Here is a 204,819-nt window from a genome sequence, read left to right on the forward strand (position 1 = left end):
ACAGCCGAACTGCCGCGGTACTGGCTGAGTCTGACGAGTTCCCCGAACTGGTTCGCCAGTTCGAAGTCGGGTGCCAACGTGTCGTTCTCGAGTGCCATGACTGTCCTTTCAGGCGGGTGCGCCTGTTCCAAATCGCCCGAGCTGTGGACGGGTCCGATCCGGTCACACATCCTAACCCCGTGAAGAGCCTGATCAAACCCGAAGGGGTGCGGCGCTCGGTCACCGATCCGAGGGGCGACCGGATAGGGTGAAAGGTGGCGCCCGCGTCCACACCCGTTCGGGCGCATGGAGTTCACCATCACAACCCAGGCACGATCTGCCACGAGAGAAAGGTCGACGGTGACTGTTCACGACCAGGATCCATACTCGTCCAACCACGTAGACGCCGATCCTGAGGAGACGTCCGAGTGGAATGAGTCACTCGACGCCCTCGTCGATGAGCGTGGTCGCGGCCGCGGTCGCGACATCATGCTGAGCCTCCTCAAGCGCTCGAAGGAACTCCACCTCGGTGTGCCGATGGTGCCGACGACCGACTACATCAACACCATCGCTCCGGAGAACGAACCGGAGTTCCCCGGCGATGAGGACATCGAGCGCCGCTACCGCGCGTGGATCCGGTGGAACGCGGCGATGACCGTGCACCGCGCTCAGCGCCCCGGTATCGGTGTCGGTGGCCACATCTCGACCTACGCGTCGTCCGCAGCCCTCTACGAAGTCGGTTTCAACCACTTCTTCCGCGGCCAGGACGCCCCGGGCGGTGGCGACCAGATCTACATCCAGGGACACGCCTCCCCCGGCACCTACGCACGCGCCTTCCTCGAGGGCCGCCTCAGCACCGACCAGCTCGACGGTTTCCGCCAGGAGAAGTCGCACGCGCCGCACGGGCTCTCCTCGTACCCGCACCCCCGCCTCATGCCGGACTTCTGGCAGTTCCCGACCGTGTCGATGGGTCTCGGCCCGATCAACGCCATCTACCAGGCGCACCTCGCGAAGTACGTCACGAACCGTGGCATCAAGGACGCCAGCGACCAGCAGGTCTGGGCGTTCCTCGGCGACGGCGAGATGGACGAGGTCGAGAGCCGCGGCCAGTTGCAGGTGGCAGCGAACGAAGGCCTCGACAACCTGAACTTCGTGATCAACTGCAACCTGCAGCGCCTCGACGGCCCGGTCCGCGGGAACGGCAAGATCATCCAGGAGCTGGAGAGCTACTTCCGTGGCGCCGGCTGGAACGTCATCAAGGTCATCTGGGGCCGCGAGTGGGACGACCTCCTGAGCCGCGACACCGACGGCGCGCTCCTCAACCTCATGAACGTCACGCCTGACGGCGACTTCCAGACGTACAAGACGGAGGACGGCGCCTACGTCCGCGAGAACTTCTTCGGCCGCGACGAGCGCGCCCTGAAGCTCGTCGAGGGCTACAGCGACGACCAGGTCTGGAACCTCAAGCGCGGTGGCCACGACTACCGCAAGGTCTACGCGGCGTTCAAGGCTGCGAGCGAGCACAAGGGCCAGCCGACGGTCATCCTCGCGCACACCATCAAGGGCTACGGCCTCGGTCCGAGCTTCGAGGGCCGCAACGCGACCCACCAGATGAAGAAGATGACGCTCGACAACCTGAAGACCTTCAGGGACACGATGCGCATCCCGATCACGGACTCGCAGCTCGAAGAGAACCCCTACCTCCCGCCGTACTACCACCCGGGCGAGAACGACGAGGCGATCCAGTACCTGCACGAGCGTCGTCGCGCACTCGGCGGCTACGTGCCCGAGCGTCGCAGCAAGTACACGCAGCTGAACCTGCCCGACGACTCCGCGTACGCCGCAGCGAAGAAGGGCTCCGGCACGCAGGAGATCGCCACCACGATGGCGTTCGTCCGACTGCTGAAGGATCTGCTGCGCTCGAAGGACTTCGGCAACCGCATCGTCCCGGTCATCCCGGACGAGGCGCGCACCTTCGGCATGGACGCGTTCTTCCCGAGCGCGAAGATCTACAACCCGAACGGCCAGCACTACACCTCGGTCGACCGCGAACTGCTGCTCGCCTACAAGGAGAGCCCGCAGGGTCAGATCGTGCACGTCGGCATCAACGAGGCGGGCGCCCTCGCGGCGTTCTCCGCCATCGGCACGTCGTACTCGGTGCAGGGCGAGCCGCTCATCCCGGTGTACGTCTTCTACTCGATGTTCGGCTTCCAGCGCACGGCCGACGCCATCTGGGCAGCCGGCGACCAGATGACCCGCGGGTTCATGATCGGCGCGACCGCAGGTCGCACGACGCTCACGGGTGAAGGTCTCCAGCACGCTGACGGCCACTCGCTCCTCCTCGGCTCGACGAACCCCGCGGTCATCAGCTACGACCCGGCGTACGGATACGAGATCGCGCACATCGTGCGCAGCGGTCTCGAGCGCATGTACGGCGGCGAGCACCAGGACCCGAACGTCATGTACTACCTCACGGTGTACAACGAGCCGATGGTCATGCCGGTCGAGCCGGAGGGTGTCGACGTCGACGGCATCGTGCGCGGCATCCACCGCATCAGCGCGAACGAGTCGCAGGGCCCGAAGGCTCAGCTCCTCGCGTCGGGTGTGGCGGTCCCGTGGGCGATCGAGGCGCAGCAGCTCCTCGCCGACGACTGGGGCGTGTCCGCAGACGTCTGGAGCGTCACGAGCTGGACGGAACTCCGCCGCGACGGTCTCAGGGCCGACGAGCACAACTTCCTGTACCCGCAGGAGGAGCGTCACGTGCCCTACGTCACGACGAAGCTGAGCGGTGCCTCAGGCCCGTTCATCGCGGTCACCGACCACATGCACGCCGTGCCGGACCAGATCCGTCAGTTCGTCCCGGGCGACTTCGCGACGCTCGGTGCCGACGACTTCGGGTTCTCCGACACGCGTGCGGCCGCACGTCGGTTCTTCAAGATCGACGGCCCGTCACTCGTCGTCCGCACGCTCCAGCAGCTCGCTGCTCGGGGCGAGGTCGATGCGAGCCTCCCGCAGCAGGCCATCGACCGCTACCGCCTCCACGACGTGAACGCCGGCAACACCGGCAACGCGGGCGGCGAGAGCTGATCCCATCGACGCCACGGTGACGAAGACGAAGACGAAGGCTGAGACGCTCGACTGGCTCCGCCGGATCTCAGGCGAGCTGGCCACGGCCACACTCAAACGCCTCGAGGACACCCTCCCCTGGTACGCCGAGATGCCACCGGGCCGCCGCTCCGCGGTCGGCCTGGTGGCTCAGGCCGGTATCAGTTCGTTCATCTCGTGGTTCGACGATCCACGGTCCACTCCGTGGATCGCTGCCGACGTGTTCGGGGCAGCTCCTCGCGAGCTGCTCCGTTCCGTCAGCCTGCAGCAGACGCTGCAACTCATCAAGGTCACCGTCGAGGTGGTCGAGGAGCGGGTCGCCTCCGGCAGCGTCGACCTGCGCGAGGCGATCCTGCTGTACTCGCGCGACATCGCCTTCGCCTCGGCCGACGTGTACGCGCGGGCTGCTGAGGCACGCGGGCTGTGGGACGCGCGTCTCGAGGCGCTCGTCGTCGACTCGATCCTGAGCGGCGAGGCGGACGACGAACTCCCGAGCCGGATCGCCGCGCTCGGTTGGCACGGCCATGGCGAAGCCTGCGTCCTCGTCGGCACCACCCCACGCGTGCTCGACGTCGACATGCTGCGTCGCACGGCTCGCCACCTCGATGCCGATGTGCTCATCGGCGTCCAGGGCAACCGGCTCGTGCTCGTCCTGGGTCGCGCGGAACTGCCCGGGACTGAGCCGGGCGAACCGGAGACCGAGGGCGACCCCGACGCCGCGACGAGCGAACCCCGCATCCTCGCCGCCTCGCCTGCCCAACTGTCGTTCCTCGACATCGCGTCGAAGCTCGAGCACGGATTCGGGCCCGGCCACCTCGTGCTGGGCCACACCGTGCCGTCCCTCATCGAAGCCTCACGCAGCGCGAAGGCCGCGCTCGCGGGGTTCGCCGTCGCGAAGTCGTGGCGGCACGCCCCACGACCCGTCGCAGCAGACGACCTCCTACCCGAGCGGGCGCTGGCCGGCGACTCCCTGGCGAAGACCACCCTCATCGAGCGCGTCTACCGCCCGCTGAAGGAGTACTCGGGTGAGCTCGTGACGACGCTGTGGTGCTATCTGGACAACGGGCGCTCGCTCGAAGCGACCGCGAGGGAGCTCTTCGTGCACCCGAACACCGTGCGGTACCGCTTGAAGCGCGTCTCCGAGGTCATCGGCTGGGACGCGACGGGCGCCCGCGAGTCCCTCATCCTGCAGGCCGCCCTCATCCTCGGCGCGATCGCGGAGCCGGAGCCCTCACGCCGTCGTCTGCAGGCCTGACGACGCGGCAGCGGCACCTTCGGGTCCGGTTGCTTGTGTGATCTTCACAAAGCTTTTTCCAAAGGTTCGTGGTGTTGCTCCACTCCAGAGGGTGCTGAGCTTGGCAGACTAGAGCGGTGATCGTCATCGCCTGCCCTGGACAGGGCTCCCAGACCCCCGGCTTCCTCGAACCCTGGTTGCAGGACGCATCCGCGAAGGAGGCGCTCGCTCGCTACTCCGACGAAGCGGGCATCGACCTCGAGAAGCACGGCACGGTCTCCGATGCCGACACCATCCGGGACACCGCGGTCGCGCAGCCGCTCATCGTCGCAGCAGGCATCGTCGCACTCGACGCGCTCCGTGCGGCACTCCCGGCAGACGCAGCGCCCTTCGGCGGCATCGCCGGGCACTCGGTCGGCGAGATCACGGCAGCGTACGGTGCCGGCATCCTCAGCGCCAGCGACGCCATGAGTTTCGTCAGCGAGCGCGCCGTCGCGATGGCTGAGGCCGCCGCAGCCACGCCGACCGGCATGAGCGCCGTCCTCGGCGGCGACCCGGACGAGGTCGTCGCCCACGTGCGCTCCTTCGGTCTCGAACCGGCCAACTACAACGGCGGCGGGCAGATCGTCGTCGCCGGTGCTCACGACGCGCTCGCGCGGCTCGCGGATGAACCACTCAAGGGCACCCGCGTCATCCCACTGCAGGTCGCCGGCGCGTTCCACACGAGCTACATGGCCTCGGCGCGCGACTGGCTGGCTGGCGCGAGTCGCACCGTCGAACCGCACGACCCGAGCCTTCGCATCTGGACGAACCACGACGGTAGCGAGGTCACCTCGGGCGCCGCGTTCTTCGACCTCCTCATCGGCCAGGTCGCCTCCCCGGTACGCTGGGACCTGTGCATGGACGCCTTCAGTGCATCGGGGATCACCGGGCTCATCGAGCTCGCCCCGGCCGGCGCTCTGACGGGCCTCGCTCGCCGCGGCCTGAAGGGTGTGCCGACGGTCGCCATCAAGACCCCTGACGACCTCCCCGCAGCCCTCGACCTCATCGCCCAGCAGTAGCGCAGACGGAGAACCAGCGAATGACCACCCCCACCCTGAAGCAGTCGCGCGGCGCAGAGTTCACGCGGATCCTCGGCCTCGGCGCTGCACGCGGCGATCTCAGCGTGCCCAACGATGACCTTGTGGGTCCCATCAACTCGTCCGACGAGTGGATCCAGCAGCGCACCGGCATCGTCACCCGCACGCGCGCATCGGCCGGCGTCAGCGCCGTGGACCTCGCGGCCGAAGCGGGCGCCGAGGCCATCCGGGCGGCAGGCGTCGCCCCGGACCAGATCGACCTCGTCCTCATCGCGACCATCAGCAACGTCCAGCAGTCGCCGTCGATGGCCGCAGTCGTAGCCGACCGGGTCGGCGCGAACCCTGCCGCCGCCTACGACCTCAACGCGGCCTGCGCCGGCTACGCCTACGCGATCGCCCAAGCCGACGCCCTCATCCGCTCCGGAGCGGCCCACTACGCCCTCGTGATCGGTGCTGAGAAGCTCTCCGACATCGTCGATCCCACCGACCGCTCCATCTCCTTCCTGCTCGGCGACGGCGCGGGTGCCGCGGTCGTCGGTCCGAGCGACTTCCCGGGCATCTCCCCCACGGTCTGGGGCTCGGACGGTTCGAAGGCCGACGCGGTCGGCATGAGCGGCACGCTCGTCGAGTATCGCGACGGCTCCACGGCCTGGCCGACGCTGCGTCAGGAGGGCCAGACGGTCTTCCGTTGGGCTGTCTGGGAGATGGCCAAGGTCGCCAAGCAGGCCCTGGAGGTCGCCGGCGTCGAGGCGTCCGACCTCGCCGCGTTCATCCCCCACCAGGCGAACATGCGGATCGTCGACGAGTTCGCGAAGCAGCTGAAACTGCCCGACACCGTCGTCATCGCCCGCGACATCGAGACCACGGGCAACACCTCCGCGGCCTCCATCCCCCTCGCCACCCACCGTCTGCTGCAGGGCCACCCTGAGCTCAGCGGCGGTCTCGCACTGCAGATCGGCTTCGGAGCCGGTCTGGTATTCGGCGCACAGGTCGTCGTCCTGCCGTAGCAGGACGCTCGACGCGACTACACTCGACTACGGTCAAACCTCACCCAAGGAGTAGAACAATGGCATTGTCCACCGAAGAAGTCCTCGCCGGCCTGGCCGAGCTCATCAACGACGAGACCGGCATCGCGACCGACACCGTCGAGCTGGACAAGTCCTTCACCGACGACCTCGACATCGACTCGATCTCCATGATGACCATCGTCGTCAACGCGGAGGAGAAGTTCGACGTGAAGATCCCGGACGAGGAAGTCAAGAACCTGAAGACCGTCGGCGACGCCGTCGACTTCATCGTCAAGGCTCAGGGCTAGTCCCAGCGCGTTGCAACGGGGTCGGCTGGCGGTTGGCCGGCCGACCCCGTTGCGTTCGGGCAGGACGTATCGCCGTCCGGACCCGTCTTCGACCGCCCGAAGGGCACGAGGTCCACTCCTCATCTCCACAGAAGGTTTGACTCAATGACCACCAAACGCATCGTCATCACCGGTATCGGCGCGACAACGCCCATCGGCGGTAACGCCACGGACTCCTGGAACAACCTCCTCGCGGGCCAGAGCGGCGCAAGCCGCCTCGAGCAGCCCTGGGCTGAGGAACTCGAACTCCCCGTCCGATTCGCCGCACAGGCAGCGGTCCCCACGGCCGACGTCCTCGACCGTCGAGAGGTCAAGCGCCTCGACCCCTCCAGCCAGTTCGCGCTCATCGCCGCGCGTGAGGCCTGGGCGGACGCCGGCACCCCCGAGGTCGACCCCGAACGCCTCCTCGTCGACTGGGCCACCGGTATCGGAGGCGTCTGGACGCTCCTCGACGCGTGGGACACCCTGCGAGAGAAGGGCCCGCGTCGTGTCCTCCCGATGACAGTTCCGATGCTCATGCCGAACGGCCCCGCCGCCGCCATCGGCATGGACCTCGGCGCCCGTGGCGGGGAACGCACCGTCGTCTCCGCGTGCGCCTCGAGCACCGAGTCGCTCGCGAACGCCTACGACCACCTGCAGGCCGGTCTCGCCGACGTCGTCATCGCCGGTGGCTCCGAGGCCGCCATCCACCCGCTGCCCCTGGCCTCCTTCGCCGCCATGCAGGCGCTCTCCAAGCGCAACGACGACCCGAGCATCGCCTCGCGTCCCTACGACGTCGACCGCGACGGTTTCGTGCTGGGCGAGGGTGCAGCAGCACTCGTCGTCGAGACGGAGGAGCATGCGCTCGCCCGCGGCGCCCGTATCTACGCCGAGCTCCTGGGCGGTGCGGTCACGAGCGACGCCTACCACATCACGGCTCCCGACCCCGAGGGGTCGGCTGCGGCGCGAGCGATGCGTTCCGCCGTCGAGAACGCTGGAGCGTCGCTGTCCGACGTCGTGCACGTGAACGCGCACGCCACGAGCACTCCGGTGGGCGACATCGCGGAGTACAACGCCCTGCGTCGGGTGTTCGGCGACCAGCTCGACAGCATCGCGGTCACGGCCACGAAGGCCTCGACCGGCCACCTGCTCGGCGGTGCCGGAGCGATCGAAGCGGCCTTCACCGCACTCGCCCTGCACCACCGCGTCATCCCGCCGACGATCAACCTCGACAACCAGGATCCGGAGATCCCGCTCGACGTCGTCACCGCGCCGCGCGAGCTCGGTTCCGGCGATCTGCTGGCGATCAGCAACTCGTTCGGATTCGGCGGCCACAACGCCGTCGTGGCGTTCCGCAGCTACTGAGCGGATCCCGACGTTCGACGACGACGGGTCGTGGTGCACTGCACCGCGACCCGTCGTCGTTCCGTGACCAGGGTGCCCGTGTTTCGTCACCTCGTGTCTGCCGGGACGAATCACCGACCTCGCACGGTCCACGCCACGTGGACACCCTGTCGCCTGTGAAGTTGTGTGGTGCCCGGCGCCCTGTCGTGCCGCTCAGCCGACGTTGTGCAGCCAGATGACACTCGAACCCTCTCCGGCGTGCCGGAACGGCTCCAGTTCGTCGTCCCAGGGCTGGCCGAGGGCGACGCGCAACTCACGTTGCAGCTCGTCTGCCTGACCGGCGGACACCTCCATCGCATACCGGATGCGATCCTCCGGCACGACGATGTTGCCGATGCTGTCGGTCTGAGCGTAGAAGATCCCCAGGTCGGGCGTGTGCATCCAACGCGCACCGTCGACGCCCTGCGCCGGGTCCTCGCTCACCTCGTACCGCAGGTGCTCCCAGCCACGGAGCGCAGAGGCGAGGGCAGCACCAGTACCGTGCGGGCCTTCCCAGAAGACCTCAGCACGCTGCGATCCACGAAGGATCGGCTGATCGGACCAATCGAAGCTGATGGCACGACCAAGAGCGCGACCTGCCGCCCATTCGAGGTGCGGGCAGAGCGCGCGAGGCGAGGAGTGCACGAACAGCACACCCTTCGTCATCGGTGTCGACATGATTCCTCCACTGCGTCCGGGTGCGTCTTCCCCAACGACCCAAGCAGTGCGCGTCATGTCTGTATGCAGTTGTCCGGCTCGCGCCGATACGAGCATTATGCCCCACAGCCTGGGCAAATGACAACCGTGTCGTTCCCGCTACGCTGGATTCCGGATAGCCCGCGGTCGGCGGTCCTCCCCCACGAACGGAGCACTGATGCAGCACGCCCTCGCGATCGACATCGGTGGCACCAAGGTCGAGGCCGCGGTGGTCGACACTGATGGACGGATCGTGCCCGGCACCCGGTTCCGAGGCCCGACCGGCGCCGGAGCGACTCGCGAGGAACTCGCTGCCTCCATCGTCGACACGGCTCGACTGGCCGCCGAGGCTCATTCAGGCACGGTGTCCGGCGTCGGGGTGGGTTCCGCCGGCCCGATCGGCGCTGTCGACGGCAGCATCTCCCCGCTCAACCTGCCGCGGCTCGCCGGCTTCCCGGTCGTCGCCGAACTCGAACGTCTCGGTGCAGGCGCGGTGGAACTGCGTTTGGACGGCACGTGCATCGCTCTGGCCGAGCACTGGCGCGGGGCACTTCGGGGTACTCGGAACGCGATGGGCATCGTGGTCTCCACGGGCGTCGGCGGAGGCATCATCCTCGACTCGCGACTCATCTCGGGCACCTCGGGCAACGCCGGGCACCTCGGACAAATGCAGTTGCGACGCCGCGAGGGGGACGCCACGCGTGCGTCGTGGACGTTGGAGGGCATCGCTTCCGGCACCGCGACCGTGGCATGGGCGCGGGCGAACGGCTGGCGTGGCAGCACGGGCGAGGAACTCGGTGCGTCGTACGCGGCGGGCGATGCAGTGGCCGTCGGTGCGGTCCGGCGGTCCGCGGAGGCCGTGGGTGAAGCGCTCTGCAGCATCACGACGCTGCTCGACCTCGAGCGCGTGGCCATCGGTGGCGGGTTCTCGCGCGTCTCCCCCGACTACCTCGATCTCGTCCAGGAGGCTGCGATCGACTCGGCGCTGCACGACTACGCGCGCGAGCTGCAGATCGTCGCCTCAGGCCTCGACGCTGACGGCCCGCTCATCGGGGCGGCCGCCCTCGTCCTCGCAGACCGGACCTCCGCGCCCTGAGCGGACCTCCGCGGTCCCTGAGCGTGTCGAAGGGGGCCTCGACACACTCGGCGACCAGGCGCGTGGGGTACGTGGGATGTGAACCGCACTGAGTGCGGCTGTCGCGCCACGTCTTCTTGTAGGGCGGGTGGGACGTGAACCGCACTGAGTGCGGCTGTCGCGCCACGTCTTCTTGTAGGGCGGGTGGGACGTGAACCGCACTGAGTGCGGCTGTCGCGCCACGTCTTCTTGTAGGGCGGGTGGGACTTGAACCCACGCATCGTTCGGTTATGAGCCGAATGCCTTCACCAGCTTGGCTACCGCCCCGTGCAGGTCTCAGTGTATCGAGTGCCGGGGCGCGACTGCTCAGTCGGCGTGTTCCTCGTGGTCGGCGCGGGCGGTGTGGGGCTCGGTGGTCGGGTCGGTGACCTGTTGTCCGCGGTACAGCGCTTCGAAGGTGTCGAGGGTGCGCTCGATGTCGTGCGCCGCGACGAGTTCGAGGGATGCGTCCTGCATGCGGCGGTACTCCTCGGGCGAGGCGGTGAGGACGGTGGTGAGACGCTCAGCGAGGGCGTCCACGTTGCCCGGTTCGAAGAGGTATCCGTTCACCTGATCGTGCACGAGGTGCGGGAGCGCCATCGCATCTGCAGCGACGACGGGGAGCCCGGAGGCCATCGCCTCCATGGTGGCGATGCTCTGCAGCTCGGCGATCGACGGCATCGCGAAGACGCTGGCGTTCGTGTACGCGTGCTTCAGGTCTGCGTCGCTCACCTTGCCGAGGAAGCGCACCCGGTCGCCGAGTCCGAGCTGTTGCGTGAGGTGCTCGAGGTTCTTCGACTGGTCTCCGCCACCCACGATGTCGACGTGAGCGTCGAGTTCCGCTGGGAGCTTCGCGAGTGCTTTGAGGAGCACGTCGATCTGCTTCTCCGACGTGATGCGTCCGACGAACAGGATGGTGTTGCGCTTGCGTGGTTCGAACGACGGCGTGTACTGGCCGGCTTCGATGCCGCACGAGATGGCGTGCACGCCGGTCAGTCCGCTGTACTGCTCGAGGAAGTCCGCGGCCTTCCGGGTAGGGGTCGTGACCGCGAACGCCCGGTCGAAGACCTTGCGGGCAGCCGCCCACTGGGTGCGGACGAGCCACTCCTGCGTGCGCTCTGGGATCACCGTGAAGTCGAGGATGTTGTCCGGCATGATGTGGTTCGTCACGACCATCCGGATGCCGCGCTGCTCGGCCTCGATGGAGAGTCCGCGCCCGACGACGATGTGCGACTGGATGTGGACGGCGTCCGGCTTGACCGTGTCGAGGATCTTCCGGGCATTGCGACGCATCGACCACGGCATGGCGAAGCGCAGCCAGTCGTGCGGGTACCAGCGGAGGCTGAAGAGGCGGTGCGCGGTCATGCGCTGACCCTCGTGCGTCTCCTGCCAGGTCCCGAACTTGCGGGAACCGGCGGGGGCGACGATGTGGACGTCGTGCCCGCGACGGACGAGCCCTGCGGCGAGCCGCTCGGCGAACCGTGCGGCGCCGTTGACGTCGGGCGAGAAGGTGTCGCAACCGATGACGACGGTCAAGGGCTTCCGCTCGGCGTTCGCCTTCGCGAGCTGCTGGTCGTTCGGAGAAGTCAAGGTGTGTGATTCCTCTGTGCTTGGCCAGTGGCCGGAGCGCTGCGTGCAGCCTCTCACGACCCGGATCGGCGTGGTACGCCGACGTCAAGCATACCTGTCGCCGGTTGAGGCTCCTGGGCTCAGGCGGGCGCGTCGCCGGTCGCGAGGGCGCGGGCGGCAGCAGCGGCGGCCGGCGTCTGGCTGACCTGCGGGTGGTGCCGTGCCAGTTGGAACACGCCCCAGACGGCGATCGCGCCGGCGACCACGAAGCCGATCCCGGCCCACAACGGAGCGTTGCTCGCCTCGCCGAGCACGACGATGCCGATCCCGACGGCGATGATCGGATCGATGACCGTAAGACCCGCGATGACGAGGTCCGGCGGTCCCGAAGAGTACGCGGTCTGCACGAAGTAGCCGCCGAGCGCGCTGGCGGCGATGAGCCCGATGCCGCACACGACGGTGAGCCAGTCGACGTCGCCCTGCTGCAGGCGCCCGATGATCACCTTCGCCAGCGTCGCGACGAAGCCGTACAGCACGCCCGTGGCCACGATGTAGAAGATCGCGGTGAGGCGGCTGCGGAACACCCAGAACGCACTGCCGAACACCACGAGCACGACGGCGAGCATCATGAGGATGGTGGAGAGCTCCCCCTCGGTGATGGGGTGCTCCCCCGCGTAGATCGCCGCGATCGTGACGAACAGTCCCACGCCGCCGACACAGGCGACCACCGCCACGACCGAGCGGCGGTTGAGCCGCATGCCGGTCACCCGCGAGTTGACGATCGCGGTGATGACGAGTGCGACGGCTCCGAGCGGCTGGACGAGCGTGATGGGCGCCAGGGACAGGCTGCCGAGCTGGAGCACGATCGCGAGGCCGAGCATGAGCGTCCCCGTCACCCAGGACGGACGGCTGAGGAGACCGATGAGCTGTTTGACGCTCAGTCCCGAACTCGCGGCGCTGCCACTCGAGGCCTCGACCTTCGTGACTCCACGGTGCTGCAGCTGGGCACCGAGCGACAGGAAGACGGCGCCGAGGAGCGCGAGCGGGATCCCGAGCAGCTGGGACGGGTCTCGAGTGAAGTCGTCCGCGAGGTCGGCGAGGTCGATGGCGGAGGGGATCACCCGTCGAGAGTACCCCGCCGTTCCACGGATCCTGGCGCGGCTGGCCGGAGCTTCCGGATAGGCTCGACGAATGGCAATTCTCGAGATCTGCGTGACCGGTGACCCGGTGCTCCACTCCATCGCCCGACCCGTGACGGTCGTCGACGATGAGCTGCGTCAGCTCGTCGCCGACATGTACGAGACCATGGATCTCGCTCCGGGCGTCGGCCTCGCCGCGCCGCAGGTCGGCGTCCCGCTGCGTCTGTTCGTCTACAGCTACGAAGACGACGAGGGTGCTCCGTGGCGCGGCGTGGTGCTCAACCCGATCCTGTGGATCAGCCCGCTCCCGATCGGTGAGATCGACGAAGAGGCGGAGGCGGAGGGGTGCCTGTCCGTCCCAGGCGAGCGCCATCCGCTCCGTCGGGCGGAGGCCGCGATGCTCACGGGCACCGACCTCGAGGGAGATGCCGTCGAGCTGAAGGTCGTCGGCTGGCGCGCGCGCATCCTGCAGCACGAGTTCGATCATCTCAACGGCGTGCTCTACGTCGATCGACTCGAACTGCCGTACTCGCGTCGTGCGGCGAAGGCCATCCGGAAGTCGGGATGGGGCGTTCCGGGCATCAGCTGGCTCCCCGGCCGAGATGACCTCGAGGGCTGACCCAGCCAGAACAGCCGGAGCCGGAGCAGTCGACCGGACATGCAACGAGGCCCGAAGAGTGGAGTCTTCGGGCCTCGTCGTCCATTGTACGGCGTTCGCCGCCGAATCGTGAAACCGGCCGGAAACGACGAATCCCTCGGCCCAGACGGACCGAGGGATTCTGTGCAGCTCCTCGAGTTGGACTCGAACCAACAACCTATCGATTAACAGTCGATTGCTCTGCCAATTGAGCTATCGAGGAATACGTTGAACGCTTGGCCGGAAGAATTCTGGCCACTGCGGTGCAGCGCGTATCTACTGTAGCAAAGGATTCGCAGACACCAAATCGACACGCGCTCAATCGATGCCGACGGCCTCCGGAGTCTCGTACTGGGTCTCCGTCCCGCCCGACTGAGCGAGCGCAGCGAGGAACTCGTGGGGCGGATCGGCGAGCAGGGTGTCGATCGGGCCGTAGCCCACCACACGCGACTGGTGCAGCGCCAAGACGTCGTCGGTGAGCTCGCGCAGCATGGCGAGATCGTGCGTGACGACGATGACGGTACCGCCGTCACGACGGAAGCCCGCGAGGAGTTCGGTGACCGTGTGACGCACCGTGATGTCGATGCCGGCCGTCGGCTCGTCGGCGATGAACACCTTCGGACCGAGGACGAGGGATCGCGCGATGGCGATCCGCTGGCGCTGGCCACCGCTCAACTCGTACGGGTACTTGTCGAGGCTCGACAGCGGCATCTGGACGGCGTCGAGCAGCGTCGCGACCCGGATGCCGAGCGCCTGCTCACTGAACTTCTTGTCGCGGGCGAGCACGGGCTCGGAGATGAGCTCGGTGACCGTGAGTTCCGGCTTGAGATGCGCGCCGGCCTCCTGCTCGAGGAACGAGACCTCGAAGGTGAGCTTCGCGAGGTCCTTGCGCCCGACCTTCCGCATCGAGCGGCCGAGTATCATCGCGTCGCCACCGGAGACGAACGGGCGGGACTCCGCCGTGCGCCCGCTGAGATGCCTCGCGGCGAGCACCTGGAGGAGCGTGCTCTTCCCCGATCCTGAGCTGCCGATGACGCCGAGCGAGCCGCCGACGGGCAGCTCGAAGCTGATGCCGTCGAGTGCCCGGTTGCTCGGACTGACGCCGTGCGCGGCGTAGTCGACGCTCAGATCGCTCGCGCGAGCCGCCGGCCCGTCGTGCTCTGGGTGCTTCATGAGACCTCTCCTGCCGGCGCGTGGGGGTCGCCGGGACGCCTTCGAGTGTATCCGGCGACCTCTGAACCACCTGGAGGACGCTCGGTCTGGCGGATGTGGGTCAGCCCTCGGCGCGCAGCGCGCGCCGATCGGCCTCGACCTCGGCGAGCTGCCTGGTGATCTGCCGATGAGCCTCGTCACGTGGATCGGTGCGCCGCAGGGAACCCAGCAGCGCAGCCTTACGGCCGAGGAGATCTCGGTCGATGAGCGCCAGAGCGATGTCGCGGACGTAGACCGGCAGCTTGTCCTCGTTCGTCTCCGGCAGTGGCGAGACGCCGAGTTCGCGGACGAGGCCGTCGAAGCCCGGAGGCACCTGCGAGATGACCGTCTCGAGCCAAGCGGCGGTCCCGAGCTGGTCGAGGCTCACGCTCATGGCGTCGCGGACGACCGCGAGCGAACTGTTCGAAACGGAGCACTGAACGGCCCGCTCCAGCACAGGCCGCTCGAGGTGCTGCGGCATCTGCAGCAGCGCACGCAGGGCGTCCTGCTCGAGTCGTGTCGACGGGTCTTTCGGCAGGTCGGCGAGCGAAGCCTGGCGTTCACGCGGCTCGGCGGCCTGAGGCTGTCCGGACGGCTGCCGTGGGTCACGTGTCGCCTGACCGGGCCCACCGCTCCCCTGTCCGCCGGTGGCCCCACGGACCGCTCTCGCGACCTCGTCGAGCTCCATGCCGAGCTGCTTCGCGAGCACGCGCGTGTAGCCGGGGCGGAGCGACGGGTCGCGGATCTCGGCGACGACGGGTGCCGCAGCGCGGAGCGCGCCGACACGACCCTCCACCGTCTCCAGATCGAATCCTGCAAGGGTGCGGCGGATGATGAACTCGAACATCGGTTCTCGGCCGTCGACGAGCTTCCGGATCGCGCCGTCACCGCGGTTCAGCCGCAGATCGCACGGGTCGAGGCCGTCCGAGGACACTGCGACGTAGGTCTGGGCGGCGAAACGCTTCTCCTCCCCGAACGCTCGCATGGCGGCCTTCTGCCCGGCCTCATCGGGGTCGAAGGTGAAGATGACCTCGCCGGTGGCGGAGTCGTCGCCCATCACTCGTCGGATCATCTTGATGTGATCGACGCCGAACGAGGTACCGCACGTCGCGACCGCAGTCGTCTCGCCCGCGAGGTGACACGCCATGACGTCGGTGTACCCCTCCACCACGACGACGCGCTTGCCGCGCGAGATGTCGCGTTTGGCGAGATCGAGCCCGTAGAGCACCTGGGCTTTGTGGTAGATCGCCGTCTCCGGCGTGTTGAGGTACTTGGGGCCTTTGTCGTCTTCGCGCAGGCGGCGCGCACCGAAGCCGAGCACCTGACCGGTGGTGTCGCGGATCGGCCAGATCAGTCGGCCGCGGAAGCGATCGTAGGCACCGCGGTCGCCACTCGAGACGAGGCCGGCAGCGAGCATCTCCTCGTCGGAGAACCCGCGCGACCGCATCGCCTTCATCAGGTGGTCCCACCCGGCCGGTGCGAAACCGATCCCGAAGTGGTCCGCGGCAGAGGCATCGAAGCCGCGTTCGCCGAGGAACCGGCGACCGAGGTCTGCGTCGCCGTCGTGGAGCTGGGACTGGAAGTACTCGGCGGCCGCCTGGTTCGCGGCGAACAGCCGCGCCCGGTTCCCGTGGTCGACCTGTCCACCGCCCTCCTCGTAGCTGAGCGGATACCCGATGCGCTGCGCGAGACGCTCCACCGACTCTGCGAAGGTCACGTGGTCCATCTTCTGCAGGAAGCTGTAGACGTCGCCACTCTCACCGCAGCCGAAGCAGTGGTAGAGGCCGACCGTCGGCCGCACGTGGAAGCTCGGGCTTCGCTCGTCGTGGAAGGGACAGAGGCCTTTGAGCGACCCGACACCTGCGGACTTCAGGGCGACATAGTCGCCAACGACGTCGCCGATGTTCGTGCGTGCCTTGACCTCTTCAACATCGCTCTGTCGAATCCGTCCGGCCATGCTTCGATCCTAGTCTCGTGGGCGCTCGGCCCCACCCCGAGAGCACTCCTGTGGAACCGTCTGCAACGGTCCGTGGTTGTGGGGAACGCTCAGCCCGTGGTGTGGCGCTCGTGCCAGGCCAGCGCGCTCTGGTCGGTGAGGCTCGCGATCTGATCGACGACCACACGGCGTCGTTCCTGATCCGACCCGGCCGCACGCCAGTCTGCCGCGAAACCGATGTCGAGCGCCGACTCACCGAGGTCGAACACGGCGTCCGCCAGCTCGCTCAGGATCTCCCGCTGCCGGACGTACAGCGGCTGACGTGAGTCGCTGTACATGACGAACGCCGCAACGACGCCCTTCAGCAGTGCGATCTCCGCCTGAATGCCGTGCGGCACGACGACGTCGGCACCGAACCGCACGAGGCTCGACTGCGGGAACGCTTCTCTGGTGGCTGCCGTGGCTGCACCGGCGAACCGGCCGATCATCTGGCTCGTGAAGTTCTTCAACCGCCCGAGGTCACGGCGGGAGCCGTCCCACGCCGTGATCCAGGTGTGCGAGGACTGCAGCCGGTCGAAGGCTTCGGCGAGGTCGTCATGGGTGAAGTCGTCACCGGCCCAGGACAGCGCGGTGTCGATGAGGCGGTCGTGACCGGCCCTGGCGTTCAGGAACGCCGGGTCGATGTACTCGCCGACGACCGCGTCCTCGAAGTCGTGTACGGAGTAGGCGATGTCATCGGCGAGGTCCATGACCTGCGCCTCGATGCAGCGCACCCGCTCCGGGGCGCCGGCGCGCAACCAGCGGAACGCCGCCGAGTCCTCGTCGAAGAAGCCGAACTTCGCCCGCCCTCCTGGATCGGCGACCGACTGGGCGGCCGGCCACGGGTACTTGCAGCTCGCGTCGAGGCTCGCTCGGGTCAAGTTCAGCCCGTAGGGCTCGCCATCGGGGCCGAACACCTTCGATTCGAGGCGCGTCAGGATGCGGAGCGTCTGCGCGTTGCCCTCGAAGCCGCCGATCCCGGCAGACCACTCGTTGAGTGCACGCTCCCCGTTGTGTCCGAACGGCGGGTGACCGAGGTCGTGGGCGAGGCAGGCCGTGTCCACGACGTCGGGCGCGAGGTCGAGGCTCGCAGCGAGCTCGCGACCGACCTGCGCGACCTCGAGCGAGTGCGTGAGGCGGTTCCGGGCGAAGTCGACCCCGCTCGTCGGGCTGAGGACCTGTGTCTTGGCCGCCAAGCGGCGCAGGGCGCTCGAGTGCAGCAGTCGAGCGCGATCCCGGGCGAAGTCGGAGCGTCTCGTCGAGTGGTGCTCGGGGAGCCAGCGTTCCTCGTCGTGCGACGTGTACCCGTCACCCTCCATGGACGATCTCCCGTGTTCGAGGCCGGCGGGAGCGCTCATGCTATCCGCCACTGTGATCCAGTTCTGCTCCGGCGATCTCGCACTGCTCCTCAGCGCCGAGCGACTGCGAGTCGAGCCACCCTTGTGGCAGTGACGGGCGCTTCGGCGTACCGGCACGACCGCGCTGACCCTCGGCCGCCTCGCCGGGGTACGGCGCGTTCCAGTCGAGGGTGGCGAGCAGTTCGTCGAGCAGCTCGAGCGAGGTGACGCTGGCGAGGCTCGCGCGGAGGTCTCCTCCGACGGGGTACCCCTTGAAGTACCAGGCCACGTGCTTCCGGATGTCGCGGCAGCCGTGCTCCTCGCTCTCGAAGAACTCGGCGAGCAGCTGGGCGTGCCGGCGGAACGCTGTCGCGACATCTCCGAGGGAGGGCTGGGCTTTCGTGTGCCCACCCGCGAACGCGGAGCTGAGGTCGCCGAACAACCAGGGGCGGCCGAGGCAGCCTCGGCCGACGACGACACCGTCGCACCCCGTCTGCTCGACCATGTCGAGCGCGTCCTGGCCCGACCAGATGTCGCCGTTGCCGAGCACGGGCACGGACGTGACCGTCTCCTTGAGCTTGGTGATGGCGTCCCAGTCGGCGTGGCCGGAGTAGAAATCGGCTGCGGTGCGCGCGTGCAGGGCGATCGAGGCGACACCGGCACCCTCGGCGATCCGACCGGCTTCGAGGTAGGTGAGGTGATCGGAGTCGATGCCCTTGCGCATCTTGATGGTGAGCGGCACGTCGCCGGCGGCCTGCACGGCACCCTCGACGATCTCGCGGAAGAGCTGCGTCTTCCAAGGGAGCGCTGCGCCCCCGCCCTTGCGGGTGACCTTCGGCACCGGACAACCGAAGTTGAGGTCGATGTGATCGGCGCGATCCTCGGCGACGAGCATGGTGACCGCCTCGGCCACCGTCTTCGGATCGACGCCGTAGAGCTGGATGGACCGCAGGGTCTCGCTCTCGTGGTGCTGGATGAGCCGCATGCTCACCGGGTTGCGCTCGACGAGCGCACGCGAGGTGATCATCTCGCTGACGTAGAGTCCGGCGCCGTACTCACGGCACAGCAGACGGAACGCCGTGTTCGTGATCCCGGCCATGGGCGCGAGCACGACCGGCGAGTCGAGCACGATGGGCCCGATCGCGAGCTTCGGGCGCTGAGGGAGCGTGGTAGGAAGAGACATCACCATCGATTCTCCCAGATGATCACCGCTCGGAACGCCCAGTGAGGACGCGACATGTCAGACACCCCGCAGACCCCGGGCGACGAACCCGTCGGCCACAAGCGAGTGGAGGCCGCAGCGGCCGCGCTCGGCCTGCCGATCGAGCTCGTCGAGCGCCCGCCGGCCCGGAGCCTCCACGAGGCGGCGCAGCTGCTCGGGATCGAGCCGCGGGAGATCGTGAAGACGATCGTCGTGAAGCGACGCAGCGGCGACTACCTCTTCGCCCTGGTGCCCGGCGGCCGGAAGATCTCCTGGCCGCCGTTCCGCACGCTGCTCGGGGTGAACAAGCTCGCGATGCCCGACGCCGCGACGGCGTTCGCCGCGACCGGCTACGAGCGCGGCACCATCACCGTGCTCGGGGCGACGTCCGCACTGCCCGTGTACGCCGACGAACGGATCCTCCACGACGGCGGACGCATCTCCATCGGCGCCGGCGAGCACGGTTGGAGCGCGTTCGTCGACGCCGCAGAGTACCTCGCGGCCATCGGAGCGATCACGGCGGACCTCACCGAGCCGGAAGACGCCCCTCAGGACTGAGCAGGCGCCTCGCCCGGGATGGAGCAGCTGTCGCCCTCGCAGACGACGGCGTCGGCCCCCAGGAGCCGAAGCGGCTTCGGCGCCGACGGAACGGCGACGGACTGCTCGGCGGAGTCCGTCATGCCTGCACCGGCTCGGCCGTGGCGCGCTCGGTCCAGACCTGCTCGAGGACCTGTGTGAACGAAGCGGCCTCCTGCGCACCCGACACGCCGTAGGCGCCGTCGATGACGAAGAACGGGACCCCCTGGATGCCGTATTGCTGAGCCATGGCCTGGTCCGCCCGGACGGCCTGGGTGAACTCACCGGACTCGAGTGCGGCCACGACCGCGTCTCGGTCCAGACCGATCTCGGCGGCGAGGTCGGCGAGGTCCTGGACGCGCCCGACATGGCGGCCCTCGGTGAAGTAGGCGCTCAAGAGGCGCTCGGTCATCTCGAGTTGCTTGCCCTGCGCCTTCGCGAAGTGCAGGAGTTCGTGCGCCTTCACCGTGTTGGTGTGCTTCAGGATGCTGAAGTCGTACGCGAGGCCGGTCTCGGCGGCGATGCCGACGACCCGGTCGAGCATCTGCTGCACCTGGTCGGCTGGGATGCCCTTGTGCCCCGCGAGGAAGTCGATCTCCGAACCGTCGAAGTCGACCGGGGTGTCCGGTGCCAGTTCGAAGGAGTGGTACTCCACCTCGACGTCGCGGCCGTCGCCGAGGCCCGCGAACTCCGCAGCACCCCGCTCGAACTTGCGCTTGCCGATGTAGCACCAGGGGCAGGCGATGTCGGACCAGATGTCGATCTTGATAGGTTCGCTCATACCGAGGGCAACCATGAACCGAGCCGGGTCATTCCCCGGGGAGCTCCGACTCGCTGTCCGGTCGGTCGAGGGCGCCGCCGAAGCGACGGTCGCGGCCCGCATATCGCTCAACGGCCTCCCACAGGTGTCGGCGTCCGAAGTCCGGCCACAGGGTGTCGAGGAACACCATCTCGGCGTACGCGGACTGCCAGAGCTGGAAATTGCTGGTGCGCTGCTCCCCCGAGCTGCGTACGAAGAGGTCGACGTCCGGCAGGTCGGGAAGGTACAGCCTGCTCTGCAGGAGGCGTTCCGACACCGCTGACGGCCTGAGCCGGCCAGCCGCGACGTCGTCCGCGATGCTGCGTACAGCGTCGACGATCTCGTTCCGACCGCCGTAGTTGACGCACATCGTGAGCGTGAGGCGGTCGTTCGCCTTCGTGAGCTCCTCAGCGGTCTGCAACTCCTTGATGACCGAGGTCCACAGCTTCGGGCGACGACCCGACCAGCGCACCCGGACACCCCACTCGTTCAGTTGGTCGCGTCGGCGGTGCAGCACCTCGCGGTTGAAACCCATGAGGAACCGCACCTCATCGGGTGAACGCTTCCAGTTCTCGGTCGAGAACGCGTACACAGAGAGGTGCTTGATCCCGAGCTGGAGCGCTCCGGCGACGACGTCGAGGAGCGCGGCCTCGCCTGCCTTGTGTCCCTCGACCCTCGTCAGACCCTGTCGGTTGGCCCACCGACCGTTGCCGTCCATGACGATCGCGACATGGTCGGGGACCTCGCCCTTCGCGAACGACGGCGGATACTCCCCCGTCCAGTCGACGGGTCTGAACGGGGCTGCATCGCGATGTGTGTACGGCTTCGGGGTCACCCGTCGCTCCGATCCTGTTCGAGGTGCGCGAGCGATCGCAGCCCGCGCTCCAGATGCCATTGAGCGTAGGCGGCCGTGAATCCACTGGCCCGAGACGCGGTCTGCTCCGACGCCGCCTCCGCGTACTCCCAGTCTCCGGACAGCAGCGCGCCGAGGAGGGTCAGCGTCTGCGTGTCGAGCCGCGGACTCCCGGACGGAGCGCAGTCGTCGCAGACCACACCACCGAGCTGCACGACGACGTGCGAGTACTCGCCCTCGGTGCCGCAGCGGGAGCACGCGCCGAAACTCGGTGCCCAACCGGCGAGCGAGAACGCCCGCAGCAGGTAGGAGTCGAGCGTCAAGCGCGGGCCGTGCTCGCGCTTGGAGAGCGACCGCAGGGCGCCGACGAGGAGCAGGTACTGCTGGAGGGACCCCTCCGACTCGGTCAGCCGGTCGGCCGTCTCGACCATCGCACTCGCCGCCGTGTAACTTCCGTAGTCGGCACTGATCTCGGCCCCGTAGGACCCCAGCGACTCAGCCTGGGTGATGGTGTCGAGCGTGCGCCCCTCGTAGAACTGGACGTCGGCCACCATGAACGGCTCGAGTCGCGAACCGAACTTCGATCCGGTCCGGCGGACACCCTTCGCGACCGCTCGGATCTTGCCGTGGGTGCGTGAGAGCATGGTGACGATGCGATCGGCTTCGCCGAGCTTGTGGGTGCGCAGCACCACCACTTCATCTCGATATACCGGCACGCATCGATTATCCCGCCTCGGACCGACAACACGTCCCCGGAACCGCCGACCGGCATCGAAGGAGCGCCGCGAGTGATGCAGCCATGAACGAGGTGCTGTTCATCGTCCCGCTCTGGGTCGACCTCTCCGCTGTCGCCATCGGCGCCGTCCAGGGCGCCATGTTCGCCGCCCGCTTCCAGGATCGCCAGCTCGACTGGCTCGGCGTCGCGATCATCGGCGTGGTCGTCGGGCTCGGCGGCGGTCTCATCCGCGACATCCTGCTCGGCCAGGTCCCCGCCTCCCTGCAGAGCGACTGGTACCTGCCGGTTGCCTCCGGGGCCGCGCTGCTCGGGATGCTGCTGCTTCGACTCCTCACCCGCCTCGGCCCCGTCATCATCGGCCTCGATGCACTGACGATCGGCATGTTCGGCGCGATCGGTTCGACGAAGGCGCTCGCCGCCGGACTGCCCGTCATCCCCGCGATCTTCGTCGGCACCGTCGCGGCGGTGGGAGGCTCGGTCCTGCGCGACGTGATGCTGGGCGTCCCCGTCGCGCTCATGCACGTCGGCTCCCTGTACGCCGTGGCCGCCGCGGTGGGCACCGGCCTGCTCGTCGTGTTCGTGACCGTCGGTGCGCCACTCAGCATCGCCGCTGCGGTCGGGCTGGCGTCGACCACCATCATCAGACTGCTCGCCGTCCGCTTCGGATGGACGCTGCCGGAGCAGCGCCAGATCGGCGGTTGGCGGATCTGGCGCCGCTCCACGAGAGGCTGACGCTCCTCAGTCCACGGCGAGAGCTGCCACCGGCGAGACGCGGGTCGCACGACGCGACGGGGTGACCGACGCTGCCGCCGTCAGGAGGGCCGCCAGCACGATGATGACGACCACGACCAGCCAGGGGACGGCTGGCGTGATGAAGCTACCGCCGACCGAGCCGAACATCGCCTGCGCGCCGGCCCAGCCGTAGAAGACGCCGAGCACCAGTCCGACGACGACCGCGGAGATGGTCAGTTGAGCCGCCTCGGTGACGATCATGCGGCGAACCTGACCGACCGAGAAACCGAGCGCGCGGAGCAGCCCGAGCTCCCGAGTCCGCTGCAGGACGCTCAGTGAGAGGTTGTTGACCATGCCGACGGCGGCGATGAGCGCGCTGAACCCGACGAGGGCCGAGAAGACCGCGACCACTGCCTGGACGGCGGCATCGAGCATCGCGTACGCCTGTGGATCGCCGTCGCCGATCGACCTCGCGAACGCCTGGAAGGTGCTCGACGCGACCGCGAACATGGTGACGAGAGTGACGCCGATCACGAGACCGATGGTGGTGCGTGCGCTCCGCTCGGGGTGGCGTACCGCGTTCTCCGCCGCGAGCCTCGCCGGCGCGGAACCGCCGAACAGCCGTCCGACGAGGCGGAGCACCGGCGGCATCACGACGTTCGCCCCGAGCACGAGCCCGGTGAACGACAGCATGCCTCCGAACACGCCCACGAGCACTCCTGCCGGTGTGACGAGGCCGATGACGGCACCCCCGAGCACCAGCAGGATCCCGAGCACGAAGAGGATGATCGCCGTGATGTTGCGTCCGGGGCGTGCCAGAGTCTCCTCGCGGCTGGCTTCCTGCGCTCCCCCGACAGCCTGCATGGGCGTCACGACGAGCACACGACGCGCACCGATCCAGGATGCCAGCCAGGTCGTCAGCACGACGGCGACGACGGGGAGCAGAACGGACACCTGCACGAGCGGATAGGCGAGATCCGGGAGCGCATCGGTGGCGACACCGATACGGACGAGCGCGAACGCGACAACGAGTCCGATGAGCAGTCCGAGCGCCGCACCGAGAAGGCCGACGAACACCCCCTCGCGGGCGACGGAGCGCCGCTGTTCCCGGGCGGTGGAGCCGATGAGCCGGAGCAGCGCGATCGTCCTGGTCCGTCCCGCGACGATCGTCGCGAACGTGTTCGACGTGACGATGGCTCCGACGTAGACGGCCAGGGCGAGGAAGACCGCGGCCAACACCGCGAGCATCACTGCGACGGTGCCACTCGACCCCGTGGTGTCGTCGGCCCCGAGGATCGTGTTGAGCATCGCCGTCACCATGAGCAGCAGCACACCGAACGACGTGCTGAGGGTGGCGACGAGGATGCTCGCTCGGTGCTCGCGTGAACGCACGACGAGATTCGACCGCCTCATGCTGCGCGCTCCATGCCGAGCATGAGCGAGGAGATCTGCTCGGCGCTCGAGCGCGGCCGGTCGTCCACCACACGACCGTCGGCGAGGAACACGATGCGATCGGCGTAGCTCGCGGCCACGGGGTCGTGCGTGACCATCGCGATGCTCTGGCCGTACTCGGTGCTCGCCGCAGCGAGCAGCGCGAGCACGCTCCGCCCGGTCCGGGAGTCGAGGTTGCCCGTCGGTTCGTCGGCGAACAGGAGCTCCGGCCTCGTCGCGAGGGCCCTGGCGATCGCGACCCGCTGCTGCTGTCCACCCGACAGTTCGTGCGGGCGGTGCCCGAGGCGTGAGGCGAGCCCGAGCGTGCTCACGAGCACGTCGATCCAGCTCTGCTCCTCGCCGGTCGGCCGTCTGCCGTCCAGTTCGAACGGGAGGCGGATGTTCGCCGCGACGTCGAGCGTCGGCACGAGGTTGAACGACTGGAACACGAACCCCACCCGGCGACGCCGCAGGATCGTGAGCTGGTCGTCGTCGAGTCCGGTGATGTCCTGATCGCCGAGTCGGACCTGACCACTCGTGGCCTGGTCGAGCCCGGCCATGATGTGCATGAGCGTCGATTTACCCGATCCGCTCGGCCCCATGATCGCGGTGAACCGACCCCGTTCGATCTGCAGGTCGACACCGTCGAGGGCGACGACCTGGTTCTCGGCCGGGCCGTAGCTCTTCCGCAATCCGTTCACGCTGGCGACTGGGGTGGTCTGTGCTGAAATGTCCATGCTTCGACGCTACGGACCGGGCGCCGGGCGGGCATCGTGCGCGACGCCGATCCGGGTCAACCGCGAGGATGATCCTGGCGTCAGCCGCGAGGACCCCGCCGACGATCGCTCAGACGAGACCGTGCTCGAACGCGAAGACCACCAGCTGCACGCGATCCCGCACGTCGAGCTTGCCGAAGATCCGGCTGATATGGGTCTTCACGGTCGCTTCGCTGAGGAACTCGGCAGCGGCGATCTCGGAGTTGCTCAGGCCCCGCGCCGCGAGCAGGAAGATCTCGCGCTCTCGTGCGGTGAGCTCGGCGAAGCGTTCAGGGACGACCGGAGCAGCCGGGGCCTGCTCGAAGTGCTCGAACAGCTCCCGGGTGGCCGAAGCGGCGATCACGGCGTTGCCGGCGTGCACCGTCCTGATCGCGGCGAGCAGGAACTCCGGTTCGGCGTCCTTGAGCACGAAACCGCTCGCGCCGGCACGGATCGCGGTCGCTGCGGCCTCGTCGAGGTCGAAGGTGGTCAACACGATGATCCGCGGGCGGTCTCCCCCGCGTGCGTCAGCCTGGGCGAGGATGGCCTTCGTCGCCTCGATCCCGTCGAGCACCGGCATCCGGACGTCCATCAGGATGACCTGCGGCAGTGTCCTGGCGGCCAGCTCGATCGCCTGACGACCGTCCGACGCCTCGCCGACGACGAGGAGGTCCGGTTGCGAGCCGATCAGCATCCGGATCCCGCCGCGGAAGAGCGCCTGGTCGTCGACGAGCGCGATCGTGATCGCCTCGCCCCGTCGCTCGATACCCGGATCGCTCATGCTGGGACTCCTGCCGTCGTGTACGGGATCGCCGCGTAGACCGTGAACCGACCGTCCAGCAGTGTGGTCCCGAAGCGCCCGCCCGCCAGCGTAGCGCGTTCGTTCATCCCGGCGAGGCCGTGCCCGGTACCGGCCTTCGGGAGTTCGACCTTCGAACGGTTCACCACCCAGAGCTGCAGCTGCGGCCCCAACCAGTCGAGATGCACCTCGATCGGAGCGCGGTGGTCACCATGCCGGAGCGCGTTCGTCAGAGCTTCTTGGATGATGCGGTACACGGCGAGCTGAGAACCGGTCGCGACGGGGTGGGGGACGCCGTGCTCATGCACGACCACCTCGAGCCCCGCGCCGCGCAGCTGGTCGTACAACCGATCGAGGTCGGCCATCACCGGCTGCGGGCCCTCGGCCTGCTGGAAGCGCAGCTGCCCGAGCAGGACGCGGACATCGGCCAAGGCCTCGCGGGAGATGCTCGAGATCGTGCGCAGCGCCTGATCCGCCGAATCCGGATCTGCCGCGAGGGCGTACCGCGCACCGTCGGCCTGCGCGATGACGACCGCCAGCGAGTGCGCCACGACGTCGTGCATGTCGCGAGCGATGCGGTTGCGCTCCTGCTCGACCACGACGTCGCGCTCGGCGATGAGTTGCGCCTGGCGGCTCTCCGTGGCCTTCCGCCAGGTGCGCATGAGGACGCCGGCCGTCCACGCGAGGCCGAAGAAGGCTGCGAAGGCGAGGAACACGAACAGCCCGACGGTGACCTGCGCGATGGGCGTCAGGTCACCGGCGAACGAGCCCGGGTTGAGACCGATCCCGACCGCGGCGATCCCTGCTGGCGCAAGCACGACGTACCCCGCGATCAGAGCCGCACCGACGAAGGCGGAGGCGAGCGAGAGCCATCGGATCGCTCTCGAGCCGTAGCTCGCCGCCGAGTACAGCACGATCGGGATCGCGAGGTTCGCCGGGTCCGGGGGCAGCAGCAGGAGCATCTGCGAGATCGAGGTGATCCACGCGACCCCGAGGGACAGCGTCGGCGCCAGCCTGCGGAGCGCGAGCGCACCGCACATCCCGAGGAGGATCACCACCATCTGGAACGACTGTCCGCTGTAGAACACGAACCCGGCCATGAACAACACGGAGGGCACCGCGATGTCGATCGCGAGTTGGCCGGGTCTGAGCGTGCGGAACATCCTCCAACGGTACGGCGTCGGCACCGCTCGGACGGTGCCCGTGACCGAAGATCATCCTCGCGATGGACGCTCCGGCTCATGCCGACGGCGCCGGGTCATCCTCGGGAGGATGCTCCGGCGCCGTCGGGTGCTGGAATCAGATCGTGGCGAGTTCGCGGTCGTCGGCCGTGGTGCGGACTGCGCGGTTGACCGCGGAGACCACTGCCTTGAGCGAGGCCGTCGCGATGTCGCCGTCGATGCCGACGCCCCAGAGGCGCTGGTCGCCCACCTGGAGTTCGACGTAGGCCGCGGCTTCGGCGTCGCCACCCGCGCTGAGGGTGTGCTCGACGTAGTCGTAGAGCGTCACCTCGATCCCGCGCTCGGCGAGCATGTTGAGGAACGCGGCGATGGGTCCGTTGCCGGTCGAGGTGCGACGTTCGACCTCGGCGCCGTCGCGCAATGCGACCTCGAGCTCGAGGGTGCCGGCCAGATCGCTCGACGTCTTCGTGGACTGCAGTTCGAACCGGCCCCACTTCGCGTCGGCCGCGGCCGCGGGGAGGTACTCGTCCTGGAAGATGGACCAGATCTGGCCGCTCGTGACCTCACCGCCCTCGGCATCGGTCTTCGTCTGCACGACACCGGAGAACTCGATCTGCAGGCGACGCGGCAGGTCGAGCGCGTGGTCGTTCTTCAGCAGATAGGCGACGCCACCCTTGCCCGACTGCGAGTTGACCCGGATGACCGCCTCGTAGCTGCGGCCGAGGTCCTGCGGGTCGACGGGCAGGTACGGCACGGCCCATTCGAGGTCGGCGACGGTCTTGCCCTGTGCGGCGGCGTCCGCGGCCATGGCCTCGAAGCCCTTCTTGATCGCGTCCTGGTGCGAACCGCTGAACGCCGTGAAGACCAGGTCGCCGGCCCACGGGCTGCGCTCGTGCACGGGCAACTGGTTGCAGTGCTCTGCGGTGCGCTTCACCTCGTCAATGTCGCTGAAGTCGATCTGCGGGTCCACGCCCTGCGTGAACATGTTGATGCCCAGCGCGACGAGGTCGACGTTGCCGGTGCGCTCACCGTTGCCGAACAGGCAGCCCTCGATGCGGTCTGCACCCGCCAGGTAACCGAGCTCAGCGGCCGCGATAGCGGTGCCACGGTCGTTGTGCGGGTGCAGTGAGATGATGATGTTCTCGCGGTTCGCGAGGTTCCGCCCCATCCACTCGATCGAGTCGGCGTAGACGTTCGGCGTCGCCATCTCGACGGTCGACGGCAGGTTGATGATGACCTTGCGCTCCGGCGTCGCCTCGAGGACCTCGACGACCTGGTTACAGATGTCGACGGCGAATTCGAGCTCGGTGCCGGTGTAGCTCTCCGGCGAGTACTCGTAGTAGATCTCAGTGCCCGGAACGGTCGCCTCCATCTCGCGGCACTTGCGTGCGCCGTGGAGGGCCAGGTCGATGATGCCCTGCTTGTCGCTCCGGAAGACGACGTCGCGCTGCAGCACGCTCGTCGAGTTGTACAGGTGCACGATGGCCTGCTTCGCACCGCGCAGCGATTCGTAGGTGCGCTCGATGAGGTGGTCACGGGCCTGGGTCAGCACCTGGATGGTGACGTCCTCCGGGATGGCGCCTTCCTCGATGAGGCTGCGCACGAAGTCGAAGTCGGTCTGGCTCGCGCTCGGGAAGCCGACCTCGATCTCCTTGTAGCCCATCTTCACGAGCATGTCGAACATGATGCGCTTGCGCTCGGGACTCATGGGGTCGATGAGGGCCTGGTTGCCGTCCCGCAGGTCGACCGCGCACCACCGCGGCGCCTCGGTGATCCGGCGGTCAGGCCAGGTGCGGTCCGGCAGCGAGATGCTGAACTGCTCCTGGTACGCGCGGTAACGATGGACCGGCATTCCGGAGGGGGCTTGGGTGTTCTTCATGATCCTGGGTACTCCTCGTGGGATTGGGGATGAGCCAACGACGAACTCCGCGACGAGGGAGGCCTGGAACTAGGACTCGTCGCGGCAGCTAAGGAGGAGCAGACCGGAGAACACCTCGCCAGCATAGCACTCCGGTCGCGGACGATCAGGTGACGAGCGTCGCGAGGTCCCGGACCGACACGTCCGGCAGGTACGCGCGACCGATCGCGAGGCCGATAGCGGGGAGCTGGAGCGGGTCCGCGTACCCGAGGACGAGCGGGCGCTCCTCGGGTTGGAACTTCCCCTTGAACGCGAGGAGCGAGCGGAACCCGTAGACCGGCTCGAGCGCGTCGCCGAGATACGACAGGACCCGATCGATCCCACCGGTCTCCTGGCCGCTCGTCCCCCGCGACCGCGCGAGCGGGGCCGCCGACAGGCTCATCTCCTCGATGCCCTCGGCGTTGAACCGGGCAGCCGCCTCGGCGATGAGGAACTCCATCACCCCGTTCATGCCGTCCGTGCGGCGACGCATGAAGTCGAGCGTCCAGCCCACCAGCTCACCCGATCGTCGGACCGGCAGCCAGCTGGTCACCCCGTGCAGCATGCCCTGGGCATCGACCGCGAGCAGCAGACCCACCTCCTCGTCGATCAGCTCGTCCAGCCCACCGAGGGTGAAGCCCATCTCCGGTAGCCGTCGCTCGGCGACCCACTCCTCGGAGATCTCGGCGATCTGGGCCGCGAGCCCGATGCCGAGTGCCCCGTACGTGGACCACACGGCGGTGATGCCTGCGCGGTCGGCGCGGTTCACCGACGACCTGATGTCCTGCCAGCGTTTGCCGACCATGCTCCAGCCCTGCGGGTGCAGGACCGTCTCCTCCGCGACCTGGACGATTCGCCACCCGATGTGCTCGATGGATGCCGCAGTCTCCGAGTCCACGCTGTAGAGGGCCACGGTCAAACCGGAGTCCTCGCAGTGCGAGACGAACCGTTCGAGCACCGCGGGGTCGTGGCGGTCGCGTCCGAAGAAGCCACCCGTCGTGACGGCGACGCCGGAGATGACGCGGTACGCGATGCCAGCGCTCCGCTCCGGATCGAACCAGCTCAAGTTGCCGGGCCAGGTCGTCATGTGCCCGATGGAGTCGCTGCCCTCCGCCAGGAGTGCCCGCAACCGACGTTCATCGGCGGGAGCGATGGCGTTCGCGACCCGGCTGAGCGGCCACACGGCCCCGAGGAGGAGAATGCTCCACCAGATGGGACCGACGGCGTGGAACACCGCACCGGCGATCGGCTCGATCGGGACGAAGCCGGGGAGCACGTTCCGCAGGTACGCGGCAGGGACGAAGCGCTCCGGTGCTGCACGGAGGATCTCGCCGAGATCCGGTCTGGGTGAGAAACCGCCGGGGTGCGCCAGAGCCACGACGACGAACAGCGACGCGAGGAGGACCCACGACGACCCGACGAGAGCGAGGTATCCCCAGGCACTCCGCCGGGTCGCGCGCACGGGAAAGCCGCGGCGCAACACGAGGAGCAGCCCGGCGACGACCAACGGGAGGAGGATCGCCGACCACAGGGCGATCGCGATCTCCACGGTCCGTTGCGGTGCCCCGTGCCCGGTGCCGACGAGCGGTGAAGGGTGCGCCGCAGCATGGATGCGCGCGCCGGCACCCAATGAAACAGCGCTCAACGCCGCGAACGAGACCATGATCGCCGCGGCGAACCACACCGCGAACCGCCTGCCGCGGAGCAATCCCCACGCGGCGAAGAGCAACGCGACCATCGGCACCACGGACAGCAGCACGGCTCCGAGCCCGTCGACACGCACGAGGGTGAGATCTCGGAGACATTGCGCCGATACCCCGACCGTCCGGCACTGTCCGATCGCCCGCCCGGCATCCGGGATGTTCTGTTCGAGCAGGAGCACGAGCGGCGCCAGCGGGCCGAGATGCCGACCTGACAGCAGGGTGATGAGCGGGCCGACCCCCATCATCGCCACCACGGAGGCCATGAGCACGCGCGTCTCGTGGTGAGAACTGCGCACGCGTCGGACCGTCGGAGAGCGACCGGCCAGCAGCGCCCCGAGGAATACCCCGACGAGCGCAGCGAACAGACGGGCGAGGTCCTGCGGCAGGCCCGAGTACAGGAGCACGATGAGCGCGCCGACCACGACGAACGCCCTGATCCGACGGCGCCAGAGCGAACCGTGGACGGCGCTCGACGCGGCGAGGGCGCCGAGTGCACCGGAGAAAGGATCGAACGCGACGATGCGTGCAACCTCACCGCTCCAGAATTCACCGCCCAGTGTGCCGAGCAGCTGGAGCCCGATCGCCAGCGCGTTGCCGGCGACAGCCGTCGCAGCCACAGCGAGGAGGGTCATCGGCGCACCGAGCCTCCGCTCCGCAAGGACGAGTGCCGGTACGCCGACCAGGAGGAACGCGATGAGGCCGAGTGCCCCGTCGGTTCCCAGCGCCCCCGTCAGCAGCGCCCACCAGTGACCATCGACGACGACCTGCTCGTAGCCGAATCCTGCGGCGTCCCGGATCGCCGACCGCCACGCAGGCGTCGCCATCGGCGGGGTCCGCCAGACGACGGCGCTCACGAGCAGTACCACCAGGGTGAGCCCGATGGTCAGCGGGACTGATCGCAGCGCGCTGCTGGCCAGTCGACCCACCGGCGTCGTCCTCTCCGCCCGCATCAGGCGAGACCGAACCGGGCGGCGATCACGGGAAGCGCCCGGGAGAACACCGTGTGCACGGTGTGCCAGTCGTGCGCGGTGCCGTCTGAGACGAAGGTCGTCGTTTGCATCCCCGCATCTGCGGCGGACGCCGCGACTCGTCGAACACCCGGCCCGTAGCGGCTGTCGTCGCTGCCGTAGCCGAAGACGGCGACCGTGTCGGCGTACGGGGCGTGCGCCTGCAGGATCGCTGCGGGGGCAGCGGCGGCATAGGCCGCCGCGGAGCCGCTGAAACCCTGTGCGACCGTCGCCGCCCCGATGGACGGCACGACCTCGCCAGAGATGTCGAGGATGCCGCCGTAGCGCTCCGGGTGCGCAGATCCGAACTGGATCGAACACGTTCCGCCCTGCGAGAACCCGGCCACGAACCAGTCCGTACGCGACGACGAGACCGGCAGATGCGTCTCCACCCAATCGGGCACGTCGACCGTCAGATAGCTCGCGGAGTTTCCCAGCGGCCCGTCGACGCACATGGGGTTGTGATCCGGCGCTCCGAGCTGATCCGGCACCACCACGATCGGGGCGAGCCCGTGGTGCGCTGCCGCGAAGTGGTCGAGGAGTCCCGCGAGCCCGGCTGAGGCGAAGAGGTCGGCCGGCTCGCCCGGCTGGCCACTGAACGCCTCGATGACGGGCAGCTTCGGCGGATGGGCTGTCAACGCCGCCGGTGGCAGATACAGCAGGGCGTCACGGTGGCTGAATCCCGAGGTCGTCGCGGGGATGTCGACCTGCTCGACCCTGCCGCTGGTGGGGAAGTCCGCTGGTGGGTCCCAGGAACTCGTGGCGCCCTGGGCCGCGGCGAGCGGCGCGAACGACGTGTACGGGCTGATCCCGAGTGCCGCCCGCACGGTTGCGAACTCCCCGAAGTCCTGATTCACGCCGACCGCCCCGATGAGCAGGAAGACCGGGATCGCGATCGCCGCCGCAATGACGCGCCGCGCCCTGGTCCGGACCATCGACGCACCGGCCAGGGCGGTCCCTGAGAAGGCGACGGCCGCCCAGGCGCGCGTCGTCGGCGTCAGCTCGATGCCGAAGACGTCGAGTACATCCCCGAGCAACCAGGCGATGGCGTAGGCCAGCAGGGCTCCGCAACTCGCGACCAACAGCATCGTGAGACGCGCCCGCACGGTGCGGCGACCGGTGAACAAGGCGACCGCCAGGATGAGAGCGACAGCGATGCCCCAGACGAGGAGCTCAGGACGATCCAGTCGTATGCCCAGTACCCAGTCGAACACACGGACTCCTTCTCGCGACCCCGAGGACAAGTATGTCCGCGAGCTCGCGGGAAGCATGGTCAGGCGAACGGTTCCACAGGGAGCACCAAGCAGACATGCAAGCGGCTCTCAGGCAGACGGCTTCAGCACGAGACCGGCGCCACCCGATCGGATGAGGGCCTCAGAACCCGAGACGGCCGAGGAGCTTGGGATCGCGCTGCCAGTCCTTCGCCACCTTGACCCGGATGGACAGGAAGACCCGGGAGCCCACGAGCGGTTCGATCCCTGCTCGGGAACGGGCGCCGACCTCGCGCAGCCGCGAGCCGCCCTTCCCGATGATGATGGCCTTCTGGCTGTCGCGCTCGACGAACACGTTCGCGTAGATGTCGAGGAGGTCCGTGCCCTCACGCGGGATCATGTCGTCGATCGTGACGGCGAGCGAGTGCGGCAGCTCGTCCTGCACGCCTTCGAGCGCGGCCTCCCGGATGAGTTCTGCCACCCGATCGATGACGGTCTCATCGGTCGTCGACTCGGCGGGGTAGAGCGGCTCGGAGAGCGGCATGAGCTTCGTGACCTCGGCGACGAGGATGTCGAGCTGGTCATCGGTGACGGCCGACAGCGGGATCACGGCGTCCCAGTCGCGCAGCTCCGAGATCGCGAGCAGCTGCTGCGCGATCGTCGTGCGGTTGACGGTGTCGGTCTTCGTGACGATCGCGATCTTCTTCGCGCGCGGGAAGCCGTCGAGCGACTCGTTGATGAAGCGGTCGCCCGGGCCGAGCTTCTCATTGGCCGGCACGCAGAAACCGATGACGTCCACGTCCGACAGCGTCGACTGGACGAGGTCGTTGAGCCGCTGACCGAGGAGGGTGCGGGGCCGGTGGATACCCGGGGTGTCCACGACGATGAGCTGCCCGTTGTCGCGGTGGACGACCCCGCGGATGGCGCGACGGGTCGTCTGCGGCTTCGAACTCGTGATCGCGACCTTCTCGCCGACCAGCGCGTTGGTCAGCGTCGACTTCCCGACGTTCGGGCGGCCGACGAAGGACACGAACCCGGCTCGGTAATCGGCGGGTGGTGTGGTGTCGCTCATGGGTGCTCCCGGTGGTCGGTGGACGCCTGCTGGGCGTCCTGCAGCTGGTCGTCGCGTTGGGCGATGACGGTGAGGATGCGACCGCGGCGTCCTTCGACGCGCTCCGCGGTGAGTTCGAGGCCCGCGGTGGACACGGTGGAGCCGACGACGGGCAGCCGACCGAGCGCCTTGGCGATGAGGCCGCCGACGGTGTCCACGTCATCGTCGTCGAGTTCCAGGCCGAACAGCTCCCCCAGCTCGTCCACCGCGAGACGGGCGTCGACGCGGAAGCGGCCGTCGCCCAGGTCGGTGACCTCAGGGGTGTCGGTGTCGTACTCGTCCGAGATGTCGCCCACGAGCTCCTCGATGAGGTCTTCCAGGGTCACGAGACCGGAGATGCCTCCGTATTCGTCGACGACCATCGCGATGTGGTTCGAGTCCTTCTGCATCTGCTGCAGCAGGGAATCGGCCTTCTTCGACTCCGGCACGAAACTCGCCGGGCGGAGCAGCGCCTCGATCGACCCGCCTTCGGTGACGCCCTCGCCACCGAACATCGCCTTCACCAGGTCCTTCAGGTACAGGATGCCGACCAGGTCGTCGATGTCGCCGTCGCTCACGGGCGCTCGCGAGATTCCCGTCTCGAGGAAGACCTCGAGTGCCTCCCGGATGCTGAGGCTCAGCTGGAGTCCCACGAGGTCGGTGCGCGGCACCATCACCTCGCGCACGAGCGTCTCGTTGAACTCGAAGATCGAGTGGATCAGCTCCCGGTCGTCCTCCTCGAGGACCGAGTGGGCGGTGGCCTCGTCGACCATGCTGAGCAGCTGCTCCTCGGACGTGAACGAGACCGAACGCGGAAGGCCGGGCGTGACCCGGTTGCCGAGCGAGACGAGGAGGTTCGCGACGGGACCGAGCACGACCCGCGCGGCGCGGATCGCGGGCGCACTGAATCGGAGCACAGCACTCGCATGGGTGCGGCCGACACCTCGCGGGCTCGCACCGACGAGGACGAACGAGGTACCGGTCATGATGAGCGTCGCGAGGACGAGCACGATCCAGAGCTCGTCGATCGTGAATGCGAGCGCGAGCGTCACGAGGACGGCGGCCGTGGTCTCGGCGAGGATACGGATGAAGTTGATCGCGTTGACATGCGCGCCAGGGTCTGCCGCGATGGCGCGCAGCGATGCGGCCGATCGGGAATCCTCCGCGAGATCGAGGATGTCGGCCCGCGACTGCACACCGATCGCGGCGTCCGCTGCGGCCATGAGACCGGCGAACGCGACCAGGAGGACGGCCGCGATGACGAAGACGACGACGAAGGACATCAGTCGGCGCTGCGTTTGGCCTGCATGGCGAAGGCGAGCAGGATGTCGCGCTGGATGCCGAACATCTCCTTCTCCTCGTCAGGCTCCGCGTGGTCGTAGCCCAGCAGGTGGAGGACGCCGTGGCAGGTGAGGAGCTGGAGCTCGTCCATGGTCGAGTGCTTCGCGGCGACCGCCTGGGTCTCTGCGACCTGGGGGCACAGCACGATGTCGCCGAGGAGGCCGGGGGCGGTCGGGTTCTCCTCGGTGCCCGGGCGCAGCTCGTCCATCGGGAAGCTGAGGACGTCGGTCGGGCCGGGCTCGTCCATCCACTGGACGTGGAGCTGCTCCATCGCCCCTTCGTCGACGAGCACGATCGCGAGCTCGGCGTCGGGGCTCACGTGCATCGCGTCGAGCGCGAACGAGGCGAGCGCGAGGATGCGCGACTCGTCGACGGCGACGCCGGATTCGTTGTTGATCTCGATGGTCATGAGCGTCCTCGTTTCGGCAGGTGGTCTCTGGCGGCGCCGCGGCGCTCTGCCCGGTTGGCGAACTCGGCCGCCTGTTCGCGCTCGAACCGCTGTGCCTGACGCACCGCGTCGTACTCGCCGTACGCGTCCACGATGCGGCCGACGAGCGAGTGCCGCACGACGTCCTCGCTCGTGAGCTGCGAGAAGTGGATGTCGTCGATGTCCTTGAGTACCCGTGTCACGAGTCGGAGACCGGAGGCGCCGGTCGGGAGGTCGATCTGGGTGACGTCGCCGGTGACGACGATCTTGGAACCGAAGCCGAGACGCGTGAGGAACATCTTCATCTGCTCCGGCGTGGTGTTCTGCGCCTCGTCGAGCACGATGAAGGAGTCGTTCAGCGTGCGACCGCGCATGTAGGCGAGCGGGGCCACCTCGATCGTGCCGGCCGCGAGCAGCTTCGGCACGATCTCGGGGTCCATCATCTCGTTGAGCGCGTCGTACAGCGGCCGCAGGTACGGGTCGATCTTGTCCGTCAGGGTGCCGGGCAGGTAGCCGAGACGCTCGCCAGCCTCGACCGCCGGGCGCGTCAGGATGATCCGGTTGACCTCCTTGCGCTGCAGCGCTTGAACGGCCTTCGCCATCGCGAGGTAGGTCTTACCGGTGCCGGCGGGACCGATGCCGAACACGATCGTGTGCTGGTCGATCGCATCGACGTATTGGCGCTGGCCGACCGTCTTCGCCTTGATCGTCTTGCCCCGCGAGGTCAGGATGACCTGGCCGAGCAGTTCGGAGGGCGATGCCGAGCCGTCCTGCCCGAGGATACGGGCCGAGGTGCTGACCTCCGCCGGTCCGGGATCGTGTCCTTCACGGACCATGGTGATGAGCTCCTCAACGAGTCGTCGTGCTGCGTCGGCCTGCGGTGCCGGGCCGGTGATGGTGATCTCGTTCCCGCGCACGTGCACGGAGACGCCGGGATGCTCCCGTTCGATGGTGGTCAGCAGGCGGTCCTGCGGGCCGAGCAATCGCACCATGGCGAGGCCGTCGACCAGCAGGACGTGCTCCACCTCGGCGACGGGGCCACCCGTCGGTTCGGGGGCCGTGGGCTCAGGCGCCGCCAAGGGTGCCCTCCTGCAGGGAACCGCCCAGGAGGTGCGCGTGCACATGGAACACGGTCTGGCCGGCGGACTCCCCCGTGTTGAACACGAGTCGGAACTCACCGTCGGTGTGCTCGTCGGCGAGCTTCGACGCGACGTACACCATCTCTGCGAGCAGAGACGGATCGCCCGCGGCGAGCTCGACGACGTTCCGATACTCAGCCGTCTTCGGCACGATGAGGAGGTGCACCGGCGCCTGTGGGGCGATGTCAGGGAAGGCGATCACCCGATCCGTCTCGGCGACGAGGGTGGCAGGGATCTCCCCCGACACGATGCGGCTGAATACCGACGGTGCTTCACTCATGGGGTCCATTCTAAGGTTCGACGGGCTTCGGCGCTGCGGCTGGACAGCAGCGGTCACCAGCGTCCGAGCAGCACGTTGAGCGCGGAGACCGCAGCAGGACCGGCGGTCGACGTGCGCAGCACACCTGCTCCGATCCGGACCTCCACAGCGCCGGCGGCCTCGAGTCGTTCGCGTTCTGCCGGCGAGATGCCACCCTCCGGGCCGACCACGAGCACGAGCTCGCCGGTGGAGGTGAGCCGCGTCCGGTCGAGTTCCGTCAGGGTGAGGCCGGCGGTCGGTTCGAGCACGAGCACGGTGCGTCCCTCGACGAGTGCCACGAGGCCGCGGGCGTCGACGACGTCGGACACCTCGGGGACGCGAGCACGGATCGACTGCTTCGCAGCCTCGCGCACGATGAGCTGCCAGCGGGCCCGCCCTTTGGCGGCCTTGTCGCCCTGCCAGCGGGAGACACTGCGCTCGGCACCCCACGGCACGATACGGTCGACGCCGAGCTCCGTCGCGGCCTGGATCGCGAGTTCGTCGCGGTCGCCCTTCGCAAGGGCTTGGACGAGCACGAGGGCTGGCCGGGTCTCCGGATGCACCTCGACCGAGTCGACACGCAGCTCGAGCTCGCCCGGCTCACTGCGCACCACGGTCCCGGTCGCGATCAACCCGCGCCCGTTGCCGATCGACGTGGTCTCGCCGACGCGCAACCGACTCACCGAGACGGCGTGCTTGGCCTCGGGACCGCGGAGGACCACCGAATCACCGACACCGGTCGACTCGAGGTCCTCACGGAAGTACAGCGAACTCATGTCAACCGACGCCGTGGAAGCGGTCGCGGATCTTCGCGAACAGTCCCTGCTGGAACTGCGCCAGGCCCGGGGCGCCCTGGCGACGCCCTGAGGCGAAGCTCTTGATGAGCTCGCGCTCACGGTGGTCGAGCTTCGTGGGCGTGATCACCTGGACGCCGATACGCAGATCCCCACGGCTGTTGCCCCGCAGGCGCGTGATCCCGCGATCCTTGACGGTGATGACCTCGGAACTCTGGACACCCGGCTTCAACTCCACCTCGACGTCGCCGTCGAGCGCGTGCACCGTGACCTGGCGGCCGAGGATCGCGTCGGTCATCGGGACCTCCAAGGTGCAGAGGAGGTCGTCGCCGTCCCGGCTGAAGACGTCGTGGTGCTTGACCTTCATCTCAAGGTAGAGGTCGCCGTTCGGGCCGCCGGCAGGGCCGACCTCTCCGCTACCGGGCATCTGGAGGCGCAGACCGGTGTCGACGCCTGCCGGGATGTCGACCGACACGGTGCGGCGGGCGCGCAAGCGTCCCTGGCCCTGGCAGGTGACGCAGGGAGTCGCGATGATCGTGCCGTAGCCACGGCAGGTGCCACACGGGGCCGAGGTCATGACGTTGCCGAGGAGCGAGCGGACCGCGCGCTGGATGCTGCCGGATCCACGGCAGATGTCGCAGGTGACGGGCGACGTACCCGGCTGACAGCACGAACCGTTGCATGTGCCGCAGAGCACGGCCGTGTCGACCTCGAGGTCGCGGTGCGTGCCGAAGATGACCTCGTCGAGTTCGAGTTCCACTCGGAGCAGTGCGTCCTCGCCGCGGGCCCGACGTGACTTCGGGCCGCGCTGCTGACCGCCGCCGCCGAAGAACTGGTCGAAGATGTCGCCGAACCCACCGAACCCGGCGTCGCCTCCGCCGAACCCACCGGCCTGGGGACCGAGGTCGTACTGCTGGCGCTGCTTCGGGTCGCTCAGCACGTCGTACGCGTGGGTGACCTCCTTGAAGCGTTCCGAGGCGTCTGAGCCCGGGTTGACGTCGGGGTGCAACTCGCGCGCCAGACGGCGGTAAGCCTTCTTGATCTCTTCGGGCGTCGCCTCCTTGGCGACGCCGAGTGCTGCGTAGTGGTCGGGGTAGTCAGCCACTGAGGGCCTTTCGTTCGAGGTACGGAAAACGGGCGGGGACGCGACGAGGGGACGTCACTCGGCGTCGAGGATGCGGGACAGGTATCTGGCGACGGCACGCACCGCAGCCATGTTGCTGGCGTAGTCCATTCTCGTCGGACCGAGCACGCCGAGGCGCGCGATTTCGCCACCAGAGGAACGGTAGTTGCCCGCGAGGACACTCGTGGTCTCGAGCCCGAACGAGGCGTTCTCGCGACCGATGCTGGCCACGACGCTGTCGCGCTCCGCCTCCATCTCGCCGAACAGCCTGAGGAGCACGACCTGCTGCTCGATCGCGTCGAGCACCGGATAGATGCTCCCGGGGAAGTCGTCCTCGGTCCGAGCCAGGTTGGCCGCGCCCGCCATCACGAGTCGGTCCTGGCGCTGCGCGGAGAGCTGCTCGCGGACGGCGTCGACCACACGGAGCGCTGCCGGGCGGTCGGCCTCGGCGATGAGCTCCGGGACATCACCGAGGGCGTCGTGGGCTTCGAGGAGCGGACGACCGGCGATCGCCTCGTTGCAGTGCGTGCGCAGCCGGGCGATGAGGTCGTCGTCGACCGTCGCGTCCGTTTCGACGAGCCGCTGCTCGACCCGCCCGTTGTCGAGGATGATGACGGCGAGCACGCGGGTCGGCGTGACGCTCACGAGTTCGAGATGACGCACCCGTGCGCGGGAGAACATCGGGTACTGCACGAGGGCCACCTGGTTGGTGAGCTGAGACAGCAGCCGCACGGTGCGGTGCAGGACCTCGTCGAGGTCTCCGGAGGCACCGAGGAAGGTCTCGATGGCCGTGCGCTGGGCGTTGTTGAGGGGACGGCGGTCGGCGAGGTGGTCGACGAACATCCGGTAGCCCTTGTCGGTCGGTACGCGACCCGAGGACGTGTGCGGAGCGGCGATCAACTCCTCGTCCTCGAGCTGGGCCATGTCGTTGCGGATGGTGGCGGCGGAGACGCCGAAGGAGTGGCGGTCGACGATCGTCTTGGAGCCCACCGGCTCGCGTGAGGCGACGTAGTCCTGGACGATGACCCGCAGGACCTCGAGACCACGATCCGACACCATGGTGAGCCCCTCTCCTGCCGGGTTCCCCGCACCGACCGTCAGCACTCGAACACCCTGACTGCCAATCATAACGTGGCCGCCCGCGCACCATCCCTTGCGCGCCGCGGGACGGCGGGAATACCTTGGGCCACAGGCGTGGGTCACTCATCGGCGACACGTGGTGCGCTACGCTCTGCTGGACCAACTGAATACCCAATCCGTGAAAGGTGCGAAGATGTCCGATCCGAACGCTCAACCACCCGTCGACCCAACCGCCGGCGGCCAGGTTCCGCCCGCAGGAGATGGCGCGACGCCCCCACCCGCAGCTCCGCAGACGCCTCCGGCCGCTCCGCAGGAGCCACCGGCAGGCGCCTATCCCCCGCCGCCGGCAGGTGGCTACGCACCGCCGCCGCCGGCCGGTTCCTACCCGCCGCCGCCCGGTGCTCCGCAGTACCAGCAGCCGTACGTCGCCGCACAGCCGATGAGCCCGTCCGACGAGAAGCTCTGGGCCACCCTCATCCACGTGGGCGGGATCTTCTTCTCGTTCCTCCCCGCCCTGATCGGCTACCTCGTCCTCAAGGACCGTGGTCCCTTCGTCAAGGCGCACACGCTGACGGCGCTGAACTTCCAGCTCACGATGCTGATCGCCTCGGTGGTCGGCTCGATCCTGACGTTCATCATCGTCGGTATCTTCATCCTCATCGCCGTCGGCATCGTGGTGCTCGTGTTCAGCATCATCGCCGCCATCAAGGCGAACAAGGGCGAGCTGTACACGTACCCGCTCTCGATCCAGTTCATCAAGGCCTGATCGACAGCTCAGCAGCACAGGGAAGCCCCGCTCCGGTTCAGTCCGGGCGGGGCTTCTTCGTGTCCTGGCGAGGTCCAGCGGTCAGTCGCCGACCAGACGGCGCACGACCGCGTCGGCCAGCAGCCGCCCGCGACGCGTGAGTTCGAGTCGTCCGAGCAGCGCCTGCCTGGCGTCGACGAGTTCTTCGGCGATGAGACCGGCCACCGCCGTCCTGGCCTCCGGCGCGAGGGTGCGGACGGGGATGCCGTCGCGGGTGCGGGTCAACAGCAGGATCCGCTCGAGCTCGCGGGTCTCGTCGTCGAGCGTCTCGCGTCCGGCGGCCGGCGACTCCCCCGCAGCGATCCGCTGCGCGTAGGCTGCCGGGTGCTTCACGTTCCACCAGCGGACGCCGCCGACGTGGCTGTGCGCGCCGGGGCCGACGCCCCACCAGTCCTCGCCCGTCCAGTAGGAGAGGTTGTGCCGCGAGCGGTGTGCGTCGTCGACCGCCCAGTTACTGACCTCGTACCAGCCGTATCCCGCCGCGCTGAGGAGGTCGTCGGCGAGCTCGTACATGTCGGCCTGCAGGTCTTCGTCGGGAGTTCCGACCGCACCGGACCGGATCTGACGCGCGAGCTTCGTGCCCGGCTCGACGATCAGCGAGTACGCGGACACGTGGTCGGGGGCGCACCCGATCGCCGTCTCGAGGGACACCCGCCAATCGGCGAGCGTCTCGCCCGGCGTCCCGTAGATGAGGTCGAGGCTGACCTCGAGTCCCGCGTCCCTGGCCCATCCGACGACGAGCGGCACCCGAGCCGGGTCGTGCGTCCGCTCGAGTGTCGCCAGCACGCTGGGGACGGCGGACTGCATCCCGAACGACACCCGGGTGAAGCCGGCGTCGGCGAGCGTCTGCAGGTACGCGGCGTCGACGGAGTCGGGGTTCGCCTCCGTCGTCACCTCGGCTCCCGGCACGAGCGCGAAGTTGTCGGTGACGCCGCGCAGCATCCGCACGAGGTCGTTAGCTGGCAGCAAGGTCGGTGTCCCGCCGCCGAAGAACACGGTCGAGACGGGACGGATCGGCACCGTCGACGCTTCGAGCACGCCACGGCCGAAATCGAGCTCGAGCACGGCCTCTGAGGCGTAGTCCGACTGCTTCGCGCCGCGGAGCTCGGTCGCCGTGTAGGTGTTGAAGTCGCAGTACCCGCACCGCACACGGCAGAACGGGACGTGGAGGTAGACGCCGAAGGCGCGTTCGTCCGCACCGATCGCAGCGGTCTCCGGGAGGAGTCCGTCGGCGGGTGCCGGGTCGGCGAGTGGGAGTGCGCTCGGCACGGTCCCTCGCTCAGACCCCGCGCGACGGCAGCAGCGCGCGCAGGTAGGCGTCGTTCATCGTCTTCCGCCGACGCTTCGCGCCGACGAGCTTCGCGGCGCCCTTCGTCGGGCGGAAGAACGATCGCACGACGATCCACACGGAATCGTCGTCGCGCTGCTCGATGGTGAACGACTGCTCGCCGCTCTCGGGATCGCCCGCCATGGTGCCGAGCGACAGGCTCACGAGCCCCGGCTCCTCGGTGACCGAGATCACGCGGTGCGGACCGACCAGGGCCTCACCCGCGACCGAACCGGCGAACACGACGGTCGTGCCAGGCGTGATGAAGGGCGTACCGTCCTCGGCGAACCGCTGCTCCTCGTGCGTCTCGATGGGTTCGAGCGCCGTGCCGTCCTCGGCGAACGCGATGCCGCCGTACTGCACGCCCGTCCCGGGGTGCACCTCCACGATCTCGACGCCACATGCGCGGTGGAGGCCCCAGGTGAGCAGGGCGCTCGTCGCGAGGGCGAAACGTTCGTCGCCACTACCGAGTCGGAACTCGTCCTCGGACGGCACATAGCCCTCCGGCGGGTACTGCATGAGGTCGGTGCGTTGGGTTGCGCCGACGGCGGCGTAGTCCACCGCCTCGTCCTCGAAGGAGCTCCGACGCCCGGTCACTTCTTGTCCTTGCTCTCGACGTCGCCGGAGAGCGCCGCGATGAACGCCTCCTGAGGCACCTCGACCTTGCCGACCATCTTCATGCGCTTCTTGCCCTCCTTCTGCTTCTCGAGCAGCTTGCGCTTGCGGGTGATGTCACCGCCGTAGCACTTCGCGAGGACATCCTTGCGCATCGCGCGAACCGATTCGCGAGCGATGATCCGGGCGCCGATCGCCGCTTGGATCGGCACCTCGAACTGCTGGCGAGGGATGAGCTTCTTCAGACGCTCGGTCATCAGCACGCCATAGGCGTACGCCTTCTCGCGGTGGACGATCGCACTGAACGCGTCGACCTGGTCGCCCTGCAGCAGGATGTCGACCTTGACGAGGTCGGCGGCCTGCTGACCCGAGGGCTCGTAGTCGAGCGAGGCGTAGCCCTGCGTGCGGCTCTTCAGGTGGTCGAAGAAGTCGAAGACGATCTCGCCGAGCGGCATCGTGTAGCGCAGCTCGACGCGGTCCTCACCGAGGTACTCCATGCCGAGCAGCGCACCACGTCGACTCTGGCACAGCTCCATGATCGTGCCGACGTAGTCCTTCGGCGCCAGGATGCCGACCTTCACCATCGGCTCCGAGACCTCGAGGATCTTCCCCGAGGGGAACTCGCTCGGGTTCGTCACGACGACGATCTGCTTGTCCTCGGTCTTCACCTCGTATGTGACGGACGGTGCCGTGGCGATGAGGTCGAGGTCGAACTCCCGCTGCAGACGCTCGGTGACGATCTCCAGGTGCAGGAGGCCGAGGAACCCGACGCGGAAGCCGAAGCCGAGCGCGACCGAGGTCTCCGGCTCGTAGTTGAGCGACGCGTCGGAGAGCTTGAGCTTGTCGAGGGCATCACGGAGGATCGGGTAGTCGCTGCCGTCGATCGGGTAGAGACCCGAGAAGACCATCGGCTTCGGATCGGTGTAGCCCGGGAGTGCGTCCGTCGCGGGCTTGACGGCCGTGGTCACGGTGTCACCCACCTTCGACTGCCGGACGTCCTTCACACCGGTGATGAGGTAGCCGACCTCACCGACGCCGAGACCCTTCGTCGGCGTGGGCTCCGGAGAGCTCACGCCGATCTCGAGGAGGTCGTGGACGGCACGCGTCGACATCATCTGGATGCGCTCACGCGGGCTCAGCTGGCCGTCGATCATCCGGACGTACGTGACGACACCGCGGTACGTGTCGTACACCGAGTCGAAGATCATCGCGCGGGTCGGCGCGTTCGGGTCGCCGACGGGGTTCGGGATACGGTTCACGACCCGGTCGAGGAGGTCCTCGACGCCCATGCCCGTCTTCCCGGACACCCGCAGGACGTCCTCGGGCTTGCCGCCGATCAGGCTGGCGAGCTCCTTCGCGTACTTGTCGGGGTCCGCCGCCGGCAGGTCGATCTTGTTCAGCACCGGGATGATCTCGAGGTCGTTCTCGAGCGCCAGGTAGAGGTTCGCGAGCGTCTGGGCCTCGATGCCCTGAGCGGCGTCGACGAGGAGGATCGCGCCCTCGCACGCGGCGAGCGAGCGGGAGACCTCGTACGTGAAGTCGACGTGGCCCGGCGTGTCGATCATGTTCAGAGCGAACGTCTCACCGTTCAACGACCACGGCATGCGGACGGCCTGGCTCTTGATGGTGATGCCGCGTTCGCGCTCGATGTCCATCCGGTCGAGGTACTGGGCGCGCATGTCGCGGTCCGAGACGACCCCGGTGATCTGCAGCATGCGGTCGGCCAACGTCGACTTACCGTGGTCGATGTGCGCGATGATGCAGAAGTTGCGGATGAACGCGGGGTCGGTCGATGCCGGCTCGAGGGCCTTCACTGCTTGGGGGCTCACGCGTTCCTCGGGGTCAGGGGTGGAAACTGGCAACCTCTAGTCTCCCACGCCCACGGGCCCACGCGCTGCGGGCGACTGGATTGCCAGAACATCTGCCACCTGGTAATGTTGCCTGTTGGCTTGCGTGTGAGTTGAGACCACACGAGAACTCGCTTGAAGACGCCCTCTTCGTCCGATGGCACCGAACACTATTTCCTCGAATCGAAAGTTGACCCAACGTGGCAAACATCAAGTCGCAGATCAAGCGCATCGGCACCAACAAGAAGGCCAACGAGCGCAACAAGGCTGTCAAGAGCGAGCTGAAGACCGCCATCCGCGCGACCCGCGAGGCCGTCGCGGCCGGCGACAAGGCTCAGGCCGAGTCCACCCTCAAGGTTGCCTCCAAGAAGCTCGACAAGGCCGTGAGCAAGGGCGTCATCCACGAGAACCAGGCAGCGAACCGCAAGTCGGCCATCGCCAAGCAGGTCAACGCCCTCTAAGCGTCACCAGCTGCAAGGCCCCGGCGTTCCTCGGAACGTGCGGGGCCTTTCGCATCCGTGCCGCGCTGAGCCGGCAAGGACTCCCGGGCCCGGCGGCGGGCTAGCGGTCTGCCTGATCGATCCCACGCGCGGCGACGACGCCGACGAGCCGCTCCAGCGCGAACACCGGGTCGCGGGTCGCGCCCTTCACACCGGCATCGGTCTCGGCGAGCATCTGGACGACGCGGCCGATCCCGGCGTCCGTCCACCCCGAAAGGTCGCGTCGGGCGCGATCCACCTGCCAGGGGGCGAGCCCGAACTGTGAGGCGATCTGGCCGGACGCCCCGCGGGCTGAGCCGACTTTCGCCATGGTCCTGATCTTCATCGCGAACGCCGCGACGATGGGCACGGGATCGGCTCCGGAGTCGAGCGCTTGCCGCAGGGCGAGCAGCGCTTCGCCGTGACGTCCGGCGATCGCAGCATCGGCGACGTCGAACGCACTCGTCTCCACCCGCCCGCCGTAGTACTTGTCGACCGTCTGCTCGGTGATCTCCTCCGAGGCGTCGGCCATGAGCTGGCTGCACGCCGCAGCGAGTTCCGCGAGGTCGTCGGAGAAGGCGCCGACGAGCGCGCGGAGCGCCTGCGGGGTGATACGCCGTCCGGCGGCCTTGAACTCCGCCGCTGCGAAATCGGCCTTGTCGCTGTCGCGTTTCAGCTCGGTGCAGATGATCTCCACACCACCGCCGGTTCCGGAGCGGATCGCATCGAGCAGCTTCTTGCCGCGGACTCCCCCGTTGTGCCGGAGCACCACGTAGGCGCCTTCGGCGGGCGATTCGAGGTAGCGCAGCGCCTCCGTGAGGAACTGGTCGGAGCACTTCTCGACCTGGGCCACGCGCACCAGGCGTGGCTCCCCGAACAGCGACGGACTCGCCACCGTGATGAGCTCCCCCGGCGCATAGCTGTCCGCGGCCACATCGTTGACCTCGAGCGACGGGTCCTCGGAGGCGAGGAAGTCGCGGAGGCGCCTGATCGCGCGCTCTGCGAGGAACGACTCGGTGCCGGAGACGAGCACGATCGGCGCCGGGCGGATCTCCGACCAGCCGAGCTGCGGGATCGCCGCGGACGCTTTGGCCGGCGACTTGGCCTTGCCGCGACCGGCGGAACGTGGTGCAGCCACAGCGGCTCCTCTCGACCGTCCGAGTCTACCGGCGCGCACCGACGTGACCCGAGTCGTCGGGCGGCACCCGCTCCGACCACAGCTGGAACCGGCCGTCGTCCGTCACGCCGACGACCACCGTCCCGAGTTCGTCCGTGCGCAGTGTGGTCGCCCTGTTCGCCTCGTACAGCTCGAGCGCCGATGCTGTCGGGTGCCCGTAGCCGTTGTCGGCGCCGACCGATACGAGTGCCACGCGGGCGCCCAGGCGCTGCGCAAGCCGCTCGCTCTGGTCCGCCGATCCGTGGTGCGACACCTTCACGATGTCGACCGCGCCACCCAGCGCGTGCCTCGCCAGCAGGCGGTCCTGCGCCTGCTCCCCCAGGTCGCCGAGGAACATGAGTGAGGTCGTCGGGGTCTCGAACCGCACGACCACGCTCGCATCGTTACCCGGCTCAATCCCCCCGGCCCCCGGATCCGGCCACAGCACGCGCCACGCGGCGGCGTGCTCGTCGTCCCCGAGCGCACCTGCATCGCCCGCCATCGCGAAGCGGACCCTGGCACCTCCCTCTTCCAGGACCCTCGCGACCCGGGCGTCCTCTGGATCATCGACCGGTCCGAGCAGGACCTCGTCGACCCGCCCGACCACGGCGGCGAGCCCTCCGACGTGGTCGAGGTCGTAGTGCGTCAGCACCAGGAGGGAGATGCGATCGACCCCGAGCTCGGTCAGACACTCGCGCAACGGCGCCGTCTCCGGACCGACATCGACCAGCGCAACCTGTCCCCCGGCACGGACGAGGACGGCGTCGCCCTGTCCGACATCGCATGCCGAGACGATCCACTCGGACGGACGGTGCAGCGTCGTGCCGAGACCGGCCCCGACGGTGCGTCCGACGAACAGGGTCGCACACACGAGCAGACCGACACCGAGCGTCTGGACGACGCGTCGAGGGAGCCGTTCTCGGACGAGCAGGAGTAGCACGATCGCGGCGGTCGGCGCTGCGAGCAGCGCGACTCCGATCGCACCCTCCGGCCACGGCACGCGGGCGCTGGAGAGTCCTCCGAACCACTGGGCGACCGCACCGATCCAGGTCGCCGGAATCCAACCGAGCCAGGCCACACCGAGAGCCACGGGTGCGGCGAACGGTGCGAGCACACAGGCGAGCAGGCCGAGGAGTGTCGCGGGGGCCGCCGCCGGTCCGGCGAGGAGGTTGGCCGGCACCCCGCCCAACTGGATCTCCGGTTCCAGGAGCACGAGCATCGGCTGGCACGCGATCTGGGCGGCGGTCGGCACCGCGATGACGACCGCGAGCGCGCGCGGCAGCCACCGACTGAGCAGGGCGGTGATCGGACCGCTGAGGAGGAGCAGCCCTGCCGTCGCGAGGACGGACAGTCCGAAGCCGTACTGCACCGACAGCCAGGGGTCGGCGACGAGCAGGATGACGACCGCGAGAGCAAGCGCGGCGAGCCCTCGCGCGGGCCGGCCGAATCCACCGAGCACCAGGACGATCGCCGCCATCAACGCCGCGCGCTGCACGCTCGGCTGCGGCGTGACGAGCACCACGAACGCACCGAGGGCCACGAGGGCCAGCGCCACACGGAGGACGCGTCCCGCGCCGAGCCGAGCTGCCGCGGCGGTCACGAGCCACACGATGATCGCGCAGTTCGCGCCGGACACCGCGGTCAGGTGCGACAGAGAGCTTCGTCGCATCGCCTCCTGCAGCTCTTCTCCAAGGCGACTGGTGTCGCCGATGGCGAGGCCGGGAAGCAGTTCGCCTCCCGGCCCGGGAAGCGCTCCAACGATGTCGACGAGGCCTGCACGGAGCGCCGCTGACCAGCCGAGGAGCTCAGGAGCGTCGGCCAGCGGAACCGACGGCTCTCGCGCGAACACCAGCGCTGCGCGTCCGTCGCCAGGCTCGTTCCACTTCAGGGAGCCGTCCACCCGCCAGCGTTCCCCGATCCGCGGCGCTCGGTCTCCGCTGGTCGGGCCGAAGACCATGGCTGGCACCTTCAGCCCTTCCCAGCGCCGTCCGTCCGTCGTGCGAACTGCGACGAGATCGGCAGAGTACCGTTTCGACCGAGCCGAGAGGGCTCCCCCGGTCGTCACGCCGTCAGCGGTCACCCGGACCTCAACCTCGACGGTCTCGGCGCCGAGTTCGAGCAACACCGGCGGCTGGCGGTCCGCCCCGCGCGCCTGGACCGCCGCGCCCGACAGACCGACGGCGGCCGCGCAGCCGGAGAGCAGCAGGAGCGACGCGATGAGGCGCACCCGCGAACGCACCGACACCACCACGCCGAGGCAGCCGACAGCAACGGCGAACCCGACGACACCGACCACCGACGCGGAATCGGGCTTCGCACAGCAGGCGGCCGCCGCGATCCATGCGCAGGTCGCGGGGATCAGGAGTCGCGGGAACGGCGTCGACGCCCCCGCGCGTGTTGGCGTACCGTCACCCCTGCTCACACGGTCGCCAGATCTCGGAGTCCGTCGAGGGTCTTCGCGCCGATCCCCTCGACGGCGCCCAGATCGTCGACCGTGGCGAACGGCCCGTTGGCCTCACGCCATGCGACGATGCGAGCGGCGAGCGCTTCACCGATCCGAGGCAGGCCCACGAGCTCGGCCGCGGAAGCCGTGTTGAGATTGACGGGTGAGGCCCCGACAGCGCCGGACGGCGCCTGACCAGGTACCGCGCCCACCGGCGTCTCGCCGGTCATCGGGACGCGAAGCTGCTCGCCGTCGCTGACGAACCGTGCGAGGTTGACACCGGCCTGATCCGCCTCGGGCAGCAGACCGCCGGCCGCGGCGATCGCGTCGAACGCGCGAGAACCGTCGGGGAGGCGATAGAGGCCCGGAAGAGCGACCGCGCCGAGGACATGCACGAACACCTCGTCGCCCGCGCCGGGTGACGCCGAAGAGGTACTCGCATCGATCGCACTCGTCGATGCTCCGTCGCCGCTGAGGTCTGCTGCACCGATCGTGCGGACGGCATCCCCCGATCCGAGGAGAGACACGAGCACCGCGACCACCAGCGCCGCGATGACGAGCACCACGACGGCACCGGCGCGGACCTGGGTTCGATCCACCGGCACCGAGAGACGGGGGCGCCACCACCGCCGGCGCGCCTCGTTCGGTTCGATCGGCTGCGGCTCTGAGGTCATCCTCGAACGCTAGAAGACCTCGGGTCGTGCCACCCGTCGAGCGGTTGGTCCAACGACGGATCCTGTTGGGCGGGCGGCTGTGGAGGACGGTCGGAACGGACATCGGGAGCGGCTCGGCCAGGCCGACCACACCCCTGAACTGGGCCTGTCCCCGTCGGGCTCAGGAGAGCACCATGACGGTGGATGGGGTGGTTCCGCCGAGCTGATAGGGAACATGGACGAGCACGACGAAGTGGTCGAGGACGGGCCGCACGAGCAGCCCCTGTTCGACGTGGGGTTCCTGTTCGTGCACGGTATCGGTCAGCAACGGAAGGGCTCGACGCTCGCGGAGGCCGGCGACGCGCTCCACCGGTACATCGGCACGGAGTTCGCTCCGGCCCCGCCGACTGACGATCCGACGCTTTCGATGAGCGACGTCCATCTGACCGACGACGGCCCGGCCCACGGCACGATACGTTTCGCTCCGTCGTCCGACACGACGGCCGAGTGGCTGTTGGCCGAGTCGCACTGGGCGGAGACGTTCCTCCCACCCTCGGCATCGGCGACCGTGCGTTGGCTCTCGATGCGCGCTCCCTATCTCCTCCTGAGCCGCGCGACCGAGGGCCTCGTCGAGTCGTGGCGGGCCTGGTGGAACCGACCGCAGTACTGGTGGCGGATCGCCCTCCAGATGATCTGGATCTTCGCGGCCGTGCCGATCGGCGTGGTGCTCGTGGTGGTGCTGCTGATCGCCGTGTTCCTCCGGACGCTCATCCCGTTCGCGTGGGTGCAGACGATCCTCGGCCAGATCGAGGCGATCCTCACCAGCTTCCTCGGCGACAGCTACCTGTTCACCGCCAGTGCCGTGAGCAGCACGGCGATGTCCACCAGGGTGGCTGAGGAGATCGACTGGATCAGAGCCCGGGCGAAACGCGTCATCGTCGTCGCGCACTCCCAGGGAGCGAGCGTCGCGACGCAGGCGCTCGCGACGCTCGACCCCGTCGAGGTTCTCGTCACCTATGGCGCGGGGATCAGCCAGCTCGCCTGGTTGCGCTCGAGGGCTGCAACGTGCTTCGCGGTCGTCTTCTGGTCGGTGATCTGGGTGGTCGGTCTCGCTGGGGTCGTTGTCACCGTCGTCCAGGCGATCGAGGTGACCCGGGGCGGGTCGCTCCCCCCATGGCTGTGGGCGGTGATGCTGTTCCTCTGGCCGGTGCTGCTCGGCGGAGCCGGCCGACTCCGGGACGGGATCGCCGGATCGCGGAGAAACGTCGTCCTGACGGCGAAACCGCAGGTGCTCGCCCACCGGTGGCTCGATCTGTGGGCTTCGGCCGACCCGGTGTCCGGCGGGCCGTCGACGGGCCACGTGTTCGCCGGCACCGAATCGGTGCGGCTCTGGAACCGCGGAAACGTCGGGCTCGATCACTCGGGATACTTCGCGAACCGAGTGGAGTTCGTCGCAAGGCTCGTCCAGATCGGCCTCGGGGCGTCAGAAACGCCGGGCGCTCGACCGGTGGCAGACGCACTCGCCCGGTCTATCGAAGTCGACGCTGCGCTCCGTCAGCGCCGCGGCCGGTGGCTGGAGACCCTCCGGTTCGTCGTCGTCGCGGCATTCGTGATCGCCTCGCTGCGCCTCGCCGGTGTCTTCTCCGAACAGCTGGACGCACCCGTCGCCTGGCTCCGGAACGCAGTGCCGCCTGTACGTCGATTCCTCGAGCCCATCCTCGGGCTCACGCCGCAGGGAATCGGGGCGATCGCAGGCCTGGCGGTCATCGCCCTCGGTGTGTACGGCGTCGGACTGCTGATCTGGGGCGGATGGTCTCGGGCTGAGCGATCCGGCTCGATGCAGCGGCAGGGTTCGACTGCCGGGCTTGTGGCGTTCGTCGTCTTCGTCGGGCTGGTCGCGACTGCAGGCACGGCGATCGGGTTCCTCGGGCTGGCGCAGCTGGTCGCCTTGGAGGAGGCGGTGGTCGACGTGTTCGGCATGGGGGTGCTGGCCGGGATCGTCCTCGCGATCCTCGCAGCGCTGACTCGTCGGTGGTGGCGCACCACGTTCGGCTTCCGCCGCCTCCGGAGCGGGGACGCGGTCATCGCGACCCTCCTGGCCTTCGCGGCCTGGTTCCTCCTCTGGATGACCGTCTGTGTCGTCCAGCCGGTCGATCTGACACTCCTTCCGTCATGGGCGTTCGTCGCCCTCGTCGGAACCCTCGCCGTGATGTGCGTCCTGAGCGTGAGCGCCTACCCCTCGCTGATCGCAGCCATCCAGCGGCCCATCCGCGACCCGATGACGTACCGCCCGTTCAAGTACATTCCGCAGGCCCGCCCGCCAGCGGCCGCCGCCCCGCTCGGCTGGGCACTCGCCGGGGTCATCCTCCTGCACCTGGGCGTCGTCGTCCTGGTACCGCATGTGCCCGGCGAGGCTCGCATCGTCCTCGACGTTCTCTGGTGGGCACTGCCGTTCGCGGAGATGAACCTGGCGATCAGGCTGGGCGAGCAGAGTACCAGCGCGACGGGAGTGGTCCTTGCCGTGGCCGGGTTCCTCGCCGGCGTCGCGTTGAGCGTGGTGTACCCGTTCGTCGCGTTCACCGCGTGATCGAGCGCCAGTCCGACGATCGGGCGCGTCAGGCGAGCGGTTGTGGAGGATGGTCGGGCGGGCGACGTGGCACCCGCCCGAACCGATCAGCCCTTCGTTGAGATGCTGACGACCTTCGGAGCACGCACGACGACGTTCACGATCTCGCGGTCGCCGACCGAGCGCTGGACGGCAGCACTGGCGCGGGCGAGCCGCTCGAGCTCCTCGCTCGAGATCTTCGGCGACACCTCGAGACGGTCGCGGACCTTGCCGTCGACCTGGACGACGGCCGTGACCTCGTCCTCGACGAGCAACGACCGGTCGGCCTTGCGCCACTGCACGAGGGAGATCGACGGCTCGTAGCCGAGCTTCGCCCACATGTCCTCTGCCGTGAACGGCGCGAACAGGTCGAGCGCCATGGCGGTGACCTCGGCCGACTCACGCACCGCCGGGTCGCCCGCACCGGGACCGGCGTCGATCGCCTTCCGGGTCGCGTTGACGAGCTCCATGAGGCGCGCCACCACGACGTTGAACTTGCCCGCCTCGACGAGCCCCGGAGCATCGGCGAGGAAGTGGTGCGTCACCTTGCGGAGCTTCTCGTCGCCGTCCTTCCACGCCACCTCGGGCGAGCTCGTGACATCGTGCGCGATACGCCAGGCCCGTGCGAGGAACTTCGCGGAGCCCGCCGGCGAGACGTCGGCCCAGTCGATGTCGTCCTCAGGAGGACCGGCGAACGCGAGCGTCACGCGGAGCGCGTCGGCACCGTAGGAGCGCAGCTCCTGGGCGAACTCGACGAGGTTCCCCTTGCTCTTGCTCATCTTGGAGCCGTCGAGGATGACCATGCCCTGGTTGAGCAGCGCACTGAACGGTTCGGTGAACCCGACCTTGCCGAGGTCGAAGAGGACCTTCGTGATGAAGCGGGAGTACAGCAGGTGCAGGATCGCGTGCTCGACACCGCCGACGTACTGGTCGACGGGTGCCCACTTGTCGGCTTCCTTCGGATCGAACGCGATCTCGTCGGAGGTCGGGTTCAGGAACCGCAGGAAGTACCAGGAGCTGTCCACGAAGGTGTCCATGGTGTCCGAGTCGCGCTTGGCGGGCAGGCCGCACGACGGGCATGCGACGTTGATCCAGTCCTCGGCCGCAGCCAGCGGGCTCATGCCCTTCGGCCGCAGGTCGAGACCCGCGGCGTCCGGGAGCCGGACGGGCAGCTGATCCTCGGGGACCGGAACCTCGCCGCACGCCTCGCAGTGGATGATCGGGATGGGGGTACCCCAGTAACGCTGACGCGAGATCAGCCAGTCTCGAAGGCGGTAGTTCTTCGCCGTCTGCCCCAGGCCGCTCGAGGCCAGGGCTGCGGTGACCTTGGAGATCGCGTTGGACTTGCTCAGGCCGTCGAACGGGCCGGAGTTCGTGAGCCGGCCCTCGCCGGTGAGGGCGACGCCCGTCTTGGCGGGATCGATCGACGGCAGGTCCTCCGGAAGCTCGCCGTCGACGATGATCGGGATCGCGCCCGTGACGGGCTGCGTCGTGTCGACGACGACCCGTACCGGGAGGTCGAACGTGCGTGCGAAGTCGAGGTCGCGCTGGTCGTGCGCCGGCACGGCCATGATGGCGCCGTGACCGTAGTCGGCGAGCACGTAGTCTGCCGCCCAGATCGGCAGCCGTTCGCCGCTCAACGGGTTGATCGCGTAGCGCTCGAGGAACACACCCGTCTTCTGACGGTCGGTGGCGAGTCTGGCGATCTCGCTCTCGCCCTTGACCGAGTCGAGGTAGGACTGGAACCGGCCGCGGACCTCGTCGGAGGCGTCGGCGACGAGCTCCGCTGCGAGCTCGGAGTCGGGCGCGACGACCATGAACGTCACGCCGTACAGCGTGTCGGGGCGCGTCGTGTAGACCGAGACGGGCTCGTCCCGACCCTCGATGCTGAACGACACGTCTGCACCGCTGGAGCGACCGATCCAGTTGCGCTGCATGCTGAGGACCTTGGTCGGCCAGGTGCCTTCGAGCTGGTTCAGGTCGTCGATCAGGCGGTCCGCGTAGTCGGTGATGCGGAAGTACCACTGGGTGAGCTTCTTCTTCGTCACCTCGGCGCCGCAGCGCTCGCAGTGACCGTCGACAACCTGCTCGTTCGCGAGCACGGTCTGGTCGTTCGGGCACCAGTTCACGGGGCTCGCCTTGCGGTACGCGAGGCCCTTCTCGAACAGCTGCAGGAACAGCCACTGGTTCCAGCGGTAGTACTCGGGGTCGCTCGTGTGCAGCTCACGGTCCCAGTCGAAGGAGGGGCCGTACTGGCGGAAGCTGGCCTTCTGCTGCGCGATGTTCGCGTACGTCCACTCGCGCGGGTCGACCCCGCGCTGGATCGCCGCATTCTCGGCAGGCAGTCCGAATGAGTCCCAGCCGATCGGGTGCAGCACGTTGAACCCCTGGTGACGCCAGTAGCGCGCCACGATGTCGCCGAAGCCGAAGGCCTCGGCGTGACCCATGTGAAGGTCGCCGGAGGGGTACGGGAACATGTCGAGCACGTACTTGCGCGGGCGGCTGTCACCGGCGCCGTCGGTGGCGAACGGCTTCAGTTCGTCCCAGACGGGAAGCCACTTCTCCTGGATCGCCTGGAAGTCGTACCGCTCGCCGTCGCGGCGGTCGTCGGGGTTGCGCTGCTCGTCTGACACGTCACTCTCAATCACTGCAGGTGCTGGGGTGGACGCCCGTTGGCCGCTCGCCCGGCGTGGGCCGGGAGGATGGACGGGCTGGAGCGCTCGACGGCACTCCGTCCAACGGTCAAGCCTACCGGGATTCCGCGCCCGGTCGACCGACGCCGAGGGCCCGCAACGGCGCCGCAGCCTTGGTCCAGGTCTCCTCCAGCTCCTCCTCCGGAACGGACAGGGCGGTGATCCCGCCGCCGGTGCCGATCGTCGCACCCGTCGGATCGATGACGATGGTCCGGATCACCATCGCAAGATCGAGGGATCCATCGGCTCCGAGGACTCCGAACGCTCCCGCGTACGGTCCCCGTGGCCCGGCCTCCAGCTCGTGCAGGATCTCGATCGCGCGGCGCTTCGGCGCTCCCGTCATCGAGCCGGCGGGGAACGTCGAGGCGATCACGTCGAGGGCGTCGAGGTCGGGGCGCAACCGGCCCTCGACGGTGCTCACGAGTTGATGCACCTGCGGGTAACTCTCGATGTGGTGGAGCGCCGTGACCGCGACGGAACCGAACTCGCACACCCTCGCGAGGTCGTTCCGCGTGAGGTCGACGATCATGAGGTTCTCCGCGCGTTCCTTCTCGCTCGCGAGGAGTTCCGCCCGCAAGCGGGCGTCGTCCGCGGCATCCGTCCCACGCGGCCTCGTGCCTTTGATCGGTTTGGTGCGGACGAGACGATCCGCCGTCACCTGGAGGAACTGCTCCGGAGAGGAGCTCACGAGGCTGACCGAGCCGAAACGCAGGAGACCGCCGTGATGACTCGGACTCGCGGCCCGCAACCGGAGGTAGGTCGAGAGGGGCGAGTGCCGACCGCTGATCCGGAGCGTGTTGGTGAGGCACAGCTGGTACGCCTCACCCCGTCGGATCTGCTCTTGGCACCGTTCCACGAGGGCGCGGTACTCGGAGTCGCTGGACCGCGGGACGCACACGCCGCCGGCCGGGGCCGGGATCCGGGGTGATGGTGTCGGCGCTGCCAGCTGAGCGACCACGGATCGCAGCCAGGCTTCGTCGTCGGAGCACAACGTGACGGTGCGGGAGGCGTGGTCGAACACGATCCGATCGTCGACGCGGAGCAACACGGCGTCGGGCAGCGGGCTGCGGCTCATCGGAGCGTCGACGAGCCATGCCCCGAACTCGTAGCCGAGCCAACCGACCCAGTCACGGCCGGGTGACTCGTCCTTGTCGCCGGCGCCCTCGGCATCGCGGACGGCACGGAACACGTCGAGGATCGAACCGTCGTGCAGCTCCGCCGGTCCATCAGCGCGCTGATGCTCGACCGTGTGCGACGCGACATCGGCGACCAGGCGCACCGCCCCGCGCCCCATCGTGCTGGTGCCCGAGTCCGCTTCCGGACCCGAGTCCAGCCAGAACGACCAGGTCTCGTCCGCGAAGATCCGACGGTAGAACGTCTCCGGATCATGCCACTGGGCCAGCACGTACTCGCGGCGCTGCGCGAGCGGACTCATCGGGCCACGACTGCCGGGGCGGGGGCGAGGATGCGCAGACGTGCGGTGACGAGGGATTCGGGAACCGGAGTGTGCGAGATCACGATGACGGCTCGATCGTCGTCGCCGGCCACCGCGAGCAGGTCCTCGAGCAGAGCCGTCGCGCGTTCGGGATCGACGTTGGCCGTGGGCTCGTCGAGGACGAGGACCGGGAACTCGCGCAGCAGCGCGCGAGCCAGAGCGATGCGCTGGGCCTGCCCGCCGGAGACGAGCCCACCGTGCTCGCCGACGGGACGGTCCAGGCCGCCGCGCTCTGCGAGCCAGGACGACAGCCCGACACGGTCGAGGACGGCCTCGAGTTCGGCGTCGTCCGCGGTCTCCCTGGCGAACAGGAGGTTCTGCCGGATGTCGGCGTCGAACAGGAACGGTCGCTGCTCGACGAGCCCGACGACATCGCGGACCGTGTCGGCCCGGAGGCCTCGCGCGTCGACGCCGCCGAGTTCATAGCGTCCGTCGGATTCGAGGAACCGGACGAGCGCGTGGGCGAGCGTCGTCTTCCCGGCTCCGCTGTCGCCTTCGATGAGGAGCCGGTCGCCCGCACTCAGCCGGAAGCTGACCGGGGCGAGCGCCGCTGCGGAACCGCCCGGCCACCGGGCGGTGAGGTCTTCGACCTCGATCAGGACATCGTGCGGCGCCGGAGTGTCGGAGGTCCCAGCCTCGTCATCGGGGATCTCGGGGGGACGCGTCACCGGAATCGCCCGTGCGACCCGTTCCGCGCTTGCGGCCGCCTCGCGCCAGGCACCGAATGCCAACGGCACCATCGCGCAGACCTCGAAGACCGCGAGCGGTACGAGCACGAGGACCGTCAGCGCGGGTCCGCCGATCGCGGAGAGCGCCGGCATGCCCGCCCACAGCGCCGCGATCACGGAGAGTCCCGCGGCCAGTGAGAGCACTGCACCCGCCACACCCGCACCGGATGCGCGGCGCAGCATGGCACGGGTCAGCGCTGCATCAGCCATCGCGATCCGGTCCCTGGCGGCGCCGACGGCACCGTAGGCGGTCAGGACGTCGAGGCCGGTCACGAGCTCCAGGACGGCCTCGGACAGCGCTCCGCGGAGCGGCGCGAGTTCGCGTTCCGCCCGTGCGGCGACGCGACTCACGAGGAACCAGGACACGAGGAAGGCGAACACGAGGCAGACGCCGAGGGCGAGCCCCGCTGCCGGGAGCAGCGCAGTGGTGAGGATCACCGAACCGCCGGCGACGACGCCTGACACCACGAGCGGCTGCACGACGCGGAGCGGGACGTTCTGGAGTTCGTCGACGTCGGTCACGAGCCGGGTCAGGAGGTCGCCTCGTCCGGTGAGTTGGAGGCCGTCCGGCGCGACCGGGATCACCCGCTCGATCATCCGGGCTCGGAGCTCCGCGAGCTGACGGAACGCCGCGTCGTGGCCGAGGAGCCGTTCGAGGTACCGGAACGACGCCCGCGCGAGTGCGAATGCGCGAACTCCGACCACGGCGACTCCGAGCTCGACGATCGACGGCTGTTCGGCCGCCTTCGTGATGAGGAAGGCGCTCGATGCGAGCAGGGCGACGGCGGCACCGGCCGACATGATCCCGGCGAGCAGGCCCGGCAGGAACCGCCGGACGGGCGGTTGCGCGAGCGAGAGGATCTCCTTCACGCGGTCATCCATGCAGGAGCACCTCCTCACGGGACGGAGTGATCTCGAGGACGGCGTCGGCACGACCCACGATCCGGGGGCGGTGGGTGATGACGACGACTGCGGCTCCGGCGTGTGCGGCTGCGGTGGCGGCGTCGATGACGAGCGCCTCCGATGCGGTGTCCAGTGCGGAACTCGGCTCGTCGAGCAGGAGGACCGGGGTGCCGGCACTCGGCGGGGTGGTCTGCAGGCGGTAGAGGGCCCGGGCGATCGCGATCCGCTGCCCCTGCCCGCCGCTCACCCCGTCGCCGACTGCGCCGATCGGATGATCGAGCGGGAGCGCGCCGAGTCCCACGGCGACGAGGGCCTCGGCGATCCTGGCGTCGTCCGGTGCGTCGTCGCCGAGGGCGACGTTGCTCCGCAGCGATCCCGCGATCAGCAGCGGGCGTTGCCCCGCCCACGACAGCCAGCGGCGTTCCGCCGGACCAGCGGCGAGGGGCGCGCCGTCGTGCAGGATCGTCCCCGTGGCCGGGACGAACCCGAGGATCGCGGCTGCGAGACTCGTCTTCCCCGCCCCGCTCGGCCCGACGATCGCCGTCAGGATGCCGGCCGGGAAGGTGGCATCGAGGGCGTCGATCACGACCGTGTCGCCGTAGGCGATCGTGAGCCCCGCGAGCCGCAGGCCCCGCGGCCCGTCCGCGATCGCCGATGCAGACGGAACACCCGATGCGGACGTCGAGGCTGCAGTGCCCACGACGACAGCCCGCGCCTCGTCGAGGATCTCGAACACCTCTTCCGCGGCGGTGACGCCCTCGGCCGCCGCGTGGTAGTTCGCACCGACGTTGCGCAGTGGCAGGAACGCCTCAGGAGCGAGGATCAGCACGAACAGCCCGGTACCGAGAAGGAGAGAGCCGTCGATCAGCCGGAACCCGATCCCCACGGCGACGATCGCCACCGCCAGACTCGACAGGAGTTCAAGCGCGAACCCGCTCACGAAGGACAGTCGCAGCACCTTCATCGTCTCGGCCCGATACTCCTCGGTGACCGCGCGCACCCGCCGCACCTGGCGGTGTTGGCGTCCGAACAGTTTGAGCGTCGACATCCCGGCGACGAGTTCGAGGAACCCTCGCGACAGGTGCGCCAGGGTGTCCCACTGGCGCCGCTGCACCGCCTGGGTGGCGAGCCCGATGAGCACCATGAAGACGGGGATCAACGGCACCGTCACGATGACCGTGATGCCGCTGATCGGATCCTGCAGGAAGATCACGAGGGCGATGATCGGCATGGCGATCGCCGTCAGGATGAGCTGCGGCACGTACCGGCCGAAGTAGGCGTCGAGTGCGTCGAGCCCTCGTCCGGTGAGCGTCGTCAACTGAGCACTGCTGCGCTGGGACACCCAACTGGGGCCGAGCGTTTCGAAGGCTTCGACGAGCGATGCGCGCAACTGGCTCCGCACGATCGCGGAGCCACGGGCGTTGACCGTGTCAGAGGCCAGCACGGCCGCCGCCCGCACGCCGACGATGCCGAGCAGCATCCACAGCATGGGGAACAGGTCCGCGAGCGGGTCGCCCGCGATCGCTCGCGACACCAGCTGTGCGACGAACCAGGCGAAGCCGAGCGTGCACGCGGTCTGGACGAGCGCGATCACGCCGCCGAGCGCGAGGACCGCCCTGGCCCCGCTGGCATAGCGGAGCAGTCGAGGGTCGAGGGGGCGCACGTTGACAGGTTAGTGCGCGGCGGCTTCGATGTGCTTCCGCGTGATGCGCTTGCGGAACACCCAGTAGGTCCATCCCTGGTAGGCGAGGATGAGCGGCAGGAAGATGAGCGCCGTCCACGACATCACCGTCAGCGTGTACTCGGTCGACGAGGCGTTGGCGATCGTCAGACTGTTCGCCGGGTCGTTGCTCGCCGGCATGACCGCGGGGAACAGCGCTGTGAAGAGCGTGAGCACGGCGGCCGCGACGGTCACCGCCATGAGGGCGAATGCCCGTCCTTCGAGACCCCGACTGTTCGCGAACCAGGCACTGATCAGCGACACTGCGGCGATCGCGGCGAGGATGAGGACCGGGAGCGAGAAGTGGGCGACGACCGTCCACACGAGGAACGAGGCTGCGACGACGATCGCGACGAGGCCCGAGCGGCTCGCCAGACGACGGGCACGTTCACGGATGTCACCCTCCGTCTTGAGTGAGGCGAACACGGCGCCGTGTGCGAAGAACAGCACGAGCGTCGTGAGGCCGCCGAGGATGCCGTACGGGTTCAGCAGGGTGAAGAGGGTGCCGGTGAAGTTGTGGTCGGCGTCGAGCGGCACGCCCTGGATGATGTTCGCGAACGCCACACCCCAGAGGAACGCCGGCACGGCTGAACCCACGATGATCATGAGGTCGAAGCGCTTCTTCCAGGCCGCCTCCGGTCGCTGATGCCGGTACTCGAACGACACGCCTCTCACGATGAGAGCCAACAGGATGAGGAGCAGCGGGAGGTAGAACCCGCTGAACAGCGTTGCGTACCACTCGGGGAACGCTGCGAAGAGGCTTGCGCCGGCCACGATGAGCCAGGTCTCGTTGAGGTCCCAGACGGGACCGATCGTGTTGATGAGCATTCGACGGTCGGTCTCGTCGCGCCCGAGGAAAGGGATGGTCATGCCGACCCCGAAGTCGAAGCCGTCGAGGACGAAGTAGCCCACGAAGAGCGCGGCGATGATCCAGAACCAGAGGATGGTGAGGTCCATGATGAGCTCCTAGTAGACCGTGGTGGCAGGGGCGGCGGGCTTCTGCACACCGTCTTCGTCTGGCGGTGACAGCTCGATCGGGTCGGGGCCGGCCTGGATGGTCTTCTTGAGCAGCCCGAACTCGACCACGAGCAGCGCGCCGTACACGACGGTGAACGCGATGAGGGAGATCAGGACGTCGAGGCCCGTCGTATTCGGCGAGACCGCGTCCTCCGTCTTCAGCAGACTGAACACGATCCAGGGCTGACGTCCCATCTCGGTGAACACCCAGCCCATCGTCATGGCGAGGAACGGCATCGGCACGGCCCAGACGGCGACGCGCCACATCCAACGCTTCGGCTCGCGGCCCTTGCGGGTGAACCAGAGACCGGCCGCCGCGACGAGCATGGATGCGAGGCCGAGGCCGATCATCCAGCGGAACGCCCAGTAGGTGATCCAGATCGTCGGCGAGTAGTCGCCGGGACCGTAGAGCTGGACGTACTGCGCCTGCAGGTCGTTGATGCCCTCGACTGTGCCGTCGAAGGTGTGGGTGGACAGGAATGACAGCAGGTACGGGATCCGGATGGAGAACAGCTCGTGCACGCCGTCCGGGGTGCCGAGCGTGAAGATCGAGAAGGAGGCGTCCGCACCGCTCGCGGTGTTGTACATCGCCTCTGCTGCGGCCATCTTCATCGGCTGGGTCTCGACCATCGCGAGGCTCAGCTGGTCACCCGCGAGCATCGTCGCGCCACCCGAGATCAACATGCTCCAGGCGCCGACCTTCAGGGCCGGACGCATCATCTCGACGTGCTGTCCACGGGCGAGGTGCCATGCCGCCGCCGTGATGATGACGGCTGCGGAGACCATGAAGCACGCGAGGATGGTGTGCGGGAAGGCGGCGAGTGCGACCTTGTTGGTGAGCAGCTCCCAGATGTTCGTGAGCTCGGCTCGTCCGCGCTCCTCGTTGATGCGGAACGCGACGGGGTTCTGCATGAACGCGTTGGCCGCGATGATGAAGTAGGCGGAGAGCACCGTGCCGAGCGCGACGATCCAGATCGTCGCGAGGTGCAGCTTGGGTGACAGTTTGTCCCAGCCGAAGATCCAGAGGCCGATGAACGTGGCCTCGAGGAAGAAGGCGAGGAGTCCTTCGAGCGCCAGCGGGGCCCCGAAGACGTCGCCGACGAAACGCGAGTACGTGGACCAGTTCATGCCGAACTGGAACTCCTGGACGATGCCGGTGACGACGCCCATCGCGAAGTTGATGAGGAAGATCTTCCCGAAGAAGCGGGTGAGCTGCAGGTACTTGAGCTTGCCTGTCCGCACCCAGGCGGTCTGGAAGCTCGCCACCGTGACCGCCATGCCGATGGTGAGCGGCACGAAGATGAAGTGGTAGACGGTGGTCAGCCCGAACTGCCAGCGTGAGAGCAGTAGTGGGTCAAGAAGATCGTTCACGATGAACACTCCAAGTTCGCGGCATCCAGAGGTCGGAAGGCGATCGGTGCGGCCCGATCGGGGTGGTCATCCCCGTGGCTTCGATCCGTGTCGTCGAGACCCATGCTACACCAGGAAGAGCCTGTGGTCAGACCACACGACAGGACCTTGGTCCTGCGGGATTCTCTGAATCTCATCAGGGGCGGCGGACTAGGCTCTGAGCCGTGAACGACGTCCTCGGCTGGCTCCTCGACCTGGTGCAGAGCGTCGACCCCGTGGCGCGCACCATCCTCGCCAGCGTCGGCATCATGCTCGAGACCTCCGTGCTCATCGGTCTCATCGTGCCGGGCGACACCGTCGTGATCGTCGCGAGCACCGCCGTGAGTGGGCCGGTCGAGTGGATCGCGATGATCCTGGCGGTCATCGTGGGCGCACTGATCGGTGAGTCGATCGGCTTCGCGCTCGGCCGCTGGTTCGGCCCCCGGATCCGGGCGAGCAGACTCGGGCGCTGGATCGGCGAAGCCCACTGGGCGCGGGCGGAACGATACCTCGACCGTCGTGGTGGACTGGCCGTCTTCATCTCGCGCTTCCTCCCCGTCCTCCACTCGCTCATCCCACTCACCGTCGGGATGAGCACGATGAGCTATCGGCGGTTCATCTCCTGGACCCTCCCCGCATGCGTCATCTGGTCGAGCGCCTACGTCTCGGTCGGAGCACTCGCCGCCGGGAGTTACCGAGAACTCGCCGATCAGCTGCACTGGGCCGGATACGTCTTCGTGGGCATCATCGTGCTGTTCGCCGTCGCCGTCCTCCTCGTGAAGCGCTTCCTGCAACGGAGCGAGGAACGCCACATGGGCGCGGCATCCGACGAAGCGGCCCCCGACGAGCCGACCGCACAGGACTGATCCGGACGGGCCGGAACGCACCGGCATGACAGACTGGACGGGTGAAGGCATCCGACGATCGTTCAACGCCGTCCTCGGACGCCGCCCTGCAGATCCGTCACTTCGCCGCTCGCGTCGAGGACTCCGTGCAGCTCCGTCGCCAGCGACGGGCCCGCCGCCGCGGTCGTGAGGCCGCCGTCATCCCGTTCACCGGCTACGGCTCGACCACCTGGATCCGCGTCCTCGCTCGGATCGTCCTCGCCGAACCCGGTCGCACCACCGTCAAACCGCAGCAGAAGGTGCGCGGGTGGCGGAGCTTCTTCGCCCTGAGCGTCGCGGAGCCGACGGTCGAGGTCGAGATCGATGGGATGCGACACACCGTCACCGGCGACCGCGGCGGTGTCGTCGACGCGGTCGTCGAGGTCGCACTCTCGCCCGGATGGCACACCATCCGCCTGAGCTCCGAGGGCAGCGACCCCGTTGAAGCACCCGTCTTCATCGTCGGCGACGACATCGACTTCGGCATCGTTTCCGACATCGACGACACGGTCATGGTGACCGCGCTCCCCCGACCGCTCGTGGCCGCATGGAATACCTTCGTGCTGGACGAGCACGCCAGGACCCCGGTCCCGGGGATGGCCGTCTTCCTCGAACGCACCGCGCGCGAGCACCCCGGCTCTCCCGTCATCTATCTGTCCACCGGCGCGTGGAACGTCGCACCGACCCTCACGCGTTTCCTGTCCAGGAACCTCTACCCGGCCGGCGCGTTGCTGCTCACCGACTGGGGCCCGACCCACGACCGCTTCTTCCGCAGTGGCCGCGAGCACAAGCGCAACAACCTCGAACGGTTCGCCGCCGACTTCCCCGCACTCCGCTGGCTGCTCGTCGGCGACGACGGCCAGCACGACGAATCCCTGTACCGCGATTTCGAGGAACGCCACCCCGATCGCGTCGCGGCCGTCGCGATCAGACAGCTCTCCCCCAGCGAGGCCGTGCTCGCGGGCGGGCGCTCGAAGCTCAGCGGCGGGCACGAGGGCGCGCCGTGGGTCTACGCCGACAACGGAGCCGACCTGCTCGACCAGCTCGACGGCAAGCTGTAGCCGCGCATTCGCATGCCCGTCGCCGTCCCCGCCCTCAGGATCCGATCGCGGCTACCCCTGCTCCAAGTCCTGAAGACGGCACTCGCAGCCATCCTCGCCTGGGTCATCGCGATCACTGTCCTGCCGGGCCAACTCCCCGTCTTCGCCGCCATCGCCGCCATCCTCGTGGTGCAACCGAGCGTCAACCAGTCCTTCGGCAAGGCTCTGGAGCGCAGCTTCGGGGTCATCACGGGCGTCGTGCTCGCGACGGTGATCGGCATGGTCTTCGGGCACTCCGCCTGGATCGTCCTGCTGGCCATCGTCATCGCCATCCTGCTCGGTTGGGTCCTCAGACTCGGTCCCGGTTCCGCGAACCAGATCCCGATCAGCGCGATGCTCGTCCTGTCCATCGGAGCAGCCACACCCGACTACGCGCTCGCCCGCATCGTCGAGACCATCCTCGGTGCAGGCATCGGGCTGCTCGTGAACGCGGCACTCGTCGCCCCCGTGCTCCTCGCGCCGGCGAAGGCGGCAGTGACCGAGCTCGCACTGAGTTGCGCCGCAGCGCTCGACGCCCTCGCCGACGCCCTCTCCCGAGTGAACTCCGAAGCCGACCTCGCCGCTCTCCTCGAACAGGCGAGGGCACTCAAACCCCTCCGTGAGGCCGCCATCGCCGCGATGAAACAGGGCGACGACAGCCTGTTGCTCAATCCACGACGGTCGAAGCATCGGGACGAGTTGGACCGCCAGCGCCTGTTGCTTCGTCGCTTGGAGCCGGTTGTGACCCGCATCCTCGGCATGGCCCGTTCGGTCCACGATCACGACGACCCGACGCTGCACGAGGAGCCGACGGTCGCCGACATCGCCGTCGAACTCGGGCGCGCTGCCCACGACCTCCGACTACTCGTGAACGACCGACCCGCCGGGGCGGAACCCCCGACCACGACAGCCGACCTCCCGGCGCTCACCGCACCGCTCGTCATCCACCGGCCGCACCCCGAGCACTGGATCCTCATCGGTTCACTGATGGAGGACCTGCGGCGCGCCCGTGAAGAGATCGTCGGCGAACCGACCTGAGCCTCGGCAGGAACGGCGAAGGGCCGGCGGAGCACTGCTCCACCGGCCCGATGCACAGCGTCCGGACTAGGCCTGGAGCGCCGCCTGCAGCTCGATCGTGATCGTCACGTCGTTGCCGAGCAGGACGCCACCGGTCTCGAGGGCCGCGTTGTAGGTGAGGCCGAAGTCCTCACGGTTGATCTTCGTGGTCGCGGTCGCGCCGGCCTTGTAGTTGCCGTAGGGGTCGGTGGCGAAGCCGCCGAACTCGAGCGTGAAGGTGACGGGCTTCGTGATGCCCTTGATCGTGAGGTCGCCGTCGACGAGGAAGTCGTCGCCCTTGACCCGTGCACCGGTCGACACGAAGTCGATCGTCGGGTAGGCCTCGGCCTCGAAGAAGTCACCGGTGCGGAGGTGTCCGTCGCGGTCGGCCTGGTTGGTGTTGATCGAGGCGACCTCGGCGGACGCCGTGACGGTGGTCTCGAGGGGGTTCTCCGGCGTCACGAACGTGGCGTTGAAGCGCTCGAACTTGCCCTTGACCTTCGAGACCATGATGTGGCGGATGCTGAAGCCGACCTCGCTGTGCGTGGGGTCGATCGCCCAGGTGCCAACCTTGTAGCCGGGAATCGTCAGGGTGTCGGTCATGCGGTACTCCTTGCGTCGGGGTGCGACGCAATCGCGCCACGTTCTATGCAAACGCAAGGAGATTGATCCTATTCCCGGTTCACCGAGAATTTCCGGAACGGATGTCAGCGGGACAACGGTGCCGTCGACGGAAGCGCGGCTCGGACACGGAGCAGATGCTCCGCCTGCTGGGCGACGAGCGACTCGGGGACGCGGCCCGACCGCACGGCAGCGGCGATGTCCGACACGAGGACCGCGGGGTCCACACCGCTCGACGACGGATCCGCGCCGAGGACGTAGAGGAGCATCGTGTTCCCGGCGAGAATCGCGCGGATCGCGTTCTCGGAGGGGTTCTGGTACTCCGGCAGCCCGGTGTGCTGCAGCATGAGCATGTCGTCGGTGATCGTGACACCCGTGAAACCGAGCTCGTCCCGGAGCTTCTCATGCCATGCAGCGGAGAGCGTCGCCGGGGCGTCGTCGACGCTCGAGTAGACCAGGTGCCCGAACATGACGACTTCGGCTCCAGCCTCGATGCCCGCCGCGAACGGCAGCGCATCGGTCGACGCCCAGTCCGCCGCGCTGATCGCGGTCGTCGGCACCGTGCGGTGGGAGTCTCCCGGAGCCTCACCGTGACCGGGGAAGTGCTTGAGCGTGCTCAGCACAGCACCACGCTCGCCGGTGACGGCCGCGGCGACGCGCTCGGCCGCAGCCGTCGGGGAGGTGCCGAGCGCCCGGTCGTAGATGAATGAGCCTGGATCGGCGGTCTCGTCGGCCACGATCCCGAAGTTCACCGTGCAGCCTGCTGCTGCGAGCATCGCACCCCGCGCCCGGAAGGCTTCCTCGGCAGCCTCGGCCGGTTCACCCTTGAGTGTGTCTGCGGCAGCAAACGTGTCCTCGTCGATGCGCTGGACCTCTCCGCCCTCCTGGTCGATACCGATCAGGAGCGGCAGAGAGGGATCAGGGCTCAACGCGTCCGTGACGGCGGGAAGCCCAGCGAGGTTCGGGACGTTGTCGCCCATCAGGATGAAGCCGCCCGGCCGGTACTGCTCGACGAACGCCCGGAGCGCGCCAGGGTCGGTGCCGGGGACGTGGAGCATGAGCATCGAGGCGATCCGCTGCTCCAAGCTCATCTGCGCAAGCTCGGCTGCGACCCGACGGTCGACTGCGCTGGAAACGGCCCCGGCTCCCGCAGCGGGCTCGTTCGCACCGCCGGACGAGGCGTCGGTGCAGCCCGTCAGGATCAGCACCGCAGCGGTCGCGACCGATGCCACGACCGCCGTGATCCGTCGTCGTCCTGGCAGCACCGGGCGAGTCTAACGGTCGTTCCTCACAACGCGCCGACGCGCGTGGAAGGTGTGGCAGGAGTGACGAATGTGACTGCGGCGGTTACACTTGCCTGCGTGAGGGCCAGGTTGGACGCATGCGCACGCCGCTGAAGCACCTCTCGCTCCGGGCGAGGGGCGTCACGCGAGCCGTCGCACTCGGCGCGGCCGTCCTGATCGCCGTGTCCGTCGCATCCCCCGCCGGCGCTGCCACCCCGAACTCCGTCCGCACGGCCGATTACCCGAGCTGGGACGACGTCCAAGCCGCGAAGGCGAACGAGGCCAGCGCACAGGCCGAAGCAGATCGCATCGTCGCACTGCTCGACGGCCTCCGCGACGAATCGGCCAGGCTCGGCGACGAAGCCGTCCGCCAGGGCGCCGCTGCTGGTGAGGCGAAGGCCGCCTTCGACGCGCAGGCCGCTGTCGCAGCGACGATCAGCGCGCAGGCCGCAGCAGCCGCCGACACCGCCGCGGCGAGCAAGCGCCAAGCGGGTGCCGTCATCGCGCAGATGACCCGCACCGGAGGCATCGACCCGACACTCTCCCTGGTCCTGTCCGGTGCCGACGACGACGACCTCCTCGCCAAGCTCAGCGCCATCAGCAAGCTCAGTGAGACGTCGACGGCCAACTACGAGTCGGCGAGCGTCGCGAGCAACACCGCGGCAGCACTCGCAGAGCAGGCGAAGACCGCCGAGGCCGAACGCGAGCGCCTGGCGGCAGCCGCAGAGGCGAGCTATCAGACGGCGCAGGCGGCGAGTGATGCAGCGGATGCGGCGGTCGCCGAGCAGCAGGCGAACCGTGACCGGCTCTACCAGCAGCTCGCGGTCCTGAAGAACACGACCGCGGCGGCCGAACAGGCCTACGCGCAGAGCCAGGAGAAGATCGCCGCCGACGAGCAGGCACGCAACGAGGCATCCGGCGGCGAGGGTTCGACCAGCGCTCCGCCGCCAGACCTCACAGCGGACCCCGCGGGCGCGAAGGCCTACGCCCAGTCGGCGATCGGCTCCTACGGTTGGGGCAGCGGCGAGTTCCAGTGTCTGCTCCAGCTCTGGACCCGGGAGTCAAGCTGGCGGGTGAACGCCTACAACGCGTCCAGCGGAGCATACGGCATTCCGCAGTCCCTCCCGGGCAGCAAGATGGCGAGTGCCGGAGACGACTGGCGGACGAACGCAGCGACGCAGATCAACTGGGGTCTCAGCTACATCGACTCGCGTTACGGTTCGCCCTGTGGCGCATGGGCGCACTCCGAGGCGGTCAACTGGTACTGACCGCTCCGAGCGCGGTGCCGGCGACGGCGAGTTCGACGGCGAGTAGCACCGCGGCCGCGATGACGACACGGAAGAGGACGCGGTCCGGTGGCTTCGTCGCAACGAGGCGCACGCCCCAAGCCACGAGGGCGAGCAGGATGAGCGTCCCGAGGACACCGACCGGCGGGGGCGGGCTCAGCGTGCCGGTGGAGACACCGGACTGACCGAGGAGGGTGACGATGCCCGCAGATCCGAGTGCGGCGAACGCGGTCCAGCCGGCGACCTTCGCCCCGAGCCGGTGGGGCAGGCCCCTGACGCCGGTCCGGAGGTCGTCCTCGAGGTCGGGCAGCGCGTTCGTGAAGTGGACGGCGGTGCCGAACAACGCACCCACCAGGAGGGTCCAGGGAGCAGGCGCGATCGGAGGCGGCGCGGCGAGCGTCACCACGGCGGGAAGCGCACCGAATCCGATGAGGAACGGCACCACGGAGACGGGGGTCGACTTCAGCCCCAGGTTGTAGGCCCAACCGCAGACGACGAACAGCAGGTGCGCGAGCCCGGCCGCCGTACCGATGGCGAACGACAGCGGCACACTGAGCACGAGCGAGACGACAGCGGCCGCGCGGACGGTCGCCAGCGACACTGCGCCGACGGCGAGCGGTTTGTCGGTCCGCTTCGTAGCCCGGTCCCGCCTCGCGTCGAGCCAGTCGTTCGACCATCCGATCGAGAGCTGACCCACGAACACGACGAGGGCCAGGACCAGCACCCGGACTGGCGGCAGACCGACCGCGAGGCCGAGGATGGCCGCGAGCGCGGTGACCGCGACACTCGGACCGGGATGGGACGAGGCGAACACCTGCCGCATCATGGAGAACACACGCTCAGCTTAGGCTGACGCACGGATGCCGGCGTTACACTGCAGCATGACCGTCTCAGTGAGGTCGATCGGCGTCGCCGTTCCTCCGACCATCCTCCGCCAGGACGAGATCCGGGACGTGTTCCGGACGCAGACGGACCGCTCGAAGCTGGCACAGCGACTCATCGGTGCGGCTTTCGACGCCTCGGCGATCGACACCAGGCACACGGTCATCGACGAGTTCGACGGACAGGCAGCCGGTCGCGCACCGACGTTCTACGACGCGGACGGCCAGACGGTACTGGCGCCGACGACCGGTGTGCGGAACGAGGCCTACATCGAACACGCTCCCCCGCTGCTCCTGGAGGCCGCACGACGTGCGCTCGCGACGGCCCCGGGATTGAGCGCGGCCGACGTGACCCACGTCGTCACGGCGTCCTGCACCGGGTTCTTCGCTCCTGGGCCGGAGTACCTGCTCGTCCGCGACCTCGGCCTCCCGATGGACACCCAGCGCTACCACCTCGGGTTCCAGGGGTGTTTCGCCGCGTTCCCGGCGCTCCGGGCCGCGCAGGCGTTCTGCGAGGCCCGACCGGACGCGGTGGTGCTCGTCGTGTGCGTCGAACTCTGCTCCATCCATCTGCGTTCCTCCGACGATCCCGATGTCATCATCGCCTCGTCGGTCTTCGCCGACGGCGCAGCGGCGGCCGTCGTCTCCGGTCGTGACCACGACGGCCAGGCGCCCGTCCTCGAGTTCGACGGTTGGTCGACCGCGCTCGTTCCGGACGGCGAGAGCGAGATGGCGTGGACCATCGGCGACCACGGGTTCGAGATGGTCTTGAGCGGCATGGTCCCGAGGCTCATCGGAGAGCACCTGCAACAGGCGTTGGACCCCCTCCTCAACGCCGGACCGCGTCCCCTCAGCGTGCAACACGTCGACCGCTGGGCGGTGCATCCGGGTGGTCGCAGCATCCTCGACCGCGTCCAGCAGGGACTCGAGCTCGACGATGCAGCGCTCGAGCCGTCGCGGACGGTGCTGCAGCGGTTCGGGAACATGTCGAGTGCGACCGTGCTGTTCATCCTGCAGCGCCTGCTCGACGACGCCGCTCCCGAGGTCGACGAACGTGTCTGCACGCTCGCCTTCGGCCCCGGGCTCACGATCGAGAGCGGCCTCCTCCGGCTCCGCGGCGCCCGTCGATGACGGTGCTGCCGAACCTCACCCACCGCGCGACGGACCTGCGAGAGCTCATGGACGACCCGGAGTGCGATCCTCTGCTCCTCGAGGCCACCTACGCGCGCTTCGGAACGGTGAACCGACTCGTCTCCGGGTGGCGGGGGCTGTACCTGGCCCGGATCCGTCCCCTGCTCGATCCGGGGAGGACGACCACGTTGCTCGACATCGGGTTCGGGGGCGGAGACGTCGCGCTCGCACTGGCACGATGGGCACGGCGCGACGCCCTCCCGCTCCGGATCACGGCGATCGACCCGGATGAGCGGTCACTGGCGTACGTGGGCTCCCTCGGCGAGACCACTGCGGTGACGTTCCGGAGCGCTCACAGCGGCGAGCTCGTCGACGCCGGGGAACGATACGACGTCGTCATCTCCAACCATGTCCTCCACCATCTGGGCATCGACGAGCTCGCTGGACTGCTGGCGGACAGTCAGGCGCTCGCCCACCGCATGGTGCTCCACAACGATCTCGAACGAAACGCCCTGGCATATGCCGCGTATGGCATGGCGACCTTTCCGGGGCGCCGCCGTTCCTTCCTCCACGTCGACGGACTGCGCTCCATCCGGCGCAGCTACCGACTTCGGGAACTCCAGGCCGTCACCGGCGACGGCTGGGAGGTCGAGCGACGTTTCCCGATGCGGCTCGTGCTCACGCGCAGCGCAGGCGGATCGACGCACCGTGCCTGACGTGGTCGTCGTCGGCGGCGGGCCGGTCGGGCTCGCGACGGCACTCCTCCTCGTCCGCTCAGGCGTGTCCGTCGACGTGTGGGAACAGCGGACGGAGGCTCCGACCGGGACGAGGGCCATCGGGGTGCATCCACCCTCGCTCGAGCTGTTCGCATCGCTCGGATTGGACGGACCGCTGTTGGAGCACGCGGTGCGGATCGATCGCGGCGAGGCGTGGAGCACTGGACGGTTCCTCGGCTCGGTCGCGTTCGACACGCGTCCGACGGCGTTCCCGTTCATCGCCGCCACCGAGCAATGGCGCACCGAACGCCTGCTTCGTGCACGGCTCGAAGATCTCGCGCCCGGGACGCTCCGCACCGGCACGCGATGTCTGAACGTCCGTGATGACACGGACGCGGCCCATCTCGTCGGGGTGAGGGACGGCCACGAGGTCACCGAAACCGCCGCGGTCGTCGTCATCGCTGCCGGCGGGCGCGCCGGTCTCGGCGTCACGCGAGCACCTGCAGAGGCGCGCCTGGCCCGTGACCGCTACCTCATGGGCGACGTCGCCGATCTGAGCTCCGCCGGTCCAGTAGCGCGCGTCCATCTCCACCGCGACGGCGTGGTCGAGTCCTTTCCACTGCCGGACGGTCGCCGCCGGTACGTCGTCCACACAGGTCTCTCCCCCGCTGCCGCACCGTCTGCTGTGGCGACGGCTGAAGGACTGGCAGACCTCGTCACCGAGCGCACGGGCGACCCTGTCGATCCGACGAGCAACACCATGCTGAGCGCGTTCACGGTCCGTCGTCGTCGACTGCGCCGGATGGTGGAGGGACGACTCGTGCACCTCGGCGACGCTGCGCACGAGATCAGTCCCATCGGTGGCCAGGGGATGAACCTCGGGTGGTTGGACGCTCAGGTGTTCGCACCGCTCGTCATCGCGACCGTCCACTCCGGGTCTCCCGATCCTCGGTTGCCTGCGGCGTCGAGACGACAACTCGCGACCGCAGCGCGGGCGGGCCGTCAGGCCCAACTGAACATGTCGCTCGGCCGCCCGCGGACCGCAGCTGTGGGTCGGTTGCGAGACCTCGCCCTCCGCATCGCGCTCAACTCGCCGTTGACGCCGGTCCTCGCCGATGCCTACACGATGCGATGGGCACCGACCTCGGTGGGGCGCCACCCCGCCTAAGCGTCCGCCCGCTCATCGAAGTCGACCTCCCGCGGGAGCAACTCCTCGGCGTGTGCGAGCTTCACCTGCTCGGGGCGCAGCCGTCTGGTCAATTGCTGCAACCGTGCGACGGCTTCAGAGCTGTCCGGTTCCGCGAAGCCCACCGCTGCCGGGGTGAGCAGCGTCTGGCTGGAGGCCCCGGCCACGAATTCGAGCTGCGTCGCCACCCCTTCGGCAGTGAGCGCCGGCAGTGCGACGATTCCCGCACCACCCGTCTCAGCGAGAGCCCGCAGGTATTCGAGGAGGGCGGCACCCAGCCCATCCGCGACGTAGTAGCTCTCGCCCGCGACTCGCAACCGTCTCATGCCACCATGGTTGGCTCGCGCGCACAGCCGGACAAGGGGGTTGCGGGGCGGTGACCACGGAGGTACCTGCAGGATCAGTGACCGCCGTGCGTCCGTGCGATCGGCTCGGCCGGGCGACGGATCAGGAACGAAGCGACGACGGCGAGGAGCGACAGCACCGCGCCACACAGGAACGCAGCCTGGACTCCGGCGGCGGTCGCGTCGAGCGGAGCGCTCCCGGCGGCGACACGTGCAGCGGCCGTCGTCGACATCATGGTGATGAAGAGCGCGGTCCCCGCAGCCCCGGCCAGCTGCTGGACGGTTCCGACGATCGCACTCCCGTGCGGGTACAGCTCCGCGCGGAGCGACCCGAGTGCCGAGGTCAGGAGCGGCGTGAACATGAAGGCGAGGCCCGCGCTCAGCAGCACGTGCACGGCGATCACCATGCCGACGGCGCTCTCCTCACCGAGCGTCGTCAGCATCCACAGCGCGCCGCTCACGGCGAACGCGCCCGGGATCACCAGCGGTCGCGGGCCGAAGCGGTCGAACAGGGAACCGACGAGCGGCGCGAGCGCCGCCATCGTCGCCCCGCCGGGCAGGAGCAGGAGGCCGGTCGACAGGGTGTCGAGCTGCAGCACCGACTGCAGGTAGATCGGCAGCACGATGAGCGAGCCGAACAGCGCCATCATCACGATCGCCACGAGGATGATCGAGACCGTGAACGTGCGGTTCGCGAAGGTGCGCAGGTCCATGAACGCGCGATCCTCACGCGCGAGCCCCCGCTGTCGCATGATGAACGCGACGAGCGCGAGCACGCCGACCGCGAGCGGGACCCACACCGGCATCGGGGCATGCCCCTCTGCCGACTCGCCGATGCTGCTGAGGCCGAAGATGAGCCCACCGAACGCGAACGCCGAGAGGACGAGCGAGAACGCATCGAAACGCACCCGCCGTGGTTCGGTCACGTTCCGCACCAGCACGGCGCCGAGGATCAGCGAGATCAGCGCGATCGGGAGCACGATCCAGAACATCCAGCGCCAGTCGAGCACGCTGAGGATCAGACCGGACACGGTCGGGCCGATTGCCGGCGCGACCGAGATGACGATCGAGATCGCGCCCATCGTTCGGCCGCGCGCATTCACCGGTACAACGTTGAGCACGGTCGTCATGAGCAACGGCATCATGATCGCTGTGCCGCTCGCCTGCACGACGCGGCCGATGAGCAGCACGTTGAAACCGGGTGACAGCGCGGCGATGAGCGTGCCCGCGCTGAACAGCACCATCGCGGTGATGAACATCGTGCGCAATGAGAACCGCTCGAGGAGGAAGCCGGTGGCCGGGATGATGACGGCCATGGTCAGCATGAAGCCCGTTGTGAGCCACTGCGCGGAACTGGCAGTGATGTCCAGATCCTCCATGAGGCGCGGGAGCGCGACACCCATGATCGTCTCATTGAGGATGACGACGAACGCCGAGACGAGGAGGAGCCCGATCAGGAGTTTCGACCCCGGAGCCAGGCGGTCGTCCGCCGCAGCGGGATCGGTCGGGATGGAACCGGTCGGGGTCGATCGAGTCTCGGTCGTCATGCTGCCGTTCTGTTCGAAGGAGTTGAATGTATGACAGTGTAGGACACGGTGTCAGTGAGTGACAACATGGCAGATCGCGTACACTGGGGCTGCCCGTGCGCGTGAGCATGTGGTGAACGGAGTCCGACATGGAACAGACGCCACACCCGAGCGGTGGCGCGAGAGCGGTGCTCGAGGACACGGCCGACGACGCGCCGTCACCCGATCTCCGCAGACGCCGACGGGAGGCCACGCTGCGGGAGATCGCCGCAGCGGCGCTCGAACTCTTCGAGGAACGCGGCGTGTCCGGGACGACGGTCGACGACATCGCGCGAGCGGTCGGCATCTCACCGCGGACGTTCTTCCGGTACTTCGCCACCAAAGAGGAGTCGGTCCTCGGCCTCCATGAGGACTTCGACCGCGCACTCGCCGAACGGCTGTCCTGCGGCGCGGACCCGGATGCGGTGCTCTCCCAGGTCGAGGCCGTCTACGAGGATGCGGTCAGCGAGTTCGGAGAACCCGGAGCCCCGGAACTCGACGTGATGATGCGCACCCGCCGCCTCATCAACCGCGAGCCGGCGTTGCAATCCGCGGCGTTCACCCTCGACTGCCAGGCCAACATCCGCCTGCAGGCAATCGTCACGGCCCGCCTCCCCCAGGACACCGATCCCGTCGTCGCTCGCCTCGCCGTCGAGACGGCCGCGACCACGATGCGCATCGCGTTCGACGAGTGGACTGCCCGCATCGAGGCCGGCGAGGCCGTGGGCCTCTCCACCGTGTACCGTCGCACCCGCGACGCACTCCGACGCCTGACCGCCGGCACGTGACGACCTGGGCGTGACCTCCGGTTACGCGCACGGCGAAGTGTCGCGACACCGGCCTCCGACGGGTGCCAGCATGGACCCATGACAGTTCCTACCATCACCCTGAACGACGGCCACACGATCCCCCAGCTCGGCTTCGGCGTCTTCCTCGTCGACCCGAAGGAAGCCGAACGCATCGTGTCCGATGCACTGGAGGTCGGCTACCGCCACATCGACACCGCTGCCATCTACAAGAACGAAGAGGGCGTCGGCGCCGCCATCGCGAAGTCCGGCATCCCGCGGGACGAACTCTTCATCACCACCAAGCTCTGGAACGACCGTCACCAGAAGGACTCGGCGCACGCAGCGATCGACGAGAGCCTCGACAAGCTCGGCCTCGACCACGTCGACCTCTACCTCACGCACTGGCCGACCCCGGGCAAGGACGACTACCTCGAAGCCTGGCTGGCGCTCGAGGAGATCAAGGCAGCCGGGAAGACCCGATCCATCGGCGTCTCCAACCACCAGGTGGCGCACCTCGAGAAGCTCCTCGCGAACTCGGCAACGGTGCCCGCCGTGAACCAGATCGAACTCCACCCGGCCTTCGCCCAGCGTGAACTGCGGGCGTTCGGTGCCGAGCACGGCATCCACATCGAATCGTGGGGTCCGCTCGGCCAGGGGAAGTACGACCTGTTCGGCGAGGAGTCGGTTGCTGCAGCAGCGGCAGCGCACGGGGTCAGCCCGGCTCAGGTCGTCATCCGCTGGCACCTGCAGAACGGCCTCATCGTCTTCCCGAAGTCGAACTCGCGCGAACGCATCGCGCAGAACTTCGACGTGTTCGGCTTCGAGCTGACATCCGACGAGATCGCGGCGATCGATGCCCTCGACGCCGGCAAGCGCGTCGGCAGCCACCCGGACGAGGTCAACTGACCGTCGCGTTCGGACAATGAGAAAATCCCCGTGAATCTTGCGATTCACGGGGATTTTCTCTGTTGGGTGGATCTGAGGGGACTCGAACCCCTGACCCCCTGCATGCCATGCAGGTGCGCTACCAGCTGCGCCACAGACCCGTATTCAACTTGCTTGCCCCTTCCGTTTCAGCGGAAGCAACTTGAATAGGTTACTACATCCTGGAGGCGGTTGTGACCACTTTCGCCGCTTCGGACGGTGGAATCGTCAGTTCGCAGGCTGCGGAGCGGACGACACCAGCGGAATCACGGGGCAGTCCTTCCACAACCGCTCGAGCGAGTAGTACATGCGCTCTTCCTCGTGGAAGACGTGCACGACGACCTCGCCGAAGTCGAGCAGGATCCAGCGACCTTCGGACTTGCCCTCACGGCGCAGGGTCTTGATGCCGCTCTCGTTGAGGCGGTCCTCGATCTCGCCAGCGACAGCGACGACGTTGCGCTCGCTGCGACCGGTGACGAGCAGGAACGCGTCGACGAAGGGAAGGGGGCCGGAGACGTCGAGAGCGACGAGGTCTTCGCCGCCCTTCGACTCGCCCGCGGTCGCAGCAAGCTGCACGGCTTCGAGCGTGGTGTCGGACAGGGTCATGTGATGTACTCCTCTGACGATCGCAACGACTGCGACCGGATGGAAAACGGTGGGGTTAGAACGCCCCGCCGAGGAAACCGATGATGAGCACCGCGATGACACCGGCAGCGAGCACCGCAGCGGCGATCGCAAGGGTCATCAGCAGCTTGTTGCTCTGATTGGTGGTGGCCGGGACGACGTCGCGCGTCGATCCGTGGCTGCTCACAGCCTTGCTGGCCGCGACGGGTGATGCCGCCGTGACCGAGGCAGGGAGCTCGTCCCCCTCGATGAGGCGGTCGATGCCCGCTCCGTCGAAGTGGTTCGGGTCTTGACCGGACGAGCCGAGACCCCGCGGGAGGTCGATGGTTCCGGTGATGAGGATCTCGCCGGTGGAGTTGGACGTGGCGCCCGCCTCCGCCTGTGCCGGGGCGACGGGGATGATGAGCGAACTCGTCGTGATCTGACCCGTCGTGGTCATGCCGTTCCCGAGGAGGTCTTCGAAGGCGACACCTGATTCCGTGGACGCCGCCTTCTCCGCCTCGAGGGCGGCGACGAGCATCGAGTCGCGCCCGAAGCCCTTGGACAGCGTGGACGCGGGGTCCTCCGAGATGTCGTCGCGGTCGGACACGTCGAACAGGGAACCTGTCGCGGCCTGCGCTGGTGTCGTCTCCGGTGCAGGAGCCTGCGCCGAGCGTGTCTGTGCAGCACGTTCCGCGGCAGCAGCGTCCTCGGCGGCTTTCGCAGCGGCGCGAGCGGTCGCCTTGCGGTCCGCGGCTTGCCGCTCGGCCGCTGCGCGCTCGGATTCCTGACGCTCGGACGCAGCACGTTCAGCGGCCTTCGTCGCGGCGGCCGCTGCCGCCTCCTGCTGGGCGGCCTTCGCCGCCTGCTGCTTCGCGGCCTTGTTCTGCTTGGGTGTCGGGGCGACGACCTGTTCAGGCGTGCGGGGCGGCAACGCGACCGAAGGAGCCTTCTCCTCGACGGGCGGGGCCACCGGAGTCGCGGGTGCGGGGATCTGTTCGATGGAGCCGGTGCGCTCGAGTTCTCGAAGCTGACGTCGGGTCAGTCCACCCGTCGCCGCTGCAGACGGAGCACCCGATGACGTCGGCGCTGCCGCAGGGGCCGACACGGGGGCGGGCGCGGCAGCTTCGGCGGCGGAGGCCGGCGCGGAAGGCTCGCCCGCGGGCGTCGCCTGCGGAATCTCGCCGCCGGCAACGGGCTCGGACGTCGAGGCTCGCCGACGGCGTGCGGGCGTCGAGTCAGACGCCTCGTCGGTTGCGGGGAGCTGCTGCTGGCTCGCTCGGGCCTGACGCCTCGTCAGGGGCGCGTCCTCTGGCAACGCGGTCATGTGGCTTCACTCCGATACAGGTGGTGCTTGGTGATGTACTGCACGACACCGTCGGGAACCAGATACCAGACCGGAAAGCCTTTGCTCACCCGGCTCCGGCAATCCGTCGACGATATCGCTAGGGCCGGAACTTCCAACAAGCTTACGTCGTGCTGCGGCAATCCGGAAACGTTCAAATCGTGTCCCGGTCGACTCACAGCAACGAAGTGCGCCAGATCCCAGACCTCCTGGACATCTTTCCAGCTGAGGATCTGGGCGATGGCGTCGGCGCCGGTGATGAAGAACAGCTCTGCATCCGGCCGCTTCCGGCGTAGGTCGCGCAGCGTGTCGATCGTGTACGTGGGCCCTTCACGATCGATGTCGACCCGACTGACCGTGAACCGCGGGTTGCTCGCAGTGGCGATCACCGTCATCAGGTACCGGTGCTCGCTGTCGCTGACCCCGGACTTCCGATAGGGCATACCCGTCGGGACGAAGACGACCTCGTCGAGGTCGAAGTGTTGAGCAACCTCGCTCGCGGCGACGAGGTGACCATGGTGGATCGGGTCGAACGTGCCGCCCATCACCCCGATCCGCGGCCGACGCCGCGACGGGTCGGCGACGGGCGCGCTCACGCCGGACAGCCTAGTGACCGTGCTCGCCGTGAGCGTCGTGCGAGCCGACCTTGTCGGCGTGGCGGTTCGCGACATCGCGGTAGCTGAAGGTCACGGCGCCGAGGATGGCGAACAGCACGAGGGCGACGGCACCGAACACCCAGGTGGGTGCGGCCAGCTCGACGGCGTGCTCCGACTCGGCCAGAACGGTAGCAGCCAGTACGGACGCGGCAATCGACATGATCTCTCCTTCTGTGCGGCGCCCCGTGACGCCGCCCCCAGTCTAGCGACTACCGCCGGGTGTGCCCTGAACCACGCACGAGCCACTTGGTGCTCGTCAGTTCCGGCAGGCCCATCGGTCCTCGCGCGTGCAGTTTCTGCGTCGAGATGCCCACCTCGGCGCCGAAGCCGAACTCGGCACCGTCGGTGAACCTCGTCGAGGCGTTCACCATGACCACAGCGGAGTCGACCTCGGCCAGGAAGCGATCGGCGTTCACCACGCTGTTCGTGATGATGGAGTCGGTGTGGCCGGTGGAGTAGTCGGCGATGTGGGCCAGCGCAGCGTCGAGGTCGTCGACGACCCGGACCGACAGCTCGAGCGACATGTGTTCAGTCGCCCAGTCCGCGTCGACGGCCGGCACCGAGTCGGGGAACACGGCACGCGCACGTTCGTCGGCGTGGATCAGGACGCCGTGTTCGCGCAGGTCGCCGAGCACGGCCGGCAGCAGACGCTCGGCGGCCGCGCGGTGCACGAGGATCGTCTCGAGCGCATTGCACACGGACGGGCGCTGCACCTTGGCGTTCCGGACGATGTCGACAGCCCAGTCGAGCTCGGCGCTCTCATCCAGGTAGACGTGGACGACGCCCGCACCGGTCTCGATCACGGGGACCGTCGACTCCCGGACGACCGTCTCGATGAGCGACGCGCTCCCCCGCGGGATCAGCACGTCGATGAAGCCGCGAGCGTTCATGAGCTGCTTCGCACCGTCGCGCCCGAACTCGTCGATCGTCTGCACGGCGTCGCCAGGGAGCCCGACGGACTCGAGTGCGCCCTGCAGCAGGGAGACGAGGACGGCGTTCGACTGCTCGGCAGCGGTCCCACCTCGCAGGACGACCGCGTTCCCGCTCTTGATCGCGAGGGCTGCGATGTCGACGGTGACGTTCGGCCGAGCCTCATAGATCGCACCGACGACACCGAACGGCACACGCACCTGCTCGAGCTTCACGCCGTCCGGGGTCGTGCTGCCACGCACGACCTGACCGACCGGGTCGACGATCGCGATGACGTCGCGGACCGCGGCCGCAAGCCCGTCGATCCTGGCACGATCGAGGCGAAGCCGATCCTGCAGGCCATCGCTGAGGCCGTTCTCCCGGCCGTTCGCGAGGTCGAGTGCGTTCGCCGCGATGATCGCGTCCGCTCCGTCGACGACCGCCGACGCGATGGCCTCGAGCGCGCGGTTCTTCTGCGCGGCGTTCGCCTGAGCGAGCACACGGGACGCTCGCTTCGCGGAACTGAGCCGGTCGGCGAGCGGGAGCACGGTGGAGGTGGTGTGCGACATGCCTCGATCCTATCGAGGCACGACACCGATCACGCCGGTTGGAACCAGGTGCCGAGATGCTCGCCGCGCAGGGCGGCCGACACGTTCGCCGTCGAGGTCACGAGAACAGAGGTCCCTGCCTCGGCTGCCAGTCGCGCGGCCGACACCTTGGTGCCCGCTCCCCCGGTGCCGACGCCGGCGGACCCGATGTCGCCGAACGTGACCCCGGCGAGGCCGTCCCCGAAGGGCACCTCCTCGATGCGCTCTGCACCGGGTTCGTGCGGCGGCCTCGTGTACAGCGCGTCCACGTCACTCAAGAGCACCAGGACGTCGGCTGCGACCAGGACCGACACGAGCGCCGCCAGGCGGTCGTTGTCGCCGAAGCGGATCTCGTGGGTCGCGACCGTGTCGTTCTCGTTCACGATGGGCAGAATGCGGAGTCCGAGGAGACGTTCCATCGCCCGCTGCGCGTTGCTGCGGTGACTGGGGTTCTCGAGGTCCCCCGCGGTGAGCAGCACCTGGCCCGCGACGATCCCGAACCGGTCGAGGCTGTCCTGGTAGCGGTAGATGAGGACGTTCTGCCCCACTGCCGCCGCCGCCTGCTGCGTCGCGAGATCGTTCGGGCGGGCGTCGAGGCGCAGGTACGGCATTCCCGTGGCGATCGCGCCGGAGGACACGAGGATGACCTCGGTGCCGCGACCGTGCGCCTCGGCGAGGGCTTCGACCAGCGCCGTGATCTGTCCGGCGTTGTCGCCACTGATCGAGGATGACCCGACCTTCACGACGATGCGTCGTGCGGACGGGATCCCCGAGCGCTGGTGGATCGTCACCGTTCGTCGTCCTCCACCACAGCGTCGTCGTTCGTCGTCTCGGCGGGGACCGAACCCACCTCGAAGCCCTCGTCGTCGTTCCACAGACCGGCAGCACGCTCGCGCAACAGCTCGGCACGCGCCTCCGCCTTCGCGTCCATGCGCGAGAAGTACTCGTCGCGACGCTGGTTGCGGGTCGGGCGGTTGTTGGCGTCGAGACGCGGGTCGGTTCCACGCGGCTGCGTGAGCAGCTCGGCCGTGCTGGTGAGCGTCGGCTCCCAGTCGAAGACCACGCCACCACCGGCACCGATCATGACCGTCGCGCCGGCGACGGCACCAGCCTTGAACAGCGCCTCTTCGACGCCGAGCTTCGCGAGTCGGTCAGCCAGGAAGCCGACGGCCTCCTCGTTGTTGAAGTCGGTCTGCTGGACCCACCGCTCCGGCTTCGCACCGAGGATGCGGTAGAGGTTGCCGTAGGTGCCGCCCTCGACGGTGACCGTGAACTTGGAGTCGTCGACGGCCTTCGGACGGAGGACGATCCGTGGCTTCGCAGCGTCGGCCGCAGCGATGACGCGGCTCTCTTCGACGAGCCCGCCGAGAGCGTAGGACAGCTGACGCAGGCCTTCACGGGAGACGGTCGAGATCTCGAAGACCGTGTAACCGCGAGCCTCGAGGTCAGGACGCAGGAACTCAGCGAGCTCCCGGGCCTCCGGGACGTCGATCTTGTTGAGTGCGATGAGCTGCGGGCGCTCGACGAGCGGCGTCTGCCCCTCGGGCACCGGGTAGGCGGCGAGCTCGGCGAGGATGATGTCGAGGTCGCTGATCGGGTCGCGGCCGGGCTCCAGCGTCGCGCAGTCCAGCACGTGCAGGAGCGCCGAGCATCGCTCGACGTGGCGCAGGAACTCGAGCCCGAGACCCTTGCCCTCGCTCGCGCCCTCTATGAGGCCAGGTACGTCGGCGACGGTGTAGCGGACGTCTCCGGCCTCCACCACACCGAGGTTCGGGTGGAGCGTCGTGAAGGGGTAGTCGGCGATCTTGGGCTTCGCAGCGGACATCGCGGCGATCAGACTCGACTTCCCGGCGGAGGGGTAACCGACCAGCGCGACGTCGGCGACGGTCTTGAGCTCGAGAAGGATGTCGCCCTCCCAGCCGAGGGTGCCGAGCAACGCGAAGCCGGGAGCCTTGCGCTTGGTCGACGACAACGCCGCGTTGCCGAGGCCGCCGATCCCACCGGGGGCGACCGTGTACTCCATGCCAGGCTCGGTGAAGTCGATCAGCTCGTTGCCGTCGACGTCCTTCACGACCGTCCCGACGGGGACGGGAAGCACGAGCGTCTCGCCCTGGTAGCCGTTGCGGTGGTCACCCATGCCGAAACCGCCCGTGTCGGAGCTGCGGTGCGGCGAACGGTGGTAGCCGAGCAGGGTGGTGATCTGAGGGTCTGACAGGAGCACGATGTCGCCGCCGTGCCCACCGTTCCCGCCGTCGGGGCCGGCCAGTGGCTTGAACTTCTCGCGCTTCACCGAAACGCAGCCGTTGCCGCCGTTCCCCGCTCGCAGGTGCAGTGTGACCCGGTCGACGAATGTGACCATGGACGCTCAGCCCCTCTCTCAAATCATGTTGCTTGGGATGTACGACAGCAGGGGGCGGGCCGAAGCCCGCCCCCTGCTGGAAAAAACCTGGTACTACTCGGCAGCTGCGACGATGTTGACGACCTTGCGGCCGCCCTTGTTGCCGAACTGCACGGAGCCTGCCTCGAGGGCGAACAGCGTGTCGTCGCCGCCACGGCCGACGTTGGCGCCGGGGTGGAAGTGCGTGCCGCGCTGACGGACGAGGATCTCGCCCGCGAGGACGACCTGGCCGCCGAAGCGCTTCACACCGAGGCGCTGTGCGTTGGAGTCACGACCGTTGCGAGTGGAACTCGCACCCTTCTTGTGTGCCATCTCTTCTTCTCCTCGATGCCTTACTTGATGCCGGTGATCTTGACGCGCGTGAGCTCCTGACGGTGGCCCTGACGCTTCTTGTAACCGGTCTTGTTCTTGAACTTCTGGATGATGATCTTCGGACCGCGGAGGTCTTCGAGCACCTCGGCCGTGACCGTGATCTTCGCGAGCGACTTCGCGTCGGAGATGATCTTCTCACCGTCGACGTGGAGCACCGCGGGAAGCTCGATGTTGCCATCCTTGTCGGCCTTGACCCGGTCCATCGTGACGATGGTTCCGATCTCGACCTTCTCCTGCCGTCCTCCGGCGCGCACAACTGCGTAAACCACTACGTACCCGTTCTTTGGGGAGCGAAACGCTCCGACTGACTGTTGCTGGAAGTTACTGCGCGGAAAGGTTCGAACACGTGGGACACCTTGATGGCAGAAAACCGTGGGAGTGGCATTGAAAACTCAGTGCACACCAACGGTCGAGTTTACTTCATCGTGCAGCCCAGGTCAAACCAGCGGGAACGATGCATCGAGATACACCGGGTCCATCGCGGCTCCCACACCGGGCGCACCTGACAAGTGTACCCCGAGCCCTCCTGGACGATCGCCGGGTGGACGGCGCGCCGAACCTTCGGGCCCTTCGGATGGTTGGATGGTCCTATGACGGTGCTCATCGATCCCCCACTGTGGCCTGCGCACGGCACCCTCTGGTCACACGTCGTGAGCGACCACTCACTCGACGAACTGCACGAGTTCGCGGCGAGGAACGATCTCCCTGCGCGATCCTTCGATCTCGACCACTACGACGTGCCCGCTGACCGGCACGACGTGCCCGCTGACCGGCACGACGCGCTCGTCGCAGCCGGCGCTGAGCCGGTGACGGCTGGCGACCTCGTACGCCGCCTCATCGCCAGCGGCCTTCGGATCACGGAACGCGAACGGCGCGCCTCCCGAGGAGACGCGCCGTCCTGACAGCTCAGGTCCGACTACTCGGCCTGGTTCCGTGTCGCGTCCGAACCGATCGCCTGTCCTCCGGCGAGCGACGCGGTGGACACCCGACGGCTGCGACCGCGCCCCTGACCGGGCTTCTTCGGCTCCGGCAGTGCGTCCAGCACGGAGTCGAGCAGGTGTTCGGGGTCGACCACTGCTGAACGACGAGGCTTCTCGATCACCGGAGCGATCGGCAGGTCGAGCAACGCGAGCATCGGGGCCTTCGACTCCTGAGCCTCGGCCGCCGAGTCGCGGGTCCGGTCGTCGGCTGCGTCGCGTCGCTGTTCGCCACCACGACGACGCGGTTCACGCTTCTCGCGCCGACTCCGGCGACCCTCGTGCTGGTGAGCGTTCTGCGGCTCGACAGCCTGATCCTGATCGGTCGCCGACGATTCAGCGGACTGCGCCTCGGCGGCGACGGCCTCTGCAGCCGCCTCCTCCTCGTGGTGCAGCGTACGAGCGGCGATGAGCGCGAGGGCGTTCTTCGCATCGTCGGTGATCCCGTGCGTCTGACCGGCCGGCTTCTGGGCACCGTTCGACCCTCCGGAGGACTGCTGTCCGCCCTGGGCCGGCCCCTTGCCGCGGCGGCGCTGCTGCTCCGGCTGCGGCGTCTGGCGGTGCTTGACGACGGGATCGTGGTGCACGACCACGCCGCGACCCGCGCAGACCTCGCACGGCTCGCTGAACGTCTCGAGGAGACCGAGGCCGAGCTTCTTCCGGGTCATCTGGACGAGGCCGAGCGAGGTGACCTCCGCCACCTGGTGCTTCGTGCGGTCGCGGCTCAGGCATTCCACGAGGCGACGCAGCACGAGGTCCCGGTTCGACTCGAGGACCATGTCGATGAAGTCGACCACGATGATGCCGCCGATGTCGCGCAGACGGAGCTGGCGTACGACTTCTTCCGCGGCTTCGAGGTTGTTCTTCGTGACCGTCTCCTCGAGGTTGCCGCCCGAGCCGACGAACTTGCCCGTGTTGACGTCGACGACCGTCATGGCCTCAGTGCGGTCGATCACGAGCGAACCACCGGACGGCAGCCAGACCTTGCGGTCGAGCGCCTTCTCGATCTGCTCGGCGATCCGGTAGTCGACGAACGAGTCGCCGGTGCCGTCGTACGCCTCGACACGCTCGAGGAGGTCGGGCGCGACACCGCGCAGGTAGCTCTGGATGTCCTGGAGGGCATCGGAGCCCTGGATGACGAGCTTGTGGAAGTCCTCGTTGAAGACGTCGCGGATGATCTTGATGAGGAGGTCCGGCTCACTGTGGAGCAACGCAGGAGCCTGGACCGTCTCGATCTGGCGGGAGATCTCGGCCCACTGCGACTTCAGGCGCGTCACGTCGAGCGTCAGCTGCTCCTCGGTGGCTCCCTCGGCCGCGGTGCGCACGATGACACCGACGTTCTCAGGCAGCACCTCCTTGAGGATCTTCTTGAGGCGGGCGCGCTCGGTGTCCGGGAGCTTCCGCGAGATGCCGTTCATCGAGCCGTTCGGCACATAGACCAGGTACCGGCCAGGCAGCGAGACCTGACTCGTCAAGCGGGCACCCTTGTGTCCGACCGGGTCCTTCGTGACCTGGACGAGCACCTTGTCGCCGCCCTTGAGGGCGAGTTCGATGCGGCGCGGCTGGTTGCCGGTCTCGACCTTGTCCCAGTCGACCTCACCGGAGTACAGCACGGCGTTCCTGCCGCGTCCGATGTCGACGAACGCCGCTTCCATACTGGGCAGGACGTTCTGCACCCGACCCAGGTAGACGTTGCCGATGAGCGAGGCCTCCTGGCTGCGGGCAACGTAGTGCTCGACGAGGACGCCGTCCTCGAGGACGCCGATCTGGGTCTTGCCGTTCTTCGAGCGGACGACCATGACGCGGTCGACGGACTCGCGGCGGGCGAGGAACTCGGCCTCGGTGACCACGGGACGACGTCGACCGGCATCGCGGCCGTCGCGGCGGCGCTGCTTCTTCGCCTCGAGACGCGTCGAGCCCCGGACCTTCTGCGGCTCGGTGATGAGTTCAGGCTCGCGTGGCGTGCGGACCTTGACGACGTTGCGCGAGTCGGGGCGCGACTCGCCCGACTCTGCCCCGTCTTCGCCGGCGCGCCGACGGGTTCGACGACGTGACGAGCTGAGCTCCGCTTCCAGCGGCTCATCGTCGCGGTGGACGATGGGCGGCAGATCGGGTGCCTGGAACAGCAGCATCGTGGTGGGTGGGCGGACCGGGATGACCGGTGTCGCCTCGGCGTCTGCCTCCGCGGTCACCTCGACGGACTCGTCCGTCTCGGGTGCCGCTGTCGAGTTCTGCTCTTCGATCGGTTCGTGCTCGGTACCCGGCGTCGCCGGATCCTCGGTGTGTTCATTCACCATTCCTGGTGTACTCCCCTATGCCGGGACGGCGGCCGCGCCACTGCCCGGTTCTTCATCTCGTGCGAACCGCTGCAGGTGCAGCCGTTCGCAAATCCTGTGTGATCGCTGGCTCTTGGAGCTCTCACGATCGTGCCGGCACGTGCCGGCGGGTCCTGGGCATTCATTGCCCAACAAGCCTGTCATGTCGTGCGCTCGAGCGCGGCTCGGAGCACGACCCCTCGATTATCGCACGAACGGGCGCGAGGAAGCCTGTGCGCCACGACCCCGGGCATGTTCCCGACCATCGCCCGGCGTCGCATGCGACAATCGGAGCGTGTCAGCTCCGGTCATCGACGCGCGCCCCAAGGGCCTCGCGATCTTCCTCGTCCTCGCAGGGTCGATCGGGTGGATCGCGGCGTTCGCGCTCACCCTCGACAAGTTCCAGCTCCTGCAGGATCCGAATGCGCAGCTCGGCTGCAACCTCAGCATCCTCGTGCAGTGCGGCGTCAACCTGAACTCCTGGCAGGGTGCCGTGTTCGGCTTCCCGAATCCGCTCATCGGCCTGGGCGCGTGGATCGCGCCGATCGTCGTCGGAGTGTCGATCCTCGCCGGGGCGCGCTTCGCCCGCTGGTTCTGGATCGCGTTCAACGTCGGTCTGCTCGGCGCGCTCGGTTTCGTGATCTGGCTCATCTCGCAGAGCATCTTCGTGCTCGGAACCCTGTGCCCGTGGTGCATGGTCACCTGGTCGGTCACCATCCCGTCGTTCATCGCCGTCACGGCGTTCACCCTGAAACAGGGCATCCTCCCGTCGTCCCCGGGTGTGCGGAGAATCGCCGGCGTCGTCCTCTCCTGGATCGTCGTCGTCACCCTCGCCTGCTACCTGGTGGTGGCGATCATCGCCCAGCTGCGTCTCGACGTGCTGTCCTACCTGTAGACATCGCCGGCAGCACCCACGACGAAGCCCGTCCCCGCGATGCGGTGGGGACGGGCTTCGTGGTGCTCAGTGAGACGGCTCAGGCGAACCAGAGCGAGAGCTCGCGCGAGGCGGACTCGGTGCTGTCGGAGCCGTGCACGAGGTTCTGCTGGACCTTGAGGCCCCAGTCACGGCCGAAGTCGCCGCGGATCGTTCCGGGAGCTGCCGTCGTCGGGTCCGTCGTGCCCGCGAGGGAACGGAAGCCCTCGATGACGCGGTTCCCGGCGACGCGGATGGCCACCACCGGCCCGCTCAGCATGAACTCCACGAGCGGCTCGTAGAAGGGCTTGCCCTCGTGCTCCGCGTAGTGGGCGGCGAGGAGTTCGCGGTCGGGCTCGACCAGGCGGATGTCGACGAGGGAGTAGCCCTTCGCCTCGATGCGACGGAGGATCTCGCCGGTCAGGTTGCGTGCGACGCCATCGGGCTTCACGAGTACCAGGGTTTCTTCAACTGCCACGGTCAATCCTTCGTCTCTCGGGAGAACGCCTGCTGACGTTCGATCTTTTCGCCCTGGACCATCGCGTAGGTCCAGACCGCTGCGGCCATGCCACCCACCAGGAACATCATCGGCACGAGCAGGCCGGTAGCCACGATAGCGGCTTGCACCGCCCACCCCAGCCAATATCCCCAGCGGAATCGCAGGAGCGGGATCGTCGCGGCGATGATGAGGCAGAGCACTGCTCCACCGATCAACGCCACGGGTGCCGGCAACGCCTTGAGCCCGAAGATGACGAGTGCGCCGAGGAACATCACGATCATCTCGAAGCCGAGGATGATCGAGCCGAGCGTCTGCTTGATGCCGCGCGGGGTGCGGGATCTCGAGTGGCTGCTCATGCGCCCGCCTTCCATCCGCGGTCGTCGGCGATCTCGATCGCCTCGCCGACGAGCGTGATCGAACCGGTGATGACCACGAGGCGGCGCGGGGCCTCCTCCGCCCATCGTCTGGCATCCTCCGCGGCCTCGTCGAGCGTGTCGGCGAACGTCGACGCCGGGAGGTCGAGCGACGCTGCCAGACGGCTGAGCTCCTCGGCCGGGATCGCGCGTTCGGACTCGGACTGGGTGAAGAAGAACCCGGCTGCGGCCGGAGCCAGCGTCGTGAGGATGCCGGCGGCGTCCTTGTCCTGCAGGATGCCGACGACGAACGCGACCTCGTCGACGTCGAAGTAGCTGCCGAGCGCGGCGACGAGCGAAGCTGCCCCGTGCGGGTTGTGCGCTGCGTCGACGAGCACCGTCGGCTCAGTACCGACGAGCTGCAGACGCCCCGGAGAGGCGACCTCGGTCAGGCCCTCCGCGAGGACGTCCTCGGCCAGCGGCTGCGTGCCGCCGCCGAGGAACGCTTCGACCGCTGCGATCGCCAGCGTGGCGTTCCGGCCCTGGTGGTCGCCGTAGAGCGGCAGGTACAGCTCCGGGTAGGTCCCGGCACGACCACGGACGGTGATGAGCTGTCCGCCCACAGCGACCGCGTCGTGCTCGAGCGCGAACTCTGCGCCTTCGAACACGATCGGATCGTCGACGGCTCCGGCCGCCTCGACGAGGGCCCGACGCGCGTCGGGGTGCTGCGCGGCAGAGACCACCTGTGCGCCCGGCTTGATGATGCCGGCCTTGGTGCGCGCGATCTCCTCGATGGTGGATCCGAGTCGCTGCATGTGGTCGAGGTCGATCGGCGCGAACACGGCGACCTCGGCGTCCGCAGCATTGGTCGAGTCCCACGCGCCGCCCATGCCGACCTCCACGACGGCCACGTCGACGGGTGCGTCGCCGAAGCACGCGAACCCGAGCACCGTGAGTGCTTCGAAGAAGGTGAGGGCTGGTTCCCCGGCGTCCTCCAATTCCGCGTCGACCATCGCGAGGTACGGGCGGATGTCCTCCCAGTTGCGGGCGACGGCCTCGTCGGAGACGCGTTCCCCGTCGATGCCGATGCGTTCGGTGAATCGCACCAGGTGCGGGCTGGTGAACAGGCCCGTCCGGAGCCCGTGGGCTCGCAGGATGCTCTCGATCATGCGGGCGGTGCTCGTCTTGCCGTTGGTGCCGGCGATCTGGATGATCGAGAACGACGCCTCGGGATTGCCGAGGAGCTCCAGCGCCCGCTTGGTCGCCCCGAGCCTCGGCTGGGGCTGCGCCTCGCCGAGACGGCCGAGCAGCTCGCGGTAGACGGCGTCGGCCGCATCCGCGAAGGTCAGGTCATCGGACATCCGCGGTCTCCTCCGATCGCACGACGGTGACGGTGAAGTCACCGGTGTTGCCGAACTTGCCTGCGCTGAAGGACTGGGCGAACCCGCTTTCGGCGGATGCGCCGGACTCGCCGGTCCAGCTGAGCGAGACCGCGAGGGTGTCGCCGGCGATGTCGACGACACCGAGTGCGCTGCGCACCGCCTGCTCGTCGGCCTCGGCTGCGAAGCCCAGGGTGAGGACGATGCGGTCGCTGACCTGCAGGTCGGCCGCCTTCCGCGTGTCCTGCACGGCCCGGATGACGTCGCGGGCCAGGCCCTCGGCCTCGAGCTCCGGGGTCAACGTCGTCTCGAGCAGCGCGAACCCGCCGGAGGGCAGCAGCGCGAGCGCCACACCGCCGTCTGCGTCCGCCGAGGCTTCCATGACGAGCTCGTACTCACCGGCGACGAGTTCGATACCGCCGGACGTCACGACGCCGTCGACCTCGCTCCAGTCGCCCGTGCGGGCACCGGCGATCGCCTGCTGCACCGTCTTCCCGAGACGAGGGCCCGCTGCACGGGCGTTGACGGAGAGTCGCGAGGTCACGCCGAACTCCGTCGCGCTCGTGTCGGTCAGCTGCGCGAACGACACCGCCTTCAGGTTGAGCTCCTCGCGGAGGATCGCCTCGAAGGGTGCGAGCGCGGCCGGGTCGGGGGTGACGACCGTGAGCGAGGCGAGCGGCAGTCGGACACGGAGCCCGGCCTGCTTCCGGAGCGCGAGCGTGACGCCGGAGATCTCGCGGACGCGGTCCATGGCTTCCACGAGGGCGGCGTCGTCCGGGTACTGCTCGGCGACGGGCCAGTCCGCGAGGTGCACACTGCGCTCCCCCGTGAGCCCCGTCCAGACCTCCTCGGTGATGAGCGGGAGCAGCGGGGCTGCAAGGCGAGAGAAGGTCTCGAGAACGGTGTACAGCGTGTCGAACGCGTCGCGGTCGAGCTCGGCGCCGTCGGTCGCCCAGAAGCGATCCCGCGAACGACGGACGTACCAGTTGGTGAGCACGTCGGCGAAGTCGCGCAACGAGGCAGCGGCGAGCGTCGCGTCGAAGGTCTCGAGGTGGTCGGTCACCGTCACGACGAGCTCTCGGGTCTTCGCGAGGATGTACCGGTCGAGCACGTCGGAGGAGTCGGTCCGCCAGACGGCGTCGTAGCCCCCCGGCACGGCCGTGTTGGCGTAGAGCGAGAAGAAGTACCAGCTGTTCCAGAGCGGCAGCATCACCTGGCGGACGCCCTCGCGGATGCCCTCCTCGGTGACCACGAGGTTGCCGCCCCGCAGCACCGAGCTCGACATGAGGAACCAGCGCATCGCATCGGACCCGTCGCGGTCGAACACCTCGTTCACGTCGGGGTAGTTGCGCAGCGACTTCGACATCTTCTGTCCGTCGCTGCCGAGCACGATGCCGTGACTGACGACGCTCGTGAACGCAGGGCGGTCGAACAGTGCCGTGGACAGCACGTGCAGCAGGTAGAACCAACCACGCGTCTGGCCGATGTACTCGACGATGAAGTCGGCCGGGTTGTGCGAGTCGAACCATTCGCGGTTCTCGAACGGGTAGTGCACCTGGGCGAACGGCATGGAGCCGGAGTCGAACCACACGTCGAGGACGTCGGTGATCCGACGCATGGTGGACTGACCGGTCGGGTCGTCTGGGTTCGGGCGCGTGAGCTCGTCGATGTAGGGGCGGTGGAGGTCCGTCGGACGCACCCCGAAGTCGGCTTCGAGCTCGTCGAGCGAACCGTAGACGTCTATGCGCGGGTACTCCGGGTTGTCGCTCTTCCACACGGGGATGGGCGAACCCCAGTACCGGTTGCGGCTGATCGACCAGTCGCGCGCTCCGGCGAGCCACTTGCCGAACTGGCCGTCCTTGACGTTCTCCGGCACCCAGGTGATCTCCTGGTTGAGCTCCTCCATGCGGTCGCGGAACTCGGGCACGCGGACGAACCAACTGGAGACGGCCTTGTAGATGAGCGGCTGCTTGCAGCGCCAGCAGTGCGGGTAGGAGTGCTCGTAGCTCGCCTGACGGAGCAACCGGCCCTGTGCCTTCAGGAGCTGGGTCAGCGGCTTGTTCGCGTCGAACACCTGCAGACCCGCGACGTCTGAGACCTCCGGCAGGAACTTGCCACCGTCGTCGACGGAGACGATGACGGGGATCCCGGCGGCCTCGCAGATCTTCTGGTCCTCTTCGCCGTAGGCGGGTGCCTGGTGCACGATGCCCGTGCCGTCCTCGGTGGACACGTAGTCGGCGACGAGGATCCGCCACGCGTTCTGCATGCCCCATTCTTCCGTGTCGGCGTAGTAGTCCCACAGGCGGTCGTAGGAGACACCCTCGAGCTCATGACCGAGGACGGTGCGGGAGACGGCCGCGGTGGCGTCAGCAGCGGTGTCGTAGCCGAGGTCCTTCGCGTAGTTGCCGAGCAGCGCCGCGGCGATGAGGTACTCGCCCCCGAGCACCTCGGTGGACGCGTGCGTCGCCCCCTCCTCCCGGAGCACCGTCGCGTCGGGGGTGCCGTTCGGCCCGGCCGGGACGACCGCGTACTCGATGTCGGGGCCGACAGCCAGCGCCGCGTTGGTCGGGAGCGTCCACGGGGTGGTCGTCCAGGCGAGGGCACGGACTGCGGTCAGCCCGAGGCTCTCTGCCTTGGAGCCGACCAGCGGGAAGGTGACGGTGACGGTCTGGTCCTGGCGCATGCGGTAGACGTCGTCGTCCATCCGCAGCTCGTGGTTCGACAGCGGGGTCTGATCGCGCCAGCAGTACGGGAGGACCCGGTGCCCCTCGTAGGCGAGTCCCTTGTCGTAGAGCTGCTTGAACGCCCAGATGACGGACTCCATGTAGGTGACGTCGAGCGTCTTGTAGTCGTGCTCGAAGTCGACCCACCGCGCCTGACGGGTGACGTAGCTCTGCCACTCCTCGGTGTACCTGAGCACGGAGTCCCGTGCGACCTGGTTGAAGGCGGCGAGACCCATCTCGTCGATCTGGCGCTTGTCGGTGATCCCGAGCTGGCGCTCGGCCTCGAGTTCCGCAGGGAGACCATGGGTGTCCCATCCGAAGCGCCGGTGCACCTGCTTCCCGCGCATCGTCTGGAAGCGCGGGAACAGGTCCTTGGCGTACCCCGTGAGGAGGTGGCCGTAGTGCGGCAGGCCGTTCGCGAAGGGCGGACCGTCGTAGAAGACCCACTCAGGCGCGCCCTCGCGCTGGTCGATGGACGCCTGGAAGGTGCCGTCGGCCGCCCAGCGTGCAAGCACGGACTCTTCGATCGAGGGGAAGTTCGGCGACGGCGTCACGCCGAACGCGGCACCGCTCGTCGCTGACTCGTTCGAGTCTGGCTCGTGGGACTTCGGGTAGCTCATCGTTCTCCTGGCAGGTCTCGTGGGTCCTGCGAGGACGCCGGTTCTCCCGACGCGGTACCACCCCGCTTGCGACTCCACGGGGGAGCCGCCGCTCTGCACCGGCTGTGACGGGCCTGCCCCGCTCGGTTCTACTGGGCGACCGCGGGGCGGTCGCTGTTCTTCCGAGGACTCCCCGGTGATAGCCGGATCGATGTCGCTGCACCCATGGTACAGCCTGCTCAGGCGCTCCGGGATCCTCGCGCGAGGGCCCGGCCGTAGCCGTCGATGACGGGGTCGATCGCCGGCCCGAGATAGTCGACGAGGTCGCCCCTGGACACCCCGGCACCGGCCCAGGCGCCCGCACCGGCCACGACGGCACCCGCCGTCGACGCCGCCGCCGCCCGGATCGTCAGCTCGTCGACGTTCGGGGCGAGCCGGGCCAGGAACACGCGGAGGACCGCCTGCAGACGGAGCAGACGTTCGAGCCCGGATGCCTGCAGCTCCCAGGCGGTGTCCATCAGTTCGGTCTGCGTGAGGGCCCATGGGACGGCGCCGTTCGGCCGTTCGCCGGCGACGGCGAGGAGCGCGGCACGGAGGGTCGGCATCACCTCGGACGATTCGGCGAGCGCCGACGGCACCGCTGCGGCGAGCGCGCGTTCGAGGCCGGCGAGGGACGCGTCCACGTCGATCCAGAGCACGTCGCTCTTGGAGCCGAAGTAGTTGAAGAAGGTGTTGCGGCTGACGCCGGCGCGGCTGGCGATCTGGTCGACGGTGGTGCCGGGGTAGCCCTGTTCGAGGAAGAGTTCTGCCGCGGCCTCCTCGAGGATGCGCTGGGAGGAGCGACGGGGGCGGCCGACGCCGTTGCGAGTTGCTGGTCGTGCCACCTCGGTTCCTTTCGTCCGGTGAGAGCCTAGCCGTCGGCGGTGCACTGGCGCGGATGTGGGTGTTTTCAGCCCCTATGCTGGTTGTGAGACTGCGTCCAATAATTGTTCGGATGTGGTCGCCGGGCCGACAGCACCCGGTCGGATCGCTCAATGGAGTCCCCTGTGCCCGCTTCTCCCTCCTCAGTTCCTGCGCGTCCGGCGCCCGGCTGGCGCCGTCCTGCGCGGGTCGCGGCCGTCGCCGCACCACTGGCGTTGCTGCTCGCGGCGTGCTCCCCCGCGGTGCCGACGGCGTCGAGCACGCCCGTCTCCGGGGGCACGCTGGTGTACGCGAGTGGTGACGCCGAGCCGACCTGCCTCGACCCGCACGTGGGCGGCAACTACCCGCAGGCGCTTCTGAGCGCGCAGTATCTGGAGCCGCTCGTCTCCCGCGACGCGGACGGCACGATCATCCCGTGGTTGGCGACGTCGTGGAAGACGTCCGATGACGGCCTGACGTGGGAGTTCACCCTGCGCGACGACGTGACGTTCACGGACGGCACGCCGTTCGACGCCGCAGCGGTGAAGGCCAACGTCGAGCATCTGCAGGACCCGGAGACGAAGTCGTCGACGGGCTACCTCGCGGTCGGCAAGGTGACCTCCGTCGAGGCTGTCGACGCGACCACCGCCCGGTTCACCCTGTCGACGCCGGACAGCGCACTGCTGGAGTCGATGTCGCAGCCGTGGACGGCCATGGAGTCGCCCGCCGGTCTCGCGCGCGGGGTCGACGCGAACTGCGAGGCACCGATCGGGACCGGGCCGTTCGTCGTCGACGAGTGGGTGAAGCAGGACCACGTCTCGCTCGTGCGGAACGACGCGTACAACTCCGCGCCGAAGGACGCCGCCCACGACGGCCCCGCCTACCTGGACGGCATCACCTGGCGGTTCATCCCCGACTCGGCGTCGAGGTTCGCTGCGCTGCAGAGCGGCGATGTCCAGATCATCGACAACGCGCAGCCGGACACCATCGTGCAAGCCAAAGAGTCGAAGACCATCGTGGACCTCGACGCGCCGCGCCCCGGTGCGTCGAACCGGATCGAGCTGAACGCCGGACAGGCTCCGTTCGACGACCAGCGGGTCCGTGAGGCGTTCGTGCGGTCGACCGATGTGAACGCCGCGATCGAGTCGCTGTTCTTCGGTACGGCGAAGCGCTCCTACTCGCCGCTCTCGAGCGCTGAGGCGACCGCGTACTCCGACGACAGCCTGTTCGGCTACGACCTCGACACTGCGAACGAGCTCCTCGACGCCGCAGGGTGGACGGAGACGGATACCGACGGCGTGCGGATGAAGGACGGCGTGCGTCTGACCGTCCGCTTCCCGGTCAGCACCAACCAGTCCATCCCGGCCGAGCAGTCCCTGTTCGAGCAGATCCAGGCCGGTGCGGGAGAGGCCGGGTTCGACGTCCAGCTCGAACTGCTCGACCTCTCCAGCTGGTACGAGGCCCTGGGCACCAACGCCTACGAGGCGGTCAGCGCCCCGTACACGAAGGTCGGCCCGGACGTCCTCCGGGTCCTCTACGACTCCTCGGGCATCGTGCCCGCCCCCAGTGGGTACTTCGCGAACCACGCCCAGCTGAACGATCCGGCCCTCGACGAGATCCTCACCCAGGCGAGCGACACGCTCGACCCCGAGGAGCGCGCGTTCCTGTATGAGCAGGCGCAGCAGATCATCCTCGACGGGTACTACATCCTCCCCTTGTACGACCAGCAGAACCACTTCCTGTTGAGCACCGACCTCCAGGGCGTCCGCGCGCTGCCGACGGTGTCGACGCCGGTCTTCGCGGACGCCTGGCTCGTGGAGTGACGGCGGTTCGCTCGAGCACGTTCGACGGGCGCCGGTTCCTCGCGAGGGTCGGCGCCCGCCTGCTCGGCGCGGTGTTCGTGCTCTGGGCGGTCGCCACCGTCACCTTCTTCGCGATCCGGCTCATCCCGGGCGATCCGGCGCAGGCGTACCTCGGTGGCCCCGGTTCTCAGGCGTCGCAGGAGGCCCTCGAACGGGTCCGGGTCGAGTTCGGGCTCGACCAACCGTTGCTCATCCAGTACCTGGCACAACTCGGCCGACTGCTGCGGGGGGACCTCGGGGTGTCGGCATCCCAGCGCACGCCGGTGGCGCAGATCCTCGGCGAGCAGCTCTCGAACACGCTCGTCCTCGCCGGCGCGTCGCTTCTCGTGGCCTGGATCCTGGCACTCGCACTCGCTGTGTGGTCGACGAGGGGTGGCCGGGTGTCCGCCGCGATCGGTTCGGGCATCGAACTGCTCGCCGCGTCACTCCCCCAGTTCTGGCTCGCGACGGTGCTCATCTCCCTGTTCAGCACCTCACTCGGCTGGCTGCCTCCGGTGAGCACCGGAGATGCGTCCGGCCTCATCCTGCCGGTGCTCACCCTCGCCATCCCCGTCGCGGGCTTCCTCGCGCAGGTGATGCGCGAGCCGCTGCTGGACGCTCAATCGGCTCCGTTCGCCGTCTCTGCAGCCGCTCGCGGTGAGACCCGGACGGGTCTCCTGCTCCGGCACGGACTCCGGCACGCCTCAGTCCCTGCGGTCAACCTGTCGGGCTGGGCCTTCGGGTACCTCATCAGCGGCGCCGTCGTCGTGGAGACGATCTTCGCTCGGCCAGGCCTGGGACGGACACTGCTGCAGGCCGTCACCGTTCGCGACGTCCCCCTTGTGACAGGTGTCGTGCTCTGCTCAGCAGCCGCGTACGTGGTCGTCATGCTCGGAGCTGATGCCGCGGCCGCCATCCTCGACCCGCGGGACCGACAGCGGCGGGCGAGCGCATGAGCGGGCTCGCGATCACCCCGGACGGCCAGCACACCACGCGGCGTCCCACCCGCGTCGGCCCACTGCTCGGCGGGTGGGGCGTCGCCGAGCTCACGGCAGCGCTCGTCGTCCTCTTCCTCATCGGATGCGCCGTGGCGCCAGGCGTGTTCGCGCCCGGGTCCCCCACCGCCGTCGATCCACGGAACGCCTTCTCGCCGCCGTCGCCGTCGCACTGGTTCGGGACCGACGAGTCTGGACGGGACGTCTGGACCCGGGTCGTCCACGGCACCGCCACGTCACTGCTCATCGGTGTCGCCGCGACCGCGATCGGCCTTGCACTCGGCACGGTGCTCGCCACCGCCGCTGCCGCCGGTGGGCGGTTCGTCGACTTCGCGGTCGGTCGTGTGCTCGAAATCCTCTTCGCCTTCCCCGGGCTGCTGCTCGCCCTCCTCGTGATCGTGATCGCCGGACCCGGCCCGGTGACGGCGACCATCGCGGTCGGACTCTCCACCGCCCCCGGGTACGCCAGGCTCATCCGCGGACAGCTCCTCCAGGTGCGCTCCTCAGACTTCGTCGAGGCGGCCAAGGTCCTCGGCCACCCGCCCCTCCGCATCCTCACCCAGCACATCCTGCCGAACGCCGTCGCACCGCTGTTCGTCCTCGCCACCCTCGGAGTCGGCCAGGCCGTCGTGTGGGCGTCTGCCCTCAGCTACCTCGGCCTCGGCGCCCAACCGCCGGCACCGGAATGGGGCGCGATGCTCGCGGCAGCGCGCACCTACCTCGCCACCGCCTGGTGGCTCACACTGTTCCCCGGCTTGATGATCGTGGCGACGGCGCTGTCCACCACGGTCCTCGGACGCGGGCTGCAACGCCGAGTCCGGGAGGGCGGACGATGAACGACAAACGTCCACTCCTGCGGGTCGAGGGCCTGACGATCGGCTTCGGACGGGACGAGGACGTGGTCCACGACATCTCGTTCGAGGTCCCACGCGGGCGCTGCGTCGCCATCGTGGGCGAGTCGGGATCCGGGAAGAGCGTGACCGCACGCTCCCTGCTCGGGCTCGCCGGACCATCGGCTCGCGTCGCCGCCCGACGGCTCGACTTCGACGGCACCGACCTCCGAGGCCTCGACGGGCGGTCCTGGCGCACCCTCAGGGGCCGCAGGATCGGACTCGTCCTGCAAGACGCACTGGTCTCGCTCGACCCGTTGCGCACGATCGGACGAGAGATCGACGACGCCCTGCGTCTCGGCACCTCGCTCGATGGCGCAGCCCGGGCGGCGCGCGTGCTCGAGCTCCTCGAGCAGGTCGGCATGCCCGAACCCGAGACACGTGTCGGCCAACGCTCCGGTGAACTGTCCGGCGGGCTCCGTCAGCGCGCCCTCATCGCCTCTGCCATCGCACTCGACCCGGATCTCCTCATCGCCGACGAGCCGACGACCGCGCTCGACGTGACCGTCCAGGCGAGGATCATCGACCTCCTCAGACAGGTGACGGCCCGCGGTTCCGCACTCCTGTTGATCAGCCACGACCTCGCCGTCGTGTCCGCCGTCGCCGACCACGTCGTGGTGCTCCGCGATGGCGCGGTCGTCGAACAGGGGCCGACCGAGCGGGTGCTCCGGTCGCCGCAGCACCCGTACACCCGAGCGCTCCTCGATGCGGTGCCGACAGATCGGCCGCGCGGGAGCCGTTTGAGTCCGTCATCGCCGACGGTCACCGAGCGGCCGAGAGAACCGACCGCTGATCCGGAGCTGCGGCCGACTCCCGTGCTGGAGTTCAAGAACGTCGTCCGGACATTCACGACGCGTCGCGACGTCGAGCCGCTCGTGGCGGTCGACGACGTGTCACTCACGCTGGACCGTGGGACCACGCTCGGGGTGGTCGGTGAATCGGGGTCGGGGAAGACCACGCTCGCCCGGATCGCCCTCGGACTCACCGCACCGGAATCGGGATCGGTGCTGTTCGAAGGCGCGCCGTGGTCCGGGATTCCTGAACGGGAGCGCCGTGCTCGCCGGTCGCGTCTCGCCTGGGTGTCGCAGGATCCGCTCAGCTCCTTCGATCCTCGGTGGCGGGTGGGGCGGATCATCTCCGATGCCGTCCCCGGCGGTTCGGTTCGCACCCCTCGGGTGTTGGAACTGCTGGCGGACGTCGGTCTGGCCGCGTCCATCGCCAACCGTCGCGCTCGGCAGTTGTCGGGCGGGCAGCGGCAGCGTGTCGCGATCGCCCGGGCCCTGGCGGGCCGGCCGTCCACGCTCATCCTGGATGAACCCGTCTCCGCACTCGACGTGACCGTTCAGGCGCGCATCCTCGACCTCCTCGACGACCTGCAGGAACGGCTCGGCCTGAGCTACCTGCTCATCTCCCACGACCTCGGGGTGATTCGCCACATGAGCGACGAGGTCGCGGTCATCCAGGCCGGGCGCATCGTCGAGCACGGCCCGGCGGAGCAGGTGTTCACAGCCCCAGCGGATCCCTATACGCGGAGGCTTGCCGCCGATGCACCGCGGTTGCGCCTCGGCCCGTCGGGTTCAGGGACTCCCGGCTCCTGAACCGGTGGCCGACAGGCCGTCGAGCAGTTCCCCCACCGTCCCGGCGAGCGTCGCGGCGTAGACCCAGCTGAGGTGGTGGCTGTCGCGGTAGGCGAGGACAGAGCCGACGACCGGTGAGCACTCGTCGTCGGTGCAGAGCGCGTCGGTGAGGTCGAGCGGGGCCACGCGTGGATCGGTGCTTGCGAGCGCAGCATCGAACTGCGGATCGTCGACGAGGGCGTCCGCACGATCGCGGGCGCACGCGCGCTCGGGATCCGGTTCGTCACGGACGCAGGCGAGGACGTCATCGGCCATGGTCGGAGTGTCGCGCAGGACGACGATGTGCTGGATGGTGGCGGGTACTTCGCCCCAGCGCGCCAGGTAAGCGGCCGCAGCGGTCTCCTGCCACGACTCACCTGGAGCAGCGACGACGGGGTTCCTGGCGCGGGCGGACACGACGACCGTGTCGATGCTCGGATCGTCGCGGAGCATCGCCAACGCGTCCTCGTTCCAGCTCGCGCAGCCGACACGCATCTGGGCGAGCACTTCAGCACTCAAGGCGGCCTCAGTGCGCTCGGCGCCGCTGAACGGACAGGAGCTCTTCGCCGCCACGAGCAATCGTCAACCGCCCGACTCAGCGGCATCGGCGAACGCCGGCAACCACTGTTCCGCGTGGGAGTCGCCGATCAGCGCGACGGTCCTCGTCGCCGTGTCGGCGGCGGCTCCGTACGCGCAGACCGCGAACGCGTCGGCTCGGATGTCGGTGATGCAGCGGTCCGGTGGCGTGTCGGCGAGCGATGCGTCCGGCACTGTCGCCGACGTCGCCGTGCCGGGTCCAAGCTCCCCCGGTGCAGCCGCGTCGTCACACCGCGCTTCGTCGAGCAGCTCCGCGGCACCGAAGCAGTCGGGAGGTGCCGCGACGAGCCGCTCGAGGCGCGACTGCTCCGCGACGATCCGCGCCTGGGACTGCGGGAGGGCGACCGCGGACACGGCGAGCAGGACTGCCATGGCGGCGGCTGTCAGCCCCAGAACCCTGGCGGGGCTCCACCTGGACGGGACACCGAAACGGATCGGCTGCTCCACCCACCGTGTGGTCGCCTCGGCGAGGAGGAGCGTGAACACCATGAGCACGATCTGCTCCAGGATCGACGCCGACCGCCCGAGGGCGAAGCCCGCGAGGATGATCACCGGCCAATGCCAGAGATAGACCGCGTAGGAGCGGTCGCCGAGCCACTGGACGGGCCGGACGGCGAGCAGTGCGGTCGGCGACGACCGCGTGGCCGGGGCGGCTGCCCACACCACCGCGAGCGCACCGGCCACAGGCAGCAGCGCGGTCATGCTGGGGAACGGCGTCGCGCCGGAGTACCCGAATGCGGCGAGTCCCACGGCCACGAGACCGGCCCAGGCGACCGCGATGCGAATGCCCTGCCGATCGGCGGACCACCGGGCGGTCCCCGCGACCAGCACGGCGACGAGCCCGCCGGCCGCGAACTCCCACGCTCTCGTGGTCGTCACGAAGTAGGCCGGCGACGGGTCCTCCGCAGTGAAGACGACCGACCAGGTGAGCGAGGCGGCGAAGACCGCGAGGAGCACGACGAGTGCGCTGCGCCTGAGGCGCGTCGATGACCGGCCGGCGTGCCCCTCCCGGCGACCGGTGACCCGCGCCGCGAACCAGGCTGCCGCGAGGAGCAGCACCGGCCACACGAGGTAGAACTGCTCCTCCACCGAGAGCGACCAATAGTGCTGCACCGGCGACGGAGACGATTCCGCGGCGAGGTAGTCGACGGCCGATCCCGCCAACGCCCAGTTCTCGATGTAGAGCGCAGACCACATCGTCTCCCGGATGAACCGTGGGAGGTCGCCGATCGGCGCGACCAGCACACTCGCGGCGAGCACGACGAGCAGGACGGTGAGCGCCGCCGGCAGGAGCCGCCGCGCCCGACGTGCCCAGAAGCGGCCGAGCCGGACGGTCCCGGTGTGCTCCAGTTCACGCAGCAGATGTGCGGTGATGAGGAAGCCCGAGATCGCGAAGAACACGTCGACGCCGACGTAGCCACCGGGGACGAGCCCGGGCCGCAGATGGAACAGCACGACGAGCGCGACCGCGACGGCGCGGAGGCCCTGGATGTCGGCGCGGATCACACCGGACGCGGCTGGGGTCGACACGGTCCGATGCTACCGGCGCACCGCTCGGGGCGCTGGTCCGGCCGACACGGGGCGCCCTGCTGTACCATGGAACGTTCCCACACACTCAGGCACGCAGACACGGTGCCGCACATATCAGCAGGAGATCCTTCATGACCGCTGCCAGCATCCCGGAGAAACCGGCCCTTGAAGGTCTCGAGCAGAAGTGGGGCTCCTCCTGGGAAGCCGCAGGAACCTACCGGTTCCAACGCGAGGGCGCGACGCGTGAGTGCATCTACTCGATCGACACCCCGCCGCCCACCGCGTCAGGCTCACTGCACATCGGCCATGTGTTCAGCTACACCCACACCGATGTCATCGCGCGCTACCAGCGCATGACCGGCAAGCGCGTCTTCTACCCGATGGGCTGGGACGACAACGGTCTCCCCACCGAGCGACGCGTTCAGAACTACTACGGCGTGCGCTGCGATCCGACGCTCCCCTACGACGCCGACTTCACGCCGCCGTTCGAAGGTGGCGACAACAAGAGCACCAAGGCCACCGATCAGGTCCCCATCTCCCGCCGCAACTTCATCGAGCTGTGCGAGCGACTCACCGTCGAAGACGAGCAGCAGTTCGAGGCCGTATGGCGTGCACTCGGCCTCTCGGTCGACTGGACCCAGAGCTACCGCACGATCGGCGACGAGTCCATCACCGCGAGCCAGCTCGCCTTCCTCCGCAACCTCGACCGCGGAGAGGCCTACCAGGCGATGGCACCGACGCTGTGGGACGTCACGTTCCGCACCGCGGTCGCGCAGGCGGAACTCGAGGACAAGGAACAGCCAGGCACCTACCGCCGGCTCGCCTTCCACCGTCCGGACGGCGGCACGATCGAGATCGAGACGACCCGCCCGGAACTCCTCCCCGCGTGTGTCGCGCTGGTCGCGCACCCCGACGACGAACGCTTCAAGCCGCTGTTCGGCACCACCGTCACGACCCCGGTGTTCGGAGTCGAGGTCCCGGTGCTCGCGCATCACCTCGCGCAGCCCGACAAGGGCGCAGGCATCGCCATGGTCTGCACCTTCGGCGACATCACCGACATCGTGTGGTGGCGCGAACTCGACCTCCCGAACCGCGCGATCCTCGGTTTCGACGGCCGCGTCATCTCCGAAGCACCTGAGGCCATCACCTCGGAGGCCGGCCTCGAGGCGTACGCGCAGCTCGCGGGCAAGACGGTCTTCAGCGCCAAGCAGACGGTCGTCGACCTCCTCGCAGCGTCCGGCGACCTCATCGGCGAACCGAAGAACATCACCCACCCGGTGAAGTTCTTCGAGAAGGGCGACAAGCCGCTCGAGATCGTCTCCACCCGCCAGTGGTACATCCGCAACGGTGCCCGCGACGAGCAGCTCCGCAGCCGCCTGCTCGAACTCGGCTCGGAGCTGGAGTGGCACCCCGAGTTCATGCGCGTCCGCTACGAGAACTGGGTCGGTGGCCTCTCCGGCGACTGGCTCATCTCCCGCCAGCGCTTCTTCGGCGTGCCGATCCCGCTCTGGTACCCGCTCGATGGCGATGGCAACCCGGTCTACGACCAGCCCATCTCCCCCGACCACGCGTCGCTCCCGGTCGACCCCTCGAGCGATGCAGCCCCCGGCTACGACGAGTCGCAGCGCGGCGTCCCCGGTGGGTTCATGGGCGAGGTCGACGTCATGGACACCTGGGCGACGTCGAGCCTGACCCCGCAGCTCGCAGGCGGCTGGCAGCAGGACCCCGAGCTCTGGGACCTCGTGTTCCCCTACTCGCTCCGCCCCCAGGGCCAGGACATCATCCGCACCTGGCTGTTCTCCACGATGCTCCGCAGCGTGCTGGAGTACGACGAGAAGCCCTGGGAGCACGCGGCACTCTCCGGCTTCATCGTCGACCCCGATCGCAAGAAGATGTCCAAATCGAAGGGCAACGTCGTCACCCCCGCCGCCATGCTCGAGCAGCACGGCTCCGATGCGGTCCGATACTGGGCGGCCTCCAGCCGCCTCGGCACCGACGCGGCGTTCGACCCGCAGAACCCGACCCAGATCAAGATCGGTCGCCGTCTGGCCATCAAGGTCCTCAACGCGTCGAAGTTCATCCTCGGCTTCGCCGGCAGCGAAGACGCCCCGGTCACCGAGGCGGTCGACCTCGCCATGCTGAGCGTGCTGCGGAAGACCGTCACCGATGCGTCGATCGCCCTGGCCGGTTACGATCATGCCCGCGCGCTCGAACTCACGGAGGCGTTCTTCTGGACCTTCTGCGACGACTACCTCGAACTCGTGAAGGAGCGCGCCTACGGCGAGCCGAGCCCCGAGCAGGCATCGGCCGTCGCAGCACTCCGGATCGCCCTCTCGACGCTCCTGCGCCTGTTCGCCCCGTTCATCCCGTTCGCGGCGGAGGAGGCATGGTCCTGGTCGCACACCGGCTCCGTGCACCAGGCGAGCTGGCCGACCGACGACGAGTACGCAGGCCTCACCGCCGGCGACGGGAAGGTGCTGCAGCTCGCGAGCGAGGCTCTGACGGGCATCCGACGGGCGAAGACCGACGCCAAGGCATCGCAGAAGACCCCCGTGCTCTCAGCCGTCATCGCCGGACCGGCCGAAGCGGTCGAGATCCTCTCCCGTGTCGCTGACGACCTCCGTGCCGTCGGCCGCATCGAGTCGCTCAGCTTCACGTCGGCCGAGCACCTCTCGGTCGGCGACATCGTCTTCGCCCCGGCGGAGACCCCCGAGGAGGCACGCGCATGACCGTCACGATCCGCCCGGCCGTCGACAGCGACCTCTTCGCCTGGCACGCCCTGTACTCCGGTTACGGCGAGTTCTACGGCAACCCGTTGGGCGATCAGAAAGCCGTCCTCGTCTGGGGCTGGTTGAGCGACCCCAGCCATCCCTTGAACGCGCTCGTGGCAGAAGACGCATCCGGCGCCCTCGTGGGGATCGCCCACTACCGGGAGTTCCCTCGTGCCCTCGCCGGCGGAACCGGCCTCTACCTCGACGACCTCTTCGTCAGCGAGGACGCCCGCGCCGCGGGAGTCGGCACGGCGCTCATCGAACGTCTGCGCGAACTCGCCGTCGAGGGCGGCCACGGCGTCGTCCGATGGATCACGGCTGCCGACAACGAACGCGCCCAGGCCGTCTACGACAAGCTCGCCACACGGACGAGCTGGGTCACTTACGACTTGGAGCCGTGATGCAGCTCGGCACGCGTTGGCTGGTCGGCGATGAGGCGCCTGCGACCCTCCCGGACACCGTTCGTGAGGCGATCACCGCCGAGGAGCAAGAACTCCGCGAGCAGGGCGTCGACGCGGCGACCTGGCGATGGACGCTGACCTGGCTGGAGCGTCGTGCCGTCGTGGAGCTCGACGACGGCACGACGATCAAGCAACTCGCCGACGGCTCAGCTCGGCTGTCACGCCCGGAACCCGACCAAGAGGACTGACCTCGGGCGCTCGTGGATAGGGTGGAGTATGGCAGCTCACACGAATCCCTTCCTGCAGACGAGCACACTCCCCTACCAGCTCCCACCCTTCGCGGAGATCCGGGACGAGCACTACCGTCCCGCCTTCGAAGCCGGCTTCGCCGAACAACTGGCCGAACTGGAGTCGATCACTGCTCAGAGCGACGCCCCGACGTTCGAGAACACCTTCCTCCCCCTGGAGCGGAGCGGTGCGATCCTGGGCCGCGTGGCTGCCGTGTTCTTCAACCGCAGCTCGGCTGACAGCTCACCGTTCACGAACGAGCTCGAAGAGGAGCTCGCCCCGTTGCTCGCCGCGCATGAGGACGCGATCCGGCTCGACCCGGCACTGTATGCACGTCTCTCCGCCGTCCACGATCAGCTCGACGATCTGGGTTTGGACGCCGAGTCACGGTACCTCGTCGAGCGGGTCCACACGGAGCACACGCTCGCGGGCGCGGGGCTCGACGCTGAGCAGAAGGAGCGGCTCTCCGCTCTCAACCTCAGGCTCTCCAGCCTCACCACCCGGTTCGAGAAGCAACTGCTCGCCGACACGAACGAGCTCGCGGTCCACCTCACCGAGGCCGCAGAGCTCGACGGGCTGAGCGCTGGCGAGATCTCCGCAGCGGCGCAGGCGGCAACAGACCGCGGGCTCAGCGGCTGGCTCATCACGCTCGTCCTCCCCACCGGACATCCGGCGCTCTCCTCGCTCCGTGACCGTTCGGTCCGTGAGCGCATCATGACGGCCTCGCGCGAGCGCGGCTCGCGCGGCGGGCCGAACGACAACCGGGACGTTGTCCTCGAGATCACCCGCCTCCGCGCTGAGCGGGCAGCCCTTCTGGGCTTCCGGTCTCACGCGGCAGCCGTGACCGCCGATCAGACGGCCGGCACCCCTGAAGCAGTCGCCGACCTCCTCACAAGACTCGCTGCGCCTGCGGCTCGCAACGCGCACCGCGAACAGCGCGCGCTCGAAGAGGTCACCGGCGCGGCTGAGATCGCCGCCTGGGACTGGCCGTTCGCCACCGAGCAGGTGCGCCTCGCCCGCTTCGACGTCGACACCGCAGCGATGCGGCCGTACTTCGAGGCCGATCGCGTGCTGTGGGACGGCGTGTTCACCGCTGCGACGAAGCTCTACGGCATCACGTTCACCGAACGCGACGACCTCGTGGGCTACCATCCGGACGTCCGCGTGTTCGAGGTGCGCAACGAGGACGGCTCGGGCCTCGGTCTGTACCTCCTCGACCTGTACACGCGGGACAGCAAACGCGGCGGCGCCTGGATGAACGCACTCATCTCGCAGAACCGTCTCCTCGACCAACCGACGGTCGTCGTCAACAACCTCAACGTCCCGCGGCCGGCGAAGGGCGAACCAACGCTGTTGAGTTTCGACGAGGTGAACACGTTCTTCCACGAGTTCGGACACGCCCTGCACGGGCTCTTCGCTGAGGTCGAGTACCCACGTTTCGCGGGCACGAACGTGTTCCGTGACTTCGTCGAGTTCCCGAGTCAGGTCAACGAGATGTGGATGCTGTGGCCAGAGGTGCTCGCCGGCTACGCCAAGCACCACGAGACCGGTGAGCCCATGCCGGAGGAGCTCGTCGCGAAGCTCCAGGCTTCCGAGGGGTTCAACGAGGGGTTCTCGACGAGCGAGTACCTGGCGGCGGCACTCCTGGACCAGGCCTGGCACTCCATCGGCACCGCTGACCGGATCGACGACGTGGAGGCGTTCGAAGCAGCGGCGCTGGGTGCCGCGGGCCTCGACAATCCGGCGGTACCGCCCCGGTATTCGAGCACCTACTTCGCCCACACCTTCTCGGGCGGGTACGACGCCGGGTACTACTCCTACATCTGGAGCGAGGTCCTCGACGCCGACACGGTCGACTGGTTCACCGAGAACGGTGGTCTCACCCGTGCGAACGGCGACCGGTTCCGGTCACGCCTCCTCGGCGTCGGTGGCGCGAAGGACCCGCTCGAGGCCTACCGCGACTTCCGCGGTCGGGACGCCGTCATCGAGCCGCTGTTGCGTCGTCGGGGCCTCGAGGGCTGAGCCTGCTGGCCTCCGCGTCGAGGTGGGCGCGCACGGCGAAGGCGACGACCTGCTCCGGGGTCGCTCCAGCGCGGATGGCCGTCTGCTCGACCCGGGCGGCGAGGTCGACGGGAAGCTGGATCCAGCTCCCGCCGTCCTCCTCGACCGCTCCGCCCGCGGGCTCGTCACGCAGGAAAACGCTGAGCACCGGCACCACGATCGTCCCGAGCGCATCGAGGATCACCGCGACGCCGAAGCCCCGCCAGTAGTCGTCGGCGACCGCGCCGGGAATCTCGCCGTTCGTCAGGATCGGCAGGGACAGGAGGATTGCGACGATCGCGATGAAGACGATCGTCGCGAGCAGTCCCGCTTGGATGACGAGATGGCGGCGGTGCGCCAACAGGAGGAGCAGGTTCGCCTGCGCCAGGCTCAGCGCCCAGATACCAGAGATGGCGAACCAGCGCAGGACGTCTCCGAACCCGCCACCCGACCAGTCATGCCAAATGACGATCACCCCGAGCACGAGCGCCACCAGGGCCACACAGACGCCGATCACCGCGACAAAGCGCAGCGCTCTGCCGGCGAGCGCGAGGTCGCACAGCGCGGTGATGCTGAACCCTGCGACCAGCAACGCCGTCAGCAGGATCCTGCCCTGCACCTCACCGAAGTCGCCCGTGAACAGGACGACGATGCCGAGCAGCGCCGTCAGCGACAACGACACGATGATCGTGATCACCGCAGCACGCCGGAACCCTCTCACGAGCACTGATCGCGGGTCGGTCGCGGTAGCCGTGGACCCGGTTGTCGCCGTCGTCATCGTCGGCTCTCACGCACGGTGGAGCCGCTAGGCGGACTTGTCGTGGCGACGCGCCGCGCGGGGCACGATCGTCGGAGCAGCGTTCTCGACCACGGATTCACGGGTGATCACCACACGGGCGACCTCCTCGGTGGACGGCACCTCGAACATGATCGGCCCGAGCACCTCCTCCATGATCGCGCGGAGCCCGCGGGCGCCCGTCTTCCGCAGGACGGCGAGATCGGCGATCGATTCCAGCGCAGCCTGGTCGAACTCGAGCTCGACGCCGTCGAGCTCGAACATCCGCTGGTACTGCTTGACGAGAGCGTTCTTCGGCACCGTCAGGATCTCCATGAGGGCGTGCTGGTCGAGCGGCGTGACCGTCGTGACGACCGGCAGACGGCCGATGAACTCCGGGATGAGACCGAACTTGTGCAGGTCTTCCGGGAGGACCTCGCCGAACAGGTTGACGTCGTCGCCCTTGCTGTGAAGCGGAGCACCGAACCCGATGCCCTTCTTCCCCGCCCGCGACGAGATGATCTCCTCGAGCCCCGCGAACGCTCCAGCGACGATGAACAACACGTTCGTCGTGTCGATCTGGATGAACTCCTGATGCGGGTGCTTCCGGCCGCCCTGCGGCGGAACCGACGCGACCGTACCCTCGAGGATCTTCAGCAACGCCTGCTGCACGCCCTCACCCGAGACGTCGCGCGTGATCGACGGGTTCTCGGCCTTGCGGGCGATCTTGTCGACCTCGTCGATGTAGATGATGCCCGTCTCGGCTCGCTTGACGTCGTAGTCGGCGGCCTGGATGAGCTTCAGGAGGATGTTCTCGACGTCTTCACCGACGTAGCCGGCCTCCGTGAGAGCCGTGGCGTCGGCCACCGCGAACGGGACGTTCAACCGCTTCGCGAGCGTCTGGGCGAGGTAGGTCTTGCCGCACCCCGTGGGACCGATCAGCAGGATGTTGCTCTTCGCGATCTCGATGTCGTCGTGCACCGTCTCAGCCGGAGCGAGGGTGGCACGCGCACGGACACGCTTGTAGTGGTTGTAGACGGCGACGGACAACGCCTTCTTGGCGCCCTCCTGGCCGATGACGTACTCCTCGAGGAAGGCGAAGATCTCCTTCGGCTTGGGGAGGTCGAACTCGCTGACCGTCTCCTCGCTGGCCTCAGCGAGGCGCTCCGCGATGATCTCGTTGCACAACTCGACGCATTCGTCGCAGATGTACACTCCGGGGCCCGCGATCAGCTGCTGCACCTGCTTCTGGCTCTTGCCGCAGAAGGAGCACTTCAGCAGATCGGCGCTCTCGCCTATCCGTGCCATGTCTTCTCTCCCTCTCCCTGGAGAATCGGTGTTCCGAGCCTAGCCTGTCCCTGCGACAACGCGACGCGCCACCCCGTCGGGGTGACGCGCCGCGTCGATCGCATGATCCGCCGGGTCAGGCCGTGATGGCCGCGACCGGGTTCTTCCGTGAGGTGAGCACCTGGTCGATGAGTCCGTACTCGAGCGCCTCGGCAGCCGACAGGATCTTGTCGCGGTCGATGTCCTTGTTGACCTGCTCCACCGTGCGGTTGGAGTGGTGGGCCAGAGTCGACTCGAGCCACCCACGCATGCGGAGGATCTCAGCGGCCTGGATCTCGATGTCGGAAGCCTGGCCGTGGCCAGCCTCACCGACTGCAGGCTGGTGGATGAGGATGCGCGCGTTGGGCAGCGCGAGGCGCTTGCCCGGCGTGCCAGCAGCCGTCAGGACCGCGGCCGCCGATGCGGCCTGGCCGAGCACGACCGTCATGACGTGGGGACGGATGTACTGCATCGTGTCGTAGATCGCCGTCATCGCGGTGAATGAGCCGCCGGGCGAGTTGATGTACATCACGATGTCGCGGTCGGGGTCCATGCTCTCGAGCACGAGCAGCTGGGCCATGATGTCGTCGGCCGAGGCGTCGTCGACCTGCACACCGAGGAAGATGATGCGGTCCTCGAAGAGCTTCGCGTACGGGTCCTGGCGCTTGTAGCCGTAGGCCGTGCGCTCTTCGAAGCTCGGGAGGATGTATCGCGCACCCGGCATCTGCAGCGAGCGGCCGGCCGCACTGAACGTTGGAGTCTCCATGTGTTGCATTCCTGTCTGTCGAAGCCGGGTTACTTGTCGCTGTCGACGGTTCCGCCGCCGCCGGCCACGTCGAGCGCGGACTCGCGCAGGTGGTCGACGAAGCCGTACTCGAGGGCTTCCTCGGCATTGAACCAGCGGTCGCGGTCGCCGTCGGCGTTGATCTGCTCGACGGTCTTGCCCGTCTGCGCCGCGGTGATCTCGGCGAGGCGCTTCTTCATGTCGAGGATGAGCTGCGCCTGCGTCTGGATGTCGCTCGAGGTGCCGCCGAAACCACCGTGAGGCTGGTGGAGCAGCACGCGGGCGTTGGGCGTGATGTACCGCTTGCCCTTCGTCCCGGCGGTGAGGAGGAGCTGGCCCATCGAGGCCGCCATCCCGATACCGACGGTGACGATGTCGTTCGGAACGAACTGCATGGTGTCGTAGATGGCCATACCCGCGGTGATCGAACCGCCGGGCGAGTTGATGTAGAGGTAGATGTCGCGCTTCGGGTCGTCCGCGGCGAGCAGCAGCAGCTTGGCCGCGATCTCGTTCGCGTTCTCGTCGCGGACCTCGGACCCCAGCCAGATGATCCGGTCCTTCAGCAGGCGGTCAAAGACGCTGGGCGAGAACTGTGGTTCGGCCATTATCGCTCCGTTTCGGTTGTGCAGTGGTTCGAATCTATCGGAGCGCGCGCACGACCAATGCCCTGTTCGCCCTCGGCAGACTTGCAGCGGACCGGGTTCGCCCGAGGCGGACGCTCAGCCGACCGGTCGAGTCATCCCGCGCTGCCGGCTTCGAGCTCGTCCGCGTAGGCGCGGACCGAGCGGTGGTAGCGAGGGAGGTGCGGCACGAGTGCGCGCAGGGCGACCGCGACCGCACGATCCGGCTGCCCTGCTGTGGCGAGTGCCAAGGAGAGGAACGCGGCTGTCGCGGACGCGTATCCACCGTCGGGGTCGTCCGCCAACTGCGTGTCCAACAGTGCGATGCTCTCCTCGGTACGACCGAGGTTGCGCAAGGTGCTGGCGAGCTGGATGACTGCCTGCGGGCGGTGTTCGTCGTCGAGACCCGCCTCGAGGGCGAGCCGGTACAGGACCTCGGCTTCGGCTTCGAGCCCCGCCGAGTCACGGGCGCCGGCAGCTTCGAACGCTGCTCGGGCATTCCCCTCGGGTCGCTCGGCTGCGAGTGCATCGATCGCCGCGATCACCTGCTGTTCATCGAGGCCCTCGTCGGCCCAGACCGCGGCAACCCGCTGCTCCCACATGTGGTGCGAATGCGTATCCATGATCACTCCTCTTCGTCGCCTGGGTACGACAAAAGGGGCGGAATCGCTTCCGCCCCTCCCGTCGATACTGGAACTACTCGGCGTCGGTCGCCGCTGCCTTCTCGGCGGGCGCCTTCTTGGCCGGAGCCTTCTTGGCAGGAGCCTTCTTGGCCGGAGCCTTCTTCTTGGGCTCCTCAGCCGGGGCTTCCTCGGCGGCAGCCTCGGCGGGCGCCTCAGCAGCGTCCTCCGCAGCCTCGTCCTCGTCCTCGACGACAGCGACGAAGTCGCTCAGGTCGACCGCCTTGCCCTTGGAGTCGACGACCTCGGCCTTGCCGAGAGCGATCGCGATGGCCTTGTTGCGAGCGACCTCGCCGACCATGGCGGGGATCTGACCCTGCTGGCCGAGCGCCTCGATGAACTCGCCCGGCTCCATGCCGTACTGCGACGCGCTCTGGATCAGGTACTCGGTGAGCTCGTTCTGGTTGACCTGAACGTTGAGCGATTCGGCGAGTGCGTCGAGGAGGAGCTGCGTGCGCAGCGACTTCTCGCTGGACTCGGTGACCTCCGCGCGGTGCTCGTCGTCCTCGAGGCGGTTCTCACCCTCGAGGTGACGGTGCACCTCGTCCTCGATGACGCTCGCGGGCACGGGGATGTCGGCCTGCTCGAGCAGTGCGTCGACGAGCGCCGTGCGCGCCTCGCGGCCCTGGGTGATGACCTGCTGGCGCTCGACGACCTCGCGCAGCTGCGCCTTGAACTCGTCGATGGTGTCGAACTCGCTCGCGATCTGCGCGAAGTCGTCGTCGGCCTCGGGAAGCTCGCGCTCCTTGACGGCGGTCAGCGTGACGGTGACCTCAGCGTCCTCGCCCTCGTGCTCGCCACCGAGCAGCGGCGAGGTGAAGGTGGTGGTCTCACCGGCGGTGAGGGAGTCGAGTGCCTCGTCGATGCCGGCGAGCAGTTCGCCCGAGCCGATCTCGTAGGAGACGCCGCTCGCGCGGTCGACCTCGGCACCGGCGATGGTGGCGATGAGGTCGAGCTGCGCGAAGTCGCCGGTCTTGGCCGGGCGGTCGACGGTCACGAGCGTGCCGAAGCGCGCACGGATGCGGTCGAGCTCGTCCTGGATGTCCGACTCAGCGGCTTCCTGGGCGTCGACGGTGAGCTTCAGGCCCTCGTACTTCGGGAGCGTGATCTCGGGCCGGACGTCGACCTCGATGTTGACGAGGAGGTCGCCGGAGAAGTCCTTCTCGTTCGGCCACTCGACGATGTCGGCCTGCGGGCGACCGAGCGGACGGAGCTCGTTCTCCTCGAGTGCCTTGCGGAAGAATCCGTCGAGGCCCTCGTTGACGGCGTGCTCGATGACAGCGCCCTTGCCGACGCGCTGGTCGATGATCGCCGGCGGAACCTTGCCCTTGCGGAAACCGGGGACGTTGATGTCCTCGGCGATGTGTCCGTACGCGTGGGTGATGCTGGGCTTGAGCTCCTCAGGCGTCACCGCGATGGCGAGCTTGACGCGAGTGGGGCTCAGCTTCTCGACCGTGGTTTTCACGTGCTTACTTCTCCTGTGTTGGGGATTCTGCCTCAGTTGAGGACGCAAAACGGAGTCGGGGCGACAGGATTCGAACCTGCGACCTCCCGGTCCCAAACCGGGCGCTCTACCAAGCTGAGCTACGCCCCGGATCGGCGACAATCCGGCCGGCCTGCCCCACCGAAGCACGGCGGGCGAAATGGCCTCGGTCAGTCTAGCCCAGAAACTGCGCGCGACCTGTGCGGAAAGCCGGGCGACACACGCCCGCCCGCAGCACGTGCACGAGCAGGCGTCCGTCATGCAGTAGCATTGCCAGGTGAGTTCGCCGCATCGTGGCGTCTCGGGGATGTAGCTCAATGGTAGAGCCTCAGTCTTCCAAACTGATTACGCGGGTTCGATTCCCGTCATCCCCTCTGTGTTTATGAGAACCAGGCAGCGCCGCGAGGGTTTCTGAGAACCAGGCAGCGCGGCGAGGGTTTCTGAGAACCAGGCAGCGCCGCGAGAGCGGGTGCGGAGGTTCCGATCCCCGCTCGCTCGTCGTAACGGCTTGCGAACCAGGCAGCGCCGCGAGAGTGAGCAGGCCAGCCTCCGGTTCGGCACGACGGCTGGAGAATATCTCCGGCGCCGGATGGTTTCGGGCGGAATGTCCGTTTCTCGGTCGAATCTCCTCTTGTGGGACAGTTTCTCCGGAGCGCCTAGGCTGAGCGCATGCGACTCGACGGGATCTGGCCCCACGTGTGGACAGTCGCGGGCGCGATCGTCTTCGTCCTCGGCGTGTTCGCGTTCACGACCGGACGCCTCGGCGTCGGCCTCATCTGCATGATCGGCTGCGTCGTCTGCCTCTCGGGCTCACTCGCCGCTCAGCGCCGTCTCAAAAAAAGGCGCCCACGCAGCCGCTAGTCGACGTCGACCGCTTCGGCGTGCACGCCTGACAAGCGGACGTAGTGCTCCGCGTTGTGCCGGATCGCGATCTGCTCCCCCGGGGTGAGCTCACGCCGTACCTTCGCCGGCACCCCCGCGACGAGCGACCCGGGCGGCACGACCGTCCCCTCGAGCACCACTGCTCCCCCGGCGACCAGCGAACCCGCCCCGATGACGGCACCGCTCAACACCACGGACCCCATGCCGATCAGGCAGTCGTCCTCCACCGTGCACCCGTGGACGACAGCATTGTGACCCACCGACACGTTGCGGCCGATCACCGTCGGATGACCACGGTCGGTGTGCACGGCGACACCGTCCTGGATGTTGCTCCCGGCACCGAGCGTGATCGTGTCGGAATCGCCACGCAGGACCGCGTTGTACCAGACGCTCGATCCGGGCTCGAGCACGACAGCCCCGACCACGACCGATCCAGGCGCCGTGTAAGCCGTCGCATCGATGCGCGGGACGAGCCCGGCTGGGAGCTTCCTGACAATACCGTGAGTGGTCATACCCTTCACGGTAGCGCAGCTGCCCCGCACGGGCGCAGTGCCGCGGAATTCCGGGACGATGTCGGGCATGGTCAGGCTTTCCTCCGTCAGGTAACCCTTCGTAAGGCTCGCCTTGACTTCCTTGCGGAATGCCGGTGGCTGAGTACCGTTATACCCAAGCAGACAGGCGAACCCACCCGACCAGGGTTCCACTCGCCGAACGAAGGGGAACAACCATGACCGACACCACCACCTCCATCCCGCAGGCCGTCGCCAACCCGGACGTCGCGGCAGGTACCGCACAGTTCCTGAGCCCCGTCGTCGTCGACCTCACCGCCATTGTCGTGAACGGCAAGCAGGCGCACTGGCACGTCCGCGGCGCCAACTTCATCGGCGTCCACGAGCTCCTCGACGACATCGTGGCGCACGCTCAGGAGTGGGCGGACCTCGCCGCAGAGCGCATCGTCGCTCTCGGCCTTCCCGTTGACGCGCGCCTCAGCACCGTCGCCGCCAAGACCACCACGCCCGAACTGAGCGAGGGCTTCCAGCAGTCCGACCGCACCATCGCCGAGGTCATCGCCCTCATCGACGCCGCTTCGGCCTCGGTCAAGACGGCCGTCGACGAGCTCGACGAGCTCGACCAGACCAGCCAGGACATCGCGATCGAGATCGCCCGCGGCCTCGACAAGGACCGCTGGTTCCTGTTCGCGCACCTCAGCAAGTAGCACCTCGCCGGGTCACCGGCCAGCATCACCACCCGAAGGGGCCGCCTCGAGCGGCCCCTTCGTCGTGTGCGGTGCGTTCCGCCTGGGCACCGCCTCGGTTGCGACCGGCGTCAGTCTGCTGGTGCGTCCTCGGCCAGTGCCGTGACACGACCGTCGAGGATCGTCGCCAGGACCGGCATGGTCCGGAGGAGAGCGGGGTCGCAGGAGAAGGGATCATGCGGAATCACGATGAGGTCGGCGACGCGACCGACGGCGACGACATCGTCATCCCCGCGGGTCGAGGCGGCGAGCGCCTCTTCGACGGTGATGCGCTGTTCCGCGTGCCACGCTTCTCGACCATCCCTGGCGCGGGTCACTGCGGCAGCGATGGAGATCCACGGGTCGAGGGGCGCGACGGGCGCGTCGGAGCCCAGCCGGAGCGCCGCCCCGGCGTCGAGCAGGCTGCGGAGGACGAACGCCCGATCGGTGCGTCCGATCCAGTGGACCTCGGCGACGTCGCGGTCGTCCATCGCGTGCTCCGGCTGGACGCTCGCGGCGGTGCCGGTCCACGCGAAACGTTCGAGATCGGACGGTCGGAGCAGCTGGGCGTGCTCGATCGTTCCCTGGGCTCCGGTCGCCTCGATGGCGTCGAGTGCCAGGGCGTTCGCGCGGTCGCCGATGGCGTGGACCGCGCAGTGCAGCCCGTTCGCGGTCGCGAGCGTGAGGAGCGCGGTGAGGCGTTCCGGTTGCACGTTGAGCATCCCGCGACCGCCGATGCCACTCTCCGCCGGGTAGGGGTCGTCGCAGCACGCAGTCCGGGTGTTCAGGGAACCGTCGGTGATGACTTTGAAGGGGCCGACCTCGACGAGGCCATCGGTCCCGGCCAGCGTCGCGCCGCTCACGAGACCGGCGTCGATCGCCCGCTCGAGGTGCTCCGTGTAGATCCCGAAGGCCACGCGGAGGCTACGGGAACCGTGCCCGACGCGTCGAAGCCAGTCGGCCGCGTTCCACCGCATCTCGAGGTCGACGACGCCGACCACTCCCCGAGCGGCGGCTCGCTCGGCAGCGGTGGCCACCCAGCGGTCGGACACCTCATCGCTCACCGAGTCGAGCTGCTTGAGCACGCTGAACGAGTCGTCCTCCCGCAGCAGGCCGGTCGGGTGTCCGGCGAAGCCCATGGCGATGAGCGCCGCAGAGTTCAGCCAGCAGCAGTGCAGATCGGCGCTCACGAGCACGATCTCCCGCTCCGGTGCGATCGCATCGAGCAGTTCGAGCGACGGGGCGTCCGGCCACAGGCCGTCCCGGAACAGCGCGCCCTCGATACGGCCGGTGTCGTCGGCGTCCTCCCTGACGCGACGGGCGACGAGCGCCGCCGCATCGACCGCCGAGGACGCGGACGACAGGTCGATCCGACGTGCGGTGCGCGCCCACTGCGTGAAGTGGACGTGATGGTCCCAGAGTCCGGGCAGCAGATACCCGCCGCTCCCATCGAGGACGAGGTCGGTCGCCGCCCTCGTCGAGCCAGCCGGGGTGATCGCGGAGATACGCCCGTCCTGCACGGTGACGTCCACAGGGTCGAGGTCGGACCGACCGCCACGGCGTGGGCCGGACAGCCGCACGTTGGCGATGGTCGTCACAGTGTCACCGACGGTGATGCGCTGGTGGGGGCTCATGTGATCGCTCCTCGCGGGCTCGGGAATCGTGTCAGCGCTGGCAGTTCGGGCACCAGTACAGCTTGCGGGCGCCCATCTCCTCGAGCACGATGTTCGTCCCGCAGACGCGGCACGGCAGTCCTTCCCGCTTGTAGACCCAGTGGCGGTCAGCGCGGTTCGCCATCGCGAGCCGGTATTCGGCCGGATCGAGGTCGTCCATCGTCATCATCTGACCCGTCTCGACACCGATACCGAGCAGTGTGGTCCAGTCGGCCCAGATCTCGCGGAGCGTCTCGACCGGGACGGTCTTGCCGGTGCGGTGGGGATCGAGGCGCGCACGGAACAGCAGCTCTGCACGGTAGACGTTGCCGATACCGCTGACGATCTGCTGGTCCATGAGCAGCAGCCCGATCGGTGACCCCTTCCTGTGGGCGCGGGTGACGAAGCGCTCACCGGCCTCGGCGCTCGGATCGAGCAGCGGGTCGGGTCCGAGACGGTCGATGACCGCCTGGACGCCCTCAGCATCGATGACCTCGCACGCCGTCGGGCCGCGCAGGTCGGCGACCGTGGTCTCGGTGAGGAGTCGCACCCGAACCTGGCCGACCGGCTCGGGCGGGAAGGTCTCGCCGATCTCCGCGAGCGGACTCGACTGCTCGGACATCCTCACGCGGGCGCGGCGTGGCGCGCCGATGCTGTGCAGCGAGTTCTCGCCGTCGACGTCGAGGATCGGCTCGCCGTCGTCGTCCAGGATCGTCCCGCGCTGGTTCGTCTGCCCCATCCGCCCGTTGGCGGCTGCGATCGTCGGGTCGGAGTGGATCTCGCCCGCGAAGTCCCAGGCCCCGTAGAGGCCGAGGTGCACCCGCAGCCAGAGACCGTGGTCGAACTCGAGGAACATCTGTTTTCCGACGGCCTTCGCGTCGGTGATCGTCCGCCCGTCGAGCACCGCTGCCCCCTCGGCGAACCGCCCCTGGGGCGACGACACCGCGACGGCATGTCCGACGAAATTCTGTCGGAACTGCCGCGCGATGCGATGGACGGAGTGACCCTCGGGCATCAGACGTCGACGTGCTTGCCGGCGATCGTGCCGGTGGCCTCATACTCAGCGAGCTGGGCGATGCGGCGCGCGTGACGCTCCTCGAGGCTGAACGGCTCGGCGATGAACGCGTCGATGAACGACACGGCCTCGTCGATGCTGTGCTGACGGGCACCGATCGAGATGACGTTCGCGTCGTTGTGCTGCCTCGCGAGCTCCGCCGTGCTGAGGTTCCAGACGAGCGCTGCGCGCACACCGGTCACCTTGTTCGCGGCGATCTGCTCGCCGTTGCCCGAACCACCGAAGACGACGCCGAGCGCCTCGACCCCGGCCTGCTGGTCGCGCACGACGGCTTTGGCGGCGTTGATGCAGAACGACGGGTAGTCGTCGAGTGCGTCGTACTCGGCGGGCCCATGGTCCACGACGTCGTGGCCGGCGGTGCGCAGGTGGTCCTGCAGGAACTGGCTGAGCTCGAGCCCAGCGTGGTCGGTGGCGATGTGGATACGCATGCAGAAAGTCTAGGGTTTCCGGGGCCGCCGACGCGTCAGCTGGTCAGTCGAAGATCGGGCCGACGGTACGACTCCGCTTCAGCTCGAAGAAACCGGGATAGGACGCAGCGGCGACGACACCGTCCCACAGGGTGAGCGCCTGCTCGCCCGTCGGAGCCGGCGAGATGACTGGACCGAAGAACGCGACACCGTCGATGGCGATGACCGGCGTACCGACGTCCTGGCCCACGCGCCCGATGCCGTCGAAGTGGCTCTCCCGCATGGGCGCGTCGTACGCGTCGGTCATGGACGCTGCGGCGAGCGCCGCAGGAAGTTCGACGGCCGCGAGGGACTCCGCGATGACGGCGTCAACGTCCTCGGCGCGTGCGTCCGGGTGGATTCGCGTGCCGAGGGCGTCGTAGAGCGGCTTGACGACGGCATCGCCGTGCTCGGTGGCGGCAGCGGCGACGAGGCGGGTGTAACGCAGGGCCCGGGGAAAGAAGGCACGGTACTCGTCGCTGACGTCCTGGTCCTCGTTGAGGACGGCGAGGCTCATGATGTGCCAGTGCACGTCCAACTGCCGCGCCTCGGTGACCTCGTCCACCCAGCGTGACGTCATCCAGGCCCAGGGGCAGGAGGGGTCGAACCAGAAGTCGACGCGGGTGGAGGCCGGTGCGGGAGTCGTCATGCGTTCAGCCTATGCGGCCCGGGCTGTCGGCCACCCCCTGGGTCTAGGCTGGTTGACCGTGCCGCGGTCGTCACGAGCGAACGCGTGCTTCACACATCACGTGTCCATCACCACACCAGGGAGCAGCTGTGCCAGGAGAGAACCTCACCCGAGTCGAAGCCCAGGAGCGCAGGGCGCTCGTCGACACTTCGAGCTACGACGTCGTGCTCGATCTGACGACCGGGGCCGAGACGTTCCGCAGCACGACGACCGTGCGCTTCACGGGGAAGCCGGGAGGGTCGACGTTCATCGACGCGATGACGCGGACGGTCCACTCCGTGACGCTGAACGGTGTCGACCTCGACCCTGCGGTCGTGTCCGACGGGGTGCGGATCCAGCTCGACGGCCTCCAGGCCGAGAACGTGCTCGTCGTCGACGCCGACGCCGAGTACACGAACACCGGCGAGGGGCTGCACCGGTTCGTCGACCCGGTCGACGGCGAGGTCTACCTGTACAGCCAGTTCGAGGTGCCGGACTCCCGTCGGGTGTTCGCGGTCTTCGAGCAGCCCGATCTGAAGGCCGAGTTCTCGTTCACGATCACGGCGCCCTCGGCGTGGCAGGTCGTCAGCAACTCCCCGACTCCCGAACCGATCGCCGCCCATGAGGGTGCCTCCACGTGGGTGTTCCCGCCCACGCAGCGCATCTCCTCGTACATCACGGCGATCGTCGCCGGCCCGTACGACGTGGTCCGCAGCGAACTGACGTCGAGCGACGGCCGCACCATCCCGCTGGGCGTGTTCGCCCGCAAGAGCCTCGCCGAGTACCTGGACGCCGACTACATCTTCGAGAAGACCCGTCAGGGCTTCGCATACTACGAGGAGAAGTTCTCGTACGCGTACCCGTTCGAGAAGTACGACCAGCTCTTCGTCCCGGAGTTCAACGCCGGTGCGATGGAGAACGCCGGTGCGGTGACGTTCACAGAGACGTACGTGTTCCGTTCCAAGGTGACCGACGCCATCAAGGAACGCCGGGTCGTCACGATCCTGCACGAGCTCGCCCACATGTGGTTCGGTGACCTCGTCACGATGAAGTGGTGGAACGACCTCTGGCTGAACGAGTCGTTCGCCGAGTGGGCCTCGACGATCGCCACGGCGGAGGCCACCGAGTGGACGGAGGCGTGGACGACCTTCAACGCGATGGAGAAGACCTGGGCGTACCGCCAGGACCAGCTGCCCTCCACCCACCCGATCGTCGCGACCATCAACGACCTCGAGGACGTCCAGGTCAACTTCGACGGGATCACCTACGCGAAGGGCGGTTCCGTCCTCAAGCAGCTCGCCGCATGGGTGGGCATCGAGGCGTTCTTCGCGGGCGTCGGCAAGTACTTCCGGAAGCACGAGTTCGGCAACACGGTGCTCGACGATCTCCTCGTCGAGCTGGAGGCCACGAGCGGGCGCGATCTGCGTGAATGGTCGAAGCTGTGGCTCGAGACCTCCGGCGTCGGCACGCTCAGCCCGGAGTTCACGGTCGACGCCGACGGTGCGTTCACGGCGTTCGCCGTGCGCCAGACCGTCCCGGCCGACTATGCGACGCTGCGGCCGCACCGCCTCGCGATCGGTCTGTACCGCCTCCAGGAGGGCAAGCTCGTCCGCACCGACCGCGTCGAACTCGATGTCGACGGTGCGCTGACCGAGGTGCCGGAACTCGTCGGCAAGGTCCAGCCAGACCTCGTGCTGCTGAACGACGACGACCTCGCCTACGCGAAGATCCGTCTCGACGAGCGTTCCCTCGCCACGGCGATCGACCACCTCGCGTCGATCGAGAACCCCCTCGCCCGCTCGCTCGTCTGGGGCGCCGCCTGGGACGCGACGCGCGACGCGGAGTCGACGGCCTCGGACTACGTCGACCTCGTCCTCGGCAACATCGCGACCGAGACCGAGTCGACGACGCTGCGCACCACGCTCGGCCAGCTCGGCCTCGCGGCCCGCAACTACGTCGCACCGAAGCGTCGCCTCGCGACGATCGAGCGCGTCGGGGATGCCCTGTGGGCGCTCGCCGAAGGCGCAGAGGCCGGAACCGACGCACAGTTCCAGTTCGTGAAGTTCTTCGCAGCCCTCGCTTCGACGCCGGCCCAGGGTGAGCACCTGCGTGCCCTCCGCGACGGCACCGTGACGCTGCCCGGACTGGAGATCGACACCGACCTCCGCTGGGAGCTCCTCGAAGGCCTCGTGCTGCTCGGCCTCGCGGACGGCTCGGACATCGATGCGGCGCTCGCCGCGGACAACACGGCCAATGGTGCGCAGGCCGCCGCGCGTGCGCGAGCGACGATCCCGACCTCCGAAGCCAAGCGGGCGGCCTTCGACTCGGTCGTCGAACACGACGACCAGCCGAACGCCATCGTCCGGAACGTCGGTCTCGGATTCGGCCACGTCGTCGACGCGTCGGTGCTCGAGCCGCTCGTCGAGCCGTACTTCGCCGCACTGAACTCGGTGTGGGAATCCCGCAGCTACAAGATCGCCGAGTACATCGTCGAGGGGCTCTACCCCGCGGCACTCGCATCGGTCGCGCTGCGCGACCGCACGCAGGCGTGGCTCGACGAGAACCCGGAGGTCCCCGCGCTCCGTCGCATGCTGGTCGAGGGCCTCGCGGGGGTCGACCGCGCCCTGGCTGCACAGGCGAAGGACGCCGAGTAGTACCCGAGGACGAGCACGTTCCTCCGAGAACCCCTCCACGGCACGATCTGCCGCGGAGGGGTTCTCCGTATCCTGGTGGGATGAGCCCCCATCAGTCGACCGTCGGCATCGACCGCGACGCGACGGAGGCCTCACTCAAGCTGCCGCGGCCTCCCGGAGTCGTCCGCCGCTGGTGGACGCGCCACCCCTGGACGGCCGATGCGCTGATCGCTGCGGCTTACCTCGTGGTCGCCCTGTCGGTGAGCACCGTGCAGTGGTTCGATGCCGATCTCGTCGCGCGTCCGTCCCGGGTCGCACTCGCGGTGATCGTGGTGGGCGTCTCCACGATCGCGGTCCTCTTCCGCCGCCGCCGTCCGCTCCTGATGACCTCGATCGTCATCGCGATCGGTCTCGTCTCGATCGCGTTGCCCGCTGGCGTCGATGCGTTCGCGATCCCGCTCCTGCTCTACTCGGTCGCGGTGTACCGGAGCGTCGTGCTCGGGTGGCGCGCCTTCGCCGCCTCAGCCGTCGTCTCGGTACTCGCCTCCTTCCTGCCCTGGGCCGCGCAGCCGTTGCCGGGCGAACCGGTGCAGTCCATCATCACGGTCGTCCTCGTCGCGCTCTTCGGACTCCTGATCGGCATCAACGTCGGCAATCGCAAACGGTACGTCGAAGCGCTCGTCGACCGTGCCTCCCAACTCGCCAGGGAACGCGACCAGCAGGCGCAACTCGCCGCGGTCGCCGAACGCACCCGGATCGCGCGAGAGATGCACGACATCGTCTCCCACAGCCTCACGGTCATCGTCGCGCTCTCCGAAGGCGCTCTCGCCACGAAGGACGTGACGGCTTCCCGGGCGGCAATGACCGCGGTGACCGACGCTGCTCGCACCTCCCTCGTCGACATGCGGAGAATGCTCGGAGTGCTCCGAGAGACGGGGAGCGCACCGCTCGCGCCGCAACCGGACGCCGCCTCGATTCCGGCGCTGGTCGAGACCTTCCGCGGGCTGGGCCTGCCCGTCGCCCTCACCGTGTCCGGGCCGCAGACCGACGATCCGTCAGTGCTGCTCGCCGTGCACCGCATCGTCCAGGAGTCGCTCACCAACGCATTGCGATACTCGCAACGTCCGAGCAGGGTGGACGTCGTCCTCAGCGCGCACCCCGACCACCTCGAACTCATCATCGAGAACGACGGCTCCATTCCGGACGCTCCATCGCTCGGTGCCGGGCAGGGGCTTCTCGGACTGCGCGAGCGCGTCGCCTTCCAGGGAGGCGAGGTCACCGCGGGACCGGTCGGCGATCGCCTCTGGCGTGTGCAGGCGACCCTCCCCCTGAACCCGAGCCCGGCGATCCGGTCCACCACCAGCGAACGACCCCGAGGAACCACCCCATGACCGAACCCATCCGTATCCTCCTCGTCGACGACCAGCAGCTCATCCGGCTCGGCTTCGGGCTCGTCCTCGGCGCCGAGGACGGGCTCGAGGTCATCGGCGAGGCGTCGAACGGCGCCGAGGCCATCTCGTTGGCAGAACAGTTGCGTCCGGACGTCATCCTCATGGACGTCCGGATGCCCGGGCTCGACGGCATCGAGGCGACACGGCGGATCGTCGACGCCCACCCGAACAGCCGCATCATCATCCTCACGACGTTCGATCTCGACGAGTACGCCTTCGGTGCGCTGCGGGCAGGCGCGAGCGGTTTCCTCCTGAAGGACGCCCTGCCGAGCGAACTGACCACCGCGATCCGCGCTGTGCACGCCGGAGACGCCGCCGTCTCGACGCGGGTGACGAAACGGATGCTCGAACTCTTCGCCGACGCGCTGCCCTTCCCGGCCGGCGCCGAACCCGCGATGTCGTCATCCGAGCTGTCCGAGCTGACCCCGCGAGAGCACGACATCCTCGTCGCGATGGCCGAGGGGCTCAGCAATGCCGAGATCGCCGCGCACTTCGTCCTCTCGGAGTCGACCGTGAAGACGCACGTCGGGCGGGTGCTGTTGAAGCTGCAGCTGCGCGACCGCGTGCAAGCGGTGATCTTCGCCTACAAGCACGGACTCGTCCAGCCGTGAAACCAGCGTTCAGGGGGCAGTCAGCTCGCACTCGGCGCGCTCACATCGCGCTCTCCAGTGCCCTGGTTACACTGAATCGGATATGAACCTCGACACATTCTGGGCCGACGCCATGAAGTTCCTCTGGGACGCCGGGTGGTCGATCGTGGGCGTCATCGCGATCATCGTCGGCGCCTTCTTCGCCGCGTGGATCCTGCGCTTCGTCATCCGTCGCGTCGTCGCGCAGATCGTCAGCGGCGTGAAGAAGAACGCCAACGTGACGGACACGCAGTCGCTGCTCGCTTCTCCGCTTGCAGCCGTCCGCCTCGTGCAGCGGACACGCACGCTGGGGACGGTGCTGAGCAACATCGTCAACGTCACGATCGTCATCATCGCGGCGATCATGATCGTGAACCTGCTCGCCCCCACGATCATCGGCTCGCTCGCCATTCTCACAGCGGCCATCGGTGCCGGTCTCGGTTTCGGCGCGCAGAACATCGTCAAGGACATCCTCAACGGCCTGTTCATGGTCGTCGAGGATCAGCTCGGTGTCGGCGACGTCGTCGACCTCGGTCCAGCGACCGGCGTCGTCGAGACCGTCGGCATCCGAATCACCCAGGTCCGCGACGTCAACGGAACCCTGTGGTTCGTCCGCAACGGTGAGATCCTCCGCGTCGGCAACATGTCCCAGGGCTGGTCGCGAGTCATCATCGACCTCGCGATCCCGTACGACGCCGACGTCGAGGCCGTGCAGGAGCGCATGCTCGACACTGCGAACGCCCTCGCCCACGATCCCAAGTGGCGCTCGCGCGTCCTCGAGAAGCCCGAGATGTGGGGGCTCGAGTCGATCTCGGGCGAAGCACTCGTCATCCGCCTCGTCATCAAGACGCGGACGAGCGCGAAGGACGACGTCGCCCGCGAACTGCGCAGCCGTCTGAAGCGCGCCATCGACGAGATGGGCGTCCAGCTCCCCTCGCTCAACAGCATCGTGCTCACGGGCTTCGAGGGCGCCGCAAGCGTCACCGGCTCGCGTCCCCCGCGTACCCACCCCACCACGGTCGTCCCGCCCAAGGCGCCGAAGACCAAGCGACCCCCGAAAGCGACTCCGTGAGCGATCCTCAGGCACCAGGCACGTCCTTCTACGAACAGGTCGGAGGACACGACACCTTCAAGGCACTCGTCGACGAGTTCTACCGGGGCGTCGCCGACGACCCGGTCCTCAAACCGATGTACCCGGAAGAGGATCTCGGCCCGGCCGCGGAACGGCTTCGGCTCTTCCTGGAGCAGTATTGGGGCGGCCCGGGCACCTACAGCGCCGAGCGTGGACACCCGCGTCTGCGGATGCGCCACCAACCGTTCCATGTCAATCCGGACGCCCGAGACCGTTGGCTCCTCCACATGCGGACAGCTGTCGACAGCCTCGACCTCGCTCCGGTGCACGAAGCCACGCTCTGGGACTACCTGGAGCGCGCCGCCCACGCCATGGTGAACACCTTCGACGACGCACCGGGCGCGCCGCGCCGCAGCCTCCTGTAACCCGGAGACTCCCTGGACGTAGGATCAGACCCACGTCCGTGCCGAAGGAGTCACCAGATGTCAGCAGCCGCCCCGCCCCCGTCGTCCGCGAACCAGGCCGATGCGATCGTCATCGGGACCGGGCTCGCCGGACTCGTCGCCACGGCCGAGTTGATCGCCGCGGGGAAGCACGTGATCCTGGTGGAGCAGGAGCCCGAGACGAACCTCGGTGGTCAGGCGCACTGGTCCTTCGGCGGGCTGTTCCTGATCGACTCCCCCGAGCAGCGCCGTCTCGGGGTGCACGACTCTCTCGAACTCGCGACGCAGGACTGGTTCGGTACCGCCGGCTTCGACCGACCGGAGGACCACTGGCCCAGACGCTGGGCGGAGGCGTACCTCGACTTCGCGTCGGGCGAGAAGCGCGCCTGGTTGCACGAGCAGGGCGTCAGGTTCTTCCCTGTGGTCGGGTGGGCTGAACGCGGAGGGTACGGAGCGATCGGCCACGGGAACTCCGTCCCGCGCTTCCACATCACCTGGGGCACCGGCCCCGGAGTCGTCGCACCCTTCGTGCGGCGGGTCAACGAGGGTGTGGCGAACGGCCTGGTGACCGCTCGATTCCGGCACCGCGTCGACGAACTGCTCACTGAAGACGGTGCCGTCGTCGGCGTGCGCGGCTCCGTGCTCGTGCCGTCCGGGGCAGGCAGGGGTGAACCCACCTCCCGCGAGGTGGTCGGCGAGTTCTCGTTCCACGCTCCGACCGTCCTCGTCGCGAGCGGCGGCATCGGCGGCAACCACGACCTCGTCCGGGCGCAGTGGCCCGAGCGGCTGGGAACGCCACCGGCCACGATGCTGTCCGGTGTTCCGGCGCACGTCGACGGCCGCATGCTCGGCATCAGCGAGCGGGCCGGTGGGCATCTGATCAACGGCGACCGGATGTGGCACTACGTCGAGGGCATCACGAACTGGGACCCGATCTGGCCGCAGCACGGTATCCGCATCCTCCCCGGCCCGTCCTCGCTCTGGTTCGACGCGACGGGCAACCGCCTCCCTGTCCCGTTGTTCCCCGGCTTCGACACCCTCGGTACGCTCCGACACCTGCGTTCGACCGGACACGACCACAGCTGGTTCGTGCTCACCCAGCAGATCATCGAGAAGGAGTTCGCGCTGTCCGGGAGCGAACAGAACCCCGACCTCACGGGAAAGGACCTCGGCCTCCTCGCGAAACGGATCGGCCCAGGCGCTCCCGGGCCCGTCGAGGCCTTCAAGGAACACGGTGTGGACTTCGTCGTCGCGGACACGATCACCGAGCTGGTGGCTGGCATGCAGGCACTCACCCCCGACACCCCGATCGACGCCGCCCGAGTGATCGCCGAGGTCGAGGCGAGGGACCGCGAGATCGAGAACCCGTTCACAAAAGACCTGCAGATCACGGCGCTCCGGGGCGCCCGCAACTACCGGGGTGACAAACTCATCCGGGTGGCCGCACCGCACCGCCTCCTGGACCCGAAAGCGGGCCCGCTCATCGCCGTGAAACTCCACGTGCTCACCCGCAAGAGCCTCGGCGGCCTCGAGACCGACCTCGACAGCCGTGTCCTCGGCGCCGACGGCTCACCGGTCCCTGGACTGTACGCGGCCGGTGAAGCGGCCGGCTTCGGTGGCGGCGGCGTGCACGGGTACCGCGCGCTCGAGGGCACCTTCCTCGGCGGCTGCATCTTCAGCGGCCGCACGGCCGGTCGGGCGATGGGAGCCCGGTGAGGTTCAACCGACGGCGTTCGCGAGGACATGTCCGCGACGGGTGCTGAGACGCATCCACCCGCCCGAGCGGAAGATCTCCGCCTGCTCGAGCTCGGCGATGAAGCCCAGCCCGACGGCGGCGAACGCGGCGCCGGTCGGCAGGCCGAACCCGCCGTCGAGTGGCCGTGACCACACCTGCGAACGGACCTTCTGCACGATCTGGTCACCGACCGCCTGTGGGAGGGTCTCGGCGATCTCCGTCGCACCCGTCCGGGCGACGAGTTCGAGTTCGATCGTGTCGATGCCGCCGCTGCGCGCCCACCCACCTCGCGGCGGCGCCTGGCCAACCCACGGGGCGGTCCGCGACGACACCGGGAGTTCGAGGCTCACCGGCCCGGCTGAAGTCTCGTCCAACCCCGGCGACTCGGTGCCGAGGATCCGCACGATCCGGTCGATCATCTCGCGCGGCGTCGCCAGAACGTCGGCGGTGGCCGAACCCACGAGCGCGAAGGTGCGCATGCCGATGATCGTTGGGCTGCGGTCGAGGAGGCCCTGAGGGTGCAGGACCGGCGCCGATACGGCGAGGACGTCACCGGTGGCGAACAGCCTGACACCCGAGTCGTCGAGTCGGGCCGCGCGGGCGAGGAAGGTGCGGAGGTCGCTGAGTGAGGCACGATCGGTGAGCTGCAAGGTGGTGGACATCTCCACTCAATCTACGCCACGTCCGGATGGATAGACTCAGGCCGTGGCACCAGGTCGAACCCCGTCCTGCCCGACCTCGGATGAAAGGCGTGTTCGCGTGAAGGAACCGATCGAATCCCTCCTTGCCGCTCTCGACCTCAGCGCACCGGGCGTCCGCACCGATGAGGACATCTTCACCGGGCCGTCGCAATGGATGCCACACGGTCGGGTGTTCGGAGGGCAGGTGCTCGCGCAGTCGGTCGTCGCGGCGACCCGCACGGTCGATGCCGAACGGGTCATCCACTCCATGCACGGGTACTTCCTCCGCCCAGGCGACGTCGACAAGCCCATCACGTTCGCGGTCGATCGCATCCACGACGGGCGGTCCTTCGCCACGCGCCGCACCCAGGCCTATCAGGACGGTGTTCCCATCCTGTCGATGATCGCCTCGTTCCAAAGCCAAGACGCCGGCCCGGAGCACCAGATCGACATGCCCGACGGACTGCCGGACCCGGAGACACTCCCCTCCGCCGCCGAGCTCCTGAGCGGCATCGACCACCCTGCGGCGCAGGCCTGGGGCACGGGCCGACCGTTCGACCTGCGGCACATCTCGTCGCCCGTGTACCTGCGGGTCGAGGGCGAACGCACCGCGCAGCAGGCGGTCTGGTTGAAGACCATCGGAGCGCTCCCGGACGACCCGTCGCTCCACCGCGCGGCCCTCGCGTACGCGAGCGACTACACGATCCTCGAGCCCGTGCTCCGGCGTCACGGCGTGCCGTGGGCGACCCCGGGCATCAAGATCGCGAGTCTCGACCACGCGATGTGGTGGCACCGTCCGGCCCGCGTCGACGAGTGGCTGCTGTACCTGCAGGACTCCCCCAGCGCCACCGGTGGCCGCGGACTCTCGCTCGGGCGCATCTACACGCGCGAAGGGGTCCTGGTCGCGAGCGTGGCCCAGGAAGGCATGGTGCGGGTGCCGGCTACCGACGCGTGAAGACGATCGGTTCCTCGAGGTACGGTTCCCATGCCGCGCGCTCGACATCGGAGATCCGGCGCGGTCTGAGGGTCGTCGAGTCCACCATGACCACCGTCGTGGAGGCTCGAGCGTAGAGGGTCTGCGCCGTAGCACCGACGGGCGAGTACACCTCGTAGGCGACCTGGAGGCTGGCGCCGCCGATCTTGCCCATCCACAGTTGCACGTCGAGCGGATCGCGCTGGTACGGGATCGGCGCGAGGTACTCGATCTCCTGGTGGGCGACGAGCGTCAGGGTGTCCGCCTCGAGGCTGGCGTCGATCACCGCTGTCGACGGCACCTCCTCGGAGTCGATCGTCGGAATCCAGAACACACGGACGCGCGCCTCCTCGAGCAGCTTGAGCATGGCGGCGTTGTTGACGTGGTTGAACGCATCGAGGTCACCCCAGCGCAACGGGATGGGGACATGGAGCCTGGTCATCTGCGGTCCTTCCGGCTTCGGACGATCGTCCGGGTGGTGAACGGCCGACGGCCCACCGGCTGTTGCCGGTGGGCCGTCGAGGCGACTACTAGTCGCGGGTGAGCTTGCGGTACGCAGAGCGGTGCGGCTTTGCCGCATCGGCGCCGAGCCGCTTGATCTTGTCCTCTTCGTACGACTCGAAGTTGCCCTCGAACCAGTGCCAGTTCGACGGGTTCTCCTCAGTGCCTTCGTAGGCGAGGATGTGCGTCGCGATGCGGTCGAGGAACCACCGGTCGTGGGTGATGACCACGGCGCAACCGGGGAACTCGAGGAGCGCGTTCTCGAGGCTCGAGAGCGTCTCGACGTCGAGGTCGTTGGTCGGCTCGTCGAGCAGGAGGAGGTTTCCGCCCTGCTTGAGTGTCAGCGCGAGGTTCAGACGGTTGCGCTCACCACCGGACAGCACGCCGGCCTTCTTCTGCTGGTCGGGACCCTTGAAGCCGAACGTCGACACGTACGCACGGGACGGGATCTCCTGGTTGCCCACCTGGATGTAGTCGAGTCCTTCCGAAACGACCTCCCAGAGCGTCTTGTTCGGGTCGATACCGCCACGCGACTGGTCGACGTAGGAGAGCTTCACGGTCTCGCCGACCTTGAGCTCACCGGCGTCGAGTGGCTCCATGCCGACGATCGTCTTGAACAGCGTGGTCTTACCCACACCGTTCGGACCGATGATGCCGACGATGCCGTTCCTCGGGAGGCTGAACGAGAGATCGTTGATCAGCACTCGACCGTCGAAGCCCTTCTCGAGCTTCTTCGCCTCGAGCACCGTCGAGCCGAGGCGCGGACCGGCGGGAATCTGGATCTCTTCGAAGTCGAGCTTCCTGGTGCGCTCGGCCTCCGTCGCCATCTCCTCGTAGCGTGCGAGACGCGCCTTGGACTTGGCCTGACGACCCTTCGCGTTACTGCGGACCCACTCGAGTTCGCTCGCGAGACGCTTGGCGAGCTTCGCGTCCTTCTTGCCCTGGACGTTGAGGCGCTCGCCCTTCTTCTCGAGGTAGGTCGAGTAGTTGCCCTCGTAGGGGTACAGGCGGCCGCGGTCGACCTCGCAGATCCACTGGGCGACGTGGTCGAGGAAGTAGCGGTCGTGGGTGACGGCGAGGACGGCACCCGCGTACTGCGCGAGGTGCTGCTCGAGCCACAGGACGCTTTCGGCGTCGAGGTGGTTGGTGGGCTCGTCGAGGAGGAGCAGGTCGGGCTTCTGCAGGAGCAGCTTGCAGAGCGCGACTCGACGCTTCTCACCACCGGAGAGGTGGGCGACGGTCGCATCCGACGGAGGGCAGCGCAGTGCGTCCATCGCCTGCTCGAGCTGGGAGTCGAGGTCCCAGGCGTCCGCGGCGTCGATCGCCTCCTGCAGCACACCCATCTCGGCGAGCAGGGCGTCGAAGTCGGCGTCGGGCTCGGCCATCGCGAGGGAGATCTCGTTGAAGCGGTCGATCTTGCCCTTGATCTCGCCGACGCCCTCCTGGACGTTCTCGAGCACGGTCTTCGTCTCGTCGAGTTCGGGCTCCTGCATGAGGATGCCGACGCTGAAGCCCGGCGTGAGCTTCGCCTCGCCGTTGGAGGGCGTGTCGAGCCCTGCCATGATCTTCAGGATCGTGGACTTACCGGCACCGTTCGGGCCGACGACGCCGATCTTCGCTCCGGGCAGGAACGCCATCGTCACGTCGTCGAGGATGAGCTTGTCGCCGACCGCCTTGCGGGCGCGGACCATCGAGTAAATGTATTCAGCCATGTCGCCGTCCAGTCTACGGGCGCGCCTGGCGTTTGTGCTGCACCCAGGCCTGAGAGCTCACGAGCTCCCGCGGCGCGGAGACGAGTGGACGCGACTACCAGTCGATGGGACGAGTCGCGCCGACGAGGCAGCGACCAGTGTCCAGCATCGAAACGACCTCTGAGTGGTAGCCCGTGGCCGGACCGTTCTGCCCGAGGATGCAGGAGCCCTGCCAGCGGATCGCGAACTGGATGGAGTCTGCCGGATCGCCGATGCTCGTGGTGTCGAACGACACCTCCATCTCCGGCTTGGGGAAGCCCGCTGCGACGAGTCCGTCGATGATCGCCTGCCCTCCGGCAGCGGGATTCGCTGCAAGGGTCGCAGCGTTCACGGCGTCGAAGTAGGGCAGGTTCTCCGCAGCGGTGCCCTCTGGCAAGAGCGCCGGCGCAGCGGGAGTCTTCGCGGTCGCGCTCGGCGAAGCCGTTGGCGTCGCGGTCGGCGTCGGCGTCGGCGTCGGGGCCGTGCATGCGGTCAGAGCGAGACCGAGGATGCCCAGGCCGAAAGCGGCGCGGAGTGCGAGGACCGACGGGCGACTGCGGATCGACGATGCGACTGCGGGGCGATCTTCGAGGCTCTTCTGCACGTCGAGCAGTCTACGCGGCACGTCAGAACGGCGTGTCCGACGGCGGTGCGGTCGCCCAGCCGGAATCGCCGCCCACCGTCGCAGCCGGAACCGACGACGAGAGCGAGGAGCTCGTCGTCGCCTCCGCGGCGGGGGCGCCGGGTTTCGGCTGCCATCCGATGTCACCGCCGATGCAATCGGCCTCGATGTCGACGGAGGTGCCACGACGTTCATCCTGCTGCCAGTCACGAATGCGCACCCGCCCGAGCACGAGGACCCGTTGGCCCTTCACGAGCGACGAAGCGGCGGCGGTCGCGAGTGAGCGGAACGCGCTGACCGTGTACCAGTTGGTGTCGAGCGGCGTCCACTCCTGCCGTTTCGGATCGTATCGCCGCTGCTGCGAAGCCAATCTGAAGCTCGTGATGTCGACCCCGGCCGCAGTGCGATGGTGTCTCGGTTCGGTCGCGACGTGTCCTCGGACGGTGATCTGGTCGTTCACGGTGTCTCCTCCATGGTGCGGTGTCTTTGCTGGCCGGTGGGCCCGGGGCGGGTCCGTGCCGTTCGCCGCCCCGGGTTCCACCAGCTTCGCGGCAGCGCATCGCCAGAGACGGCTGCGAAGGCGCATCGTCGACGACCGGCCGCGAGGTTCGACCTGTGGAGCGCGGTCGACGAACATGCGAGAGCAGTGATGTCAGTGGTCGCGCGTACCGTCACATGCATCGGCAGGCATCCGCAGCCGCGCACGCACCACGACAGCAGAGGAATCCCATGCCCAACGCTCTGAGCATCCGCCCCGGCTACTGGCGCGTGACGTCACCCGACGGCCGCGTCCTGGGCAACATCGAGGCCATCGGTGTCGACGGCCGCGCCGAGTACCGTGCGAGCCGGTTCCGTCCCGCCGCGCTCAGCTACGCCCCGCTCGGCAGGTTCTCCGACCTCGCGGTCGCGATCGACGCGTTCCGCAACTGATGCTCACCACACCCCGCGCGATCCTCCGGAGCGCGGAGCGTCGCCCGTGTTCACGCCCGAACGAGGGGTAGTCTGCGGCGCATGCAGTGGTGGAATGATTTCGTAGAGTGGCTGACCTCGTCAGAGGCACGCCCGGTGCTGTTCGCTGCGGCCATCTTCATCGTGGCCGTCGTGGTGTCCTCCCTCGTCGCCGCCGGCGCCAGCCGTCGTGCGCTGCGAGGCATCGTGGACCAGCGTGATCGAGAGCAGAAGAACGCTGCGATCGTCGCGCTCATCGATGCCGCCACCGAGGCGAGCGTTTGGAACTCCCTCACCCCACAAGAACAGGTCCTCAGCGACCGGGCCGTCGCGCAGGCGGACACGCTCGTCCGACTCAGCCCGATCAAGGGCGCGTCACTCGCAGCCGACTGGGCCAACCACCAGTTGCACGAGATGAAGCGAAACTCGGCGACGTTCGGCTACGAACTCGACCCTGTGGTCGAGGAGTTCCGCGACCGCCTCATCGAGTGGACACGGAAGCCCTCGCGGGCCCGAAAGGTCTTCGACGGCGACCTGCGCCGCTGGCGCGAGGAGTCAGCAGGCTCCGAACGCGCCCTGATCGCTGAGCAGGAGTCATGGGTGGCCAAACAGCATCACGAGCAATACGCCGCCGTGACGCCGGCCGCGCCGTCCGGTGCAGCAGCGCAGCCAGGCGACATCACCAGGTCCACGGGCGGGACGATCAACACCAGCACCACCCAGCGGATCATCGACGATGTGGCGCTGCTCGAAGCAGAACGGAAGCAGTCGGCGGTCAGCTGAGCCGACAGCGAAGAACGGCGGCCCGGTCTCACGATCGGGCCGCCGTTCTGTCTTTACCGGTTCGCGACTACTGCCACCAGGTGTCGAACTTGCTCACCGGCACCTGTCGCTTGTGCTCGGTCGCGAGATATCGCGCCTCAATCGCCTCGGCGACCGATGCTTCGACGTCCTTGCCCTCCAGGAAGTCGTCGATCTGGGTGTAGCTCAATCCGAGGTTGGCCTCGTCCGTCTGACCCGGGTTGCCGTCCAGCAGGTCCGCGGTCGGGGCCTTCAGGTACAGGCGTTCCGGGGCGTCGAGGGCCTCCAGGAGCGCACGTCCCTGGCGCTTCGTCAGCCCGCTGAGCGGGAGGACGTCCGCGCCGCCGTCGCCGAACTTCGTGAAGAAGCCGGTCACCGCCTCTGCGGCGTGATCGGTCCCGACGACGAGGAGACCCTGCTGTCCGGCGATCGCGTATTGCGCGACCATCCGGGCGCGAGCCTTCGCGTTGCCTTTGACGAAGTCGCTGAGCGGCGCACCGGTCGCGTCGGCGTACTCGGCTTCGAAACCGTCGACAGCGCGTTGGATGTTGAAGACGACCGACTCGTCGGGGGTGATGAACGAGAGCGCCAACTGTGCGTCGTCCTCGTCGTGCTGTACGGCGTACGGCAGGCGCACCGCCACGAACGTCGCTTCGCCGCCGTCGGCACGGACTTCCTCGGCAGCGAGCTGGCACAGGCGACCGGCGAGCGACGAATCCTGGCCGCCGCTGATCCCGAGCACGAAGCCCTTCGTGTGGGTCGCTCGGAGGTACGACTTCAGGAAGTCGATCCGCGAGCGGATCTCCTCCGCCGGGTCGATCGATGGACTGACGTGGAGTTCCGCGATGATGCGGGCCTGGGTCTCGCGCATGGACCAAGGCTACTCGTTCAGATCGCACTCCTCAGCGTGACGGACCGATCGCAACACGCTGGTAACACCGGCGACGCGACCGGTGATCGGTTCGCCGTCGTCAGCGGCGAATCGCCGCGACCCACTCCGCATACGACTGCACACCGTGATCGGCGTCGTCGCCGGCAAGGATGGTGCCGTCCCGGAGCGCCCGTCCGAAGCCGCCGGGGAGCGGGACCTCGACGACGGCACCTCGGCCACCGACCGCGGCCGCATAGCTCCGCACCATGTCCCGCATGCGCAAGCGCTCCGGGCCGGCGAGATCGGGGACCCTTCCGGCTGGTCCGGCCTGCGCGAGCTCGACGAGCCGCTCGGCGACCTCCCGGGCAGCGACCGGCTGTGAGAACATCCTCGGCACGAGGCTGATCGGGCCGACCGCGATCTGCCGGTACATCTGCTGCGCGAACTCATGGAACTGGGTCGCCCTGAGGATGGTCCACGGCACCGTGCCACCCTCGACCAGGGACTCCTGCTCCGCCTTCCCGGCGTAGTAACCGAAGGGGGCGTCAGTGCTCCCCACGATGCCGAGGGCCACGTGGTGCCCGACACCGGAGCCCTGTTCCGCACGGTGGAGCCGCGTCGTGACGGCGCTGAAGAACGCCCGAGACCGCTCCGCCGACTGGGTCTGGACCGAGGTGACGTCGATGACGACATCCACGCCATCGAGCGCGGCCTGGAGTCCGACTCCCGTCGTGAGATCGACACCCGACGAGCGAGACAGCACGATCGCATCGAACCCTGCCGCGCGTGCGACGTCGACGACATGTCGGCCGACCGTGCCACTCCCGCCGGCGACGGCGATCTTGCTGATCGGCGTCGACGACGGATCGGTCATGGCTGTCTCCTCGTTCATCAGTGCACCCGTTGACCGGCTCAGGCCCAGCCGAGCTCGTGCAGGCGCTCGTCGTCGATGCCGTAGAAATGGCCGATCTCATGCACCAGTGTCGTGTGGATCTCGTCCTTCAGGTCATCGAGTGTGTCGCACGCTGCGAGGTGCGGCTCGCGATACACGATGATGCGGTCCGGCATCTCCCCGAATCCATACCGGTCTCGCTCGGTCAGGGCGGTGCCGTCGTACAGCCCGAGGGTGTCGAGGCTGCCGTTCTCAGGGCGGTCCTCGACCACGAACACGACGTTGTCGAGTCCGTCGACCATCTCGTCCGGGAGGAGGTCGAGTTCACCGACGACCAGTTCTTCGAACGCCTCGGCGTCGAGATCGAGCATGGGCTTCCTCCGGATCACGACGTTGCCGAAACGACTGCGGATACGACAGAAGCCGGAGGGTTTCTCCGGCTTCTGTACGACTTGGGGTGAGTAACGGGGCTTGAACCCGCGACCTCCTGGACCACAACCAGGCGCTCTGCCAACTGAGCTATACCCACCATGTGACCTGTTCTGCGGAACCCGCATCACAAGCGACTGGATGAGTCTATTACATGTTTGGGGCGTACCGTGACACGACAGCCTCTGAAACCTGTTTGGCGTCGTCCGAGGTGGGGCCGGGAAGGCCGACGAACACCGCCCCGCGGTAGTAAGCGAGCTCACGGATGGACTCGAGGATGTCTGCAAGGGCGCGGTGACCACCGTGCTTGGACGGCGCATTGAAGTACACGCGCGGATACCACCGACGAGCCAGTTCCTTGATGGAGGAGACGTCGACGTTGCGATAGTGCAGATGTGCGTCGAGGCGCGGCATGTACCGTGCGAGGAACGCACGGTCGGTTCCGATCGTGTTCCCGGCGAGTGGCGCCTTCGACTCGTCGGGGACGAAGCGCTGGATGTACTCGATGACCTGGAACTCGGCGTCCGCGACACTGATGCCGTTCGGGATCTCCTCGAGGAGCCCCGACGTCGTGTGCATGTTCGTGACGAACTCGCCCATGTTGTCGAGCGCCGACTGGTCCGGCTTGATGACCACGGAGAACCCGGGGTCGAGGATGTTGAGGTCGAAGTCGGTGACGACGACGGCGATCTCGACGAGTTCGTCCACCTCCAGTTCGAGTCCGGTCATTTCACAATCGATCCAGACCAGACGGTCCCCAGCTGCGCTCATGCCCCGAGTCTACCCAGCACCGCCGACCCACCCGATTCCCTAGACTGCTGAGGTGATCACCGCAGTCTCCGTCCTCCTGCTCATCAACGGCATCTACAACGTCGTCGTCTGGCCGCGCTTCCTCAAGCGCATCATCGCCGACCCTCGCGCACGCGACGAACAGGGCAAGGCCACAACGTTCCTGCGGGTGCACGTGATCCTCATCACGATCGCCCTCGTGCTCGCAGCGGTCTCGCTCGTGTTCGGCATCCTCGGGCTCGTCGGCGTCGGCGCCTGACGCGGCTACGGTATCCTGGACGACGCCCGCCTCCGTAGCTCAGGGGATAGAGCAGGAGCCTTCTAATCTCTTGGTCGCAGGTTCGAATCCTGCCGGGGGCACCACAACCACCTCCCGACGCACCAGCCGTCTCGCGGACCCTTCACATCTCTTGGTCGCAGGTTCGAATCCTGCCGGGGGCACCACCAACCCACCACGCGGACCCTTCACATCCCTTGGTCGCAGGTTCGAATCCTGCCGGGGGCACACCAACCCACCACCCGACGCACCAGCCGCCTCGCCGACCCTTCACGACAGCCACGGCAGCCAGTGACCGGAGTCGGCTCCGTGCTCGAGCGAGGCGAGCACAGTCTCCGCGACATCGTCCACCGGCGCCGTCGCGTCGACGATGAGGTCCGCGCCGAGCCTCGGCTGCTCACGGGCGAGGAACGCGTCCTCCTGCACCGTCCAGCCCGGCAGCCAGTCGACCCCGTCACCCCGACCCAGGAGCCGTTCCTCGCGGAGGGGTTCCGGTGCCTCCATCCACAGCGCGTGGTCCGCTCGGAACCGCGAGGCGATCGACGACGCCCCGCAGCCCTCGACGATGATCGGTCGATCGCACGGCACGACATGCCCTTCGGCACGCGCGGAACGGTCCCAATCCCAACGTCGCCACTCCCCTGTCCGACGCTCCACGAACGGCTGCAGGATCCACTCGACGAGCAGCCGCGCACCTTCGTCGAGGCCGTCCCACCCCGGATACAGGTCGTCCATGTGGATGACGGTGCTGGCGACCAACGAAGAGGCGACCCGCGACGCCAGCGTGGTCTTCCCCGTACCCGAGCGCCCGTCGATGAGCAACACGGGTGGCGCGACGGTCATTGGCCCACGAATCGGAACGTGCCGGCGACGACGGCTGCGGTCAGTGCGATGCCCATGATCGCGATCGTAGCGGCGAGTGCCACCGCGTCGATCCACCCCAATCGGGAGGGCCTCGCCCAGGTCCGCGTGATCGGCGAACCGAACCCACGCGCCTCCATCGCCGTCGCCAGCTTGCTGCCACGGCGGATCGCGAACACGAGCAGCACGAACGCCATCGAGGCGAACCGTCGCAGCACGCCACGATCGCCGAGCCCTCTCGCACGGCGAGCGAGCGCCATGCTGCGCCAGTCCTCGATGAACAAGCCCAGCATGCGCGCGCCCGCGAGGATCCCGAGCACGAACCTCGACGGGAGCTTCGCGATCTGCGAGAGGCCGTCTGCCAGATCCGTCGGATCCACGCGCGCGAACAGCAGGATCGTCGGCAGACCGAGCGCCAGCACACGGATCGTCACGGCCACGGCAAGCTGGATCGAGTTGTCGGTGACCTGCATGAAGCCGAGCGACCAGTACTCGGCACCGCCGGGCTTCGCATACAGGAGCATGCTGACACCGCCGATCGGGGCGAAGATCAGCACCGGCGCGGCGCGTTTGAGGAAGGCGACGAGGCGGAGTCCTGCGAGCGGGAACAGCGCGGCCTCGAGCAGCACGGCGACACTCGCGCTCACCCAGTCGATCGTCAGCAGGAGCGGGATCGACAGGATGAGGACCGCGACGACCTTCGTCACGGGGTTCACCCGGTCGAGCGGTGCCGCTGGCGGCGCGCTCTGCTCGACGGAGGGCGGGGCGAAGGTCGTCATGCTGCCCGCACCTCCCGTGCCGGTACCGCGAGCTCGATCCGGTGGTCACCGAGATGCTCGATGACGCCGGCGTCGTGGGTGACCGACACGATCGTCGCCCCGCGCTCCAGCTCGGACTGCAGCAGCCCGACGAGTGAGAGCCAGGTCCGGCGGTCCTGGCCGAAGGTCGGCTCGTCGAGCACCATCACCGCGGGCCGCGCGGTGAGGACCGTCGCGACCGACAGGCGACGTTTCTGACCGCCAGACAGGCTGAACGGATTCGCCTCTGCCAGAGCGGCCAGACCGAGCGCATCGAGGATCTCCTCGACCCGCTCGTCGATCTGCAGGCGGGACCATCGAAGCGCTTGCAGCGCGACGGCGAGCTCCGCCCGCACGGTCGACGCGACGAACTGATGCTCGGGATCCTGGAACACGGTTCCGATACGGGTGAGCAGCTGCGTCGACTTCCATCGCAGCGGGCGTGGGCCCAGGGAACCAGCGAGCGTCGGTGACGCCGCCACCGTCCCCGCGAGTTCCGGGAGAAGACCCGCAAGCGTGAGCGCCAGCGTCGACTTCCCTGCACCGTTCGGTCCGACGACGACCGTCGCCGCTCCGGCCGGGACGGTCAGCTCGAGCCCGGTCTGCACCGGGTCGGCGCGATGGCGCCCGATCGACAGGTCGTCCGTCGTCAGGATCGACTCCCGCACCGCCGGGGCACGGCGCCCAGGCAGCTCGAGCGGCACGCCCGGCACCCACACACCAGCAGCGGCGAGCCGCTCCCCCACGTCGTCGAGCACCTGGTCGGGCGTGCCGTCTGCGAGCACCCCGCCGGCCGCATCGAGCACGATGACGCGGGTCATCAGGTCTCGCCAGACCTCGACTCGGTGCTCGATGACGACGAGCGTGGACGATCCCTGCTGCACGAGGCGCTCGACCGCCTTCCTCACTTCGACGATCCCTTCGGGGTCGAGGTTGGCCGTCGGCTCGTCGAGCAAGACGAGCGAGGGCTGCATCGCGAGTACCCCGGCGAGGGCGAGACGCTGCTTCTGGCCGCCCGACAGCGCCGAGGTCGGATGATGCAGCGGGAGGTCGAGACCGACGGCATCGAGTGCCGTGTGCACCCGCCGCCAGATCTCGTCGCGGGGCACACCGAGATTCTCGCAGCCGAAGGCGACGTCGTCCCCCACCTTCGACAGGATGACCTGGGAGTCAGGGTCCTGCAGCACGAGGCCGATCCGACCACGAGCTCGCTCAGGAACGACCCCGTCGACGAGCAGGGATCCGCGGGTCTCTCCCTCGTCCGCCCCTCCGAGCACTCCGGCAAGCGCGTGGATGAACGTCGACTTGCCAGCGCCGGAGGCGCCGAGGAGCAGCACTCGCTCCCCTGGCTCGATGACGAGGTCGAGGTCGCTGACAGCCCAGGCCTTCCGGCCGGCGTGCCGCCAACCCCAGTCCTCGACGAGGACCCTGGCAGGCTGCGCCGACCTGTTCGTCGTCACGGTCAGACCTCGCGCCGCGAGTCCCGTCCGGACGCGAACCGGCTGAGTGCTCCAGTGGAAGCGAGCGCCTTCACCAGGGCCCAGCCGACGACGCCGGCGAGGATCGCACCGGACACGAGCAGGGAACCGAGGTAGATCGCGTTGAACTCGACGCCCTTCTCGAGGTTGCCCGAGATGAAGAGCTCGAGGAGCCACGCGCCGGCACCAGCGCCGGCGCCCGCGAGGATGGCCGGGACGAGCCCGAAGCGCTTGTAGGCGAACAGCGCGAAGATCAGTTCGGCTCCGAGCCCCTGCGCGAGTCCCGAGTACACGGTTCCGATACCCCACACGTTGCCGATGAGCGCGGACACGATCGCGCCGATGGTCTCGACGAGGAGCGCGGCACCGGGCTTCCGGATGATGAGCCCACCGAGCACGCCACCGATCAGCCAGATGCCGACGGCGATGCCGCCGAAACCGGGGGTGACGGCACTCGCGCCGGCATACCAGAGTGAGCCGAGGGTGTTCCAGGCCCAGAAGATCAGGCCCGTCGCGACGCCGAGGACGGCGACCACGACGATGTCGACCACCCTCCAGCGGAGGGTTCGCGCCACTGCGCGTTCGATGGACGGAGATGCGGTCGATGCTGACACGATACGTGCCCTTCCTGTAGACGGAAAAGAGCACGGGATAGCGAGAAATGGTCTCCCTGCGCTGGCATGATCCAGATCAGGTTCGACGGTCGAAGGTGAATACCTTCCTCTCAGCCCGGTTCACCGGACTCCCGTGATGGCACGAGTCTAACCCCTGCGCGTCAGCCTCGCGCGTCAGGGGTCTCGTCCGACGCCGACTACTTCTTGAGCGCCTTGATGATGCCTGCGAGCGCCTTGCCGCTGACCCAGATGAACGGGATGGCGACGGCGATGAGCGAAATGAGGTTGGGGTCGAATCGAAGGCCGTCGCTCGTCTTCACGTATGCCCCGACGGGAATGGACACGCCGCCCCCGCCACCGCCGCTCGGGGCGTCGTCTCCGTCGCCCTCGGAACCCCCACCGAAGCCGTAGTACGTCAGTGCGACGGGCACGAGCTTCGTGCCGTCGACATCCTGCTGCTCCCCATAGGCTGCGGCGACGCCGAGCCCCTTCGCCTGTTCGGCCAGCTTCTCCACGAGATTCGTCATGCGACCACGCTACCGCTGTGGGTCCGGTGGTCCAAGGGGTTGATCAGGGCTCCCAGCTGCCTGGGAGTCACCGCGGCTGCCGAGTCCGCGACGCCGGGGTGTACCGAGCAACGAGGCGGGGGCGATGGCCAGATCACCGAACCGGCTCGCGACACGGTCGATCGTCTGTTCGGCCTCCCGCCACTCCTCATCAGGATCCCAGAGTGCTGCGCCAGCGGTGTCGGCGTCGACGAGCTGGTCGACTTTGACGCCGATGAGACGGACGAGTCGCCCGTTGCGATCGAGCTCGTCGAACAGTGAGGCGGCCTCGTCGTAGACCCGTCGCCCCACGTTCGTCGCCTCGCCGAGGGTCCGCGAGCGGGTGACGGTGGAGAAGTCCGCGTACCGGACACGGATGGCGATGGTCCGGCCAGCGAACCCGCCCTTGCGCAGCCTGATCGCGACGAGACCCGCGAGGTTCAGGATTTCGCGCTTGACCACTGTCGCATCGGCCACGTCGACGGCGAAGGTCATCTCGTGGCTGATGCTCTTCTCCCGACGCGTGAGCTCGATCCCACGGGGGTCGACACCGTTCGCGAGTTCGAGGAGCCGACGGCCGGAGGCCTCGCCGACCGCGCGTTGAATCGCCGCCAGCGGCGTCGCGGCGAGCTGGCCGATCGTCCGGATACCGCGATTCGTGAGCTGCTCCTCCGTGCGCCCGCCCACACCCCAGAGGGCACCGACCGGCAGCGGGTGGAGGAAGTCGAGAGTCTCGTGGGCCGGCACGACGAGAAGCCCGTCGGGCTTTGACATGCCGGAGGCGAGTTTCGCGACGTACTTGGTCGAGGCGACCCCCACCGAACACGGGAGGCTGGTGGCTTCGAACACGCGACGTTTGACGAGCGCGGCGATCGTACGCGGCCGACCGAGCAGGCGCACCGCGCCCGAGACGTCGAGGAACGCCTCATCGATGCTGAGCGGCTCCACCAACGGCGTCACCGACTCGAAGACCTCCATGACGCGGTCCGAGTACTCGCGATAGCGGTCGTGGTGCGGCGGCAGGACGACAGCGCTCGGGCACAGGCGCATGGCCTGAGAGACCGGCATGGCCGCTCGGACCCCGTAGCGCCGCGCCTCATAACTCGCGGACGTGACGACCGATCGACCCTCCTGGTGACCCACGATGATCGGCAGGCCGCGGAGCTCAGGCCGCTCGAGGAGCTCGACGGAGACGAAGAACGCGTCCATGTCGACGTGCAGGATCGGCGTCGCGCTGTCGTCGGCGTCGTCGGCCGACACCCGGCGTGATGCTCCGTCCTGCCGACTCATGACCCCATTGTCGCAGGAGCCTCCGACACGTTCTCCACAAGCCCGCGGGTGACCCGCGCGACGACGCTAGGCTGGCCGACGATGAGCAGCTCACCCACGACCGGAACGAAGACGCCGATCGACCTCTCCGGGCGCGATCTCGCGCTCGACCTGGTCCGGGTGGCGTGCGTGGCCGCCGTCGTCGTCATCCACCTGCTCATGGTCGCCGTCGCCGTCGAGGCCGACGGCACGATCGGCATCTCCCGCGCCCTCGAGCAGCAGCCCTGGTTCGACCACGCCACATGGTTCGGCCAGATCATGCCGCTGTTCTTCATCGTCGGCGGCTTCGCGACGATCACCGGCTGGCGGAGCACCGTCCGCCGCGGCGGCGGCGTGGCGGACTTCCTCCGCTCGCGCACCTTCCGTCTCGCGCTCCCCACCATCCCGGTGCTGTTCTTCCTCGCGATCGCCCTGGGGGTCGCGGGCCGGCTCGGGCTCGACAGCGGAATCGTCGACGCTGTCGCCGCCGGCGTGGGCTCTCCACTGTGGTTCCTCGCCGCCTACCTGGTGTGTCAGGCGGTCGCGCCGTTCCTCGCCCGGTGGCACGAGCGTCGACCGACCGTCACGTGCCTGATCCTCTTGGGTGGCGTCGTCGTCGTCGACACCATCAGGTATCTGACCGGGCTCGAAGGGATCGGCCTGTTCAACCTGCTCTTCGTGTGGCCATTGCTCCAGCAGTTCGGGTTCCTCCTCGCGGACGGCCGGCTACGAAACGTCCCGCGGCCAGTACTCGTCCTGATCGCGCTGCTCTCGTACGGCGCCCTGGTTCCGCTCACCTCCTGGCTGCCCTACTCGACGAGCATGCTCGGAAACCTCAACCCGCCGACGCTCCCCCTCGTCGTCCTCGGAGTCGGCCAGCTCGCCCTCCTGGTGCTGCTCCACCCGCTCCTCACGGCGATCATGCGGGCGCGGATCCCCCGCGCCGTCGTGTTCCTCATCGGTTCCAGGCTCATGACGGTGTACCTCTGGCATCTGCCGCTCATCATCCTCGTGGCCGGCGCGCAGCTCGTGCTCGGCATCCCCTTCGCGGAGCCGATGAGTGCGGCATGGTGGTGGACCCGCCCGCTGCTCCTGCTCGTCGTCGCCGTGCTCCTGGCCGGGATCGGCGCGGCAGTCGGTCGTTTCGAGCATCCACGACGACTGTTCCTCGCGCCAGATCGACGCCCGCCCGCCGGGGCCATCTGGATCGCCGTCCTCTGCGCCTTCGCCATGCCGTTCACCGAGATCTCCCACCATCTCAACGCCGGGCTCGCCGCCGCCGGCGCGCTGGGATCGATCGTCGCCGTGGTCCTGCTCGCGCCGTCCCTGCGTCCCCCGCAGGCGGTCACACCAGCCCGTGGATGAGTGGGCGCAGCCATTCGCGGAATGCGTCATGATCGTCGCGGAGTGACTCGCTGACGACGATCGTGTCCGGAGCGACCACCCACGCACCCCGCTCGCTGATCGGGAGGACCTCGAGGTCGAGCCGGAACGAGCTCGACTGGCGCCGGAGCTCGAACTGCCGCTCCCGGATGAGCTCGTACACGTCGGTCAGTCGACTCGGTGCGCGCGCGGCGAGCGCCCGCTCGTACTCCTGCACGCGAAGCACCGCCCAGTGGTGGGCTTCGTCATAGGCCCGATAGGCGAACTCCTGTAGTTCGAGCGCGCGGTCGAACGCCTCGAAATGCGGTGGGTGCACCTCGGCGACGAACGGTCTGGTGTCACGTCGCGCGATTCCTGCCCACCACCCGTCGAATTGCGTCGCGAGCAGCGCGAGGTCGATGCCCGACACATCCGTCGGCCCAAGGTCGGGGCAGACTGGCGGCAGCTGCCGCACGCACTGTTCGCCGAGCCCGGCCATCCGTCGGAAGGCGAGCGCCAGCATCAGGACGAGCGGAGCGTCTTCCGTGACCTGCCAGCGTATGGTGCCCTCGACGAGCATGGCCGAAGTGTATGCCCGCACCGGCGCAGAATCCAGGGGCTCGTGGCGCAGAACGGCACGGGCCCGTCACCGCAGTCGAGGACTGCAGCGCCGGGCCCGGAGGTCGGTTCTGTACTACTGTGCCGCACGCTCCAGCACGAGCTCGCGCACGCGCGCTGCGTCAGCCTGTCCACGCATCGCCTTCATGACCGCACCGATGACGGCGCCGGCAGCCTGCACCTTGCCGTCCCGGATCTTCTCGAGCACGTCGGGCTGTGCGGCAAGGGCCTCGTCGATCGCCGCGATGAGCGGGCCGTCGTCGGAGACGAGCGCCAGTCCACGAGCATCGATGACCTCCTGCGGAGTGCCTTCGCCGTCGATGACGCCCTCGAGGACCTGGCGCGCCAGCTTGTCGTTGAGCGTGCCGTCGTCCACGAGCGCGGCCAAAGCCGCGACGTGCTCCGGCGAGACCAGGGTCGTCGCCTCCACCTCGCGCTGGTTCGCGATCCGGGAGATCTCGCCGGTCCACCACTTCCGGGCGGCGGCAGGAGACGCACCGGCAGCGACCGTCTCGGTGAGCTCGGTGAGGAGCCCTCCGTTCAGGACGTCCTGGAACTCCAGGTCGGTGAAGCCCCACTCGGCCTTCAGTCGACGTCGACGCACCGCGGGCTGCTCAGGGAGCGCTGCACGCAGCTCCTCGATCAGCTCGGGCGACGGGACCACGGGGAGCAGGTCCGGCTCCGGGAAGTACCGGTAGTCGTCGGCGTCGCTCTTCGGCCGACCGGCCGAGGTCGCGCCGGTGTCCTCGTGCCAGTGCCGGGTCTCCTGAGTGATCGAACCGCCGGCCTTGAGGATCGCCGCCTGACGCTGGATCTCGTACCGGACCGCACGCTCCACCGAGCGGAGCGAGTTGACGTTCTTGGTCTCAGTGCGGGTGCCGAGCTTCTCCTGGCCGCGTGGTCGGAGCGAGATGTTCGCGTCGCAGCGGAGGTTGCCCCGCTCCATCTTGGCGTCCGAGATGCCGAGGGCCACGACGATGTCGCGGATCGCGGAGACATAGGCCTTCGCGATCTCGGGAGCACGGTGCTCGGTGCCGTAGATCGGCTTCGTGACGATCTCGACGAGGGGCACGCCGGCGCGGTTGTAGTCGACGAGCGAGTACTCCGCACCCTGGATACGACCGGTGGATCCACCGATGTGCGTGAGCTTGCCGGCGTCCTCCTCCATGTGCGCGCGCTCGATCGGCACCGTGACGATGGTGCCGTCGGCGAGCTCGACGTCGACCGAGCCCTCGAAGGCGATCGGTTCGTCGAACTGGGAGATCTGGTAGTTCTTCGCGAGGTCCGGGTAGAAGTAGTTCTTCCGGGCGAAACGGCTCGACGGCGCGATCGAACAGCCGAGCGCGAGGCCGAGGCTGATCGAGTACCGCACGGCCTGCTCGTTGACGACCGGGAGCGAACCCGGGAGTCCGAGACACACCGGCGAGATGTTCGTGTTCGGGGCGTCGCCGAAACCGTTCGGCGCTGAGGAGAACATCTTGGTCTTGGTGTTGAGTTCCACGTGGACCTCGAACCCGAGCACCGGCTCGTACAGTTCGAGGGCCTCTTCATAGGAGAGGAGCTTGTCCTTGGCCATGGTTACCGACCTCCGAGAGCGGGTGCCTGCGAGATGAGGGTGTGCCCCCATGTCGATTCGAGGAGCGCCTCGAGTGCCGCGCCGACCCGGTAGAGTCGCGCGTCCTCTCGTGCTGGCGCCATGAACTGGATGCCGACGGGCAGACCGTCCTCCGGGGCGAGGCCGATCGGCACGCTGATCCCGGGGACACCGGCGAGGTTCGCCGGGATGGTGGTGACGTCGTTGAGGTACATCGCCAGCGGGTCGTCGATGCGTTCGCCCAGCTTGAACGCCGTCGTGGGGGCGCTCGGGCTGACGAGGACGTCGACCTGGTCGAACGCTGCGGCGAAGTCCCGCTGAATGAGTGTGCGGACCTTCTGCGCGCTGCCGTAGTAGGCGTCGTAGTAGCCGGCGCTGAGCGCGTAGGTGCCCAGGATGATGCGGCGCTTGACCTCGGGACCGAAGCCGGCCTCACGGGTCGCAGACATGACCTGCTCGACCGTGCCACCGCCCTCAGGCGTGACTCGCAGGCCGAAGCGGACGGAGTCGAACTTCGCGAGGTTGCTCGACGCCTCGGCGGGCAGGATGAGGTAGTAGGCGGCGACGGCGTACTCGAAGTTCGGAGCCGAGACCTCGACGATCTCCGCACCGTTCGCCTCGAGGACGGAGAGCGCCTCCTGGAAGCGGCTGCGGACACCGGACTGGAAGCCCTCGCCGTTCAGCTCCTTGACCACGCCGACGCGCAGGCCGCGGAGGACATCGCCACGGGCGCCCTCGCGGGCGGCCTCGGCCATGGACGGCCAGACGTCGCGGAGCGAGGTGGAGTCGAAGGCGTCATGGCCGGCGATGACGTCGTGCAGCAGCCCGGAGTCGAGCACGGTCCGGCTGACCGGACCGACCTGGTCGAGCGAGGAGGCGAGCGCGATCGCGCCGTACCGACTGACTGCGCCGTAGGTGGGCTTCACGCCGACCGTGCCCGTCACGTGCGCGGGCTGACGGATGGAACCACCGGTGTCGCTGCCGAGCGCGATCGGTGCTTCGAACGCGGCGACGGCAGCAGCGGAGCCTCCCCCCGAACCGCCGGGGATGCGGTCGAGGTCCCACGGGTTGTGGGTGGGGCCGTACGCGGAGTGCTCCGTGCTCGAACCCATCGCGAACTCGTCCATGTTGGTCTTGCCGAGCGGGACGAGGCCCGCGGCACGTGATCGGGCGACGACGGTCGCGTCGAACGGCGACAGGTAGCCCTCGAGGATCTTGCTGCCCGAGGTCGACGGCATGTCCGTCGTGACGAGGACGTCCTTGATGGCGAGCGGGACACCGGCGAGCTCGCCGAGCGTCTCACCGGCGGCACGACGGGCGTCGATGTCGGCTGCGACGTCGAGGGCATGGTCGGAGACATGGAGGAAGGCGTGGACGTCTCCGTCGACCTGCGCAATGCGGTCGAGGTGCGCCTGGGTGGCCTCGACACTCGAGACCTCGCCGGACCGCAGCTTGCTGGACAGTTCAGCAGCGGTGAGACCGATCAGTTCGCTCACTGCTCCTCCCCCAGGATCGCGGAGACCTTGAAACGGCCGTCGGCCGACTCCGGCGCGTTCTGCAGCGCCTGCTCGAGGGTCAGCGTGTTGCCGACGACGTCGTCGCGGTACACGTTCTCCAGCGGGATCGGGTGACTCGTCGCAGGGACGTCAGGCGTTGCGACCTGCTGCACCTTCGCGATGTTGTCGACGATCGAGTCGAGTTCAGTGGTGAGGTGGGCGATCTCGTCCTGGCTCAGGGCGATACGAGCCAGGTTCGCGAGATGCGCGACCTGCTCGGTGGTGATTTCCGACATGCGTCTCCCGTACGTGTAGCGGTGGCGGTCGCTCCAGTCTATTCGCCAGCGGCGTACTCATCCTGCGCCGGTGCGCCCCTACAGTGGGAGCGTGACTCAGAACGACTCCGGCAGCCGTCCCCGTCCACCGCACGAACGTCCGTGGCTGGCGAGTTACGCCGCCGACGTCCCCGACGACATCCCCGAGCAGACCGGTTGTCTGGGCGACCTCGTCGAGGCGTCCGCCGCCAGCTATCCGGACGCGGTGGCTCTCGAGTTCTTCGGCGCGACCACCAGCTACGCAGACCTCGACGCGCTCGTCTCGCGGGCAGCAGCCGGACTCCGTGCCCTCGGCGTCCGCTCCGGTGATCCGGTCGCGCTCATGCTGCCGAACTGCCCGCAGCACATCGTCGCGTTCTACGCCGTGCTCCGTCTCGGTGCCGTCGTCATCGAGCACAATCCGCTCTACACGCCGCAGGAGCTGCGCCACCAGTTCGAGGACCACCGCGCGAAGTTCGCGATCGTCTGGGACAAGGTCGCGCCCCACCTGCAGGACTTCCCGGCCGATCTGGCCGTGCACTCGCTCGTGACCATCGACGTCACGCGCGCGATGCCGTTCACGATGCGTGCCGCCCTCCGGCTGCCCATCCCGAAGGCTCGGGCATCGCGCGCCCAACTCACCGGCCCGGTCAGTGGGACCGTCCGCTGGGAGCAGCTGTTGGACTCGGGCTCATTGCCAGCGTCCCACCCGAAGCCCGCGACGGACTCCCTTGCGCTCATCCAGTACACGAGCGGCACCACTGGCGCACCGAAGGGCGCGGCCCTCACTCACAGGAACCTGCTCGCCAATGCCGCGCAGTCGAGGGCATGGGTCCCGACGGTCACGCGTGGCGCGGCGGTCGTGTACGCCGTGCTGCCGATGTTCCATGCCTACGGCCTCACACTCTGTCTCACCTTCGCGATGAGCATGGGCGCACGGCTCGTGCTCTTCCCCAAGTTCGACCCGGACCTGGTGCTGAAGGTCATGCGCAAGCGCCCACCGACGTTCCTGCCCGCCGTGCCGCCGATCGCCGACCGTCTCCTCGCGGCAGCGATCGAACGCGGGATCTCACTCGCAGGCACGGAGATCGCGATCTCCGGGGCGATGCCGCTGCCGCACGACCTCGTCGTGCCGTTCGAAGCGGCATCCGGTGGATTCCTCGTGGAGGGCTACGGCCTCTCGGAGTGCTCCCCCGTCATCTCGGCGAACCCGGTCGCGGCCAACCGGAAGCCCGGCACGATCGGTCTCCCGCTCCCGAGCACCGAGGTGCGCGTCGTCGACCCCGAAGACCCCGCCGTCGACCGACCGGCGGGCGAGTCGGGCGAACTGCTCGTCCGCGGCCCCCAGGTGTTCCAGGGCTACTACAACAAGCCTGAGGAGACCGCGGCAGTGCTGCTGCCCGGCGGCTGGTTCCGCACCGGCGACATCGTGTCGATCGACGACGAGGGCTTCATGACGGTCGTCGATCGGATCAAGGAGCTGATCATCACCGGCGGCTTCAACGTCGCTCCGAGCGAGGTCGAGCAGGTACTCCGCGGGCACGCCTCCATTGCAGACGCCGCGGTCGTGGGGCTACCCGATGCGCACTCGGGCGAGCAGGTCGTCGCGGCCGTCATCGCTGCACCCGGCGAGACGGTCGACCCGGAGGCGCTGCGCGCGTGGGCCAGGGGGATCCTCACCCCGTACAAGGTGCCGCGGCGGATCGTCGTCGTCGACGAGCTGCCGAAGTCGCTCATCGGGAAGGTGCTCCGCCGCCAGGTGCGCGACTCACTCCTCGCGGCCGACGAGGGCTGAGCCGGCGCTATTGGGCCGTTCCCGAGTCGTCGGACGTCGCTTCGCCGAGCGCCTCCGGCCCTTCGGTGACCAGGATCGCGAACTGCGCCGCGTCGATGATGCGGACGCCGAGAGCTTCGGCCTTCGTGAGCTTGGACCCGGCGCCCGGGCCCGCGGCCACGAAGTCGGTCTTCTTCGAGACGCTCGATCCCGACTTGCCGCCTGCCTGGATGATGGCCTCTTGCGCGCCCTCACGCGTATAGCCCTCGAGTGACCCCGTCGCGACGACCGTGAGTCCGGACAGCACTCCGCCAGCGGCGACCGCTGCCCCGGGACCAGGGTGGCCCGGTGTCGTCCACTGCACGCCGGCCGCGGTCCACTCGTCGACGATGTCGCGGTGCCAGTCGATCTCGAACCACGCGAGCAGAGCGTCTGCGATGATCCCGCCGACGCCGTCGACCTCGGCCAGCTCATCGCGACTCGCCCCGCGGATCGCGTCGAGGGAGCCGAAGTACTCCGCGAGTGAGCGAGCCGCCACCGGCCCGACATGCCGGATGTTGAGCGAGACCAGCAGACGCGCGAGTGGTTTCGTCTTCGCCGCCTCGAGGTTCGCGAGCAGCTCGACGGCGTTCTTCGACGGGACGGTGAACTCGTCGCCGCTGAACTCCGCCGCCGCAGGATCGAACGGACCGTCCTTCTTCGCTCGTCGGCGACGGAACGGCGTCACGGTCTTCTCGGAACCGTCGTCGGTGAGTTTCGGCAGCCCGGTCTCGGAGTCGCGGACGACGACGGTGACCGGGAAGAGGTCGGCCATCGTCAGGGAGAACAGACCGGCTTCAGTGACGAGCGGAGGCTCTGCGGGCTCGAGCGGCTGGGTGAGTGCGGCAGCCGCGACCTCGCCGAGCGCCTCCACGTCGAGGGCACCGCGGGAGCCGATGTGCTCGACGCGGCCGCGCACCTGAGCCGGGCAGCTCTTCGCATTCGGGCATCGGAGGTCGATGTCGCCCTCCTTCGCAGGAGCAAGCGGCGTGCCGCACTCGGGGCAGTCCGTCGGCATCACGAACTCCCGCTCAGAACCGTCTCTGAGCTCCACAACCGGCCCGAGGACCTCTGGGATGACATCACCGGCCTTCCGGAGGACGACGGTGTCGCCGATGAGCACTCCCTTCGCCTTGACGACGTCCTGGTTGTGGAGCGTGGCCTGCCGGACCTCGCTGCCGGCGACCAACACCTTCTCCATCACGGCGAACGGCGTCGCACGCCCCGTGCGCCCCACGCTCACCACGATGTCGAGGAGCTTGGTGTTGACCTGCTCGGGCGGGTACTTGTACGCGATCGCCCAGCGCGGTGCACGGCTCGTCGCGCCGAGTTCGCCGTGCAGGGCCAGATCGTCGACCTTGACGACGACGCCGTCGATCTCGTGCTCGACGCTGTCGCGGTGCGCACCGAAGTACTCGATGAACTCGGCCGCGCCGGTGGCCTCGTCATGGACCTGGTAGTGCGTCGACGTGGGGAGGCCCCAGCTGTTCAAGAGCTCGTACACCTGCGACTGGCGGGCGACGGGTGGGCGCTCCCACGCGCCGATGCCGTGCACGAGCATCTGGAGCCGTTCCAAGCGGTCGTGCATGAGTGCGAGCTGCGCCGGGTTCTTGCTCTCCGCCTTCTGACGCAACGACCCGCTCGCAGCGTTCCGAGGGTTCGCGAAGACGCGCTCGCCGGCGGCGGCCTGCTTGGCGTTGAGTTCGCGGAACGACTCGACCGGGAAGAAGATCTCGCCACGGACCTCGACGACCTCGGGGAAGACGACCTCCGGGTCCTCACTCGTCAGGCGGTCGGGGATGGACCGGATGAAGCGCACGTTCTCGGTGACGTCCTCACCGACGACCCCGTCGCCCCGGGTGGCGGCGCTCACGAGGCGGCCGCGCTCGTAGCGCAGGTTGATCGCGAGCCCGTCGATCTTCAGCTCGCACAGATACTGCACGGACCTGCCTGCGTCTCGCTCGACCTTGGCAGCCCAGGCGAGGAACTCCTCGACCGAGAAGACGTTGTCGAGGCTGAGCATCCGCTCGAGGTGGGTCACCGGTGCGAAGAGCGTCGTCTCGGCGCGGCCGCCCACGGTCTGCGTCGGGCTGTCCTGGCTCTGCAGCTCGGGGAAGAGCCGCTCGAGTTCTTCGAGGCGGTGGATCATCGCGTCGTACTCGGCGTCCGATGCGACGACCTCGTCGCGCTCGTAGTATGCGTCGCGGAGTTCCAGGATCCGGGAGGTGAGTTCCTCTGCCTCGGCGGAAGCCTGCTGGAGCGTCTGTTGGGTGCCGTCTGTCACGACGACAGTCTACGAGTGCCCTCCGACACGCGCAGGGAGTCGACTGTCGGCACGCATTCCCAGATCCGCGCAACGGGGTCCGACACCCCTCGCACGGGGAGTAGGGTGGCGCAGTGCCGCAGGAGTGTTCTGCGCGGAATCGGAGAAGTGATGTCCCAGTCCAGCAGCCCGGGAACGGCGACCGCCCCCACGAGCAAGCAGTTGACGGCCAGGGTCGTCGGCATCTCGATCGCAGCAGCGGTCGGCGGGTTCCTGTTCGGATTCGACTCCTCGGTCGTCAACGGCGCGGTCGATGCGATGCAGGAGCACTTCGCCCTGAGCGACGCACTCATCGGCTTCGCGGTCGCCTCGGCCCTCCTCGGCTGTGCTCTCGGCGCGTATCTCGCCGGACGCATCGCTGACAGTCGCGGGCGCATCTTCACCATGCTGCTGGGCGCTGGTCTCTTCTTCGTGTCGTCGTTCGGCGCAGGGTTCGCCTTCTCCCCCTGGGACCTCGTGATCTGGCGCGTCGTCGGTGGCCTCGGTATCGGTATCGCCTCGGTCGTCGCACCGGCGTACATCGCCGAGATCGCCCCCAGCGCGATCCGAGGACGCCTCGCCTCGCTGCAGCAGCTCGCGATCACCCTGGGTATCTTCGCCGCCCTCCTGTCCGACTCGATCCTGGCCGGCGCTGCCGGCGGCGCCTCGAACCCCCTGTGGTTCGGAGTGGAAGCATGGCGCTGGATGTTCATCGCGTGCGCCGTCCCCGCAGTCGTCTACGGTCTCCTCGCCCTGAAGCTGCCGGAGTCGCCACGCTTCCTCGTCCGTCAGGGCAAAGCCGACGAGGCCCGCCGGATCTTCGCGACCGTGTGGCCCCAGGCCGAGGTCGACCGTGCCGTGAAACTCGCCGAGCAGGCGGTGAAGGATGACAAGGAACAGAAGAAGGCGTCCCTGTGGGGCGGCCGGTTCGGCCTGCTCCCCATCGTCTGGATCGGCATCATCCTGTCGATCTTCCAGCAGTTCGTCGGCATCAACGTGATCTTCTACTACTCGACGACGCTGTGGAAGGCGGTGGGCTTCGACGAGTCGAACTCGCTGCTCATCTCCGTCATCACCTCGGTCACGAACGTCGCCGTGACGATCGTCGCGATCCTCCTCGTCGACCGCGTCGGACGTCGTCCCATCCTGCTCACCGGCTCGATCGGTATGGCCGTGTCTCTCGGGACGATGGCGATCGCGTTCACCCAGTCGACGACGAACGCAGCCGGCGATGTCGCCCTGCCGCAGCCCTGGGGCACGATCGCGCTCATCGCCGCCAACGTCTTCGTCGTCGCGTTCGGCGCATCGTGGGGCCCGCTCGTGTGGGTGCTGCTCGGCGAGATCTTCCCGAACCGTCTGCGGGCGAAGGCCCTCGGGGTCGCCGCCATGGCACAGTGGATCGCGAACTTCCTCATCACCGTGAGCTTCCCGGCCCTCGCGGCGTTCTCGCTGCCCGTCACGTACGGCATGTACGCGCTCTTCGCGCTGCTCTCCTTCGTGTTCGTGCTGACCAAGATCCCGGAGACGAACGGCCTCACCCTGGAGGAGGCGGAGACGCTGTTCGTGAAGAAGCCGAAGAAGCGCGCCACCGCCTGATCCGGACGACGTTGAGAACGCCCCACGAGCGAGGCTCGTGGGGCGTTCTCCGTCTGCTGCGACTCAGGCCGGGATCTCGGCGCCGACGGGCACCGCACTCACCGTACGATCGATCGTGAACTGCCCGAGCACGCGTGTGCCGCTGTAGAGCACCGCGGTCTGCCCGGGGGCGACTCCGTCGAGGGGGGTCTCGGGGTGGACGACGAGCTCGCCGTCGACGAGCGTCAGAGCGGCCGGAACGGGATCGGCATGCGCACGGATCTGCACGTCGCACGCGATCGGCTCGGGGCCGACCTCCGGTGCGCGTCCAGCCCAGGTGAACCGGGAGCCGGCGATCTCGCCGATCGCGAGCGCCTCCTTGGGCCCGACGACGACGGTGTTGTCCTTCGGTCGCACCTCGAGCACGAAGCGCGGGCGGCCGTCGGGCGCTGGGACCCCGAGGTGCAGCCCCTTCCGCTGTCCGACGGTGAACGCGTGCGCGCCCTCGTGCGAACCGACGACGGCGCCGTCCCGGTCCAACACCTGACCCGTCTCGGTGCCGACGCGCTCCCCCAGCCAGCCCTTGGTGTCGCCGTCGGGGATGAAGCAGATGTCGTGGCTGTCCGGCTTATTGGCAACCGTGAAACCGCGTTCGGCCGCCTCGGCACGCACCTCGGCCTTCGACGGGGTCGCACCGAGCGGGAACATCGAATGCGCGAGCTGCTCGGTCGTGAGCACGCCGAGCACGTAGGACTGGTCCTTGGCCCAGGCACTCGCCCGGTGCAACTCGCGGTCGCCCTCCGGCGTCGTCACGATGGTCGCGTAGTGGCCGGTGACCACGGCGTCGAACCCGAGGTCGATGGCTTTCTCGAGCAGGGCGGCGAACTTGATCTTCTCGTTGCAGCGCATGCACGGGTTGGGCGTGCGGCCCGCGCGGTACTCGGCGATGAAGTCGTCGACGACGTCGAGCTTGAACCGCTCGGAGAAGTCCCACACGTAGTACGGGATACCGATGAGGTTCGCCGCACGCTGGGCGTCCATCGAGTCCTCGATCGTGCAGCACCCTCGGCTACCGGTGCGCAGGGTTCCGGGCATCCGGCTGAGCGCCAGGTGCACCCCGACGACCTCGTGTCCGGCGTCCACGGCGCGCGCCGCTGCCACGGCGGAGTCGACTCCACCACTCATCGCTGCCAGAACTTTCACCGGGCAAGTCTACGCGCCACTCGGCGGCCGATCACCCCGTCCGGCGAACCGGCGTCGAAACGACGTCACGGACGCGCGCCGAGCGCGGTGTCCCGATCCGCAGATCCGGCTCGGCTCGCCTGGGCGTGTGCGCGTGGCAGCGCTCGGAGGAATGCATCGACGTCGTCCGCGGTCGTCGTGCGGCCGAGCGTGATGCGCAGCGCAGCCTTCGCCTCGCCCTCGCTGCGGCCCATGGCGAGCAGGACGTGGGACGGTTCCGGCACCCCTGCCTGGCAGGCGGATCCCGTCGACACGGCGACGCCGGCGAGGTCGAGCAGGAAGAGCATCGAGTCTCCCTGCGTGCCCGGGAACACGAAATGGGCGTTCGAGGCGAGCCGGTGGACGGGATCGCCACTCAGCTGCGCCTCGGGCACGGCGGACAGCACGCCGGTGATCAGGCGGTCGCGCAGCTCGCCGAGACGCTCCTGCTCGGCGGCGCGTTCCGCCTCCATGAGTCGTGCAGCGACGGCGAAACCGACGGCGGCCGCGACGTCCTGCGTCCCGGAACGGAGGCCGCGTTGCTGTCCGCCACCGTGCTGGAGGGGCTCGACGACCGCCGACCGGCTCACCACGAGCGCCCCGATACCCACCGGACCCCCGATCTTGTGCGCGGAGACGCTCAGCGCGACGAGTCCGCTCGGCCCCGACGCGCCCGACCCGGCCCGGAGGGTGGTGAGGTCGATCGGCAGATGCCCGTACGCGGAGACCGCATCCAGGTGGAACGGCACACCTGCCGATGCGGCGAGCGCCGCGAGTTCCGTTGCGGGTTGGACGGTGCCGACCTCGTTGTTCGCCCAGAGCGCGGTGGCGACGGCGATGCGGTCGGCGTGCTCGGTGAACTGCGCGGTCGCGGCATCGAGGTCGACGCGTCCGAGGTCGTCGAGCGGGGTCCACGAGGCGAGAGCTCCTTCGTGGCGCTCGAGCCATTCGATGGTGTCGAGGGTGGCGTGGTGCTCCCCGTGGGGCGCGAGGACGACGGGACGGCTCGTGCGGGCCTGGCGCTGCCAGTAGAGCCCCTTGACGGCGAGGTTGATCGACTCCGTGCCGCCGGACGTGAAGACGAGTTCGATCGGGTCGCAGCCGAGCGTCGCCGCGACCGTTTCGCGAGCCTCTTCGAGCAGGCGACGAGCCTGCTGGCCAGGGCCGTGGATTGAGGCCGGGTTGCCGACGGTCGCCATGGCCTCGGCGTAGGCGGCGATCACCTCCGGTCGGACGGGCGTGGTCGCCGCGTGGTCGAGGTACACCACCATGCCGTTCACCGCCTCCGTCGTCTCCGTCTCCGCGAAACATCGCGGACTCATCCACTCACTACTGTAGAACGCATGAACGCTGGTGACCCCCTGCACGATCTCGGCGTGCGTCTCGGCCCGAACGGCGGCGAACTCCGGGTGTGGTCGGAGCACGCCGACGCCGTCGAGCTCGTGATCTTCGACGACAAGGATCCGAACTGGATCACCCGGTCCGTCGACATGACCCGTGATGAGCACGGCGTGTGGAGCGGGCGCTCCCGGAGTCTGATCCGTGGGCGTCGGTACGCGGTGCGCGCCGCTGGTCCCGTCACCCCGAACAACGTCTTCAATCCACAGACCCTGCTGCTCGACCCGTATGCGCGTGGACTCGCCCGGGTGGCGGCCGAGCAGTGGCGTTCCGTCGTCGTGGACGACGCCTTCGATTGGGGCGGTGTGGGGAAGCCGCAGATCCCACTCGACCGCACGGTCGTGTACGAGGCGCACGTGAAGGGTTTGAGCAAGCTGCACCCGGACGTGCCCGAGGAGCTGCGGGGAACCTATGCGGGGCTCGCCCATCCGGCGATGATCGCGCACCTGCACGACCTCGGCGTGACGAGCGTCGAGCTGCTGCCGGTGCACGCGTTCACCTCGGAGCAGCGGCTCATCAAGCAGGGGCTCGTCAACTACTGGGGCTACAACACGCTCAACTTCTTCAGCCCGCACGCGCCGTACGCGACGAAGCGGGCGCAGGCGTCCGGCGCCGATGCGGTCCTCCGTGAGTTCAAGGGCATGGTCAAGCTCCTCCATGAGGCGGGCATCGAGGTCATCCTCGACGTGGTCTACAACCACACGGCAGAGGAGGGCCCAGGCGGCCCCCGCACCAGCTTCCGTGGCATCGACAATGCGAGCTACTACCGTCAGGACGACACCGGCGCCTACATCGACGTCACCGGCTGCGGCAACACCGTCAACTTCGGTCACCCGGTCCCTCAGCGACTCGTGATCGACTCGCTGCGGTACTGGGCGCAAGAGGTCCAGATCGACGGGTTCCGATTCGACCTCGCCGCGACGCTCGGGCGGAACGCCGATGTCGAGTACACCCGCGACCACCCGCTCCTGCATGCGATCCTCGACGACCCGGCGCTCGCGGGCGTGAAGATGATCGCCGAGCCGTGGGACGTGGGCATGGGCGGGTGGCAGACGGGCAACTTCCCCGACGGCTGGCACGAGTGGAACGACCGCTACCGCGACCGCGTCAGGAACTTCTGGCTGTCCGACATCGACTATGCGCGGCGTGCCGACGCCCCGGTCGGGATCGGCGGGTTCGCCACCAGGTTGGCGGGATCGAGCAACACGTTCTCGGCGGAGCGCGGACCGCTCGCCTCGGTGAACTTCATCACCGCACACGACGGCTTCACCCTCGCCGACCTGGTGTCCTACGACGTGAAGCACAACGTCGGCAACGGCGAGGCGAACCGGGACGGCACCGACAACAATCGCTCCTTCAACCACGGCGCTGAGGGGCCGACGGACGACCCGGGGATTCTCGCGGCCCGACGGAAGGCGATGCGCAACCTGCTCGGAACCCTGCTGCTGTCGTCGGGCGTCCCGATGATGACCGCTGGTGACGAGTTCGGTCGGAGCCAGCGCGGGAACAACAACGCCTACTGCCATGACTCCGAGCTCACCTGGGTGGGGTGGTCCAGGGAGCCGTGGCAGGAGCAGCTGCTCGCCCACTCGCGCCGACTGCTCGAACTCCGGCGCACGAACCCGGCGCTTCGGCCGAAGCACTTCGCCGCGGCCGGCACGGATGTCCCGAGCGCGAGTGTCATGGACTGGTTCGACGCCTCGGGCGAGACGATGAGCACTGACGACTGGACGAGCCCCCGCAACCGGACGCTGCAGTTCTTCTCGACGAGCACCCCGGAACTCGAGGAGCTCAACCGCATCCTGCTCATCGTGCACGGTGTGGAACGCCCGACGGAGGTGACGCTGCCGGAGCACGACGGGGTGACGGCCTACCGACGCGTGTGGAACTCGGCGGACGACGTGCCGGCGGAGGACGAGGAGTCCTTCTCACCCGGACAACGTGTGGCGGTGTCCGCCACGTCGATGCAGCTCTTCCGAGCGGTGTGACGATGGCACGCAAGGCGGACAGCGGCGGGACACCAGCGACGGTCGCACTCACGAAGCTCGGTGTGCCGTTCACCCTCCACACCTACGAGCATGATCCGGCGACCCCCAGCTTCGGCTTGGAAGCCGCTGCGGCGCTCGGTGTCGAGCCGACACGGGTGTTCAAGACGCTCCTCGCCGAGGTCGACGGGGCTCTCGTCGTCGGCATCGTCCCGGTGTCCGGTCAACTCGACCTGAAGTCCCTGGCTGCGGCGGTCGGTGGCAAGCGCGCGACGATGGCGGACCCTGGGCTCGCCGAACGCAAGACCGGGTACGTCGTCGGCGGGATCAGTCCGATCGGGCAACGGACGCGACTCCGAACGGTCCTCGACGACAGCGCCCTCGCCCACCCCACGGTGTTCGTCTCGGGCGGCAGGCGGGGACTCGACCTCGAGCTCGCGCCCGAGGGCTTGCGTGACGCGGTCCACGCCGCGGTCGCCCCGATCGGACGCTGAAACCGTTCGGCAGCCGGTCTTCGATCAGGGGTGTTGCCGCGCCGACACCTGGAATCCGTCGAGTTCCCGCACGCGGTCGAGGGAGACCGCGGCGTTCAGCTGATGCACGCCCGCAGGAAGCGCGGCGCTGCCGACCGCCGCGAGCGCGGCGATGACCCCCGTCGCACGGGACTGACCACGCCCTGTCGCCCATGACAGCGCGCCGTCCGCCGCCTCGGCGAGGACGGTCCAGCGGTCTCCACCCGGCAGATGGATGCCGGTGGGCAGCCGCCGGGCGCCAGGGATCCTCGTCAGGATGGCGAGGAGCGCCGTACTGGAGCGGTCGTCCGTCGCAAACGATGTGCGGACTGTCCTGCCGAGCGTCCGGGTCAGGGTGTGCTGGTCGGCGAAGTCGGCACGCAGCAGTCGTCGGTGACGGCCATCAGGCAACCTGAATGTTCGGGCCTCGGTGAAGTTGCGCACGGGTCGTCCGGTGCCCGGGTCGGGGAACCTCCGACCGAGAAGACCAGAGGTCCACGCTGCGGCCGCTGCACCGTGCGCGTCACCTGCTCCGAGGACGATCCCGATGTCGATCGGCATCGACGGTTCGGAACGGCTGGCGACATCCTCGGCCAGTAGGTTGGTGAGCCCCGGCGCCAGACCGACTCCGAGCAGAACCGGGACGTCGAAGCGGCCACCCGCCACACGCGCGAGGTAGGTCTCGGTGGCACTGATCTCGACGAACGCAGCTCCTGCGCGAGCCGACGCGCGGACGAGCGCCGGAGCCTCGACGCCGCTGGCGTTCACGACGACGCTCGCATGAGCCGTGGCGATGGCGTCCGACACCACGTCGAACGGGCCCGACGGGTCGACGATGAGGTCGGCTCCGGGCCGTCGTCCGGCCGCGATCGTGCGGATTCCGCGCGAACGCAGGGTCTCGACGATAACGGTGCCGACGGCGCCGCTGGCTCCGAGGACGAGTGCGTGCATGGTCTTCCCTTCCGGACCCCACGATGAGGACTATCAGTAGCCAGACTACAACTTGTAGTCACACTTCAGATACTTTGCGACTGAGCTACGCTCGAACCATGTCGACAGCTGACCAGACGCCTCGGATCGACGGACGCCGGAGCCGTGGCGAACGGACGAGACGAGCCGTCGTCGAAGCCGCAATCGGACGATTCGAGGAAGACGGCTACAACGGCGCCTCGATCAGTTCCATCGCCGCCGCCGCCGGGGTCGGCGAGCAGACGGTGTATTACGGCTTCGGTTCCAAGCGGGAGATCCTCGCTGCGGCACTGGACCTGGCCACAGCCGGTGCCGACGCCGATACCCCGTTCGTCGAGCGCGGTTGGGTCGTCTCGGCGATCTCGGCGCCGACGGCGCTGGAACAACTCCAGCATCAGGTGCGGGGCGCCGAGGCCGTCCTCGAGCGATCCGGAGCACTGCTCGACGTCGTCCGAAGCGCCGCGTCGACTGACCCGGCCATCGCCGCTCTCTGGCGCGACAATCTCGCCCAGCGACGCCACGCGCAACTTGTGTTCGCTCGCGCTCTCGACAGTCGCGGCGCACTGCATCCCGAGCTCACGACGTCGTTGGCCGCCGATCTCGCGCTCGCGGCGACGAGTCCGGAGAGCTGGTGGCTCCTCCGGCGGGAACGCGGCCTCGGACGCGAAGCCTGGATCCGGTGGACGACGGCCGCGCTCGCTGGAGCGCTCCTCGCCCGCGCGGAGTGAATCGCAGCCCTACGGCGTCGCGAGCGCCACGAGACCGAGTTCCGCCGGGCTGAGCAGCAGCTCATGCTTCGGGACGATGCGCACCGTGTATCCGAAACCGCCCGCCCGGTCGAGCGGCAGTGTGCCGGCGAACTCCAGCGTGTGTTCAGGCCGGCTCGTCGAGGATGACTCCTGCCAGTCGAGCGGCTGGGTCCGGATGTCGTGCAGTTCTCCACCGACACCGGCGACGCCGCAGACGACCTCGACCGTCACGTCGTCGGGGGTCAGGCTGCCGAGCTGCACATAGGCGCGGAGACGGAGCACGTCGCCGACCTGTGGCACCTCGTCGACACCGCCACTCTCGACGTGGGCGACGGCCAACTGCGGCCAAGCGTCAGTCACTCGGCGCTTGTAGGCCGCGAGGTCCCTGGCGCCCTGCTGCTCGGAGGAGTTCAGACGGCTCTCCATAGCCGCGGCGGGCAGGTACATGCGCTCCGTGTACTCCCGCACCATGCGGTCGGCGCTCAGCGGTTCGGAGAGCGTGGACATGGTGTGTCTCACCATGTGCATCCACCGGGTCGGCACCTGATCGGCGTCGCGTTCGTAATACCGTGGTGCGAGCTGGTGCTCGATGACCTCGTAGAGGGCTGCCGCTTCGAGGTCGTCTCGTTCGTCATCGTTCGTCGCCCCGTCCGCGGTCGGGATCGCCCAACCGTTCTCCCCGTCGGAGAACTCATCCCACCAGCCGTCGAGGATCGAGAGGTTGAGGGCCCCGTTGAGGGCGGCCTTCATCCCCGACGTCCCGCAGGCCTCCAGCGGACGAAGCGGGTTGTTCAGCCACACGTCGCAGCCCGGGTACAGCGTCTTCGCCATCCCGATGCCGTAGTCGGGCAGGAACACGATCCGCGAGCGGAGCTGCGGGTCTTGCGAGAACTGGACGAGCTGCTGGATGAGCCGTTTGCCGTCGTCGTCCGCCGGATGCGACTTGCCCGCGACGACGATCTGCACGGGCCGCTCGGGGTGGAGCAGGATCGCCCGCAGGCGTTCCGGATCCCGCAGCATGAGCGTGAGCCGCTTGTAGCTCGGCACCCGGCGGGCGAAGCCGATCGTCAGGACGTCCGGGTCGAGCAGGTCATCGATCCAGGCGGGCACGACGGCGTTCGGGTTCTCGGTGCGTGAGCCCGCCGAGATCCGGCGTCGAACGTCGGTGACGAGTCGCTCACGCATGCCGCGTTTGAGCGCCCAGAGGTCTCCGTCGGTGATCGACGGGTCAGCCCAGTCGGCGTGGCTCGTGTCGGCGCTCCCCCACCGCTGCTCGGCGAACCCGATCAGCGCAGGGTCCGTCCAGCTCGGCGCGTGCACACCGTTCGTGACGGATGTGATCGGCACCTCTGCGACGTCGTACCCCTGCCACAGTCCGCCGAACATGGCGCGACTCACCGCGCCGTGCAGCTTGCTCACGCCGTTGGCGCGTTGCGCGAGCCGAAGCCCCATGATCGCCATGTTGAACACGTCGGGCGAGCCACCGTTGGCGGTCTCGTCACCGAGCGACAGCACCTCCTCGGGTGCCACGCCCGGCAGCAGGTCCCCGGTGAAGTACCGCGTGATGACCTGACGGTCGAATCGGTCGATGCCCGCGGGCACGGGCGTGTGCGTGGTGAACACCGTGCCGCCCCGCACGAGTTGGAGTGCCTCGTCGAAGGAGAGACCGTTGCCGACGAGGTCGCTGATCCGTTCGAGTCCGAGGAACCCGGCGTGCCCTTCGTTCGAGTGGTACACCTGCGGCAACGGGTGGTCGGTGAGCTCGCTCCACTGTTTGATGGCACGGACGCCACCGATCCCGAGCAGCAGCTCCTGCAGCAGGCGGTGCTCGCCACCGCCTCCGTACAGCCGGTCGGTCACGGTGCGGAGTTCGGCGACGTTCTCGGGGATGTCGGTGTCGAGGAGCAGCAGTGGCACTCGCCCGACATCAGCGATCCACACCCGCGCGTTGAGCGTCCGGTCCTCCGGCAGAGCCAGGGTGACGGTCACCGGGGTTCCGTCCGGTTCACGGAGGACCGTGACCGGCAGACCGTCCGGGTCCTGCACGGGATAGCTCTCCTGCTGCCAGCCGTCTCCAGTGATGGCCTGCGCGAAGTACCCGGAGCGGTACAGCAGGCCGACGCCGACCAACGGTACGCCGAGGTCGGAGGCGCTCTTCAAGTGGTCGCCGGCGAGGATCCCGAGGCCACCCGAGTACTGCGGGAGCGCGGCCGCGATCCCGAACTCGGGAGAGAAGTACGCGATCGACTGCGGTTTCGGGTCGGGGAGCCCCTGATACCAACGGGGTCCCTCCAGGTAGTCACGAAGCTCGGCATGCAGTGCGTCCGCGCGCGCGACGAACTCCGCATCGGCCGCGAGCTCGGCCAGACGCTCCGGTGTCACGAGGCCCAGACCACTGATCGGATCGTGTTCCGTGTCCCGCCAGATGTCCGGCGCGATCTCGTCGAACAACCGCTGCGTCGGTTCGTGCCACGACCAGCGCAGGTTGGCGGCCAGGGCGGCGAGCGCGGTCAGGGACTCGGGGATGAGCGCACGGACGGTAAACCTGCGGATAGCCTTCACGCGCTCACTCTAGAGCACCGCGCAGGCTGCTCTCGGGCTGCGCGAGGCCCGCTCGAGGCCCGCTCGAGGCGAACAGTGCGTGACTTCTCTCTAGCATGATGCGCGACACCCCGCGCACCCCGTCATCGTGGCTCGATTCGCGGTACGGTCGGACGAGTGGCACCGAAGGAGATGGAACGCACCATGCCGAAGTCAGCACCGCAGTCCCCCGCCGTCGCGCAGTCCGGCGCGATCCAGAACCTCTCCCCCGTGACGCCACGGATCGGCCGGATCCCGATCCTCGATCCGACGCCTCGCGTCGACGACGGTCGATGGCCGGCGAAGGCCTTCAACGGCGAGGTCGTGCCTTTCGGAGCGACGGCGTTCCGCGAGGGCCACGACCTGATCGGCGCAGAGCTCGTGCTGACCGCTCCGGACGGTTCGACCCGAGTGCACCGGATGGCGCCTGGCGCCCGCGGGACCGACCGTTTCCAGGTCGAGGTCCAGCTCGGCCTCGAAGGCACCTGGACCTACCAGGTACGTGCGTTCGCGGACGAGTTCGCGACGTGGGAGCACAACGCTCGCGTGAAGATCGAGGCCGGCATCGACGTCGAGGTGATGTACGCCATCGGTGCCGAGCTGTTCGAACGATCCGCCACCGACAAGCAGCGTCCGCTCAAGGACCGCCGCCTGCTGACCGCTCGCGCCGCCCTGCTCCGCGACACCACCGCTGCACCGGACGCGAGATTCGCGGTACTCGACGATGAGCAGGTGCTCTCGATCGCCCGCCGACAGCCCTTCGCCGGTCTCAGCAGCTCCAGCGAACCGCTCACCATCCGGGTCGAACGCACTCGAGCGGGTGTCGGATCCTGGTACGAGTTCTTCCCCCGCTCCGAGGGCGCCAAGCGGCGAGCTGACGGTTCATGGAGCTCCGGGACGTTCCGCACGGCGGCCAAGCGGCTCCCGGCGGTCGCGGCGATGGGCTTCGACGTGCTCTACCTGCCGCCGATCCACCCGATCGGTGAGGCCTTCCGCAAGGGGCCGAACAACACCCTGACCCCTGGTGAGCACGACCCGGGCTCGCCCTGGGCGATCGGTGGACGAGCCGGTGGGCACGACGCGATCCACCCCGACCTCGGCACCGAGAGGGACTTCACGTACTTCGTCGGGCAGGCGAAGAAAGTGGGCCTCGAGATCGCTCTCGACCTCGCCCTCCAGGCCTCGCCCGACCACCCCTGGGTCGCCGAACACCCCGAGTGGTTCACCACGCTGCCCGACGGCTCGATCGCGTATGCCGAGAACCCGCCGAAGAAGTACCAGGACATCTACCCGGTCAACTTCGACAACGACCCTGAGGGCATCCGCACCGAGGTGTTGCGCATCGTGCGCCATTGGATGTCGCTCGGCGTGCGCATCTTCCGCGTCGACAACCCGCACACGAAGCCGCTCGACTTCTGGGAGTGGCTCATCGGCACGATCAACGCGACCGACCCCGACGTCGTGTTCCTCGCCGAGGCGTTCACGCGCCCCGCCCTGCTGCAGGGGCTCGCGAAGGTCGGGTTCCAGCAGAGCTACAGCTACTTCACCTGGCGGAACACCAAGGAGGAACTCGAGGAGTTCCTCGGGTCCGTCGCGACCGACACCGCGGACTTCCTGCGCCCGAACCTCTTCGTGAACACCCCGGACATCCTCACCGAGTACCTGCAGTTCGGCGGTCGTGCCGCCTACAAGGTCCGGGCGGCGATCGCAGCGACGGCGGCGCCGACCTGGGGCGTGTATGCAGGGTACGAACTCATCGAGAACGTCGCACGGCCCGGCGCCGAGGAGAACATCGACAGCGAGAAGTACGAGTACCGCCCTCGCGAATGGGCGAAGGCCGAAGCCGCCGGCACCTCGCTCGCGCCCTACCTGACCCTCCTCAACGAGGCGCGACGCGCGCACCCGGCTCTCCGCCAGCTGCGCAACATCCGCTTCCACTGGAGCGACGACGAGCAGATCCTCGTCTACAGCAAGCACCTCGCTGCCGAGTTCACCGGGACGGCCGCAGACGACACGATCATCGTGGTCGCGAACCTCGACCCTCATTCGGTCCGCCAGACGATGGTCCACCTCGACCAGACCGTCTTCGGCGGCACTCCGGGCGGCAGCCTCGACGTCACCGATCTCGTCACCGGTGCCGAGTGGATCTGGTCCGACAGCAATTTCGTGAAGCTCGATGCGTTCACCGAACCGGTGCACATCCTGAAGGTGAGGCCCCGCCCATGACCCAGTCGTCGCAGACTCCACCGCCGAGGCGTTCCGGACGCCGAGCGGCCGTCCGACCCGAGCCCGAACCTCCGCAGCCGCACGAGCTCACACTGCCCGCTGTCGAGGACTGGATCCTCGACGCGGTGGCCGAAGGTCGCTACCACGACCCGCACGCCGTGCTCGGGCAGCATCTCGTCACGGTCGACGGCGTGAGCGACCCGCTCGTCGTCGTGCGGGCTCGTCGACCCCTCGCCCAGCAGGTGACCGCGGTCCTCACGAGCGGTGCCCGGGTCGAGCTGGCCCACCTCCGCAACGGCGTGTGGCAAGGGTTCCACATCGACGGAATCGTCGACTACACACTCGAAGCCCGGTACGACGACGGGGTGACCTGGGCCGCCGACGAGCCGTACCGGTTCGCGCCGTCCATCGGAGAGCTCGACCTCCACCTCATCGGCGAGGGCCGCCACGAACAGCTGTGGGAGGCACTCGGTTCGCACGTCACCGAGCTGCCGGGAGTCACCTCGTCCACCGCGGGCACCGCGTTCTCCGTCTGGGCACCGCATGCCAGGGCGGTCCGGGTGATCGGTGACTTCAACTCCTGGGACGGCGCGGCGCACGCCATGCGCAACATGGGCGCGACGGGCGTCTGGGAGCTGTTCGTCCCCGGCCTCGGCACCGAGGAGCTGTACCGCTTCGAGATCCTCACCCCTTCGGGCGAGTGGGTCCGTCGCTCCGACCCGATGGCACGCCACACCGAGGTCTCCCCCGCCACGGCCTCCATGACGGGCATCAGCTCGTACACCTGGACCGACGGCGACTGGCTCGCGCGACGCGCGGCCGGCGACCCCCATAACGGTCCCATGAGCGTCTACGAGCTGCACGTCGGCTCATGGCGCCCCGGGCTCGGCTACCGCGAGCTCGCCGACCAGCTCATCGACTACGTCCTCGAACTCGGGTACACCCACGTCGAGTTCATGCCGCTCGCCGAGCACCCGTTCGGCGGCTCCTGGGGCTACCAGGTCACCGGGTACTACGCGCCCACGAGCCGGTTCGGGACGGGCGACGACCTCAAATACCTGATCGACCGTCTGCACGGCGCTGGTATCGGCGTCCTCATGGACTGGGTGCCCGGGCACTTCCCGAAGGACGAGTGGGCACTCGCGAACTTCGACGGCCAGGCGCTCTACGAGCACCCGGACCCGCGGCGAGGCGAACAGCTCGACTGGGGAACCCTGGTGTTCGACTTCGGCCAGCCCCAGGTGAAGAACTTCCTCGTCGCCAATGCGCTCTACTGGCTCGAGGAGTTCCACGTCGACGGCCTGCGCGTGGACGCCGTCGCTTCCATGCTCTACCTCGACTACTCCCGCAAGGAGGGCGAGTGGCTGCCGAACATCCACGGTGGCCGTGAGAACCTCGAGGCCATCAGTCTCCTTCAGGAGGCCAACGCGACGGCGTACAAGCGCAACCCCGGCATCGCCATGATCGCCGAGGAGTCCACGAGCTGGGGCGGGGTGACGGCACCGACGAGTGGAGGCGGCCTCGGCTTCGGCCTGAAATGGAACATGGGCTGGATGCACGACTCGCTCCAGTACATCCAGCACGACCCGCTCTACCGTTCGCACCACCACGGTGAGATCACGTTCTCGTTCCTGTACGCCTTCAGCGAGAACTTCATGCTGCCGATCAGCCATGACGAGGTCGTGCACGGTAAGGGCTCGCTCCTCGCGAAGATGCCCGGCGACCACTGGCAACAGCTCGCGAACATGCGCGCCTACCTCGCCTTCATGTGGGCGCACCCTGGCAAGCAGCTGCTGTTCATGGGCCAGGAGTTCGGTCAGCCCTCGGAATGGTCCGAGGAGCGCGGACTCGACTGGTGGATCCTCGACCAACCGAGCCATCGTGCCCTGCTCGGTCTCGTCTCCCGCCTCAACACCGTGTACAAGGAGCACCCGGCCCTGTGGGCCCGGGACCACGAGGCCGGTGGCTTCGAATGGCTCGACGGGGGCGACTCCCGCAACAGCGTGCTGTCGTTCCTGCGATGGGATCACGACGGCAACGTCGTCGCGGCGCTCGTCAACTTCTCGGGTGCCCCGGTCGGTCCCTACCGGGTCGGCCTGCCGAAAGCCGGCCGCTGGGAGGAACTCCTCAACACCGATGCTGTCGAGTACGGCGGTTCCGGGGTCGGGAACTACGGTGCGGTCGAGGCGACGGACACGCCGTGGGCTGGACGCCCTGCGTCCGCCGAGCTCACCCTGCCTCCGCTCGGGATGATCTGGCTGCGCCACATCGGCTGAGCAGGCCGACCATCCGCTGCGATACGACGACGGCCCACCTCCTGATGGAGGCGGGCCGTCGTCGCCGGAGCGGAGGAAGAACGGGTCAGTAGAGCAGACCGGTGAGGCGCGCCCGGGCCTTCATCACGCGCGGGTCGGTGACACCGGCAACCTGGAAGAGCTCGAGCAGTCGGGTCCGGGCGGTGTCCTTCCCGGTCTGATCGAGCTCCGGGAAGAGCGTCAACAGGCGATCGAACGCGTCCTCGAGGTGCCCACCGGACACGTCGAGGTCGGCGACGAGGAGCTGGGCATCGAGGTCGGCGGGAGCGGCTGCAGCACCACCACGGATGTCGTCGAGCGTCTTGCCCGCAAGCCGGTGAAGGAGACGCACCTGGGCGAGCCCGGCGACGGCCATGTCGTCGTTCGGATTCTGCGCGATCGCCTTCTCGAACGCAGCGATCGCCGCCGGGTAGTCGGCGCGGTCGATCGCCTCGTACGCTTCGGCGTGCAGCGGCGGGAGCGGCGGCTCGACGGGCTCCGCGGGCGCAGCGCCTCCGTCACCACCGGCGATGACCGCTCGGCCGGCGACTCCGTTCTGCTCGGCCAGCTGGAGGAGCTGCTCGATCACGTCTCTGACCTGGCTCTCGGGGATCGCTCCGTTGAACATCGGCACCGGGCGCCCACCGACCACCGCGACGACCATCGGGATGGACTGAGCTTGGAAGGCCTGCGAGAGCTGCGGGTTGGTGTCGACGTCGACCTTCGCGAGGACGAACCGGCCGGCATACTCCTCCGCCAGACGCTCGAGCACCGGGGAGAGCTGCTTGCACGGCCCGCACCACTCTGCCCACAGGTCGATGACGACCGGCACGACCGAGGAGAGCTCGACGACCTGGCCGAAGCCGTCATCGGTGGCATCGAAGACGAAGGACGGGACCTCGACGGTCTGGCCGGTGGTCGCACCCGGAGCTTCTGCAGCCGGTGCGCCAGGCTGCGAGGGGGCAGCCGGGGCAGGCGTCTGGTGACGGCGGGCGAGGCCTGAGAGGTCTACCGCGCCGCGCAGGTGCGCTGCGCTCGGTTCGGCGCCACTCACGGGAGCTCCGACGCGGCGATGAGGGACTGGGTGAATCCGAGCAAGGTGATCTTCTCTCCAGAGTTGACGGCTGGCACGTAGAACAGGAGCTGGTCGCCATAGGTGGCCTGAGTGCCCTTCGCGCTCTCGGTGATCCCGGAGAGCGCGGCGACCGCACCAGATGGTTTCACGGTAGCACCGGCCGTGACGACCGTGACCGTCTCGCCTTCATGCACGTTGACTGCGACGATGGCGCCGGAGTCGTTCGTCGCGAGCGCGACGTTCGGCCCGTTGCCGGCAGCGGCCGAGAAGGCGATGCTCGCGGTCGTGGGCAGGTTGGCGGCCTTCGTGACTCGGTCGGCCGCGACCTGGGTGCGGAAGACGTCGCCGTCAGCGTCGAAGAGACCGGCGAAACTGCTCGCGTCGCCATTGGTGATGATGTCCGCGTATGCGGCGGCGATCTGCTCCGGCGGCAGGACGAGGAGCTTGGAATCCGGCGGCACACTGGCCGCGCCGATCGTCGCGGGTGCGACGTTCTCGAGTCTGGCGCCTTCCAGCAGTTTCTCCGCGTACACCACCTGGTAGTTCGAGCGCGCGTCCTCCTGCGTCATCACGAGTACCGTCGGCGAGACGGTCTCGTCGGACTTGTCCTGGATGGCCGTCATGACGGTACGCGGCCAGGCATCCGTCGCCTGTGGCAGCGTCAGGGTCACGGGAGAAGCAGGGATGAGTGTCGGGCCGGCGGCGTCCGCGACAGCGGTCCGCAGCGCGTAGTTCGCGGTGCGTTCCTCGAGCGCAGGGCCAGCGAACCGCACAGCCGCTGCCTTCCCGTCGAGCGCGGCGTCGGCCTCAGCGGCGGCGGTCGAGATCCTGGAGACGATGCGCTCCACCTGCGGCACGGTCACGACCGGCGCAGCGAAGTCCTGGTCTTGACTGTCTGCAGGCAGATCGGTCGCGGTGACGCTCGGGCTCGGTGACGCTGCGCCGATCGTCGGCCAGTAGTCCTGAGAGCATCCGCTCAGGCCGAGCGTGCCGACGAGCACGAGTGGCACGCCCACCATCAGCGAACGACGGAACGGGTTGCGCCCGCCCGGTTTCGATCCGAGCTCGGCGTCGCGCTTCGCCTTCTGGGGCTTCGGCGGCTTCGGCATCTTCGTGAGCCCCTTCTTTCCCTGGGTGATCCCCTTCCGGCGCGGTCCACGCGAGCGACGCATGCGGTTGATGCCGGACAGGTAGAGGACGATTCCGGCGAGGAGCACGATGATGCCACCGGTGATCAGGGGACCCGCCCATGGCGTCGAGTTGTCGAGCGGCCAGGAGAGGCGGAGCGAGTCCGGCGCCGGCTCCGAGCCGTCGGTGGCGATGAGGACGTCGATGTCCTTCGGGAGGCTCACCGTCGCGATGACGGCTCCCGCCTCGTCGTACTCGCCGAGCCAGAGGTCGGATCCACGCGGGTTCGGGCCCTTCTCGTCCGATGCAGCCGTGTCCTCGCCCGACGCGTCCGGGGCGGCGGAGGGTTCTGCAGCGCTGTCGTCGGTCGCTGCGTCGTCGCTCGAGGTGTCGTCCGAGGGGACGACGCTCTCCGTCGTCAGCTCGGTTCCCGCACTGTTCACCCCGACCCGCGTGTACGGCTCGTCGCCCAGCCAGGCGGCGATGTCGTCGGAGCGCCCATAGCTCATGAAGACCTGCGTGTCGCCGCCGGCGCTCGCCACGATCGACTGCGCTCCTGGCTGAGACTGCAGGACGCTACCCGGCACCACGATGAAGCGCTCGCCGCCGTCCACGGTCGCGGAGAGGCTGAAAGTGCCCGGCTGCAGGAACACGGTACGTTGCGCGATGCCCGTCACGATCATGACGGCAGCCACGACGAACGCGGCGATGGCGAGAACGAAACGCACGGAAAACTCTCCTCTGGCGTCGGAGCGACGCGTGTGATCGTGCGTCCGACGGGTTCCGGCGGGTCGGGCCGGCACGAGACGCAGATGGTTCAGGCTATCGGATGTGTCTGAGAGCGTGCTAGACGGCCGCTGGGAGGCTCTGGGCCGGCCACTCGGTCGGGAGTGGCAGCGCCGCGGGGTTCATGGCCCGGACGATCTCCGTCAGCACGCGCAGCGTCTGGCTCTCCCCCACCCAGAGGTGCTTCGCGCCGTCGACGGCGATGAGCGTGGTGTGCGGGACGACGGCGAACCGCTCGGTGGCCTCAGGGGGCCGCAGGTAGTCGTCGTGTTCGGGGACGAGCACCACGAGCGGACGCGTGTCGTCGGCCCAGGCGAGCAGTTCAGCATCGGACGTCCGATGAAGCGGCGGCGACAGCAGGATGACGCCGTCGACCGGCGCATCGCGTCCGTATTTGAGCGCGAGCTCGGTGCCGAAGGACCAGCCGAGCAACCACGGGTTCGGCAAACCGCGCTCAGCCACGAAGGCGAGCGCAGCCTCGACGTCAGCCCGTTCGGCTGTCCCACCGTCGAACGCACCGTCGCTTGTGCCTCGCGGCGACGACGTGCCGCGGGTGTTGAAGCGCAGCACCGCAATCCCTGCGAGGGCGGGGAGTCGGGCCGCGGCCTTCCGGAGGACGTGGGAGTCCATGAAGCCACCGGCCGTCGGCAACGGATGGAGCGTCACGAGCGTCGCGACGATCGGCCCCTCGGTCGGCGTCGCGAGTTCGCCGACGAGCGTCAGACCATCGCTCGTGTGCAGTTCGATGTCCTCACGCACGGCGGGCAGTTGCGTACCGCCGCGGATCTCGATCGTTTCGTTCATGCGGTGCGTCCTCCTCGGACTGGTGCTGTCACGGACTCGACGCGGATGGGGCTCACCGGATCCGCCAGCAGTGGGAGTGCCAGTGCCTGCGTGCGGCGATATCCGCCGCGTCACCCATGAGGCCGTCGGCCCGCCAGGTGACCAGGTGGGCGGTACCGATCGCGATCGGCTGGACGCAGCCCGGACAGACGTAGGTCTTCTGGGCGCTCGCCCCCGTGACCGGTTGGACGTACCAGACGCCGTCCCGATGGTCCTCGGTGCGCTTCCAGCCGGCCATCAGTCGTCCGAGGCCATTGCTCTCGTCGTCGTCTCCTGGCCGTGGCCGGTGGCGGTGGTGTCGAGGCATGGGTCAAGTCTAGGCACAGCTGCGCCGACACCCGTGGTGCAGACGCGGCCCGGTGACTCAGTACCAGCCGGCGTCTTCCGAGTGCGCCCAGGCGCCGCACGGCGTGCTGTAGCGGCTCGTGATGTATCCGAGGCCCCAGGTGATCTGCGTGGCGGGGTTCGTCGCCCAGTCGGCGCCCGCCGAAGCCATCTTGGACCCGGGAAGCGCCTGCGGGATGCCCGTGGCACCGGAGCTGGCGTTGTATGCGTACACGTTCCAGCCCGACTCACGGTTCCAGAGTGAAACCAGGCAGCTGTACTCGCCCTCACCCCAGCCGTTCGCCATCACCATCTCGTAGGCGATGGCCTGGGCCGTACCCGGATCTGGGACGCCTGCAGCCGGCGCACTCCCCGACGATGACGAGGAGCCGTCGGTGGCGGCAGGCGTGGCGACGACGGGAGGCGGCGGCGCGACGACCTCATAGCCGTCACGCGAGAACGTGTACTGGTAATTCGAGCTCGCGACGACGGACTGGGCTGCGTTGCCGCCGAATTGCGCTTCCTGCTCGACATAGGACGACGCGACCACGCTGGAGGTGGGATCGACCATGGTGACCGCGACGAAGCCGAAAGCGGCCGTGGCCGCGAAGATACCGAGCACCTTCTTCCCGCGCGAACGCGGTCGACGGTATGACTGAACCGCCTTACCGGAGGACGGCTGGGCTCGGGGCTTCCATGGGGTCACGTCAGTTGAGTCTTGAGGCACGATGCATCGATGTTAGCCGAGAATGCCTGATCAGGCCACCGGAGCTCCGGATGTTCAGCGAACCGCCAGCATGACGTCGACCACACTGTCGAGCAGCGCGTCCACCTGCGACTCCCGATATCCGGCCCACTGGTTGCGGAAGACCGCGGTCCGGACCCGGTCGACGCTCAGGGGTGTCCCGTCGTGGAAGTAGGCCACGAGACGGTCTGCGAGAGCGTCGACATCCTTCTTGCTGTAGCCGCGGGACAGGAAGCTGACTCGCTGGAAGCGCTGACCTTCCGGCCTGGTGAGCCGGTTCAGGATGACCTGGGCGGTCCCTCGGGCGTCGCGCAGCCACTCCTTCGCACCACGCTCCTCGACCGAGCGCTCGCGTTCGCGCAGCGAGAAGGCATCCTCGAGGCGTTCGAGTGCGGCATCCACGTGTTCGGTGCTGTACCCGCCCCGACTCAGGCGGAACGCGACGTGCCGGATGTCCTCGGCCGTGAGGATCGGCTCGGCGCCGGCCTCCTGCCCGTAGGCGGCGCGGGCACGGTCGAGGAACTCGTCGACCTCGTCGGGGTCGTAACCACGCTTCGAACGTTTTGTGGAGGGAAAGGTCGTGCTCACCCGACCATTCTCCCCCATGCGGGGCTGAACGGACGAAATCGGCAGGCCGATCAGACCGCGAGACCGCCGAACAGCAGGTACACGACGTACGCGACCACGGCCGACGGGAGGATCGAGTCGAGTCGATCGAGGAAGCCGCCGTGGCCGGGAAGCCAGGAACTCATGTCCTTGATGCCGATGTCACGCTTGATGAGGGACTCACCCAGGTCGCCGACGGTCGCACTGCCGAGCAGCAGCAGACCGAGCAGCACACCGACCCACCACGGCACGCCGAGCATGAGGATCGCGAGCAGCACGCCCGCGACGACCGCGGCGACACCGGCGCCCGCGAAACCCTCCCAGGTCTTGTTCGGGCTGATGACCGGTGCCATCTTGTGCTTGCCGAACGACAGACCGCTGGCGTACGCCCCCACATCCACGCAGATGACGAGGATGAGGAACGTGAGCGTCCACCACTCGCCGTCCGGCTGCGCCACGAGCAGGACCGCGAAGGAGGCGAGGAACGGCACGTACACCTGGATGAAGGTGCCGGACGCGATGTCGCGAACGAGTGTCGGCAGGTCGGTCCGGCGAGAGGCCACCGCCTGCTCAGCGATCCGCCACACGGCGACGAGCAGGATCCCCAGCAGGACGACGGACCACCGCCAGACGTCGTGCAGGAAGAACGCTGCCGGTTGCATGGCGACCGCAGAGATCACTGTCGGTATGGCCGGCACACGACGCCCAGTGTGTTCGAGCGCCTTCCGCAGCTCGAGCGCGGCGAAGGCGACGACCGCCGCCGCCAGCAGGACGAAGATCACCTTGAAGATGATCAGGCTGACGAGCATGATGCCACCCGCGGCGACCCCGATGAGGATCGCGTTCACGAGGTTACGGCCGACCCTGGCCTCGATGCGCTCGTTCGTCGCGTCGAACTGGGCCTTGGTCGCCTGCACCTGACGCTCGATGTCGGCCCTGGTGACCCCCACCTGCTTCTCGAACTTCGCGCGGCGGTCCTTCAACTGCGAGCGGATGTCCTGCGGGTCGAGCTTGCCGTGCTTCACCCGCTCGGGCGTCGGCTGCTCACCGGACTGCCCTGAAGCGACTTCGTCTTCCACGGGTACCTCCAGCGGGCCAGCCGACGACGATCGAACGGATCGGACGGCGAACGGATCAAGTGACGAGGAGCTGCTCAGATGGAGAGGAGCTCGGTCTCCTTGGCCTTCAGGGCAGCGTCGACGGCGTCGATGTGCGACTTCGTGATCGCCTCGAGCTCCTTCTCGCCACGCGCGACGTCATCGTCGCCGACCTCGCTCTTCAACGCTTCGAGGTCGTCCTTACCCTTGCGACGGATGTTGCGGATGGACACCTTGGCGTCCTCACCCTTGCCCTTGACGACCTTCACGTACTCTTTGCGTCGTTCTGCCGTGAGTTCGGGCATGGTGACGCGGATCACGGTGCCGTCGTTCGTCGGGTTCGCGCCCAGGTTCGGGATGTCGCGGATGGCCTGCTCGATGTCGCGCAGCACCGTCTTGTCGTAGGGGGTCACGACGATGGTTCGTGCCTCCTGGTTCTGCAGCGAGGCGAGCTGCGCGAGAGGCGTCGGCGTCCCGTAGTAGCTGACGAGCACCTTCTGGAACAGCTGGGGGTTGGCACGACCCGTTCGCACCGTGGCGAAATCGTCCTTGGCGGCCTCGACGGCCTTCGACATCCGGGTTCCAACATCCGTGAGGACATCCGCGATCACGAGCACTCCTTCGATTGCATTACTGGGTTCAGTCTAGTCGGGCGTCGGGCCGCGGCCGGTTCGCCCTGCCGCTCAGGCCGAGGTGACGAGCGTGCCGATCTCAGCGCCACGGATGGCTGCGGTCACGTTTCCGGCCGGCTCCATACCGAAGACACGCATCGGCATGCCGTTGTCCATGCAGAGACTGAAGGCGGTCGAGTCGACGACCTTGAGCCCGCGCTGGAGCGCCTCCTGGTAGGAGATCGTATCGATCTTCGTCGCGGTCGCATCAAGGCGGGGATCTGCCGTGTAGACACCGTCGACACCGTTCTTGGCGACGAGGACCTCGTCGGCACCGATCTCGAGGGCGCGCTGCGCCGAGACGGTGTCGGTGGAGAAGTACGGGAGCCCGGCGCCGGCGCCGAAGATGACGACACGGCCCTTCTCGAGGTGCCGCTCTGCACGGAGCGGAATGTACGGCTCGGCGACCTGGGTCATCGCGATCGCGGACTGCACACGCGTCGCTGCCCCGGCCTGCTCGAGGAAGTCCTGGAGCGCGAGGGCGTTCATCACCGTGCCGAGCATGCCCATGTAGTCGGCACGACCACGGTCCATCCCCCGCTGACTGAGCTCTGCCCCACGGAAGAAGTTGCCGCCACCGACGACGACCGCGACCTCCACGTCCGCCGTCGCCTCAGCGATCTCGCGGGCGATCGCTCCGACGACGTCGGGGTTGACGCCGAGCTGGCCGCCTCCGAACGCCTCACCTGACAGTTTGAGCAGTACTCTGCGCTTCTTCTCCGGCATCCGCCTGTCCTTCCTCGTCCCTCACACAACCTAGCGCCCCGAACCGCACACTGTCCCCGACACGTGGCGCCCCGATGGCCGGATCGTCACCGATCCTGCGTGCGCGGGCAGCCCCGCGCACGCAAAGGGGTCCGGATCGCCACTGGCGATCCGGACCCCGTCACAACTGTTACGCGCCGACCTTGAAGCGGGCGAACCCGGTCACGGTGAGGCCCGCGTCAGCGAGCACCTTCTGCACGGACAGCTTGTTGTCCTTGGCGTAATCCTGCTCGAGGAGCGCAACCTGCTTGAAGTACGCGGTCACGCGGCCTTCGACGATCTTCGGCAGTGCAGCCTCGGGCTTGCCCTCGTTCTTCGAGATCTCGGTGACGATCTCGCGCTCCTTCTCGACCTCGTCGGCCGGGACGTCGTCACGGCTGAGGTAGGAGGGGTTCGCGAAGGAGATGTGCTGCGCGATGCTGCGAGCCGTCTCCGCGTCGTCGCCCGAGTAACCGACGACCACACCGACCTGCGCGGGCAGGTCCTTGTTGGTCTTGTGGAGGTAGACGGCGAAGTGCTCGCCCTCGACCACCGCGAGGCGACGGAGCTCGAACTTCTCACCGATGATCGCTGCGGAGTCCGCGATGACCTCGGCGACGGTCTTGCCGTCCACCGGAGCCGCGTTGCCCTCTTCGACCGTGGTCGCGCCGGCGGCGACGACCGCGTCGAGGACGACGTCGGACAGGGCGAGGAACTTCTCACCCTTGGCGACGAAGTCGGTCTCGCAGGCGAGCTCGATCAGCGTGGCGGTGTTGCCGTTCTCTTTCGCGGCGACGAGGCCCTCGCTCGTGGAGCGGTCAGCACGCTTCGCGTTGCCCTTCGCACCCTTGAGACGCAGGATCTCGGTCGCCTTCTCGACGTCGCCATCGGCTTCGACGAGTGCGTTCTTCGTGTCGACCATGCCGGTGCCGAGCTGCTCGCGCAGCACCTTCAGGTCAGCGAGAGAAAAGTTGGCCATTGCTGGGGTTCTCCTTGCTTACTTCTCGTCGGCGACGACGGCTGCAGCTGCACCCTCGGCGTCGGCGGCGGACTCGGTTGCTGCGACCTCGACGTCCTCGACAGCCGGAGCTGCCTCGACGGCGTCGGTAGCGGCGATCGCCTCGTCGGCGACCTTCTCGGTCTCAGCGGAACCCTGCTCGCCGCCCTGGAGCAGCTCCTGCTCCCACTCGGCCAGCGGCTCGGCCGGGGCGTCGCCCTCGGTCGGCTTCTGGTGGCGCTGGATGAGGCCCTCGGCGGCGGCGTCGGCGATGATACGCGTCAGCAGGCCGACGGAACGGATCGCGTCGTCGTTACCCGGGATCGGGTAGGTGACCTCGTCGGGGTCGCAGTTGGTGTCGAGGATGCCGATGACCGGGATGCCGAGCTTGCGCGCCTCGTCGATCGCGAGGTGCTCCTTCTTGGTGTCGACGACCCAGAGCGCCGACGGCGTCTTGGAGAGGTTGCGGATACCGCCGAGCGACTTGTGGAGCTTGTCCAGCTCGCGCTTCTTGATGAGGAGTTCCTTCTTGGTGAAGCCGCTCTTGGAGGCGTCTTCGAAGTCGAGCTCCTCGAGCTCCTTCATCCGGGCGAGTCGCTTCGACACCGTCTGGAAGTTGGTGAGGAGGCCACCGAGCCAACGCTGGTTGACGTAGGGCTGGCCGACGCGCGTCGCCTGCTCGGCGATGACTTCCTGAGCCTGCTTCTTCGTGCCGACGAAGAGGATGGTTCCACCGTGGGCGACCGTCTCCTTGACGAAGTCGAACGCCTGGTCGATGTAGCCGAGCGACTGCTGCAGGTCGATGATGTAGATGCCGGAACGCTCGGTGAAGATGAATCGCTTCATCTTCGGGTTCCAACGGCGGGTCTGGTGCCCGAAGTGCACGCCGCTGTCGAGCAGCTGGCGGATGGTTACGACGGCCATGAGCCGTTCTCCTGTTCTGCGCTCGCCACTCGCCGCACAGGCGGAAGAGTGGGAGTGCCTCGGTTGTCTGACGGACCGGATGGCCACGTCCCTGGTGCCCGGCACACGTCCGCCACGCTCGTGAGAGCGAGGACCGATTGGAAGTGATGGCCGAAATGGCACGCGTAGTCACCCCGACGAGCGAGGTGCTCCAGACAGCATAGCATCCGGGCGCGGCGCGATCGTGCTCCACAGGGGCGCACTCCGGATGGATTTCCGCGTGCGCTCGGGCGCTCTGGATCACGTCCGCCCGAATCCGTCAGGCTCGGAACATGACCATGACCGTCCCGCGCGCAATCCTCTCCATCTGCGTCCTCCTGGCGGCTCTCCCGCCGACCTCGAGCGCAGCCGCTCCGCCGACGTCTCCATCGTGGGCGTGGCCCATTGCCGCACCACATCCGGTCGTCGCCCCGTTCATCGCGCCGCCGACGCCGTACGCTCCGGGTCATCGGGGCATTGACATCGCTGCACGACCAGGCGCATCGGTGTCCGCACCGGCAGACGGCGTGGTGACCTTCGCCGGGAAGGTGGTCGATCGTCCGCTGGTCGTCGTCCAGCACGGGAACGGTCTCGTGTCGAGCATCGAGCCGGTCGTCGGCTCGGTCTCCGTGGGCGATGTGGTCGCCCGGGGTGGGCCGCTCGGCGTCGTCGACAGCGGTGGTCATTGCGGGTCTGCGTGCGCACACTTCGGGGTGCGTCGGGACGGCGCGTACGTGAACCCGCTGACCCTGCTCGGCGAGCTGCCCGCCGCGGTGCTGCTTCCGGTGGGCTGAGCGCCGTCACGCCCTGGGGTGGGCACTGCGGTACGACTCCTTGATGCGCTCCACGGAGACATGCGTGTAGATCTGGGTCGTTGCAAGGCTCGAGTGGCCGAGGAGTTCCTGAACCGCTCTGAGGTCGGCACCGCCGTCGAGCAGGTGCGTCGCCGCGGTGTGGCGGAGCGCGTGCGGCCCGGCAGGACCACCGCCGGGCACCGATTCGAGGAGTCGGGCGACGAGGGTGTACACGGATCGCGCCCCGAGACGGCCACCCCGAGTCCCGAGGAACAGGGCCGACCCAGCACCCGGACGGCGGTCTGAGGCAACCCCGCGTGCGAGGAGCGTCGGCCTTGCACTCATGAGGTAGTCGACGATGGCGGACTGCGCCGGCACTCCGAACGGCACGACGCGCTCCTTGTCGCCCTTGCCGGTCACACGGACGGTCAGTCGATCCAAGTCGAGATCGCCTCGATCGAGTCCGCAGAGCTCCGACACGCGCAACGCGGAGGCGTACAGGAGCTCGACGACCGCGAGGTCGCGGAGCGCGTTCGGCTCCCCCGACGACGCCCGCTCCTCAAGGTCGGCGAGGATCTCGTCGAACGGCCCGCGGCCGACCACCCGAGGCAGGGTTCGCCCGGTCTTCGGACTCCGCAGTCGTGCCGCGACGTCGGTCGTGATCCGACCGGTTCGGAGGAGCCACGCGCTCCACGCCTTGGTCGTCGCCGTGCGTCTCGCGAGCGTCGCCTTCGAGGCGCCGGCTTCCGATGCGTGCCACAGCCAATCGCGCAACAGGTCGAGCGAGACCGCGTCGACGGCCTGGACCCCTCGCTCTTCGGCGAAGCTCGCGAGCTGGCGCAGGTCGGACCGGTATGCGCGGACCGTCTGCACCGAGAGTCTCCGTTCGGCGCTCAGGTGCTCAGCGAAGGCCTCTGAGCTCGTGACGATGTCCACATCGTCAAGCTTGCCGCACCCCTCGGGCGGGAGTCCGCTCCCCCGCCGTGGCACCCGCTCAACGTGCCGAGGCGAGCACCCAGCCGTGTCCGCGCTCATCAACGGCACCGGAGAGGTCGAGCGCTCCGAGCACGGCCGAGACCTCTCGCTGCCCGAGGCCACTCACCTTCGCGATCTCCTCGATCGTCCGCGGCGTACGCGAGCTCAGAGTGTCGCGCACCCGTTTCTCGTCGGGCGAGGCGAAGGCCTCCGCCTGCGCATCGACGGCCGTCCACCCGGCGAGCTCGGCCATTTGTTCGGCGTTCGTGACGCAGGTCGCGGCGTACTCGCGGATGAGCCGGTGGCACCCTGCGGAGGCGGGGCTCGTCACGGGGCCCGGAACGGCGCCGAGCGGCCGACCGAGGGTCGCGGCGTGCCCGGCCGTGTTGATGGACCCCGAACGACTTCCCGCTTCCAGCACCACCGTCGCCGACGAGGCTGCGGCGATGAGTCGGTTCCGTTGCAGGAACCGCCACTTGGTCGGTGTCGAGCCACACGGCGACTCACTGAGGATCGCACCGCGCTCGTCGACGATCCTGCGGATCAACCCTTCGTGCCCCGCGGGGTACGGGCGATCGACGCCACCCGCCAGGAACGCGACAGTGACGCCGCCGCTGGCGAGCGCAGCTCGGTGGGCCGCGCCGTCGATGCCGTACGCCGCACCCGAGACGATCGTGAATCCTCGATCGACGAGGCCGGCGGAGGCCTCGAGCGTCACATGTTCGCCGTATCCGGACGATGCACGCGCCCCGACGAGCGCGATCGCGTGTTCGGCGGAGGCCGACGCAGCGTCGCCGCGCGACCAGAGCGCATGCGGAGCGTGGGGGCCGAGGCCGACGAGACCGGGATGCCAACCGGTGTCGCCGGGCAGAATGAGCTGCGCGCCGACGCCGATCGCCAGCCGACAGGCCGCGACGAGGTCGGCAGCGACGAGCCTCGGCGTCCATCGGTCCAGTGCGGCACCGAGCACCCGTGAGCCGGGTGCCAACGGCGCCCCCTCGGCTGACACCTCGCACGAGGCCTGTCCCCTCGGATCGTCGGTCCATCCCGCGGCGAGGATCCTGCGCTGCAGTTCGGTCGCGCCCACCCGCTCCAGCACCGCCACCAGCGCCTCGGTCGGCCCGAGGGTGTCGACCACGAGGCCCGCCACGCCGTCCCCCGGCTCGGCGATCATCGTCCAGGCGGCGCGGGCGAACGCTGCCCTCGTCGCCGCGTCGTCAGCGTCCGCTCGACCGAGATCGCCCACGAGTTCGCGCACGAGGTCGCTGTCGAGCCCGAACCAGCGGCTCATCAGATGCCCTTCCGGAGGAACAGCGCGCGCCCCAGGTGTTCGCCGGACGGACTGATCGCACCATCCAGATCTGCGAGCGTCCATCCGAGTCGCAGGACACGGTCGTAGCCCCGCATCGTGATCCCCCCGCGTTCGAGTGCTCGGTCGAGGCCTGCGGTGACGGAGCGCCCGAGTCGCATCCTCGTGCTCCGGAGCCAGGGGCCGCTGGCTTGCGCGTTGGTCCGCCAACCGGTGCCTGTCAACCGTTCCGCACTGGCCGCTCGCACGGCCTCGACCCGCGCGCGGGCGTGAACGGTCGTCACGGATCGATCGTCGACCAAGCCGGGCACGGTCGACGTGATCCGCTGCACCCGGACACGGATGTCGATGCGATCGAGCAACGGTCCGGAGATCCGGCCGAGATACCGGCGGCGAGCCTGCGGAGGACAGGCGCAGACGCCGTCGGCCGTCCCGTACTGTCCGCACGGGCACGGGTTCGCGGCGAGCACCAATTGGAACGCTGCCGGGAAGGTGGCGCTGCCATGAGCACGATGCACGGTGACCACGCCCGACTCGAGCGGTTGCCGCAGCGAGTCGAGCACGTCGACCCGGAACTCCGGAGCCTCATCGAGGAACAGCACACCGTGGGCGGCTCGAGCTGCGGCACCCGGCCGGATCTGGCGCGAGCCCCCACCGATGATCGCAGCTGCCGACGAGGAATGGTGAGGGTTCTCCCACGGTGGGCGCCGGGCGAGCATCCCGTCGGGAACCCGGCCGATGAGCGAGCGGAGACAGCTCACCTCGACGGCGGCCTCCGGCTCGAGGTCCGGCAGGAGCTCCGGGAGCCGGGCGGCGAGCATCGTCTTGCCGGCCCCGGGCGGCCCGACGAGCATCGCATGATGTCCGCCTGCAGCGGCGGCGATCATCGCCTCGACGGCATCCGGCTGACCGACGACGTCGGCGAGGTCCAAGGGTTCCGATGCGACGACCGTCTCGGAGCGCAGCCGAACCGGCTCGAGGTCGATCGTGGACAGCTCGGCTCCGTGCCAGATCGCCGCGTCGCGCAACGACGTCGCACCGATCACGGTCACTCCGGGCACGAGCTTGGCCTCCTCGACGTTCGCCGTCGGGACCATGACCGCTTCGTAACCAGCACGTGATGCCGCCAGCACCGCTGGAAGCACACCCGTCGACGGCCGGAGCCGCCCGTCGAGTCCGAGTTCGCCGAGGTGGACCACCCGCTCGGCGGACTCCCGACGGATGAGCCCACCGACCGCGAGACAGGCGAGGGCCATCGCCAGATCGAAGGCGCTCCCTTGCTTCGGCAACGACGCAGGCGAGAGGTTGATCGTGATCTTGCCGCCCGGGAGCTCGCACCCGGAGTTCGCGGTCGCGCTCTTGATGCGGTGAGCCGCTTCACCCAAGGACTTGTCGGGCAGCCCGACGATCGCCATCCCCGGCACGGTCGCGGACGCCGACGCCTCCACTTCGACGATGGCTCCGGTGAGTCCGGCGAGAGCGACGGACCACGTCCGCGCGACAGCCATCAGGACACGCCCCGCAGGTGTTGGAGCCGGACATCACCGTGAGGCGGAACGACGATCCCGATGACATCGACCCGCATCCGCCGCGTTCGCGGTCGGCGGTCGGCGCACCAGGCGTTCGCGAGCCGACCGATCCTGGCCAGCTTCACCGGTGTCACCGCTTCCACGGGATCGCCGAACCCGGTGCCGGACCTCGTCTTCACTTCGACGAACACCAGCGTCCCGTCGTCCTCCGCGACCACATCCAGTTCGCCCTGCGGACACCGCCAGTTGCGATCGAGGATGCGGTACCCGCAGGCCTCGAGATGATCGTTCGCCAATTGCTCGCCATGTCGACCGAGCTCGTCCTTGTGTGCCATGCGCACCTCCTGCACTCCACCCAAGCGGGAAGTGCGGAGCAGGACCGCGGGGATCGGCGTTCCGTCGACGGATCGAGCGCGTCAACGGCCTGTGGAGGACGGTGGCGGACCGGACGGGCGACGACTATTCGTCGAGCGTGAGTTCCTTCGGGAGCTCGAAGTCGCGCGAGGACAGCTGCTCGACGTTGACGTCCTTGAACGTGAGCACACGGACGCTCTTGACGAAGCGGTCGGAACGGTAGACGTCCCACACCCAGACGTCCGTCATCGAGAGCTCGAAGTAGAAGTCGTTCGCGGTGTCGCGACGGACGAGCTCGACCTCGTTGGCGAGGTAGAAGCGTCGCTCCGTCTCGATCACGTACTTGAACTGACCCACGACATCGCGGTATTCGCGGTAGAGGGCCAGTTCGACCTCGCGGTCGTAGTCTTCGAACTCGTCTTCGTCCATGGTGCTTCTATTCTACGTGTAGGCGGGCAGCCAGCTGCTCCGGTGGTGGAGCGTCAGGCCGTGCTCCCCGAGGGCGGCGAGGTGGGTGGCCGAGCCATAGCCCTTGTTGCCCTCCCAGCCGTACTCCGGAAGCGTCTCGTGCAGGTCGATCATGATGCGGTCGCGGTGTACTTTCGCGAGCACCGATGCTGCCGCGACCGACGCGCAATCGCGGTCGGCCTTCACCCTGGTGGTGATGGTCAGCGGCCGCTGGAGCGAGCTGCTCAGCCAGTCGCTGTTGCCGTCGAGGAGCACGGTCGATCCGGTGACGTCGGCGCCGACGGCGTGGAGTTCGAGGAGCGCGCGGCGTCCGGCGAGGCCGAGGCACGCCGTGATGCCGAGTTCGTCGACCTCCGCCGGACTCGCCAGGCCGACCGAGCCGTGCAGCACCCACGCCCTCGCCAACGGCTCCAACCTCGTCCTGGCCTTCTCGCTGAGCATCTTCGAGTCACGCAGTCCCTCGGGGAACGCCCCGCACGCCGGTACCACGACGACCGCACCGACCGCGACCGGCCCGGCGATGGCGCCACGCCCCACCTCGTCCATGCCGATCACCGAGGGAACGCCTGCCGCGAACAGCTCCTGCTCGACCTCGAGCGTCGGTTCGCTGACCGCCATCACTCGCCAGTCGGGTCAGGGACGGCGCCGAACACCGACGGGTAGTTGTCGAGCCATGACCAGTTGCTCGACGGCCACGTGATGACGAAGGCTCGACCCACGACGTTGTCGATCGGTACGAACCCGCCGCCCGGGGTGTCGCCGTTGTACCGCGAGTCCTTCGAGTTGTAGCGGTTGTCGCCCATGACCCAGAGCGAGCCCTCCGGCACGACGACGTCGAACGGATCTGCAGACACCTTCTCGGCACCGGGCGGGAGCTTCACGTAGGGCTCGTTCAACGGGACACCGTTCACGGTCATCTGGCCGAGCGGGTTGCAGCACGCCACGCGGTCGCCAGGGAGGCCGATGACCCGCTTGATGAGATGGTCGTCGCTGTCGGGCGCGACGAGCCCGAAGATGGACAGCACCCACTCGACCGCCGCAGTCACCGGAGGCTGCTGGGTCTCGGCTGCCGGCGGCAGCCAACCACCCGGGTCCTGGAAGACGACGACGTCGCCGCGGTTCAAGGACACCACGTCCGGGACGAGTTCGTTCACCAGGATGCGGTCCTGGATCTGCAGGGTGTTCTCCATCGATCCCGAGGGGATGTAGAAGGACCGCACGAGGAACGTCTTGATGAGGAAGGAGACCAGCAGCGCCACCACGAAGATGATCAGCAGATCGCGGAAGAACAGCAGGGCGCCGCGCTTGCCGCGGGGTCGCCGCGTTTGGTCGGGCGACGCGTCTGCCGCCAGGGAATTGTCTGTCATTTAACCGCCTGAGCTCCCCACCAGCTTATCCGGTGGGGAGCTCAGGACATGATCGTCTGGGACGATCGAGGACTGCTGACGAAGCAGACCGGAGGGCGACTAGTTGTCGCGCTTCTCCTTGATCTTCGCCTTCTTGCCACGCAGTTCGCGCAGGTAGTAGAGCTTCGCGCGACGCACGTCACCGCGGGTGACGAGCTCGATGTGGTCGATGTTCGGCGAGTGCACCGGGAAGGTACGCTCGACGCCGACCTGGTAGCTCACCTTGCGAACGGTGAACGTCTCGCGGACGCCTTCGCCCGAGCGGCCGATGACGACGCCCTGGAACACCTGGATACGGGACTTGTTGCCCTCGATGATGTTCACGTGCACCTTGACGTTGTCGCCGGCGCGGAAGTCGGGAAGGTCCGACTTGAGGGATGCTGCATCGACTGAGTCGAGAATGTGCATGATGATTCCATCTCTGCGACCGCCACAGGTCGACCGCTGAATACGTTCGGAAGGAAGTGTGTGCCCGTTGCCGGCGTTCCCCTGTGGCAGAACTGCGCAGGCACAAACAGCAATTGTGTCATGAAACCGCTCCAGATGGGTAACTGGGGCGGGTCTCGCCATCTGACGACGACTCAGCGGCGGTCGTCCGGCTTGGATTCCTCCACGACGATGAACTCCCCGCCGTCCACGGGGCCCGGCGCGAACCGCTGCGTCGGGCCGTCGCCGGCGCCCGGGAACGTCCGCGGTGTGGCGGCCATGCGCTCGAACTCGGCCATGGTCTCCTGGGCGCGGCGGCTCGTCTCGGCGATCAGCTGGGCGATGGAGCCCCAGAAGGCCGCGAGCCCCGCCACCACGCCGAGCACGGCCCACAGGGCGATCCCGGAGCTGAACGTTCCGAAGCAGATGATCGTGACGTGCCACAGGGACAACAGCCCGACATCGGTCCAGGAGACGAGCTTCGTCGTCCGGACGCTCGCCCTGGCGGAGATCAGGAAGGCGATGGCGGCGAGCGCGATCGCGAGGATCGGCATGGCGATGAAGAGCCCGAACAGACTCCATCCGCTCTCGCCGAAGAGCCCCCAGCCGAGGAAGGGCCACGCGGGCAGGATGAAGATCGCGGCGAATCGCCAGTAGTAGAACGCCCGACGGATGATCATGGTCTCAGGGTACCGCCGGGGTCCTGAGCGTGCACTGGTCGTTCGCTCACGGCCGACTCGGGCAGAATGGGCGCGGAGAGGATTCCCTGTGATCGAACTGCGCACCCCGTCCGAGATCGAGCAGATGCGCCCCGCCGGACGCTTCGTCGCCGAGGTCCTGAGCCGACTCGTGGACGAGGCCGCGGTCGGGGTGAACCTCCTGCAGCTCGACCGCATCGCTCACGACATGATCCGCGCCCGGCGCGCCGAGTCGTGCTACGTCGACTACCACCCCTCCTTCGGCGCGAGTCCGTTCGGCAAGGTGCTCTGCACGTCGGTCAACGACGCGGTCCTGCACGGCCTCCCCCGCGACTACGCTCTGCGAGACGGCGATCTCCTGAGCGTCGACTTCGCCGCCTCGGTCGACGGCTGGGTGGCCGACTCGGCGGTGAGCGTCATCGTCGGCACGCCACGCGCCGCAGACACCAAGCTCATCGAGACCACCCGAATCGCTCTGGACGCCGGAATCGACGCCGCTCGTGTGGGGAACAAGGTCGGCGACATCTCCGCCGCGATCGCAGCAGTGGCCACCGCGGCCGGCTACACCATCAACACCGACTTCGGCGGCCACGGCGTCGGACGGACGATGCACGGCGACCCCCACGTCCCGAACGACGGGCGCCCGGGTCGCGGCTACCCGCTGCGCGCCGGACTCGTGATCGCGATCGAGCCGTGGTTCCTCGAGACGACCGACCGCATCGTGACGGACGCCGACGGGTGGACGCTGCGCAGCGCCGACGGATCCCGCGGCGCGCACTCGGAGCACACGGTCGCGATCACGGAGGACGGTCCCATCATCCTCACCGCCCGCGGCTGAGACTCAGAGCAGCTTCCGCTGCAACGCCCAGGCTGCCAGTTCATGGCGTGAGGACAGCTGCAGCTTGCGGAGGACGCTCGACACATGGGTCTCGACAGTCTTGACCGAGATGTAGAGCTCGCTCGCGACCTCCTTGTACGCGTAACCGCGAGCGATGAGCCGCATGACCTCCTGCTCACGAGCCGACAGACGGTCCAGTTCGTCGACGGACTCCGCTGTCTCCCCCGTGACAGCGCCGAAGGCGTCGAGGACGAAGCCGGCCAGGCGCGGTGAGAACACGGCGTCACCGTCGTGCACGCGCTGCGCGGCATCCGCGACCTCCGACCCCGAGGAACTCTTCGTGATGTACCCACGCGCCCCGGCGCGGATCACGCGGACGACGTCCTCCGCCGCGTCGGACACGCTGAGCGCCAAGAACCGGGTGCCTGGCGCGGCGGCCGCCGCTCCGGCGATCACGTCGGCGCCGCCGCCTCCGGCACCACCGGGCAGATGCACGTCCAGGAGGACGACCTGGGGTTGAACCCGTGTGATGACGTCGACCGCCGACTCGACATCGGCTGCCTCGCCGAGCACGGCGACGTCCGGGCCGAGCTCGCTTCGGAGGCCGGAGCGGAAGATCGAGTGGTCGTCGACGATGACGACGGTGAGCTGGGACGTGGTCATGCTGGGCTCCTCGGAACGCTTCGCGGTGTCTCGGTCGTGCGGTCGGTGGGCGCTGCCGCGATCGGGAGCGTCAGGCGCACCTCGGTGCCTCGTCCACCAGGGCCGGGCCGGATGGCAGCCTCCCCGCCGATGCGCTGCATCCGCCCGATGATCGACTCACGGACACCGAGGCGGTCCTGCGGCACGCGGTCGAGGTCGAATCCCGGCCCGCGGTCGGACACCGAGACCTCGACGCGGTGCGGGCTCGTCTCGACGTACACCGAGACGTCTCCCCCGGCGTGCCGTGCCGCGTTCAACACGGCCTCCCTCGCGGCAGCGAGCAGCGGTTCCGGCACGTCCTCGACGGACCGCCCGACCGCGACGACGTCGACCCTGACGGAGTGGTCGGCTTCGACCGTCGCCGCGATCGCCCGCAGCTCGGTCGCCAGATCTCCGGTGGCCGCCGACCCGCCGCTGAACAACCACTCCCGCAACTCCCGCTCCTGGGCTCGCGCGAGCCGGGAGGCCTCGCTGCCGGGACCGGCCTGCTGTTGGATGAGCGCGAGGGTCTGGAGCACGGAGTCGTGCAGGTGCGCGGCGACCTCCGCTCGGTCCACCTCGCGCAGCCGGGCGGCGCGTTCGTCGGCGAGGTCTCGGTTCAGCTGCAGGGCCCACGGCGCCACGACGACCGCAACGCCGAGCAGCACCGCGAGTGCGGCGACGATGACCGTCCACATGTTGGGCTGCTCACCGGTCACGAAGAAGAGCAGGATACCGAGCACGACCAGGACCAGGGCACCGAGCACGCGCACCAGCAGCGCGGGTGAGCCCGGTGAACGTCCGCGGTCACCGAACTGTCGCCACGCGAGCGCCGCGCCGGCCAGGACGACGATCACCGGGATGACGGCCTCGAGCGGGATCGCAAGCCCGGTCCGGGTCGCGACGAGCGCGGTGCCCGCCGCGAGGAGCGCGATGCCGAGCAGGATCTCGGTGATGGGCGCGCGGCGTTGCGGCACCGCGTTGGTGGCCGACACCGATGAGGACGGGCGCAGCAGATGCGCACGCGGGTCGAGCGGGGCGTCAGCGGCGCGGGTCGGCGTCATGACCCACAACCACAGGTAGAGCAGGACCCCCGCTCCGCCACACGCTGCGAGGAGCACCGTCGCGGTGCGGACGGCAGCCACCGGCACACCGGTGTGCTCGGCGAACCCTGCGCACACACCGCCGAGGAGACGGTGCCGCGGACGGATCATCGCCTCGGTACCCATGCAGCCATCCAAGCAGTTCGGCGCGCAGTCGGCACCCTGGGAGGACAGGATCAGGGTCGAGTCAGGGTCATACCCGATGGGATCGGCCACCGCCGCTGGCCAGACTGGGGACATGACGAACCACAGCACGCCGGACACCGGTCAGCAACACGGGCCGACACCGAACGACGGCACGACCCGCTTCTTCGACTGGTGGCGCTCCACCGGCCTCCGCCGTTCGAGCGATGCTTGGCTCGGTGGCGTCGCGGGTGGCGTCGCGATCCGACTCGGGATCGACCCGATCATCGTCCGCGGCATCGCGATCGTCGTCGCGATCCTGGGTGGCCCGGTGCTCTTCTTCTATGCGGCCGCCTGGGCCCTCATCCCCGATCAGCAGGGGCGCATCCACCTGGAACGCGCGATCCGAGGCATCTTCGACCCGGCGATGGTCGCGATCGGCGTCATGGCCGTGCTCACCGTCGTCCCGTTCATGCGGGGCCTCTGGTGGGACGGCGTACCCGTCGCCTGGAACCTCCCCGGTTGGCTCGAGTCGACGATGACCGCCGGATGGGTGATCGCCCTGATCGCGGCCGCAGTCTGGCTCATCGTGATGTTCGCACGGCGAAGCCAGGAAACGCCCCCGCCCGCCCAAACCGCGCCGAGGCACGATCCCTGGACGAGCGAACGCACCGTACCTGCACCACCTCCGACGCAACCGCCTGCGCCCACCCGGACAGAGTCGACCGGCTGGCGGACATCGCCGACGACGGCGTTCGCAGCCGCGCCGAGCCCGACTGCGCCGCACGACTCGATGCCGACGCCCGGCCCGACAGCGGGGTGGGACGGCGCGCCCACGGCCCAGCGCGGTTGGACGAGTGAAGAGTTCCGCGAGGAGATGAAACGTCAGCGGGCAGAGCAGCAGGCCGAGCGTGAGCAGGCCGCGAAGCAGCGTCGGTCGTTGAAACCGGGAGCCGCGTTCGTCGCCATCGCCCTCGGCCTCGCGCTCCTCGCAGGCGCCACGGCTGCAGCGATCTCAGGCGGGTCGGGCGCCCAAGCGTCCACGATCGTCATCACGGGTGTCGCGAGCGCACTCGCGGTCCTGGCGCTCGCGACCATCGTCGCCGGTATCTCCGGACGCGAGAGCGGTTGGCTCGGGTTCTTCACCTTCGCCGCCGTCGTGGCACTCCTCATCACCGGGGTCTTCCCCGCGGGTTCCACCATCTCGCCCGTCGGACGCACCACGTGGTCCGTGGAGGGCGCGGCGCCCGGACAGCAGCAGGGGTATGTCATGATCGCCGGTCAGCCGAAGCTCGATCTTCGGGGACTCGACGACGACGACGCCGTGCGCGGCGGCACCATCGACGTCTGGCTGGTCGCCGGTGAACTCGACGTCATCCTTCCCGAGGACGTACCGGTCATCGTCGAGGTCTCCGCCGTCGTCGGTGGCATCGAGCCCGGGACCACTGGGCGCGACCGCGACGATCATCGGGGCGGAGTCTTCTACCGCGATGAGGCCCGCTACGGCCGGACGGCCTCGCCGGACACCACGACCGTGCGCCTCTGGACCGTCGCGGGCAACACCGTCATCACCGGGAATCAGGAGGCTGGACGATGAGCGAGCACGAGGACCGCACTGCGCCGACCGAGCAGCTCCCTGGCGCCCCGACGCCGACCGCGCCGCAAGCGGGTTCGAAGACGGGTGCGCCGACACCGATCCCGACCACCCGACCGGCGCGCTTCGGGACGATCCTGTGGGGAGTGGTCCTGCTCGTGTTCGCCGCCGCGATGTTCACGAGCACGATCACCGAGATGAGGATCGATCCGCTCACCTGGATCACCGGCGGCCTCATCGCGACCGGTGCGGTCCTCGTCCTCGCCGGTATCGCTGCAGCCGTTCGCCGCCGTCCCTGACGGTGCCGCGGCGCCCCTCAGCCGTCGGTGTCAGCCGTCGGCAACAGGTCCGGGCGGACCTCACGGGTCCGGTCGATCTGTTGCTGGCGGCGCCAAGCCGCGATCGCACCATGGTTGCCGCTGAGGAGGACCGGAGGGACTGACAGGCCGCGCCACTCGGCCGGCTTCGTGTAGCTCTGGTACTCGAGCAGTCCGTCCTCGTGCGACTCCTCCACGAGGCTCTCGGGGTTGCCGACGACCCCGGGTACGAGGCGTCCGATCGCCTCGATCATCGCCATGACCGCGACTTCGCCACCGTTCAGGACGTAGTCGCCGAGGCTCACGAGCTTCACCCGCGCACGGCTCGCCGTGTGCTCGAAGACGCGGTGATCGATCCCCTCGTAGCGACCGCAGCCGAAGACGAGCTGGTCCTCGAGCGCGAGGTCGCGCGCCATCGCCTGCGTGAACACCTCCCCCGCCGGTGACGGGAAGATGACGAGTGGCTCCTCCTCGGTGTCGTCGCCGAGGATCGCGTCGAGCGCTTCACCCCAGGGCTCTGGCTTCATCACCATGCCTGCGCCGCCGCCGTACGGGGTGTCGTCGACAGTGCGGTGACGATCGTGCGTGTAGTCGCGGAGGTCGTGTACGCCGAGCGAGATGATGCCCGACTGACGGGCCTTCCCGAGGAGCGAGAGATCCAGGGCATCGAAGAAGGTCGGGAAGATCGTGACGATGTCGATGCGCATGTCGAGCAGTCTATTCGGGCCTGCCGATGTCTCTCGACTCGCCGGAGATGCACGAAGCGCCGATGGGAGATCCCATCGGCGCTTCGTGTGGAGCGGTGTTCGACCTACGTCGTCGGCTCGTCCTCGGCCGCAGCGGCCGACTCCGGGACGGCGATCGCCGGTGCCTGGTCCTCGTCCGACTCGGGCAGTTCTTCGAAGAGCCCTGTCGGCGGCGTGACCGTCACGATGCCCGCTGCGACGTCCACGGTCGGGACGATCGCCTTCACGAACGGCACCATCACCTCGCCGTCGGCAGTCTTGACGATGAGGAGGTCCTGAGCCGGGAAATGGTCGACTCGTGCGACCGTGCCGACGGAGACGCCGTCACGGTGAACCGCGAGGCCGACGAGCTGGTGGTCGTACCAGGCGTCTTCCTCCGCAGGGAGGTCGTTCGGGTCCTGTTCGACCCAGAGGATGGCCTTCACGAGCGTCTCCGCCTCGTTCCGGTCGCCGATCCCGACGAAGAACGCGACGGGCTGGCTGTTGTACCAGCGCAGCTCGATCAGCTCGAGCGTCTTGCCTCGCCACTTGGATCCGGTGGGGACCTGGAGGGTGAAGGTCGAACCAGGGGTGAACCGGTGTTCCGGCTCATCCGTGTACAGCTCGACCTTGAGTGCGCCCTTCAGTCCGTGGGCCTTCGTCAGCCGTCCGACCCGCAATTGGGTCCGCGGCTCCGTCTCGCCCGCCACCTAGGCGCTGGCGCCGGGGGCGTCCGTGTCGACCACGTCGACGCGGACCCGCCTGCCATCTGCCAACGCAGCCACCAGGGTGCGCAGGGCCTTGGCCGTCCGGCCGGCACGACCGATGACCCGGCCGAGGTCCTCGGGGTTCACACGAACCTCGAGGACCTCGCCACGGGCGGAGTTCTGTGCCGTGACGCGAACGTCATCCGGGTGATCGACGATCCCCTTGACGAGGTGTTCGAGCGCGGGAGCGAGCAAGACTACGCCTGCTCTGCTTCTGCGGCGTCCTCAGCGGGAGCCTCGGCCTCGGCCGGAGCAGCCTTGGCAGCGGGAGCCTCGGCCTTCGGCTTGAGGACGGGCTTCTTCTTCTCGTCGGCGACGAACGGAGCCTTCGGCTCCTTGGTGCGAACGGTGCTCACGGCATCCTTGTCGCCCTTGAACTTGCCCCAGTCGCCCGTGAGCTTGAGCAGCGCTGCGACCTGCTCGGTCGGCTGAGCGCCGACGCTGAGCCAGTACTGCGCACGCTCGGAGTCGACCTCGATGAACGAGGGCTCCTCGGTGGGGTGGTACTTGCCGATCTCTTCGATGACACGACCGTCGCGCTTCGTGCGCGAGTCCGCGACGACGATGCGGTAGTAGGGCGCACGGATCTTGCCGAGACGCTTGAGACGGATTTTGACAGCCACGATTCTCCTGAGTGATGTGATGTTGTGATGTGCTCGCTGCCGAAAGGTGGGGCCACACGCTCGGTACGAAAACTAGGGTGGTGCTGCGGGCGTCGGATAGAGGGTCGAACTCCGCGCAGACTCAACTGCCTATTCTGCCAGATGTCCGGCGATCTGGGTAATCCGGCGACACCGAGTCGTCGAGGCCCCCGGTGCTCGTGTGAAGATGGGCTGTCGCGCGGCACCGGGCCGCGTCCATGGGAGAGGTCGACACGGATGCCCATCGAGTTCGCGAAGTCCGAACGTTCGACCGTCGGCCTCGAATGGGAGGTCGCGCTCGTCGACCGCGACACCGGCGATCTCGTCAGCGTCGCGGACACCGTCCTGGCCGAACTCCGGACGGCCGACGGCTCCCCGCACCCGCAGATCACCAACGAGCTCCTGCTGAACACCGTCGAACTCGTCTCCACCGTGCACCACACGGTGCCCGAGGCGATCGCAGACCTCGAATCGCAGTTGGCCGAAGTACGCACCATCACCGATCCACTCGGCATCGAACTCATCTGCAGCGGTTCGCACCCGTTCGGCCAGTGGTACGACCAGCAGGTGACGGACAAGCCGCGGTACCACAAGCTCATCGATCGCACGCAGTGGTGGGGCCGGAACATGATGATCTGGGGCGTGCACGCGCACGTCGGCATCGAGACCGTCGACAAGGTGCTGCCGATCATGAACGGCCTGCTCACCTTTCTGCCGCACCTGCAGGCGCTCTCGGCGTCGAGCCCGTACTGGGGCGGTGTCGACACCGGCTACGCGTCGAACCGTGCGCTCATGTTCCAGCAGCTGCCGACCGCCGGGCTCCCCTACCAGCTCTCCGACTGGGAGCAGTTCGAGGACTACGTCGACGACATGACCGTCACCGGCATCATCGAAGACCACACAGAGGTGCGCTGGGACGTCCGACCGTCTCCGCACTGGGGAACCGTCGAGATGCGCGCCTGCGACGGAGCATCGACTGTCGCTGAGTTCGCGGCACTCGCTGCACTCATCCACTGTCTGACCGAACACCTCTCGGATCGACTCGACGCCGGCGAGCGCCTGCAGACCCTCCAGCCCTGGTACGTGCGGGAGAACAAGTGGAGGGCGGCTCGATACGGCCTGGACGCCGAGATCATCCTCGACTCCTCGGGACACGAACGACTGGTCACGGACGACCTGCGCGACCTCATCGACACGCTCGCCCCCATCGCCGCCCGGCTCGGCTGTTCGGAGGAACTCGCGAGCATCGACACGATCCTCGGCCACGGCGCGAGCTACCAGCGGCAACTCGCCGTCGCGCACGCCAACGGAGGCAGCCTGCAGGCCGTCGTCAGCTCGCTCGCGAAAGAGCTGCGGAACGGGATCCAGCCTCTGGCGTGACCCGTCGCATCACTCCGCGCGTTCGAGCGAACCGATCTCCGCTCCGGAGTCGTCGAGGACCGTCAGCTGATCGTCACCCTCCGAGAGTGTCGCCTGCGCGATACCGCTCAGCCAGGTGTCGACATCCGGACAGGCCATGAGGGTGGAAGCGACGTCGGAGACGACGATCGTGTCGCCAGTGGCCTTCCACGAACCGGCCAACCGGTTGCAGCCGTCGGAACCGCTGACCCGACCGTCCTCGGAGAAGATCAGGTGCGGCTCATTGACCTCTGCGCCGGCGCCCCAGGAGCCCAGCACGGCGTCGCCGACGCCGGCACCTGCGCACCCGACGAGCGCGAACATCATCACCACTCCGCCGCCGAACGCCGCGGATGCCGTCGACAGACGCATGATCCCTCCCGATCAGCCCGCCCTGGTGCAGGCAGGCTCAGCCTATCGGCGGGAGTCAGACGATTGTGGCCGGGAAACGGGTCAGCGGCCGAGGAACTTCTGCAGCTCGGCGAGCTCCGCCTCGCTCGGACCCGCGGGGCTGCTCGCAGCGGCACCGCCACCGAGTCCGAAGCCTGCGCCGCTCACCGCAGGGGCAGCCTCGACGACACCGGCGTTCTCGGCGGCACGCTTCGCGGGGTTGCCCGAGCGCGAGCCCTTCTTCTTTGCCTGCGGCTTCGGCCGGCCGGATCGCGCTCCAGGGACAGGGCCCATTCCGGGGATGTTCGGCATGCCGCCCTTGGCGACCGTCTTCATCATCTTCGCGGCCTGCTCGAAGCGGTTGACCAAGGCGTTGACCTCGGTGACCGTCATGCCGGAACCCTTCGCGATGCGGAGACGACGCGAGCCGTTCAGCACCTTGGGGTTCGTGCGCTCGAGCTTCGTCATCGACTGGATGATCGCCTCGGTGCGGATGATCTCGCGCTCGTCGAAGTTCTCGAGCTGCTCCTTCATCTGGCCCATGCCGGGCAGCATGCCCATCATCTTCTTGATGGAGCCCATGCCACGAAGCTGCTGCATCTGCTTCAGGAAGTCGTCGAGGGTGAAGGTGTCGGTCGCGAACTTCTCGGCGACCTTGCGAGCCTCCTCCTCGTCGAAGTTCTGCTGCGCCTGCTCGATGAGGGTGAGGATGTCACCGAGGTCGAGGATGCGGCTCGCCATGCGGTCGGGGTGGAACGGCTCGAAGTCGTCGAGGCTCTCACCGGTGGACGCGAACATGATCGGGCGTCCGGTCACCGAGGCGATCGACAGGGCCGCGCCACCTCGCGCGTCGCCGTCGAGCTTCGAGAGGACGACGCCGGTGAAGTCGACGCCGTCGAGGAACGCCTTCGCGGTGGCGACCGCATCCTGACCGATCATCGCGTCGATGACGAAGAGCACTTCGTCGGGGTCGACGGCCTTGCGGATGTTCGACGCCTGCTTCATGAGTTCGGCGTCCACGCCGAGTCGACCGGCGGTGTCGACGATGACGGTGTCGTAGAGCTTCTGCTCGGCGAACTTCACACCGTCGCGTGCGACCTTGACCGGGTCGCCGACGCCGTTGCCGGGCTCCGGGGCGTAGACCGGGACGCCGGCCTGCTCGCCGACGACCTGCAGCTGGTTCACGGCGTTGGGGCGCTGGAGGTCGGAGGCGACGAGGAGCGGCGTGTGACCGTCCTTCTTCAGCCACTTCGCGAGCTTGCCCGCGAGCGTCGTCTTGCCGGCACCCTGGAGGCCGGCGAGCATGATGACGGTCGGCGGCTTCTTCGCGAACTCGAGGCGTCGCTGCTGCCCACCGAGGATGGTGATGAGTTCGTCGTTGACGATCTGCACGACCTGCTGCGCGGGGTTCAGTGCCTTGCTGACCTCGTCGCCCAGCGCGCGCTCGCGCACGCGGCCGGTGAAGTCCTTGACGACGTCGAGTGCGACGTCGGCGTCGAGCAGGGCGCGCCGGATCTCGCGGACGGTGCCGTCGACATCGGCCGCAGAGAGCTTGCCCTTGGTGCGGAGGTTCTTGAAGGTGTCCGCGAGGCGGTCAGAGAGAGTACCGAACGTTGCCATGATCCCTCCAGTTTAGGGCAGTCGACGCAGGAGGCCGATCGATCAGGACGAACCGCGCGTTTTCAGTTATTGGACGGCGTACAAGAATGCTATCGTGGCGGCCATGACCCAGCTCACGATCGCCGGCCTCGCTCCTTCCTATGTGCCGTATCTCGACGGTTGGGCGCTCCAACGCCGGGTCCACGACGGCGTCGTCTCCGGCACCGGCCCTCAAGAGCTCATCCTCTGCGAACACGAGTCCGTCTACACCGCGGGCAAGCTCACCCGCGCGCATGAGCGTCCAGACGACGGGACGCCGGTGGTCGAGGTCGACCGCGGCGGCCGTCTCACCTGGCACGGGCCAGGCCAGCTCACGGGCTATCCGATCGTCCGGCTCCTGGAGCCCGTCGACGTCGTGTCCCACATCCGCCTCCTCGAGGAGGTGATGCTCCGCACGATCGCCGAGCTCGACGTCATCGGGCGTCGCATCGACGGGCGCTCCGGCGTCTGGGTCGATCCGGTCGTCGGCGGGCCACCAGCGAAGATCGGCGCGGTCGGCGTGCGCGTGCAGGCCGGTGTCGCCCTGCACGGGTTCGCGCTCAACTGCAGCAACTCCCTGGAGCCGTTCGGGCACATCGTCGCGTGCGGGATCAGCGATGCCGGAGTCACCACGATCAGCGCGGAACTCGGGAGGACGGTCACGCCAGCGGACGTCGCGCACCGCGTGTGGGAGGTCTTCTCCGAGCTCCAGCCCGACTGGCACGGCGTCCCCGCTGTCGGAGCCGTCGCGTGAGCGCCTGCGGCAGCCCGGCGCCGGACGCCTCCGCGGACACCGGAGGTCGGAAGCTCCTCCGCTTGGAGGTCCGCAATGCGCAGACCCCGATCGAGCGCAAGCCGGAGTGGATCAAGACGCGCGCCAAGATGGGGCCGGAGTACCGCCGGCTGCAGGAACTCGTGAAGGGCGAGGAACTGCACACCGTGTGCCAGGAGGCAGGGTGCCCCAACATCTACGAATGCTGGGAGGACCGTGAGGCGACCTTCCTGATCGGCGGCTCGCAGTGCACTCGGCGCTGCGACTTCTGTCAGATCGACACCGGGAAGCCGGCCGACTACGACCGCGACGAACCGCGCCGCGTCGCCGAGTCCGTGCTCCGGATGCAGCTGCGCTACGCGACGGTGACCGGGGTGGCTCGCGACGACCTCCCCGACGAGGGCGCCTGGCTCCACGCCGAGACGGTTCGCCGCATCCATGAGACGAACCCGGGCACCGGTGTCGAGATCCTCGCCACCGACTTCTCCGGCAACCCGGACCTGCTCGGCGAGGTCTTCGCCTCGCGACCGGAGGTGTTCGCCCACAATGTCGAGACCGTCCCCCGGATCTTCAAACGGATCAGGCCGGCGTTCCGCTACGAGCGTTCCCTCGACGTCCTGACCCAGGCCCGCGCGGCTGGACTCATCACGAAGTCGAACCTCATCCTCGGGATGGGTGAGGACCGCGCGGAGATCAGTCAGGCGCTCCAGGACCTCCATGACGCTGGAACCGACATCATCACCGTCACGCAGTATCTGCGTCCAACGCCCCGCCACCTCCCGGTGGACCGGTGGGTCAAGCCGCAGGAGTTCCTCGAGATCAAGGAGGAGGCGGAGGAGATCGGCTTCCTCGGCGTCCTCGCCGGTCCGCTCGTGCGCTCGTCCTACCGCGCCGGCCGGCTCTGGGCCCAGTCGATGGCCGCCAAAGGTCGCGCTGTGCCCGAGGGGCTGCGCCATCTGGCTGATACGTCGCTCGGTTTCGCCCAAGCGGTCTGATCTGCGGCAGCGCGCGAGCTAGTCCTCGCTCGTCACTCCCGTGACCTCGCCGTCGGAGTTGTACGCGACCATGAGCACGCCGTCGAGCTGATCGGCGTCGAGCGAGTATTCGAAGAGCGCGAAGGCGTCGTCTCCGCCGTGCTGATGCGGAGCGAACGCGACGCTCAGCAGGGTCATGGAGCGGATGACGTCGACGTCCTGGTCGCCGGACTCGTCGACCAGCAGGTCTTCGAGGTCGTCGCCCAGTTCGTGCACCGCCTGGACGATGTACTCGGTGACCTCGGAGGTGCGGTCGTCGACCTCGCTCAGCATGGCCTCGCGCGAACGGAGGTCGAAACCCTCGAGCGCGAGGATCATCGCGGCCGCGAGATCCAGCGCGTCGGCCGGGATGTCGTGCTCGTCCGGAGCGCTCAGGGAGATGGAGACGGGCTGTTCACCGACGTCGATGTTGTCCGACCAGTAGACACCGCCACCGGGCTCGGTCGCGATGATGCCGAAGTAGTCGTGCTCGATCGCCATCAGCTGCCCACCAGGTTCTGCGCGAAGACGTGAGGCGTGAAACCGGTCAGGTCTCCGATGCCCTCGCCCTGGCCCACGAGCTTGATCGGGATGCCGGTCTTCTCCTGCACGGCGAGCACGAAGCCACCCTTCGCCGATCCGTCGAGCTTCGTCAGGACGAGCCCGGTGACCCCGGCGTGCTCGATGAACGCCTGAGCCTGCGAGAGTCCGTTCTGGCCGGTCGTGGCGTCGAGGACGAGCAAGACCTCCGAGATGGGAGCCTGCTTCTCGACGACCCGGCGGATCTTGCCGAGCTCGTCCATCAGCCCACCCTTGGTCTGCAACCGGCCGGCCGTGTCGATGATCACGATCTCGGTGCCGTTCTGCTTGGCGAATTCGATCGTCTGGAACGCGACCGACGCCGGATCCTGGCCCTGCTGCTGCGGGCGTACGATCTGCACGCCGGCGCGGTCGGCCCAGGTCGCGAGCTGCTCGACGGCAGCGGCCCGGAAAGTGTCGGCCGCCCCGACGACCACACTGCGGTCGTAGTTGCGGAGGAATTTCGCGAACTTGCCGATCGTGGTGGTCTTGCCCACGCCGTTGACTCCGACGACGAGCACCACGGCGGGACGCTCGCTGAGCTTGAGCGTCGTGTCGAACTTCGAGAGCCGCTCTTCGACCTCCTCGCGCAGCATGCGCTGGAGGTCGCGCGGGTCGGTCGTCCGGTAACGGTCCACCGAGGCATGCAGGCCGGAGACGATGGACTCCGTGACGTCCGGGCCGAAGTCGGCGCCGATGAGCGCATCCTCGAGGTCCTCCCAGGTCGTCTCGTCGATCGTCGGACGTTGGAACATTCCCTTGAGGGCGCCGGAGAGCGACCAGGGTGTACGTGCAGCCATGCCATCAGCGTAGCCGTCGGCGACCCCTTCCCGGTCCCGACGCCGCAGGGTCAGCCGGCGCGTTCCTCAGCGACGCGCTGCCCGACCACGGCGGAGACGCCGTCCTGACGCATGGACACGCCATAGAGCGCGTCCGCGATCTCCATCGTGCGCTTCTGGTGCGTGATCACGATCAACTGGCTGGTCTCGCGGAGATCCTCGAAGATGGTCAGCAGTCGCCCGAGGTTCGCGTCGTCGAGCGCCGCCTCCACCTCGTCCATGATGTAGAACGGGCTGGGCCGAGCCTTGAAGATCGCGATCAGGAGGGCGACGGCTGCGAGTGACCGCTCACCGCCGGACAGCAACGAGAGCCGCTCGATCTTCTTGCCCGCCGGCTTCACCGACACCTCGATGCCGGTCGTCAGCATGTGCTCGGGGTCGGTGAGCGAGATGCTGCCAGTGCCTCCGGGGAACAGGATCGGGAAGACCTGCGTGAACGCCGCCTCCGTGTCGGCGAAGGCTGACGCGAAGATGACCTCCATCTTTCCGTCGATGTCGTCGATGATCGACAGGAGGTCGGTGCGGGTGCTCGTGAGGTCGGCGAGCTGCTCGGTCAGGAACCGATGACGCTGTTCGAGCGCGGCGAACTCCTCGAGGGCCAGCGGGTTGACCCGCCCGAGCTGCGCGTAGGTCCGCTCCGCGGCGGCGAGACGCTTCTGCTGCTCCGCGCGCACATACGGGACCGAGGGAACCTCAGTGTCATCGGGATCGTCGTCCGGTGCCAGTTCGACGGCTTCAGGCTCAGCACCGTCGTGCTGCGCCTCGGGTTCAGCGCGCTCGAGCTCGACGATCGCCGGCCCGTCGACGAACTCCGCACGCTCTCCAGCCGGTGACTCGGTCGGCGTCGTCTCCGACGCGCGCGGGGTCAACGGATCGACCGGCACGGGCACATCCGGACCGTACTCGGCCACGAGGACGTCTTCGACGAGACCGAGTTCGCTGCCGGCACGTTCCAGCAGGCCCGACAGGTGCAGTCCCTTCTCGTAGATCTGGAGTTCGAGGCCGTGGACGTTCTCGGTCACGAGCTGCAGCCGCTGGCGCAACGCGTGCTCCTCCGCGCGAAGTCGAACCAGTTCGCCGTTCCGGCTGGACCGCGTCGCCTCGGCGGCGGCCAACGCGACCCTCGCCTCGGTGACCGATCGGTCGACCGAATCGAGCACGGGCGGGAGTGCTTCGGCTACCGAGCTTGCGGCTGCCGCCTGCCTGGCCCGCACGACTGCGCGCCTGGCCGCCTCCTCGGCGGCGGCTTGATCGGCCTGTCGCTGACGATCGAGGCTCGCCACGGCGAGTTCCTCAGCGCGGACCCGCTCCCGGGCGGTCTCCAGCAGCAGCCTCCGCTGGACCTCCGACTCACGAGCCGCGTCGAGCTCAGCAGAGAGCTCATCGCGCGCCGAGACGTCGAGCATGGGACGGGGGCGCGCCCTGGCAGTGTCGTGCTCCTGCTTGGCGCGCTCGACGGCGGCCTCAGCTTCGGCCACCGCTGCCGCGGCCGTGCCCCGTGCCGCCGTCAGGCGATCGTGTTCGGCCTGGGCCGCTTCGAACCGGACCGTCACCCGGTTCACCCGTTCGGCCTGGGCGGCGAGACCCGCGTCGAACTCGCGGAGTGCGGCGAGCGCCGCCTGCGAGGTCGCCTTCGCCTGCTGGAGGATGCCGCGTTGTTCAGCGAGGGTGAACCGTGCACGTTCGATGAGGGATTCGACGTCGCCGTGACGCTCGGCTGCGGCGTCGCGTTCGGCGAGGAGTTCGATGCGGCTCTGCGCTCCCCCGCTGCCGCCGCGGAGGACGCTGTCGGTGAGGACGGCTCCGTCCCGGGTGACGATCGTGAACGCGGCGAGCTCGTCGCCGAGCCGATCGTGGGCCGCGATCGCGTCGTCGACGGTGCCGACGACCAGCACGGTCGCGAGAATACCGAGCACTCCGCTCGGGGCGTCGACGAGCGAAGCGGCCGAGGTGAAGCCCTCCGGGGCGTGCGGGCGAGGGCGGTCGGTCTCGGCGATGACGATCTCGACACGTCCGAGGTCTGCCGTTGCAGCGTGTTCGAGTGCGGAGCGCGCGGCAGCGAGATCGACGGCGACGGCGGCTTCGGCGAGCGTTCCGAGCGCCGCTGCGACGGCCGCCTCGTTGCCCGGGCGCACCTGCACCCGGTCTGCCACGATCCCGTCGATCCCGGCGAGCCCGCTGCTCGCGAGTTCGGCCGAGCCCGTCTTGATGTCGAGTGCGCGCGACAGGGCGCTCGTCTTCGCTCCGAGCGCGTCCCGTTCGCGTTCCAGGGTGTGGAGCTGTTCGCGGAGGCGTTCGATCTCCCCCTCGGCCTCGAACGCCTCGTTCTGGGCAACCTCGTACGCTTCATCGAGCCCGGAGTCGGCGGCGGTCGTGATCTCGGGGTCGTCGTCGAGAGCCTCGTACTCGAGGCGGGCGGCGTCGAGCCTGAGTGCGGCGGCGTCGATCGCATTCTGCTGCCGCAGGGACTCTCCGCGAACCGCGGCGAGTCGGGACGCTGCAGCGTCGGCGACACCGCTGAGCTTCGTGATCTCGAGATCGTGCCGGGACACCAGCGCACTCTGCGCGGCGATCTCGACGTCGACGGCGTCGAGCGCGGCGCGTTTCGACCGTGTCGCCGTCTGAGCCTGCTCGAGCGCCCGCTCCGCCTCGAGGACCGCGTCCCGCAGTCCCGCAACCTCTGCTGCGGCATCCGCGACCATCTGTCGGGTGATCCTGGGCTCCGCCGCCACCGTCTCCGAGGAGGAGCCCAGCAGCGCGAGCCGCTGGTTCGCGAGCGTGTAGAGGTTCCGCAGACGCTCCTGCACGCTCTCGAGGTCGAAGGTGAGTCGACGGGCGTCGTCGACGGCGTCGCCGAGCTGCTCCTGCTCGATCCGGTTGATCCGGAGTTCGGCCTGTTCGAGTTGCTCCTGGAGCACGATGCGTTCGCTGTGGCGTTCGCTCTCCGACCGGTTGTGCTCGTCGAGCGCCCGGCGCAGCGACACGACGTCGTCTGCGAGGATCCTGGCTCGCGCGTCGCGGACGACCGCGGCGATGGTCTGCGCCTCCCGCGCGATCTCCGCCTGGCGTCCGAGCGGTTTCAGTTGCCGCCGGATCTCGCCCGCGAGATCGCTCAGGCGGGTGAGGTTGGTCTGCATCGCCTCGAGTTTGCGGAGGGTCTTCTCCTTGCGTCGACGGTGCTTGAGGATGCCGGCCGCCTCCTCGATGAAGCCGCGGCGTTCCTCGGGGGTCGCGCGGAGCACGGCGTCGAGCTGCCCCTGCCCGACGATGACGTGCATCTCCCGCCCGAGTCCGGAGTCGCTCAGCAGCTCCTGCACGTCGAGGAGTCGACAGGTGTCTCCGTTGATGGCGTACTCGCTGCCACCGTTGCGGAACAGCGTCCGACTGATCGTCACCTCGGTGTACTCGATCGGCAGGGCACCGTCACTGTTGTCGATCGTGAGCGTCACCTCGGCACGGCCGAGCGGGCCACGGGTGGAGGTCCCGGCGAAGATGACGTCCTCCATCTTGCCGCCGCGGAGCGTCTTCGCCCCTTGCTCACCCATCACCCACGCGAGCGCGTCGACGACGTTGGACTTGCCGGAGCCGTTGGGGCCGACCACGCACGTGACGCCCTGCTCGAATGCGAAGGTCGTGGGGTGCGCGAACGACTTGAACCCTTTGAGCGTCAGGCTCTTCAGGTACACGCGCACCTCCTCTCCCGCATGACGGATGCCGTGCCCCTACGGTAGCGAATCCCTGCCCTGGGCCGGAACACCACGCTGCGCGGGCTCCCACGTGGGCAGTGCACGGACCGGCGGGGCGTCGTAGCATGGGCGGCGGAACGACCGGGCGAGGACGACGGACGGCACTGGAGGAGACGATGCGGTTCACGATCGAGGAAGTGACCATCCCGGAGCGGGGAGACAGTGAGCTGTTCTCCGCCGTCCAGGAGGTCGCCAATGTCCTCGAGGCCGAGGTGTGGCGCAACGACGACTTCGCGCTCACGCCCGCGATGGTCCTCCCCGACTACCTCGACCAGCGGTTCCAACGCCGCGTGCTCCTCGCCGCGCGGATCGGCGACCGCGTGGTCGGTCGCGGCTGGCTCGGCTACGGCGCCGAGGCGGACGCGACGACGGCGTCCGTGAACGCCGGGGTGCTCCCGGACGCCCGCCGGCACGGGATCGGTACCGCGCTCCTCGAGGAACTCGAGCGCAGAGCTGCTGCGGCCGGCCGACACACGGTCACGACCTTCACGCAGCACGCGTTGGCCGACATCCCGCAGGACGAGCCGCTCCTCGGTGCGAGCGTCGGCGAGCGAGTCATCCCGGCTGGTGCGGAGTCGACGAGGTTCGTCAGGGCGCGTGGATACTCGCTCGGCCAGGTGGAGCGGACCAACCGATGCGTGCTCGACGAGATCCGCGCAGAACTCCCGAACATCGTCGCAGCGACCGCTGAGCGCTCGGGAGACGAGTACGACGTCGTCCACTGGGTAGACCGCACACCGGACCAGCTGCTCCCTTCACTGGCGGTCGCTCGGGAGCACATGGCGACCGACATCCCCGCAGCGGATCTCGAAGTCGACGCCGAGGTCTGGACCCCGGAGCGGATCCGCTCCCGCGAACGGCAACTCGCCGATGCCGGGGACCGCGCACTCGTCGTCGCGGCCGTGCACCGGTCGAGCGGCGCGGTCGCCGGTTACAGCGAGCTCGTGCTCACGGCGGGCAAACAACACGCCGAGCAATGGGACACCCTGGTCCTCAGCGCACATCGCGGCCACGCCCTCGGGCTGTGGATGAAGGCCGCGAACCTCCTCGCCCTCGCAGAGCACGCACCCGGACGACAGCGCGTCTACACCTGGAACGCCGACGAGAACGCCCACATGCTCCGCATCAACGACCGGCTGCGGTTCCGCATCATCGGCTACTCCGGCGAGTGGCAGCGCACCATCCCGCGGCGCGCCTGAGCGGTGCGTGCTACCGCGCGGCGATGTTCCTGCGGATGCGCCGCCAGGCCGCCTGGAACGGGCCCCCGACAAGCTGGATGTGTTCTCGGGTCAGGGCCTGACGTTGCTCGGCTGTGAGGGATGCATCCGGGTCGCTCAACAGGCGGTCGTAGCACTGCAGGGCTGCCGCTGTGTCGCCTCGCGCCGCTTCAGCACGCGCGAGCGCAATGCCGGCCTTCGTCCGTTGCTCCTGCACTGGAGCCCCGGACACATCACTGAGAACGGCGATCGCCTGCTCCGCAGCGCTGGCTGCTTGGTCGTTCCGGCCCCGTTTCCGCAGGAAGATCGACAGGTTCACCGCAGACTTGCACGCGTTGACGCGCGTCGCGGTCTCCTCCGCCCAGAGGTGGCGCATGCCGCGCCGGTACGACCGTTCAGCATCGTCCGAACGACCGAGTTCGGCCTCGGTGTACCCCTTCATCCAGGCAGCACGTGAGCACTGACGCGTCAGTTCCGGAACCGGTGAGTCGGACCAGCGCGTCAGGATCTGCTCGTAGGCGTCGATCTCCTCCTCATGCCTGCCGAGTTTGTCGAACGCGTTGGCGAGATTGGCGAGGGCGAGCGCGAGGTCCTTCTCGATGTCGGTGTCGATGTCTTCACCGAAGCGCTCCAGCATCGCGTGATGGTGCGCGACCGAAGCGGACCACTGCTGCAGCTGGCCGAGGCTGTAGCCCTTGCGGACCATGGCGTCGCTGACGCGCTGCCGGACCTCGCGATCCACCGGAGCCGGGTGCGCATCGATGATGCTGTCGTACTCGGCGATCGCGGTCACGTGGTCGTCGTCACCGGATGCGGCACGGCCACGCGCGACAGCGGCTCGGATGCGTTCGCGCTCGGGCGCTCCGATCGGATCCCGAGGTGTCAGGTCATGGTCGCGCTCATTGCCGAGCCCCTGCTCCGCCGTGCGATCGTAGACGTCGGTCAGCGCTGTCGCCCGGGAGGCCTGCAGCCGCCCCAGCAGACTGCGCGCCGCACGCGACCGCGGATCGCCGATCCGTGCGATCGCCACGTCGTAGGCGGCCACCGCCTCCGCGGGCCGTGCGAGGAGGCTGAGCAGCAGGAACCCGAGGTTGAGCTCGCTCGGACCGATCACCCCTTCACGGACGTCCGAGGAAGCGTCATCGCCGAAGGCCGCGATGAGCTCGCGATAAGCGTCCACCGCCTGTTCGAAGTGACCACGGAGTCGCTGGTCACCGGCCAATCGCTGCAACGACCTGGCCGCGGCCAGACGCAGGCCGGGATCTTCGTCCCGGGCGAACCTCGCCGCGAACGCTCGCGCCGAATCGGCGTAGGCAGCTTCGGGCGCGGTCAGCGGCAGTGACTCCCTCGCTTCCGCTCGGGAGTCCACCGGGCTCCCGTCGACGCTGAGCGTCTCCGACTCCGGCGTATCGACGCGGGACTCGGCGATCGAGACCGTGATCTCCAGGGCACGGGCGAGCGCGTGACGAGCGGATGACACGGCGACGAGCGCGCTCCGCTCGTCGATCCACGCGGCGAACCGCTCGCCCTCGAGGACGGCGTGGTCTTCGTGCTCGGTGGCGGACAGCAGTCTCACGAGCGCTTCCCATGCGGAGGCGACGACGAGCTGCACAGCGAGGTCGTCGCTCATCCGGCCCGCCTCGACGAGCCGGTACAGCTGATCACGTGCGTCCTGCCCGCGTTCCAGGTCGTCCAATGCCCTGGCGCGCCGCAACGCGGCGCCCGCGAAGAAGGCCGCGGGTCGCGCACCCCAGGCTGCGCTCAGCTCCAGATCCCGCTCGGCGACACGCAGGGCCACCGCGGGCTCGGACACGGCGGTGAGCGCATCCAGTGCTGACTCGCTCTCAGCGAGGAGCGCGCGGATCTCGCCCGAATCGGTGCCCGCGAACCGCGCGAAGAACGCGTCGCCGGCACGCAAACCCCGGTCGTCCGCCTCGGTGGCGTCGCCATCGGGCGCGCTCAGGGCCGCCAGCGATCGCCATGCGGCCGCTTCGATGGACATCGCGCGTGCGAGGGATGTCTCGAGCTTCGTGCCGTGTCGACCGGCCCACGCGGCGAGGTCCTCGGCCGCTCCCACCACGAGCCTCCAGTGGGACGCGGCGTCCGCCCACGAGGCTCGTTCGGCTGCCTGGACGGCCCGTTCGATCCCGGTGAGCCGCGCCTCTGCGACGATCCGTGCGGTCGCCAGGTCGGTGGACGCCGAGAAGTCGCCGATGATCCGGACGACGTCGGCCTCCGCTCCCGGCACGTCCCCGTGGGCGTAGCGGACCTGTGCCCGTGCCAGCATGGCCTCGGCCTCCAACGCGTCGCGAGGATGGGCGTCGACGACCGTCGTCAGTTCGTCGATGGCGGCGTCGGGACGTTCCAGAGTCGGCAACAAGCGCGCTCTCAGCAAGCGGACTCTGGCGACCTGACGTGCTGACTCCGGCCCGGTGTCCTGAGCGATCGCATCGATGAGCTCTGCAGCCCGGTCCAGGACTCGGGCTCGCTCGAGCACGTCCCCCTCCGTGCCGGCAGTGTCGAGTTTCGCGAGGATCCGCTCGAATCCGTCAGTGGTGATACCCACGCCTCCCCCTTCGATGCCGCGTCCCAACCGCTCATCGGTCATGCTCACGCTATCGGTACGCCACGCCGCCTAGGCTGATGGCGTGACCGTCGATCCACCCGCGCAAACGTGTCCGCTCTGCGGAGCCATCGTGCCCCTGAACCCGCGGTATCCCACCTACGTCTGCCGGGCCTGCATCGAAACG

General features: G+C 68.5%; 188 protein-coding genes, 7 tRNA genes and 1 riboswitch (1 of these 196 cut by a window edge). Of the genes, 62 read left to right on the top strand and 133 right to left on the bottom strand.

What is annotated here, in order from left to right; translation table 11 throughout:
* Window positions 1-98, bottom strand: partial view of a peroxiredoxin gene (locus KXS11_RS06180; protein WP_437384677.1) — the beginning only. The gene continues 373 nt to the left of window position 1, outside the view; only the first 98 of its 471 coding nucleotides appear in the window; its start codon is at window positions 96-98; its stop codon lies off the left edge, out of view.
* A 241-nt stretch (window positions 99-339) separates the two neighbouring features.
* Here KXS11_RS06180 and aceE point away from each other — a divergent pair, with 241 nt between their 5' ends.
* The 6 genes from aceE (at window position 340) to KXS11_RS06210 (ending at window position 8,095) form a co-directional block, all read left to right on the top strand.
* On the top strand, window positions 340-3,066 hold the full coding sequence (gene aceE, locus KXS11_RS06185; RefSeq protein WP_437384678.1) for a pyruvate dehydrogenase (acetyl-transferring), homodimeric type: 2,727 nt from the start codon (window positions 340-342) through the stop codon (window positions 3,064-3,066).
* A gap of 16 nt (window positions 3,067-3,082) precedes the next feature.
* Window positions 3,083-4,339 carry a PucR family transcriptional regulator gene (locus tag KXS11_RS06190; RefSeq protein ID WP_437384679.1) on the top strand — a complete coding sequence of 419 codons (1,257 nt, stop codon included), beginning with the start codon at window positions 3,083-3,085 and terminating at the stop codon, window positions 4,337-4,339.
* A gap of 116 nt (window positions 4,340-4,455) precedes the next feature.
* Window positions 4,456-5,379, top strand: a complete 924-nt coding sequence (locus KXS11_RS06195) for an ACP S-malonyltransferase (RefSeq protein ID WP_437384680.1) — start codon at window positions 4,456-4,458, stop codon at window positions 5,377-5,379.
* A gap of 20 nt (window positions 5,380-5,399) precedes the next feature.
* Entirely contained in the window at window positions 5,400-6,404 is a 1,005-nt protein-coding gene (locus KXS11_RS06200) for a beta-ketoacyl-ACP synthase III (protein ID WP_437384681.1), read from the top strand.
* A gap of 59 nt (window positions 6,405-6,463) precedes the next feature.
* Complete coding sequence (locus KXS11_RS06205) at window positions 6,464-6,712, top strand: acyl carrier protein (protein WP_056006457.1); 249 nt, start codon at window positions 6,464-6,466, stop codon at window positions 6,710-6,712.
* A 144-nt stretch (window positions 6,713-6,856) separates the two neighbouring features.
* Window positions 6,857-8,095 (top strand): beta-ketoacyl-[acyl-carrier-protein] synthase family protein, encoded by a 1,239-nt coding sequence (locus tag KXS11_RS06210; protein WP_437384682.1) that lies wholly within the window; start codon window positions 6,857-6,859, stop codon window positions 8,093-8,095.
* A gap of 192 nt (window positions 8,096-8,287) precedes the next feature.
* Here the strand turns inward: KXS11_RS06210 and KXS11_RS06215 are convergent, their stop codons facing one another.
* Window positions 8,288-8,791, bottom strand: a complete 504-nt coding sequence (locus KXS11_RS06215; protein ID WP_437384683.1) for a DUF3145 domain-containing protein — start codon at window positions 8,789-8,791, stop codon at window positions 8,288-8,290.
* A 196-nt stretch (window positions 8,792-8,987) separates the two neighbouring features.
* Between KXS11_RS06215 and KXS11_RS06220 the strand changes: the two genes are divergently transcribed.
* On the top strand, window positions 8,988-9,905 hold the full coding sequence (locus tag KXS11_RS06220; protein ID WP_437384684.1) for an ROK family protein: 918 nt from the start codon (window positions 8,988-8,990) through the stop codon (window positions 9,903-9,905).
* Window positions 9,906-10,136: 231 nt separating this feature from the next.
* Here the strand turns inward: KXS11_RS06220 and KXS11_RS06225 are convergent.
* From KXS11_RS06225 to KXS11_RS06235, 3 genes are all read right to left on the bottom strand, one after another.
* A tRNA-Ile gene (locus KXS11_RS06225) sits at window positions 10,137-10,211 on the bottom strand.
* Between the two features lie 39 nt (window positions 10,212-10,250).
* Entirely contained in the window at window positions 10,251-11,513 is a 1,263-nt protein-coding gene (locus KXS11_RS06230) for a glycosyltransferase (protein WP_437384685.1), read from the bottom strand.
* Between the two features lie 119 nt (window positions 11,514-11,632).
* Entirely contained in the window at window positions 11,633-12,613 is a 981-nt protein-coding gene (locus KXS11_RS06235) for a DMT family transporter (protein ID WP_437384686.1), read from the bottom strand.
* 70 nt (window positions 12,614-12,683) lie between these two features.
* Between KXS11_RS06235 and def the strand changes: the two genes are divergently transcribed.
* On the top strand, window positions 12,684-13,250 hold the full coding sequence (gene def / locus KXS11_RS06240) for a peptide deformylase (RefSeq protein WP_437384687.1): 567 nt from the start codon (window positions 12,684-12,686) through the stop codon (window positions 13,248-13,250).
* A 168-nt stretch (window positions 13,251-13,418) separates the two neighbouring features.
* Here the strand turns inward: def and KXS11_RS06245 are convergent.
* The 5 genes from KXS11_RS06245 to dusB form a co-directional block, all read right to left on the bottom strand.
* A tRNA-Asn gene (locus tag KXS11_RS06245) sits at window positions 13,419-13,491 on the bottom strand.
* A 95-nt stretch (window positions 13,492-13,586) separates the two neighbouring features.
* On the bottom strand, window positions 13,587-14,441 hold the full coding sequence (locus KXS11_RS06250; protein WP_437384688.1) for an ATP-binding cassette domain-containing protein: 855 nt from the start codon (window positions 14,439-14,441) through the stop codon (window positions 13,587-13,589).
* A gap of 100 nt (window positions 14,442-14,541) precedes the next feature.
* On the bottom strand, window positions 14,542-16,416 hold the full coding sequence (dnaG, locus tag KXS11_RS06255; RefSeq protein WP_437384689.1) for a DNA primase: 1,875 nt from the start codon (window positions 16,414-16,416) through the stop codon (window positions 14,542-14,544).
* A gap of 89 nt (window positions 16,417-16,505) precedes the next feature.
* Entirely contained in the window at window positions 16,506-17,792 is a 1,287-nt protein-coding gene (locus tag KXS11_RS06260; protein WP_437384690.1) for a deoxyguanosinetriphosphate triphosphohydrolase, read from the bottom strand.
* A gap of 1 nt (window position 17,793) precedes the next feature.
* Window positions 17,794-18,954 (bottom strand): tRNA dihydrouridine synthase DusB, encoded by a 1,161-nt coding sequence (gene dusB / locus KXS11_RS06265; RefSeq protein WP_437384691.1) that lies wholly within the window; start codon window positions 18,952-18,954, stop codon window positions 17,794-17,796.
* 54 nt (window positions 18,955-19,008) lie between these two features.
* Here dusB and KXS11_RS06270 point away from each other — a divergent pair, with 54 nt between their 5' ends.
* A complete protein-coding gene (locus KXS11_RS06270; protein WP_437384692.1) occupies window positions 19,009-19,530 on the top strand; it encodes an aminoacyl-tRNA deacylase in 522 nt (173 codons plus the stop codon).
* Here the strand turns inward: KXS11_RS06270 and KXS11_RS06275 are convergent.
* Genes KXS11_RS06275 through recO form a run of 4 tightly spaced genes read right to left on the bottom strand, consistent with a single transcriptional unit; the run spans window position 19,521 to window position 21,916 of the window.
* Window positions 19,521-19,652, bottom strand: a complete 132-nt coding sequence (locus KXS11_RS06275) for a hypothetical protein (RefSeq protein WP_437384693.1) — start codon at window positions 19,650-19,652, stop codon at window positions 19,521-19,523. The two genes, KXS11_RS06270 and KXS11_RS06275, sit on opposite strands and share 10 nt — an antisense overlap.
* Window positions 19,649-20,329 carry a DsbA family oxidoreductase gene (locus KXS11_RS06280; RefSeq protein ID WP_437384694.1) on the bottom strand — a complete coding sequence of 227 codons (681 nt, stop codon included), beginning with the start codon at window positions 20,327-20,329 and terminating at the stop codon, window positions 19,649-19,651. The genes KXS11_RS06275 and KXS11_RS06280 overlap by 4 nt, the downstream gene beginning before the upstream one ends.
* A gap of 28 nt (window positions 20,330-20,357) precedes the next feature.
* Window positions 20,358-21,182: an isoprenyl transferase gene (locus KXS11_RS06285; RefSeq protein WP_437384695.1), complete on the bottom strand. Its 825-nt coding sequence runs from the start codon at window positions 21,180-21,182 to the stop codon at window positions 20,358-20,360.
* Window positions 21,179-21,916, bottom strand: coding sequence for a DNA repair protein RecO (gene recO / locus KXS11_RS06290; protein WP_437384696.1), 738 nt, complete (start codon window positions 21,914-21,916; stop codon window positions 21,179-21,181). The genes KXS11_RS06285 and recO overlap by 4 nt, the downstream gene beginning before the upstream one ends.
* An 83-nt stretch (window positions 21,917-21,999) precedes the next feature.
* On the opposite strand from recO, the gene KXS11_RS06295 reads away from it, so the two are divergent.
* Window positions 22,000-22,668 carry a trimeric intracellular cation channel family protein gene (locus tag KXS11_RS06295; RefSeq protein WP_437384697.1) on the top strand — a complete coding sequence of 223 codons (669 nt, stop codon included), beginning with the start codon at window positions 22,000-22,002 and terminating at the stop codon, window positions 22,666-22,668.
* A gap of 6 nt (window positions 22,669-22,674) precedes the next feature.
* On the opposite strand, the gene KXS11_RS06300 is transcribed toward KXS11_RS06295, so the two are convergent.
* From KXS11_RS06300 to hrcA, 15 genes are all read right to left on the bottom strand, one after another.
* A complete protein-coding gene (locus KXS11_RS06300; protein ID WP_437384698.1) occupies window positions 22,675-24,081 on the bottom strand; it encodes an FtsX-like permease family protein in 1,407 nt (468 codons plus the stop codon).
* Window positions 24,078-24,836 (bottom strand): ABC transporter ATP-binding protein, encoded by a 759-nt coding sequence (locus KXS11_RS06305; RefSeq protein WP_437384699.1) that lies wholly within the window; start codon window positions 24,834-24,836, stop codon window positions 24,078-24,080. The genes KXS11_RS06300 and KXS11_RS06305 overlap by 4 nt, the downstream gene beginning before the upstream one ends.
* Before the next feature lie 109 nt (window positions 24,837-24,945).
* On the bottom strand, window positions 24,946-25,635 hold the full coding sequence (locus KXS11_RS06310) for a response regulator (protein WP_437384700.1): 690 nt from the start codon (window positions 25,633-25,635) through the stop codon (window positions 24,946-24,948).
* Window positions 25,632-26,816: a sensor histidine kinase gene (locus KXS11_RS06315; RefSeq protein ID WP_437384701.1), complete on the bottom strand. Its 1,185-nt coding sequence runs from the start codon at window positions 26,814-26,816 to the stop codon at window positions 25,632-25,634. The genes KXS11_RS06310 and KXS11_RS06315 overlap by 4 nt, the downstream gene beginning before the upstream one ends.
* 136 nt (window positions 26,817-26,952) lie before the next feature.
* Complete coding sequence (gene leuA / locus KXS11_RS06320) at window positions 26,953-28,713, bottom strand: 2-isopropylmalate synthase (RefSeq protein WP_437384702.1); 1,761 nt, start codon at window positions 28,711-28,713, stop codon at window positions 26,953-26,955.
* A gap of 145 nt (window positions 28,714-28,858) precedes the next feature.
* Window positions 28,859-31,360, bottom strand: coding sequence for a bifunctional lysylphosphatidylglycerol flippase/synthetase MprF (locus tag KXS11_RS06325; protein ID WP_437384703.1), 2,502 nt, complete (start codon window positions 31,358-31,360; stop codon window positions 28,859-28,861).
* A 23-nt stretch (window positions 31,361-31,383) separates the two neighbouring features.
* Window positions 31,384-32,655 carry an alpha/beta hydrolase gene (locus KXS11_RS06330; RefSeq protein WP_437384704.1) on the bottom strand — a complete coding sequence of 424 codons (1,272 nt, stop codon included), beginning with the start codon at window positions 32,653-32,655 and terminating at the stop codon, window positions 31,384-31,386.
* A gap of 160 nt (window positions 32,656-32,815) precedes the next feature.
* Window positions 32,816-33,724 (bottom strand): GTPase Era, encoded by a 909-nt coding sequence (era, locus tag KXS11_RS06335; protein ID WP_437384705.1) that lies wholly within the window; start codon window positions 33,722-33,724, stop codon window positions 32,816-32,818.
* Entirely contained in the window at window positions 33,721-35,025 is a 1,305-nt protein-coding gene (locus KXS11_RS06340) for a hemolysin family protein (RefSeq protein WP_437384706.1), read from the bottom strand. Before KXS11_RS06340 ends, era begins: the two co-directional genes overlap by 4 nt.
* Complete coding sequence (gene ybeY / locus KXS11_RS06345) at window positions 35,025-35,492, bottom strand: rRNA maturation RNase YbeY (protein WP_437384707.1); 468 nt, start codon at window positions 35,490-35,492, stop codon at window positions 35,025-35,027. Before ybeY ends, KXS11_RS06340 begins: the two co-directional genes overlap by 1 nt.
* Window positions 35,489-36,502 (bottom strand): PhoH family protein, encoded by a 1,014-nt coding sequence (locus tag KXS11_RS06350; RefSeq protein WP_437384867.1) that lies wholly within the window; start codon window positions 36,500-36,502, stop codon window positions 35,489-35,491. Before KXS11_RS06350 ends, ybeY begins: the two co-directional genes overlap by 4 nt.
* Window positions 36,503-36,575: 73 nt before the next feature.
* Complete coding sequence (locus KXS11_RS06355; protein ID WP_437384708.1) at window positions 36,576-36,929, bottom strand: histidine triad nucleotide-binding protein; 354 nt, start codon at window positions 36,927-36,929, stop codon at window positions 36,576-36,578.
* Between the two features lie 53 nt (window positions 36,930-36,982).
* The gene (locus KXS11_RS06360) at window positions 36,983-37,723 is read right to left on the bottom strand and encodes a 16S rRNA (uracil(1498)-N(3))-methyltransferase (protein ID WP_437384709.1); all 741 of its coding nucleotides are present in this window, start codon (window positions 37,721-37,723) and stop codon (window positions 36,983-36,985) included.
* A gap of 1 nt (window position 37,724) precedes the next feature.
* Window positions 37,725-38,846 (bottom strand): molecular chaperone DnaJ, encoded by a 1,122-nt coding sequence (gene dnaJ, locus KXS11_RS06365; protein WP_437384710.1) that lies wholly within the window; start codon window positions 38,844-38,846, stop codon window positions 37,725-37,727.
* Between the two features lie 54 nt (window positions 38,847-38,900).
* Window positions 38,901-39,923 (bottom strand): heat-inducible transcriptional repressor HrcA, encoded by a 1,023-nt coding sequence (gene hrcA / locus KXS11_RS06370; protein ID WP_437384711.1) that lies wholly within the window; start codon window positions 39,921-39,923, stop codon window positions 38,901-38,903.
* A gap of 214 nt (window positions 39,924-40,137) precedes the next feature.
* On the opposite strand from hrcA, the gene KXS11_RS06375 reads away from it, so the two are divergent.
* Window positions 40,138-40,710 (top strand): DUF4870 domain-containing protein, encoded by a 573-nt coding sequence (locus tag KXS11_RS06375; protein WP_437384712.1) that lies wholly within the window; start codon window positions 40,138-40,140, stop codon window positions 40,708-40,710.
* Window positions 40,711-40,791: 81 nt separating this feature from the next.
* On the opposite strand, the gene hemW is transcribed toward KXS11_RS06375, so the two are convergent.
* Genes hemW through lepA form a run of 3 tightly spaced genes read right to left on the bottom strand, consistent with a single transcriptional unit; the run spans window position 40,792 to window position 44,520 of the window.
* Window positions 40,792-42,018: a radical SAM family heme chaperone HemW gene (hemW, locus tag KXS11_RS06380; RefSeq protein ID WP_437384713.1), complete on the bottom strand. Its 1,227-nt coding sequence runs from the start codon at window positions 42,016-42,018 to the stop codon at window positions 40,792-40,794.
* A 10-nt stretch (window positions 42,019-42,028) separates the two neighbouring features.
* Window positions 42,029-42,673, bottom strand: a complete 645-nt coding sequence (locus tag KXS11_RS06385; protein WP_437384714.1) for a DUF1990 family protein — start codon at window positions 42,671-42,673, stop codon at window positions 42,029-42,031.
* Entirely contained in the window at window positions 42,670-44,520 is a 1,851-nt protein-coding gene (gene lepA, locus KXS11_RS06390) for a translation elongation factor 4 (RefSeq protein WP_437384715.1), read from the bottom strand. The genes KXS11_RS06385 and lepA overlap by 4 nt, the downstream gene beginning before the upstream one ends.
* Window positions 44,521-44,738: 218 nt before the next feature.
* Between lepA and rpsT the strand changes: the two genes are divergently transcribed.
* Entirely contained in the window at window positions 44,739-44,999 is a 261-nt protein-coding gene (rpsT, locus tag KXS11_RS06395; protein WP_437384716.1) for a 30S ribosomal protein S20, read from the top strand.
* 100 nt (window positions 45,000-45,099) lie between these two features.
* On the opposite strand, the gene holA is transcribed toward rpsT, so the two are convergent.
* Genes holA through KXS11_RS06410 form a run of 3 tightly spaced genes read right to left on the bottom strand, consistent with a single transcriptional unit; the run spans window position 45,100 to window position 49,290 of the window.
* Window positions 45,100-46,155, bottom strand: a complete 1,056-nt coding sequence (holA, locus tag KXS11_RS06400; protein ID WP_437384717.1) for a DNA polymerase III subunit delta — start codon at window positions 46,153-46,155, stop codon at window positions 45,100-45,102.
* 25 nt (window positions 46,156-46,180) lie between these two features.
* Window positions 46,181-48,595 (bottom strand): ComEC/Rec2 family competence protein, encoded by a 2,415-nt coding sequence (locus KXS11_RS06405; RefSeq protein ID WP_437384718.1) that lies wholly within the window; start codon window positions 48,593-48,595, stop codon window positions 46,181-46,183.
* Window positions 48,592-49,290 (bottom strand): helix-hairpin-helix domain-containing protein, encoded by a 699-nt coding sequence (locus KXS11_RS06410; RefSeq protein ID WP_437384719.1) that lies wholly within the window; start codon window positions 49,288-49,290, stop codon window positions 48,592-48,594. The genes KXS11_RS06405 and KXS11_RS06410 overlap by 4 nt, the downstream gene beginning before the upstream one ends.
* Before the next feature lie 214 nt (window positions 49,291-49,504).
* On the opposite strand from KXS11_RS06410, the gene KXS11_RS06415 reads away from it, so the two are divergent.
* Window positions 49,505-51,856 carry a hypothetical protein gene (locus tag KXS11_RS06415; RefSeq protein WP_437384720.1) on the top strand — a complete coding sequence of 784 codons (2,352 nt, stop codon included), beginning with the start codon at window positions 49,505-49,507 and terminating at the stop codon, window positions 51,854-51,856.
* A gap of 86 nt (window positions 51,857-51,942) precedes the next feature.
* Here KXS11_RS06415 and leuS read toward each other — a convergent pair whose 3' ends face one another.
* The 6 genes from leuS to KXS11_RS06445 all read right to left on the bottom strand — a co-directional run bounded on the left by leuS (window position 51,943) and on the right by KXS11_RS06445 (window position 61,801).
* Window positions 51,943-54,507, bottom strand: a complete 2,565-nt coding sequence (leuS, locus tag KXS11_RS06420; protein WP_437384721.1) for a leucine--tRNA ligase — start codon at window positions 54,505-54,507, stop codon at window positions 51,943-51,945.
* A gap of 115 nt (window positions 54,508-54,622) precedes the next feature.
* Window positions 54,623-56,002 (bottom strand): anthranilate synthase component I family protein, encoded by a 1,380-nt coding sequence (locus KXS11_RS06425; RefSeq protein ID WP_437384722.1) that lies wholly within the window; start codon window positions 56,000-56,002, stop codon window positions 54,623-54,625.
* Window positions 55,999-57,672 (bottom strand): thiol reductant ABC exporter subunit CydC, encoded by a 1,674-nt coding sequence (cydC, locus tag KXS11_RS06430; RefSeq protein ID WP_437384723.1) that lies wholly within the window; start codon window positions 57,670-57,672, stop codon window positions 55,999-56,001. The genes KXS11_RS06425 and cydC overlap by 4 nt, the downstream gene beginning before the upstream one ends.
* The gene (gene cydD / locus KXS11_RS06435; RefSeq protein WP_437384724.1) at window positions 57,665-59,356 is read right to left on the bottom strand and encodes a thiol reductant ABC exporter subunit CydD; all 1,692 of its coding nucleotides are present in this window, start codon (window positions 59,354-59,356) and stop codon (window positions 57,665-57,667) included. The genes cydC and cydD overlap by 8 nt, the downstream gene beginning before the upstream one ends.
* Before the next feature lie 9 nt (window positions 59,357-59,365).
* The gene (gene cydB, locus KXS11_RS06440; RefSeq protein WP_437384725.1) at window positions 59,366-60,370 is read right to left on the bottom strand and encodes a cytochrome d ubiquinol oxidase subunit II; all 1,005 of its coding nucleotides are present in this window, start codon (window positions 60,368-60,370) and stop codon (window positions 59,366-59,368) included.
* A gap of 9 nt (window positions 60,371-60,379) precedes the next feature.
* Window positions 60,380-61,801: a cytochrome ubiquinol oxidase subunit I gene (locus KXS11_RS06445; RefSeq protein ID WP_437384726.1), complete on the bottom strand. Its 1,422-nt coding sequence runs from the start codon at window positions 61,799-61,801 to the stop codon at window positions 60,380-60,382.
* Between the two features lie 203 nt (window positions 61,802-62,004).
* Between KXS11_RS06445 and KXS11_RS06450 the strand changes: the two genes are divergently transcribed.
* The 3 genes from KXS11_RS06450 to KXS11_RS06460 are packed head-to-tail and all read left to right on the top strand — an operon-like array spanning window position 62,005 to window position 64,820.
* A complete protein-coding gene (locus KXS11_RS06450) occupies window positions 62,005-62,685 on the top strand; it encodes a DedA family protein (RefSeq protein ID WP_437384727.1) in 681 nt (226 codons plus the stop codon).
* Between the two features lie 41 nt (window positions 62,686-62,726).
* On the top strand, window positions 62,727-63,764 hold the full coding sequence (locus tag KXS11_RS06455) for an App1 family protein (RefSeq protein WP_437384728.1): 1,038 nt from the start codon (window positions 62,727-62,729) through the stop codon (window positions 63,762-63,764).
* A 12-nt stretch (window positions 63,765-63,776) separates the two neighbouring features.
* The gene (locus KXS11_RS06460) at window positions 63,777-64,820 is read left to right on the top strand and encodes an FUSC family protein (RefSeq protein ID WP_437384729.1); all 1,044 of its coding nucleotides are present in this window, start codon (window positions 63,777-63,779) and stop codon (window positions 64,818-64,820) included.
* A 66-nt stretch (window positions 64,821-64,886) separates the two neighbouring features.
* On the opposite strand, the gene KXS11_RS06465 is transcribed toward KXS11_RS06460, so the two are convergent.
* Together KXS11_RS06465 and KXS11_RS06470 are read right to left on the bottom strand one after the other, a co-directional pair.
* Complete coding sequence (locus tag KXS11_RS06465) at window positions 64,887-65,441, bottom strand: YceI family protein (protein WP_437384730.1); 555 nt, start codon at window positions 65,439-65,441, stop codon at window positions 64,887-64,889.
* 104 nt (window positions 65,442-65,545) lie between these two features.
* Window positions 65,546-66,724: a glycoside hydrolase family 3 N-terminal domain-containing protein gene (locus KXS11_RS06470; RefSeq protein ID WP_437384731.1), complete on the bottom strand. Its 1,179-nt coding sequence runs from the start codon at window positions 66,722-66,724 to the stop codon at window positions 65,546-65,548.
* A 116-nt stretch (window positions 66,725-66,840) separates the two neighbouring features.
* Between KXS11_RS06470 and KXS11_RS06475 the strand changes: the two genes are divergently transcribed.
* Window positions 66,841-68,010, top strand: a complete 1,170-nt coding sequence (locus KXS11_RS06475; protein ID WP_437384732.1) for a hypothetical protein — start codon at window positions 66,841-66,843, stop codon at window positions 68,008-68,010.
* Here the strand turns inward: KXS11_RS06475 and KXS11_RS06480 are convergent.
* On the bottom strand, window positions 67,997-68,854 hold the full coding sequence (locus KXS11_RS06480; RefSeq protein ID WP_437384868.1) for a UbiA family prenyltransferase: 858 nt from the start codon (window positions 68,852-68,854) through the stop codon (window positions 67,997-67,999). The two genes, KXS11_RS06475 and KXS11_RS06480, sit on opposite strands and share 14 nt — an antisense overlap.
* A gap of 55 nt (window positions 68,855-68,909) precedes the next feature.
* On the opposite strand from KXS11_RS06480, the gene KXS11_RS06485 reads away from it, so the two are divergent.
* The 3 genes from KXS11_RS06485 to KXS11_RS06495 are packed head-to-tail and all read left to right on the top strand — an operon-like array spanning window position 68,910 to window position 71,924.
* Window positions 68,910-70,040, top strand: a complete 1,131-nt coding sequence (locus tag KXS11_RS06485; RefSeq protein ID WP_437384733.1) for a type III polyketide synthase — start codon at window positions 68,910-68,912, stop codon at window positions 70,038-70,040.
* Window positions 70,037-70,756: a class I SAM-dependent methyltransferase gene (locus KXS11_RS06490; RefSeq protein WP_437384734.1), complete on the top strand. Its 720-nt coding sequence runs from the start codon at window positions 70,037-70,039 to the stop codon at window positions 70,754-70,756. Before KXS11_RS06485 ends, KXS11_RS06490 begins: the two co-directional genes overlap by 4 nt.
* Window positions 70,749-71,924 (top strand): FAD-dependent oxidoreductase, encoded by a 1,176-nt coding sequence (locus KXS11_RS06495; RefSeq protein ID WP_437384735.1) that lies wholly within the window; start codon window positions 70,749-70,751, stop codon window positions 71,922-71,924. Before KXS11_RS06490 ends, KXS11_RS06495 begins: the two co-directional genes overlap by 8 nt.
* Here the strand turns inward: KXS11_RS06495 and KXS11_RS06500 are convergent.
* The gene (locus KXS11_RS06500) at window positions 71,921-72,268 is read right to left on the bottom strand and encodes a hypothetical protein (protein WP_437384736.1); all 348 of its coding nucleotides are present in this window, start codon (window positions 72,266-72,268) and stop codon (window positions 71,921-71,923) included. The two genes, KXS11_RS06495 and KXS11_RS06500, sit on opposite strands and share 4 nt — an antisense overlap.
* A gap of 74 nt (window positions 72,269-72,342) precedes the next feature.
* On the bottom strand, window positions 72,343-73,833 hold the full coding sequence (locus KXS11_RS06505) for a DHA2 family efflux MFS transporter permease subunit (protein ID WP_437384737.1): 1,491 nt from the start codon (window positions 73,831-73,833) through the stop codon (window positions 72,343-72,345).
* Between the two features lie 128 nt (window positions 73,834-73,961).
* Here KXS11_RS06505 and KXS11_RS06510 point away from each other — a divergent pair, with 128 nt between their 5' ends.
* Both KXS11_RS06510 and KXS11_RS06515 read left to right on the top strand, forming a co-directional pair.
* Window positions 73,962-74,639, top strand: coding sequence for a TetR family transcriptional regulator (locus tag KXS11_RS06510; protein WP_437384738.1), 678 nt, complete (start codon window positions 73,962-73,964; stop codon window positions 74,637-74,639).
* A gap of 78 nt (window positions 74,640-74,717) precedes the next feature.
* Window positions 74,718-75,545, top strand: a complete 828-nt coding sequence (locus tag KXS11_RS06515; RefSeq protein WP_437384739.1) for an aldo/keto reductase — start codon at window positions 74,718-74,720, stop codon at window positions 75,543-75,545.
* 67 nt (window positions 75,546-75,612) lie between these two features.
* Here KXS11_RS06515 and KXS11_RS06520 read toward each other — a convergent pair.
* The 10 genes from KXS11_RS06520 to rplU form a co-directional block, all read right to left on the bottom strand.
* Window positions 75,613-75,685: transfer RNA gene (locus KXS11_RS06520), tRNA-Ala, on the bottom strand.
* Between the two features lie 106 nt (window positions 75,686-75,791).
* Window positions 75,792-76,169, bottom strand: a complete 378-nt coding sequence (gene rsfS / locus KXS11_RS06525; RefSeq protein ID WP_437384740.1) for a ribosome silencing factor — start codon at window positions 76,167-76,169, stop codon at window positions 75,792-75,794.
* A gap of 55 nt (window positions 76,170-76,224) precedes the next feature.
* Window positions 76,225-77,493 (bottom strand): hypothetical protein, encoded by a 1,269-nt coding sequence (locus KXS11_RS06530; RefSeq protein WP_437384741.1) that lies wholly within the window; start codon window positions 77,491-77,493, stop codon window positions 76,225-76,227.
* Window positions 77,490-78,056: a nicotinate-nucleotide adenylyltransferase gene (nadD, locus tag KXS11_RS06535; RefSeq protein ID WP_437384869.1), complete on the bottom strand. Its 567-nt coding sequence runs from the start codon at window positions 78,054-78,056 to the stop codon at window positions 77,490-77,492. The genes KXS11_RS06530 and nadD overlap by 4 nt, the downstream gene beginning before the upstream one ends.
* A gap of 61 nt (window positions 78,057-78,117) precedes the next feature.
* Window positions 78,118-78,327, bottom strand: a complete 210-nt coding sequence (locus tag KXS11_RS06540; protein ID WP_437384742.1) for a hypothetical protein — start codon at window positions 78,325-78,327, stop codon at window positions 78,118-78,120.
* A 49-nt stretch (window positions 78,328-78,376) separates the two neighbouring features.
* Window positions 78,377-79,645, bottom strand: a complete 1,269-nt coding sequence (locus tag KXS11_RS06545) for a glutamate-5-semialdehyde dehydrogenase (RefSeq protein ID WP_437384743.1) — start codon at window positions 79,643-79,645, stop codon at window positions 78,377-78,379.
* Between the two features lie 29 nt (window positions 79,646-79,674).
* Entirely contained in the window at window positions 79,675-80,454 is a 780-nt protein-coding gene (proB, locus tag KXS11_RS06550; RefSeq protein WP_437384744.1) for a glutamate 5-kinase, read from the bottom strand.
* Window positions 80,451-82,022, bottom strand: a complete 1,572-nt coding sequence (obgE, locus tag KXS11_RS06555) for a GTPase ObgE (RefSeq protein WP_437384745.1) — start codon at window positions 82,020-82,022, stop codon at window positions 80,451-80,453. Before obgE ends, proB begins: the two co-directional genes overlap by 4 nt.
* A 93-nt stretch (window positions 82,023-82,115) precedes the next feature.
* Complete coding sequence (gene rpmA, locus KXS11_RS06560) at window positions 82,116-82,373, bottom strand: 50S ribosomal protein L27 (protein WP_056006626.1); 258 nt, start codon at window positions 82,371-82,373, stop codon at window positions 82,116-82,118.
* Between the two features lie 20 nt (window positions 82,374-82,393).
* A complete protein-coding gene (gene rplU, locus KXS11_RS06565) occupies window positions 82,394-82,702 on the bottom strand; it encodes a 50S ribosomal protein L21 (protein ID WP_437384746.1) in 309 nt (102 codons plus the stop codon).
* 321 nt (window positions 82,703-83,023) lie between these two features.
* Here rplU and KXS11_RS06570 point away from each other — a divergent pair, with 321 nt between their 5' ends.
* Entirely contained in the window at window positions 83,024-83,335 is a 312-nt protein-coding gene (locus KXS11_RS06570) for a DUF4031 domain-containing protein (protein ID WP_437384747.1), read from the top strand.
* Window positions 83,336-83,349: 14 nt separating this feature from the next.
* Here the strand turns inward: KXS11_RS06570 and KXS11_RS06575 are convergent, their stop codons facing one another.
* Entirely contained in the window at window positions 83,350-85,704 is a 2,355-nt protein-coding gene (locus tag KXS11_RS06575; RefSeq protein WP_437384748.1) for an Rne/Rng family ribonuclease, read from the bottom strand.
* A 316-nt stretch (window positions 85,705-86,020) separates the two neighbouring features.
* On the opposite strand from KXS11_RS06575, the gene KXS11_RS06580 reads away from it, so the two are divergent.
* Complete coding sequence (locus KXS11_RS06580) at window positions 86,021-86,620, top strand: vitamin K epoxide reductase family protein (protein ID WP_437384749.1); 600 nt, start codon at window positions 86,021-86,023, stop codon at window positions 86,618-86,620.
* 79 nt (window positions 86,621-86,699) lie between these two features.
* Here KXS11_RS06580 and ndk read toward each other — a convergent pair whose 3' ends face one another.
* The 5 genes from ndk to KXS11_RS06605 form a co-directional block, all read right to left on the bottom strand.
* The gene (ndk, locus tag KXS11_RS06585; protein WP_437384750.1) at window positions 86,700-87,116 is read right to left on the bottom strand and encodes a nucleoside-diphosphate kinase; all 417 of its coding nucleotides are present in this window, start codon (window positions 87,114-87,116) and stop codon (window positions 86,700-86,702) included.
* A 2-nt stretch (window positions 87,117-87,118) separates the two neighbouring features.
* Window positions 87,119-87,493, bottom strand: coding sequence for a DUF4233 domain-containing protein (locus KXS11_RS06590; RefSeq protein WP_437384751.1), 375 nt, complete (start codon window positions 87,491-87,493; stop codon window positions 87,119-87,121).
* The gene (locus tag KXS11_RS06595) at window positions 87,490-88,851 is read right to left on the bottom strand and encodes a bifunctional folylpolyglutamate synthase/dihydrofolate synthase (RefSeq protein ID WP_437384752.1); all 1,362 of its coding nucleotides are present in this window, start codon (window positions 88,849-88,851) and stop codon (window positions 87,490-87,492) included. Before KXS11_RS06595 ends, KXS11_RS06590 begins: the two co-directional genes overlap by 4 nt.
* On the bottom strand, window positions 88,841-92,212 hold the full coding sequence (ileS, locus tag KXS11_RS06600; protein WP_437384753.1) for an isoleucine--tRNA ligase: 3,372 nt from the start codon (window positions 92,210-92,212) through the stop codon (window positions 88,841-88,843). Before ileS ends, KXS11_RS06595 begins: the two co-directional genes overlap by 11 nt.
* Window positions 92,213-92,430: 218 nt before the next feature.
* Window positions 92,431-93,075, bottom strand: a complete 645-nt coding sequence (locus KXS11_RS06605) for a TetR/AcrR family transcriptional regulator (protein WP_437384754.1) — start codon at window positions 93,073-93,075, stop codon at window positions 92,431-92,433.
* Window positions 93,076-93,225: 150 nt separating this feature from the next.
* On the opposite strand from KXS11_RS06605, the gene KXS11_RS06610 reads away from it, so the two are divergent.
* From KXS11_RS06610 to KXS11_RS06625, 4 genes are read left to right on the top strand one after another with little or no spacing between them, the layout of a single operon-like run.
* Window positions 93,226-94,914, top strand: a complete 1,689-nt coding sequence (locus KXS11_RS06610; RefSeq protein WP_437384755.1) for an ABC transporter substrate-binding protein — start codon at window positions 93,226-93,228, stop codon at window positions 94,912-94,914.
* Window positions 94,911-95,888 (top strand): ABC transporter permease, encoded by a 978-nt coding sequence (locus KXS11_RS06615; protein ID WP_437384756.1) that lies wholly within the window; start codon window positions 94,911-94,913, stop codon window positions 95,886-95,888. The genes KXS11_RS06610 and KXS11_RS06615 overlap by 4 nt, the downstream gene beginning before the upstream one ends.
* Complete coding sequence (locus KXS11_RS06620) at window positions 95,885-96,763, top strand: ABC transporter permease (protein WP_437384757.1); 879 nt, start codon at window positions 95,885-95,887, stop codon at window positions 96,761-96,763. The genes KXS11_RS06615 and KXS11_RS06620 overlap by 4 nt, the downstream gene beginning before the upstream one ends.
* Entirely contained in the window at window positions 96,760-98,415 is a 1,656-nt protein-coding gene (locus tag KXS11_RS06625) for a dipeptide ABC transporter ATP-binding protein (RefSeq protein ID WP_437384758.1), read from the top strand. Before KXS11_RS06620 ends, KXS11_RS06625 begins: the two co-directional genes overlap by 4 nt.
* Here the strand turns inward: KXS11_RS06625 and KXS11_RS06630 are convergent.
* Both KXS11_RS06630 and KXS11_RS06635 read right to left on the bottom strand, forming a co-directional pair.
* Entirely contained in the window at window positions 98,395-99,006 is a 612-nt protein-coding gene (locus KXS11_RS06630) for an SGNH hydrolase domain-containing protein (RefSeq protein WP_437384759.1), read from the bottom strand. The two genes, KXS11_RS06625 and KXS11_RS06630, sit on opposite strands and share 21 nt — an antisense overlap.
* 9 nt (window positions 99,007-99,015) lie before the next feature.
* Window positions 99,016-100,560 (bottom strand): acyltransferase family protein, encoded by a 1,545-nt coding sequence (locus KXS11_RS06635; protein ID WP_437384760.1) that lies wholly within the window; start codon window positions 100,558-100,560, stop codon window positions 99,016-99,018.
* 131 nt (window positions 100,561-100,691) lie between these two features.
* Between KXS11_RS06635 and valS the strand changes: the two genes are divergently transcribed.
* The 4 genes from valS to KXS11_RS06655 are packed head-to-tail and all read left to right on the top strand — an operon-like array spanning window position 100,692 to window position 106,042.
* Entirely contained in the window at window positions 100,692-103,289 is a 2,598-nt protein-coding gene (gene valS / locus KXS11_RS06640) for a valine--tRNA ligase (protein WP_437384761.1), read from the top strand.
* Window positions 103,286-103,732: an N-acetyltransferase family protein gene (locus tag KXS11_RS06645; RefSeq protein WP_437384762.1), complete on the top strand. Its 447-nt coding sequence runs from the start codon at window positions 103,286-103,288 to the stop codon at window positions 103,730-103,732. Before valS ends, KXS11_RS06645 begins: the two co-directional genes overlap by 4 nt.
* Window positions 103,732-103,980: a hypothetical protein gene (locus KXS11_RS06650; protein WP_437384763.1), complete on the top strand. Its 249-nt coding sequence runs from the start codon at window positions 103,732-103,734 to the stop codon at window positions 103,978-103,980. Before KXS11_RS06645 ends, KXS11_RS06650 begins: the two co-directional genes overlap by 1 nt.
* Window positions 103,981-104,008: 28 nt before the next feature.
* Window positions 104,009-106,042 carry a M3 family metallopeptidase gene (locus KXS11_RS06655; RefSeq protein WP_437384764.1) on the top strand — a complete coding sequence of 678 codons (2,034 nt, stop codon included), beginning with the start codon at window positions 104,009-104,011 and terminating at the stop codon, window positions 106,040-106,042.
* On the opposite strand, the gene KXS11_RS06660 is transcribed toward KXS11_RS06655, so the two are convergent.
* The 7 genes from KXS11_RS06660 to KXS11_RS06690 form a co-directional block, all read right to left on the bottom strand.
* Entirely contained in the window at window positions 106,002-106,838 is an 837-nt protein-coding gene (locus KXS11_RS06660) for a hypothetical protein (protein ID WP_437384765.1), read from the bottom strand. The genes KXS11_RS06655 and KXS11_RS06660 overlap by 41 nt on opposite strands.
* A gap of 27 nt (window positions 106,839-106,865) precedes the next feature.
* Window positions 106,866-108,143: an ATP-dependent Clp protease ATP-binding subunit ClpX gene (gene clpX, locus KXS11_RS06665; RefSeq protein WP_437384766.1), complete on the bottom strand. Its 1,278-nt coding sequence runs from the start codon at window positions 108,141-108,143 to the stop codon at window positions 106,866-106,868.
* Window positions 108,144-108,258: 115 nt separating this feature from the next.
* The gene (locus KXS11_RS06670; protein WP_437384767.1) at window positions 108,259-108,927 is read right to left on the bottom strand and encodes an ATP-dependent Clp protease proteolytic subunit; all 669 of its coding nucleotides are present in this window, start codon (window positions 108,925-108,927) and stop codon (window positions 108,259-108,261) included.
* 29 nt (window positions 108,928-108,956) lie between these two features.
* Window positions 108,957-109,550, bottom strand: coding sequence for an ATP-dependent Clp protease proteolytic subunit (locus KXS11_RS06675; RefSeq protein WP_437384768.1), 594 nt, complete (start codon window positions 109,548-109,550; stop codon window positions 108,957-108,959).
* A 131-nt stretch (window positions 109,551-109,681) separates the two neighbouring features.
* Entirely contained in the window at window positions 109,682-110,188 is a 507-nt protein-coding gene (locus KXS11_RS06680) for a tetratricopeptide repeat protein (protein WP_437384769.1), read from the bottom strand.
* Window positions 110,189-110,261: 73 nt separating this feature from the next.
* Entirely contained in the window at window positions 110,262-111,710 is a 1,449-nt protein-coding gene (gene tig / locus KXS11_RS06685; protein ID WP_437384770.1) for a trigger factor, read from the bottom strand.
* A 55-nt stretch (window positions 111,711-111,765) separates the two neighbouring features.
* Window positions 111,766-111,839 (bottom strand) — tRNA-Pro (locus KXS11_RS06690).
* Between the two features lie 192 nt (window positions 111,840-112,031).
* Between KXS11_RS06690 and KXS11_RS06695 the strand changes: the two genes are divergently transcribed.
* Both KXS11_RS06695 and KXS11_RS06700 read left to right on the top strand, forming a co-directional pair.
* Window positions 112,032-112,102 (top strand) — tRNA-Gly (locus KXS11_RS06695).
* Between the two features lie 295 nt (window positions 112,103-112,397).
* Complete coding sequence (locus KXS11_RS06700) at window positions 112,398-112,589, top strand: hypothetical protein (RefSeq protein ID WP_437384771.1); 192 nt, start codon at window positions 112,398-112,400, stop codon at window positions 112,587-112,589.
* On the opposite strand, the gene KXS11_RS06705 is transcribed toward KXS11_RS06700, so the two are convergent.
* Complete coding sequence (locus KXS11_RS06705; RefSeq protein ID WP_437384772.1) at window positions 112,586-113,122, bottom strand: gamma carbonic anhydrase family protein; 537 nt, start codon at window positions 113,120-113,122, stop codon at window positions 112,586-112,588. The genes KXS11_RS06700 and KXS11_RS06705 overlap by 4 nt on opposite strands.
* Window positions 113,123-113,337: 215 nt before the next feature.
* Here KXS11_RS06705 and KXS11_RS06710 point away from each other — a divergent pair, with 215 nt between their 5' ends.
* Entirely contained in the window at window positions 113,338-113,826 is a 489-nt protein-coding gene (locus tag KXS11_RS06710) for a Dps family protein (RefSeq protein ID WP_437384773.1), read from the top strand.
* A 110-nt stretch (window positions 113,827-113,936) separates the two neighbouring features.
* Here KXS11_RS06710 and KXS11_RS06715 read toward each other — a convergent pair whose 3' ends face one another.
* The 4 genes from KXS11_RS06715 to KXS11_RS06730 are packed head-to-tail and all read right to left on the bottom strand — an operon-like array spanning window position 113,937 to window position 117,666.
* Window positions 113,937-115,478 (bottom strand): amidohydrolase, encoded by a 1,542-nt coding sequence (locus KXS11_RS06715; RefSeq protein ID WP_437384774.1) that lies wholly within the window; start codon window positions 115,476-115,478, stop codon window positions 113,937-113,939.
* A gap of 31 nt (window positions 115,479-115,509) precedes the next feature.
* Entirely contained in the window at window positions 115,510-116,511 is a 1,002-nt protein-coding gene (locus tag KXS11_RS06720) for an Fpg/Nei family DNA glycosylase (RefSeq protein WP_437384775.1), read from the bottom strand.
* Window positions 116,511-116,999, bottom strand: coding sequence for a ribose-5-phosphate isomerase (locus KXS11_RS06725; RefSeq protein ID WP_437384776.1), 489 nt, complete (start codon window positions 116,997-116,999; stop codon window positions 116,511-116,513). Before KXS11_RS06725 ends, KXS11_RS06720 begins: the two co-directional genes overlap by 1 nt.
* A gap of 43 nt (window positions 117,000-117,042) precedes the next feature.
* Window positions 117,043-117,666: a mycothiol-dependent nitroreductase Rv2466c family protein gene (locus tag KXS11_RS06730; protein WP_437384777.1), complete on the bottom strand. Its 624-nt coding sequence runs from the start codon at window positions 117,664-117,666 to the stop codon at window positions 117,043-117,045.
* Between the two features lie 128 nt (window positions 117,667-117,794).
* Here KXS11_RS06730 and pepN point away from each other — a divergent pair, with 128 nt between their 5' ends.
* The 6 genes from pepN (at window position 117,795) to KXS11_RS06760 (ending at window position 125,628) form a co-directional block, all read left to right on the top strand.
* Entirely contained in the window at window positions 117,795-120,338 is a 2,544-nt protein-coding gene (gene pepN / locus KXS11_RS06735; protein ID WP_437384778.1) for an aminopeptidase N, read from the top strand.
* Window positions 120,339-120,418: 80 nt separating this feature from the next.
* Window positions 120,419-121,708 carry a sensor histidine kinase gene (locus KXS11_RS06740; RefSeq protein ID WP_437384779.1) on the top strand — a complete coding sequence of 430 codons (1,290 nt, stop codon included), beginning with the start codon at window positions 120,419-120,421 and terminating at the stop codon, window positions 121,706-121,708.
* Window positions 121,705-122,379: a response regulator gene (locus tag KXS11_RS06745; RefSeq protein WP_437384780.1), complete on the top strand. Its 675-nt coding sequence runs from the start codon at window positions 121,705-121,707 to the stop codon at window positions 122,377-122,379. The genes KXS11_RS06740 and KXS11_RS06745 overlap by 4 nt, the downstream gene beginning before the upstream one ends.
* A gap of 82 nt (window positions 122,380-122,461) precedes the next feature.
* Window positions 122,462-123,469 (top strand): mechanosensitive ion channel family protein, encoded by a 1,008-nt coding sequence (locus tag KXS11_RS06750; RefSeq protein ID WP_437384781.1) that lies wholly within the window; start codon window positions 122,462-122,464, stop codon window positions 123,467-123,469.
* Window positions 123,466-123,894 (top strand): globin, encoded by a 429-nt coding sequence (locus KXS11_RS06755; protein ID WP_437384782.1) that lies wholly within the window; start codon window positions 123,466-123,468, stop codon window positions 123,892-123,894. Before KXS11_RS06750 ends, KXS11_RS06755 begins: the two co-directional genes overlap by 4 nt.
* Before the next feature lie 57 nt (window positions 123,895-123,951).
* Window positions 123,952-125,628, top strand: coding sequence for an FAD-binding dehydrogenase (locus tag KXS11_RS06760; RefSeq protein WP_437384783.1), 1,677 nt, complete (start codon window positions 123,952-123,954; stop codon window positions 125,626-125,628).
* 3 nt (window positions 125,629-125,631) lie between these two features.
* Here KXS11_RS06760 and KXS11_RS06765 read toward each other — a convergent pair whose 3' ends face one another.
* Window positions 125,632-126,309: a hypothetical protein gene (locus tag KXS11_RS06765; RefSeq protein ID WP_437384784.1), complete on the bottom strand. Its 678-nt coding sequence runs from the start codon at window positions 126,307-126,309 to the stop codon at window positions 125,632-125,634.
* 97 nt (window positions 126,310-126,406) lie between these two features.
* On the opposite strand from KXS11_RS06765, the gene KXS11_RS06770 reads away from it, so the two are divergent.
* Window positions 126,407-127,282: an acyl-CoA thioesterase gene (locus tag KXS11_RS06770; protein ID WP_437384785.1), complete on the top strand. Its 876-nt coding sequence runs from the start codon at window positions 126,407-126,409 to the stop codon at window positions 127,280-127,282.
* Here the strand turns inward: KXS11_RS06770 and KXS11_RS06775 are convergent.
* From KXS11_RS06775 to KXS11_RS06790, 4 genes are all read right to left on the bottom strand, one after another.
* Window positions 127,269-127,742 carry an acyl-CoA thioesterase gene (locus tag KXS11_RS06775; protein WP_437384786.1) on the bottom strand — a complete coding sequence of 158 codons (474 nt, stop codon included), beginning with the start codon at window positions 127,740-127,742 and terminating at the stop codon, window positions 127,269-127,271. The genes KXS11_RS06770 and KXS11_RS06775 overlap by 14 nt on opposite strands.
* A gap of 88 nt (window positions 127,743-127,830) precedes the next feature.
* Window positions 127,831-129,513, bottom strand: a complete 1,683-nt coding sequence (gene ettA / locus KXS11_RS06780; RefSeq protein WP_437384787.1) for an energy-dependent translational throttle protein EttA — start codon at window positions 129,511-129,513, stop codon at window positions 127,831-127,833.
* A 94-nt stretch (window positions 129,514-129,607) separates the two neighbouring features.
* A complete protein-coding gene (locus tag KXS11_RS06785) occupies window positions 129,608-130,135 on the bottom strand; it encodes a DUF6993 domain-containing protein (protein WP_437384788.1) in 528 nt (175 codons plus the stop codon).
* A gap of 22 nt (window positions 130,136-130,157) precedes the next feature.
* Entirely contained in the window at window positions 130,158-130,613 is a 456-nt protein-coding gene (locus KXS11_RS06790; protein ID WP_437384789.1) for a single-stranded DNA-binding protein, read from the bottom strand.
* A 269-nt stretch (window positions 130,614-130,882) separates the two neighbouring features.
* On the opposite strand from KXS11_RS06790, the gene KXS11_RS06795 reads away from it, so the two are divergent.
* Window positions 130,883-131,083, top strand: coding sequence for a hypothetical protein (locus KXS11_RS06795; RefSeq protein WP_437384790.1), 201 nt, complete (start codon window positions 130,883-130,885; stop codon window positions 131,081-131,083).
* Window positions 131,084-131,164: 81 nt separating this feature from the next.
* On the top strand, window positions 131,165-131,884 hold the full coding sequence (locus KXS11_RS06800) for a hypothetical protein (protein ID WP_437384791.1): 720 nt from the start codon (window positions 131,165-131,167) through the stop codon (window positions 131,882-131,884).
* A 67-nt stretch (window positions 131,885-131,951) separates the two neighbouring features.
* On the opposite strand, the gene nadE is transcribed toward KXS11_RS06800, so the two are convergent.
* The 5 genes from nadE to orn all read right to left on the bottom strand — a co-directional run bounded on the left by nadE (window position 131,952) and on the right by orn (window position 134,865).
* A complete protein-coding gene (nadE, locus tag KXS11_RS06805) occupies window positions 131,952-132,773 on the bottom strand; it encodes an ammonia-dependent NAD(+) synthetase (protein ID WP_437384792.1) in 822 nt (273 codons plus the stop codon).
* A gap of 100 nt (window positions 132,774-132,873) precedes the next feature.
* Window positions 132,874-133,647, bottom strand: a complete 774-nt coding sequence (locus KXS11_RS06810; RefSeq protein ID WP_437384793.1) for an SDR family oxidoreductase — start codon at window positions 133,645-133,647, stop codon at window positions 132,874-132,876.
* A 38-nt stretch (window positions 133,648-133,685) separates the two neighbouring features.
* A complete protein-coding gene (locus tag KXS11_RS06815) occupies window positions 133,686-134,036 on the bottom strand; it encodes a metallopeptidase family protein (RefSeq protein ID WP_437384794.1) in 351 nt (116 codons plus the stop codon).
* A gap of 82 nt (window positions 134,037-134,118) precedes the next feature.
* A tRNA-His gene (locus KXS11_RS06820) sits at window positions 134,119-134,194 on the bottom strand.
* Between the two features lie 50 nt (window positions 134,195-134,244).
* Window positions 134,245-134,865 carry an oligoribonuclease gene (gene orn, locus KXS11_RS06825; protein ID WP_437384795.1) on the bottom strand — a complete coding sequence of 207 codons (621 nt, stop codon included), beginning with the start codon at window positions 134,863-134,865 and terminating at the stop codon, window positions 134,245-134,247.
* A gap of 52 nt (window positions 134,866-134,917) precedes the next feature.
* Here orn and KXS11_RS06830 point away from each other — a divergent pair, with 52 nt between their 5' ends.
* Window positions 134,918-135,142, top strand: a complete 225-nt coding sequence (locus KXS11_RS06830) for an SCO4848 family membrane protein (RefSeq protein ID WP_437384796.1) — start codon at window positions 134,918-134,920, stop codon at window positions 135,140-135,142.
* Between the two features lie 28 nt (window positions 135,143-135,170).
* Window positions 135,171-135,246, top strand: a tRNA-Arg gene (locus KXS11_RS06835).
* 184 nt (window positions 135,247-135,430) lie between these two features.
* On the opposite strand, the gene KXS11_RS06840 is transcribed toward KXS11_RS06835, so the two are convergent.
* The 6 genes from KXS11_RS06840 to dinB form a co-directional block, all read right to left on the bottom strand.
* Entirely contained in the window at window positions 135,431-136,003 is a 573-nt protein-coding gene (locus KXS11_RS06840; protein ID WP_437384797.1) for a hypothetical protein, read from the bottom strand.
* On the bottom strand, window positions 136,000-136,800 hold the full coding sequence (locus tag KXS11_RS06845) for an energy-coupling factor transporter transmembrane component T family protein (RefSeq protein WP_437384798.1): 801 nt from the start codon (window positions 136,798-136,800) through the stop codon (window positions 136,000-136,002). Before KXS11_RS06845 ends, KXS11_RS06840 begins: the two co-directional genes overlap by 4 nt.
* Window positions 136,797-138,284, bottom strand: a complete 1,488-nt coding sequence (locus tag KXS11_RS06850; protein WP_437384870.1) for an ABC transporter ATP-binding protein — start codon at window positions 138,282-138,284, stop codon at window positions 136,797-136,799. Before KXS11_RS06850 ends, KXS11_RS06845 begins: the two co-directional genes overlap by 4 nt.
* Window positions 138,281-138,910, bottom strand: coding sequence for an ECF transporter S component (locus tag KXS11_RS06855; RefSeq protein WP_437384799.1), 630 nt, complete (start codon window positions 138,908-138,910; stop codon window positions 138,281-138,283). Before KXS11_RS06855 ends, KXS11_RS06850 begins: the two co-directional genes overlap by 4 nt.
* 36 nt (window positions 138,911-138,946) lie before the next feature.
* A riboswitch (TPP riboswitch) is annotated at window positions 138,947-139,055 on the bottom strand.
* Window positions 139,056-139,107: 52 nt separating this feature from the next.
* Window positions 139,108-139,437, bottom strand: coding sequence for a hypothetical protein (locus tag KXS11_RS06860; RefSeq protein ID WP_437384800.1), 330 nt, complete (start codon window positions 139,435-139,437; stop codon window positions 139,108-139,110).
* 9 nt (window positions 139,438-139,446) lie between these two features.
* On the bottom strand, window positions 139,447-140,745 hold the full coding sequence (gene dinB, locus KXS11_RS06865; protein WP_437384801.1) for a DNA polymerase IV: 1,299 nt from the start codon (window positions 140,743-140,745) through the stop codon (window positions 139,447-139,449).
* Between the two features lie 81 nt (window positions 140,746-140,826).
* Here dinB and KXS11_RS06870 point away from each other — a divergent pair, with 81 nt between their 5' ends.
* Complete coding sequence (locus KXS11_RS06870; protein ID WP_437384802.1) at window positions 140,827-142,128, top strand: acyltransferase family protein; 1,302 nt, start codon at window positions 140,827-140,829, stop codon at window positions 142,126-142,128.
* On the opposite strand, the gene KXS11_RS06875 is transcribed toward KXS11_RS06870, so the two are convergent.
* From KXS11_RS06875 to gatC, 4 genes are all read right to left on the bottom strand, one after another.
* On the bottom strand, window positions 142,109-142,705 hold the full coding sequence (locus KXS11_RS06875; protein ID WP_437384803.1) for a hypothetical protein: 597 nt from the start codon (window positions 142,703-142,705) through the stop codon (window positions 142,109-142,111). The genes KXS11_RS06870 and KXS11_RS06875 overlap by 20 nt on opposite strands.
* Window positions 142,706-142,819: 114 nt before the next feature.
* The gene (gene gatB / locus KXS11_RS06880) at window positions 142,820-144,319 is read right to left on the bottom strand and encodes an Asp-tRNA(Asn)/Glu-tRNA(Gln) amidotransferase subunit GatB (protein ID WP_437384804.1); all 1,500 of its coding nucleotides are present in this window, start codon (window positions 144,317-144,319) and stop codon (window positions 142,820-142,822) included.
* Between the two features lie 2 nt (window positions 144,320-144,321).
* Complete coding sequence (gatA, locus tag KXS11_RS06885) at window positions 144,322-145,833, bottom strand: Asp-tRNA(Asn)/Glu-tRNA(Gln) amidotransferase subunit GatA (protein ID WP_437384805.1); 1,512 nt, start codon at window positions 145,831-145,833, stop codon at window positions 144,322-144,324.
* A complete protein-coding gene (gene gatC / locus KXS11_RS06890; RefSeq protein WP_437384806.1) occupies window positions 145,830-146,129 on the bottom strand; it encodes an Asp-tRNA(Asn)/Glu-tRNA(Gln) amidotransferase subunit GatC in 300 nt (99 codons plus the stop codon). Before gatC ends, gatA begins: the two co-directional genes overlap by 4 nt.
* 91 nt (window positions 146,130-146,220) lie before the next feature.
* Here gatC and KXS11_RS06895 point away from each other — a divergent pair, with 91 nt between their 5' ends.
* Window positions 146,221-147,942: a long-chain-fatty-acid--CoA ligase gene (locus tag KXS11_RS06895; protein ID WP_437384807.1), complete on the top strand. Its 1,722-nt coding sequence runs from the start codon at window positions 146,221-146,223 to the stop codon at window positions 147,940-147,942.
* A gap of 7 nt (window positions 147,943-147,949) precedes the next feature.
* Here KXS11_RS06895 and ligA read toward each other — a convergent pair whose 3' ends face one another.
* A complete protein-coding gene (ligA, locus tag KXS11_RS06900; RefSeq protein WP_437384808.1) occupies window positions 147,950-150,244 on the bottom strand; it encodes an NAD-dependent DNA ligase LigA in 2,295 nt (764 codons plus the stop codon).
* 150 nt (window positions 150,245-150,394) lie between these two features.
* On the opposite strand from ligA, the gene KXS11_RS06905 reads away from it, so the two are divergent.
* The gene (locus tag KXS11_RS06905; RefSeq protein WP_437384809.1) at window positions 150,395-151,858 is read left to right on the top strand and encodes a sugar porter family MFS transporter; all 1,464 of its coding nucleotides are present in this window, start codon (window positions 150,395-150,397) and stop codon (window positions 151,856-151,858) included.
* 63 nt (window positions 151,859-151,921) lie between these two features.
* Here KXS11_RS06905 and mnmA read toward each other — a convergent pair whose 3' ends face one another.
* Both mnmA and KXS11_RS06915 read right to left on the bottom strand, forming a co-directional pair.
* Window positions 151,922-153,040 (bottom strand): tRNA 2-thiouridine(34) synthase MnmA, encoded by a 1,119-nt coding sequence (gene mnmA, locus KXS11_RS06910; protein WP_437384810.1) that lies wholly within the window; start codon window positions 153,038-153,040, stop codon window positions 151,922-151,924.
* Window positions 153,041-153,105: 65 nt separating this feature from the next.
* On the bottom strand, window positions 153,106-154,329 hold the full coding sequence (locus KXS11_RS06915; RefSeq protein ID WP_437384871.1) for a cysteine desulfurase family protein: 1,224 nt from the start codon (window positions 154,327-154,329) through the stop codon (window positions 153,106-153,108).
* A gap of 72 nt (window positions 154,330-154,401) precedes the next feature.
* Between KXS11_RS06915 and glgX the strand changes: the two genes are divergently transcribed.
* Together glgX and ybaK are read left to right on the top strand one after the other, a co-directional pair.
* Complete coding sequence (gene glgX / locus KXS11_RS06920) at window positions 154,402-156,444, top strand: glycogen debranching protein GlgX (RefSeq protein ID WP_437384811.1); 2,043 nt, start codon at window positions 154,402-154,404, stop codon at window positions 156,442-156,444.
* A 2-nt stretch (window positions 156,445-156,446) separates the two neighbouring features.
* Window positions 156,447-156,935 carry a Cys-tRNA(Pro) deacylase gene (gene ybaK, locus KXS11_RS06925; protein ID WP_437384812.1) on the top strand — a complete coding sequence of 163 codons (489 nt, stop codon included), beginning with the start codon at window positions 156,447-156,449 and terminating at the stop codon, window positions 156,933-156,935.
* Window positions 156,936-156,959: 24 nt separating this feature from the next.
* Here ybaK and KXS11_RS06930 read toward each other — a convergent pair whose 3' ends face one another.
* Window positions 156,960-157,904, bottom strand: coding sequence for a saccharopine dehydrogenase (locus KXS11_RS06930; protein WP_437384813.1), 945 nt, complete (start codon window positions 157,902-157,904; stop codon window positions 156,960-156,962).
* Window positions 157,905-158,002: 98 nt separating this feature from the next.
* Between KXS11_RS06930 and KXS11_RS06935 the strand changes: the two genes are divergently transcribed.
* Entirely contained in the window at window positions 158,003-158,650 is a 648-nt protein-coding gene (locus KXS11_RS06935) for a TetR family transcriptional regulator (RefSeq protein WP_437384814.1), read from the top strand.
* Between the two features lie 9 nt (window positions 158,651-158,659).
* Here KXS11_RS06935 and glgP read toward each other — a convergent pair whose 3' ends face one another.
* Window positions 158,660-161,233: an alpha-glucan family phosphorylase gene (glgP, locus tag KXS11_RS06940; RefSeq protein ID WP_437384815.1), complete on the bottom strand. Its 2,574-nt coding sequence runs from the start codon at window positions 161,231-161,233 to the stop codon at window positions 158,660-158,662.
* Window positions 161,234-161,416: 183 nt separating this feature from the next.
* Here glgP and KXS11_RS06945 point away from each other — a divergent pair, with 183 nt between their 5' ends.
* Both KXS11_RS06945 and glgB read left to right on the top strand, forming a co-directional pair.
* Window positions 161,417-163,477: a maltotransferase domain-containing protein gene (locus tag KXS11_RS06945; RefSeq protein WP_437384816.1), complete on the top strand. Its 2,061-nt coding sequence runs from the start codon at window positions 161,417-161,419 to the stop codon at window positions 163,475-163,477.
* On the top strand, window positions 163,474-165,753 hold the full coding sequence (glgB, locus tag KXS11_RS06950) for a 1,4-alpha-glucan branching protein GlgB (protein WP_437384817.1): 2,280 nt from the start codon (window positions 163,474-163,476) through the stop codon (window positions 165,751-165,753). Before KXS11_RS06945 ends, glgB begins: the two co-directional genes overlap by 4 nt.
* 85 nt (window positions 165,754-165,838) lie before the next feature.
* Here glgB and KXS11_RS06955 read toward each other — a convergent pair whose 3' ends face one another.
* The 11 genes from KXS11_RS06955 to rpsB form a co-directional block, all read right to left on the bottom strand.
* Window positions 165,839-166,825, bottom strand: coding sequence for a tetratricopeptide repeat protein (locus tag KXS11_RS06955; RefSeq protein WP_437384818.1), 987 nt, complete (start codon window positions 166,823-166,825; stop codon window positions 165,839-165,841).
* A complete protein-coding gene (locus tag KXS11_RS06960) occupies window positions 166,822-168,702 on the bottom strand; it encodes a hypothetical protein (protein ID WP_437384819.1) in 1,881 nt (626 codons plus the stop codon). The genes KXS11_RS06955 and KXS11_RS06960 overlap by 4 nt, the downstream gene beginning before the upstream one ends.
* A 118-nt stretch (window positions 168,703-168,820) precedes the next feature.
* Window positions 168,821-169,564, bottom strand: coding sequence for an alpha/beta hydrolase (locus KXS11_RS06965; RefSeq protein ID WP_437384820.1), 744 nt, complete (start codon window positions 169,562-169,564; stop codon window positions 168,821-168,823).
* A 52-nt stretch (window positions 169,565-169,616) separates the two neighbouring features.
* Window positions 169,617-169,910: a hypothetical protein gene (locus KXS11_RS06970; protein ID WP_437384821.1), complete on the bottom strand. Its 294-nt coding sequence runs from the start codon at window positions 169,908-169,910 to the stop codon at window positions 169,617-169,619.
* Between the two features lie 57 nt (window positions 169,911-169,967).
* Window positions 169,968-170,633, bottom strand: coding sequence for a lytic transglycosylase domain-containing protein (locus KXS11_RS06975; protein ID WP_437384822.1), 666 nt, complete (start codon window positions 170,631-170,633; stop codon window positions 169,968-169,970).
* Between the two features lie 75 nt (window positions 170,634-170,708).
* The gene (locus KXS11_RS06980) at window positions 170,709-171,260 is read right to left on the bottom strand and encodes a DivIVA domain-containing protein (RefSeq protein ID WP_437384823.1); all 552 of its coding nucleotides are present in this window, start codon (window positions 171,258-171,260) and stop codon (window positions 170,709-170,711) included.
* A gap of 50 nt (window positions 171,261-171,310) precedes the next feature.
* Window positions 171,311-172,357 (bottom strand): phosphatidate cytidylyltransferase, encoded by a 1,047-nt coding sequence (locus KXS11_RS06985; RefSeq protein WP_437384824.1) that lies wholly within the window; start codon window positions 172,355-172,357, stop codon window positions 171,311-171,313.
* Between the two features lie 74 nt (window positions 172,358-172,431).
* Complete coding sequence (gene frr, locus KXS11_RS06990) at window positions 172,432-172,986, bottom strand: ribosome recycling factor (protein WP_437384825.1); 555 nt, start codon at window positions 172,984-172,986, stop codon at window positions 172,432-172,434.
* Between the two features lie 72 nt (window positions 172,987-173,058).
* Window positions 173,059-173,772, bottom strand: a complete 714-nt coding sequence (pyrH, locus tag KXS11_RS06995) for a UMP kinase (RefSeq protein WP_437384826.1) — start codon at window positions 173,770-173,772, stop codon at window positions 173,059-173,061.
* 169 nt (window positions 173,773-173,941) lie between these two features.
* Complete coding sequence (tsf, locus tag KXS11_RS07000) at window positions 173,942-174,769, bottom strand: translation elongation factor Ts (RefSeq protein ID WP_437384827.1); 828 nt, start codon at window positions 174,767-174,769, stop codon at window positions 173,942-173,944.
* Between the two features lie 18 nt (window positions 174,770-174,787).
* Window positions 174,788-175,711 carry a 30S ribosomal protein S2 gene (gene rpsB / locus KXS11_RS07005; RefSeq protein ID WP_064295105.1) on the bottom strand — a complete coding sequence of 308 codons (924 nt, stop codon included), beginning with the start codon at window positions 175,709-175,711 and terminating at the stop codon, window positions 174,788-174,790.
* Window positions 175,712-176,022: 311 nt separating this feature from the next.
* Here rpsB and KXS11_RS07010 point away from each other — a divergent pair, with 311 nt between their 5' ends.
* Window positions 176,023-176,523 carry a murein hydrolase activator EnvC family protein gene (locus KXS11_RS07010; protein WP_437384828.1) on the top strand — a complete coding sequence of 167 codons (501 nt, stop codon included), beginning with the start codon at window positions 176,023-176,025 and terminating at the stop codon, window positions 176,521-176,523.
* A gap of 6 nt (window positions 176,524-176,529) precedes the next feature.
* On the opposite strand, the gene KXS11_RS07015 is transcribed toward KXS11_RS07010, so the two are convergent.
* From KXS11_RS07015 to KXS11_RS07055, 9 genes are all read right to left on the bottom strand, one after another.
* Complete coding sequence (locus tag KXS11_RS07015; protein ID WP_437384829.1) at window positions 176,530-177,459, bottom strand: tyrosine recombinase XerC; 930 nt, start codon at window positions 177,457-177,459, stop codon at window positions 176,530-176,532.
* 58 nt (window positions 177,460-177,517) lie between these two features.
* Window positions 177,518-178,789, bottom strand: coding sequence for a DNA-processing protein DprA (dprA, locus tag KXS11_RS07020; protein WP_437384830.1), 1,272 nt, complete (start codon window positions 178,787-178,789; stop codon window positions 177,518-177,520).
* Window positions 178,789-180,315, bottom strand: a complete 1,527-nt coding sequence (locus KXS11_RS07025) for a YifB family Mg chelatase-like AAA ATPase (protein WP_437384831.1) — start codon at window positions 180,313-180,315, stop codon at window positions 178,789-178,791. Before KXS11_RS07025 ends, dprA begins: the two co-directional genes overlap by 1 nt.
* Window positions 180,315-180,671, bottom strand: coding sequence for a YraN family protein (locus KXS11_RS07030; RefSeq protein WP_437384832.1), 357 nt, complete (start codon window positions 180,669-180,671; stop codon window positions 180,315-180,317). Before KXS11_RS07030 ends, KXS11_RS07025 begins: the two co-directional genes overlap by 1 nt.
* Window positions 180,672-180,795: 124 nt before the next feature.
* The gene (locus KXS11_RS07035; protein ID WP_056006841.1) at window positions 180,796-181,119 is read right to left on the bottom strand and encodes a DUF2469 domain-containing protein; all 324 of its coding nucleotides are present in this window, start codon (window positions 181,117-181,119) and stop codon (window positions 180,796-180,798) included.
* A gap of 12 nt (window positions 181,120-181,131) precedes the next feature.
* Window positions 181,132-181,776, bottom strand: a complete 645-nt coding sequence (locus tag KXS11_RS07040; protein ID WP_437384833.1) for a ribonuclease HII — start codon at window positions 181,774-181,776, stop codon at window positions 181,132-181,134.
* Window positions 181,776-182,525: a signal peptidase I gene (lepB, locus tag KXS11_RS07045; protein WP_437384834.1), complete on the bottom strand. Its 750-nt coding sequence runs from the start codon at window positions 182,523-182,525 to the stop codon at window positions 181,776-181,778. The genes KXS11_RS07040 and lepB overlap by 1 nt, the downstream gene beginning before the upstream one ends.
* 99 nt (window positions 182,526-182,624) lie before the next feature.
* A complete protein-coding gene (rplS, locus tag KXS11_RS07050) occupies window positions 182,625-182,972 on the bottom strand; it encodes a 50S ribosomal protein L19 (protein ID WP_437384835.1) in 348 nt (115 codons plus the stop codon).
* A 173-nt stretch (window positions 182,973-183,145) separates the two neighbouring features.
* On the bottom strand, window positions 183,146-183,670 hold the full coding sequence (locus tag KXS11_RS07055; RefSeq protein ID WP_437384836.1) for a hypothetical protein: 525 nt from the start codon (window positions 183,668-183,670) through the stop codon (window positions 183,146-183,148).
* 88 nt (window positions 183,671-183,758) lie between these two features.
* Here KXS11_RS07055 and map point away from each other — a divergent pair, with 88 nt between their 5' ends.
* A complete protein-coding gene (gene map, locus KXS11_RS07060; protein WP_437384837.1) occupies window positions 183,759-184,526 on the top strand; it encodes a type I methionyl aminopeptidase in 768 nt (255 codons plus the stop codon).
* A 3-nt stretch (window positions 184,527-184,529) separates the two neighbouring features.
* Here map and KXS11_RS07065 read toward each other — a convergent pair whose 3' ends face one another.
* Complete coding sequence (locus KXS11_RS07065; protein WP_437384838.1) at window positions 184,530-185,189, bottom strand: LuxR C-terminal-related transcriptional regulator; 660 nt, start codon at window positions 185,187-185,189, stop codon at window positions 184,530-184,532.
* Window positions 185,186-186,436, bottom strand: coding sequence for an ATP-binding protein (locus KXS11_RS07070; protein ID WP_437384839.1), 1,251 nt, complete (start codon window positions 186,434-186,436; stop codon window positions 185,186-185,188). Before KXS11_RS07070 ends, KXS11_RS07065 begins: the two co-directional genes overlap by 4 nt.
* 112 nt (window positions 186,437-186,548) lie before the next feature.
* Here KXS11_RS07070 and KXS11_RS07075 point away from each other — a divergent pair, with 112 nt between their 5' ends.
* Together KXS11_RS07075 and KXS11_RS07080 are read left to right on the top strand one after the other, a co-directional pair.
* Window positions 186,549-188,030: a PspC domain-containing protein gene (locus tag KXS11_RS07075; protein ID WP_437384840.1), complete on the top strand. Its 1,482-nt coding sequence runs from the start codon at window positions 186,549-186,551 to the stop codon at window positions 188,028-188,030.
* Window positions 188,027-188,326 carry a hypothetical protein gene (locus KXS11_RS07080; protein ID WP_437384841.1) on the top strand — a complete coding sequence of 100 codons (300 nt, stop codon included), beginning with the start codon at window positions 188,027-188,029 and terminating at the stop codon, window positions 188,324-188,326. Before KXS11_RS07075 ends, KXS11_RS07080 begins: the two co-directional genes overlap by 4 nt.
* A 17-nt stretch (window positions 188,327-188,343) precedes the next feature.
* Here the strand turns inward: KXS11_RS07080 and trmD are convergent, their stop codons facing one another.
* The 4 genes from trmD to rpsP form a co-directional block, all read right to left on the bottom strand.
* Window positions 188,344-189,051 (bottom strand): tRNA (guanosine(37)-N1)-methyltransferase TrmD, encoded by a 708-nt coding sequence (gene trmD / locus KXS11_RS07085; RefSeq protein ID WP_437384842.1) that lies wholly within the window; start codon window positions 189,049-189,051, stop codon window positions 188,344-188,346.
* A 104-nt stretch (window positions 189,052-189,155) separates the two neighbouring features.
* On the bottom strand, window positions 189,156-189,749 hold the full coding sequence (gene rimM, locus KXS11_RS07090; RefSeq protein WP_437384843.1) for a ribosome maturation factor RimM: 594 nt from the start codon (window positions 189,747-189,749) through the stop codon (window positions 189,156-189,158).
* Between the two features lie 30 nt (window positions 189,750-189,779).
* Entirely contained in the window at window positions 189,780-190,031 is a 252-nt protein-coding gene (locus tag KXS11_RS07095) for an RNA-binding protein (RefSeq protein WP_437384844.1), read from the bottom strand.
* Window positions 190,032-190,033: 2 nt separating this feature from the next.
* On the bottom strand, window positions 190,034-190,459 hold the full coding sequence (gene rpsP / locus KXS11_RS07100; protein WP_437384845.1) for a 30S ribosomal protein S16: 426 nt from the start codon (window positions 190,457-190,459) through the stop codon (window positions 190,034-190,036).
* A gap of 255 nt (window positions 190,460-190,714) precedes the next feature.
* On the opposite strand from rpsP, the gene KXS11_RS07105 reads away from it, so the two are divergent.
* Window positions 190,715-191,857, top strand: coding sequence for a glutamate--cysteine ligase (locus tag KXS11_RS07105; RefSeq protein ID WP_437384846.1), 1,143 nt, complete (start codon window positions 190,715-190,717; stop codon window positions 191,855-191,857).
* A gap of 9 nt (window positions 191,858-191,866) precedes the next feature.
* On the opposite strand, the gene KXS11_RS07110 is transcribed toward KXS11_RS07105, so the two are convergent.
* Both KXS11_RS07110 and ffh read right to left on the bottom strand, forming a co-directional pair.
* Complete coding sequence (locus KXS11_RS07110; RefSeq protein ID WP_437384847.1) at window positions 191,867-192,247, bottom strand: META domain-containing protein; 381 nt, start codon at window positions 192,245-192,247, stop codon at window positions 191,867-191,869.
* 81 nt (window positions 192,248-192,328) lie between these two features.
* Window positions 192,329-193,885, bottom strand: coding sequence for a signal recognition particle protein (gene ffh, locus KXS11_RS07115; protein WP_437384848.1), 1,557 nt, complete (start codon window positions 193,883-193,885; stop codon window positions 192,329-192,331).
* Window positions 193,886-193,976: 91 nt separating this feature from the next.
* On the opposite strand from ffh, the gene lipB reads away from it, so the two are divergent.
* Together lipB and lipA are read left to right on the top strand one after the other, a co-directional pair.
* A complete protein-coding gene (lipB, locus tag KXS11_RS07120) occupies window positions 193,977-194,657 on the top strand; it encodes a lipoyl(octanoyl) transferase LipB (RefSeq protein ID WP_437384872.1) in 681 nt (226 codons plus the stop codon).
* On the top strand, window positions 194,654-195,670 hold the full coding sequence (lipA, locus tag KXS11_RS07125; protein WP_437384849.1) for a lipoyl synthase: 1,017 nt from the start codon (window positions 194,654-194,656) through the stop codon (window positions 195,668-195,670). Before lipB ends, lipA begins: the two co-directional genes overlap by 4 nt.
* A gap of 18 nt (window positions 195,671-195,688) precedes the next feature.
* On the opposite strand, the gene KXS11_RS07130 is transcribed toward lipA, so the two are convergent.
* Genes KXS11_RS07130 through KXS11_RS07140 form a run of 3 tightly spaced genes read right to left on the bottom strand, consistent with a single transcriptional unit; the run spans window position 195,689 to window position 200,792 of the window.
* Window positions 195,689-196,189 carry a DUF2004 domain-containing protein gene (locus tag KXS11_RS07130; RefSeq protein WP_437384850.1) on the bottom strand — a complete coding sequence of 167 codons (501 nt, stop codon included), beginning with the start codon at window positions 196,187-196,189 and terminating at the stop codon, window positions 195,689-195,691.
* On the bottom strand, window positions 196,189-197,067 hold the full coding sequence (ftsY, locus tag KXS11_RS07135; protein WP_437384851.1) for a signal recognition particle-docking protein FtsY: 879 nt from the start codon (window positions 197,065-197,067) through the stop codon (window positions 196,189-196,191). The genes KXS11_RS07130 and ftsY overlap by 1 nt, the downstream gene beginning before the upstream one ends.
* A gap of 50 nt (window positions 197,068-197,117) precedes the next feature.
* Window positions 197,118-200,792 (bottom strand): chromosome segregation SMC family protein, encoded by a 3,675-nt coding sequence (locus KXS11_RS07140; protein ID WP_437384852.1) that lies wholly within the window; start codon window positions 200,790-200,792, stop codon window positions 197,118-197,120.
* Between the two features lie 176 nt (window positions 200,793-200,968).
* On the opposite strand from KXS11_RS07140, the gene KXS11_RS07145 reads away from it, so the two are divergent.
* Complete coding sequence (locus tag KXS11_RS07145; protein ID WP_437384853.1) at window positions 200,969-202,051, top strand: N-acetyltransferase family protein; 1,083 nt, start codon at window positions 200,969-200,971, stop codon at window positions 202,049-202,051.
* A gap of 10 nt (window positions 202,052-202,061) precedes the next feature.
* Here the strand turns inward: KXS11_RS07145 and KXS11_RS07150 are convergent, their stop codons facing one another.
* Window positions 202,062-204,635 carry a hypothetical protein gene (locus tag KXS11_RS07150; RefSeq protein ID WP_437384854.1) on the bottom strand — a complete coding sequence of 858 codons (2,574 nt, stop codon included), beginning with the start codon at window positions 204,633-204,635 and terminating at the stop codon, window positions 202,062-202,064.
* Between the last annotated feature and the right edge of the window lie 184 nt (window positions 204,636-204,819).

This window comes from Plantibacter flavus (assembly GCF_051487245.1).
GTDB classification, from domain to species: domain Bacteria; phylum Actinomycetota; class Actinomycetes; order Actinomycetales; family Microbacteriaceae; genus Plantibacter; species Plantibacter flavus_B.

Coding starts and splice junctions, on each gene's coding strand:
- KXS11_RS06200 (WP_437384681.1), top strand. CDS start 5,400: ATGACCACCCCCACCCTGAAGCAGTCGCGCGGCGCAGAGTTCACGCGG.
- KXS11_RS06205 (WP_056006457.1), top strand. CDS start 6,464: ATGGCATTGTCCACCGAAGAAGTCCTCGCCGGCCTGGCCGAGCTCATC.
- KXS11_RS06210 (WP_437384682.1), top strand. CDS start 6,857: ATGACCACCAAACGCATCGTCATCACCGGTATCGGCGCGACAACGCCC.
- KXS11_RS06215 (WP_437384683.1), bottom strand. CDS start 8,791: ATGTCGACACCGATGACGAAGGGTGTGCTGTTCGTGCACTCCTCGCCT.
- KXS11_RS06220 (WP_437384684.1), top strand. CDS start 8,988: ATGCAGCACGCCCTCGCGATCGACATCGGTGGCACCAAGGTCGAGGCC.
- def (WP_437384687.1), top strand. CDS start 12,684: ATGGCAATTCTCGAGATCTGCGTGACCGGTGACCCGGTGCTCCACTCC.
- KXS11_RS06250 (WP_437384688.1), bottom strand. CDS start 14,441: ATGAAGCACCCAGAGCACGACGGGCCGGCGGCTCGCGCGAGCGATCTG.
- dnaG (WP_437384689.1), bottom strand. CDS start 16,416: ATGGCCGGACGGATTCGACAGAGCGATGTTGAAGAGGTCAAGGCACGC.
- KXS11_RS06260 (WP_437384690.1), bottom strand. CDS start 17,792: ATGAGCGCTCCCGCCGGCCTCGAACACGGGAGATCGTCCATGGAGGGT.
- dusB (WP_437384691.1), bottom strand. CDS start 18,954: ATGTCTCTTCCTACCACGCTCCCTCAGCGCCCGAAGCTCGCGATCGGG.
- KXS11_RS06270 (WP_437384692.1), top strand. CDS start 19,009: ATGTCAGACACCCCGCAGACCCCGGGCGACGAACCCGTCGGCCACAAG.
- KXS11_RS06275 (WP_437384693.1), bottom strand. CDS start 19,652: ATGACGGACTCCGCCGAGCAGTCCGTCGCCGTTCCGTCGGCGCCGAAG.
- KXS11_RS06280 (WP_437384694.1), bottom strand. CDS start 20,329: ATGAGCGAACCTATCAAGATCGACATCTGGTCCGACATCGCCTGCCCC.
- KXS11_RS06295 (WP_437384697.1), top strand. CDS start 22,000: ATGAACGAGGTGCTGTTCATCGTCCCGCTCTGGGTCGACCTCTCCGCT.
- KXS11_RS06300 (WP_437384698.1), bottom strand. CDS start 24,081: ATGAGGCGGTCGAATCTCGTCGTGCGTTCACGCGAGCACCGAGCGAGC.
- KXS11_RS06305 (WP_437384699.1), bottom strand. CDS start 24,836: ATGGACATTTCAGCACAGACCACCCCAGTCGCCAGCGTGAACGGATTG.
- KXS11_RS06310 (WP_437384700.1), bottom strand. CDS start 25,635: ATGAGCGATCCGGGTATCGAGCGACGGGGCGAGGCGATCACGATCGCG.
- KXS11_RS06315 (WP_437384701.1), bottom strand. CDS start 26,816: ATGTTCCGCACGCTCAGACCCGGCCAACTCGCGATCGACATCGCGGTG.
- leuA (WP_437384702.1), bottom strand. CDS start 28,713: ATGAAGAACACCCAAGCCCCCTCCGGAATGCCGGTCCATCGTTACCGC.
- era (WP_437384705.1), bottom strand. CDS start 33,724: ATGAGCGACACCACACCACCCGCCGATTACCGAGCCGGGTTCGTGTCC.
- KXS11_RS06340 (WP_437384706.1), bottom strand. CDS start 35,025: ATGTCCTTCGTCGTCGTCTTCGTCATCGCGGCCGTCCTCCTGGTCGCG.
- ybeY (WP_437384707.1), bottom strand. CDS start 35,492: ATGACCATCGAGATCAACAACGAATCCGGCGTCGCCGTCGACGAGTCG.
- KXS11_RS06350 (WP_437384867.1), bottom strand. CDS start 36,502: ATGGTGCGATTGCTCGGCCCGCAGGACCGCCTGCTGACCACCATCGAA.
- KXS11_RS06355 (WP_437384708.1), bottom strand. CDS start 36,929: ATGAGTGAAGCACCGTCGGTATTCAGCCGCATCGTGTCGGGGGAGATC.
- KXS11_RS06360 (WP_437384709.1), bottom strand. CDS start 37,723: ATGAGTTCGCTGTACTTCCGTGAGGACCTCGAGTCGACCGGTGTCGGT.
- hrcA (WP_437384711.1), bottom strand. CDS start 39,923: ATGGTGTCGGATCGTGGTCTCGAGGTCCTGCGGGTCATCGTCCAGGAC.
- KXS11_RS06375 (WP_437384712.1), top strand. CDS start 40,138: ATGTCCGATCCGAACGCTCAACCACCCGTCGACCCAACCGCCGGCGGC.
- KXS11_RS06410 (WP_437384719.1), bottom strand. CDS start 49,290: ATGACCTCAGAGCCGCAGCCGATCGAACCGAACGAGGCGCGCCGGCGG.
- KXS11_RS06415 (WP_437384720.1), top strand. CDS start 49,505: ATGGACGAGCACGACGAAGTGGTCGAGGACGGGCCGCACGAGCAGCCC.
- KXS11_RS06425 (WP_437384722.1), bottom strand. CDS start 56,002: ATGAGTCCGCTCGCGCAGCGCCGCGAGTACGTGCTGGCCCAGTGGCAT.
- cydC (WP_437384723.1), bottom strand. CDS start 57,672: ATGGATGACCGCGTGAAGGAGATCCTCTCGCTCGCGCAACCGCCCGTC.
- cydB (WP_437384725.1), bottom strand. CDS start 60,370: ATGGACCTCACCATCCTCTGGTTCTGGATCATCGCCGCGCTCTTCGTG.
- KXS11_RS06460 (WP_437384729.1), top strand. CDS start 63,777: ATGCCCGTCGCCGTCCCCGCCCTCAGGATCCGATCGCGGCTACCCCTG.
- KXS11_RS06465 (WP_437384730.1), bottom strand. CDS start 65,441: ATGACCGACACCCTGACGATTCCCGGCTACAAGGTTGGCACCTGGGCG.
- KXS11_RS06475 (WP_437384732.1), top strand. CDS start 66,841: ATGCGCACGCCGCTGAAGCACCTCTCGCTCCGGGCGAGGGGCGTCACG.
- KXS11_RS06480 (WP_437384868.1), bottom strand. CDS start 68,854: ATGATGCGGCAGGTGTTCGCCTCGTCCCATCCCGGTCCGAGTGTCGCG.
- KXS11_RS06485 (WP_437384733.1), top strand. CDS start 68,910: ATGACCGTCTCAGTGAGGTCGATCGGCGTCGCCGTTCCTCCGACCATC.
- KXS11_RS06490 (WP_437384734.1), top strand. CDS start 70,037: ATGACGGTGCTGCCGAACCTCACCCACCGCGCGACGGACCTGCGAGAG.
- KXS11_RS06500 (WP_437384736.1), bottom strand. CDS start 72,268: ATGAGACGGTTGCGAGTCGCGGGCGAGAGCTACTACGTCGCGGATGGG.
- KXS11_RS06505 (WP_437384737.1), bottom strand. CDS start 73,833: ATGACGACCGAGACTCGATCGACCCCGACCGGTTCCATCCCGACCGAT.
- KXS11_RS06510 (WP_437384738.1), top strand. CDS start 73,962: ATGGAACAGACGCCACACCCGAGCGGTGGCGCGAGAGCGGTGCTCGAG.
- KXS11_RS06515 (WP_437384739.1), top strand. CDS start 74,718: ATGACAGTTCCTACCATCACCCTGAACGACGGCCACACGATCCCCCAG.
- rsfS (WP_437384740.1), bottom strand. CDS start 76,169: ATGACCCTGTCCGACACCACGCTCGAAGCCGTGCAGCTTGCTGCGACC.
- KXS11_RS06530 (WP_437384741.1), bottom strand. CDS start 77,493: ATGACCGCGTTGCCAGAGGACGCGCCCCTGACGAGGCGTCAGGCCCGA.
- nadD (WP_437384869.1), bottom strand. CDS start 78,056: ATGGGCGGCACGTTCGACCCGATCCACCATGGTCACCTCGTCGCCGCG.
- KXS11_RS06540 (WP_437384742.1), bottom strand. CDS start 78,327: ATGTCGATTGCCGCGTCCGTACTGGCTGCTACCGTTCTGGCCGAGTCG.
- KXS11_RS06545 (WP_437384743.1), bottom strand. CDS start 79,645: ATGTCGCACACCACCTCCACCGTGCTCCCGCTCGCCGACCGGCTCAGT.
- obgE (WP_437384745.1), bottom strand. CDS start 82,022: ATGGTCACATTCGTCGACCGGGTCACACTGCACCTGCGAGCGGGGAAC.
- rpmA (WP_056006626.1), bottom strand. CDS start 82,373: ATGGCACACAAGAAGGGTGCGAGTTCCACTCGCAACGGTCGTGACTCC.
- KXS11_RS06570 (WP_437384747.1), top strand. CDS start 83,024: ATGACGGTGCTCATCGATCCCCCACTGTGGCCTGCGCACGGCACCCTC.
- KXS11_RS06590 (WP_437384751.1), bottom strand. CDS start 87,493: ATGAGCAGCCACTCGAGATCCCGCACCCCGCGCGGCATCAAGCAGACG.
- KXS11_RS06595 (WP_437384752.1), bottom strand. CDS start 88,851: ATGTCCGATGACCTGACCTTCGCGGATGCGGCCGACGCCGTCTACCGC.
- ileS (WP_437384753.1), bottom strand. CDS start 92,212: ATGAGCTACCCGAAGTCCCACGAGCCAGACTCGAACGAGTCAGCGACG.
- KXS11_RS06610 (WP_437384755.1), top strand. CDS start 93,226: ATGGAGTCCCCTGTGCCCGCTTCTCCCTCCTCAGTTCCTGCGCGTCCG.
- KXS11_RS06620 (WP_437384757.1), top strand. CDS start 95,885: ATGAGCGGGCTCGCGATCACCCCGGACGGCCAGCACACCACGCGGCGT.
- KXS11_RS06625 (WP_437384758.1), top strand. CDS start 96,760: ATGAACGACAAACGTCCACTCCTGCGGGTCGAGGGCCTGACGATCGGC.
- valS (WP_437384761.1), top strand. CDS start 100,692: ATGACCGCTGCCAGCATCCCGGAGAAACCGGCCCTTGAAGGTCTCGAG.
- KXS11_RS06645 (WP_437384762.1), top strand. CDS start 103,286: ATGACCGTCACGATCCGCCCGGCCGTCGACAGCGACCTCTTCGCCTGG.
- KXS11_RS06650 (WP_437384763.1), top strand. CDS start 103,732: ATGCAGCTCGGCACGCGTTGGCTGGTCGGCGATGAGGCGCCTGCGACC.
- KXS11_RS06655 (WP_437384764.1), top strand. CDS start 104,009: ATGGCAGCTCACACGAATCCCTTCCTGCAGACGAGCACACTCCCCTAC.
- KXS11_RS06660 (WP_437384765.1), bottom strand. CDS start 106,838: ATGACGACGGCGACAACCGGGTCCACGGCTACCGCGACCGACCCGCGA.
- clpX (WP_437384766.1), bottom strand. CDS start 108,143: ATGGCACGGATAGGCGAGAGCGCCGATCTGCTGAAGTGCTCCTTCTGC.
- KXS11_RS06670 (WP_437384767.1), bottom strand. CDS start 108,927: ATGGAGACTCCAACGTTCAGTGCGGCCGGCCGCTCGCTGCAGATGCCG.
- KXS11_RS06675 (WP_437384768.1), bottom strand. CDS start 109,550: ATGGCCGAACCACAGTTCTCGCCCAGCGTCTTTGACCGCCTGCTGAAG.
- KXS11_RS06680 (WP_437384769.1), bottom strand. CDS start 110,188: ATGGATACGCATTCGCACCACATGTGGGAGCAGCGGGTTGCCGCGGTC.
- KXS11_RS06700 (WP_437384771.1), top strand. CDS start 112,398: ATGCGACTCGACGGGATCTGGCCCCACGTGTGGACAGTCGCGGGCGCG.
- KXS11_RS06705 (WP_437384772.1), bottom strand. CDS start 113,122: ATGACCACTCACGGTATTGTCAGGAAGCTCCCAGCCGGGCTCGTCCCG.
- KXS11_RS06710 (WP_437384773.1), top strand. CDS start 113,338: ATGACCGACACCACCACCTCCATCCCGCAGGCCGTCGCCAACCCGGAC.
- KXS11_RS06715 (WP_437384774.1), bottom strand. CDS start 115,478: ATGAGCCCCCACCAGCGCATCACCGTCGGTGACACTGTGACGACCATC.
- KXS11_RS06720 (WP_437384775.1), bottom strand. CDS start 116,511: ATGCCCGAGGGTCACTCCGTCCATCGCATCGCGCGGCAGTTCCGACAG.
- KXS11_RS06725 (WP_437384776.1), bottom strand. CDS start 116,999: ATGCGTATCCACATCGCCACCGACCACGCTGGGCTCGAGCTCAGCCAG.
- KXS11_RS06730 (WP_437384777.1), bottom strand. CDS start 117,666: ATGACGACTCCCGCACCGGCCTCCACCCGCGTCGACTTCTGGTTCGAC.
- KXS11_RS06740 (WP_437384779.1), top strand. CDS start 120,419: ATGAGCCCCCATCAGTCGACCGTCGGCATCGACCGCGACGCGACGGAG.
- KXS11_RS06745 (WP_437384780.1), top strand. CDS start 121,705: ATGACCGAACCCATCCGTATCCTCCTCGTCGACGACCAGCAGCTCATC.
- KXS11_RS06750 (WP_437384781.1), top strand. CDS start 122,462: ATGAACCTCGACACATTCTGGGCCGACGCCATGAAGTTCCTCTGGGAC.
- KXS11_RS06760 (WP_437384783.1), top strand. CDS start 123,952: ATGTCAGCAGCCGCCCCGCCCCCGTCGTCCGCGAACCAGGCCGATGCG.
- KXS11_RS06765 (WP_437384784.1), bottom strand. CDS start 126,309: ATGTCCACCACCTTGCAGCTCACCGATCGTGCCTCACTCAGCGACCTC.
- KXS11_RS06775 (WP_437384786.1), bottom strand. CDS start 127,742: ATGACCAGGCTCCATGTCCCCATCCCGTTGCGCTGGGGTGACCTCGAT.
- ettA (WP_437384787.1), bottom strand. CDS start 129,513: ATGGCTGAATACATTTACTCGATGGTCCGCGCCCGCAAGGCGGTCGGC.
- KXS11_RS06795 (WP_437384790.1), top strand. CDS start 130,883: ATGCCCAACGCTCTGAGCATCCGCCCCGGCTACTGGCGCGTGACGTCA.
- KXS11_RS06800 (WP_437384791.1), top strand. CDS start 131,165: ATGCAGTGGTGGAATGATTTCGTAGAGTGGCTGACCTCGTCAGAGGCA.
- nadE (WP_437384792.1), bottom strand. CDS start 132,773: ATGCGCGAGACCCAGGCCCGCATCATCGCGGAACTCCACGTCAGTCCA.
- KXS11_RS06810 (WP_437384793.1), bottom strand. CDS start 133,647: ATGACCGATCCGTCGTCGACGCCGATCAGCAAGATCGCCGTCGCCGGC.
- KXS11_RS06815 (WP_437384794.1), bottom strand. CDS start 134,036: ATGCTCGATCTCGACGCCGAGGCGTTCGAAGAACTGGTCGTCGGTGAA.
- orn (WP_437384795.1), bottom strand. CDS start 134,865: ATGAGCGCAGCTGGGGACCGTCTGGTCTGGATCGATTGTGAAATGACC.
- KXS11_RS06840 (WP_437384797.1), bottom strand. CDS start 136,003: ATGACCGTCGCGCCACCCGTGTTGCTCATCGACGGGCGCTCGGGTACG.
- KXS11_RS06845 (WP_437384798.1), bottom strand. CDS start 136,800: ATGACGACCTTCGCCCCGCCCTCCGTCGAGCAGAGCGCGCCGCCAGCG.
- KXS11_RS06860 (WP_437384800.1), bottom strand. CDS start 139,437: ATGACGAATCTCGTGGAGAAGCTGGCCGAACAGGCGAAGGGGCTCGGC.
- dinB (WP_437384801.1), bottom strand. CDS start 140,745: ATGAGTCGGCAGGACGGAGCATCACGCCGGGTGTCGGCCGACGACGCC.
- KXS11_RS06870 (WP_437384802.1), top strand. CDS start 140,827: ATGAGCAGCTCACCCACGACCGGAACGAAGACGCCGATCGACCTCTCC.
- KXS11_RS06875 (WP_437384803.1), bottom strand. CDS start 142,705: ATGCTCGTCGAGGGCACCATACGCTGGCAGGTCACGGAAGACGCTCCG.
- gatB (WP_437384804.1), bottom strand. CDS start 144,319: ATGGCCAAGGACAAGCTCCTCTCCTATGAAGAGGCCCTCGAACTGTAC.
- gatC (WP_437384806.1), bottom strand. CDS start 146,129: ATGTCGGAAATCACCACCGAGCAGGTCGCGCATCTCGCGAACCTGGCT.
- KXS11_RS06905 (WP_437384809.1), top strand. CDS start 150,395: ATGTCCCAGTCCAGCAGCCCGGGAACGGCGACCGCCCCCACGAGCAAG.
- KXS11_RS06915 (WP_437384871.1), bottom strand. CDS start 154,329: ATGGTGGTGTACCTCGACCACGCGGCGACCACGCCCGTCCGACCGGAG.
- glgX (WP_437384811.1), top strand. CDS start 154,402: ATGAACGCTGGTGACCCCCTGCACGATCTCGGCGTGCGTCTCGGCCCG.
- ybaK (WP_437384812.1), top strand. CDS start 156,447: ATGGCACGCAAGGCGGACAGCGGCGGGACACCAGCGACGGTCGCACTC.
- KXS11_RS06930 (WP_437384813.1), bottom strand. CDS start 157,904: ATGCACGCACTCGTCCTCGGAGCCAGCGGCGCCGTCGGCACCGTTATC.
- KXS11_RS06935 (WP_437384814.1), top strand. CDS start 158,003: ATGTCGACAGCTGACCAGACGCCTCGGATCGACGGACGCCGGAGCCGT.
- KXS11_RS06945 (WP_437384816.1), top strand. CDS start 161,417: ATGCCGAAGTCAGCACCGCAGTCCCCCGCCGTCGCGCAGTCCGGCGCG.
- glgB (WP_437384817.1), top strand. CDS start 163,474: ATGACCCAGTCGTCGCAGACTCCACCGCCGAGGCGTTCCGGACGCCGA.
- KXS11_RS06965 (WP_437384820.1), bottom strand. CDS start 169,564: ATGAACGAAACGATCGAGATCCGCGGCGGTACGCAACTGCCCGCCGTG.
- KXS11_RS06970 (WP_437384821.1), bottom strand. CDS start 169,910: ATGCCTCGACACCACCGCCACCGGCCACGGCCAGGAGACGACGACGAG.
- pyrH (WP_437384826.1), bottom strand. CDS start 173,772: ATGCCGGAGAAGAAGCGCAGAGTACTGCTCAAACTGTCAGGTGAGGCG.
- tsf (WP_437384827.1), bottom strand. CDS start 174,769: ATGGCCAACTTTTCTCTCGCTGACCTGAAGGTGCTGCGCGAGCAGCTC.
- rpsB (WP_064295105.1), bottom strand. CDS start 175,711: ATGGCCGTCGTAACCATCCGCCAGCTGCTCGACAGCGGCGTGCACTTC.
- KXS11_RS07010 (WP_437384828.1), top strand. CDS start 176,023: ATGACCATGACCGTCCCGCGCGCAATCCTCTCCATCTGCGTCCTCCTG.
- dprA (WP_437384830.1), bottom strand. CDS start 178,789: ATGAGCCGCTGGTTCGGGCTCGACAGCGACCTCGTGCGCGAACTCGTG.
- KXS11_RS07025 (WP_437384831.1), bottom strand. CDS start 180,315: ATGGCTGTCGCGCGGACGTGGTCCGTCGCTCTCGCCGGACTCACCGGA.
- KXS11_RS07030 (WP_437384832.1), bottom strand. CDS start 180,671: ATGGCACACAAGGACGAGCTCGGTCGACATGGCGAGCAATTGGCGAAC.
- KXS11_RS07035 (WP_056006841.1), bottom strand. CDS start 181,119: ATGGACGAAGACGAGTTCGAAGACTACGACCGCGAGGTCGAACTGGCC.
- KXS11_RS07040 (WP_437384833.1), bottom strand. CDS start 181,776: ATGGCGGTCAGCGAACCGACGCTCGAGGTCGAGCAGGAGCTGTTCGCG.
- lepB (WP_437384834.1), bottom strand. CDS start 182,525: ATGACAGACAATTCCCTGGCGGCAGACGCGTCGCCCGACCAAACGCGG.
- rplS (WP_437384835.1), bottom strand. CDS start 182,972: ATGCACATTCTCGACTCAGTCGATGCAGCATCCCTCAAGTCGGACCTT.
- KXS11_RS07055 (WP_437384836.1), bottom strand. CDS start 183,670: ATGATCATCCGTCGGGCGTTCTACTACTGGCGATTCGCCGCGATCTTC.
- KXS11_RS07065 (WP_437384838.1), bottom strand. CDS start 185,189: ATGACCACGTCCCAGCTCACCGTCGTCATCGTCGACGACCACTCGATC.
- KXS11_RS07070 (WP_437384839.1), bottom strand. CDS start 186,436: ATGGGTACCGAGGCGATGATCCGTCCGCGGCACCGTCTCCTCGGCGGT.
- KXS11_RS07075 (WP_437384840.1), top strand. CDS start 186,549: ATGACGAACCACAGCACGCCGGACACCGGTCAGCAACACGGGCCGACA.
- KXS11_RS07080 (WP_437384841.1), top strand. CDS start 188,027: ATGAGCGAGCACGAGGACCGCACTGCGCCGACCGAGCAGCTCCCTGGC.
- trmD (WP_437384842.1), bottom strand. CDS start 189,051: ATGCGCATCGACATCGTCACGATCTTCCCGACCTTCTTCGATGCCCTG.
- KXS11_RS07105 (WP_437384846.1), top strand. CDS start 190,715: ATGCCCATCGAGTTCGCGAAGTCCGAACGTTCGACCGTCGGCCTCGAA.
- KXS11_RS07110 (WP_437384847.1), bottom strand. CDS start 192,247: ATGCGTCTGTCGACGGCATCCGCGGCGTTCGGCGGCGGAGTGGTGATG.
- ffh (WP_437384848.1), bottom strand. CDS start 193,885: ATGGCAACGTTCGGTACTCTCTCTGACCGCCTCGCGGACACCTTCAAG.
- KXS11_RS07130 (WP_437384850.1), bottom strand. CDS start 196,189: ATGGCGATCGAGCACGACTACTTCGGCATCATCGCGACCGAGCCCGGT.
- ftsY (WP_437384851.1), bottom strand. CDS start 197,067: ATGGCTGCACGTACACCCTGGTCGCTCTCCGGCGCCCTCAAGGGAATG.
- KXS11_RS07145 (WP_437384853.1), top strand. CDS start 200,969: ATGCGGTTCACGATCGAGGAAGTGACCATCCCGGAGCGGGGAGACAGT.